The 230686-nt window shown below is 72.7% G+C and carries 178 protein-coding genes, 3 pseudogenes and 1 riboswitch (2 of these 182 cut by a window edge); of the genes and pseudogenes, 95 read left to right on the plus strand and 86 right to left on the minus strand.

The genetic code is table 11. The annotated features are described in order from the left end of the window. Positions 1–30, plus strand: partial view of an eCIS core domain-containing protein gene (locus tag CP967_RS35355; protein WP_373300403.1) — the final stretch only. Its footprint begins 1866 nt before the window's first position; the window shows 30 of its 1896 coding nt (coding positions 1867–1896); the start codon falls outside the window, past its left edge; it ends in the stop codon at positions 28–30. 130 nt (positions 31–160) lie between these two features. Here CP967_RS35355 and CP967_RS05960 read toward each other — a convergent pair whose 3' ends face one another. Next, complete coding sequence (locus tag CP967_RS05960) at positions 161–1390, minus strand: ROK family protein (protein ID WP_150486943.1); 1230 nt, start codon at positions 1388–1390, stop codon at positions 161–163. Between the two features lie 279 nt (positions 1391–1669). Then, positions 1670–4387 (minus strand): aconitate hydratase AcnA, encoded by a 2718-nt coding sequence (acnA, locus tag CP967_RS05965; RefSeq protein ID WP_150486944.1) that lies wholly within the window; start codon positions 4385–4387, stop codon positions 1670–1672. Between the two features lie 745 nt (positions 4388–5132). Here acnA and CP967_RS05975 point away from each other — a divergent pair. After that, the gene (locus CP967_RS05975; protein WP_150486945.1) at positions 5133–6662 is read left to right on the plus strand and encodes a helix-turn-helix domain-containing protein; all 1530 of its coding nucleotides are present in this window, start codon (positions 5133–5135) and stop codon (positions 6660–6662) included. A 492-nt stretch (positions 6663–7154) separates the two neighbouring features. After that, positions 7155–7601, plus strand: a complete 447-nt coding sequence (locus tag CP967_RS05980; RefSeq protein ID WP_229888479.1) for an Lrp/AsnC family transcriptional regulator — start codon at positions 7155–7157, stop codon at positions 7599–7601. Between the two features lie 133 nt (positions 7602–7734). On the opposite strand, the gene CP967_RS05985 is transcribed toward CP967_RS05980, so the two are convergent. Then, positions 7735–10458: a helix-turn-helix transcriptional regulator gene (locus CP967_RS05985; protein ID WP_150486947.1), complete on the minus strand. Its 2724-nt coding sequence runs from the start codon at positions 10456–10458 to the stop codon at positions 7735–7737. 178 nt (positions 10459–10636) lie between these two features. Here CP967_RS05985 and CP967_RS05990 point away from each other — a divergent pair, with 178 nt between their 5' ends. From CP967_RS05990 to CP967_RS06005, 4 genes are all read left to right on the plus strand, one after another. Then, entirely contained in the window at positions 10637–12796 is a 2160-nt protein-coding gene (locus tag CP967_RS05990; RefSeq protein WP_150486948.1) for a M4 family metallopeptidase, read from the plus strand. Between the two features lie 344 nt (positions 12797–13140). Then, positions 13141–16131 carry a S8 family serine peptidase gene (locus CP967_RS05995; RefSeq protein ID WP_229888480.1) on the plus strand — a complete coding sequence of 997 codons (2991 nt, stop codon included), beginning with the start codon at positions 13141–13143 and terminating at the stop codon, positions 16129–16131. 429 nt (positions 16132–16560) lie between these two features. Continuing rightward, positions 16561–19863: a right-handed parallel beta-helix repeat-containing protein gene (locus CP967_RS06000; RefSeq protein ID WP_229888481.1), complete on the plus strand. Its 3303-nt coding sequence runs from the start codon at positions 16561–16563 to the stop codon at positions 19861–19863. Between the two features lie 48 nt (positions 19864–19911). Next, positions 19912–21105 (plus strand): S8 family serine peptidase, encoded by a 1194-nt coding sequence (locus CP967_RS06005; RefSeq protein ID WP_150486949.1) that lies wholly within the window; start codon positions 19912–19914, stop codon positions 21103–21105. 84 nt (positions 21106–21189) lie between these two features. On the opposite strand, the gene eccCa is transcribed toward CP967_RS06005, so the two are convergent. After that, on the minus strand, positions 21190–25161 hold the full coding sequence (eccCa, locus tag CP967_RS06010) for a type VII secretion protein EccCa (protein ID WP_150486950.1): 3972 nt from the start codon (positions 25159–25161) through the stop codon (positions 21190–21192). 186 nt (positions 25162–25347) lie between these two features. Here eccCa and eccD point away from each other — a divergent pair, with 186 nt between their 5' ends. From eccD to CP967_RS06065, 12 genes are all read left to right on the plus strand, one after another. Then, positions 25348–26739 (plus strand): type VII secretion integral membrane protein EccD, encoded by a 1392-nt coding sequence (gene eccD / locus CP967_RS06015; protein WP_150486951.1) that lies wholly within the window; start codon positions 25348–25350, stop codon positions 26737–26739. A 13-nt stretch (positions 26740–26752) separates the two neighbouring features. Next, positions 26753–28228, plus strand: a complete 1476-nt coding sequence (gene eccB, locus CP967_RS06020; RefSeq protein ID WP_150486952.1) for a type VII secretion protein EccB — start codon at positions 26753–26755, stop codon at positions 28226–28228. Positions 28229–28421: 193 nt separating this feature from the next. Next, entirely contained in the window at positions 28422–28769 is a 348-nt protein-coding gene (locus tag CP967_RS06025; RefSeq protein WP_150486953.1) for a hypothetical protein, read from the plus strand. Between the two features lie 75 nt (positions 28770–28844). Next, complete coding sequence (locus CP967_RS06030; RefSeq protein ID WP_150486954.1) at positions 28845–29189, plus strand: WXG100 family type VII secretion target; 345 nt, start codon at positions 28845–28847, stop codon at positions 29187–29189. A gap of 61 nt (positions 29190–29250) precedes the next feature. Further along, positions 29251–29721, plus strand: coding sequence for a type VII secretion system-associated protein (locus CP967_RS06035; protein ID WP_150486955.1), 471 nt, complete (start codon positions 29251–29253; stop codon positions 29719–29721). Between the two features lie 66 nt (positions 29722–29787). Next, on the plus strand, positions 29788–32709 hold the full coding sequence (locus CP967_RS06040) for an AAWKG family protein (RefSeq protein ID WP_150486956.1): 2922 nt from the start codon (positions 29788–29790) through the stop codon (positions 32707–32709). 46 nt (positions 32710–32755) lie between these two features. After that, positions 32756–33262 (plus strand): YbaB/EbfC family DNA-binding protein, encoded by a 507-nt coding sequence (locus tag CP967_RS06045; RefSeq protein WP_150486957.1) that lies wholly within the window; start codon positions 32756–32758, stop codon positions 33260–33262. After that, positions 33259–33579 (plus strand): WXG100 family type VII secretion target, encoded by a 321-nt coding sequence (locus CP967_RS06050; RefSeq protein WP_150486958.1) that lies wholly within the window; start codon positions 33259–33261, stop codon positions 33577–33579. The genes CP967_RS06045 and CP967_RS06050 overlap by 4 nt, the downstream gene beginning before the upstream one ends. 3 nt (positions 33580–33582) lie before the next feature. Beyond that, entirely contained in the window at positions 33583–45939 is a 12357-nt protein-coding gene (locus tag CP967_RS06055) for a WXG100-like domain-containing protein (RefSeq protein ID WP_150486959.1), read from the plus strand. After that, entirely contained in the window at positions 45936–46382 is a 447-nt protein-coding gene (locus CP967_RS33870) for a hypothetical protein (protein ID WP_167535282.1), read from the plus strand. Before CP967_RS06055 ends, CP967_RS33870 begins: the two co-directional genes overlap by 4 nt. Positions 46383–46476: 94 nt before the next feature. Then, positions 46477–49287, plus strand: a complete 2811-nt coding sequence (locus CP967_RS06060; RefSeq protein ID WP_150486960.1) for a hypothetical protein — start codon at positions 46477–46479, stop codon at positions 49285–49287. Positions 49288–49427: 140 nt separating this feature from the next. Next, positions 49428–50954: a hypothetical protein gene (locus CP967_RS06065; protein ID WP_150486961.1), complete on the plus strand. Its 1527-nt coding sequence runs from the start codon at positions 49428–49430 to the stop codon at positions 50952–50954. 129 nt (positions 50955–51083) lie between these two features. Here CP967_RS06065 and CP967_RS06070 read toward each other — a convergent pair whose 3' ends face one another. The 3 genes from CP967_RS06070 to CP967_RS06080 form a co-directional block, all read right to left on the minus strand. Next, a complete protein-coding gene (locus tag CP967_RS06070) occupies positions 51084–52070 on the minus strand; it encodes a phosphotransferase (protein ID WP_150486962.1) in 987 nt (328 codons plus the stop codon). 286 nt (positions 52071–52356) lie between these two features. Next, on the minus strand, positions 52357–53733 hold the full coding sequence (locus CP967_RS06075) for an MFS transporter (protein ID WP_150486963.1): 1377 nt from the start codon (positions 53731–53733) through the stop codon (positions 52357–52359). A gap of 264 nt (positions 53734–53997) precedes the next feature. Further along, positions 53998–54753, minus strand: coding sequence for an IclR family transcriptional regulator (locus CP967_RS06080; protein ID WP_150486964.1), 756 nt, complete (start codon positions 54751–54753; stop codon positions 53998–54000). A gap of 147 nt (positions 54754–54900) precedes the next feature. Here CP967_RS06080 and CP967_RS06085 point away from each other — a divergent pair, with 147 nt between their 5' ends. The 14 genes from CP967_RS06085 to CP967_RS06150 all read left to right on the plus strand — a co-directional run bounded on the left by CP967_RS06085 (position 54901) and on the right by CP967_RS06150 (position 70689). After that, positions 54901–55665, plus strand: coding sequence for an IclR family transcriptional regulator (locus tag CP967_RS06085; RefSeq protein ID WP_150486965.1), 765 nt, complete (start codon positions 54901–54903; stop codon positions 55663–55665). Between the two features lie 71 nt (positions 55666–55736). Continuing rightward, positions 55737–56573, plus strand: coding sequence for a 2-keto-4-pentenoate hydratase (locus CP967_RS06090; RefSeq protein ID WP_150486966.1), 837 nt, complete (start codon positions 55737–55739; stop codon positions 56571–56573). Next, positions 56570–57517, plus strand: a complete 948-nt coding sequence (locus CP967_RS06095; RefSeq protein ID WP_150486967.1) for an acetaldehyde dehydrogenase (acetylating) — start codon at positions 56570–56572, stop codon at positions 57515–57517. Before CP967_RS06090 ends, CP967_RS06095 begins: the two co-directional genes overlap by 4 nt. A gap of 11 nt (positions 57518–57528) precedes the next feature. Then, the gene (gene dmpG, locus CP967_RS06100) at positions 57529–58542 is read left to right on the plus strand and encodes a 4-hydroxy-2-oxovalerate aldolase (protein ID WP_150491725.1); all 1014 of its coding nucleotides are present in this window, start codon (positions 57529–57531) and stop codon (positions 58540–58542) included. A 212-nt stretch (positions 58543–58754) separates the two neighbouring features. After that, complete coding sequence (locus CP967_RS06105) at positions 58755–59615, plus strand: alpha/beta fold hydrolase (protein WP_150486968.1); 861 nt, start codon at positions 58755–58757, stop codon at positions 59613–59615. 37 nt (positions 59616–59652) lie between these two features. Then, a complete protein-coding gene (gene mhpA, locus CP967_RS06110) occupies positions 59653–61386 on the plus strand; it encodes a bifunctional 3-(3-hydroxy-phenyl)propionate/3-hydroxycinnamic acid hydroxylase MhpA (RefSeq protein ID WP_150486969.1) in 1734 nt (577 codons plus the stop codon). After that, positions 61383–62327 (plus strand): 3-carboxyethylcatechol 2,3-dioxygenase, encoded by a 945-nt coding sequence (locus CP967_RS06115; RefSeq protein ID WP_150486970.1) that lies wholly within the window; start codon positions 61383–61385, stop codon positions 62325–62327. Before mhpA ends, CP967_RS06115 begins: the two co-directional genes overlap by 4 nt. 376 nt (positions 62328–62703) lie before the next feature. Further along, positions 62704–63444 carry an IclR family transcriptional regulator gene (locus CP967_RS06120; RefSeq protein ID WP_150486971.1) on the plus strand — a complete coding sequence of 247 codons (741 nt, stop codon included), beginning with the start codon at positions 62704–62706 and terminating at the stop codon, positions 63442–63444. A 202-nt stretch (positions 63445–63646) separates the two neighbouring features. After that, positions 63647–65740 (plus strand): hydantoinase/oxoprolinase family protein, encoded by a 2094-nt coding sequence (locus tag CP967_RS06125; protein ID WP_150486972.1) that lies wholly within the window; start codon positions 63647–63649, stop codon positions 65738–65740. A gap of 14 nt (positions 65741–65754) precedes the next feature. Beyond that, entirely contained in the window at positions 65755–67518 is a 1764-nt protein-coding gene (locus tag CP967_RS06130; protein WP_208838860.1) for a hydantoinase B/oxoprolinase family protein, read from the plus strand. Between the two features lie 87 nt (positions 67519–67605). Continuing rightward, positions 67606–68472 carry a DODA-type extradiol aromatic ring-opening family dioxygenase gene (locus CP967_RS06135; RefSeq protein ID WP_150486973.1) on the plus strand — a complete coding sequence of 289 codons (867 nt, stop codon included), beginning with the start codon at positions 67606–67608 and terminating at the stop codon, positions 68470–68472. Positions 68473–68486: 14 nt separating this feature from the next. Further along, entirely contained in the window at positions 68487–68813 is a 327-nt protein-coding gene (locus CP967_RS06140; protein ID WP_167535334.1) for an extradiol ring-cleavage dioxygenase, read from the plus strand. Beyond that, positions 68810–69784, plus strand: a complete 975-nt coding sequence (locus CP967_RS06145; protein WP_150486975.1) for an acetamidase/formamidase family protein — start codon at positions 68810–68812, stop codon at positions 69782–69784. Before CP967_RS06140 ends, CP967_RS06145 begins: the two co-directional genes overlap by 4 nt. Before the next feature lie 44 nt (positions 69785–69828). Then, complete coding sequence (locus CP967_RS06150) at positions 69829–70689, plus strand: alpha/beta fold hydrolase (protein ID WP_150486976.1); 861 nt, start codon at positions 69829–69831, stop codon at positions 70687–70689. Between the two features lie 85 nt (positions 70690–70774). Here the strand turns inward: CP967_RS06150 and CP967_RS06155 are convergent, their stop codons facing one another. Continuing rightward, positions 70775–71788 (minus strand): zinc-binding dehydrogenase, encoded by a 1014-nt coding sequence (locus CP967_RS06155; protein WP_150486977.1) that lies wholly within the window; start codon positions 71786–71788, stop codon positions 70775–70777. A gap of 120 nt (positions 71789–71908) precedes the next feature. On the opposite strand from CP967_RS06155, the gene CP967_RS06160 reads away from it, so the two are divergent. The 3 genes from CP967_RS06160 (at position 71909) to dhaL (ending at position 74714) form a co-directional block, all read left to right on the plus strand. Next, on the plus strand, positions 71909–72496 hold the full coding sequence (locus CP967_RS06160; protein WP_229888648.1) for a TetR/AcrR family transcriptional regulator: 588 nt from the start codon (positions 71909–71911) through the stop codon (positions 72494–72496). A gap of 501 nt (positions 72497–72997) precedes the next feature. Continuing rightward, positions 72998–73996 (plus strand): dihydroxyacetone kinase subunit DhaK, encoded by a 999-nt coding sequence (locus tag CP967_RS06165; RefSeq protein WP_150486978.1) that lies wholly within the window; start codon positions 72998–73000, stop codon positions 73994–73996. A gap of 55 nt (positions 73997–74051) precedes the next feature. Next, positions 74052–74714, plus strand: coding sequence for a dihydroxyacetone kinase subunit DhaL (gene dhaL / locus CP967_RS06170; RefSeq protein ID WP_150486979.1), 663 nt, complete (start codon positions 74052–74054; stop codon positions 74712–74714). Positions 74715–74777: 63 nt separating this feature from the next. Here the strand turns inward: dhaL and CP967_RS06175 are convergent, their stop codons facing one another. Then, positions 74778–75458, minus strand: coding sequence for an HAD family hydrolase (locus CP967_RS06175; RefSeq protein WP_150486980.1), 681 nt, complete (start codon positions 75456–75458; stop codon positions 74778–74780). 562 nt (positions 75459–76020) lie between these two features. Here CP967_RS06175 and CP967_RS06180 point away from each other — a divergent pair. Together CP967_RS06180 and CP967_RS06185 are read left to right on the plus strand one after the other, a co-directional pair. Continuing rightward, a complete protein-coding gene (locus CP967_RS06180) occupies positions 76021–76674 on the plus strand; it encodes a ScbR family autoregulator-binding transcription factor (RefSeq protein ID WP_268253069.1) in 654 nt (217 codons plus the stop codon). A gap of 189 nt (positions 76675–76863) precedes the next feature. After that, positions 76864–77439: a TerD family protein gene (locus tag CP967_RS06185; RefSeq protein WP_150486981.1), complete on the plus strand. Its 576-nt coding sequence runs from the start codon at positions 76864–76866 to the stop codon at positions 77437–77439. Between the two features lie 112 nt (positions 77440–77551). On the opposite strand, the gene CP967_RS06190 is transcribed toward CP967_RS06185, so the two are convergent. Continuing rightward, positions 77552–78424: an SGNH/GDSL hydrolase family protein gene (locus tag CP967_RS06190; RefSeq protein WP_150486982.1), complete on the minus strand. Its 873-nt coding sequence runs from the start codon at positions 78422–78424 to the stop codon at positions 77552–77554. Between the two features lie 570 nt (positions 78425–78994). Here CP967_RS06190 and CP967_RS06195 point away from each other — a divergent pair. Then, a complete protein-coding gene (locus CP967_RS06195; RefSeq protein ID WP_150486983.1) occupies positions 78995–80539 on the plus strand; it encodes a glycoside hydrolase family 43 protein in 1545 nt (514 codons plus the stop codon). A gap of 78 nt (positions 80540–80617) precedes the next feature. On the opposite strand, the gene CP967_RS06200 is transcribed toward CP967_RS06195, so the two are convergent. Further along, positions 80618–81097 (minus strand): hypothetical protein, encoded by a 480-nt coding sequence (locus CP967_RS06200; RefSeq protein WP_150491729.1) that lies wholly within the window; start codon positions 81095–81097, stop codon positions 80618–80620. Positions 81098–81264: 167 nt separating this feature from the next. Further along, positions 81265–82335: a DNA polymerase III subunit beta family protein gene (locus CP967_RS06205; RefSeq protein ID WP_150486984.1), complete on the minus strand. Its 1071-nt coding sequence runs from the start codon at positions 82333–82335 to the stop codon at positions 81265–81267. Between the two features lie 208 nt (positions 82336–82543). Between CP967_RS06205 and CP967_RS06210 the strand changes: the two genes are divergently transcribed. From CP967_RS06210 to CP967_RS06225, 4 genes are read left to right on the plus strand one after another with little or no spacing between them, the layout of a single operon-like run. Then, positions 82544–83722, plus strand: a complete 1179-nt coding sequence (locus tag CP967_RS06210) for a polyprenyl synthetase family protein (protein ID WP_150486985.1) — start codon at positions 82544–82546, stop codon at positions 83720–83722. Further along, a complete protein-coding gene (gene crtI, locus CP967_RS06215; protein ID WP_150486986.1) occupies positions 83719–85245 on the plus strand; it encodes a phytoene desaturase family protein in 1527 nt (508 codons plus the stop codon). The genes CP967_RS06210 and crtI overlap by 4 nt, the downstream gene beginning before the upstream one ends. Further along, positions 85242–86228 (plus strand): phytoene/squalene synthase family protein, encoded by a 987-nt coding sequence (locus CP967_RS06220; protein ID WP_150486987.1) that lies wholly within the window; start codon positions 85242–85244, stop codon positions 86226–86228. Before crtI ends, CP967_RS06220 begins: the two co-directional genes overlap by 4 nt. After that, positions 86225–87223, plus strand: coding sequence for a DUF5914 domain-containing protein (locus CP967_RS06225; RefSeq protein ID WP_150486988.1), 999 nt, complete (start codon positions 86225–86227; stop codon positions 87221–87223). The genes CP967_RS06220 and CP967_RS06225 overlap by 4 nt, the downstream gene beginning before the upstream one ends. A 50-nt stretch (positions 87224–87273) precedes the next feature. Here CP967_RS06225 and CP967_RS33875 read toward each other — a convergent pair whose 3' ends face one another. The 4 genes from CP967_RS33875 to CP967_RS06240 all read right to left on the minus strand — a co-directional run bounded on the left by CP967_RS33875 (position 87274) and on the right by CP967_RS06240 (position 91277). After that, entirely contained in the window at positions 87274–87426 is a 153-nt protein-coding gene (locus CP967_RS33875; RefSeq protein WP_167535335.1) for a hypothetical protein, read from the minus strand. Positions 87427–87607: 181 nt separating this feature from the next. Continuing rightward, positions 87608–89203 carry an FAD-dependent oxidoreductase gene (locus tag CP967_RS06230; RefSeq protein ID WP_150486989.1) on the minus strand — a complete coding sequence of 532 codons (1596 nt, stop codon included), beginning with the start codon at positions 89201–89203 and terminating at the stop codon, positions 87608–87610. Beyond that, positions 89200–89928 (minus strand): methyltransferase domain-containing protein, encoded by a 729-nt coding sequence (locus CP967_RS06235; RefSeq protein WP_150486990.1) that lies wholly within the window; start codon positions 89926–89928, stop codon positions 89200–89202. Before CP967_RS06235 ends, CP967_RS06230 begins: the two co-directional genes overlap by 4 nt. Continuing rightward, on the minus strand, positions 89925–91277 hold the full coding sequence (locus CP967_RS06240; protein WP_150486991.1) for a lycopene cyclase family protein: 1353 nt from the start codon (positions 91275–91277) through the stop codon (positions 89925–89927). Before CP967_RS06240 ends, CP967_RS06235 begins: the two co-directional genes overlap by 4 nt. A gap of 312 nt (positions 91278–91589) precedes the next feature. On the opposite strand from CP967_RS06240, the gene CP967_RS06245 reads away from it, so the two are divergent. The 5 genes from CP967_RS06245 to CP967_RS06265 all read left to right on the plus strand — a co-directional run bounded on the left by CP967_RS06245 (position 91590) and on the right by CP967_RS06265 (position 96848). Further along, positions 91590–92012, plus strand: a complete 423-nt coding sequence (locus tag CP967_RS06245; RefSeq protein ID WP_150486992.1) for a PPOX class F420-dependent oxidoreductase — start codon at positions 91590–91592, stop codon at positions 92010–92012. Positions 92013–92242: 230 nt separating this feature from the next. Next, positions 92243–93805, plus strand: coding sequence for a basic amino acid/polyamine antiporter (locus CP967_RS06250; RefSeq protein WP_150486993.1), 1563 nt, complete (start codon positions 92243–92245; stop codon positions 93803–93805). A 69-nt stretch (positions 93806–93874) separates the two neighbouring features. Next, positions 93875–95146 carry an arginine deiminase gene (locus tag CP967_RS06255; protein WP_150491730.1) on the plus strand — a complete coding sequence of 424 codons (1272 nt, stop codon included), beginning with the start codon at positions 93875–93877 and terminating at the stop codon, positions 95144–95146. Between the two features lie 67 nt (positions 95147–95213). Then, the gene (locus CP967_RS34275) at positions 95214–95909 is read left to right on the plus strand and encodes a hypothetical protein (RefSeq protein WP_190175404.1); all 696 of its coding nucleotides are present in this window, start codon (positions 95214–95216) and stop codon (positions 95907–95909) included. A 429-nt stretch (positions 95910–96338) separates the two neighbouring features. Beyond that, positions 96339–96848, plus strand: coding sequence for a fascin domain-containing protein (locus tag CP967_RS06265; protein ID WP_150486994.1), 510 nt, complete (start codon positions 96339–96341; stop codon positions 96846–96848). Between the two features lie 589 nt (positions 96849–97437). Here CP967_RS06265 and CP967_RS06270 read toward each other — a convergent pair. After that, positions 97438–98793: a DUF11 domain-containing protein gene (locus tag CP967_RS06270; protein ID WP_229888647.1), complete on the minus strand. Its 1356-nt coding sequence runs from the start codon at positions 98791–98793 to the stop codon at positions 97438–97440. 572 nt (positions 98794–99365) lie between these two features. On the opposite strand from CP967_RS06270, the gene CP967_RS06275 reads away from it, so the two are divergent. Then, entirely contained in the window at positions 99366–99998 is a 633-nt protein-coding gene (locus CP967_RS06275) for a hypothetical protein (RefSeq protein WP_150486996.1), read from the plus strand. Positions 99999–100242: 244 nt separating this feature from the next. Here CP967_RS06275 and argG read toward each other — a convergent pair whose 3' ends face one another. The 4 genes and pseudogenes from argG to CP967_RS06295 form a co-directional block, all read right to left on the minus strand. After that, a complete protein-coding gene (argG, locus tag CP967_RS06280; protein WP_150486997.1) occupies positions 100243–101688 on the minus strand; it encodes an argininosuccinate synthase in 1446 nt (481 codons plus the stop codon). Positions 101689–101939: 251 nt separating this feature from the next. Continuing rightward, a pseudogene (locus tag CP967_RS06285) lies at positions 101940–102458 on the minus strand (DinB family protein); the annotation flags it as partial. 177 nt (positions 102459–102635) lie between these two features. Beyond that, entirely contained in the window at positions 102636–104021 is a 1386-nt protein-coding gene (locus CP967_RS06290; protein ID WP_150486999.1) for a glutamate-cysteine ligase family protein, read from the minus strand. Then, entirely contained in the window at positions 104018–105535 is a 1518-nt protein-coding gene (locus tag CP967_RS06295) for a flavin monoamine oxidase family protein (protein WP_208838861.1), read from the minus strand. The genes CP967_RS06290 and CP967_RS06295 overlap by 4 nt, the downstream gene beginning before the upstream one ends. A 402-nt stretch (positions 105536–105937) precedes the next feature. Here CP967_RS06295 and CP967_RS06300 point away from each other — a divergent pair, with 402 nt between their 5' ends. After that, positions 105938–106390: a GNAT family N-acetyltransferase gene (locus CP967_RS06300; protein WP_208838862.1), complete on the plus strand. Its 453-nt coding sequence runs from the start codon at positions 105938–105940 to the stop codon at positions 106388–106390. Between the two features lie 229 nt (positions 106391–106619). Here CP967_RS06300 and CP967_RS06305 read toward each other — a convergent pair whose 3' ends face one another. Both CP967_RS06305 and CP967_RS06310 read right to left on the minus strand, forming a co-directional pair. Beyond that, on the minus strand, positions 106620–106832 hold the full coding sequence (locus CP967_RS06305) for a DUF397 domain-containing protein (RefSeq protein WP_150487002.1): 213 nt from the start codon (positions 106830–106832) through the stop codon (positions 106620–106622). After that, a complete protein-coding gene (locus tag CP967_RS06310) occupies positions 106832–107671 on the minus strand; it encodes a helix-turn-helix domain-containing protein (protein ID WP_150487003.1) in 840 nt (279 codons plus the stop codon). Before CP967_RS06310 ends, CP967_RS06305 begins: the two co-directional genes overlap by 1 nt. Positions 107672–107763: 92 nt before the next feature. Here CP967_RS06310 and CP967_RS06315 point away from each other — a divergent pair, with 92 nt between their 5' ends. The 6 genes from CP967_RS06315 (at position 107764) to CP967_RS06335 (ending at position 111016) form a co-directional block, all read left to right on the plus strand. Beyond that, positions 107764–108021, plus strand: coding sequence for a hypothetical protein (locus tag CP967_RS06315; protein WP_150487004.1), 258 nt, complete (start codon positions 107764–107766; stop codon positions 108019–108021). Next, positions 108018–108278, plus strand: coding sequence for a DUF7848 domain-containing protein (locus CP967_RS35530; RefSeq protein ID WP_444545667.1), 261 nt, complete (start codon positions 108018–108020; stop codon positions 108276–108278). The genes CP967_RS06315 and CP967_RS35530 overlap by 4 nt, the downstream gene beginning before the upstream one ends. A gap of 98 nt (positions 108279–108376) precedes the next feature. Further along, complete coding sequence (locus CP967_RS06320) at positions 108377–108682, plus strand: hypothetical protein (RefSeq protein ID WP_150487005.1); 306 nt, start codon at positions 108377–108379, stop codon at positions 108680–108682. 345 nt (positions 108683–109027) lie between these two features. Further along, positions 109028–109534 (plus strand): DinB family protein, encoded by a 507-nt coding sequence (locus CP967_RS06325; protein ID WP_150487006.1) that lies wholly within the window; start codon positions 109028–109030, stop codon positions 109532–109534. Between the two features lie 140 nt (positions 109535–109674). After that, positions 109675–110004, plus strand: coding sequence for a hypothetical protein (locus CP967_RS06330; protein ID WP_150487007.1), 330 nt, complete (start codon positions 109675–109677; stop codon positions 110002–110004). Positions 110005–110068: 64 nt separating this feature from the next. Then, a complete protein-coding gene (locus tag CP967_RS06335; RefSeq protein ID WP_150491731.1) occupies positions 110069–111016 on the plus strand; it encodes a transposase family protein in 948 nt (315 codons plus the stop codon). Positions 111017–111083: 67 nt separating this feature from the next. On the opposite strand, the gene CP967_RS06340 is transcribed toward CP967_RS06335, so the two are convergent. Continuing rightward, positions 111084–111901, minus strand: a protein-coding gene (locus CP967_RS06340; protein ID WP_150487008.1) for an IS5 family transposase whose coding sequence is annotated in 2 segments (ribosomal slippage) — positions 111084–111559 and positions 111559–111901 — 819 coding nt in all. Because the reading frame shifts where the segments join, the coding sequence is not laid out codon by codon here. Positions 111902–111983: 82 nt separating this feature from the next. Between CP967_RS06340 and CP967_RS06345 the strand changes: the two genes are divergently transcribed. The 3 genes from CP967_RS06345 to CP967_RS06360 all read left to right on the plus strand — a co-directional run bounded on the left by CP967_RS06345 (position 111984) and on the right by CP967_RS06360 (position 114673). After that, positions 111984–112403, plus strand: coding sequence for a hypothetical protein (locus CP967_RS06345; RefSeq protein ID WP_150487009.1), 420 nt, complete (start codon positions 111984–111986; stop codon positions 112401–112403). A 488-nt stretch (positions 112404–112891) separates the two neighbouring features. Continuing rightward, on the plus strand, positions 112892–113494 hold the full coding sequence (locus tag CP967_RS06355) for a VanZ family protein (protein ID WP_150487010.1): 603 nt from the start codon (positions 112892–112894) through the stop codon (positions 113492–113494). A 228-nt stretch (positions 113495–113722) separates the two neighbouring features. Beyond that, complete coding sequence (locus CP967_RS06360; RefSeq protein ID WP_150487011.1) at positions 113723–114673, plus strand: poly-gamma-glutamate hydrolase family protein; 951 nt, start codon at positions 113723–113725, stop codon at positions 114671–114673. Between the two features lie 280 nt (positions 114674–114953). Here CP967_RS06360 and CP967_RS06365 read toward each other — a convergent pair whose 3' ends face one another. Next, positions 114954–115340, minus strand: a complete 387-nt coding sequence (locus CP967_RS06365) for a hypothetical protein (RefSeq protein WP_150487012.1) — start codon at positions 115338–115340, stop codon at positions 114954–114956. A 292-nt stretch (positions 115341–115632) separates the two neighbouring features. Then, positions 115633–116634 (minus strand): helix-turn-helix domain-containing protein, encoded by a 1002-nt coding sequence (locus CP967_RS06370; protein ID WP_167535337.1) that lies wholly within the window; start codon positions 116632–116634, stop codon positions 115633–115635. Positions 116635–116808: 174 nt separating this feature from the next. On the opposite strand from CP967_RS06370, the gene CP967_RS06375 reads away from it, so the two are divergent. After that, a complete protein-coding gene (locus CP967_RS06375; RefSeq protein WP_229888346.1) occupies positions 116809–117237 on the plus strand; it encodes a hypothetical protein in 429 nt (142 codons plus the stop codon). A gap of 115 nt (positions 117238–117352) precedes the next feature. Here CP967_RS06375 and CP967_RS06380 read toward each other — a convergent pair whose 3' ends face one another. Further along, complete coding sequence (locus tag CP967_RS06380) at positions 117353–118684, minus strand: amidohydrolase (RefSeq protein ID WP_373300356.1); 1332 nt, start codon at positions 118682–118684, stop codon at positions 117353–117355. A gap of 173 nt (positions 118685–118857) precedes the next feature. On the opposite strand from CP967_RS06380, the gene CP967_RS06385 reads away from it, so the two are divergent. Continuing rightward, positions 118858–119028 (plus strand): thiazolylpeptide-type bacteriocin, encoded by a 171-nt coding sequence (locus CP967_RS06385; RefSeq protein WP_018555848.1) that lies wholly within the window; start codon positions 118858–118860, stop codon positions 119026–119028. A gap of 79 nt (positions 119029–119107) precedes the next feature. Here CP967_RS06385 and CP967_RS06390 read toward each other — a convergent pair whose 3' ends face one another. The 11 genes from CP967_RS06390 to CP967_RS33885 all read right to left on the minus strand — a co-directional run bounded on the left by CP967_RS06390 (position 119108) and on the right by CP967_RS33885 (position 136670). Beyond that, positions 119108–121105 carry a TOMM precursor leader peptide-binding protein gene (locus CP967_RS06390; protein ID WP_373300357.1) on the minus strand — a complete coding sequence of 666 codons (1998 nt, stop codon included), beginning with the start codon at positions 121103–121105 and terminating at the stop codon, positions 119108–119110. Continuing rightward, positions 121102–121857 (minus strand): ABC transporter permease, encoded by a 756-nt coding sequence (locus CP967_RS06395; RefSeq protein ID WP_150487014.1) that lies wholly within the window; start codon positions 121855–121857, stop codon positions 121102–121104. Before CP967_RS06395 ends, CP967_RS06390 begins: the two co-directional genes overlap by 4 nt. Beyond that, positions 121854–122867 (minus strand): ABC transporter ATP-binding protein, encoded by a 1014-nt coding sequence (locus CP967_RS06400; protein ID WP_150487015.1) that lies wholly within the window; start codon positions 122865–122867, stop codon positions 121854–121856. Before CP967_RS06400 ends, CP967_RS06395 begins: the two co-directional genes overlap by 4 nt. A gap of 45 nt (positions 122868–122912) precedes the next feature. After that, complete coding sequence (locus CP967_RS06405; RefSeq protein WP_229888345.1) at positions 122913–124088, minus strand: M50 family metallopeptidase; 1176 nt, start codon at positions 124086–124088, stop codon at positions 122913–122915. Then, complete coding sequence (locus CP967_RS06415; RefSeq protein ID WP_229888344.1) at positions 124085–125269, minus strand: lantibiotic dehydratase C-terminal domain-containing protein; 1185 nt, start codon at positions 125267–125269, stop codon at positions 124085–124087. The genes CP967_RS06405 and CP967_RS06415 overlap by 4 nt, the downstream gene beginning before the upstream one ends. Further along, positions 125257–128043, minus strand: coding sequence for a lantibiotic dehydratase (locus CP967_RS06420; RefSeq protein ID WP_150487016.1), 2787 nt, complete (start codon positions 128041–128043; stop codon positions 125257–125259). The genes CP967_RS06415 and CP967_RS06420 overlap by 13 nt, the downstream gene beginning before the upstream one ends. Positions 128044–128055: 12 nt before the next feature. Next, positions 128056–129708 carry a nitroreductase family protein gene (locus CP967_RS06425; protein ID WP_150487017.1) on the minus strand — a complete coding sequence of 551 codons (1653 nt, stop codon included), beginning with the start codon at positions 129706–129708 and terminating at the stop codon, positions 128056–128058. Positions 129709–129752: 44 nt separating this feature from the next. Next, complete coding sequence (locus CP967_RS06430) at positions 129753–131648, minus strand: TOMM precursor leader peptide-binding protein (protein WP_150487018.1); 1896 nt, start codon at positions 131646–131648, stop codon at positions 129753–129755. After that, positions 131638–134013, minus strand: coding sequence for a TOMM precursor leader peptide-binding protein (locus CP967_RS06435; protein WP_150487019.1), 2376 nt, complete (start codon positions 134011–134013; stop codon positions 131638–131640). The genes CP967_RS06430 and CP967_RS06435 overlap by 11 nt, the downstream gene beginning before the upstream one ends. Positions 134014–134409: 396 nt before the next feature. Then, positions 134410–136350 carry an AfsR/SARP family transcriptional regulator gene (locus tag CP967_RS06440; protein ID WP_150487020.1) on the minus strand — a complete coding sequence of 647 codons (1941 nt, stop codon included), beginning with the start codon at positions 136348–136350 and terminating at the stop codon, positions 134410–134412. A gap of 77 nt (positions 136351–136427) precedes the next feature. Further along, positions 136428–136670: a hypothetical protein gene (locus CP967_RS33885; RefSeq protein WP_167535338.1), complete on the minus strand. Its 243-nt coding sequence runs from the start codon at positions 136668–136670 to the stop codon at positions 136428–136430. 287 nt (positions 136671–136957) lie between these two features. On the opposite strand from CP967_RS33885, the gene CP967_RS06450 reads away from it, so the two are divergent. From CP967_RS06450 to CP967_RS06460, 3 genes and pseudogenes are all read left to right on the plus strand, one after another. Then, positions 136958–137965 (plus strand): helix-turn-helix domain-containing protein, encoded by a 1008-nt coding sequence (locus CP967_RS06450; protein ID WP_150487022.1) that lies wholly within the window; start codon positions 136958–136960, stop codon positions 137963–137965. Between the two features lie 567 nt (positions 137966–138532). Beyond that, positions 138533–138832: pseudogene (locus CP967_RS35360) on the plus strand (DUF4158 domain-containing protein); the annotation flags it as partial. Positions 138833–139011: 179 nt separating this feature from the next. Then, positions 139012–139497, plus strand: a complete 486-nt coding sequence (locus CP967_RS06460; protein WP_150487023.1) for a Tn3 family transposase — start codon at positions 139012–139014, stop codon at positions 139495–139497. Positions 139498–139656: 159 nt separating this feature from the next. On the opposite strand, the gene CP967_RS06465 is transcribed toward CP967_RS06460, so the two are convergent. Continuing rightward, positions 139657–140313, minus strand: coding sequence for a hypothetical protein (locus CP967_RS06465; RefSeq protein WP_341874658.1), 657 nt, complete (start codon positions 140311–140313; stop codon positions 139657–139659). A gap of 523 nt (positions 140314–140836) precedes the next feature. Between CP967_RS06465 and CP967_RS35365 the strand changes: the two genes are divergently transcribed. Together CP967_RS35365 and CP967_RS06470 are read left to right on the plus strand one after the other, a co-directional pair. Beyond that, positions 140837–141331, plus strand: coding sequence for a zinc finger domain-containing protein (locus tag CP967_RS35365; RefSeq protein ID WP_425281752.1), 495 nt, complete (start codon positions 140837–140839; stop codon positions 141329–141331). Beyond that, on the plus strand, positions 141262–141843 hold the full coding sequence (locus CP967_RS06470) for a recombinase family protein (RefSeq protein WP_425281762.1): 582 nt from the start codon (positions 141262–141264) through the stop codon (positions 141841–141843). The genes CP967_RS35365 and CP967_RS06470 overlap by 70 nt, the downstream gene beginning before the upstream one ends. A 284-nt stretch (positions 141844–142127) precedes the next feature. On the opposite strand, the gene CP967_RS06475 is transcribed toward CP967_RS06470, so the two are convergent. Beyond that, a complete protein-coding gene (locus CP967_RS06475) occupies positions 142128–143624 on the minus strand; it encodes a helix-turn-helix domain-containing protein (RefSeq protein WP_150487025.1) in 1497 nt (498 codons plus the stop codon). Positions 143625–144061: 437 nt separating this feature from the next. Between CP967_RS06475 and CP967_RS06480 the strand changes: the two genes are divergently transcribed. Then, entirely contained in the window at positions 144062–145615 is a 1554-nt protein-coding gene (locus CP967_RS06480) for a sugar transferase (RefSeq protein WP_150487026.1), read from the plus strand. A 57-nt stretch (positions 145616–145672) separates the two neighbouring features. Here CP967_RS06480 and CP967_RS06485 read toward each other — a convergent pair whose 3' ends face one another. Beyond that, positions 145673–146656: a GDP-L-fucose synthase family protein gene (locus CP967_RS06485; RefSeq protein ID WP_150487027.1), complete on the minus strand. Its 984-nt coding sequence runs from the start codon at positions 146654–146656 to the stop codon at positions 145673–145675. A 274-nt stretch (positions 146657–146930) separates the two neighbouring features. Here CP967_RS06485 and gmd point away from each other — a divergent pair, with 274 nt between their 5' ends. The 5 genes from gmd (at position 146931) to CP967_RS06510 (ending at position 152254) form a co-directional block, all read left to right on the plus strand. Beyond that, a complete protein-coding gene (gene gmd / locus CP967_RS06490) occupies positions 146931–147944 on the plus strand; it encodes a GDP-mannose 4,6-dehydratase (RefSeq protein WP_150487028.1) in 1014 nt (337 codons plus the stop codon). Positions 147945–148183: 239 nt separating this feature from the next. Next, positions 148184–148471, plus strand: a complete 288-nt coding sequence (locus CP967_RS06495) for a hypothetical protein (protein ID WP_150487029.1) — start codon at positions 148184–148186, stop codon at positions 148469–148471. Then, complete coding sequence (locus tag CP967_RS06500) at positions 148468–150723, plus strand: LamG-like jellyroll fold domain-containing protein (protein WP_150487030.1); 2256 nt, start codon at positions 148468–148470, stop codon at positions 150721–150723. Before CP967_RS06495 ends, CP967_RS06500 begins: the two co-directional genes overlap by 4 nt. Continuing rightward, positions 150723–151430, plus strand: a complete 708-nt coding sequence (locus tag CP967_RS06505; protein ID WP_150487031.1) for an Rv1352/Rv1906c domain-containing protein — start codon at positions 150723–150725, stop codon at positions 151428–151430. Before CP967_RS06500 ends, CP967_RS06505 begins: the two co-directional genes overlap by 1 nt. Then, positions 151427–152254, plus strand: a complete 828-nt coding sequence (locus CP967_RS06510; RefSeq protein WP_150487032.1) for a glycosyltransferase family 2 protein — start codon at positions 151427–151429, stop codon at positions 152252–152254. The genes CP967_RS06505 and CP967_RS06510 overlap by 4 nt, the downstream gene beginning before the upstream one ends. Positions 152255–152344: 90 nt before the next feature. Here CP967_RS06510 and CP967_RS06515 read toward each other — a convergent pair whose 3' ends face one another. From CP967_RS06515 to CP967_RS06525, 3 genes are all read right to left on the minus strand, one after another. Further along, complete coding sequence (locus tag CP967_RS06515; protein ID WP_150487033.1) at positions 152345–153016, minus strand: hypothetical protein; 672 nt, start codon at positions 153014–153016, stop codon at positions 152345–152347. Between the two features lie 2 nt (positions 153017–153018). Continuing rightward, complete coding sequence (locus tag CP967_RS06520) at positions 153019–157944, minus strand: RICIN domain-containing protein (RefSeq protein WP_229888343.1); 4926 nt, start codon at positions 157942–157944, stop codon at positions 153019–153021. Positions 157945–158488: 544 nt separating this feature from the next. Further along, on the minus strand, positions 158489–159649 hold the full coding sequence (locus tag CP967_RS06525; RefSeq protein WP_150487034.1) for a glycosyltransferase: 1161 nt from the start codon (positions 159647–159649) through the stop codon (positions 158489–158491). 112 nt (positions 159650–159761) lie between these two features. Here CP967_RS06525 and CP967_RS06530 point away from each other — a divergent pair, with 112 nt between their 5' ends. Then, positions 159762–161285 carry a hypothetical protein gene (locus tag CP967_RS06530; RefSeq protein ID WP_373300355.1) on the plus strand — a complete coding sequence of 508 codons (1524 nt, stop codon included), beginning with the start codon at positions 159762–159764 and terminating at the stop codon, positions 161283–161285. Positions 161286–161310: 25 nt separating this feature from the next. On the opposite strand, the gene CP967_RS06535 is transcribed toward CP967_RS06530, so the two are convergent. The 4 genes from CP967_RS06535 to CP967_RS06555 all read right to left on the minus strand — a co-directional run bounded on the left by CP967_RS06535 (position 161311) and on the right by CP967_RS06555 (position 167249). Next, positions 161311–162252 carry a hypothetical protein gene (locus CP967_RS06535; protein ID WP_150487035.1) on the minus strand — a complete coding sequence of 314 codons (942 nt, stop codon included), beginning with the start codon at positions 162250–162252 and terminating at the stop codon, positions 161311–161313. Positions 162253–162886: 634 nt separating this feature from the next. Continuing rightward, positions 162887–164236, minus strand: coding sequence for an MATE family efflux transporter (locus CP967_RS06545; protein ID WP_150487036.1), 1350 nt, complete (start codon positions 164234–164236; stop codon positions 162887–162889). Beyond that, entirely contained in the window at positions 164233–165990 is a 1758-nt protein-coding gene (locus CP967_RS06550; protein ID WP_150487037.1) for a CpsD/CapB family tyrosine-protein kinase, read from the minus strand. The genes CP967_RS06545 and CP967_RS06550 overlap by 4 nt, the downstream gene beginning before the upstream one ends. Continuing rightward, positions 165987–167249, minus strand: a complete 1263-nt coding sequence (locus CP967_RS06555; RefSeq protein WP_229888350.1) for a glycosyltransferase — start codon at positions 167247–167249, stop codon at positions 165987–165989. Before CP967_RS06555 ends, CP967_RS06550 begins: the two co-directional genes overlap by 4 nt. Positions 167250–167475: 226 nt before the next feature. On the opposite strand from CP967_RS06555, the gene CP967_RS06560 reads away from it, so the two are divergent. Then, on the plus strand, positions 167476–167928 hold the full coding sequence (locus tag CP967_RS06560) for an FAD synthase family protein (RefSeq protein ID WP_150487039.1): 453 nt from the start codon (positions 167476–167478) through the stop codon (positions 167926–167928). Here the strand turns inward: CP967_RS06560 and CP967_RS06565 are convergent. After that, positions 167894–168634 carry a CDP-alcohol phosphatidyltransferase family protein gene (locus tag CP967_RS06565; protein WP_150487040.1) on the minus strand — a complete coding sequence of 247 codons (741 nt, stop codon included), beginning with the start codon at positions 168632–168634 and terminating at the stop codon, positions 167894–167896. The two genes, CP967_RS06560 and CP967_RS06565, sit on opposite strands and share 35 nt — an antisense overlap. A 167-nt stretch (positions 168635–168801) precedes the next feature. Between CP967_RS06565 and CP967_RS06570 the strand changes: the two genes are divergently transcribed. After that, positions 168802–169170 carry a nuclear transport factor 2 family protein gene (locus CP967_RS06570; protein ID WP_150487041.1) on the plus strand — a complete coding sequence of 123 codons (369 nt, stop codon included), beginning with the start codon at positions 168802–168804 and terminating at the stop codon, positions 169168–169170. A gap of 9 nt (positions 169171–169179) precedes the next feature. Here the strand turns inward: CP967_RS06570 and mnhG are convergent, their stop codons facing one another. From mnhG to CP967_RS06605, 7 genes and pseudogenes are all read right to left on the minus strand, one after another. Further along, positions 169180–169575 (minus strand): monovalent cation/H(+) antiporter subunit G, encoded by a 396-nt coding sequence (mnhG, locus tag CP967_RS06575; RefSeq protein ID WP_150487042.1) that lies wholly within the window; start codon positions 169573–169575, stop codon positions 169180–169182. Beyond that, positions 169572–169916 carry an MrpF/PhaF family protein gene (locus tag CP967_RS06580; protein WP_150487043.1) on the minus strand — a complete coding sequence of 115 codons (345 nt, stop codon included), beginning with the start codon at positions 169914–169916 and terminating at the stop codon, positions 169572–169574. Before CP967_RS06580 ends, mnhG begins: the two co-directional genes overlap by 4 nt. Then, positions 169913–170548 (minus strand): Na+/H+ antiporter subunit E, encoded by a 636-nt coding sequence (locus CP967_RS06585; RefSeq protein ID WP_150487044.1) that lies wholly within the window; start codon positions 170546–170548, stop codon positions 169913–169915. Before CP967_RS06585 ends, CP967_RS06580 begins: the two co-directional genes overlap by 4 nt. Next, on the minus strand, positions 170545–172200 hold the full coding sequence (locus CP967_RS06590) for a Na+/H+ antiporter subunit D (RefSeq protein WP_150487045.1): 1656 nt from the start codon (positions 172198–172200) through the stop codon (positions 170545–170547). The genes CP967_RS06585 and CP967_RS06590 overlap by 4 nt, the downstream gene beginning before the upstream one ends. A gap of 137 nt (positions 172201–172337) precedes the next feature. Beyond that, positions 172338–172952 (minus strand): annotated as a pseudogene (locus CP967_RS06595) (Na(+)/H(+) antiporter subunit C); the annotation flags it as partial. Continuing rightward, on the minus strand, positions 172949–175852 hold the full coding sequence (locus CP967_RS06600) for a Na+/H+ antiporter subunit A (protein WP_150487047.1): 2904 nt from the start codon (positions 175850–175852) through the stop codon (positions 172949–172951). The pseudogene CP967_RS06595 and the gene CP967_RS06600, both read right to left, overlap by 4 nt. A 164-nt stretch (positions 175853–176016) precedes the next feature. Then, entirely contained in the window at positions 176017–176451 is a 435-nt protein-coding gene (locus tag CP967_RS06605) for a (4Fe-4S)-binding protein (protein WP_150487048.1), read from the minus strand. Between the two features lie 363 nt (positions 176452–176814). On the opposite strand from CP967_RS06605, the gene CP967_RS06610 reads away from it, so the two are divergent. The 6 genes from CP967_RS06610 (at position 176815) to CP967_RS06640 (ending at position 183447) form a co-directional block, all read left to right on the plus strand. Beyond that, positions 176815–179961, plus strand: coding sequence for a nitrate- and nitrite sensing domain-containing protein (locus CP967_RS06610; RefSeq protein WP_229888342.1), 3147 nt, complete (start codon positions 176815–176817; stop codon positions 179959–179961). Continuing rightward, a complete protein-coding gene (locus CP967_RS06620; protein WP_150487049.1) occupies positions 179958–180395 on the plus strand; it encodes a roadblock/LC7 domain-containing protein in 438 nt (145 codons plus the stop codon). Before CP967_RS06610 ends, CP967_RS06620 begins: the two co-directional genes overlap by 4 nt. 47 nt (positions 180396–180442) lie before the next feature. Then, complete coding sequence (locus tag CP967_RS06625) at positions 180443–180799, plus strand: DUF742 domain-containing protein (protein WP_150491738.1); 357 nt, start codon at positions 180443–180445, stop codon at positions 180797–180799. A 6-nt stretch (positions 180800–180805) separates the two neighbouring features. Further along, the gene (locus CP967_RS06630; RefSeq protein WP_150487050.1) at positions 180806–181375 is read left to right on the plus strand and encodes a GTP-binding protein; all 570 of its coding nucleotides are present in this window, start codon (positions 180806–180808) and stop codon (positions 181373–181375) included. Positions 181376–181447: 72 nt separating this feature from the next. After that, entirely contained in the window at positions 181448–182581 is a 1134-nt protein-coding gene (locus CP967_RS06635; protein WP_150487051.1) for an FAD-dependent monooxygenase, read from the plus strand. Positions 182582–182979: 398 nt separating this feature from the next. After that, complete coding sequence (locus CP967_RS06640) at positions 182980–183447, plus strand: ATP-binding protein (protein WP_150487052.1); 468 nt, start codon at positions 182980–182982, stop codon at positions 183445–183447. Here CP967_RS06640 and CP967_RS06645 read toward each other — a convergent pair. From CP967_RS06645 to CP967_RS06725, 17 genes are all read right to left on the minus strand, one after another. Further along, entirely contained in the window at positions 183398–184879 is a 1482-nt protein-coding gene (locus tag CP967_RS06645; RefSeq protein ID WP_150487053.1) for an amino acid permease, read from the minus strand. The genes CP967_RS06640 and CP967_RS06645 overlap by 50 nt on opposite strands. Before the next feature lie 435 nt (positions 184880–185314). Continuing rightward, positions 185315–186334 (minus strand): ornithine carbamoyltransferase, encoded by a 1020-nt coding sequence (gene argF, locus CP967_RS06650; RefSeq protein ID WP_150487054.1) that lies wholly within the window; start codon positions 186332–186334, stop codon positions 185315–185317. 194 nt (positions 186335–186528) lie between these two features. Next, the gene (locus CP967_RS06655; RefSeq protein ID WP_150487055.1) at positions 186529–187761 is read right to left on the minus strand and encodes an arginine deiminase; all 1233 of its coding nucleotides are present in this window, start codon (positions 187759–187761) and stop codon (positions 186529–186531) included. A 169-nt stretch (positions 187762–187930) separates the two neighbouring features. Continuing rightward, positions 187931–190693 (minus strand): polynucleotide kinase-phosphatase, encoded by a 2763-nt coding sequence (locus CP967_RS06660; RefSeq protein WP_229888341.1) that lies wholly within the window; start codon positions 190691–190693, stop codon positions 187931–187933. Next, complete coding sequence (locus tag CP967_RS06665; RefSeq protein WP_150487056.1) at positions 190690–192168, minus strand: 3' terminal RNA ribose 2'-O-methyltransferase Hen1; 1479 nt, start codon at positions 192166–192168, stop codon at positions 190690–190692. The genes CP967_RS06660 and CP967_RS06665 overlap by 4 nt, the downstream gene beginning before the upstream one ends. Before the next feature lie 158 nt (positions 192169–192326). Continuing rightward, positions 192327–193256 carry a homocysteine S-methyltransferase gene (gene mmuM, locus CP967_RS06670; RefSeq protein ID WP_150487057.1) on the minus strand — a complete coding sequence of 310 codons (930 nt, stop codon included), beginning with the start codon at positions 193254–193256 and terminating at the stop codon, positions 192327–192329. Positions 193257–193336: 80 nt separating this feature from the next. After that, the gene (locus CP967_RS06675; protein WP_150487058.1) at positions 193337–194260 is read right to left on the minus strand and encodes an LLM class F420-dependent oxidoreductase; all 924 of its coding nucleotides are present in this window, start codon (positions 194258–194260) and stop codon (positions 193337–193339) included. Positions 194261–194381: 121 nt separating this feature from the next. Next, a complete protein-coding gene (locus CP967_RS06680; protein ID WP_150487059.1) occupies positions 194382–194969 on the minus strand; it encodes a DUF6099 family protein in 588 nt (195 codons plus the stop codon). A 135-nt stretch (positions 194970–195104) separates the two neighbouring features. Then, positions 195105–195464 (minus strand): nucleotide pyrophosphohydrolase, encoded by a 360-nt coding sequence (locus CP967_RS06685; protein ID WP_150487060.1) that lies wholly within the window; start codon positions 195462–195464, stop codon positions 195105–195107. Further along, complete coding sequence (locus CP967_RS06690; protein ID WP_150487061.1) at positions 195461–196657, minus strand: AAA family ATPase; 1197 nt, start codon at positions 196655–196657, stop codon at positions 195461–195463. Before CP967_RS06690 ends, CP967_RS06685 begins: the two co-directional genes overlap by 4 nt. A gap of 55 nt (positions 196658–196712) precedes the next feature. Then, complete coding sequence (locus tag CP967_RS06695) at positions 196713–197123, minus strand: cell division protein SepF (RefSeq protein ID WP_150487062.1); 411 nt, start codon at positions 197121–197123, stop codon at positions 196713–196715. Between the two features lie 132 nt (positions 197124–197255). Further along, the gene (locus CP967_RS06700) at positions 197256–198521 is read right to left on the minus strand and encodes a cytochrome P450 family protein (protein WP_150487063.1); all 1266 of its coding nucleotides are present in this window, start codon (positions 198519–198521) and stop codon (positions 197256–197258) included. Further along, entirely contained in the window at positions 198518–199132 is a 615-nt protein-coding gene (locus tag CP967_RS06705; RefSeq protein ID WP_150487064.1) for a GTP-binding protein, read from the minus strand. The genes CP967_RS06700 and CP967_RS06705 overlap by 4 nt, the downstream gene beginning before the upstream one ends. Further along, positions 199110–199463, minus strand: a complete 354-nt coding sequence (locus CP967_RS06710) for a DUF742 domain-containing protein (protein WP_150487065.1) — start codon at positions 199461–199463, stop codon at positions 199110–199112. Before CP967_RS06710 ends, CP967_RS06705 begins: the two co-directional genes overlap by 23 nt. Then, entirely contained in the window at positions 199460–199882 is a 423-nt protein-coding gene (locus CP967_RS06715) for a roadblock/LC7 domain-containing protein (protein WP_150487066.1), read from the minus strand. Before CP967_RS06715 ends, CP967_RS06710 begins: the two co-directional genes overlap by 4 nt. After that, complete coding sequence (locus tag CP967_RS06720; protein ID WP_150487067.1) at positions 199879–201435, minus strand: ATP-binding protein; 1557 nt, start codon at positions 201433–201435, stop codon at positions 199879–199881. Before CP967_RS06720 ends, CP967_RS06715 begins: the two co-directional genes overlap by 4 nt. Before the next feature lie 75 nt (positions 201436–201510). After that, positions 201511–202509 carry an MBL fold metallo-hydrolase gene (locus CP967_RS06725; protein ID WP_150487068.1) on the minus strand — a complete coding sequence of 333 codons (999 nt, stop codon included), beginning with the start codon at positions 202507–202509 and terminating at the stop codon, positions 201511–201513. A 399-nt stretch (positions 202510–202908) separates the two neighbouring features. Here CP967_RS06725 and CP967_RS06730 point away from each other — a divergent pair, with 399 nt between their 5' ends. Then, positions 202909–203799, plus strand: coding sequence for an SIS domain-containing protein (locus CP967_RS06730; RefSeq protein ID WP_150487069.1), 891 nt, complete (start codon positions 202909–202911; stop codon positions 203797–203799). A gap of 285 nt (positions 203800–204084) precedes the next feature. On the opposite strand, the gene CP967_RS06735 is transcribed toward CP967_RS06730, so the two are convergent. Together CP967_RS06735 and CP967_RS06740 are read right to left on the minus strand one after the other, a co-directional pair. Next, positions 204085–204699 (minus strand): prolipoprotein diacylglyceryl transferase, encoded by a 615-nt coding sequence (locus CP967_RS06735; RefSeq protein WP_150487070.1) that lies wholly within the window; start codon positions 204697–204699, stop codon positions 204085–204087. Positions 204700–205033: 334 nt separating this feature from the next. Beyond that, positions 205034–205933, minus strand: coding sequence for a LysM peptidoglycan-binding domain-containing protein (locus CP967_RS06740; RefSeq protein ID WP_150487071.1), 900 nt, complete (start codon positions 205931–205933; stop codon positions 205034–205036). Positions 205934–205935: 2 nt separating this feature from the next. Continuing rightward, positions 205936–206124: riboswitch (cyclic di-AMP (ydaO/yuaA leader) on the minus strand. 367 nt (positions 206125–206491) lie between these two features. Between CP967_RS06740 and CP967_RS06745 the strand changes: the two genes are divergently transcribed. From CP967_RS06745 to CP967_RS06760, 4 genes are all read left to right on the plus strand, one after another. Beyond that, entirely contained in the window at positions 206492–206722 is a 231-nt protein-coding gene (locus CP967_RS06745; RefSeq protein WP_150487072.1) for a hypothetical protein, read from the plus strand. A 159-nt stretch (positions 206723–206881) separates the two neighbouring features. After that, positions 206882–207277 carry a TOBE domain-containing protein gene (locus tag CP967_RS06750; RefSeq protein ID WP_150487073.1) on the plus strand — a complete coding sequence of 132 codons (396 nt, stop codon included), beginning with the start codon at positions 206882–206884 and terminating at the stop codon, positions 207275–207277. A gap of 226 nt (positions 207278–207503) precedes the next feature. Further along, positions 207504–208322, plus strand: a complete 819-nt coding sequence (modA, locus tag CP967_RS06755) for a molybdate ABC transporter substrate-binding protein (protein WP_150487074.1) — start codon at positions 207504–207506, stop codon at positions 208320–208322. A gap of 116 nt (positions 208323–208438) precedes the next feature. After that, a complete protein-coding gene (locus CP967_RS06760) occupies positions 208439–210376 on the plus strand; it encodes an ABC transporter permease (protein ID WP_150487075.1) in 1938 nt (645 codons plus the stop codon). A gap of 172 nt (positions 210377–210548) precedes the next feature. Here the strand turns inward: CP967_RS06760 and CP967_RS06765 are convergent, their stop codons facing one another. The 3 genes from CP967_RS06765 to CP967_RS06775 form a co-directional block, all read right to left on the minus strand. Further along, entirely contained in the window at positions 210549–211001 is a 453-nt protein-coding gene (locus CP967_RS06765) for a flavodoxin family protein (protein ID WP_150487076.1), read from the minus strand. Positions 211002–211115: 114 nt separating this feature from the next. Beyond that, positions 211116–212381 carry a carboxylesterase family protein gene (locus CP967_RS06770; protein ID WP_150487077.1) on the minus strand — a complete coding sequence of 422 codons (1266 nt, stop codon included), beginning with the start codon at positions 212379–212381 and terminating at the stop codon, positions 211116–211118. Next, positions 212378–213655: an MFS transporter gene (locus tag CP967_RS06775; RefSeq protein WP_268253021.1), complete on the minus strand. Its 1278-nt coding sequence runs from the start codon at positions 213653–213655 to the stop codon at positions 212378–212380. Before CP967_RS06775 ends, CP967_RS06770 begins: the two co-directional genes overlap by 4 nt. A 275-nt stretch (positions 213656–213930) precedes the next feature. On the opposite strand from CP967_RS06775, the gene CP967_RS06780 reads away from it, so the two are divergent. The 5 genes from CP967_RS06780 to CP967_RS06800 all read left to right on the plus strand — a co-directional run bounded on the left by CP967_RS06780 (position 213931) and on the right by CP967_RS06800 (position 218316). Further along, positions 213931–215406: a 2-hydroxymuconic semialdehyde dehydrogenase gene (locus tag CP967_RS06780; RefSeq protein WP_150487079.1), complete on the plus strand. Its 1476-nt coding sequence runs from the start codon at positions 213931–213933 to the stop codon at positions 215404–215406. A gap of 79 nt (positions 215407–215485) precedes the next feature. After that, a complete protein-coding gene (locus CP967_RS06785) occupies positions 215486–216250 on the plus strand; it encodes a 2-keto-4-pentenoate hydratase (RefSeq protein ID WP_150487080.1) in 765 nt (254 codons plus the stop codon). Next, entirely contained in the window at positions 216250–216768 is a 519-nt protein-coding gene (locus CP967_RS06790; protein ID WP_150487081.1) for a RidA family protein, read from the plus strand. The genes CP967_RS06785 and CP967_RS06790 overlap by 1 nt, the downstream gene beginning before the upstream one ends. Continuing rightward, positions 216765–217286 (plus strand): 3-hydroxyanthranilate 3,4-dioxygenase, encoded by a 522-nt coding sequence (locus CP967_RS06795; protein ID WP_150487082.1) that lies wholly within the window; start codon positions 216765–216767, stop codon positions 217284–217286. Before CP967_RS06790 ends, CP967_RS06795 begins: the two co-directional genes overlap by 4 nt. Positions 217287–217293: 7 nt before the next feature. Beyond that, a complete protein-coding gene (locus CP967_RS06800; protein WP_150487083.1) occupies positions 217294–218316 on the plus strand; it encodes an amidohydrolase family protein in 1023 nt (340 codons plus the stop codon). A 28-nt stretch (positions 218317–218344) separates the two neighbouring features. Here CP967_RS06800 and CP967_RS06805 read toward each other — a convergent pair whose 3' ends face one another. From CP967_RS06805 to CP967_RS06815, 3 genes are all read right to left on the minus strand, one after another. Continuing rightward, a complete protein-coding gene (locus tag CP967_RS06805) occupies positions 218345–219112 on the minus strand; it encodes a flavin reductase family protein (protein WP_150487084.1) in 768 nt (255 codons plus the stop codon). 178 nt (positions 219113–219290) lie between these two features. After that, complete coding sequence (locus CP967_RS06810) at positions 219291–220223, minus strand: LysR substrate-binding domain-containing protein (protein WP_150487085.1); 933 nt, start codon at positions 220221–220223, stop codon at positions 219291–219293. Beyond that, positions 220220–220726, minus strand: a complete 507-nt coding sequence (locus CP967_RS06815; protein WP_150487086.1) for an ATP-binding protein — start codon at positions 220724–220726, stop codon at positions 220220–220222. The genes CP967_RS06810 and CP967_RS06815 overlap by 4 nt, the downstream gene beginning before the upstream one ends. Before the next feature lie 154 nt (positions 220727–220880). Between CP967_RS06815 and CP967_RS06820 the strand changes: the two genes are divergently transcribed. From CP967_RS06820 to CP967_RS06830, 3 genes are all read left to right on the plus strand, one after another. Continuing rightward, positions 220881–221732, plus strand: a complete 852-nt coding sequence (locus CP967_RS06820; protein WP_229888340.1) for a helix-turn-helix domain-containing protein — start codon at positions 220881–220883, stop codon at positions 221730–221732. Then, entirely contained in the window at positions 221729–221920 is a 192-nt protein-coding gene (locus CP967_RS06825) for a DUF397 domain-containing protein (RefSeq protein ID WP_150487088.1), read from the plus strand. The genes CP967_RS06820 and CP967_RS06825 overlap by 4 nt, the downstream gene beginning before the upstream one ends. 178 nt (positions 221921–222098) lie before the next feature. Next, positions 222099–223232: an alpha/beta hydrolase gene (locus tag CP967_RS06830; protein ID WP_150487089.1), complete on the plus strand. Its 1134-nt coding sequence runs from the start codon at positions 222099–222101 to the stop codon at positions 223230–223232. 469 nt (positions 223233–223701) lie between these two features. Here CP967_RS06830 and ctaD read toward each other — a convergent pair whose 3' ends face one another. Continuing rightward, positions 223702–225546, minus strand: a complete 1845-nt coding sequence (ctaD, locus tag CP967_RS06840) for an aa3-type cytochrome oxidase subunit I (RefSeq protein ID WP_150487090.1) — start codon at positions 225544–225546, stop codon at positions 223702–223704. A 456-nt stretch (positions 225547–226002) separates the two neighbouring features. On the opposite strand from ctaD, the gene CP967_RS06845 reads away from it, so the two are divergent. Further along, complete coding sequence (locus CP967_RS06845; RefSeq protein ID WP_150487091.1) at positions 226003–227343, plus strand: globin domain-containing protein; 1341 nt, start codon at positions 226003–226005, stop codon at positions 227341–227343. A 61-nt stretch (positions 227344–227404) separates the two neighbouring features. On the opposite strand, the gene CP967_RS06850 is transcribed toward CP967_RS06845, so the two are convergent. The 4 genes from CP967_RS06850 to CP967_RS06865 form a co-directional block, all read right to left on the minus strand. Then, positions 227405–227914 carry a hypothetical protein gene (locus CP967_RS06850; RefSeq protein WP_150487092.1) on the minus strand — a complete coding sequence of 170 codons (510 nt, stop codon included), beginning with the start codon at positions 227912–227914 and terminating at the stop codon, positions 227405–227407. Positions 227915–228097: 183 nt separating this feature from the next. Next, positions 228098–229093, minus strand: coding sequence for a M48 family metalloprotease (locus CP967_RS06855; protein WP_229888348.1), 996 nt, complete (start codon positions 229091–229093; stop codon positions 228098–228100). Between the two features lie 606 nt (positions 229094–229699). Then, complete coding sequence (locus CP967_RS06860) at positions 229700–230230, minus strand: Pycsar system effector family protein (RefSeq protein WP_150487094.1); 531 nt, start codon at positions 230228–230230, stop codon at positions 229700–229702. Continuing rightward, positions 230227–230686, minus strand: the final stretch of a protein-coding gene (locus CP967_RS06865; RefSeq protein ID WP_150487095.1) for a PE-PGRS family protein. 770 nt of this gene lie beyond the right edge of the window; 460 of the gene's 1230 nt are visible here — the last part of the coding sequence; its start codon lies beyond the right edge, outside the window; its stop codon occupies positions 230227–230229. The genes CP967_RS06860 and CP967_RS06865 overlap by 4 nt, the downstream gene beginning before the upstream one ends.

Below are 230686 nucleotides of genomic sequence, written 5' to 3' on the forward strand. Positions count from 1 at the left end.
GACAAGCAGTACGTGGCGCACCACCCCTGAGGCCGTCGCCTCCGGGCGCCCGCACCGTGGTCCGGGCGCCCGGAGGTGACGCCCCGGCGGCGAGGACCGCGGAACCGGCCCGCGGGCCGTGCCAGGGCCCGTGCCACCGCCGGAGCGCGCAGCGCGGCGGTCAGCGCACCGCGTACGCCGCCGGGTTCTCCATCACCTCGTACATCACCCGGGCCGCCGCCCCCCGCGCCGCGTCGCCGGAGAGGGAGGAGGCGCGCAGCCTGCTGCCGCCCTCGTGCCAGCGGCCGGAGACCACCCGGGTGGTGAGCTGGGCGTCCGCGGCCTCGATCAGCCACGGCATGAGGTTCCGGTAGATCCCGCCGAGCACGACCGCCTCCGGGTCGAAGAGGTTGACCGCCCCGGCCAGGACCACGCCCAGCCGGTCCCCCGCCGTCCGCAGCGCCTCGACGGTCCTGGGGTCCCCGGCGGCGGCCCGCTGCTCCAGCTCGGCCGCTCCCCGCACGCCCTGGCCGCAGTCGATGCCGGCCGCCTCGAACAGGGCGGCCCGTCCCGCGTACTGCTCCAGGCAGCCGCGCGCCCCGCACCGGCACTGCGGCCCCTGCGGGTCGACGACCACATGGCCGATCTCACCGGCGAACCCGTGGGCGCCCCGCAGGATCTCGCCGTTCAGGACGAGGGCGCCGCCGACGCCGATCTCACCGGTGAGGTAGAGGAAGGTGCGCAGGCCGCCGAGACCGCCGAACCAGTACTCGGCCAGGGCCGCCAGGTTGGCCTCGTTGTCGGAGCCGACGGCCAGGGCGCGTCCGGCGGGACGCAGGGTGCTGAGTGCCTGCCCGAAGATGCCCTCGGCGGCGACCCTGCTCCAGCCGAGGTTGGGGGCCTGCCGTACGACACCTCCGGACACCAGGCCGGGCAGGGCCAGTTCGACGCCCACCACCCGCAGCTGCTGCTCACGGGTGGACCCGATGACCCGGTTGGTGAGGCGTGCGGCGTGGGCAAGCACCTCGGCGGGCGGGACACCGCGGTGATCGGTGTGCTCGATGACGCGGACCCGGTCGGTGCCGGTGAGATCGACGGCGCACACCGAGACGTAGTCGATGTTGATCTCCACCCCGAGTCCCGCCGGACCGGTCCGGGAGAGGGTGAGGACGGTGCCGGGGCGCCCGGCGGACCCGCTGGAGGTCTTGCCCGACTCGCTGAGGCAGCCCAGTGCGAGGAGTTCCTCGACGAGGGAGGAGACGGCGGCCCGGGTGAGTCCGACGAGGCTCGCCACCCTGGCCCGGGTGACCTCGCCCTCCTCGCGGACGGTGCGCAGCACGAGGCTGAGGTTGTGGCGCCGTACGGACTCGTATCCGGCTTTGGCCGCGGGCGAGGTGAGCGTGTTCTTCATCAGGCTTGTGACCCTATCGGCGAGTGGCCGTACCGGGAGGTAACGGCTGTACCGGGAGGCAGCGGCCGTACCGGACGGCGAGGGCCGTGTGCGGGGCCGGGGCCCGTACCGGGCGGCAGGGGCCGCGTGCGGGGTGGCGGAGCGGGGGCGGGAAGCGGGGAGACGGGGGGCGGCGGGACGGGGCGGGAGACGGGAGGGGCGGCGGGACGGGGGCGGGGACGAGGGACGGCGAAGGGCCGCACCCCGGTGGGTGCGGCCCTCGCTCACTTACCGGTCCGCTTACTTGCGGATCAGGCTGCGGAGCACGTACTGCAGGATGCCGCCGTTGCGGTAGTAGTCCGCCTCACCCGGCGTGTCGATGCGGACGACGCCGTCGAACTCCACACCGGTGTCGGTGGTGACCTTGACGGTGCGCGGGGTGGTGCCGTCGTTCAGCTCGGTCACACCGGTGAAGGAGAAGGTCTCCTCGCCGGTCAGACCGAGGGTCTCGGCGGTCTGGCCCTCCGGGAACTGGAGCGGGAGGACGCCCATGCCGATGAGGTTCGAGCGGTGGATGCGCTCGTAGGACTCGGCGATGACGGCCTTGACGCCGAGGAGCGCGGTGCCCTTGGCCGCCCAGTCACGGGACGAGCCGGAGCCGTACTCCTTGCCCGCCAGGATCACGAGCGGGGTGCCCGCGGCCTGGTAGTTCTGCGAGGCGTCGTAGATGAACGACACCGGGGCGCCGTCCTTCGTGAAGTCGCGGGTGAAGCCGCCCTCGGTGCCCGGCGCGATCTGGTTGCGCAGGCGGATGTTGGCGAAGGTGCCGCGGATCATGACCTCGTGGTTGCCACGGCGCGAGCCGTAGGAGTTGAAGTCACGGCGCTCGATGCCGTGCTCCGTGAGGTACTTGCCGGCCGGGGTGTCGGCCTTGATCGCACCGGCCGGGGAGATGTGGTCGGTGGTGACCGAGTCGCCCAGCTTGGCGAGGACACGGGCGCCGGTGATGTCCTCGACCGGGGTCGTCTCCATCGTCATGCCCTCGAAGTACGGGGGCTTGCGCACGTAGGTGGACTCGGAGTCCCACTCGAAGGTGTTGCCGGTCGGGATCGGCAGCGCCTGCCACTGGGCGTCACCCGCGAAGACGTCCTGGTAGGACTTGTTGAACATGTCCTCGCCGATGGCGTTCGCCACGACGTCGTTGACCTCGGCCTCCGTCGGCCAGATGTCCGCGAGGTGGACGGCGTTGCCGTCCTGGTCGACGCCGAGGGCGTCCTTGGTGATGTCGACCTTCATCGAACCGGCGATGGCGTACGCGACGACCAGCGGCGGGGACGCCAGGTAGTTCATCTTGACGTCGGGGTTGATCCGGCCCTCGAAGTTGCGGTTGCCGGAGAGCACCGAGGTCACGGCCAGGTCGTGCTCGTTGACCGCCTTGGAGACCTCCTCCGGCAGCGGGCCGGAGTTGCCGATGCAGGTGGTGCAGCCGTAGCCGACGAGGTTGAAGCCGACCTTGTCGAGGTAGGGGGTCAGGCCCGCCTTGTCGAAGTAGTCGGTGACGACCTTGGAGCCGGGGGCGAGGGTGGTCTTGACCCACGGCTTGCGGGTCAGGCCCTTCTCGACCGCCTTCTTGGCCACGAGCGCCGCGGCGACCATGACGTAGGGGTTCGAGGTGTTGGTGCAGGAGGTGATCGCGGCGACGGTGACGGCGCCGTGGTCGATCTCGTACGTCGAGCCGTCGGGGGCCGTGACGGTGACCGGCTTCGACGGGCCGCCGTTCGGCGTGATGGCCGGGGCGTCGGAGGCCGGGAAGGACTCCTTGCCCGCCTCGTCGACCTCGTCCACGTAGTTGCGCACGTCCTGCGCGAACTGCTGGGCGGCGTCGGCCAGGACGATGCGGTCCTGCGGGCGCTTCGGGCCGGCGATGGAGGGGACGACCGTGGAGAGGTCGAGTTCCAGCTTCTCGGAGAAGTCCGGCTCGGCTGACGGGTCCAGCCAGAGGCCCTGCTCCTTGGCGTACGCCTCGACGAGCGCGACCTGCTGCGCGTCGCGGCCGGTCAGGCGCAGGTAGTTCAGCGTCTCGTCGTCGATCGGGAAGATCGCGGCGGTGGAGCCGAACTCCGGGGACATGTTGCCGATGGTGGCGCGGTTCGCGAGGGAGGTGGCGGCGACGCCCTCACCGTAGAACTCGACGAACTTGCCGACGACGCCGTGCTTGCGGAGCATCTCTGTGATGGTCAGCACGAGGTCGGTGGCGGTGGTGCCGGCCGGGAGCTCGCCGGTCAGCTTGAAACCGACGACGCGCGGGATGAGCATCGAGACCGGCTGGCCGAGCATCGCGGCCTCGGCCTCGATGCCGCCGACGCCCCAGCCCAGCACACCGAGGCCGTTGACCATGGTGGTGTGCGAGTCGGTGCCGACGAGGGTGTCGGGGTAGGCCTGGCCGCCCCGGACCATGACCGTGCGGGCCAGGTGCTCGATGTTGACCTGGTGGACGATGCCGGTGCCCGGGGGGACGACCTTGAACTCGTCGAAGGCGGTCTGGCCCCAGCGCAGGAACTGGTAGCGCTCCTTGTTGCGGCCGTACTCCAGCTCGACGTTCTGGGCGAAGGCGTCGCTGCTGCCGAACTTGTCGGCGATGACGGAGTGGTCGATGACCAGCTCGGCCGGGGCCAGCGGGTTGATCTTCGCCGGGTCGCCGCCGAGCTCCTTGACGGCCTCACGCATGGTGGCGAGGTCGACGACGCAGGGGACGCCGGTGAAGTCCTGCATGATCACGCGGGCCGGCGTGAACTGGATCTCCTGGCTGGGCTGGGCCTGGGAGTCCCATCCGCCCAGCGCCCGGATGTGGTCGGCGGTGATGTTCGCGCCGTCCTCGGTGCGGAGGAGGTTCTCCAGCAGCACCTTCAGGCTGTAAGGGAGGCGCGCGGAGCCCTCGACCTTGTCCAGCCTGAAGATCTCGTACGACTCGTCACCCACGCGCAGCGTGCTGCGGGCGTCGAAGCTGTTCGCCGACACGACAGTCTCCTTCTTCAATGTGCGCGCTCAACCGCGCCGCGCCTCATAGGCGGCCGGTGCCGCTCGGTGCCGCCTACGGCCCCGCCATCCGCTAGGGTAAGAATTAGTTAGGTAACCCTTACCAGGCAGTGGCGGCGGTGCGCCTCGGCAGATATCTCGATGTCGAGATAACTCTAGTACATCACCGCGACGCGGTCATGCCCGGGCACCCCCCGCGCCGCCGCGGACCGCCCTCGCCCGGCCGGCACGCCGACCGGTTTCCGGCGGGTCCGGCGCCCGGTCCGCCATTCCAGTGAACCCGGCCCCGGGCGTGATCGCACGGGGGCGCCGGGAGGAAACACCGGTCGGGCCACGACTCCGGCCGCCCTCCAGGCCCCCTTGGCGCCCCCACCGCTCGGATTCCCCCTCCGCCGCCCCGGAAGCCCCCTCCCCCTACCACCCGGGCCATCCGGGCCATCCGGGGCCCCTTCCCGTGCCCCCGAACACCCGCCCCCCCCACCTCCGGGCGCCCCCTCCCCGCACCCCGAGGGCACCGACACGCCGGACCGGCCCACGCGCCAGGACCCGGCGCGCCACCCGTTCGGCCGAACTCCGGAGGCCGCCCCCGAAGGCATGACCGACCTTCAGGAGAGCGGCGGGACCAGGGGCGGCACCGCCCCTCCCGCATCGCGAGCCACCGTCTTTTCACCCACCGATCACACCCCCGACGCAAACCTCATCTCATATCTGAGATAGCGTTCGGTTCATGGAAGACGACTACCTCGTACGTATCGGCAAGCTCATCCGTGACGCCCGCCAGCACCGGGGCTGGACGCAGACACAGCTCGCCGAGGCGCTCGCCACCAGCCAGAGCGCCGTCAACCGCATCGAGCGCGGCAATCAGAACATCAGTCTTGAGATGATCGCCCGGATCGGCGAAGCCCTCGACAGCGAGATCGTGTCGCTCGGCTATGCCGGGCCCATGCACCTGCGGGTGGTCGGCGGACGCCGGCTCTCCGGTTCCATCGACGTGAAGACGAGCAAGAACGCCTGCGTCGCCCTGCTCTGCGGCTCGCTGCTCAACAAGGGCCGTACCGTCCTGCGCCGGGTCGCCCGTATCGAGGAGGTCTTCCGGCTGCTGGAGGTCCTCAACTCCATCGGGGTGCGCACCCGCTGGATCAACGACGGCGTCGACCTGGAGATCCTGCCGCCCGCCGAGCTGGACCTGGCGGCCATCGACGCGGACGCCGCCCGCCGGACCCGCTCCATCATCATGTTCCTGGGCCCGCTGCTGCACCGCACGGAGCGCTTCACGCTGCCGTACGCCGGCGGCTGCGACCTCGGCACGCGCACCATCGAGCCGCACATGATCGCCCTGCGCCGCTTCGGCCTGGAGATCGCGGCGACCGACGGGCTGTACCACGCCCAGGTCGACCCCTCGGTCCGGCCGGCCCGCCCGATCGTGCTGACCGAACGCGGGGACACGGTCACCGAGAACGCCCTCCTGGCCGCCGCCCGCAACGAGGGCACGACCGTCATCCGCAACGCCTCCTCCAACTACATGGTCCAGGACCTGTGCTTCTTCCTGGAGGCGCTCGGCGTACGCGTCGACGGCGTCGGCACGACGACCCTGACCGTGCACGGTGTGCCGGAGATCGACGTGGACGTCGACTACTCCCCCTCCGAGGACCCGGTCGAGGCGATGAGCCTGCTGGCGGCGGCGGTCGTGACGGAGTCGGAGCTGACGATCCGCCGGGTACCGGTCGAGTTCCTGGAGATCGAGCTCGCGGTCCTGGAGGAGATGGGCATCGACTGCGACCGCACCCCGGAGTACGCCGCGGACAACGGCCGCACCCGGCTGGTGGACCTGACGGTCCGGCCCTCCAAGCTGGAGGCGCCGATCGACAAGATCCACCCGATGCCCTTCCCGGGGCTGAACATCGACAACGTGCCGTTCTTCGCGGCCATCGCCGCCACCGCGCACGGCCAGACCCTGATCCACGACTGGGTCTACGACAACCGCGCCATCTACCTCACCGACCTCAACCGCCTCGGCGGCCGGCTCCAGCTCCTCGACCCGCACCGGGTCCTGGTCGAGGGCCCGACCCGCTGGCGCGCCGCCGAGATGATGTGCCCGCCGGCCCTGCGCCCGGCGGTGGTGGTCCTGCTGGCGATGATGGCGGCCGAGGGCACCTCGGTGCTGCGCAACGTGTATGTGATCAACCGGGGTTACGAGGAGCTCGCGGAGCGGCTGAACTCGGTCGGCGCGCAGATCGAGATCTTCCGGGACATCTGATACGGCGATGCCGCCGCACCCCGTCTGACCTGCCATTTAGCGGGTCAAGGAGGGGTGCGGCAGCATGTCTGGGACTTCTCTGGGACTTTGGGCTTGCGGCGGGCTACGAGCCACGCTCCACGGCCCAGCGGACGGTCGCGGCTACGCGGAGATCGCGTCGATGGCGGCGCTTCCCCGTGCGCCGGCGCGGTGATCGCTGCTGGTGGGCCTGGTCCGGTACCCGGCCGGCCCCAGGATGTGGGGCCGGCCGCGGGGTGCTGGGGATACCCGCGCACCTGTCACCTGGTCGGAGTCCGCGCCGTAGGGGTTGGCCGGTGCGGGCCTCCTGCCGGGGATCCCCCGGACGCCATGACGATGGCAGGGCGACGTTCCCCGGACGATAGGCCGAGCATCATCACGCACATGTCGAGCGTGATTCACTCGGTCCATAACGAGCAGTGGGCCTTTGGGCGCGTGACGTGTGCGTGGCGCGCATGATTCGGGGAGTTGGCCGTGGACGCGATCGACCGTCACATACTGAACATCCTCCGCAAGGACGGGCGAGCGCCCGTGTCGGAGATCGCGCGTGCTGTGGGACTCTCGGCGGCTCCGTGCGCGCGCCGCATCGAGCGTATGGAGAGGGAGGGTGTGATCCGCGGCTACACCGCGGTCATCGAGGACAGCCGGGCGGGCATGCTTCAGGCGTTCATCGAGATCCGCCTGCTCGGCGCGACCGACAGCGACGAGATCGAGGGCATCTCCGAGAGCATCCCGGAGATCGAGGAGAGCCACAGCATCGCAGGCACCTCCGACGCGCTGCTCAAGCTCTGGGTCCGGGACGTGAAGCATCTTCAGCAGGTGATCAACGCCGTGCGCCGGACCGGCAAGGTGGAGGGCACCAAGACCTTCATCATCATGAACACCTGGACCCGCGCGACCGCGCGTGCCGGCACCCCGTGACCCCGAAACGACGCCGTGCTGCGGCCCGGAGGCCGCCCGCCTGCCGGCGGCGGACCCGATCGGTGGTGCGGGCCCGGCGCCGTCGCCCGGTACGCGGCTGGGCCCGGCGGTTCCCGCAGCGGTACGGGCGGGGTCACTCACGTGCTGGTGTGACGGTGTGCGCCAGCTGGAAGCGTGAGTGCAGGCCGAGTTTCCGGTAGACGCGGGTGAGGGTCGCTTCGACCGTCTTGACGCTGACGGTGAGGGCGGTGGCGATGTCGCGGTTGCTCGCTCCGGCAGCGGCGAGTTCGGCGCAGCGCTGTTCGGCCGGGGTCAGGCGGGGGCGGGCGTTGTGGTCCGTGGGGGTGGCTTCCAGCCGGCCGAGGGTGTGCACGGCGGTTTCGGCCCAGGGGTGGGCCTGGTGCACGGTGAAGAGGTCGGCGGCGCGCTGCGCGGCGATGCGGGCGCTGGCGCGGCGGCGTCCGCGTCGCTCGGTGTGGCTGAGCGCCAGGAGGGTCCGGCCCCGTTCGAGGGGAAGGTGACGGAGGCGGTCGGCCGCGTCGGTGAGGCGCCGGGCCGCGGTGTCGTAGTGGCCGCGGGCGGCGTCCAGGAGCGCCTGGACGCGTTCGAGCGGAGGGATGACCGCGTCCCTGCCGAGTTCGTCCGCGGTGCGGCGGGTGTCGTCCAGCAGGCTCTGTGCCTGGTCGAGGCGGCCGAGGGCGACGAAGGTCTCGGCGAGTTCGGGGTGCCAGCGCAGGACCGACGGATCGCCGACCTGCTGGAGCTCCTCCAGGGCGCGGACCTCTTCCAGGACCTCCAGGGCTTCTTTGGGGCGGCCGGTGGCCAGGAGCAGGTGGCCGAGGGCGAAGAGGTTGCGGGAGAGGAAGACCTTGTTGTCCTCCTGCCGGGCGGTGTCGACTCCGCGGCGCGCGTGGACGAGGGCGAGGTCGGTGCGCCGGGCGGTGCCCGCGACGAGGGCGGAGGTGTAGCAGGCCGGTGCGGCCGACAGCGCGGTCCCGTCGGTCAGCGCCTGGGCGCGGTCGGCGTGGTGGAGCGCTCTGGCGCAGCGTCCGGCGCGGAGTTCGGCCTCGGCGAGGCTGCGCAGGATGTCCACGGTCGCCTCGGCGTCTCCCGCCCGCTCGGCTTCGACGAGCAGGGGGAGCAGCACGGTGCGGGCCTCGTCGGGGCGGTCGTCGAAGAGGGCGTGCCGGGCGGCGAGGTGCTGGGGTGTGCCGTTCACCGGGATGGAGGCGGCGCGTGGCAGGGACAGGGCGCGGCCGAGCGTGGTCTCGGCGTCGGTGTGGCCGAGGACGCGCTGGAGCCGGGCCTGCATCGTGAGGGCCATGACGGTGGTGGTGGTGTCGCCGACGGTCTCGGCGAGGGCGGTGGCCTGGCCGGCCAGGGCACACGCCCGGCGGGGGTCACCCTCGCTGACGTTGGCCCAGATGGACTGGCGGATGAGGACCTGCGCGGTGAGGCCGGGTCGTCCGGCCGCCGTGTGGAGCGCGGCGGCGAACAGTTCGTCAGCGCCGTGCAGGTGCCGGCCGCTCGCGTCGATCAGGGTGATGAGGGCATCGACGCACTGCTCGGGGGTGGCGTCGTGACCCAGGACGAGGCGGGCGGCGGCCCGGCCGCGGGGGAGGTCACCGTAGTGGGCGGCGTCGCGTACGGCGGTCAGGGCCCGTTCGGTGAAGAGTTCGCCGTGGTCGTGCGAGGTGCGCTGGGCTGCGAGGAAGGAGAGTTCCGCGGCGAGCGCGTGGTCGCCGCGCTGCCGGGCGCGTACGGCAGCGCGGGCCGCGCGGTGGGCCGACCGCGGATCGGTGACATCGGCGGCCAGCACGGTGTGCCGGTCGCGGCGGACGCTGTCGTGGCTGGCCTCGGCCAGGCGGGCGTGCAGAAGTCTGCGCGCGTCGCCCGGCAGCCGCGTCACGAGTTCCGTGCCGATCGCGGAGGCGGTGAACCGCACGCTCCCGTTCGCCCGTCCGATGTCGAACAGTCCCGCTGCCTCGGCCTGGGCGAGGAGGGACTCGGCGGCCGGGCCGGCGAGGCGGCCGAGCAGTTCGAGGTCGGGCCGGTCGTCCAGTGCGGCGAACGTCAGCAGTTCCTGCACCTGGGCCGGTACCTCGCCCAGCCACTCGCCCACCAGCCGGCGGGCCGTCGGCGGCAGGGCCGACTCGCTCTCACCCTCCCGGTCCGCGAGCGGCCGCGAGGCGTCGGCCAGCGCCAGGGCCAGGGCCGGGTTCCCGCCGCTGTGGGCGTGGATGCGCGCCACCTCGCGGGGGGCGAGCCGGTACGGGGACAGCAAGGCCGCTATCTGAGGGGTCGTCAGGGGCGGGATGCGCACCGCGCAGGTGTCCTCGCCGCACCAGTGGCCCGCGGCTCCCGGGCGCCAGACGCGCTCGACCGCGATGACGGGAAGGTCCGGGGTCAGGCGCAGCGCCCAGCCCAGGACGGCCGCACTGGCGTGGTCCAGCCACTGGGCGTTGTCCACCACCAGCGTCACGGGCGGTGCCTCCCGCAGCAGAGCAGCGGTCAGGCGGCGCAGCCGGAGTGCCCGGCCGGCCTCGTCCGGAGAGCCGGACCGGCCGGCGGTCCCGTCGAGTGCCGCCGTCAGCTCCCGCGCGGCCGGCAGGGCCGGCAGGGCAAGCGCGAGTTCGAGCAGCCCGGCACAGGCGACCCGGGCGTCCTGTGGGCCCGGGGCCAGCCGTAGGACCGGCAGGCCCGACTGCCGTCCCAGGGCACCGGCCGCGGTGGTCTTGCCGCTTCCGGGCGGCCCGAACAGGACTACCCGGCGGGTGCCGCCTCCGCCTTCCGGCACCACCGGCAGCACGGAACCGGCCTGGTGGGAGGCGTTCGTCCACATCGCAGAGTCTGGCATCGGGCCATGGTGCGCCCGCCGGGGCTCCCCGTCCAGATCAAGGGGTTGCCCCGATGCCGGCCGCTCTCCGCGTCTCTAGCCTCATGGCCACAGCCGGGCCAACTGCCGCCGAACACCCCCCGCACTCCAGGCGACGTCCTGCGGCAACTCCCCGACGAGGTCCGGCGGAAGGATTGTCATGTACCGAAAGAACGCTCTGGCTGCCGGTGTCGCGGCAGCCCTCGCACTGGGCTCCGTGACCCTGGTGACAACCCAGTCCACCGCCGTCCCCCAGTCCGCCGCGGCCGCCGGCGCCTCCGCCGCCCAGCCCGGCGCCGGCTTCCGGGCGATGACGGCCGACACGCGCAGCGAGGCGATACGCACGGCCGGCCGGAACGCCGCCGCGACCGCCCGCGAACTCGGCCTCGGCCCCGACGAGCGCCTGGTGGCCAAGGACGTGCTGATCGACGCCGACGGCTCCCGGCACGTGCGTTACGACCGCACCTACGACGGCCTGGCCGTGATCGGCGGCGACCTGGTCGTCCACCTCACCGGGGACGGCAGGATCACCGGCTCGGACCTGGCGCACCAGGGCGCGATCCGGGTCACCCGCACCACGCCGAAGCTGACGGCGGCCGACGCCTCGGCCAAGGCCGTGAAGCACGCCAAGCACGTGAAGAAGGCGAAGGCCGGCAGCAAGGACAGCACCCTGGTGGTGTACGCGGCGGGCAAGATCCCCGTCCTCGCCTACCGCTCGACCGTCACCGGCGCGGGCGAGACCGGCCCGGCCTCGCGGGAGGCGGTGATCGTGGACGCCGACAGCGGTGCGCTGCTGGACCAGTACGAACTGCACCAGAGTGTCACGGGCACCGGCAACGGCGTCACCGTCGGCCAGGTCTCCATCGAGACCACCCAGACCGGCAGCGGCTACACCCTCACCGACGCGGCGCACGGCGGCACGATCGTCTACGACTCCTACAACAGTCCGCAGTCGAACCCGAGACAGAACGCCAGGGCCTTCACCAAGACCTCCAACTCCTGGGGCAACGGCACCGCGTCCAGCCGCGAGAGCGCCGCGGTGGACGCCTCCTACGGCCTGGCGAAGACCTGGGACTACTACAAGAGCTCCTTCAACCGCTCCGGCATCCGCAACGACGGCCGCGGAGCCCCCGCCTACGTACACGTCGACACCAACCTGGTCAACGCGTTCTACGACGACAACTGCTTCTGCATGTACTTCGGTGACGGCTCCTCGCAGAACGGCAACACGCCCGTGACCGCGGTCGACGTGGCCGGCCACGAGATGAGCCACGGCGTCACCGCCGCCACCGCCAACCTCACCTACTCCGGCGAGTCCGGCGGTCTCAACGAGGCCACCAGCGACATCTTCGGCACCATGGTCGAGTTCTACGCCGACAACACCGCCGATCCGGGCGACTACTACATCGGTGAGAAGCTCAACATGTCCAGCGGCTACCTGCGCCGGATGGACAACCCCTCCGCCGACGGGAAATCGCTCTCCTGCTGGAACTCGGGCGCGGGCTCGGCGGACGTCCACTACTCCTCCGGCATCGCCAACCACTTCTTCTACCTGGCCTCCGAAGGCACCGGCGCGAAGACCATCGGCGGACGCTCGCACAACGGAACCACCTGCAACAACGACACCTTCGCGGGTATCGGCAAGGACAAGGCCGCCGCCGTCTGGTACCGCGCGCTGTCCGCCTACATGACCTCCAGTACCAACTACGCCGGCGCCCGCACCGCCACTCTGCAGGCCGCCGCCGATCTGTACGGCACCAACTCCCAGGAGAGGTACCTCGTCTCCAAGGCGTGGGCGGCCGTCAGCGTCGGCACCGCCCTGCCCGACCCCGGCAACGGCACCCCCACCCCCGGTCCGACCGATCCGACCGACCCCCCCGGCGGAAACGCGCTGACCAACGGCAGCTTCGAGCAGGGCACCAGCGGCTGGACCCAGAGCGACAACATCATCACCAACTCGTCTCTGCAGCCGGCGCGCGACGGGTCCTGGTACGCCTGGATGATGGGCTACGGCGCCGACGCCGTCGAGTCCGTGTCCCAGTCGAACATCGCGGTGCCCGCCACCGGCGCCCCGAAGCTCACGTTCTCGCTGAAGGTCTCCACCCAGGAGTCCGGCTACGTCGCCTACGACACCCTCAAGGTCAAGATCAACGGCACCACGCTGGCCACCTACTCCAACGCCAACGCGAGCTCCGGATACGTCCAGAAGACCGTCGACCTGTCCGCCTACAAGGGCCAGGCGGTGAAGCTGGAGTTCGCCGGCACCGAAGACACCTACCTGCCGACCGTCTTCCTGGTCGACCAGATCGCCATCGGCTGACCGGTCCCGCTCACCACCAGTGCTTCCGCGGCCGGAGCCCCTCTCGGGTGCTCCGGCCGCGGAAACCACCGCATGCACGGGGGCGGCCCGGTTCCCGCTCCGAGGGATTTCCGGTGTGTTCAACCGGCCACCTCATTGTCGCGCGCATGGCATATGTGATCGCGAAGGTCTTCCCGGCCAGTCAAACCACCTGATACAGGGAAGAAACAGCGTTCATCCGTCCCGGACCGCCCGTCAGTCGCCCTTGGTGCCAGGCGGTTCGGAGATCCCCGCCACCCAGCGCACGCCGCAGGCGAGCATCCGCTCGTCTCTCCGGCGCGCATGGAAACCCACGAGGAGAGTCCGTGCCACTCCTGCCGCGAAGAACGTCGCGCAACCGGCGAGCCGCCCTCGTCGCCTTGCTCACCACCGGCCTCACCGCGCTCAGCCTTCCCCTCGCCACGACCGCCACCGCCGTCCTCGCCGCCGCTCCGGCCGCGGAATCCGCCACCGGCACCTATCTGGTCACCCTCGCCGACGAGCCCCTGGTCACCTACGACGGCGGGGTGGACGACCTCCCCGCCACGAAGCCCGCCCGGGGCGGCAAGCTCGACGTCGCGTCGGCCGCCGCCAAGCGGTACCGCACCCACCTGACGGACCAGCAGACCCGCGTCGCCAAGAAGGTCGGCGCCACCGTCCGGCAGCACTACGCGGTCACCACCAACACCTTCAGCGCCCGGCTCGACGCCCGCCAACTGGTGCGCCTCGCCCATACCGGGAGCGTCGTGCACATCGCCCCCGACCGCTTCCACCACGCCACCGACGACCGGAGTTCCACCGACTTCCTCGGCCTCTCCGGCCGCAGGGGGCTGTGGAAGGCCCTCGACGGGACCGCCGAAGCCGGCAAGGGCATCGTCATCGGCGACATCGACACGGGCGTCTGGCCCGAGAACCCCTCCTTCGCCGCCCCGGCCCTGAGTTCACGCGAGCCCGGTCCGAAGGACCGCCACCGCCCCTACCGCGTGGGCACGACCACCGTGATGCACAAGGCGGACGGCGCCACCTTCAAGGGAACCTGCCAGACCGGCGACAGCTTCACCGCCGCGGCCTGCAACGAGAAGGTCATCAGCGCCCGCTACTTCGGCAAGGCCTGGCTCGACATCGTTCCGGAGTCCAACCGGGCCGGCTATGTCTCCCCGCGCGACAGCCAGGGCCACGGCACCCACACGGCGTCCACCGCGGCCGGCAACGCCGACGTCCGCGCCACGGCCGGCGGTGAGGACCTCGGCACCGTCTCCGGCGTGGCCCCCGCGGCCGCCATCGCCGTCTACAAGGCCCTCTGGCAGAGCAAGGACGGCGAGGCGGACGGTGGTCTGACCAGCGACCTCGTCGCCGCCATCGACCAGGCCGTCGCCGACGGCGTGGACGTCATCAACTACTCGCTCGGCGCCACGTTCGAGAGCGCGTACGACGACCCGGCGCAGGTCGCGCTCCGCAACGCCGCCGCGGCCGGAGTCTTCGTAGCCACCGCCGCGGGCAACTCCGGCCCGGGAGCGTCCAGTCTCTCCAACACCGCGCCCTGGACCACCACGGTCGCCGCCGGCACCGTCAAGTCGCACACCGGCACGGTGGCGCTCGGCAACGGCGCGCGCCACACCGGCATCAGCACCACCGTGCACCGGCAGGTCGGCCCCGCCCCGCTCGTCCTGGGCTCCGCGGTCCGGGTCCCGGACACCGTGGACGTCTACGCGGACTACTGCATGCCGGACTCCCTCGACCCCGCCCGCACGGCCGGGAAGATCGTCGTCTGCGAACGGGGCTTCAACGGCCGCACCGACAAGTCCGCCGAGGTCGAGCGGGCCGGCGGCATCGGCCTCGTCCTGGTGAACCCCGGCGACGAGAGCACGGACGGCGACCTGCACAGCGTGCCGGCCGTCCACCTCGACCACGCGGACGCGGCCCCCGTGCGCACCTACGCCGCCACCAGCGGAGCCACTGCCACCCTCACCGAGGGAGGCGCCTCGGACGCCTACCCGCAGGTGGCCGGCTTCTCCTCGCGCGGCCCCTCGCTCGTCGGCAACGGCGACCTGCTCAAGCCCGACATCACCGCGCCCGGCGCCACGATCCTCGCGGCCGTGTCCCCGGACGGCAACCACGGCCGCGACTTCGACTACTACTCCGGCACCTCCATGGCGACCCCGCACATCAGCGGCCTGGCGGCGCTCCACCTCTCGGAGCACCCCACCTGGTCCCCGATGAGCATCAAGTCGGCCATGATGACCACCGCCACACCGACGAAGACCGCGGACGGCAGGAACAGCGTCGACGCCTTCGCGCAGGGCGCCGGCGAGGTGGACGCACGGGCCATGCTGCGGCCCGGACTCGTCTACGACTCGGGTGAGCGGGACTGGCTCGCGTATCTCGAGGGCTCCGGCGTGGACACCGGAACCGGCGTCGAGGCCGTCGACCCGAGCGACCTCAACTACCCGTCCATAGCCATCGGTGACCTCTTCGGCAAGCAGACCGTCACCCGCACCGTCACCGCGACCGCGGCCGGCACCTACCGCGCCCGGGTGGACCTCCCCGGCATCAAGGCCACGGTCAGCCCGTCCGTACTGCACTTCAGCCACCCCGGCCAGAAGCGCACCTTCACCGTCACCCTCGACGTGACCACCGCGCCCGCGGGACGCGTCGACACCGGTTCCCTCACCTGGACCTCCGGCCGCACCACCGTGCGCAGCCCGATCGTCGTCACCCCGCAGACCGTCCGCGCCCCCGCCGAGATCAAGGGCTCCGGCTCCAGCGGCTCGACCGGGTTCTCGGTCACCCCGGCCACCAGCACCCTGACGGCCACCGCCTACGGACCGGTCTCCTCACCGGTCACCAAGGGCACCCTGTCCCAGATGCAGGAGGTCTCCTACGACGCCGAGATCCCGTCCGGTGCCAAGGCGTCGCAGATCACGGTCCGCTTCGACGCGGCGGAGGACACGATCACGGGCGTCCTGTGGGGCAGCAAGGTCGACGGGATCCTCCAGGACGTCCGGATCGCCGTCCCCGACAGCGACGGAACGGTCACCATCACCGTGCCGCATCCCGCGGCCGACGCCCTCTTCGTGTCCCTGGTCGCCATGGGGGCCGACGAGGAGACCGTCACCCCGTACACCTACCAGGCGAACCACGTCACCGCGGACAGCCCCGCCACCGGCAAGGTCACGGTCACGCCCGGCCGGGCCCGCGTCACCCCCGGCGTGCCGGCCGGCCTGACCGCCGCCTGGTCCGGCGTCCCGGCGGACGCCCGGTCCGGCGCCTGGATCGAGTACGGCAACGGGGCGGGCTCCTTCCTGACCCTCAACTGAATCCCGGCACCCACCGGCGGGGGGCGGCACACACACGCGTGCCGCCCCCCGCCTGACCCTGTCCCGCATGGTCCGGAACACGGCCCGGCCGGGTTCCGGTGCGCAATGCGTCGCGGGTGCGAGGTTCGAGCGGCACGGGCCCGGGGCAGAGTGCCCGCCCGCCCCGTTCCTCCGCGGGCCCGTCCCGGCGGGTGCGGCGGGGCGTCCGGGGTTCCGGGTCGTGCCGGCGGTCCCTCCGGGCCACCGGCCGTTCGCCGCGTGCTCCCTCCGGGCGCCGTGCGGTGAACGGCCGGTGTGCCGTGTTCCGCGGACCTCGATGGCGGTCGACCTGCGGCAACAGGCATGATGGGCACACCCGTTCCACAAGCCCCACCACATGCCGCGTGCCCCCGTCGCCCCACCGGCCCCGGGGTCCGGGAGGTCAGTTACGTGTCACGCCAGGTGCTCACCGTCGCAGCGGACGGTTCGGGCGATTTCCGCACCGTCGCGGAGGCCGTCGCACAAGCTCGTACCGGAGCCATCGTCAGCGTCGGGCCCGGCCGGTACGAGGAGGCCCTCACCGTCTCCGCCGCTATCACCCTGACCGCGGCCGACGGGCCCGGCACCGCGGAGCTCGCGCCCCGGCGCGGGACCGCGCTGACCCTCACCGGCGACGCCCTGATGGTCAGTGACCTGGTGCTGCGCGGCCACGACGACGAGCTGCCGGTGGTCGACGTGCCGCGCGGACAGATCGCGATGGACCGGTGCGAGGTGCACGGCTCCTCCTGGGCGGCGCTCTTCGCGCGCGGCAGCGGTTCCCTGGCGCTGCGCGAGTGCCGGGTGAGCAATCCGGCGGGGGCGGGCATGGTGTCGACCTCCGCGAACGAGAGCTTCCTGGAGGACTGCCTCGTCGAGCACCTGGGCACGTCCGCGGTGGTGGCCGGGGAACGCGGGCGGATCACCGTGCGCGGCAGCCGGCTGCGCGACACCCGGGGCAACGGCGTGCTGACGAACGGTCAGGCACATGTGCTCCTGGAGGACTGCGAGATATCCGCGGCCGACAAACCCGGGGTCGCCGTCGAGGAGGACAGCAGCGCGCGGATGGTGCGCGGCACGGTCCGCGAAGCGGTCGTGGGGGTGTACGTCAGCTCCACCGGGCCCACCGTGCTGGAGGAGGTGAAGGTCACCGACACCACCGGGCACGGGTTCGTGCTGGGGGCCGGGAGTTCCCCCACCGTGACCGGCTGCCGCACCGAACGGACCGCCGGGCACGGGCTGCTGGTGACGGAGCGCAGCCGGGGCGTCTTCAAGGACTGTGTGTTCGCCGCCGCCCAGGACGCGGGCATCCGGGTGAACGGGTTCTCGTCGCCGGTGATGACCGGGACCCTGGTACAGGACGCGAAGGCCGTCGGGGTGCTGCTCGACGAGGACTCGGCCGCCGAGCTGGACCGGCTGGAGGTGCGGGACTCGGGGGCGTCCGGGATCGTCGTGCGGGCCGGCGCCAACCCGTTGCTGCGCCGTGCGGTCGTCACCCGGTCCGCCTCGCACGGGGTGGAGGTCCTCAAGGACGGGCGGGGGCGGCTGGAGGAGTGTGTCGTCGAGGCTTCCGGCGGGTCCGCCGTGCACGTGCTGGGCCACGGCAACCTGTACGTCGGCGGCGGCACACTGCGCGCCACGGGCGGGGCCGGCGTCCACGTCGGCGCCCTCGGCACGCTCACCCTGCGCGACACCTCCGTCGACGCGGCGGCCGGAGCGGGCGTCCTGGTCGAGGCGGAGGGTGAACTGTCCGCCGCGCGGGCGCGGATCACCGGTGCGGCAGAGCACGGGGTGCTGGTCGCCGCGGGGGCGCGGGCCTCGCTGAACGCGTGCGAGGTGTCCGGGTCCGGCGCCGACGGCGTACGGGTCGAGGGCGCCGATCCGGTGTCGCTGATCGGCTGCGTGGTCCGGGACAACCGGGGCAGCGGGCTGCGTCAGGCCGTGCCGGGCGACCGGCTCGCCGTCGAGGGCCTGACCAGCGCGGGCAACGGCGTGCCGGACGCCTGGGGCAGTGCCGCCGGGGCCGAGGCGGCGGGCGACGGGCGGCTGCCCGGCGGAACGGTGCCCCTGGCGTCCGAGCCGGAGAAGGGCACCGGGCCGGTGGCCGAACTCCAGTCGCTGATCGGTCTCGACGACGTGAAGCAGCAGGTCCTGACCCTGATCAATCTGAACCGGCTGGCCCAGCGGCGCGCCAGCCTCGGCATGCCGGCGCCGCCCATGAGCCGCCATCTGGTCTTCGCGGGTCCGCCCGGCACCGGCAAGACCACCGTGGCCCGGCTCTACGGGTCGATCCTGGCCTCGCTCGGGGTGCTGCGCTCCGGGCACCTGGTGGAGGTCTCGCGGGCCGACCTGGTGGCGCAGGTCGTCGGCGGGACCGCGATCAAGACCACCGAGGCGTTCACCAGGGCGCTGGGCGGGGTGCTGTTCATCGACGAGGCGTACACGCTCGTCACCGACGGCGGCGGCTCCGGTGCCGACTTCGGCCGGGAGGCCGTCGACACCCTGGTGAAGCTCATGGAGGACCACCGGGAGGACGTGGTGGTCGTGGCGGCCGGCTACCCGAAGGAGATGACCGGCTTCCTGGCCTCCAATCCAGGTCTGACCTCGCGTTTCACCCGCAGTGTGGAGTTCACCGACTACACCTCGGACGAGCTGGTCACCATCGTCGAGCGGATGTGCACCGGGCACCGCTACGAGCTGGAGCCCGCGACGCGCACCGCGCTGCGCACGCACTTCGACGCCATCCCGCGCGACGCCGGTTTCGGGAACGGCCGTACCGCGCGGAAGGTGTTCGAGGAGATGGTGGACCGCCAGGCCTCACGGCTGGCGGGGCTGCCGGAGGTGAACGAGCGCGACCTGGTGGTACTGACCGCCGAGGACGTGGCGGTCGCGGCCCCCGGCGCCGAGACGTGCGACGATCCGCTGCTGCGGCTGGACGCGCTGGTGGGGCTGGCGGCCGTCAAGCGCGAGGTCGGCGACCTGGTCAACCTGCTGGCCGCCGCCCGCCGCCGCGCCGAGGCCGGGCTGCCCGCCCCGCGCATCAGCAACCATCTGGTCTTCGCGGGCCCGCCCGGCACCGGCAAGACCACCGTGGCCCGGCTCTACGGGGAGCTGCTGGGCTCCCTCGGGGTGCTGCCGCGCGGCCAGCTGGTGGAGGCGTCCCGGGCGGACCTGGTGGGGCGCTGGGTCGGCCACACGGCGCAGCTCACCAAGGAGGTCTTCGAACGCGCGCTGGGCGGTGTGCTGTTCATCGACGAGGCGTACACGCTCACCCCGCACGGGGGCTCCTCATCGGACTTCGGGCAGGAGGCCGTGGACACCCTGCTGAAGCTGATGGAGGACCACCGTGACGAGGTCGTGGTGATCGTGGCGGGCTACACCGAGGAGATGGAACGCTTCCTCGGCTCGAACCCGGGCCTCGCCTCCCGTTTCCCGCGCCACATCGAGTTCCCCGACTACTCCAGCGACGAGCTGGTCACCATCGTGCGCCAGGCAGCCGTCGACAACGGTTACGAGTGCGCGCCGGGGGCGGCCGGTGCCCTGCGCGCCCACTTCGACGGGCTGCCCAGGGGCCGGGCGTTCGGCAACGCGCGTCTCGCCCGGCAGACCCTGGAGCAGATGATGACCCGGCAGGCGGGACGGCTCAGCGCGGTCGCCTCGCCGAGCCTGGACGACCTGCGGCTGCTGCTGCCGGAAGACCTGCCGGCCGCGCGCTGACCCGGTATGCCGAACCCCCTCATCCTGTACCGAATCGAGGAACGGCCCATGCGCCGACCCGCCACCGCGCTGCTGCTCGCCACCGCCCTCGCCTGCCTCACGGGGCCGCCCGCCTCGGCCGAGGACGGGGATACGGCCGAGGTGGTCCTGCCGGGTGTGCCCGAGCAGCTCTCCGCGCAGCAGAAGTGCACCTCGTTCAAGGGGCGTGCCACCTCAAAAGCCCCGTGGACGCGCAACGCGCTCGCCCTGGACCAGGTGTGGGCGCTCTCCCGGGGGCGGGGGGTGACGGTCGCGGTGGTCGGCACGGGGGTGAGCGACGCGCCCGCCGTGCTGGCCGGCCGGGTCGAGGCGCTCGGTGGCGCGGACGAGGACTGCGTGGGCCGCGGCACTTTCCAGGCCGGGCTGATCGCCGGTGCCGTGCGGCCCGGCCAGGGCTTCGCCGGAGTCGCCCCCCAGGCGCGGATCCTCGCGGTGCGTGGCACCGGCACCCGCGGCGAACCGGACCCGGCCCGGCTGGCGGCGGGTGTGCGGGAGGCCGCGGAGGCGGGTGCCCGGGTGATCACGGTGACGGCGCCGATGGACGGCGCGGACAAGGCGGTACGGGACGCGCTGGCGGCCGCCGCCCGCGCGGACGCCCTGGTGGTCGTGCCCGCGGCGGCGGACAGCGAACCGGCCGGCGCCTCCGGTGCGGCGACGCGGCCCGCGCCGGATCCCCCGGCCGGGGCGCTGGCGGTCCTCGACACCGGCCCGCAGGGGACCCGCCCGGACTCCGCTCCCGGCTTCACCCGCGCCGATCTCACGGCGCCGGGCGACTCACTGGTCGGTCCGGGGCCGGTGGGCGACGGCAAGTGGACGGGGTCGGGCGCCTCGATGGCGGCGGCGGTGACGGCGGGCGCGGCGGCCCTGGTCCGCGCCTACCACCCGGAGCTGACGGCGGATCAGGTGCGGTCCCGGCTGCTGCGCACCGCCTACCCGGGTGATGTTCCGGCCCTCGATCCGTACGGTGCGGTGGCGGGCGTCACCGCGAGCGCCGCTCCGGCGGCGGCCGCCCGGCCCGACCCGGTGCGCCTGCCCGCCGCGCCGGACACGCACCGCGCCCGCGCCATGGCGGTGCTGGTCGCGGGCGGGGCGGTGGTGACGGTGCTGCTCGTGGCGTTCCTGGCGGTGGTCCTGCCGCGCGGCAGGTCCCGGAAGTGGCGGCCGGGCCGGCTGGGAGCGGAGGAGCGGGCCGCCGTCCGGTGAGCCGCCTTCCCGCTCGTACCGGAGCGGGGAGGGCCGGGTCCGGCCGCCGTGCGAGGCCCCGGACCCGCTGCTCCGCCCCCGGTGTCACTCCCCCGCTCCGCCCTCCGCCTGCCGGGCCGTCGCCAGCTGTACGAGCGCGGCCTTGCGGCGGGCGATGCGCAGGGCCCGGCCCGGCGGCAGGTTGCGGGGCTTGACGCTGTCGAAGACGTACCCCTCCGACGGCGGGCAGGACAGCTGGAGGGCCGGGGAGTTGACCTCCTGGAGCTTGCGCATCAGGGGGTCCATCCGGGAGGCGCCCGTCGCGGCCCTGGCGACGACGAGGTGGAGGCCGACCTCGAAGCCCAGCGGGAGGTGGGGCAGCAGGGGTTCGAAGGGGCCGTTGAAGGCGGAGCCGACCATCTCGTAGTCGTCGACCAGGACGAACAGACGCGGACCGGTCCACCAGTCGGCCCGGCGCATCCGGGCGGGTGAGATGTCCTCGCCCGGTGCGCGGACGGCCATGGCGCGCCCCACGCCGTCGACGAGCTCGCGCAGGGGGTCGGCGGCGACGGCATGGCCGAGGCGGTAGGCCTCGGGGACCGCCTCGACGAGTTCGCGGCGGTAGTCGACCACCAGGACGCGGGCCTCGTCCGGGCTGTGCGCGGCCATGATCTGCTGGGCGATCAGGCGCAGCGCGCCGGTCTTGCCGCTCTCCGTGTCGCCGACCACCATCAGGTGCGGGCTCTGCTCGAAGTCGTGCCAGACCGGGGCCAGTTCCGCCTCGTCGAGCCCGAGGGGAATCCGCAGCGGGCGGGCCGCGTCCACGGCCGGGAGCGCGGTGGACGGCAGGTGCGCGGGCAGCATGCGGACCGGCGGCGCGGAGGGGGCGTCCCAGTTCTCGGCGACGGCCTCGACGAGGTCCGCGAGGGCGTCGGTGAGGTCCTCCGCCCGCTCACCGCCGTCGATGCGCGGCAGCGCGGTGAGGAAGTGCAGCTTGTCGGGGCTCAGTCCGCGGCCCGGCACGGCGGGGACGGTGCCCGCCTTGCGGATGTCGACACCGGAGTCCATCGGGTCGCCCATGCGCAGTTCCAGGCGGTTTCCCACCTGGTCGCGCAGGGCGGAGGAGAGTTCCACCCAGCGGGCGGTGCTGATCATCAGGTGGATGCCGTAGTTGAGGCCCCGGGTGGCGAGGCCGTTGAAGACGGCGACGTCGTCGAACATGTCGTTGCGGACCGTGGACCAGCCGTCGACGACGAGGAAGACGTCGCCGAAGGGCTCGTCCGGGTACTCCCCGGCCGCGCGCCGCTTGCGGTAGGTGGACATGGAGTCGATGCCCTGCTCCTGGAAGAACACCTCGCGCCGGTTGAGCAGCGAGGTGACCTCGGCCAGGGTCCGGGAGATCCGCTCGGTGTCGAGACGGCCCGCGACACCGCCGACGTGCGGCAGCCCGGCCAGGCCCAGGAGCGCGCCGCCACCGAAGTCCAGGCAGTAGAACTGCACTTCGCGCGGGGTGTGGGTGAGGGCGAGCGAGGTGATGAGGGTGCGCAGGACCGTGCTCTTGCCGCTCTGCGGCCCGCCCGCGACGGCGAAGTGGCCGCCGGCTCCGGAGAAGTCGACGGTGAGCAGGTCGCGCACCTGCTCGAAGGGCTTGTCGACGATGCCGACGGGGACGCGCAGCATGCCCCGGTCGGGCGAGCCGGCGCAGGTGAGGCCGAAGCCGGGGTCGGGGACCAGCGGGGGCAGCAGGGCGTCCAGGGCGGGCGGGGCGTCGAGCGGCGGCAGCCACACCTGGTGGGCGGGCGGGCCGCTGTCCCGGAGCCGCCCGATGGCCAGCGCGAGGAGGGACTCGCCGGAGTCCGGCCCGGTGGCCGCCGGTTCCGGGTCGGGGGTGACGGGCAGGGTCCGCGGCACCACCCATCCGGTGCCCCACGGCACCACCTGGCGGGCGATCTGCGCCTGCTGGACGCTGCCCCGCTTCGGTGTGTACGAGCCGGAGACGTACGCGGCACGGAACCGGGTGAGGGCCTCGACGCCGCTCTTGAGGTATCCGCTGCCGGGCGTGGGCGGCAGGTGGTAGGCGTCGGGGACGCCGAGGACGCCGCGGCTCTCGATGGCGGAGAAGGTGCGCAGGCCGATGCGGTAGGAGAGGTGGCTCTCCAGCTGGTGCATGCGCCCCTCCTCCAGCCGCTGGGAGGCGAGCAGCAGATGGACGCCCAGCGAGCGGCCGAGCCGGCCGATCATCACGAAGAGGTCCATGAACTCCCGGTGCGCGGCCAGCAGCTCGGAGAACTCGTCGACGACGACGAAGAGCGAGGGGAGCGGGGCGAGCGGGGCGCCGGCGGCGCGCGCCTTCTCGTACTCCAGGACCGAGGAGTAGTTGCCGGCCCGCCGCAGCAGTTCCTGGCGGCGCATGAGTTCGCCGTGCAGGGCGTCCTGCATGCGGCCGACCAGGGGGGTCTCCTCGGCGAGGTTGGTGATGACCGCGGAGGTGTGCGGCAGGGCGTCCATGCCGAGGAAGGTCGCACCGCCCTTGAAGTCGACGAGGACGAGGTTGAGGGTCTCGGAGGAGTGGGTCAGGGCGAGGCCCAGGACCAGGGTGCGCAGCAGTTCGCTCTTGCCGGAGCCGGTGGCGCCGATGAGCATGCCGTGCGGGCCCATCCCGCCCTGCGCGGACTCCTTGATGTCGAGTGCGACGGGCATGCCGTCCTCGCCGACGGCGATCGGCACCCGCAGCCGCTCGCGGCTCTCCAGCGGCCGGCCGAACAGCCGCTGCGGATCGTGGCTGCGCAGGTCGGATATGCCGAGCAGGGTGGTGAGTTCGGTGTCGGTGGCGAAGGGCTCGGCGGTGACCACGCCTCCGCCCAGGCGGTACGGGGCGAGCCGGGCGGCCAGGGCGCGGGCGGCGACGGGGCCGAGCACGTCGGGTTCCCCGATCGGTGTCGTCTGCTCCTTGCGGTCGCGGTCGGTGCGCACCAGGTGCAGGCCGTCGTCCTGGAGGCGCAGCCGCAGGGTGCCGCGGGCGGGCTTCCAGGTGAACGAGCCGGAGAGGTCGACGACGACCACGTTGCGGTAGCCGGGGCCTTCCAGCCGGTGGCCGCCGGGCACGGAGCCGCCGTCGACGACGATCACGGTGAAGGGCTCCTCGCGGCCCGGTGGCGTCTCCGGGTCGAAGGGCGGGCGTTCGCCGAAGTCGGCGCCGAGCAGTTCCTCCAGCTCGGCCAGTCCCGCGGCGACGGTGCGGGCGGTGCCCGCGCCGTCGCGCTGGTAGGCGTGCTGGGCGTGCGGAAGCCACTTCAGCCACTCCCAGTCGGCGCGCCGGGTGTCCGAGACGCAGAGGGCGACGGTCAGTTCCTCGGGTGCGTGGAAGGTGGCCAGCTGGGCGACCAGGGCCCTGGCCAGGGCGCGGGCCCGGTCCTCGTCGCCCTGGACCAGGATCCGCGACCAGGCGCGCAGGTAGAGGGCGATGGGCTGGTCCGGGACGGTGGCGTAGGCGCGGATGAAGCTGCGCAGGGCGTGCGCGGAGAGCGGTTCGAGGTCCTCGACGGGCTTGGTGGACAGCGGGGCGAGGCGGGTGGAGAGCTTCTGCTCGCCGACGGCGACGCGTACCTCCGCGAAGTCCTCGTCCGAGGGCCGGCGCTCCCACTGCCGGCTGGTGCCGGCGAGGGCCCACAGGGCGCCGGGTTCGGGGTGCCGCCAGGCGAGCGCCTTCTGCTGTTCGGCGACGGTGCGGCGGATCTTGCGCCGGGTCTGCGCCAGGTACCGCAGGTAGTCGCGGCGCTCGCCCTTGAGCTTGCGCTTGCGCTCCCCGGCGCTGCGGATCAGCTGGCCGACGATCATCGCCACCGAGGAGAGCAGCATCAGGCCGATCGCGAAGTAGCTGAAGGTGGTGACCTGTCCGGGGCGGATGAACATCATCAGCATGGCGAGTGACGTCAGGCCCATCGGCAGGTACATCCACATGGCGGATGTGTTGGGTTCCGCCTCGGGGAGCGTGGGCGGCTCCTGGAGGCTGATCTCGCCGTCGGGCATGTCGGGGCCCCGTCTGCGGGCAGGACGGCGGAACAGAACGGTGCTCACGCGGGCTTCTCTCCTCGGACCTGTTCGCGCCGGTCGCTGCCGGAAGGGTGATCACGGCCGGACAAAAGGGGACGGTCCGGCGCACGGTGTATGCAAACGGGTGTGCGACCTGACGTGAGGTCAACGGTAGTGTGCGGAGATCCACTTCGGAATCCCGGCCCCTCGGAGAGGTGTGGCCCCGCCGCCATGACAGACATATCCGCCCCCGGCCTGTGCCGGCTCACGGTCCGGACACCGGAACGCCTGATCGATCTCGCGGTCCCCGCGGACGTGCCGGTCGCCGATCTGCTGCCCATCCTGCTCGACCACGCGGGCGAGGGTCTCGCGGAGAAGGGCATCGAGCACGGCGGCTGGATCCTGCAACGCCTCGGCGAGGAGCCCCTCGACGAGGAGAGCACGCCCGAGGCCCTGTCGCTGCGCGACGGCGAGACCCTGCTGCTCCGCCCCCGCAACGACGCCCTGCCGGCCATCCACTTCGACGACCTGGTGGACGGGGTCGCCACCACGATGCGCGAGCGCCCGCACGGCTGGGCCGCGCACACCAGCCGGTGGCTGCTGCGGGGTACCGCCGTGGTGCTGCTCGCCGCGGGGCTGCTGGTACCGGCTCTGCCGGGCGGCTCGCCCGCGCTGCGGGCCGCCGTCGCGGCGGGCACCGGCCTGCTGGTGCTGTTCGGGGCGGCCTCCGCGAGCCGCGCGGTCGGCGACTCGGCGGCCGGCGCGGCCCTCGGGGTGCTGGTCGCGCCGTATCTGGCCCTGGCGGGCTGGCTGCTGCCCACCGGCGACACGGGCCCGCAGCTGCTGGGCTCGCGTCTGCTCGCCGCGTCGGCGGCCGCGGCGGGCGGGGCGGTCCTGTCGGTGGCCGCGGTCGCCGCCTTCGTCCCGCTGCTGATGTGCGCCGCGGTGATCGCGGCCGCGGGGGCGGTGTGGGGGGTGCTGATGCTCACCATGGACGTACCCGCCTCGCACGCCGCGAGCATCGTCGCCGTGGCCGCCGTCGCCTTCGGCGGGATGGTCCCGGGGATGTCCTTCCGGCTGTCGGGGCTGAGGCTGCCCGCGCTGCCCGCCGACGCCGGGCAGTTGCAGGAGGGCATCGAACCCCATCCGCACCAGCGGGTGGTGGACCGCACGGCGCTGGCCGAGGAGTGGATGACCGCCCTGTACGCGGCGACCGGCCTGGTCTGCGCGGGCGTGCTGACCGCCCTGGTCCTGGACCGGCCCGGCACCGCGTCGCAGGTGACCGCGGCCGTGCTGTCGGTCCTGCTGCTGCTGCACGCGCGCGGCATCGGCAACGTCTGGCAGCGGCCCGCCGTGATGCTCCCCGGCCTGTACGGGCTGGTGCTGATGGCGGTCCACGCGGCCGCCGTGCTCACGCCCGGGCAGCGGCCCGCGCTCCTCGCCTCGATGCTGGCGCTCGCCGCGACCGCGGCCATCGCGTCCTGGACGGTCCCGGGCCGCCGGATGATCCCGCACTGGGGCCGGGCCGCCGACATCGCGCACTCGCTCGCTGCGGTCGCCCTGATCCCGCTCGCCCTGTGGGTGCTCGGCGTGTACTCCGCGCTGCGCACCGCGACCGGCTGAGGGGGGCGGGCGCATGCAGTCACGCAAGGACCAGGTGCAGGCGCACATGTTCGTCATGGGGCGGCTCACCAGCGGCATGCTGCGGAGCGACCCGGACTCCCCGGAGTCCCCCGTCGGCCGCACCAACCGGGGCATGGCCTGGGGCATCGGCCTCGGCGCCGTACTGGCGGTCGGCTTCCTCCTCTTCGGCCTGATCTCCCCGACGGGTTCCAAGGCATGGCGGCAGGAGTCGGCGCTCGTCGTCCAGAAGGACACCGGCACCCGCTACCTCTACCTCGGGGGCAAGCTGCGGCCGGTGCGCAACTACGCCTCGGCGAGGCTGATCTCGGCCGGCCGTCTCAAGGCGGTCCAGGTGTCCGGCGCCTCGCTGCGCGGGGAGCCGCACGGCACCCCGGTCGGCATACCCGGCGCCCCGGACTCCCTGCCCGCCGCCGGCGACCTGGAGACCGGCGCCTGGCAGATCTGCGCGGACGAGCCGGAGCGCACCGGGCCCGACGGCACCGGCCGCGCCGCCGTGACCTCGCTGCGGATCGGCTTCCCCGTCGCGGGGGCCTCCCCCGGGGCGGACCGCGCGGTTCTCGTCGAGGGTCCGGACGGGCGCCGGTACGCGCTGTGGGGCAACCACCGGCTGCGGATCGGCGGGCACGGCGCCGCCGAGGCCCTCGGCTACGCGGGGGCGACCCCGGTGCGGGTGTCGGCGGCGTTCCTGGACAGCGTGCCGGCGGGATCGGACCTGGTGGCTCCCGAAGTGGACGGCCGGGGCGCGGCGGGTCCGCGCATCGGCGGCGCCGCCGGGCGGATCGGCCAGGTCTACCTGCTCGACTCGCCCGGCGCGGCACCGCAGCACTACCTGCTGGAGAAGGCCGGTCTGCGGGCGTTGAGCGCCCCGGGGGCGGCCCTCGTCCTGGGTGACGACCGGACGGCGGAGCTGGCGTACCGGGGCGCGGCCCCGGCCCCGATCCGGCTGACGGCCGATCAGCTCGCCCGGCACCGGGCCCCGGCGGCGAGGACCGTCCAGGACCCGGCGCAGTGGCCCGCGCGTACGCCCCTGGTCCAGGAGCCGGACCCGGGCACCGCGGTGTGCGCGCAGATCACGCCGGACGGGACGTCGCCCACGGTCCGGCTCGCGCTGCTGCCGGGGGCCGCCGCCGCGGACGCGCCGGCGGCCGGCCCGGAGATCGCGCGGGCGTGCCTGCCGGTGGACGGGGTGGCGGTACGCCCGGGCGGCGGTGCGCTGGTGCAGGCGCTGGGCGCGGGCGGTTCGGTGATCGGGACGACGACGTACCTGGTCACGGACGTCGGGGTGAAGTACCGGCTGCCGGACGCGGAGTCGGTCGAGCGGCTGGGCCTCAAGGGCGGCCACGCGCAGGCCGTTCCGTCGCGGCTGCTGGACATGCTGCCGACGGGTCCGGTGCTGGACGTCGCCGTGGCGACCGGGGACGCGTCCGCCGCGCAGGCGGCGGGCGCGGGCCGGGGGGCCTGCGGGTGAGTCTCCCGCGCCGGGCCGGCGTGCCACCGGCCGGGCGGGGACGCGCCCGGACCGGCCCGCCCCGGGCCGAAGATCAAATAGGGCTCAGATTTAACTCCCGATCATTGTTTGCGGCACACCCGCATCTCTAGCATCAGGTGACCACTCGCGTAGCAGTGGCCACTTCTCGCTCTCCAGGAAGGCAGTACCTGCCATGGCAACTCCCCCGCCCCCCGGAAGTATCCAGACATCGGCCCAGTCCGAGAACGAGAAGGGCTACACCGCCCTCAGCATGGTCAAGTCGGGCATCCAGCAGTCCCAGCAGGAGGTGCGCACCACCATGGGGTCGCTGATGGCGGCCTACGGCGGCCAGGACGGCGGCGCGTTCCAGCGGCTGCTCGCGGACTGGAACGGACAGGTGGACCTCATCACGAAGAACATCGGCGAGATGATGCAGAAGCTCCAGGAGACCGGCGTCCAGCAGCGGAACGTACAGCAGCAGACCACGGATTCGATCCTCGGCAGCAGCAGGTCGAACGACGTCTTCAACCAGCTGACCTGATCCGCCGCCGACCGGCCCGGACCGGCCGGCCCGTTCCCGTCCGCCTTCCCCCGCCCGTCCCGCAAGGAGTCCGCCATGACCACCCCCGCCGGCTACGACCACTCCAACAAGACCGACGGCGTCATCCACGTCGAGTACAAGAGCGTGGACCAGGCAGCCGAGGACATGCGCCTGCAGACGCAGCGCATCAAGGCCCTCGTCACCGCCCTCAACGAGGAGCTCCAGGGCCTGCACGGCGCCTGGCAGGGAGCGGACGCGGCCACGTACGCGACGCTCCAGACCAGCTGGAACAACGCGGCCGAGCAGCTCGGCCAGGTCCTGACGCGGCACAGCACGACGCTGAACGAGATATCGGACCTGTACCGCAGGCACGAGAACCGCAGTGCCTCGGAGTGGGGCAACATCCGCATCGGCGGCTGATCCGACGCCCGTTCCCGGCCCCTGTCAGGCACCCCGTCCGCCCTGCTGATTGAGAGAAGTGATGGCGCCCGCACCGACCGATCTGTCGCATCTGGACACCGAGACCCTGCGCAAGTTCCTCGACACCGACGTGGAGGGGTTCGTGAAGCTGCTGACGGACCTGATCGGCGACACCCCCCAGCACGACGTGGCCGGTATGGGGTCCCTCGCGGCGCAGTTCGAGTCGATGAAGATCGGCTATGTGAAGACGGCGCTGAAGGTGGGCAGGCTGGCGGCGGCGGCCGACGACAAGGCCGGAGGCCCCCTGTCGATCGCCCCGTTCATCTCCTACCTCGCCTCGTCCAGCACCTCGCTCGCCGGTGTCGAGAAGGACCAGCTCAAGCTGTTCACGGACATCAAGCGCGAACTGGGCGCGGTGATCACCGACATGGAGAAGACGCAGAAGGACAGCCTCGAGGACATCGAGAGCCAGAAGTTCCTCAACGACCTGCGCACCGTGGACACCGGCCTGGCTCCCACCCGGGAGAGCTGAAGCACCGCCCGTCCCGCCCCGCGCGCCACCGCCCGCCGTCTCGTCACAAGGAGAAACGAACCGCCCATGGCCGTCGACTCAAGCTGGGAATCCGTCGTCAAGCAGCTCACCGGCTTCGACGGCGGCACCCGGGCCCATGTGGCGGCCGTGGGCGGTGCGGACGCCGCGGCGGGCGACGGCAGCGAGTGGATGACCGTCAGGATCGGCCACAGCGACGGGTACCGCGAGACCACGCCCGACCTGGACTCGCCGGGAGGCACGCTCGGACGGACCATGAAGTTCTACGGCGCCCCGGGCACCGGGTCGCAGAACGTCCAGGTCTACACGGTGGAGCTGGGGCTCCCCTGGTCCTCGTCGAACGGGGCCGACTGGAGCGACACCGGTAACGCGGGAGCCTTCGACTGGGGCTACGGCGAGGCGCTGACGAAGCTGCGGACCGAGTACCGCACCGCGGGGTTCGGCGGGCAGTACCCGCACACCAAGGCCGTGGCGGACGAGGACTCGGTGGACCTGCGGACCTTTCCCGCCACCGCCAAGGCGTTCGACCGGGTCACGGCGTACTTCCGCGAGCGGTCCCCGGTGCTGGAGCAGTGGGTCAAGGACCTCGACGGGGAGTACTCGGCGTACCGGGGCAGTGGGGCGGACGTCTTCCGGGACCTGATCGACGCCCTGAGCGTCGGGTACAAGGACTTCCTCCAGGAGCTGTCCTCGACCGGGTCCGGCAGCACCGTGTCCGTCAGCGAACCCTCGTACACCTCGGACTCCGTCGTCAGCGACCGCATCCTCCAGGCGGAGCTGACGATCTTCGGCGCCGCCACCACCCTCGGGCGGGCCTGGGACGCGTGGGTCGCGGGGAACATGTGGCTCGGGACCGCCCATCTCGACAGGCTCCTCGACGAACTGGCCGTCTGGCTCAACGAGAACAACATCCGCAGGATGCAGCAGTCCGGCCCCGGTGTGTCCCAGGCGGGGGCGGGCTTCCTGGTCGTGCACCCGGTCTACGGCGACCTGACGAAGGAAGCGAGCTGGAAGGCGCTCTCCCGGGCGGCCTGCGCGGCGTGGACGGCCAACCTCGCCTCGCTGGACACCGCGGCGCAGCAGGCGATGCTGGACCTCAACCAGGCCATGATCGCCCCGGGCTCCGCCTCCGACTTCACCTTCAGGCCGGGCGCCGGTTCCCTCACCCAGGCCAACGCCGCCGACGAGGCGGCCAAGGCCAAGGCGGACGCCGAGAAGGAGAAGGCGGACGCCGAGAAGAAGATGGAGGACCTCAAGAACGGCGGCGCCGGCGGGGACGGCGGCACCGGTCTTCCGGACCTGGACCCCAACGCGACCGACGGCGACACCCTGGGTGACGGCCTCGGCGGTGACGGTCTCGGCGGTTCCGGTCTCGGCGGTGACGGCGGCTCCGGGCCCGGTGCCGCCGGCGAGAAGTCCCCCACCACGGCTCAGATACCCCAGCTCGGCCTCAACGGCACCGACGGCGGACTCGGTCCGGGGACCGGCGGCAGCGTCACGAACCCCGACGGCTCGGTCACCTCCGTCAACCCCGACGGCTCCACGACCACCACCTACCCGGACGGCCGCGAGGAGACCACTCCCGCGGGCGTCCTGCCGCCCGCCCTCAACCCGAACGGTACGGGCGCCGGCTGGGGCACGGGGACCGCGGGCAGGACCGTCAAGGGCCCGGACGGCTCGACGACCGCGTACAACTCCGACGGCTCGCGCACCGTCACGCACAAGGACGGCACGAAGACCACCGTCCATCCGGACGGTTCCTCGGTCACGGACAACCCGGACGGTTCCAGGACCGTGCTGAACAAGGACGGCAGCGAGACCGTCACCTACCAGGACGGCACGAAGACCACCATCACGCCGGACGGCACCACGACCACCCGCTTCCCGGACGGCACGTCGACGAAGCTGTCCGCCGACGGCACCCTCACCACCACCGACGCGCAGGGCCACAGCACCGTCAGCCGTCCCGGACCGGGCTCGACGACGCAGAACCCGGACGGCTCCACCACGGTCTACGGCGAGGACGGCGCGACGACGACCACGCACGCCGACGGTACGAAGACCACCATCGCGGCGAACGGCACCGTCACCACCGTCGACCCGGACGGCACGAAGACCGTCTCGCACCTGGGCAAGGGCACGTCGACCATTCAGTACGCGGACGGCTCGGTGGCCCAGGTGGGCGCGGACGGCACCGTCTCCACGACGTACAAGGACGGCAGCACCACCAGGCTCGGCCCGGACGGCACGTACACCACGACCGACGCCGACGGCCACCGGACGACGGAGCACCTCGACACGACGGGCACCACGGGCACCCGGACCACGCACCACGCGGACGGGACGAGCACCACGACGTATGCCGACGGGACCGTCGACAGGACGCTCAAGGACGGCGGCCACCGGATCACCTATCCGGACGGGCGCACGGTCACCACCGACGCGTACGGCCGGACCACCGGATCGGCCGGCACCGGGCTCGGCTCGGCGGATTCCGGCGGCGGCTGGGGGGACTACGACTTCTACGACTACCCGGACAGCGGGAGCGGCGGCTCCCCCCTGACCGGCGGCTACCCGGGCGGCACGGGCTCGGGCGGCACGGACGGCGGCCGGGTCCCTCCGCTGGGCCTCAACCCGCTGGGCGGCCAGGGGCTCACCCCGGGCGGCGCGTCCGCGGCGGGTGCCGGCCCCGGCGCCCAGGGCACCCGGGCGGCGGCGGTGGGCGAGGCGGCCGGCGCCCGCTCCACCCGGGCGGCCCAGCTCGCGGCCGAGGAGGCGGCGGCGCTGCGGCGCCCCGCCACCAGCAGTTCCTCCGGTGGCTCCCCGATGATGCCCCCGATGGGCGGCATGGGCGGCGGAGCGGGCGGTGGCACCCAGAGCGACGAGCGGGAGCGGTCGACCTGGGTGAGCGAGGACGAGGAGACCTGGGGCACGGACGAGGGCGGGGTGTCGGCTGTGATCGGACGATGACCACGACTTCGGCAGCCCCCTACCCGACGAGAACGGCGGAACACCGATGAGCAACCCGATGGAAGAACGGCTGGCGGAGGCGCTGGCGGAGTTCGAGGAGACCCGCGCGAAGCTGAGCGAGGCTGGCGCGGCGGCCTCCCGGATATCGGCCACCGTGATGTCCAGGGACCGCACGGTGGAGGCCACCGTCGGCGCCCAGGGCCAGCTGACGAACCTGCGCTTCCCCAGCACCCGGTACCGGACGATGCCCCCGGCCCAGCTGGCGAGCGTGCTGATGTCCACCATCGCCGCCGCCCGCTCCCAGGCGGCCGGACAACTGGCCGATGTGTACCGGCCCTTCGGCCCCATTCCCGGGATGTCCCCGACCGCCGAGGGCGGCTTCCAGGAGCTGGACTGGGACGAGCTGTTCGCGCCGATGCGCGAGGCCGGGCTGCCGACACCGCCGGTGAGGGCGCCACGGGCCGCCTCCTCGGGAGCCCTGCTGGACGAGCTGGTGGAGGACGAGGACGAGGACGCCGCGGGCGATCTCCGGGACGGGACGGCAGGCCGATGACCTCCCTGGACGTCGATACGGACAAGCTCGGCAAGAGCGGCGCGGACATGGACGAGGTCGCCGAGAAGATCAAGCTGATCCGCGACGACTACCTCGACAAGATCACCACGTACCACGGCTGCTGGGGCGACGGGGAGTTCGGTGAGAAGTTCGCCGAGAAGTACCTGGAGGGGGTCGACGCCGCCAGGAAGGGCGTCCGGGAACTCAGCGAGGCGCTCTCGGGCAGCTCGCAGAGCCTGAAGGACGCCGCCGACGACTTCAGCAGGCAGCAGCAGCAGATCACGGAGTCCCTGAGCCAGCACGGCGGAAGGCGCTGATCCGTGTCCCTGGAGTTCCCGCCCGAATGTGCCTGGCTGTTCGCCGCGCTCACCGGTGAGAAGCCGCCGAACGGCGACGAGGACCGGATGTTCGAGCTGGCCGAGGTCCACAAGGACCTGCACGGCAAGCTGTCGAACGACCTCAAGCAGCAGATCGCCGAAGCCCTCGGCTTCACCAGGCAGAGTTTCGACGGGGACGCCGCCGACATGTACCAGGCGGCCATGAAGAGCTTCATCGGCGAGGAGGGGCTCAACTACTTCGACGCGGTCGCCGACCAGGCCAAACTCCTCGGGGAGTTCACCCGCAAGGGCGCGACCCAGCTCCAGTACACCAAGTACATGATCATCGCCCAGCTCGTGGAGCTGCTCTTCGAGGCGGTCGTGGCGGCGGCGCTGGCCTTCTTCTTCGGCGCGTCGATCCAGGCGTACCTGGCGAAGGTGGCGATCGTCCGGTTCCTGATCCGCTCGTGGCTCGGGCGGCTGGTCATGACGCTGCTCATGCATCAGGTGATCAACGTGGGCATGGGCGTCGCCATGGACCTCCTCGTCCAGTGGTCGCAACTGAACCAGGGCTCCAGGGACTCGTACGACGGTTCGCTCACCAAGGGCGCGGCCCTCTCGGGGATGGTCCAGGGGCTCATGGCCGGCCCCTTCCAGTTCCTGGGCAACAAGTTCGGCAAGGGTCTCGCCAGGATCTTCGGCAAGGACGGCGGCAAGAACCTCGGCAAGCAGATCGACGGCGCCTTCCCGCCGCCTTTGGTTCACGGGCCGAAGGGGCCGGGCGGGGCGGGGCCCAAGGCGCCGAAGACCTTCGGTGCCGACATCGCCAAGAACTTCGCCGACCATCTGCCGAACACCGCGGGACCCGGTGGCAAGGCGGCCGGCGACCGGTTCGTCCACTCCGTGGGCGAGACCTTCAAGAAGCACCTGGGCGGCGACACGGCCCGCGACGCCGGCCGCGACTGGGCGCGGTCGCTGCTGGAGAACACCGGGAAGAAGGATCTCGCCGAGTCGCTGGGCAAGACCCTCAAACCGCTGGGCGACGTGGCGGACGGCCCGCTGGGCAAGGTGCTGAGCCAGGGCACGGCCGACGCCCTCGGCAGGAACATCCTGCAGTCGATGGCCGGCGCGGGCGCCCACGGCCTGGGCAAGGGCGTGTTCGAGGGCGGGCACGCCGCGGTCTCCGAGGGCACGTACAACCTGATCTTCAGCGATGAGCACACCTTCAAGACCTCCGGTCTGACCTTCGGATCGGGCATGGTCGAGGGCAGGATCGGCCATCTGCTGGAGACCGGCGGCGAGCACCTCGGCGACGCCGCCCGCACCAAGGTCCTGGAGGCCGGGCTGAAGCTGCCGGGGTCCGGACCGGAATCGCCCGGGAGCCATTTTGGGGGCGGGACGGGCCCGGGGCTCGCCACGACCGGCAACAGCGGGGCCGGCGGCGCCGGCCTGGACACCACGACGCCGGTCCCCGACGACGGCACCGCGTCGCTCCTGTCGGACGACTCGAACGTCTCGGACATCCCGAACAGCCCGAACAGCCCGAACAGCCCGAACGACTCCGGCACGCCGGGACAGCAGAACACGTCGGACCAGGTCAGCCCCGTCCCCGCAGCGGAGGTCCGGTACGACGAGGACGGCTACGAACTGCTCGACGTGTCCGGTCCCTCCCGCGACGACGAGAGCGTCCTCGGCCCCGACGGCCAGGAGGACCCGCCGCACGCGGTCCCGTCCCTCGTCGGCGGCCCCTCCCTCCTGCCCCAGCAAGCGGGCGGGCCGCCGGTGACCTCGGCGAACGCCCCCGCGCCGGCGACCGCCACGAACACCGGCACGCCGGCCCCCGCCGCCAACAACGCCCAGAAGGACCAGAACCCGGCCACCACCAGCACCTCGTCGAACTCCACCTCCTCGTCCACCGGACCGGGCAACCCGGCGTCGGGTCCCGGCACCACCTCGACGACGCCCCTCACGGAGCAGGAGCGGGAACAGGAGCAGGAGCAGACGCGGGAGCAGACCCAGACCCAGGACCAGAACCGGGAGTCCGCCCCGCGGACCCTCTCGCAGGAGGAGAACCGGCTCTCCCCCGCCGAGTCCCGGCTCGCCCCGTCCGAGGACGTCGACGAGACGGAACAGACCTCCCAGCAGTCCGGGCCCGCCTGGACCGGAAGCCAGGCGCCCCCGGCCGGCCCGCCGGACACGGTCATCCCCATCGTCAGCGAAGCCCCCGGGCACCTCACCCTCGAATTCGAAGCCGAGGAGGACACGGGGCAGGACGGCGGGAACGTCGCCCCGGACGATTCCTCCGTCCCGTCGTCCGTCCCCCAGCCACCACCACCGCCGCCCACCCCGCCGACGGCCACCCGGCCGCCGTCCACCCCGCCGACGGAGCCCTCCTCGTCCTCGGAAGACCCGGCGCTCTCCGACGAGGTGCGGAACTTCGGAACCGGGGCGGGCGAGGGCGTGAGCGGCGTCCACCTCACGCCGATCACCGCCCAGGTGGCCACCGGCCTCCAGCAGCAGGCACTGGCCCGGCTGGAGGAGACCGCCGGCCCGCTCACCACGAAGCAGCGTGCCGACGCCGTCACCCGGCTCGCCGCACTGCTGTCCCCGCAGGCCCTCCAGGACAACCGCCTGATGCTGCTCAGCAGGGACGGGCACCGGATCACCCTGGACGTCGGGGGCGTGCCGCGCTCACTGGACGTACAGCTGCGGCTGGAGAAGCCACGGCCCTCCACGCTGTTCGGCACGGGCAACCGGATGCCGCCGCACAACAACGAGCAGCGCCACGCGGCCGCCTTCGACAGCACGTCGACGTCCTCCACCACCGCGGTGCGCACCGTGTCCCTGAACCCGTTCTCCAACACCTTCAGCGCGATCAAGGAATTCCTCGGTATCACCGGGGTGCCCGCCTCGCTGAACTTCAACCTCACCCATCAGCAGCGGAGCCTGTCCACGACGGTGAGCGGGGCGGTCAACGCCACGAGCCTGCTGCGCAGTTCGGAGCCGGCCAGCCCCTTCGACTACTCGGCGCTGGGCCGGGTCCGGGAGGCCGCCACGACCCCGTTCCCGGAGATCTCCCAGGACCGGGCGGAGGTACGCGAACTCGGTACGGTGACCGCGTGGTTCCCCGAGCACCTCGCCACGCCCGCCTACCGGGCGGCGGAGGGCGACGTCTTCGACGCGCGGGACCCCAGCACCCTCGAGAAGCACCTCGACGAATCACCGCTGTGGGTGCTGGACTCGATGTCCGACCCCGGCAGTCTGCTGCGCGAGGTGCGGTCCCGGTTCGGCGACCGCCTCTCCGCGCTCGACACCGGTTCGCTGGCCGCCCTGGAGAAGTTCCTGGGCCCCGAACACCTCCTCGGGGCCCTCCCCGTGCAACGCGCGACCGAAGACCCCGGCGGGAGTACGGGCACCTGGTCGCCGGTCCTGGTGGACAGGAAGGGCAACGCACTCGGCGTCTTCAAGGTCACCGCGGAGGTGACGGGCCGGGCGGGCCGGAACATCCGGGTCGGCCCGAAGTACAGTCTGGAGCGCTTCCTGGAGCGCCAGCTGAAGGCCGACTCGCTGGCGAAGGTGTCGTACGCGTACGGCGGCGAGGCCGTCGTGGGCGGCGTCCTCAACAAGAAGCCGGCCGAGGCGGACAAGGCGTTCCGGGACTTCCACCTGGGCGGCTCCCTGGTGCCCAAGGGCGGCTACAGCAAGCAGGGGGACCGCGCGCTGGGCGCCGGTGCCACGCACAGCCTGACGCGCAACATCCGTACCAACGGCGGCCATGTGCTGATCCCGGCGAACGTGGTCTACCACGTGGAGTTCATCCCGGCGGACGGGACGCGCAGCACACCGCGGCCCATGCCGGCCACCCCGGTGCGGATCAGGGTGCTCACCCCGGAGACCGCGCGGGGCGACAGGCCCACGGACGGGGCGGGGAAGCAGGCGCCCACCGAGGTGGCGCGGCTGGACGCCATCGGACTGACCACCACCCCGCTGCGGGTGCACGGCAGCGGGGTCACCCCGGTGCTGGAGCAGGTGCGCGACTGGCTCCAGGACAACGGCTACCTGCCGGAGCCGGGCGGACAGGACAGCCCGCTCATGGACGAACGCCTGGTCAAGGCCCGGCTGGAGAACCTGCGGAAGATCTCGCTGCTGGGCTCGCAGCACGGCCTCCTCGGCATCATGGACGAGCTGGTCGACGGCGGTGCCACGCTGCACTTCGGCAAGCCCGCGACCGGCGGCGGCGTGGACCGCGTCCAGCTGCGCCTGGCCCTGGACCGGGTTCCCGGCGACAACCGCGCCCCCACCCACCTCACCTCGCTGAGCGACGTCCATCTGCCCAACATCGCCAGCCTCTCCGTGCCCGGCACCAGCCAGAAGTCGTCGGGCAGCACCAAGACGCTCCAAGTCGGCGGCCAGCTGACCGGTCTGGCGCCCGGCCACTTCAGGGGCGGGCTCACGGCGGACTACAAGGGCACCTGGCAGACGACGGAAACCTCGACGGCCGGCTCGGCGGTCTCCCACGCCCAGATGATCATCACGACCGGCCAGACGACGGAGGTCTTCCGGGTCCCGGCCTTCTTCACGGCGGAGATCACCGGCGGGTCCCGGCAGCTGCCCGCCGCCCCGTTCACCTCGGACACCGAGCCGGTGTACGTCGATCTCGCGGTTCCGGAGAAGCGCACCGGGAACACGTCGGCGGCCTACGGGGAGGCGGTGCTGCAGCCGTCGGACACCCCGCTGCCCTCCGCCGAGAAGACGTTCCTGCTGCCCGACAGCTCCCTCGTCGACGTCGTACGCGGCAGGAAGCAGCTGTACCAGGCGGTCGAGGCGATCCTGGCGGAGCTCTCGGAACCCCCGGCGGAGCAGGAGCCCGGGCCCGGCCCTGTCACCCGGCCGACCGCGGACCCCCTCACCGGAACGGCCTCGGACCTGCCCGGGGCGTACCCGGGCGACATCCCCCTGAACAGCCTGGACGGGTCCAGCGGTCCCGAGGGCCTGCCCCTGCCGGTCACCGCCACCCGCCCGGTCACCGCCTCGTCCTCCGCCCCGTCGTCCTGGTGGGCGGCCGCGGCGGGCGCCGCCAGGTCCGCCGCCGGCTCCCTGCTGAGCCTGGGCACGGTGGTCCGGCAGACCGTGACCGGAGGGGACCGGTCCGACCAGGGGATGCTGCTGCACGAGGCGCTGCACGCACAGCTGACCCCCGCCGCCCTGATGGCGCGCGCGCACCAGATGGTGAAGGGCGTCTTCGTCATCGACGACCTGTTCGTGCCGGGGGTGACGGCGGGCACCGACCTGGTCGTCGAGGTACGTGCCGTACTGACCGATCCGCGGGACCTCGGCACCGTCACGCAGTACGGCGAGACGAACCTCGGGGCCACCGACAGCGCCTCCTACCAGCGCACGAAGGCGTCCTCGCACGAGGGTGGCCCGGGCATCACCATGAAGTCCGGCCAGAGCCTCCAGGAGGCGGAGCGGGCCGCGGCCTCCACGCCGCCCGCGGCCGGCGGTCCGAAGCCGGTCACGGGCGGCGTGAGCCTGAAGCCCGTCTTCGGGCAGGGGAACAGCCGCTCGGTGACGACGTCGGCGTCGACCAACGTCACCCGGGTGCCCTCGGAGAGCGGCGTCCAGCACCGGATCAGCGCGGACATCACCTACGAGATAACGGTCCGCCGCGGGCACCGGCGCCCCGTACCGCTGAACGAGGGCGCGGCGGCGGTGACCCGTACGGTGCACGTTCCGGGCGGGATCACCTTCCTCGCCACGGACGCCCAGCTGCGGCGCGGCGGAACGATGCTGGCGTCGTTCGCGGCCGGGGAGAACGGCACCCCCGGCCCGGCCACCGCCCGGCTGCCGTACCGGTTCGTCGAGCACGGCGCGCTCGGGCTCGCGGCCGTGCTGGAGGCGACGCCCCTCGCGCAACCGCTGCCGCCCCCGGGCACGGCCACCGTCCGGACCGCGAACCCGCCGCAGACCCCGCAGGGATCCCACGCCCAGGGGACCGGGAGCATGGAGCCCACCCGTCCCGACACCAACGAGGACCCCCGCCGGCCCCACCTCCTGCGCGAGCGGCTCACCGAACTGGTGGAGGCTCACGCACCGGGCAGCCTCACGCCCGGCCACCGCGACTACGTACCCGGACTGGCCCAGCGCATCGCCGACTACACCTCGCCCGCAGGTCTCGGCGCACTGCCGGGCCAGGGCCGGGACGGGCATCTGACCTTCTCCTTCCCGTACACCGGTGGTGCGGTCACCCGCACCGTCACCGTGCGGGTGCACGGCAGGCCGGCCTGGACGAAGGCGCAGCTCCAGCAGGTGCGCGGCCGTAAGGCGAACGCCGGTGCGGGGGTGGAGAACTACTCCGCGCACTCCCCCGCGAACGTCACCGAGAGCAGGAGCCGCTCCACCCGCTGGGCGCTCTCCGCGCCGGCCGCCGTCGTGCTGCCGTTCTCCGGCGGGAGCTCCCGGAAGACGACCGTCAGCCCTTCGGCCGGCGGCTCGACGAACCGCACCGACACCGTGACCACGACCGTCACGGGCGAGGACCGTGTGTGGCAGCGGGTGGACAGCGGGAACGAGTTCACGCTCGGATACGTCTTCACCGCCGACCTGCACATCGAGGGGTCCGACCTGACGGCCCGTCCGTCGACGGAGGACGTCCACGGGCGGGTCACGCTGCGCTTCGCCGGGGACCATGACCAGCAGCAGGAGCTGGCGCCCCGGCCGGAGAACGAGCGGCTGTCCTACGGCGTCGGCACCACGGACCCGAGGCTCACCGGTCCGCTCGCCACCGCCACGCCGCTCCGGCCGACCGGGAACGAGGTCGCGTACGCGCTCAGCAACCAGCAAAAACTGCTGACCGCGATACAGGAGCTGGCGCCCGAACTGGCCGGCGGCGACCTCGGCAGCGGGCACACCGCCGACGGCGCCGCGGCACGGCTGACCGAGCTGCTGCACGGCGGGGAGATCACCGTCGACCCGGTGCGTGCCGCGGCCGGGGCGGGCGGCTCCGTCAACGGAACGGAGAAGCCCCCCCGGGTCACTCTGTCCACCGAGGTGTTCCGCCCCCGGCTGATCGACACCACCAAGGGCGTGACGGTCGACCGGCTGAGGGTGACCGGGTTCAGTACCTCCTCCGGATCCTCGACCGCCCGCAACGGCACCTTCGGCCTGGGCGTGTCCGTGACACTGGGCCGGAAGGGCGACTACGACTTCGGCGGCTCGGCCCCCCTCCTGTCGTACCAGTCCACCCCCGGCGGGCAGGGCGGCGGGGTGTCCGCGCTCACCCGGCACTGGGAGAAGACCGGGGCCGCCGGGCAGCCCGACGCCGAAGCGGGCCTGCGCACGTACGAGGTCGAGGTCGACACCGTCACCACCCTGACCGGTCCGGACGGGCAGGTCCGGTACGCGACGGGCACCGCCGTGCTGCGGGTGCCCGAACGCGACCTGCTGGGCCTCGGCGTGCTTCCCGAGGCCCACCGGGGCGACGGGGTCTTCGACCTGTCCGCCCCCGACGTGAAGGACCTCACCCCCGCCCGGCTCGCGCGGCTGATCACCGCTCCGGACATCAGGCTGCCGGACGGGGCCGTACCGCAGCTCTGGCTCGACCTGGGGAGGGACCCCACCCCCGCCGCCCGCGTCGAGGCGCTCTACCGCGCGCGGTCCATCGCCGAGGAGAGCGGGGTGACGCTGGAGCTCGCGCTGCGCGACCAGGACGGGACCCGCATCTGGACCCTGGACCCGGAGAGCACCGTCTTCCCCGATCTGAACGGCGCGAAGGCCGAGCTCGACCGCGCCCGGGAGGTGCTGGACGGGCTCAGGGACGCACACGGCACGATCACCCCCGGCCGCGACCCTCACGAGGCACTGCGGGATGCCACCCGGCGCGTCGCCGACGGTGAGGCGTCCCTGGCCCTGGCCCGGCGGGAACACGCCCGGCTCGTCGCCCTGACCTCCGGCTTCGAGCGGTCCGAGCCCCAGGCGCGCGAGGCCCTGCGGGAAGCGAACCGCATGCTGGAGGCCACCCGTGAGCGGCTGGCCGCGGCCGCCCCCGACCGGACCGAGGTCCTGGCCCGGCGCGAGTCCATGCTGCTCGAAGCGCTGGCGCCGCTGGAGCGCGAGGTGAGGGCGTACGACGATCTGGACACGGCGCGGCAGTCGCTGGGCGAGAAGGAGAGCGCACAGGAGCAGGCGCTGCGGGACAAGGAGACCGCCGAGCTGGAGCTCCGGTGGCACGAGGCGGCCCAGGACGTCGAGAAGGCGCAGGCGGAGCACATCGCGGCCGGGGTGCGGATGCTCGCGCTCGGCGAAATGATCGCGAAGGCGCACCTCGACGGCGGCTTCGAGGTGCCCGGTCTCCCGGTGCCGCCCCCCACCGACCCGAGCACGCAGTCGCTGGCCTCGCTCACCCCGCGGTGGCCCGCACCGAAGTCACCGGGCGACGGCACCCCGCCGGCGGCGACCGGAGTCAACGGCACCCGCGAGACCGGCCGGCGGACGAAGGACCCGGTACGGCCGGAGGAGGTGGCGGCGTTCGACGAGACGACGACCGCCGCGGTGCACACCGAGCGTTTCGACCCGAAGCTGGTGCAGTCCCGTCGTGAGGCGGGGCGTCTGGACGGCTCCATGACGCTGATCCGCAACCATGTGCGCCGGATGGCGCTGCCCGACGGGCGGACGGTCCGGCAGTTCTTCGTGACCCTGCCGGTGCGGCTCGTCGACGGTCTGGACGCCCAGGACCTGGCGGCCTTCCGGGCCCGGGTCCAGTCGGCGCTGGACGCCCATGTCAACACCGGTTATCTGCTGCCGGATTCGGGGGACCAGCTGCACGTCACGGCGGAGTTCGTGGAGTCGGCCCGGCACAGCGAGGCGGTGACGCTGTCGCGGTCGAACGGCGCGCCGGACCGCGCCGACCAGCGCCGGTGGGACCTCGGGCACGACGACGCGGTACTCGTGCACGAGATCCTGCACTACCTCGGGCTGGCCGACGAGTACTCCGATGCCCGGGAGCGGGCCGAGGACCGCCATCTGTTCCGGCGGAACGACCGGGCGAGCGCGGTGCACCGCGAGGGCCTCATGGCGAACACCGGCCGGCAGAGCCTGGAGAACCTGCCGGAGGAGTACCTCGCCACCATCGAACGGGTCAGTGAGAACGCGGTGATCCCGCTGCACACCGTCCCGGAACGGACGACGCCCGTGGAGGAGGCATCCGGGGACGGCACGCGGGAGGACACCGAGGAGAGCACCGAGGAGAACGCCGAGCAGGAGGCCGTACGCCGGCTGCGGCTGGCCGAGCACGCCGCCCTGACCGCGCGTCAGGAGCTGGACCTGCTCCGGGCCGAGGAGGCCGGAGGGCTGCGGATGCGGGCCGCCGCGCAGGAGCGCGCCCGGGCGGCCCGTGCCCTGGTCACCGGCGGCACCACGGGCGCCGAGGCCGCCGCACGCCTCGGCGCCTGGACCGAGCACCAGCAGGCGCTGCACGCCTACGGGACCGCCTCCCGGCAGGAGTCGGAGATCCGGCCGCCAGAGGGCCAGGGCTCCTCCCGCGGTCCCTCCCCCGCCCTCACCGACGCCCGGCGGCGGCTGGCGCTCGCGCGGGCGGAGCTGGTCCGCACCACCGAGGCGCTCGCCGCGCTCGGTATCGACGCGGCGGAACTGGCCGCCCGGATCGGCGCCTCCGACGCCCGCGTCACCGCCGAGCACGGCGGCGGGCTCCTGGGGGGCGCCTCACCTTCCCCGGACCATCTCTCCGGCCTGATGGCGATGGAGGTCGACGAGCCGGAAACGACGGCCTCCCGGTCCGTACCGGAGACGACGGCCTCCCCGTCCGTACCGGAAGCGATGGACCTCGACGTGCCGGAGCCCGACGAGTCCGTGCCCAGCGGACCCGACCGGGAGTGGTCCCAGCCCGCCGCGGGCCGCGGGCAGCTCCCCCAGGTGGCCTTCGTCAACCGGGCGTTCGCCGACCTCGCCGCGCCGGAGAGCCTGCGGGACCTCACCGAGAACGACTACCTCGCCTGGGTGGGCCAGAGCCTCCCCGACGACTCGACGCCCGGCGCCGCCCCCTACCGGGTCTCCTACGTCGTCAACGCGATCGTCTCCGAGAGCGAACTGCGCGACCACCCCGAACGCCTCCAGGAGTTCCTGGACGCGGTCACCGAGCGGCTGAGCGGATTCCAGGGGCGGGTGGCGGTCGTCGTCGGCGTCAACGCACGCGCGGTGGGCAGCACCTCCGCGACGGGCCGCCAGAGCGCACCGACCACGTCACAGCGGCGGGAGACGCACGACAGGATCCGCGAGACCATCCGCCGGGCCGCCGGACGGACCGCGTTCGCCCGCCCGCTGGCCGTGGTCCCGATGGTCATGAACTGGCCCAGGGACAAGTCGTTCCCGTACGGGACGGCACGCAACAACGTCCTGGACAGCAACGCCAACCGGCACCTGGTGCGGTCCATGATGGGCCGCCGGATGCACCCGTACATCGCCTTCATGGACTTCGACACCTATCCGCACGTGGTGTCCACGCGCGACGGGCAGGAGACACGGGACGAGCACGTCTTCAGCTGGTTCGAGAACCGGCTGGAGACCGGCGAGGACTCGCAGCCGCTGCGCCCGCTGATGATGTCGGGCGGCTACCGCCTGCCGCGTGCGGACGAGGTGGAGGCGACCGCGCGCCTGAAGGCGCTGACCGAGACCCGGTACGCCGCTCTGCTGGCGGAGAAGGGCAAGACCGCGACCTCGTCGTTCGAGGAGATGCTGCGGACCGTCCAGCACGAGATCGCCCATGACATGCGGGTACGGACCCGGCTGCGCGGACTGCACCCGCTGCTCCCGTACTCACCGGAGCCCAACCTCTTCGTCGACGCGGCGGCGACCCTGCTCACGGGTGCGGACGACCGGCACAAGCTGCGTTTCGGGCCGGGCGGGGCGGAGTTCCACACCCTGAGCCAGACCCTGAACCGGATCAACGCGTGGGAGCTGAAGCAGGACCTGCCGCTGCCCGAGCCGCCCGCCCCGCATCCCGACCCCGTCACCGCGCTCCGGCAGCGGTGGGCGCACCTGCAGCGGCTCGAAGCGCAGCACACCCGGCGGAGGATCGCCGCCGAGAACCGGGTGCTGCCCCGGCGGGGCACCGCCTTCGTCGTGGAGTTCGAGCGGGCGGCGGTCCTCACCGACCTGTCCCGGCTGGTCGCGGGGCGGTGGGCGACCGGAGCGCTGCCGCAGGACCACGTGGGGCTGACCAATCCGTACCAGCGGATGTTCCACCAGAGCGAGTACGGGCAGGCGAACATCCAGGGAGGCCGGAACGGGCTGCAGCTGTCGCCGTTCCGCGACATCTGGGGCCAGCCCGGCTACCAGGACAACGAGGTCCTGGACAACACCGCTGAGGTCACGGCCATGCGGGGCCGGCCCCTGTGGGGCCACGCCACACAGCTCGTGAACACCGGCAACCCGCTCTGGCCCCTGCACCACCCGGCCCCGCTCGCGCACGGGGCACCGGTCGTCAACCGGGCCCCGGCACTGGCGGCCGGTCTGGACCCCCGGCTCGGCGTACCCGGGACGCATCCGGTCAGCATGGCCATCGCCGGCAGGGTGTCGGAGAGCCCGGACATCTGGGCGGGCCTCGACCCGAACGACATCAGGCTGTTCGCCCGCGCGCTCGCGGTGAGTGCCGACAACCCGTACTTCCTCGATCATCTGCGGTACTTCGCCCACGAGTACCTGCCGTCCTTCCGCGAGGGCCATGTGCCGGCCGGACCGATCGTGCAGCCGCTCGGGTCCGAGGGAACGCTCTTCCGGGCGCTCGACGAGGTGCTTCACGTGGGGCCGGGCGCGGACGGCGGGACGGTGCTCCAGGCGATCTGGAAGGGCCTGTACGCGAACACCGGCTCCCTCCAGCAGGTAGGCGTCCTGGTGGCCGGAGCAGACAGGCACGGCATCGGCGTGGAGGAGCTCTTCACCCGTCTGGCCACCGGCGCCCTGCACTCGCCCGGCGAGCGCTTCGCGGAGCTGCGCCGGGGGCGGGCCTTCACCCTGGGCCCGGAGGCGGGCTTCCTGCTCGACCAGTACGCGGCCGCCCTCGGCATGGACATCGAGGTGACGGGACCGGACCACAATCCGTACGCCACCGAACGGCCCGGCAGCAGCACCACTCACCGGCTGGTGGTCGAGTGGGTGCGCCTGGGCGACCACGGCGAGATGGGCTGGACCGCCCGCGTCGAGACGCTGCCCGGCCCCGGCCAGAAGCGCTCCCGGGGCGGCACCCACGCCACCCCCTTCGCGCCGCCGCTCAAGCGCGGTGCGACCGAGATCACCAGCATGCTGGCGGGCAGCGGGCTGGGCAACGACCCGGGGAGTTCGAGATGACGGACCCACACGACGAGGAGACCGCGGTGGCGGGAGGGACGGCGCGGGTCACCGGGGCCGCCGACGGCCGGGAGACGGCGTCGCGCGTCGCGGCCGCCTCGCACGAGTGGGCGCTGCGCCAGGCGGAACTGCGGTGCGCCCGGGCACATCTGGCCTCCATCCGTCGGAGCGGGGAACGCCCTGGACCGGCGGCCGGGGCCGAGCCCCCGGTACGGGCCGGAGCGGAACCCGGACCACCGCCGGTAGCGGGTGCGGGAGCCGGGCCGGTCCGGGCGGCGGAGGTCCCGGAGGCCGCCGCGGCGCCCGGGGCCGTGGAGCCGGCCCGGCCCGGCCCCGCGCCCGGACCCACGCGCTCGGCGCTCTCCGACCTCGCCCTGGACATCCTCACCGGTGGGTCCGCCACGGCCCCCGCCCGCACCGGCCGCCCTGAAGGTCCCGCGTGAACCTTCGAGGGCTATGGTCAACGACGCATCGAAGCGGAATCCTTGATGGAGGGTCAGTGCAACGCAGCAACTCCACCCGCCGGGAGGAGCTCCGATGAGCGGACTGGCCTCGCGGCTGCCGCGGTGGCGCGGACGGCGGACGGCGGCGGAGCCGGTTCCCGGCCCGTCCGCCCCCGCGGACGGTGGTCCCCACACGGTCCTTGAGGAGTTCGGCACGCCCGCCGGCCCCGGTGGCCCGGCCGGGTTCCTGCTGCGTTCCTCCGCCGACCGCCGCACCTCCGTCCGCGAGCTGGCCCGTCTCCTGCGCGTGGAGCGGGAGCACCCGGTGGTCATCGTCGACGTCGCGGCGGAAGCGGCGGGAAACCTCGGCGAGGAGCTGGGCGGTCTGCTCGCCCGGCTGCGCGACGAGCACCGCGCCTCCGTCCGGCTCGTGATGTCCGGGGCGGCGGCGCGCAAGCCCGACGGCCGGCTCCCGCTCGCCCAGCGGCTGGCGGAGGCGTGGGAGCTGGACATCGAAGCACCCGACTCCGCGGCGGTCCTGGTGCCGGGCGGCGGTCTGTACGTCTGCGAACCGGGCACGCCGACGGGCGGCTGGTGGCGCTTCGCGCCGGGTGCGGAACCCGTGGCCCTGGGCGCGCGCATCCCGGCACCGCACTGGCAGCGGGCCCTGGCCCGGGTGCCGCTGGGCGGACTGGGCGACTGCACGGTCCACCAGATACCCGCGGGGCTGCTGCTGCGCCCCGAAAGCCCGGCCGCGCCCCGCCCCGGCGATCCGGCGTTCGCCCTGGCCGTGCACCCGGACCGGCTGACCGTACTGGTGGGCGCGGCCGGCCCCCGGCACGACCTCGCCGAGGACCTGGCGACGCTGCTCGCCCGGCTGCCGGCGGAGCTGCGCGACCGGGTGCGGCTGGCACCGGACGGCGAGGAGGACCTGCTGCCGGCCGCACAGCGTGCGGCGGACCTGCTCGGCACCGAGGTGGAGGTCTGCACGGGCGTGCCACTGCCCGTGCCGGACCCCTCGGGCGACGGGTACGACGAGCTGGTCTGGCTGAACTCGGCCGACGGCACGTGCGCCTGGCCCGCGGTGCTGGCCTCGGTGAGCTGCCTGCCCGCGGAACCGGGCACCCCCGGACCGGCCCCGCGCCCGGTGCACTGGCTGCTGCCCGGCACCGTGGGCGACCCGGACCCGGAACCCGCCGTACGGCGGGTGTCCGAGGGCCGGTACGTGACAGCGGTACGGGCCGGGCTGTGGGTGGGGAGCTCCCCCGTCCCCCCGCCCGCGGTCCGGGAGAGACCGGCCGAGGCGCGGGCGATGCGGATCGAGATCGAGGACCCGGGCGCGGACGGCCGGGCACGGTCCGCGGTCCTGCGGACCCTCGCCGCACTGGTGCCCGAACTGGACGCGCGGGTGCGCGAGCACGCCGAGATCGCGGCCCCCGCCGGTGCGGAGACCGAGACGTCGAACCAGTTGCGGCGTTTCGCCGTACGCAACGGCCTGACCTTCGCCGCGGCGCCGACGCGTACCGCGCCCGCCGCGCCGGTCTCCGCCTCCGGCGGCCCCGGCGCATCCGCTGCGTCCGGCGCCCCCGGGCCTTCCGCCTCGTCCGTCCCGGCTGCCGCATCCGTCCCGGCCGCGGCTCAGGAGGTTTCCCTGGACGGTCCCGAGACCCCGGTGGGCGGCGAACCGGCGGCCGAGACCTCCGCGCCGGAGCCGGCCGCACCGGAACCGGCCGCACCCCCGGCCGTGCTCGCCCCCGTCACCGGTGCCACCACGGCGGGCGGGACCGCGGAAGCCGGCTCCGCGCAGGGCCCGGAGACGGACCCGGCGCCCGCCGCGGCTGCCGGCCGCCCGCCGACCAGCAGCGGCTCCGGTCGTGACACCGCCCCGGGGGCCGCGTCCCAGTCCTCCGTACCGGACCACGTCCGGGCCGAACGGACGGGCGCCGGATCAGCCGGCCCACCAGCGGTGACCGCCGCGGGGCCCGGCGCCGGGCCGACGCCGGGGAGGGAGGGCGGGACGGAACCCGCGGCCTCCCGGGTGACGCCGGATCACGGTGGGACAGCTCACGAGGAGACCCCGCGACCGGCCCCGGGCCCCGCCCCGGCTCCTCTCGCACCGCGGCCTCCGGTACCCGTTCCCGTCATGAGGTCCCGGCGCGCCGCCCCTGCCCCGGCGGACGTCAGCAGCGGCGCGGACCGGGCCGCCTTCCGCGAACTGGCGGCGTCCGTCTGGGAGGAGTACACGGGGCCGGTCAACCGGGCCCTGGTACGGCTGCCCGCCCTGCGCGGCCCCGGTGAGGACGAGGCGCGCGTCGATCTCGTCGCCGTCCACCTGTATCTGGCGTCGCCGCCGGACGGACGGTTCGGAGCCCTCGCGCTGGCCTCCGAGGCGGCCTCGGGCCCCGGCGAGCTGGCACCGTACGCCGTCTGCCTCGCCTCCGGGCTGCGCAGGCTGCCCGCCCTGCGGGGGACGCTGCTGCGGGCCGTGCCGGGGCCCGGGATCGCGGACGACGTCGTGCCCGGGTCCGTCCTGCACTGCGACGCCCCGCTCGACGTCGTGCATCTGGAGCAGGCGGGCGCCCCGTCCCCTCCAAAGGGCCATGTCCGCTACGCCGTCAAACCCATGACCGCCCGTCGCACATCGATGCTGACGGTCCCGGGCGGCACCGGCACGACGGCCCTCTTCGCGGCGGGTACGGAGTTCTCGGTGCTGGCCAGGCACGAAGCGGCCGGGGACCTCCCGGCACGGGTTCTGCTGGCGGAACTCCCGCTCGGGGCACAGCAGTTCCGGGCTCCTTCCGACGCCGCCCTCGCCCGGCTGGACGAGGCGGCCCGCCGGGACGGCGGCCCGTCGGCCCCCGAGTGGCCCGCCCGCTGCACCGGCCCCTTCCCGCTCCATACCTGACCCGCCACCATCGCCCCACCCTCCCCGCCGTACCTGCGCCCCATCCCTCACCTCCCGTCCCTCCCTCCCCGTCCCTCCCTCCCCGTCACTCCCTTCCTGTCCCTCCCTTCCCCCATCCTGATCCGTCTGAGAGGCACGTCATGGCAACCAACGAGTCGTCCGCGGCCGGTACGACCTCCGGTGTTTCCGGCTCACCGGCCCCCCGTGCGGCCGCTGTCACGGTCCTGGCCGAGGAACCGGTCTCCGGGCTGTTCCCGGAGAAGCCGGCGACCGGGGCCGCCACCGCGCCGTCCGGCGGCACGGGCCCCACCGCCACGGTGTCCACGAGCTCCGTCCGAGCCACATCCGAGGAGGGGCGGAAGACGGGAGCGGCGGCGACCGGGGAGGCCGGGGCGGAGCCCGGGGAGCCCCGGCCGAAGGCCGCGGAGGAGGCGAAGGCCGCGGAGGAGGCCGAGAAGGCGGCGGAGGAGGAGTCCGAGGAGGAGACCCACACGTCCGCCGCTCCCGGAACCGCTGCCACTGCCGCGTCCGTGGCTGCCGCCGCGCCCGCCGTCATCGGCACGGGTACCGCCGAGTCGGCGGCCTCCACCGCCCGGACCACGGCCTCCGGTGAGAACGCGGCCACCGGCGGCGCCCGCCGCGGCGGGGTCCTCCCCCCGGGCCGTCCCGGAAAGCCGCTGATCGCGGCGGCGGTGGCGGGGGGCCTGATCCTCGCCGGTGTGCCCCTGCTGATCTCGGGCCTGAACGGGTCGGACGACGACAACCCGCCGGCCTCCGCGGTGGCCCCGGCGGGCAGCCGGATAGGGCCGGACGGCTCCGGTCCGGGTATCGTGCCCGGCCGGCAGAACGCCCCCGGTGAGGGCAGCCCGTCGCCCAGCGGCGGCAAGTCCGCCGGGTCACCGGCCGGTGGCTCCGGGAAGAACGGCGGGATCCACGAAGCCGGGTCGAGCGGCGGGATCCACGAAGCCGGGACCACCGAGGACTCAGGCGGCCGGCCGGCCGGGGACGGCGGCAAGGATGTACGGAGCGTGCCCGCCGGGAGCGGCGGCACGCCTACGGCACCCGGCACTCCGGCGGCCCCGAAGAGCTCCGGTACTCCGGCGGAGCCGAAGAGCTCCGGCAAGCCGGCGAACACCTCCGCGGTCAAGGCTCCGCAGGCGGCCCCTGTCACGTACAGCCATTTCATCGGCCCGGGCTGCAACACCCCGGGGTTCGCCACGTCCGAGCGGTGGCGCGACAGCAACAAGGGCTGGCGCGGAAGCTCCGGCAGCCAGACGTCCTACGGATGCAGCGGGTTCTACTACAGCCTGCCCCTGTCCGGCAGCACCTCGTCCTCCGACGCCTACGCCCAGTGGAAGTTCCCCACGGGGTCGGTGACCAAGGGCAGTTGCCAGGTCATGGTCTTCATCCCGAACGTCAAGGACATCAGCTACGTGGGCGGCAATCCGGCCCACTACACCGTCCACCGGTACTTCGACGCCAAGCCGAGCACGGCGATCGGCACCTTCGAGATCAACCAGCCCTCGCACCTGGGCCAGTGGATCAACGCCGGCACGTTCCCGGTGAGCACGGGCAAGATATCCGTCGTGCTCGACAACCGGGGCAAGACCTCGGGCAACCGGCACGCCGCCGCCGCCCCGGTCAAGGTGAAGTGCACGGCCTCGTAGCCGCGTTCCCGTGCGCCGGACGCTGTCCGGCGCACGGGAGGGTGATCCGGAACCCGCGGCCCGCCGCGGGGACGGATCACCCTGACGGCGGCGGGCGGGATCGAGCGTTGCCGCCGTTCCGGGACACCCTCAACGCCACCGTGTCCGCTCACGCACCCAGTTCAGCGCGGCTTCGCCCTGAGCGCGCTGGAAGCCGCGCACCGTAGGCAGCCCCGGGGGCGGGGCCTGGACGGACTGATGGAGGAAGTAACCGGCCAGGGCGATGAGCACGCTGGTCACGTCGTCGGGGTCGGCAGCGTGGGCGTGGAGGTGCTGGTCCAGGAAACGCATGGCGTCCGGGGTGTCCTGCATGATCACGCTCGGGCCCATCAGCACGATGTCGAACCACGGAGCACCGATCGCGGCCCACGGCCAGTCGACGAACACGACGCGGTCATCGGTCAGCAGCACGTTGTCCGCACGCAGATCGCCGTGGATCAGGGCGCTGCCGGCCGCCGCTGTGCTCCAGGCGGCTTCCCGGTCGGCGAGACGCCCCAGGTTGCGCCGCGCCCAGGGGTCGAGCCGGGCCGGGTCATCCGCTCCCTTCGCGCAGGCGCCGGCGAGCAGACGCCAGCCCCGGAACTCCTCACCGAAGCGTTCGGCGACCGTCGGTACCCCGACCGGCGAAGGATCGAGCAGCACGGACAGTTCCGCGGTGGCCGCGAGGACACGGCGGAGTTCGTCCGGCTGCCACGGCTGGGCCGGCATCCTCCCGTCCACGTCCTCGAAGACCAGGACGGCCCAGCCGTCGAGGTCCAGGGCCATGAGCAGCTCCGGTACGGGCGCGGCGGCCGGCAGGGCCGCGGTGATTCCGGCTTCCGCCCGGTGGAGGGCAGGAGTGCCGGGGTTGGGTTCAGGCCCCGCTGCCTTCACGAAGACCCGCCGGCCGTCGGCCAGGCGCAAGCGAGCGGCGGCACCGGGCGAGAAGCCTCCCGCCTGGGTGACGGCGTCCTCGACGGGGGATCCGAGGGATGCCTCGACCTGCCCTCTGACACCGGAGGGGAGGGCCGACCAGTCCAGGCGTGCGCTCGCGGCCGCGGGCGCTCCAGGGGTCTTCGTGCTCGCTCGTCTTCTCATGACCACATGATCCAGGAGAAGCCCTGAGGCGGGTGCCGTGGTGTCCTCGGTGTCCGGGCCGGTCGCGGACCGCGCCCCGCGGCCCCGCGGAAGGCCGGGCCGCGGGGGGTGCGGGCGTGGGAACGCGGAAGGCCGGGCCCCGCGGGTCCTTCGCCCGCCGCCGGCGCCGGCCCACGCCGCGGGCGGGCACTCCGGCGGCCCGCAGGACCACCGCGTCGCCGGCGGGTGGGCCCCACGGGTTCCCGGCCGGCCCCGGCCGTGCGGCCACGGCACGGCCGGGGTCCGCTCAGCGCGCCGCGGCCTCCGGCAGCCGGGCGGTCCGCCCGGCGTCCGGGACCGCGTCGGTGATGTCCGCGCGGTGGGATTCGCGGGTCAGCGCGATCGCCGCCGCGCTGATCAGGCAGACGCCGATCAGGTAGACGCTGACCGGGGCGGACCCCGTGCCCCCGCCCGGTCCGGCCAGAAGGCTGCTCGCGATCAGCGGCGCCGTGCCCGCGCCCAGCGTGGAGGCGAGCTGGTAGCCGAGGGAAGCGCCGGTATAGCGGGCGCGGGTGCCGAACATCTCGCTGACGAACGCCGCCATCGGCCCGTACATCGAGGCCTGCAGGATCGGGTTGCCGATGATGTACGCCGCGAACAGGAGCGCCACCGAACCGCTGTTGACCAGGGCGAACAGCGGGAACGCGGCGGCGGCCGTGACCAGCGCGCCGGTGATCATGACGGGGCGGCGGCCCACACGGTCCGAGAGGAGCGCGAACGCGGGGATCGTGAAGATGTGCAGCGCCGACGAGACGGTCTGGGCGAGCAGCACGGTCGAGCGCTCGAAACCGACGCCCGTGGCGTAGGTGAGCATGAAGGTGGCGAGCAGCGACTGGAGGACGAGGGCCGCGCAGCCGCCGAGGCAGGACAGGACGATGTTCTTGCGGTAGCGGCGCAACACGGTGAGCAGGGGCGCCTCCTGCTTGACCGCATTCCGTCCGGCCGCTTCCCGTGCCGCCCTGCGCTGCGCCTCGGCGAAGACCGGGCTCTCGGTGACCTTCATCCGGATGAACAGGCCGATCGCCATGAGCAGCAGGCTGAGCAGGAACGGGACGCGCCATCCCCAGGCGAGGAAGTCGTCCTCGGGCAGCGCGGAGAAGGCGGCGAAGACGGCGGTGGCGAGCACGGCGCCGGCGGGTCCGCCCATGTTCGCGAACGAGGCCATCAGACCGCGGCGTCCGGCGCTCGCGTGCTCCATGGCCATGAGGGCGGCGCCGCCCCACTCGCCGCCGACGGCGATGCCCTGGACCAGCCGGCAGGCGACCAGCAGCAGCGGCGCCCAGATGCCGATGGCCTCGTAGGTGGGGAGCAGGCCGATGGCGAAGCTGGCGAACGCCATCAGCGTCATGGTCAGCACCAGCATGGACTTGCGGCCGACACGGTCGCCGAAGTGGCCGAAGACGATGCCGCCCAGCGGGCGGGCGACGTAGCCGACGGCGAGGGTGCCGAAGGCGGCGACGGTACCGGCCAGCGGGTTCAGGTCGGTGAAGAACAGCTCGTTGAAGACGAGGGAGGCGGCAGCGCCGTACAGCAGGAAGTCGTAGAACTCGATGGCGCTGCCGACAAAACTGGACAGGGCGATCCGGCGTGACTCGACGCGACGCGCGGCGTCGTTGAGGGACATCTTCGGCTCCGGGGGTTCGGCGCGCTGCGGGGTCCTGGGCACCGGGGCGGCGGCCGGTCGTCCGCGGCCACCGCTCACCTCGTGTGCATTCTCCGCACAGACGCTTGTAGATAGCGAACACGATGCGGGTGGCCCGGGAGGGTGTCAAGAGCCGCCCGGATGATCGATCAAAGCCTCCGCGCACATGCCGCAGGCCCCCGCGTCGGACGCGGGGGCCTGTCAGGTGGTGCGGGGCGGGTGGGGCACGGGGCGCGGCGGCGGTGCTCAGCCCAGTGCCGAGATCTCCTCGGCGACCGCCCGCATCACGGACACGGACCCGTCGGCCACGTCCTCGCGGGACGTGATGAGGTTGACGCACATGTGCAGCGCCGGGTCCGCCGTGCGCAGGGGCACGGCGACACCGTGCGCACCGGGTTCGATCCGCCCGAAGGTGCGGGCGTAGCCCTGGTCACGGGCCTGCGCGACCTCGGCCGGCTCACCCGGCGCGGGCAGCCGCAGCGTCGCGAGCGCCAGGCCGGCGGCGCCGGTCCCGATGGGGTGGCGGCTGCCGACCCGGTAGCCGATGTGGTAGTCCACGGACCGCGGCTCGACCACGGCGACGGCGACCGCGTCGTTGCCCTCCGCCGCGATCAGCGCGACCGTGGCACCGAGTTCGTCGGCCGTGCGGCGCAGCACCGGCAGGGCGGCCTCGCGGACCCCGGCCGCGTACCCGCGCGCCAGCGTGACCGTGCCGGAACCGGCCCGGTAGCGGCCGTCGGCGGCCTTCACGACCAGGTGGTGCTCGGCGAGGGTGACGAGGATCCGGTACGCGATGGTGCGGTGGACGCCGAGGCACTCCGCGACGTCCTGCACGGCGAGTCCCTGCGGCTGCCCGGCGACCAGTTCGAGGGCGCGCAGTCCGCGGGAGAGGGTCTGGGAACCGACGGCCTTGCCGGCGGAGCCGCTGCCCCGCGCCCCGGCCCGGCCGGGCCCGCCGTCCGGCGCGCTCCGCGTCTTCGGCCCCGCCTGCTTGTCGCTCATCCGCTCAGTCTACGTGCGTGCCGGTGACGCACCGTCACGCCGAAGGGCGCACCCGCGTCCCGTACAGTCGAAACGTCCGTGCCGGCCGCGTCGGGTGCGTCAGCCGCGCCGGAGGACGCCGGACGCACCCCGGGAAGGAAGCCCCCCTTGAGCGACGACGCGCCGAGCGGTGTGCTGGCCAAGGCCCTCACCGTGCTGCAGGCATTCACCGTCGAGGACACCACCCTCGGCTTCGCCGAGCTGCAGCGGCGCACGGAGTTCGCGAAGAGCACGCTGCACCGGGTGCTCGGCGACCTGGTGGCCGCGCGCCTCCTCGACCGCGTCCAGGGACGGTACCGGCTGTCGGGGCTCGTCTTCGAGCTGGGGATGCGCGCCTCGGTCGAGCGCGGACTGCTCGAAGTGGCCACGCCCTTCCTGGAGGACCTCTACGTCCGTACGCACGAGCTCGTCCACCTGGGCACGCGCGAGGGCACGGAGGTCGTCTACGTCGCCAAGATGGGCGGCCACCAGCAGGCCGCCTCGCCCTCGCGGCTCGGCGGCCGGATGCCGCTGCACGCGACGGCGATCGGCAAGGTGCTGCTGGCCCACGCCCCCGCCGAGGAGCGGGAGGCCGCGCTGCGCGGGCCGCTGGAACGCAAGGCGCCCCGGACCGTCACCAACGTCGACGTCCTGACGCGGCAGCTGTCCGACGTGCTCGCGAAGGGCGTCGCCTTCGAGTACGAGGAGTCGGCGGTCGGCATCGTGTGCGTCGCGGCCGGGGTCTTCGGTCCGGCGGACGAGATCGTGGCGGCGGTGAGCGTGACGGGACCGGTGCACCGCTTCCGGCCCGCCCGGCACGCCACCAGTGTGCGCGCGGCCGCGGCGGGGATCTCCGCGACGCTCGGGCGGCGCGCGGAGCTGCGCGGGCACTGATTCGCCGCCGGGTTCCGCCAGACGGAACCCGGCGCTGGGCCCGGGGCGGCCCCGGTGTCCAAGCTGGGTGCATGAACGAGACCTCTCCCGGAAACGGACCCGGCGACGACGCCGTGGCGCGGGCGGCGCGCAGGCTGCTGCGCGCCGCCGCCGACCGCGTGCCCTGCGCTCCGGTCCGCGACCTGATCGGCAGCGACGACGTGAAGGCGGCCTACGCCGTCCAGGAACGGCTCTGCGCTCACCGCCTGGACGCGGGCGGCCGGGTCACCGGCCGGAAGATCGGCCTCACCTCTCCCGCGGTGCAGAAGCAACTGGGCGTCAACCAGCCGGACTTCGGGGTCCTGTTCGCCGACATGAGCGTCGAGGACGGGGCGTCCGTGCCGGTCGACGGGCTGCTCCAGCCGAAGGTCGAGGCGGAGATCGCGTTCGTCCTGGGCGCGGACCTCGCCGAGGGCCCGCTCGACGACGCGCAGGTCCGGGCCGCCGTGGCACACGCCGTACCCGCGCTGGAGATCGTGGACAGCAGGATCGCCGGCTGGGACATCACCTTCGGTGACACCGTCGCCGACAACGGCTCCTCCGCCCTCTACGTGCTCGGCGCCCCGGCCAGGCCGCTCGCCGGTTTCGAACCGGTCGAGGCCGTCATGACCCTGAAGCGCGGCGAGGAGACCGTCTCCGCCGGCGACGGCGCGGCCTGTCTCGGCGACCCGCTCACCGCGCTCGCCTGGCTCGCCCGGACCGCCCGCGAGGTCGGCGACCCGCTGCGCGCGGGGCAGGTCGTGCTGTCCGGCGCGCTCGGCCCGATGGTGCCGGCCGCGGCCGGTGACGCGTTCACCGCCGACATCAGCGGACTCGGTTCCGTCTCCGTCCGCTTCCACACCTCCAGCGATGAAGGAGCCTCCGCATGAAGACCAAGGTCGCCGTCATCGGATCGGGCAACATCGGCACCGACCTGATGATCAAGGTGCTCCGGCTCTCGGACACCCTGGAGATGGGCGCGATGGTCGGCATCGACCCCGCCTCCGACGGACTCGCCCGCGCCGAGCGGCTCGGGGTGCCCGTGACCGCCGAGGGCGTCAAGGGGCTGATCGCCATGGACGGCTTCGAGGACATCCGGATCGTCTTCGACGCCACCTCGGCGAAGGCGCACGTGGCGAACGCCGCCGCGCTCGCGCCGTACGGGAAGCAGCTCGTCGACCTGACCCCCGCCGCCATCGGCCCGATGGTGATCCCGGCGGTCAACCTCGACGACCACACCGGCGCGGACAACGTGAACATGGTGACGTGCGGCGGTCAGGCCACCGTCCCGATCGTCGCGGCCGTCTCCTCCGTGGTCCCGGTGCCGTACGCGGAGATCGTCGCCTCGATCGCGTCGAGGAGCGCCGGCCCCGGCACCCGCGCGAACATCGACGAGTTCACCGAGACGACCAGCCACGCCATCGAGGTGGTCGGCGGTGCCGGCCGCGGCAAGGCCGTCATCGTCCTCAACCCGGCGGAGCCGCCGCTGATCATGCGGGACACCGTGCTCGCGCTGGTGGACGCGCCCGACGAGGCCGCCCACGACGCGATCCGCGAGGCCGTCGCCCGGCGGGTCGACGAAGTGTCCGCGTACGTGCCGGGCTACCGCCTCAAGCAGCGGGTGCAGATCACCCCGGTCCCCGCCGACCAGCCCGTGCACACCCTCACCGAGGCTCCGGTCACCCACCAGGTGTCGGTCTTCCTCGAGGTCGAGGGGGCCGCCCACTACCTTCCGGCGTACGCCGGGAACCTCGACATCATGACCAGCGCGGCCCTGCGGATGGCCGAGGCCATGGCCGCCCGCGCCACCGAACTCCAGGGAGCCGACGCATGAGCGACACCGCCATGAGGGACACCAAGCTGTTCATCCAGGACGTCACCCTGCGCGACGGCATGCACGCCATCCGGCACCGCATCGAGCCGGAGCGGGTCGGGAAGATCGTCGCCGCGCTCGACGCGGCCGGTGTCGACGGCATCGAGGTCTCGCACGGCGACGGCCTCGCCGGCGGCTCCCTCAACTACGGCCCCGGCAGCCACACCGACTGGGAGTGGATCGAGACCGCGGCCGCGCACATCGTCAACGCCCGCCTGACCACCCTGCTGCTGCCCGGCATCGGCACCATCGCGGAGCTCGAACAGGCCTACCGGCTCGGGGTGCGCTCCGTGCGCGTCGCCACGCACTGCACCGAGGCCGACGTCTCGGCCCAGCACATCGCCACCGCCCGCGAACTGGGCATGGACGTCTCGGGCTTCCTGATGATGAGCCACATGGCCGACGCCAGGACACTGGCCGCCCAGGCCAAGCTGATGGAGTCCTACGGCGCCCACTGCGTCTACGTCACCGACTCCGGCGGCCGTCTGATGATGGACGGCGTCCGTGAGCGGATGCGCGCCTACCGGGACGTACTCGACCCCGCCACCGAGATCGGCATCCACGCCCACGAGAACCTCTCCCTCGCCGTCGCGAACTCCATGGTCGCGGTGGAGGAGGGCGTGACCCGCGTGGACGCGTCCCTCGCCGGGCAGGGCGCGGGCGCGGGCAACTGCCCCATCGAACCGTTCGTCGCCGTCGCCGACCTCAACGGCTGGGAGCACGGCTGCGATCTCTTCGCCCTCCAGGACGCGGCCGAGGACCTGGTGCGCCCGCTGCAGGACCGCCCCGTCCGCGTGGACCGCGAGACCCTCACCCTCGGCTACGCCGGGGTGTACGGCTCGTTCCTGCGGCACGCGGAGACGGCGGCCGAGCGCTACGGCGTCGACGTCCGCACGATCCTCGTCGAGGCCGGCAGGCGGGGCCTGGTCGGCGGCCAGGAGGACATGATCGTCGACGTGGCACTGGAGCTCGCCCGGACGAGCTGACACCGCGCACGAGGCAGGGCCGGGAGGGCATGGGCTCCCGGCCCTGCCTCCGCGTGTCCGCGCAGCCGCCCCGCACCCGGCCACCGGGGACGGCCCCGCGGACGGCGTGACCGGACACCTCTTGACATTCCTATCGGGCCAGCGTTCCATCGTGATGTCTGACGTGTAAATAACGCTCTCTAGAGTGCAGATAAAGAACGAGGAGTCGGGTCATGTCCCTCACCAAGGAAGCCGCCTCGCACGACATCGCCCTTCCGTCGGGCCTGCGCATGCGCTACTACGAGGCCGGGGAGCCCGGTGCCGCGCCCGTCGTACTGCTGCACGGCTCCGGACCCGGCGCGACGGGGTGGTCGAACTTCTCGGGCAACATCGGCGCGATCGCCGCCGCCGGCTTCCACGTCCTCGCCCCCGACATGCCGGGCTGGGGCGACTCCGACGCCCAGGCGACCGAGGACATGGACCACGACGCGACGCTCGTGGAGTTCCTCGACGCGCTGGGCCTCGCGAAGGCCGCCCTCGTCGGCAATTCCATGGGCGGTCACACCGCGGTCCGCTTCGCCACGCTGCACCCCGAGCGCATCACCCACCTGGTGACGATGGGTGCCTCGCTCGGCCGCGGCCCCGCTTCCCTCCTCAGCCCCGGTGGCGGCCCGAGCGAGGGCCTGAAGGTCCTGGTCAAGGCGTACAAGGACGCGAGCCCGGAGAACATGCGGGCGCTCGTCGAGATCATGACGTACGACAACGAGCGCTTCGCGACCCCCGAGCTGACCAGGGCGCGCTCGGAGGCGGCGCTCGCCCGCCCCGACCACCTGGAGAACTACGTCGAGGGCCTCGCGCACGGCGCCCCCATCCCGGTCAGGGTCGACCGCGACAGGATTCCCGGCATCAGGACGCCGACCCTGCTGATCCACGGCAAGGACGACCGTGTCCTGCACTACGAGACCAGCCTGTGGCTGCTGGCCAGCATCCCCGACTCCCGCCTGGTGCTGCTCAACCGGTGCGGCCACTGGGCGATGATCGAGCACGCCGACGAGTTCAACCGCCTGGTCGTCGACTTCCTGTCGCACAACTGAGCCGGCCAGCACCGCACCGAATCGATCGGAACACCCCATGACCACCTTCGACACCGACGTCGTCGTCATCGGAGCGGGGCCCGTCGGCCTCACCCTCGCCAATCTGCTCGGCGTCCGCGGGCACCGGGCCACCGTCCTGGAAGCCCGCCACGAGCTCATCGACTACCCGCGCGGCGTCGGCCTCGACGACGAGTCGATCCGCACCCTGCACACGGCCGGCCTGTGGGAACGCGTACGGCCGTTCACGGTCCCGCACCACGTGGTACGGCTCGTCAACGGCACCGGCCGGGTCCTGGCCACCAACAATCCGCGCACCCAGGAGTTCGGCCACCCGCGCAAGCACGGCTTCGTGCAGCCGCTGGTCGACAAGGAACTCGCCGCCGGACTCGACCGCTTCCCCGGTACCGCGCTGCGCTTCCGCCACAGGGTCGTCGGCCTGGAGGACCGCGGCGACCACGTCGCCGTGACCGCCGAACGGCACGACGCCGCGGGCGAGCCGGCCGGCACGGTCACCGTCACCGCCCGCTACGCGGTCGGCTGCGAGGGGGGAAGCTCCTTCACCCGCAAGTGGATGGGCGTGGAATTCGAGGGGAAGTCGCCCTCGACCCGCTGGGTGGTCGTGGACGTGGCCGACGACCCGATCGGCACCCCCTCGGTCTATCTCGGCGCCGACCCGCGCCGCCCGTACGTCTCCATCGGGCTGCCGCAGGGCATCCGCCGCTGGGAGTTCATGCTCCACGACGACGAGCCGACCGCCCTGTGCGACGACCCGGCGTTCATGCGCTCCCTGCTCGAACGCCACGTCCCCGACCCCTCGGCGCTGCGGGTCATCAACCAGCGCACCTTCACCCACCACGGCCGCGTGGCCTCCGGCTTCCGCAAGGGACGGGTCTTCCTCGCCGGCGACGCGGCGCACCTGATGCCGGTGTGGCTCGGCCAGGGCTGGAACTCCGGGATCCGCGACGCGACGAACCTGGCGTGGAAGCTCAGCGCCGTGCTCGCGGGTGACGCGGACGACGCCCTCCTGGACACGTACACCGAGGAACGCCGCAAGCACGCCTCCGACATGATCGATGTGAACATGGCGGCGGGCACCGTCATGAAGATGGGACGCTTCGGCGGCGCGGTGCGCGATGCCGCCGCGTCCGCGCTCAACCTCGTACCGAAGTGGAAGTCGTACTTCACCGAGCTGCGGTTCAAGCCGATGCCGCGCTACGCGTCCGGGGTCGTCGTCGACCAGGCGACGCTCAGGCCGGGGCGGGCCGGAGCCGGCTTCAAACGGCGCGGCGCCCTGGCACCGTTCACCGACTCCTGCGGTGAGCTCTCCCCGGTCGGGATGCAGTTCATCCAGCCCCGGGTCACCACCGCCGACGCCGCGGACGCCCTGCTCGACGACGTCACCGGTGACTGGTGGACGCTGGCCACGTGGGGCACCAACCCGACCGCGTTCCTCACCGAGGCCGACCTGGCCCTGGTCCGCCGCCACCGGATCCGGCTGGTCTCCTTCATGCCGGAGACCCAGCGCACCTGGGCCGAGACGGAGTTCGCCGGTTCCCCGGCGCCCGTCACCGTCGTCGGCGACACGACCGGCGCCCTCAAGGACTGGTTCGACGTACGCGCCTGCGGCCTCGTCGTGCTGCGCCCCGACCACTTCGTGGCCGCGGCCTCCCTCACCCGCCAGGCGTCCCAGGTGCTCGCCGCCCTGCGCACCGCCGCCTCCCTCACCACCGCACCCGTCGGGGAGCCCGCCCTGGAAGGAGCCACGGCATGACCGTCGCCCTCGTCACCATGTCGCACAGCCCGCTCCTCGGGTACGCGGACCCGCCCGCCGAGGTGAACGCCGCGGTCCAGGGCGCCTTCTCCACCGCACGGGCCTTCGTCGAGGAGTACGACCCCACGCTGGTGGTCTCTTTCGCGCCCGACCACTACAACGGCTTCTTCTACGACCTGATGCCACCGTTCTGCATCGGCTACGAGGCCCTGGGCGTCGGCGACTACGGCACCGCGGAAGGCCCGCTGGACGTGCCGGCCGGGCGCGCCGGGGAACTGGCCCAGTGGGTGGCGGAGCGCGACATCGACGTGGCGGTCTCCCGCCGCATGGAGGTCGACCACGGCGCGGTCCAGCCGCTGGAGATCCTCTTCGGCGGCATCGACCGGGTACCGACGATCCCGGTCTTCGTCAACGGCGTGGCCAGGCCCTTCGTGACGATGCGCCGTGTGCGGCGCCTCGGCGAGGCCATCGGCGGCTACCTCGCCTCGCTGGAGGACGAGCGGGTCCTCGTCATCGGCTCCGGCGGCCTCTCCCACGACCCGCCGGTCCCCCAGTGGGCCACGGCGGACGACGCCGCCCGCGCCCTGCTGCTCAACGGCCGCCACCCCACGGCGGCGGCCCGCGACGCCCGCCAGCAGCGGGTCATCGACACGGCGAAGGCGTTCGCGGCGGGCACGGCCACGATCCGGGACCTCAACCCCGCCTGGGACACGGCCCTGATGGCGGTGTTCGCCTCGGGTGACCTCTCCCCCGTCGACGCGATGACGCCCGAGCAGATGGCCGAGGACGCCGGCAACTCCGCCCACGAGGTACGCACCTGGGTCGCCGCCTTCGCGGCTCTCGGGGCGGCGGGCCCGTACGACGTGACGTACTCCTTCTACCGGCCGATCAGGGAGTACATCGCCGGGTTCGGTGTGATGACGGCGCGTACGGCCGGGTGAGACGCCCGCACGGTGTTCCGTACGGGCCCTGAGGCCCCCCGGGTCCGCGGCACGGAGGACGCCGCCCTCCCCGGCCCGGGCCGCCGGCCGGCCACGCACGGGGCGCCCGCCGGCACCGGGCGCGTCCCCCCGCTCCCGTCCCCACGGAGACGGCGGTGTCCGGGCCGCGCCACCGGACGGCCCCGCCGCCCTGCACCACCGCCCCCGCCCACTGCCAGGGGCCGCACGGGCAGCGGGCGGACCGCCGCCCGGCCCCTGGGCAGGGGGCCTGACCTGGGCGCCTTCCGCGCTCCGCACACCTCGCGCACCGCCCGGGCCGTCCCGCCGGAAGGACCGGCCCTCGTATCCTGTCGGACATGCGGGTAAGGACTACGCCATGATCGACGGTCTCGAACGGGCCGTGCGGATTCTGGATCTCTTCTCCTCCGACGCTCCCGAGTGGGCGGTCAGCGACGTGTGCCGGGCGCTCGACCTCCCCAAGACGACGGTCTGGGACTACATGCAGAGCATGGTCTCTCTCGGCCTCCTGCGCCGCACCGGGCGCGGCCGCTACCGGCTCGGATGGCACGCCTTCCAGCTGGGGCTGCGCGCGCGGATGACCTCCGAGATCTCCGAGCCCGCCTGGACGGAGATGCGCGATCTGGTCGCCGCCCACCAGGAGACGGTGCAGCTGACCTCACGCCATCACGGCGAGGTCGTCCATCTGGAGAAGATCACACCGCGCACCGGGGTCCGGATCAACGCGACCCGGGTCGGCGAACGTCTTCCCGCGCACTGCACGGCGGCCGGCAAGGCGATGCTGGCCCACCTCTCGCCCCGCGAGCTGCGCGGCGTCTACGGCGACGGCCCGCTGGGGTCCCTCACGGCGCGTTCCCTCACCGCGCTCCCGGCCCTGGAAGCGGAACTGTCCGCCGTACGTGAGCGCGGGTACGCCCTGGACACCGAGGAAGCGTTCGAGGGCGTGTGCAGTGTGGCCGCGCCGATCAGCAACCGGCACGGCGACGTGTCGTGGGCCCTGAGCATGAGCTTCCTCGAATACCGGCTGCCCACCCACGGGGAGACGTACGCCCGCGCCGTGGCCGACGCGGCGCGGCGGCTCTCCGAGCACGCGCCGTGACCTGAGACCGCCGTTCGGCTGAGCCGAACAGCGCGTTGTCGGTGCATGTGCGAAGGGCTACGGTCCTGGAAACACCGCGCCTTCCAGTAAAGCTCGAATTCGGTTCGCGCTGGCCGCGCCATTCACGCGACTCATTCTTGCGTCGATGTGCAGCACTTCCTTCAGCGTGCCCTTTCAGGCTCACAGCAACGGAGTTTCCTCGATGACGAACGTAGACAAAAAGGCGAGCCGGCGGATCGGAATTGATATCGGGGGCACTTTCACCGACCTCTTCGTGATCGAAGAGGACGGCGGGTCCCGCATCTACAAGTCCCCGACCACCCCGCACGACCCGTCCGTCGGCCTGCTGGACGGACTGGCCAAAGCCGCCGGCAGCTTCGGGGAGTCGCTGGAGGACTTCCTCGGCGCGGTGTCCACGATCGTGCACGGCACGACGATCGCCACCAACGCCGTGCTGACCCACCGGGGGGCGAAGACAGGTTTCGTCACCACGCACGGCTTCCGTGACCTGCTGAACATGCGCCGCGGAATCCGGGAGCGGCAGAACGACTCCAAGTACGCGCCGCCGCCGCCGCTCGTCCCCCGGGAGCTCATCGCCACCGTCCGCGAACGGATCGACGTGTCGGGCGCCGAGGTCGTGGCACTCCACGAGGACGACGTGCGCGCGGCGGCGCGGTACTTCCGGGAGCAGGGTGTCGAGGCCGTCGCCGTCTCCTATCTGTGGTCCTTCGTGGACCCTTCCCACGAGCAGCGCACCGCTGAAATCCTGCGCGAGGAACTCCCCGGCGTATTCATCACCATATCCAGCGACGTGGTGCCCCAGATCCGCGCCTACGAGCGGCACAGCACCACGGTGCTCAACGCGTTCGTCGGGCCCAAACTGCAGAATTACCTGGCGAACATCGAGCGGCAGCTGGCGGACCGGGGATTCTCCGGCACCCTGCTCATCGTGCAGTCCAACGGCGGCGTGATGTCGCCCGAGATCGCCAGTAATTCCGCGGTCAACGCGCTGATGTCCGGTCCGGCCGCCGCGCCGGGGGCGGCCCTGCAGTACGCCCGCCGGCACGGTGCCGAGAACGTCATCGCCGTCGACATGGGCGGTACCAGCTTCGACGTGGCGCTGGTGCGCGACGGGGAGTCACTGCTCACCGGCGACAGCGAGATCGCCGGATACCGGGTCGCCCTGCCCATGCTGGACATCCACACCGTGGGCGCGGGCGGCGGCTCGCTGGTGTGGGTGGACTCCGGCGGCATCCTCCGCGTCGGCCCGCAGAGCGCCACCGCCGACCCCGGCCCCGCCTGTTACGGCCGCGGCGGCGAGAACCCCACGACCACCGACGCCGACCTCCTCATGGGGTACCTGAACCCGGACATGTTCGGGGACGGCGCCTTCACCCTGGACGTCGAAGCGGCGCGCCGGGCCGTCGAGGAGAAGGTCGCGAAGCCGCTCGGCCTCTCCGTCACCGAAGCGGTCGAAGGCATCTACCGCGTCGTGAACGCGACCATGGCCGAGGCCGTCAGCGCGGTCTCCGTCAAGCGCGGTGTCGACCCCCGCGAGTTCACCGTGGTGGTCGCGGGCGGCGCGGGACCGATCCACGCCGTACCGATCGCGCAGGAACTCGGCATCACCCGCATCATCGTGCCGCGTGAGTCCTCGGTGTTCTGTGCCGTCGGCACCCTCCTGACCGACCTCAAGCACCTGTACGCGCGCACCTTCGTCTCGGACATGGACGCCCTGGACCTGGACCGGGCCGGCGAGCTGTACCGGGAGATGCGGGACGAGGCCGTCGAGACGCTCCGCTCGGAGAACGTGGCGGACGACGCGATCGACCTGGTCTTCAGCGCCGATGTGCGCTACATCGGCCAGTTCACCGAGATCGAGGTCCCCCTGGCCTTCGACGGCGAACTCACCCAGGAGTCGCTCAAGCAGCTCGTCAGCGACTTCGAGGCGAAGCACGAGGCCCTCAACGGGTACGCCATGCCCGGCGAGCCCACCGAACTCATCAACGTACGCCTCACTTCCCTGGGGCGTACCGCCAAGCCCGCGCTCGCCGACGAGCCCTCCGCCGGCCCGGACCCGAGCGCCGCCCTCAAGGGCGCCCGCGAGGCGGTCTTCTCCGGCCGGACCGTGCGCACCGATGTCTACGACGGCCTCGCCCTGCGCCGCGACAACCGCGTCGCCGGCCCCGCGATCATCGAGCAGCCCACCACCACCGTCGTCCTCATCGAGGGCTACGCCATGACGGTGGACGCGCAGGGCAACTACGTCATCGAACCGGCGAACCAGCCGGCCTGAAGGGAATCACACGGATGACACAGCAGATGGCACAGACGCACCCCACGTCCAACCCGATCCTCGTGGCCGTGATCGGCAGCGCCCTGGACGGCATCACCGGCGAGATGGGCCAGACGATGCTGCGCACCTCGCGGTCGCCGATCTTCGTGGAAGCCCGCGACTTCGCGACCTCCCTCTTCAGCGCGGACTGCCGGCTGCTCGCCCAGACCCACTACATCCCGGTCATCGGCGGGGCGACGCCCTTCGCCCTGCGCGCCATCGCGGAGTTCTTCGGCGACGACGTGCACGACGGCGACATCTTCATCCACAACGACCCGTTCGACGGCGGCTCGCACCTGCCGGACATCACCATCGCCCGGCCGGTCTTCTGGGAGGGCGAACTCGTCTTCTGGGCCACGACCAAGGGCCACAACGCCGATGTCGGCGGCGGCGGTGTCGTCGGGTTCAACCCCAGGGCCCGGGACGTGCAGGAGGAGGGCATCGTCATCCCCCCGGCCCGCGTCGTCGAGAAGGGCGTACCGCGACGCGACATCTGGGAGCTGATCCTCTCCAACGTCCGGATGCGGGCCCTGGTCGAGAGCGTGCTGAACTGCCAGATCGGCGCCACCGCCATCGGGGAGCGGCGTCTCAAGGGCCTCCTGGAGAAGTACGGGCCGGAAACCATCGGCGCCGCCACCGACGAGCTGCTGCGGGCGAGCGCGCGCCAGGTCCGCGCCGAGATCGCCGGCATCCCCGACGGGGAGTACAGCGCCGACGCGCTGCTCGACAACGACGGCATCGACAAGGACCGGTCCTACCGGGTCGCCCTCACGGTCAAGGTCGAGGGTGAGCACCTCACGTTCGACTTCAGCGAGAGCGACGAGCAGGCCAAGGGCTTCATCAACAGCACCATCGCCAACACCGTCTCCTCGGCCCACCTGGCCCTCTTCGGCTGCATCGATCCGGACATCCGCTACAACGCCGGTGCCATCGAGCCGATCGACGTGATCGCCCCGGCCGGCTCCCTCACCAACCCCGAGTCCCCGGCGCCCGTCGCCGCCTGCACCGTCCCGACGTGCGAGGCCATCGCGTCGGCGGTGTGGGTGGCCCTCTCCAAGGCCGTCCCCGGCCGCGCGCACGCCGGCTGGGCCCGCTGGTGCACCCCCGCCACCATGGGGGTGAACCCGCGCACCGGGCGGCACTTCGGCGACCTGCACTTCCTGGGCAAGGGCGGCAGCGGCGCCACCGAGGGCTTCGACGGCTGGGACCACCTCTCCCCGTCGAACACCCTGGGCGGACTGCGCGCCCCGGACCCCGAACTGCACGAGCTGGACACCCCGTACCTGCTGGAGGCGCTCGAATACCTCCCCGACAGCGCGGGCGGCGGCCAGTGGCGCGGCGGCCTCGGCGTGCGGTACCGGTGGCGGGTCCTGGCCGACGGCATCGCCTGCGCCACGTACGGCAGCGGTTTCATGCCCGGGACCGCACCCGTGGGCCTGCTCGGCGGACGGCCCGGCATCGTCCAGCGCCTGACCCTGACCCGCCCGGGCGCCGAGCCCGTCGAGGTCGACTCCAACGCGTTCTACACCCTCGGCAAGGGCGACGTCTTCGAGGTGATCGCGAGCGGTGGCGGCGGGTTCGGCGATCCGCGGCTGCGCCCCGCCGAGCTGGTGCTGCGCGACGTACGCGAAGGCGTCGTCTCGGTCGACGCCGCCCGCACCGTCTACGGCGTCGCCGTCGACGCGGACACCCTGGAAGTCCGTGAGGACGAGACCCGGAGCCTGCGCGCCGCTGTCTGACCGCCCCCTCCGGGGCTCCGGACGGAAGGGTCGCCCCCCTTCCGTCCGGAGCCCCCACCCCCCTGCGAGCAGCAAAGGAAGTTTCCCATGGCCAACATCAGCCTCGCCGTGGCCGCGAGCCACGCCCCGGGCCTGATCGGCATGTTCGACCAGGCGCCCGAGGCATCGCGGAAGATGGTCGCCTCCGCCTACGGTTCGCTGACCCGGCAGATCCGTGAGGCCGAGCTCGACGTGATCCTCATGGTGGCCAACGACCACATGGCCAACAACCGCATCCGGGAGTATCCGGACTTCGTCGTCGGCATGGCCCCCGAGCACCGCGGTCCGGCCGAGTTCTTCAAGGACTGGCTGGGGTGCGGGGAGTACGTGCTCCCCGGGCGGCCGGACATCGCCGAGAAGATCCTCAACGGCCTGAACCGGCGCGGCGTCCCGGTCTCCGCGACCCGCGAGAACCTCAACTTCGACGACAACATCTCGGTGCCGGTGGTCAAGACCGGGATCGAGGCCAGCGGCGTCCCGATCATCCCCATCCTCCAGAACGTCACGGTGCCGCCCTTTCCCGACCAGCACCGCTGCTACGAGATCGGCCGGCAGCTCGCCGACCTCATCGAGAACGACCTGCCGTCCGATCTGCGGGTCGGCCTCTTCGCCACCGGTGGCATGAGCCACGAGCCCGGCGGTGTACGGGACTTCTGGATCGACGAGGACTTCGACAACTGGTTCCTCGGACTGCTCGGCAACGGCAGCCACGAGAAGGTCCTCTCCGAGGTCACCCTGGAGCGGCTGGACCGGGCCGGCATCGGCGGCACCGGGGAGCTGCTGAGCTGGATCCTCGTCATGGGCGCGATCGGCGAGCGGCCCTGCGACGTCCTCGGCTACACCGCATGGGACAAGTGGCGCTGCGGCATAGGTGCCGTCAGCTGGGACATGACGCCGGCACCCGCCGGACGCTGAGACAGGGGATCACCATGAGTCTGGAAAACATCGACCGGGCCCTGGTCTCGCACGACCTGGTGCAGGACCTGAAGTGGAACGCCGGACTCCGCGAGGAGTTCGTGAAGGACGAGGCGGCCGTGCTCGACCGCTACGCGCTGACCGCGGCCGAGCGCACCGCCATCGAGGAGCGGGACTTCCGCACCCTGTACGACCTCGGGTTCCATCCCTACCTCGGGGCGCAGTTCGCCCGGATCCTGTTCGCCAACAACACGTCCGGTGCCACCGGTGCCGTGCAGCGTCTGCTGGCCTCGATCCGCCGGGAACCGGATCCGGGCCGCACCGAAGCGAGCGGCGCGTGACGCGGGAACCCGTCCCGTCCCCGGCGGGGGGAGGCCGCACCCACGACCTCCCCGCCGGGCCGGACACCGTCAGGGTCGGGGTGATCGACCCCGCCGCGCCGCCGGTGCTCACGGTCGACCCCGGCGACGAGGTGACCCTGTCGACCTGGGGGCACTGGGGCGGCCGGGTCACCCGGGACACCGTCATGGCTGACTTCCCGGCCCTCCGGGCGGCCTTCCCGGACGCTCTGGGACCGCACTCCCTCACCGGTCCCGTCCATGTGCGCGGGGCACGCCCCGGCGACACCCTGGTGGTGGACGTACTGGCGCTCACGCCCGCGGCCCACGGGTTCAACCTCGTGGTGGCCCGGCCGCGCGGCCGGGGCGTGCTGCGCGACCGGTTCCCCGAGGGGACGATCCGCCACTTCGAGCTGGACCGCGACTCCATGACCACCACGCTCGGCGGCAAGGTGCGCGTACCCCTCAGGCCGTTCCTGGGAATCATGGGGGTGGCACCGGCCGGGGACGGACCGCGGAGCACGGTGGAGCCCGGCCCCTTCGGCGGCAACATGGACCTCTCGGAACTCGTCGTGGGCTCCCGCCTGCGCCTGCCCGTCTTCCGGGACGGCGCCGGCTTCTACTGCGGCGACGGCCACGCGGTCCAGGGCGACGGCGAGGTGAACCAGACCGCCGTGGAAACCGGCATGGACCATGTGCGGCTGCGGTTCACGGTGGAGCGGGGGACGCCGCTGCGCACCCCCCGGGCCGAGACGGAGTCCCGTCTCGTCTCCACCGGTTTCGGCGCGAGCATCGAGGAGGCCGCCCACGACGCGGTGGACGACCTCGTGAACTGGCTGACCGAGGAGGGCCTCGACCCGGACGAGGCGTACAGCCTCTGCTCCATCGCCGCGGATGTCCGCGTCACCCAGATGGTGAACAACGTCGTGGGCGTGCACGCCGTCATCGAAAAACTCACCCGCCTTTGGCCGTGACCGGCTCCCCGGCCGTCGCAGGACGAACAGTGAAAGGAACCCCGATGTCCGTCGGCGAGATCCCCGCTTACCGAACCCCCGCCTTCTTCGGCCTCGAAGACAAGTGGCTGCCCACCGCCGACGGCGAACTGACCCACTATCACGAACTCGGCGAAGGCACCCCCGTCCTCTTCCTGCACGGCTCGGGCACCGGTGTCACCGCCGCCGCCAACTGGTGGCTGAACCTGCCCCGTCTCGCGGAGCACGGGCGCTGCATCGCCATCGACTCCATGGGCTACGGCCAGACCGTCGTGGCACCGGGCACCGAGTACGGCATCCGGGAGTGGGGCCGGCACGCGCTGCGCGTCCTGGACGCGCTGGGCATCGACAGGACCTGGATCGTCGGCAACTCCATCGGCGGCTGGATCGCCCTGCAGCTCGCCGTGGACGCCCCGGAGCGTCTGCTGGGCATCGTCTCGATGGGCACCGGAGGCGCGAGGAGGACCGCGGCGCTGGCGGGCCACGCCAAGCCCGAGCTGTCGCCGGCCGGCATCCGCCGCACGCTCGAACAGTTCGTCGTGGACAAGGACCTGGTCACCGACGAGCTGGTCGGCCTGCGCTACGAGGCCGCCCTGAACGACAGCGCGTCGAGCCGGCTGGAGGAGGTCGTGGCGGCCCGCGACCGCGACCGCGAAGCGCTGCCGCTCGACCTCGGCGCACTGGCGGAACTGGACCTGCCGCTGCTGCTGATCCACGGGATGCGGGACACGGTCATCCCGGCCTCGCGGACGTGGGAGCTCCTGAACACCGTCCCGAACGCCGACGCCCATCTCTTCAGCCGGTGCGGGCACTGGACCCAGGTGGAACGCGCCGAGGAGTTCAACGAGGTGGTCGGCCGGTACCTCCGCAGGAACGCGGGGCGCTGACCGCGGGGGCGGCCCGCCGCCGCGGGAGTACCGCGGCGGCGGGCCGCCCCGTGCGCCGGGGAGCGGGACCCGTGCCCGCAAGCCGTCAGGGCCGCAGGATCAGCCGGACGGGGTCGCCCGCCTTCCTGTTCAGCATGTCCACCGCTTCGGCGGCCCGGGACAGGGGCAGGACCTCGCTGATGGACCCCGCGAAGTCCAGGCGGCCCTGCTGCGTCAGGCGCAGCAGCTCCGGGAGGGCGACCGGCATGTCGGAACCGTAGTGGCCCAGGATCCGCTGCTGGAGGTAGCTGAAGCGGGTGCCGTCCGCCACCGTCAGGGGCCGGTCGGTCAGTCCGACCAGTACGAGCCTGCCCTTCGGGGCGAGCAGGGCCAGCGCCTGTTCGCGTACGGCGGGCACCCCCGCGAAATCGAAGGCGGCTGCCAGCCGGCCCCCCGCCGTGGCGGCCTCGACGCTCTCCCGCAGCCCGGGGTCGGCGGGGTCCAGGGCGAGATCGGCTCCGGCGGCCAGGGCGCGTTCCCGGGCGACCTCGCTCGGGTCGACGGCGATGATCGGGCAGGCCCCGACGGCGCGCAGCAGCTGGACGGCGTGCACCCCCAGTCCGCCGGCACCCCAGACGCCCACGGCCTCGGCGGGCCGGACGGCACCGGTCATGGTGATCGCGCCCCAGGGCGTCGAGACCGCGTCGGGGATGATCGCGCCCTGGTCGAACGGGATGGCGTCGGGCAGTACCGTCAGGGCGTCCGCCGAGGACAGCGCGTACTCGGCCCAGCCGCCGTCGTAGTCCACACCGCGTGTGTACGTGACGCCGTCGCGCACCTCGCCGGCGTACAGGACGACGCGCCGGCCGACCGGCCACCCGGTGACGCCCGGACCCGTGGCGGCGATCGTCCCGGACACCTCGTGGCCGAGGGTGACGGTGTCGCCCTCCAGCAGCAGCGGGGTGAGGGTCCCGTCGATGAGGTGCACGTCCGAGAGGCACACCCCGGCCGCCCTGACCTTGACCAGCACCTGCCCCGGGCCGGGTTCCGGCCTGTCCACCTCCGTCATGCGCAGGGTGCGGCTCGGTATGTGCAGGCGCGCGGCCAGCATCTTCTCCATGGGGGACCTCCTCGGTGCGACGGCGGAGCCCGCGACGCGGATCGTTTCGCAAGTCGCCTTGCGTTAAGCCTACGACCGCGTTCCCCGATAAAGCAACGAGACTTGCTTTAGGGTGGTGGCATGACGTCCACGCAGCCCGCGCCCCAGCCGCTCCGCCGCCGGGGTGAGCCCATGCGGCAGGCGGTGCTCGCCGCCGCCGTCGGCATCCTCGCGACCGAGGGCCTGTCCGGCGCCACGGTGGCGGCCGTGGCACGGTCGGCCGGGGTGCACGAGACGTCGGTGTACCGCCGGTGGAGGACCCGGGAGAACCTGATCCTCGACGCCCTCACCACGGAACTCGACACCGCGCTGCCGATCCCCGACACCGGGGACGTGCGGGAGGACCTCCTGCGGTTCTTCTCCTCGCTGGCGCGCCTGCTCGCCGGGCCGCAGGGCCGGGCGCTCCTGCGGCTCAGCGTCGAGCACGACGACACCCTCGACGACCGCCGGCGCCCCTACTGGACGGAGCGGCTGGAGCGGGCGGCCGTCATGGTCGAGCGGGGCGTCGAGCGGGGCGAACTGGAGCCGGGCACGGACCCCGGCCTGCTGATCGAGGCCGTCAGCGGCCCTCTCTTCGCGCGGGTCCTCGTGAGCGACACCCCCTGGGACGACGGCCTCGTGCCCCGGCTCGTCGCGCTGACCCTCGACGGCTCCCGGCCGCGTACGTGACCGGATACGGACACGCGCCGAAGCGCGCGGCCCGGCACCGGTGACCGGCGGCCGTGAGGCCCGGGGCCTTCGCCGCCACCGGTTCGCGGTGTGAGGGGTGCGGTGCGAGGCGTGCGGTCCGAGCACGGACCGCCGTGCCGCGTCGAGGACACCGGCCCGTTGGCGGGAGAACGGCTCACCGCGCCCTCGCCGGGCACACGTACAACAGCGCTTTCCGGCCATCGGGCCGGTACCGCCCCAGAGGGTCCGGCCCGTGCCGCCCGCCGTCGCCGGCGGTGGCCCCTCTGCGCGCCCTGCGCGGCCGGGAGGGGTGCCCCGTGCCGCGGGAGGCCCCCCGGCACCGGCCGCCCGGGGCCGTCACCGTACGGCGTCTTCACGCCGGACCAGCCCGCCGATACGCTGCGCGAGTTGCCGCATGCGCTTGGTCACCCGCACCATGGAGGTCTCGTCCGGAGGTCGACTCGTCCGGCCTCGCGGCCGAGGGCGGAAAGGGTGCCGCGTATGACCAGGTACTTCGAGAACGGCGCCGGCGAACTCGTCCCCGACGCACTGGCCGGCTTCGCCCGGGCCCACGCGGATCTCGTGGAGTACGAACCCGCCGAGGGCTACCTCACCGCACGGCACACCGCGCCCGCCCGGCGGGTGGGTCTGCTCTCGGGCGGCGGCTCCGGGCACGAGCCCCTGCACGCCGGCTACGTCGGCGCGGGCATGCTCGACGCCGCCTGCCCCGGGAGGGTCTTCGCCTCTCCGCACAACCGGCAGATCTTCCGGGCCTCCCGCGCGGTGGCGGGGCCCGACGGCGTGCTGCACATCGTCAAGAACTACACGGGCGACCGGATCAACTTCGGCATCGCGGCGGAACGTCTCGCCGACGAGGGGATCGCCTGCGCCCGGGTCCTCGTCGACGACGACCTCGCCTCCGACTCCGAGGGGATCGCCTCCGGGCGCCGCGGTACGGGGGCCACCGTCCTGGTGGAGAAAGTGCTGGGCGGCGCCGCCGACGCCGGGATGGGACTGGAGGCGCTGGTGGATCTCGGCTCCGCCCTGGCGGGCAGGTGCCGTACGCTCTCCGTCGCCTCCGCCGCCCACCACGCACCGGCCACCGGCGAGCCGGCGTTCACCCTGCCGCCCGGTGTCCTGGAGTACGGCGTCGGGATCCACGGCGAACGCGCCGAGCACACCAGGGAGCAGGGGCGGGTGGGCGCGCTGGTGGAGGACATGGCGGGCGCGCTGCTGGACACGCTGCGTCCGGGCCCCGGGGACGAGGTCGTGGCCCTCGTCAACGGTCTGGGTTCGGTCACCTCACTGGAGCTGTACGGCGTCTTCGGCGAGCTGGCCCGGGTCCTCGACGCCCGGCGGGTGCGGCTCGCCCGGCATCTCGTCGGCGACTACGTCACGGCGCTCGACATGCGCGGCTTCTCCCTGACCCTCATGGCCGCCGACCGGGACACGCTCGCGTTCTACGACGCCCCGGTCCACACCCCGGCGTTGCGATGGTGAGCGGGCCCGAGGGCCGGGTCCCGGCAGCCCGCGACAGAAGCAGGAGGACGGCACGATGACGACCGCCGCTTTCGACGGGTCGCAGACCCACGACTGGATACGCCGCTTCGCCGAATCGGTGTACGCGACCGAGGCCGAGCTGACCGAGCTCGACCAGCGGGCCGGTGACGGCGACTTCGGGAACAATCTCGCCGCTGGGGTCCGGGCCGCCGGGCTGCTGCTCGACGGGACGGACCGGACGGCCGGGCCCGCGAAGACCCTGGGGGCCGTGGCCACCGCCTTCCTCGACGAGATCGGGGGGACCAGCGGCCCCTTGTTCGGTCTGCTGTTCCAGGCCCTGAGCCGGGCCGCCGGCTCCGGTCCGGAACTGACGACGGCCGCGCTCGCCGAGGGCACCGCCCAGGGCCTGGCCGCCATCCGCCGTGTGGGTGATGCCTCGCCCGGGGACAAAACGCTGGTCGACGCACTGGCTCCGGCCGCCGACGCCTTGCGGGCGGGTGCGGGGGCTCCGCCGGAGGAGGCTCTGGCCGCCGCCGCGGAGGGCGCGTGGCGGGGGGTGCGGGACACCGCCTCCCTGACGGCCCGCATGGGCCGGGCGAGCTATCTGGGTGAGCGGGCGACGGGGATCCCGGACCCCGGGGCGGTGGGTGTCGCCCTGTTCTTCGCCTCCGCGGCCGGACCCGTGCGCACCCTGAAGCCCCACCTGCCCCCGGAGTGACCGGGGCGGCGTCCCGCCCCGGCCCCCGCGCCGCTCCGGGCCCCGGCCGGCCCGCCGCCCGCTCTACGCGCCGATCCGGCTACGGGCCCACGACATCAGTTCGCGGTCGGCGAGGCTCGTGACCCACAGGTCCGCCTCTTCCGAATCCGGGCCGGGCGGGCAGGGACCGAGCCCGATGACGCGAAGGCCCGCGCGGCGGGCCGACACCATCCCCGTGAGCGAGTCCTCCACCGCCAGGCACTCCTCGGGCGGCACGCCGCAGAGACGGGCGGCCACTCTGTAGACGTCGGGCTCCGGCTTCGGCCGTACGCCCTCGCCGGCGACCACGACATGGCCGAAGCAGCTGAGGAGTCCGGCCCGGTCGAGGCATGTCTCCACCATCTCCCGCGGGCAGTTGCTCGCCACCGCCAGGGGCCGGTGGCGGGCCGCCAGCCGCACCAGCGCGGCGGCTCCGGGCATGGTGACGGGGTCCTGGTCGACCAGTGCGGTGAAGGTGTCCAGCAGCGTGTCGGTGATGTCGTCCACGAGGTCCGGCTTCCCGGTCTCCTCGGCCATGAGCGCGCCGCACTCGGTGTAGTGGACGCCCTTGGCGCGGTCGGCGAACCCCGGGGGCGGCTTGAGGCCGAACTCCCTGAAGGTGATGTTCCGGGCGTCCTGCCAGTGCCGTTCCGTGTCCATCAGGGTTCCGTCACAGTCGAAGACGATGGCGGAGGGGGACCAGGAAAGGATGGGATGAGCTGTCATGTGATCGCCGTTCTCGGGAGCTGCGCCGGCCGGTCGGGCACGGACGCGGGCGGGCCTGGGTGTGGGTGAGCCACTCGCGGAAATGAGCGGGAACGCGCGATGTCGCACGGCTGCCGCGACCACACGGACCTGGCTGTACGCACCGTGGGCGCGCCGTGGCGGACACGGTCCGCCACTTCGGCCGAGCCGAAAACATCGTGGCCGTTACGTTAATTCCGTTCCCCGGATTTCCGCAATCACCAATTCGAGTGCATGAAAACGAACCGGCCGACGGCGGCCGGCCCTCACGCCCCATCCGGAGAAAGAGATCCCGTCGGCCGCATTCTGGAGAACACGCCTGGTGAGCGCCGCGCCCCGGTCCGCCGCGGCTCCGCTCCGGACAAAATCCCCGCCTTCTTCCGAAACGATTCTTCCCGGCAGGGGCATCGGCCGGGAAGAACCATCCGCACACCCGCACGGTCGATGAATAATAAGATCTTCGCGCGATGCGATCGGCCCCCGCGACGGAAGGCCCGGGTCCCCCGTCGCAGTATTAGCACATTTGAGCGAAGGTGGAACTGAAGTGCAGGACAGGGCGCGCGCAACCCGCAAAATGCTCCTGGAATCGGCAGCACATCTATTTGTCGAACGCGGATATACGGGAACGAGTGTCAATGACATAAGTGATCACTCGGGGAAAACCAGCGGGGCGATCTATTTCCATTACTCGAGCAAGGAGAAGCTGGCATTGGCGGTGGTCCGCGAGCAGTTCGCCACCTGGCCGCAGCTCACGGCCCGCTACGCCGCACCGGACGTCCCGCCCCTGGAGAAGCTGGTCGCCCTCAGTTTCGAGGTCGCGCGGTCCCTCAGCGAGGACGTCGTGGCACGCGCGGGCGCACGGCTCTGGGCGGAGCGCCGCACGATCGAGGCCGCCGTACCCACCCCGTTCGACGCCTGGGCGCGGGCCACGACCCGCCTTCTCGTCCAGGCCCGCAGGAGGGGCGAGCTCGCCGAGGGGATCGAGCCGTCGGCGACGGCGGTGACGCTCGTGTGCGCGTTCTTCGGGCTGTGCACCCTGGCCGACGAGATGCCGGGCGCACCGGGCTGGGGCGACCGGCTGGACCAGTGGTGGCTCCTGACGCTCACCTCGTTGCAGGCCACGCCGGAACCGGCCGCCCTGCTCGCCCGGGCCCGGGTCCCCGCACGGCCGAAGGAGCCGGTCCCGTGCCCCATCTGAGGGGACTCCCGGGCGGCCACCGGACGGGGCGCGCCCGGGGACCCGGCCCGCGTTCGGGAGCCCGGCCCGCCCCCCGGGGACCCGGCCCGCAACAAACTTCTACAGTGATGTAGATTTTTGACTCCGCAACGCGCGGGCGGGCCCCGGCGCCCGCCCGCGGCACAGAAGCGGTACAGGAAGGGATGCGACATGGGTGTGAGCCTCGCCAAGGGCGGCAACGTCTCTCTCAGCAAGGAGGCGCCCGGCCTGACCGCCGTCGTGGTCGGCCTGGGCTGGGACGTGCGGACGACCACCGGCAACGACTACGACCTGGACGCCAGCGCTCTGCTGCTGGACGACACCGGCAAGGTCGTGTCGGACCGGCACTTCGTCTTCTACAACAACCTCACCAGCCCGGACGGCTCGGTCCAGCACACCGGTGACAACCTCACCGGTGAGGGCGAGGGCGACGACGAGAGCGTCAAGGTCGATCTGGCGGCCGTACCCGCCGGCGTCACGAAGATCGTCTTTCCTGTGTCCATTCATGACGCGGAGAACCGGGGCCAGAGCTTCGGCCAGGTCCGCAACGCCTTCATCCGCGTCGTCAACCAGGCGGACAACGTGGAGATCGCGCGTTACGACCTGTCCGAGGACGCCGCCACCGAGACGGCGATGGTCTTCGGCGAGCTGTACCGGCACGGCGCGGAGTGGAAGTTCCGTGCCGTGGGCCAGGGTTACGCCAGCGGACTGGCCGGCATCGCCGCCGACTTCGGCGTACACGTCTGACGTCCGGCACGGGAAGGCGCACGGTCCGGCGGGCGGAGGACCGGGACGCCCGGCCCGCCCGCACCGGCCGGTGCGGGCGGGCCGGGCGCGTGAGCGGGTACGCGCCGGTGGATCAGCCGATCCCGAGGGTGCTCATGGTGTGCTCCGCCATGCGCCGCTCCCCCAGGGCGTTGGGGTGGACGGGGACGACGCTCGTACCGAAGAGGAGCGGCTCGATCCACCGGGTGCCGGACGCCTTGCAGGCGTCGTGCCCCTCGGACTCCTTCGCGAAGTCGACGTACGCGGCGCCCGTCTCCTGGGCGGCGCGCCGGACCGCGGAGTTGAGCCGTTCCTGGATGCCGCGCAGATAGGGGACATCGCCCGCGGCGACCGGCAGTTTCGCGAAACAGGACGGGTCCGCGGTCGCCGGGGTGATCCACGGGTAGCCCAGGGCCGCCACCCGCGCGCCGGGCGCCTTGGCCCGGATGCCCTCCAGGGCCGCCACCAGCGCCGGGTAGGTGTTCCGCTCGATCTGGTCCTCGAAGTGGGTGCCGTTCTCGTCCTTGCAGGGGCTGCCCTTCCCGCCGCTCAGCAGACCGGCGGTGGCACAGGCCGTGAGCGCGTTGATGAAGGTGCCGTTGTCGTTGCCGCCGATGGTCAGCGTCACCAGATCCGTGTCCGCGCCGACGGCGTCCAGCTGCGGGGCCACTCCGGGGTACTGGGACTGGGTGAAGTGCTTGGTCTCGGCGGCCCCGCAGGTCACGTCCGTGAGGTCGGCGCCGGTCCTGGAGGCGATGACATGGGGGTAGTTCACCGTGGAGCGCAGGCACAGCAGGTTGCTGAGGTCCACCGGCAGGACGCCCGAACCCGCGCTGTAACTGTCGCCCAGAGCGACGTAGTCCAACGGGGCGGCGGTCTGCGCGACGGCTCCGCCGGCGCTGAGCGCGAGCGCCCCGGCGACAGCTGTTGTCACGGTCATGACACGACGGAAGGCCGGCTTCGGCATCTGCTCTCGATTCTCGGGTGAGGGGCTTCCCGGGTGAGGGGGGCGGGCGAGCGGGGACCACTCGCCCGGTACGGGATCCCGGCGGTCCGGCACGGGGCCGCCGGCGGCGAGGACAGGGCGAGAACGTCCGACGCCGACGGCCGCCCGGCTCCGGACAGCCGCTACCAATCGGTTCTACCGATAGGTAATGTGCAGCGGCCGGGACCGCACGTCAACGCCGCTGACACAACTTCCCGCGACACGGGCGGAACACCCTCCGCCCCGCACCGCGCCCACCCCTGCCGACGGGGCCTCGCACCTCCGCCCCCTCCGCATGTCGAAGCGCTTCAACACACCGACCGCCGGGGTCGTCCGGATCCGTGCCGAACCGCAGGGCCGTAACGGCTCACCCCGCACCCATGCCTCCCTTTTCACGGTATCGGCACGCCCTCTCCGAGGTTTTTCCGATCTCCGCCGACGGCATCCGTTGACAGCCCCCCACCGGGGTGCGATCTTCGAAGCGCTTCGATGATCGGTCGGTCCCTGAGCGGCCCGGCCGCCCGTGGTCCGGCCCCACTCCCGAGGACAGACATGGCGTTCTTCGACAATCCGGTGATCCCCGGCTTCAGTCCGGACCCGAGCATCTGCCGGGCGGGCGACGACTACTACGTGGCGACGTCCAGCTTCGAGTACGTGCCCGGGGTGCCCCTGTGGCACAGCCGCGACCTGGTGCACTGGAGGCTGATCGGCCATGCGCTGGGCCGGCCCTCCCAGTTGGAGCTGCACGAGACCGTTCCCGCCTCGTGCGGGGTGTACGCGCCCACGCTCCGGTACCACGACGGGCGGTTCTGGATGATCACGACCGTCGTCGGGGAGACCGGCACCGTGCTGGTGACCGCCGACGACCCGGCGGGCCCGTGGTCGGATCCGGTGCCGGTCGGTGTGCCCGGTATCGATCCCGACCTGGCGTGGGACGAGGAGGGGAACTGCTGGTGCGTGTTCTCCGACGGGGGCATACGCGGGGTGCGCATCGATCCGGTGACGGGCGGACTGCTGGGCGAGCAGGTGGCGTTGTGGTCGGGCAGCGGCCTGCAGTACCCGGAGGGGCCGCACCTGTACCGGATCGGCGACTGGTGGTACCTGCTGCTGTCGGAGGGGGGTACGGAACGCGGGCACGCGATGTCGGTGGCGCGGGCCCGCTCCCTGACGGGACCGTACGAGCCGCACCCGGACAATCCCGTACTGTCCCACCGCAGCACGGACCACCCGGTGCAGAACACCGGCCACGGCGATCTGGTCGAGGCGGGGGACGGCACCTGGTGGATGGTGCTGCTGGGCACCCGGCCCCGGGGCGACACCCCGAAGTTCCACGGCATGGGCCGGGAGACCTTCCTGGTGCCGGTGCGCTGGGAGGACGGGTGGCCGTTGCCCGGCCCGCTGGAACTCCGCTCCCCCGCACCGGAGTTGCCGCCCCATCCGTGGCCGGCGGAATCCGGGCTGGACGACTTCGACTCCCCCACGCCGGCGCCCTGCTGGGTGACGCTCCGGCGGCAGGACCCGGACGCCGTCCGGCTCGGCGAGCGGCCCGGCCATCTGGTGCTGCACGCCCGCGCGGACAGTCTCGACCGGCCCGGCGCCCTGTTCGTGGGGCGGCGCCAGCGCGACCCCGACTGCGTCGCGCGTACCCGGGTGGAGGCGGCCGGACCGGACACCGGCGGGATCGTGGTCCGGCTCGACGAGGCGCACCACTACCGGGTGGAGGTGACGGGTGAGGGCGCGGTCCGCGCCGTCGCCCGCATCGGCCCGCTGACCGGCACCGTCGCCGAACGGGCCCTGCCGCCCGGTCCGGTGACCCTGCGGATCGACGTCACGACCGCCGTGGACCTGCCGCCGACGGTCACCGTCCGGGGCGCGGACCCGGACGCCGACGCCCTCGCGGCCGGACTGCGCATCGGCGCCCCCGACACCCTCCGCCTGGGGTACGAGACGGCCGACGGCTCCTTCGAGGTCCTGGCCGAACTCGACGGCCGCTACCTCACCACGGAGGTCGCGGGCGGCTTCACGGGGCGTGTCATCGGTATGTACGCCACGTACGGTGCCCCGGCCTTCGACTGGTTCGAGCTGCGGCCGGCCTGAGGGACTCCGGGTCACGGCGGGTGCGGGACGGGTGCCCGGCCGGGTTCCCGGCCCGCGCCTCTCCGCCGGTGGGCCGGGTCAGGCGGGGGAACCGGGCGCGGAGGGCCGCGGGGCGCGGTCCCGGGCGGCGACGGCCTCGGCGACCCCGCGGATCGCGTCACGGATCAGGTCGCCGTAGGGGCCCGCGGGGAGGTGGGGGGCGTGGGCCCCGGCCGCCCGGATGTGCTCGGCCGCGGCTTCGAAGGAGCCGAGCCTGCGGTAGTTGTCTGCGAGGTTGAGGTGGAGGGAGGGGTAGAAGCCGGCGACGGTCAGGTCCGCCTGATGGTCCCGGACCCGCTGTCCGGTCATCGCGTCGGCGGCGTCGAGTGCCCGGACGTCCCAGGCCAGCGCCTGGGTGGGATCCTCGTGGAGGTCCGCGAGGTGGTGCGCCAGGGTACAGCGGTGCAGCGGGTCGCCGGTGACGCCGGTCGCGGACCACAGCTCCAGGAGCTCTCGGCGCGCGGAAGCGGTGTTGCCCGCCCTGCCTTCGGTGACGGCCCTGCCGATGGCCTCCATCATCGGATCGGGGGCGGTGCTCGGGGCGGGGTCCGGGGCGGTGCTCGGGGCGGTGCTCGGGGCAGTCACGGTGTGTCCGTTCGTCGTCGTGTCGTTCGCGTGCGTCCGTCGTCCGGAAGCACCGGGCGGGGGCGCCGGTCGAGCGGGGTGGGGACGGGCAGGGGTGCCGGTCAGGCGGTGGGGCCGGGCTCGACGGGCATGGCCAGGGTGGTGAGGTCGCCGCGGTCGGCGGAGCGGATCGTGACGGGCCGGTCGTGCCCCCTGAGGTCGAGCATCACGTCGGGGCCGATCGCGGTGCTCACGGCGGGGTGGAGCGTGGTCAGCTCGAACCGGATGACGAGGTGCTGTCCTGTCACCACGGCCGGCAGCGGGGTGCCGGGGTACTCGCCGTCCACCGGTCCGACGCTCATGGCGCGGTCGGTGACGTGCAGCGCGAGGCGCTCGCCGGGGTGTTCCTCCAGGGCCCGCAGGAACGGTTCCTTCGCGACCGTCACGCGGGTGGTGGCCTCGGCGAGCGACGCGAGCACCAGCCGGTGGTCGGGGAAGTCCCCGGTCAGCAGGCGGCAGTACCGGTCCTCGCGTCCGGCCGGGCGGAGCCTGAGCCCGTGGGCCGACGCCTCAATCCGCACCAGGGCGCCGCGGCGGATCTCGGCGGCGGCCGCCCTCAGTTCGTCCCCGTCGACGGTGCCCGCCCAGGTCCGCGCCGGCGGCTCGTGCGGCACCAGGGTCCGGGTGGAGAGCCGGTAGCGGTCGGTCGCGGTCAGCGTGACCGCCTCGGGGGTCACCTCGACGCGCAGGCCGGCGAGCACCGGCAGGCCCGGTTCGTGGGTGGTCGCCGTCAGGACCTGCTCGACCGCCGCCGCCAGTACGGGGCCCTTCAGCGCCACGACCGGAAGGCCCGGCGCGCCGCCGAGCGCGGTCCTGACGGCCGCGGCCGTCCGCCGTGCCGCCGCCGCGTCCTCCATGAGCTTCGCGACGTGTTCGTCGAGCAGCCGGGCCGCCTCCTCGGCCCCGCCGTCGAGAACCGCCTCGACGGTGGTGAGGGGCATGCCGGTCTCGCGGAGCCGGCGCAGCGTGGCCGCCCGCGCCACCTGGCCGTCGCCGTAGTAGCGGTAGCCGGAGGACTCGTCGACCTCGGCGGGCCGCAGCAGCCCCGAGTCGGCGTAGAAGCGCAGGGCGCTGGGGGTCAGGCCGCTGCGGCGGGCGAAGGCCCCGATCGGCATCAGTTCGGAATTCGGCACCCCGCCATCATTGGGCTTCGACCGGCTTGAAGGTCAACACCGCCGGCTCCCGTTCCGTCCGTACCTCCCGCGGCCGTGCCCCGGCCGTTGGAGTGAACCTGCCCCGGCCGCCGCCCTGTGCGCCGGACAGGCCCCGCCGCATCCGGTGTCCTGTGGTCGCCGGAGTCATCGGCGGGCACGAGCGGCACGCGGAGCGAGAGGGGTTCCCATGTACGGGCCAGGTGCGACGCGGAGCGGGGCCGGGTGCCGGCCGGAGGGCGCCGAGGGGGCGCCGGCCGGTGCGGACGAGGCGGCCGGAGCCGTCGAAGCCGTCCTGACCGGCCGGCTGGGGGCACTGCTGGAAGAGGCCCGCCGGGTGGACGAGGTCTTCGCCGAGGAGGTGGCGGGGCGGGTCGCGGCCTTCGTGCTGCGCGGCGGGAAGCGGCTCCGTACCGCGTTCGTGTGGTGCGGGTGGCTGGCCGCGGGCGGGGGCGGCGACCCGGACACGCCGGTGCGGATCGGGGCGGCGCTCGAACTGCTCCAGGCGTGCGCCCTGGTCCATGACGACGTGATGGACGAGTCGCCGGTGCGCCGGGGCGCGCCCGCGGTGCACGCGGAGTTCGCGCGGCTGCACCGGGCCGCCGGGATACGGGGTTCCGCCGCGTCGTACTCCGCCTCCGCCGCCGTGCTCGCCGGTGACCTCGCGCTGGCGTGGGCGGACGACCTGCTGACCGAGACCGCGCTGGCCTCGGAGCACGGGGACCGGCTGCACCGGGAGTGGCAGGCGCTGCGCGGTGAGATGGTGGCCGGCCAGTACCTGGATCTGCGGGCGCAGGCGGCCGGCTCCTCGGACCCGGACGAGGCGATGGCGGTGGCCACGCTCAAGAGCGCCCTGTACACGGTGGGGCGGCCGCTCGCCCTGGGCGCGGTGGCGGCGGGCGCGGACGCCGGTACGGCGGACGCGCTGCGGGCGGCGGGGCGAAGCGCGGGGCTCGCGTTCCAGCTGCGGGACGATCTGCTCGGCGCGTTCGGCGATCCGGCCAGGACGGGCAAGCCCGCCGACGGGGATCTGCGCGGGCGCAAGCTCACCTACCTCCTGGCGGTCGCCGTGCGGCGGGCCGCCGGGTCGGGTGACTCCGAGGCGCTGGCCCTGCTCGCCCCGGCCCGGGAGCCGGCGGGCGGGGTGCCGGTGGACCGGATGCGGGAGGCCCTCGAACGTACGGGGGCGCGGGCCGCGGTGGAGGAGGAGATCGCCTCACTGGCCGCGTCGAGCCTGCGGCAGTTCGCCGCCGGGGGCGCGGACGCCCGTGCGCGGCGGGAGTTCGCCCGGACGGTGGCGCGGGCCGTGGACGCGTCCCCCGCCGCGGGGGCCGGCCGGCCGGCCCGGGAGACCGGGGAGGGCGTGTGAGGACGGTGTCCGGTCCCACGGACCATGTGGTGGTCGTCGGCGCGGGGCTGTCCGGGCTCGCCGCCGCCCTGCATCTGCTCGGCGCGGGCCGCCGGGTGACCGTCGTCGAGCGGGACGCCGGGCCGGGCGGCCGGGCGGGCCGGGTGGAGCTCGGCGGCTACCGGGTGGACACCGGGCCCACGGTGCTGACGATGCCCCATCTCGCGGACGAGGCGTTCGCCGCCGTCGGTGACAGCCTGTACCGGCGGGTCGAGCTGATCCCGCTGCATCCGGCGTACCGCGCGCTGTTCGCGGACGGCAGCCGGCTCGACGTGCACACCGACGGTGACGCGATGGAGGCCGAGGTCCGCCGGTTCGCGGGGGGCGCCGAGGCCGAGGGGTACCGCCGGCTCCGCCGCTGGCTGGAGCGGGTGTACCGGGCGCAGATGCGCCGTTTCATCGACACCAACTTCGACTCGCCCTTCCAGCTCCTGACCCCGGATCTGGCGCGTCTGGCCGCCCTGGGCGGTTTCGGGCGGCTGGACCCGCGGATCGGCGGGTTCCTCTCGGACCCGCGGCTGCGCCGGGTGTTCTCCTTCCAGTCGCTGTACGCGGGTGTGGCGCCCGCCCGCGCGCTCGCCGCGTACGCGGTGATCGCCTACATGGACACGGTCGCGGGCGTCTGGTTCCCGAAGGGCGGGATGTACGCGCTGCCCCGGGCGATGGCGGACGCGGCGGCCGGGGCGGGGGCGCGGCTGTGCTGGTCGTCGGAGGTGAGCGCGCTGGAGCGCGGGGCGGGGCGGGTGCGGGCCGTACGGCTGGCGTCGGGCGAGCGGATCCCCTGCGACGCGCTCGTGCTGACGCCGGATCTGCCCGTGGCGCACCGCCTGCTGGGGAGGGCGCCCCGGCGTCCGGTGCCGCTGCGGCACTCGCCGTCGGCGGTGGTCCTGCACGCGGGGACGGACCGCACCTGGCCGCATCTGGCGCACCACACGCTGTCCTTCGGCGGTGCGTGGGAGCGTACCTTCGACGAACTCACCCGGGCGGGGCGGCTGATGAGTGATCCGTCCCTGCTCATCACCCGGCCGACCACGCATGATCCGTCGCTCGCGCCGGACGGCAGGCACCTGCACTACGTCCTGGCTCCCTGCCCCAACACCACCACCGGTCCGTCGGCGGAGGGCTGGCGGGAGCTGGGGCCGCGCTACCGGGACAGTCTCCGGGCCGAGCTGGAGCGCCGGGGGCTCGACGGTTTCGGGGACTCGCTGGAGGAGGAGCTGCTGGTCACCCCGGCGGACTGGACGGCACAGGGGCATGCCGCGGGCTCCCCGTTCTCCGTGTCCCACACCTTCGCGCAGACCGGCCCCTTCCGGCCGCGCAACCTCGTGCGCGGGGCCGAGAACGTCGTACTCGCCGGGTGCGGCACCACGCCCGGGGTGGGTGTGCCGACGGTCCTGCTCAGCGGCAAACTGGCGGCGGCCCGGGTCACCGGCGCCCGGCGCGCCCCGTCGTCCCCGTCCGCGGTGACGGGGGGCGGCCGGTGAGCAGCCGTGAGCTGGACGCGGCCGGGGTCCTGGACCCCGGTCTGCGCGCCGACTACGCCGTGTGCCGCCGGCTCAACGCGCGGCACGGACGGACGTACTTCCTGGCCACCCGGCTGCTGCCGGTGGAACGCCGGTGCGCCGTGCACGCGCTGTACGGGTTCGCCCGGTGGGCGGACGACATCGTGGACAGCCTGGACCCCCGGGTGCCCCTCGCGGAACGCGAGGGGCGGCTGCGGCGGCTGGAGGACGGCCTGGCGTACGGGCTGCGCACCGGGGGCGGGGCCGAGCCGGTGGTGCGGGCGGTGGCGGACACGGCTGTGCGGTACACCATCGACCGCTCCCTGTTCGCGGATTTCCTGGTGTCGATACGCAGTGACCTGCGCGTCACCGACTATCCGACGTACGCGGACCTGCGGGCCTACATGCACGGTTCGGCCGCGGTGATCGGTCTGCAGATGCTGCCGGTCCTGGGGACGGTGACCGGCCGGGAGGAGGCCGCGCCGTACGCGGCCGCCCTCGGGGTGGCCTTCCAGCTGACCAACTTCCTGCGGGACGTGGGCGAGGACCTGGACCGCGGTCGGGTGTACCTGCCGGCCGACCTGCTCGCCGCCCACGGGGTGGACCGGACGCTGCTGGAGTGGAGCCGCCGTACCGGGGGCGGCGACCTGCGGATCCGCGCCGCCCTGAGGGAGGCCGAGGCGATGACCCGGGCGGTGTACCGGGAGGCGGAGCCGGGCATCGCGATGCTGGAACCACGGGTGCGGCCCTGTATCCGCGCGGCGTTCGTCCTGTACGGGGGGATCCTGGACGCGATCGCGGACGACGGCTACACCGTGCTGCACCGGCGTTCCTCCGTCCCGGCCCGGCGCCGGGCGGGTGTCGCGCTGGCGGGGTTCGCGGGGGTCGTCAGGGCGCGGCTGCGGCCCCCTCCCCCAAAGCCGGTATCCGCCGTGGGCGCGGGAGCGGGGAGGGCCGGGCGGTGAGCGGGCGGCGCTGGACCTCACCGCTGCGGCTGCGGCGCGCGCCCGGCTGGGAGCGTCAGCGCCCGACCTGGCGCGAGGCGCGGCCCGCCGTGATCGCGGGAGCGCTGGAGCGGTCCGCCGCCCGGCCCTCGGGCAACTGGTACGTCGTCGGGGCGTCGCGGGCGTTCGGGGCGGCGGACCGGCCCCACGGCCGTACGGTCGCCGGGACCGAGGTGGTGCTGTGGCGGGCCGGCGACGGTGCTCTGCGGGCCGGGCCCGGCGCCTGCCCGCATCTCGGCGCGCCGCTGCGGGACAGCCGGGTGGTGTGCGGGACGCTGCTGTGCCACTGGCACGGGCTGGCCCTGGACGGCGGGCGGCGGGCCGGCTGGGACCCGTACCCGGTGCACGACGACGGGGTGCTGGTGTGGGTGCGGCTGGACGCGGTGGGCGGTGAGGTTCCGCTGGGCCGCCCGGTCGTGCCGGTGCGGCCCGCCCCGGGGAGCGCGGTGGACGCGGTGTTCACCGCGGTGGGCCGGTGTGAGCCGCAGGACGTGGTCGCCAACCGGCTGGACCCGTGGCACGGTTCGTGGTTCCACCCGTACGCCTTCGTCGGGCTGGAGGTCGTCGGCGCGCCCGGGGGCGGGGCGGGTGACGACGCGTTCGCCGTCGAGGTGTCCTTCAAGGTCGCGGGCCGGCTGGTGGTGCCGGTCCGCGCGGTGTTCACCGCTCCCGAGCCGCGCACGGTCGTCATGCACATCACGGACGGTGAGGGCGCCGGTTCGGTGGTGGAGACCCATGCCACGCCGCTCACCTCCCCGGGCGACCCGCGTCCCCGGACGGCGGTGGTCGAGGCGGTCGTGGCGGCCTCGGACCGCCGGGGCTTCGCGCTGGCGCGGGCCGCGGCACCGGCCCTGCGGCCCCTGATGCGGCGGACGGCGGGCCGGCTCTGGCGCGACGACCTGGCGTACGCGGAGCGGCGGTGGGCCCTGCGGCGGGCGGGGCGTTTCCCGGGGTGAGGCGGCCCGCCCTCCCGCCGGCGGGCCGCCGGGAGGGCGGGGACACGGCTTCAGTCGATGACGGAGGTCGTCCCCAGGATCGCCGCGTGCTCCAGCACGTCCTCCAGCGGATCGTCCACCTGCCCGATCTGGAGCAGGCTGACGCGTGGTCCGTTGTCCGAACCGGTGTGCGTCTCGTCCGCCTGTGCCACACCGGCGGGCATGCCCACTGCCGTCAGAACCGCGCAGGTCCCGATGGACCACCGGAGCGGGTTCCGCCTCTGTCGCGCCTTCACTCGATGCCTCGTTCAGATCATCGCCGGATGTTTCCAGCTGCTTGTACGCCTTAACCACCGGTGGGGGACGAGGTCACGCAAGATCATCCTCACGTACACAAGATCATCCTTACGGGAGGGCGGGGCCCGGCCGCCGTGAGCGCGGTCGGTGCTCCCCGGCCAGCCGGGCGAGGGCGCGCAGCGGGCGGGAGCGTCCCGCGCGGGGGACGGTCCAGAGGGTCTGGCCGCGGATCCCCCAGCCGGCGAGGAGGGCGTTGGCGGCCAGGAAGCCGGAGGTCGCCGCGCGCTCCATGAGGGCGACGGGCAGGCCGGTGCGGACCAGGTCGCCCGCCAGGACGAGGTGGGGGTGGGGGGTGCGCACGGTGGGGCGGCGGTGGTGGCCGCCGGCCTGGAACACCGGGCAGTCCGCGCGCCATTCGTGGCGGGCGTCCACGGTCCTGGCGTCGGCGGTCTCGGGGTAGATCCCGTGCAGCTGCCGCAGGACGCGCCGCTGGACGGCCTTCGGCTCGGCGGACGGGTCGACGGCGTACGCGTGCAGTTCGACGACGCTGCCGCCGGTCCGTGCCGCCCAGCGGGACGCCTCGCCCTCCCAGCGGTCGAGGACGCTGATGTTGTCGAGGCCGTCGTATCCGCTGGTCCCGAGGAAGCCGGGGCGGTCGGCGCGTACGGGGCGGTCGAGCCAGAGGCGGGAGACGAGGAACGGGGGCGCGGTGCGCAGGGCGGCGACGTCCTCCCGCCAGGAGGGGGTGCCCAGTTCCCCGGAGGCCGCGACGACGTGGCGCAGGCCGCCGGTGTCCAGGGCGAGGACGACGGCCCGGTACCGGCCGGCCGTCCCGTCGCCGGCTTCCACGGTGAGGGTCCCGTCCGGGTGCGGGCACACCCGGTGGACCGGGGTGCCGGTGCGCAGGTCCGTGCCGTGCTTGCGCAGGTAGGCGGCGAGCGGCTGCCACAGCGCCTGGGGGAAGGGTTCGCGCGGTACGTCGAAGAGGAGGCCCTCGGAGGAGCCGAGGAAGTAGATGTGGAACATCAGCAGCAGTTCGGCGGCCGACAGTTCACCGGGGTCGGCGAAGAAGCTGCGGGAGAACACCTCGAAGGCGAGATGGCGTGCCGCCGGGGGGAAGTTGACGCGGCGCAGGAAGTCCTCGGCGCCGATGTGGTCGAAGTGTTCGTACACCTCGGGGACCCGTACGTCCAGCAGCGGCAGGGCCGCCCGGGGGGCCAGGGCGGTGAGGTCGCGCAGGCCGAAGGTGGGGCTGAGGGCGACGAATCCGAGGGCGCTGAGCGGCGGGGTCCTGGGCACCCTGGCGAAGCTGTCGGTCAGGCCGTCGCGGTGCCGGAGCGGGTAGTCCGGCAGCGGGGTGAGCGCGCGGAGGCCGGGGTCCGCGCGGCGCAGCAGGCCGCGCAGGTTGTAGTACTGCCGGAAGAAGGCGTGGAAGCCCCGGCTCATGGTCGCCGGGGAGCCGTCGGCGAGCCGGACGGGCCATCCGGCGACGCGTCCGCCCAGGGTGTCCTCGCGTTCGTAGAGCGTGACGCGGACGCCGCGTTCGGCCAGGGCGGTCGCCGCGGCGAGGCCGGCGATGCCGCCGCCGATCACGGCGGTGGACGGTGCGCCGCCGGTGAAGCGCTCCCGTCCGGGCCGCGCCGGGAGGATCTCGGCCCGGCGGTCGCGTCCGTGGCGGCGGGGGTCGGGGCGGTGGTGGCTCATGGGGTCTCCGTCGCGGCGGGCCCGGGTCCGCTCCGGGCGAGGAACGTGTGGACGATGCCGGTCTGCCAGCCGGCGACGGGGAGGGTCCGCACCGAGCGGAAGCCGGCCCCGCGGATCCGTTCCGCGAAGACGGGCGCGGTGTCGAAGTCGAGGACGCTGCGCCACAGATGGCGGTAGAGCCCGCGGTCGCCGGCCAGGGTGCCCGCCGGCAGCACCACGCCCCGGCAGACGGCGTGCCAGAGGGCCCGGTGCAGCGGGGAGCCGCTGAGGGTGTACTCGTGGACGAGGAGCCGCCCGCCCGGGACGAGCAGGGCGCGTACCGTTTCGAGGACCGCGCCGGGGCGGGTGACGTTGCGGAAGAGGTAGGCGGCGAAGACCGCGTCGTACGGCCCGTCGGCGGCGGTGAGGTCCTCCGCGGGCCGGTGCGTGAACCGTACGGTCGGCGGCCATCGCTTGGCGCGGGCCCTGGCCAGCATGCCGGCGGAGGCGTCGGCGGCGGTGATCCGGGCGTACGGGGCGGCCCGCAGCAGCGCTCTGGTCGACGCCCCCGTACCGCAGCCGAGGTCCAGGACCCTCAGGCCCCGCCCGCCGTCGGGGAGCCCGAGGCGGCGGGCGGAGCGGAACAGGTCGGTGCGGTAGCCGGGGTTCAGCGCGGTCAGGCGGTCGTAGGAGCGCGACGCGTCGTCGAACGCGCGGGCCAGGTCGTGGTCGTGGAGCAGGGTCATCGCGGACTCGTTTCGGTTCGGCCGGCGGCCCGGTGGGGAAGGAAGGGCAGTTCGGCCGCGGTGCGCAGCATGGGGAGGACGGGGGTGCGCAGGCCGATGCCGAACTCCTCCCAGGGGGTGCTCGCCCCGTCGAGGAAGCGCAGCATCCGCTCCATCGGGACGCGGCGGAAGAGGTCGGTGAAGAAGCGCGGGCCGTCCACCCGCCCGGTGTCGAGCGCGCGCAGCAGCACGGCGTCCATCGCGAGGTGTCTGCGGCGGTGCGGCGGCGGCACGTCCGGGCGGCCGCGGTGCAGCGCGGTGGCGACGGCCCGGCTCTGGCGCCGGACCGCGGCGAACGTGTAGCCGGTCGCCGGGCGGGTGGCGCCCGAGGCCGCGCCGATACGGAAGACGGCCGGTCCGGTCCGGCGGGGGAAGCGCGCGTCGGTCATGGGGATGACTCCCTGCTCGGCCGATTCCACGGTGAGCGGGCCCAGCCCCAGGACCCGGTGCGTGTAGTGCCGCAGGGCCGCTTCGTAGGCGGGCGTGGTCAGCGGGGTGCGGGAGAACTCGGTGTACTCGACCAGCGCCCGGTCCGGGGCGAGCGGCAGGACGTAGCCGAACGCCAGCCCGTGGCGTGGCTGCGGGACCCGGAAGTCCATGAGGTCCGCCACGCCGGGTTCGAAGCGGGGGGCCCCGGTGCGTACGAACCAGCCGCGGAAGTGCTGGAGGAGGAGGGTGCGGTGGGGCGGGACGCGGGGCAGGGGCCGTGAGTCGAAGACGTGGCGGGCGCGCAGGGTGAGCGGTTGTCCGCCCGGTGCGGTGCACCGCACCTCGGCGGCGTACCCCTTCCCGCGCGCCTCGCGTACCTCGTGGGCGGTGGCGCGCAGGACGCGGGCACCGGGTGAGGAGGCGAGCCGGTCGTGGACGAGCCGTTCGAAGGGACCCGACCGCACCATGCGGTAGCGCAGCGGGGCGGGCTCGGCCTCGACGGGCCTGCCGTCCGGGCCCCACACCCGCAGCCGTGTCCAGGAGGCCGTGACGGCGTCCTCGAAGTCGCCGGGCCCGGTGTCCCAGGAGCACCAGGTGCGTTCCGCCGGCCGCAGGGGGCCTTCCGGGGCCTCGACGAGCGTCAGGGTGAGCCGGGTACGCGCGCGGCCGTCCGGGCCGGTGGCGCCGTGCGGACCGGGGGCGCCGTCCGGGCCGGGGGCGGTGGCGAGCCGGTGGGCGAGGCAGAGTCCGGCCGCGCCACCGCCGACGATGACGGCGTCGTCGATCCGGCGGTCACCGGGGTCCGGGCCCGTGCCGGCGGCCGGGTGCGGTGCGTCCGGGCGGCTCCGCCCGGTCTCGGCGCGTACGCCGTCGACGTCCATCTCCCGCCTCCGCGCGGTTCGCTCCGCCGCCCTCCTGGCTGACGGGGAACCAAGCCGATCACGTCCGGGGCGCCCGGTCCGTCCGCCGCGCCGGGGCGGTGCGGCGGAGGGGCGGGACCACACGTCCGCTCCGGTGAAAGCGGTGACGGGCGGGGCGCGGCCGGGCCGCCGGTACGGTGTGGGCTGTTTGTCTGGGGGCGGCGTTCCCGCGGTCCGCCCGGACGGCTTCGCCCCGCCCACCCGCCCACCCGCTGCTGACCCACTGACCCGCTCATCCGCTCACCTGCTCACCGACCGATCCGAGGAGTCCTCATGTCCAAGCCGCCCCTGCCCCCCGAGGCCGTGGAGCTGCTGCTGCGCCCCAATCCCTGTGTCATGGCCACGGTCCGTTCGGACGGGGCGCCGGTCTCCACCCCCACCTGGTACGTGTGGGACGACGGCCGGGTGCTGATCAGCATGGACGAGGGCCGTGTACGGCTGAAGCACGTGCGCAACGATCCGCGCGTCACGCTCACGGTCCTCGACGAGAAGAACTGGTACACCCACGTCACCCTCATCGGGCGGGTCACCGAGATGCGTGAGGACGAGGGCCTCACGGACATCGACCGCCTTTCGGCCCACTACACAGGGAACCGCTACCCGGACCGGGAGCGGCCCCGGGTGAGCGCGTGGATCGAGATCGACCGGTGGCACGGCTGGGGCGCTCTGAAGGACAGCGACCAGGCGTCCACGTGACCGGCCCGGCCGAGCTGACGCACAAAAGCGGTTAAATCACCCGAACACGGGTGAAGGACCGCTAAGGTCCGGTGGGCGCCCGCTCCCGGGCACGGCCGGCGCCCCGGCCGCTGTCCGTACCGGGCGCGCCGTGGCCCGTACCGGGCGTCCCGCGTCCTGGCACGGTCCGCGGCCGCGGGTGCCCGGCCGCCGGCGCCCGCCGTTCCGCGCCGCCCGAGCCGAGGACCGACATGAGCCACGACGACACCGGCACCGAGACCTCCCGCGGCGGCCCTCCCGCGGCGAAGCTGACCCTGCTCACCCTGACGGCGATGGTCGTCGGTTCGATGGTGGGCGCCGGGGTGTTCTCGCTCCCGCGGCGCTTCGCCGACGAGACGGGGGTCGCGGGGGCGTTGATCGCGTGGGCGATCGCCGGTACCGGCATGCTGATGCTGGCCTTCGTCTTCCAGAGTCTCGCCGTACGCCGCCCCGATCTCGACGCGGGTGTCTACGCCTACGCGAAGGCCGGGTTCGGTGAGTACCTGGGGTTCTTCGCGGCGTTCGGCTACTGGGCGAGCGCCTGCGTCGGCAACGTCACCTACTGGGTGCTGATCATGTCGACGATCGGCTCGGTCTGGCCGGCCCTCGGTGACGGTGACACGGTGCTCGCCGCGGTGCTCTCCTCGTTCGGGCTCTGGGGGTTCTTCCTGCTCATCCGGCGCGGTGTGAAGGAGGCCGCCGCCATCAACCGGATCGTGACGGTCGCCAAGATCGTGCCGATCCTGGTCTTCGTCGTGCTCGCGCTGTTCTTCTTCGACGCGGGTGTCTTCGCGGACAACTTCGGCGGTGCCGACTACGCCGGTTCGCTGTTCGACCAGGTGCGCGGCACCATGCTCGCCACGGTCTTCGTGTTCCTGGGCGTGGAGGGGGCGAGTGTGTACTCGCGGCACGCGAAGCGCCGGGAGGACGTGGGGCGGGCGACCGTGCTGGGCTTCCTGAGCGTCTTCGCCGTCTTCGCGTCGGTCACCATCGTCTCCTACGGCATCCTGCCGATGGGCGAGATCGCGGAGCTGCGGCAGCCGTCGATGGCGGGGGTCCTGGAGTCGGCCGTGGGGACCTGGGGCAAGGTCTTCGTCAGTGCCGGGCTGGTCGTCTCGGTACTCGGCGCCTATCTGGCCTGGACCCTGATGGCGGCGGAGGTGCTCTTCGTGGCCGCCAAGGACGACGACATGCCGCGCTTCCTGCGCCGGGCGACCGCGGCCGATGTTCCGGTCCCGGCGCTGCTCATGACGACCGCGCTCAGTCAGGTGGTCCTGGTCGTCACGCTCTTCTCGGACGACGCGTTCAACTTCGCCCTCGACCTGACCAGCGCCCTGACCCTCATCCCGTTCCTGCTCGCGGCGGCGTTCGCGGTCAAGATCATGCGGCGGACCGGCGACCGGACGGTTCCGGACGGCGGCCGGGGAGCGGACGGCGGGCGGGGGACGGGTGCGCGGCCGGAACGTGGCGGCGGGCCGGAGGGCGGTGCGCGGCCGGGGGACGGTGGCGTAGCGGCGCGGGGCGGCCGGGGACGCGATCTCACGGTGGCCGTCGTCGCCACCCTGTACACGGCGTTCCTGCTGTACGCGGCGGGGCTCAAGTTCGTACTCGTCTCCTTCATCGTCTACGCGCCCGCCACCATCCTGTTCGTCATGGCCCGCCGGGAACAGCACAGGAAGCTGTTCTCGCCCGGTGAGGCCGTCCTCTGCGCCGTCTCGGTCGCCGGCGCCGTCGTGGGGGTGGCCGCTCTCGCGGCCGGCTGGATCGAACTCTGACCGCCCGCGGACCGCTCGCGGCCTCCCGGGCCGACCTCCGAACCGGAGAGAAGGAGAACCCTCTTGTCCATCAGCAGCCCCCCGCCGCCTGTCCCCGCTTCCGCTGCGCTCGGCGTCCACTCCGAGGTCGGCCGGCTCCGCAAGGTCCTGGTCTGCTCCCCCGGACTGGCACACCGCCGGCTCACGCCCACCAACGCGAGCGACCTGCTGTTCGACGACGTGATGTGGGTGGACAACGCCCGGCGCGACCACGCCGCCTTCGTCGGTGAACTCCGCGCCCGGGGCGTCGAGGTGGTCGAGCTGCATGATCTGCTGGCGCAGACCATGGCGGTCCCCGGCGCGAAGTCGTGGCTGCTGGACCGGAAGATCGTCGCCAACCAGGTCGGCATCGGGCTGATCGACTCGACCCGCGCCTTCCTGGAGTCGCTGGAGCCCGCCGCGCTCGCCACGTATCTGATCGGCGGTCTGGCGACGGCCGATCTGCCGGAGGAGTACCGGCGTTCCGGGTACCTGGGTCTCGCCCGGGAGTCGGCGGACTCCCGCGAGTACCTCATGCCGCCGCTGCCCAACACCCTCTACACCCGCGACACCACGTGCTGGCTGTACGGCGGGGTGACGCTGAACCCGCTGTACTGGCCCGCCCGCCACGACGAGACGCTGCTGATGAAGGCCCTCTACGAGTTCCACCCCGGTTTCACGGGCTCGCGGGTGTGGTGGGGCGACCCGGAACAGGCGTGGGGCCAGGCGACGTTCGAGGGCGGCGACATCATGCCCGTCGGGCGGGGGGTCGTCCTGATGGGGATGAGCGAACGTACCTCGCGCCAGGCCATCACCCAGGTCGCGGCGGCCCTGTTCGCCGAGGGCGCGGCGGAGCACGTCGTCGTCGCGGGGATGCCGAGGCTGCGCTCCGCGATGCACCTGGACACGGTGTTCACGTTCGCCGACCGGGACGTCGTCACCCTGTACCCGAAGATCATGGACGCCGTGCGCACCTTCTCGCTCCGCCCCTCGGACAAGGCCCCGGGGCTGGAGATCACCGACGAGGGCACCACACCGTTCACCGAGGTGGTCGCCAGGGCGCTGGGGCTGCCGGAGCTGCGGGTCATCGAGACGGGGGGTGACGTCTACGCCTCCGAGCGCCAGCAGTGGGACAGCGGCAACAACGCGGTGGCCGTGGAACCGGGCGTCGTCTTCACCTACGACCGCAACACCCAGACCAACGACCTGCTCCGCGCGGCCGGCATCGAGGTCATCCCGATCGTCGGAGCGGAGCTGGGGCGCGGCCGGGGCGGCGGGCACTGCATGACCTGTCCGCTGGTCCGGGACCCGGTCGGCTTCTGACGCGCCGGCGCCCGGCGGGACGGGCATGCCGGTCACCGCGCGGGCGGCCGTGGGGGACCATGGGGTCATGCCGCTTCCCCGGGACGACCGGACCGCCGACGCCTTGCGGGGCGCCCTGAGGCACGTGTACTGGATCGGTGGCGGGAGCGGCGGCGGCAAGTCGGCCGTCGCCCGGGCCCTGTCGGACCGCCATGGCTGGCGGCTGTACGCGACGGACGACGTGATGGGGGACCACGCACGGCGGCTGTCTCCGGACGAGGCCCCGCGGCTGCACGCGTTCCTGGCGATGAGCATGGACGAGAGGTGGGTGGACCGCTCCCCCGAGGCCATGCTGGAGACCTTCCACTGGTTCCACGGCGAGGGATTCGGCCTGATCGTGGAGGACCTGCTGCGGCTGCCCCGCGAAACGCCGGTGGTGGCGGAGGGCTTCCGGCTGCTGCCCCGCCTCGTGGCGCCCCTCCTCGCGGAACCCCGGCAGGCGGTCTGGCTGCTCCCGGCACCCGGGTTCCGGCGGGCGGCGCTCCTTCACCGGGAGGCGCCGGGCGAGGGGTTCACCGGGCGTACGGGCGATCCGGAGCGGGCGTTCGCCAATCTGCTCGAACGTGATCGCATGTTCACCGAACGGGTGAGCGCGGAGGCCGGTTCGCTGGGACTGCGGACGATCGATCCGGGGACGGGCAGCGCATGGGGACCGGGGGCGGTGGACGGACTGGTGGCGCGGGTGGGCGAGGCGTTCGGCGTCCCGTCCGGGAACGGCTCCTGAAGCCGTCCCGGCACGCCTCCCCCGCACCGGCCCGGTCGCCCTGCCGGCGTGACTCCCGGCCCCCGGGACACGGCCCTGCCGGAACGGAAACAATTCGCGCAACGCTTCCGAAAATCGACTCTGGACACCCCGTGTCCGGCTGAATACATTGAGTTCGGGGCCTGCGGAGCAGGAAAACAGGGGGCGGAAAATCTCACGGCGACCGCGTTGCCGTCTTCTTCGCTGCACGGTGGGTCCCGTTCGCAGGAACACGTTTCACGGAATCGCATAGAATTCGCGGTCCGGCTCCTGAAATTCTTGTCACTTGACGCTCAAAAAGCTCGTCGTGACGCACCCTCACAGCCCGTTGGCCAGATCCAGGAAGGCTGTGCCCGTGGTGCCGGGAACCGAACCGCTCCCACAAAACCCCAGAAGGCGGGAAAGGTCATCATGCCGTTATCGGAAAAGGATCTCGCGAAGGCCGGGAACACCCTGGTCACGATTCATTCCACGTTCTTCCGGAACATCTACCTGCGCATGGACGGCACGGGGGTCACCACCTCCACCGACAACGGGGGCGGAAAGGTCAACTGTCAGTACGGACCCGGGCCCTGGACGTCCTACAAGGTCCACCCGCAGGCCGACGGCTCGTACGGTTTCGAGTCGGCCGCCTTCCCCGGCGTGTTCCTGCGCATGGACGGCACAGGGGTCCCCGCCACCATGGCCGGGGGCGGGACGGTCAACTGCCAGTACGGCATCGGCCCCTGGGAGAAATTCCACGCGCGCGCCCAGGCCGACGGTTCGTTCTCCTTCGAGTCGGCGGCCTTCCCCGGTGTCTACCTGCGCTTGGTGACCGGAAGCGGGGTCACCTCCGAAACCGGACCCGGGGGAACGGTGAACTGCCAGGTCAACGCCAACGGCGGCGAGAACGAGAAATTCTTCCTCGACGCGGTGCATTGATCAGAAAATCACCGGGTTCGCTCGTCGAGGATGCAGCGGACGTGCCGGCCGCCGGAGTATTCGCGCACGGCGTACGGCATCGTCTGCGGTACGAGGAGCGCAGGAGGCAGTGCGGTCTCTGCCGCGATGGTGGCCGCTGAGACCCAGGGTCATTGCGTGAAGTGATCTCGTCAGGTGAGGCCGAGGGCGGTCAGGGGGCGACGGTGGACGCCGACGGCGAGGTTCCGCGGGGAGGCCGTCGTGCGGGGCGGGTGGCCGGTGCGGATCCTGGAGTCGTCCTCGTGGAAGGTCTGGTCACGGACGTGGTGCGGGAGGTTTTCGATGCCCCGGTGCCCTCTGGTCCAGGAGGCGGGTTCAGTGCCGGTTGCGCGGCGCCGGCGTCGCGGCTGGTGATCAGGTGGATCCGTTCGATCGACAGCTGCCCGGTGCTTCGGTCCGTCCTCCAGCGGACGAACTGGAGGGCGGCTCTGGGCGGGCCTGTCACCCACAGGTGATGCGGGTGGGGTCACCGGGGCGGTGCGGGGGTCGGCTGCCCGGCCCGTACAGGGCCGACGCAGGGGTCGGGCCGGGCAGCCGGAGGGGGCGCGCGTCAGCTCGTCGAGGGGTTCACGGTGAGGGTGGCCGTGTTGTTCGTCAGGTCGGGGTCGAAGGTGCGGACGGCGGGTTCGTAGGCGTCGTCGTAAAGGGCGGCGCGGGCGGTGGCGTTCGGGATGACCTCGTCGATGTGGAGGGTGAAGGGGAAGGTGCGGGTGGCGGACTTGCCGGATTCGGTGAGGTAGATGGGGGTGCTGCAGCGGTAGCGGGTCTCGGACCGGGACCAGCAGGCGTCGGGGGCGGTGGCGACCGAGGTGCCGGCGGGTATGTCGATGTCGACGGTCGCGGCGGGTTCGCCCGCGCCGAGGGAGGCGACCCAGGCGGGACCCGCGTTGTGGACGGTGACGGTGGCGGGGACGGTGTCGCCGGCCGCGCCGGAGACGGTGGAGGCGGTCAGCCGGTAGTCGGCCTGGTTGACGGTCTTCACCGTGAAGCTGCGGTAGGGCTGGAGCTCGTCGGAGGGAGCGGCGGCCGAGGTGAGGTTCAGTTCCGGGCCGGCGCCCGGGGTGAAGGCGCGGCCGGCGCGGGCCTCGGCGAGCGCCTGCTCGGAGTAGGGCTGCGCCGAATAGTCGACGCGGTCGAAGAGGGCCATGTCCTTGGTGCGGAACTTCAGCGGGAGGGAGTGGTACGAGCCCGGGGCCGTCCGCTCGTCCAGGACGCAGAGGAACGTACGGCCGGTGACGGCGTTCGTGGACTCGCAGTTGGAGGGGACGGACATGCCGAGGCGGATGCCGCGTGAGGTGAAGACGGTGAGCAGGGTGCGGTCGGCGGTGCGGTTGCCCTGGTTACCGAGGACGACGGAGGAGTCGAAGGGCTGGCCGGGTGCCATGCCGGTGCGGTACTCGGCCTGGGTGAGGCCGAGCGCGGGGCCGTCGTTGACGGTGACGTAGGTCTCGCCCGGGTAGGCGTTCATGCCGCCGGCCTGGGCGGTGTAGCGGACGTAGCCGTCGTTTCCGTCGGTGGCGCCCGGCTTGGCGGTCAGGCCGATCCGCGCGGCGGGGGCGTTGGCGCCGCCGGGGAGTTCGGGGGTGGTGCAGACGGCGGTGGTCTCGTTCTCCGGGCGGCAGTTCGCGGGCCAGGTGACCTCGGCGAACGAGGCGACTGCGGAGGCATCGACGGTGAGCGTGCCGGCCGGGACGGTGGTCGCCGTGTTGTCGTGGCTGATCTGCACGGTCAGCGACTGCGACGGTGCGGGGGAGCCGTCCTCTGACGGGCCCGCGAGGGTGATCTCGTACGGGTCGGACCAGAGCCACAGTGCGTCGGAGGCGGCCGCGGCGGGGGCCGCGGCCGGGCCGGTGACGGCGGCGAGCGCGCCGAGTGCGGCAGCGGAGGCGATGAGCGTCTTCTTCACGGGGGTCAAGACAGCGGAGATCTGCGGATGGTTGTACGAGGGAGGAGGGCCGGTTCGACTGCTTGTCCTGTTCGGGTCCGGCCCAGGGCTGTCGCATGAAGGCGCTTCGCCAGGTCTGCCCGTGACGCGTCGTCATATCAGGGACGGTCCGATTCCGGGGTGGAACGTAGTACAGGCACGGTGCCGGTGATCATGTGAGTGTCCATACCCCATGAACGCCGAGCGAGCCCGTGCCTGTCCCCGCGTCATCGCCCATCGCCGCCCCGCTGGGCCGACTGGCATCGGTATCCGCCCCGGCACCGCTCCTTGATGCCGTTGACCTGCGAAGACGCCGTTGACCTGCGAACGTTTCCGACCGGGATGCCCGATCCCAGGGGCCGTAAAGGCCGGATCCCCCTTCACCGCACCGGTCTGCGCGGTGGCCGCCGACGTTCTCGGTCGGCAGTCGTGAACTTCCGGGTGATTCCGAACGAAAGGCCCTGCCGCCCGGGCGCTGGAACCCTACCGTGAAGGGAGTCCGTCCCGGTTCGGGGCGGAACGGGGTGATCGAAGCGCATGGAGAGAGGGAAGCCATGGGGGTACGTGCACGGCTGCGCGGGAGCGCGGTCACGGTGGGGGTCGCAGTACTGGCGGTCGGGGCCCTTGGGGCCGGGGTGGCTCCGGGGCAGGCGGTGGCTGCCGACCAGTGGCGGCCGCAGCCGGGGACCCTGTACATCTCCGACCTGCCGAAGAACGAGTCGTGGCGCGCCCAACCGACCGTCCGGGGGTGGGGAGACTATTTCGACTGTCCGGTGGGCTGGCCCGCCGAGCCGGCCGAAGTCAATGTATGGAACCGGGAGTTCACCACCGCGGAAACCGCGCTCGCCCAGCAGAAGGTGGCGGCCTTCGACACGGAGGCCGAGGCCATCGCCTTCGCGGACAGGGTCCGGCAGGACTACGTCGACTGCGCGCACGCCCCGCAGCGGCCCGGCGTGACCGCGACCTACCTCGACCACGGGGTGATCAACGTCGAGGAGGGCGCCACCCTTCAGGGGATGAACACCTTCGACTCCAACGCCACCGAGCGCCCCCACTACAACTACCTGTGGGGCGTGGGCCGTGACGGCGACACGGTGACGCTGGTCCTGTGGCAGAGCTACTGGGGCGATCCGCCCGTGATCCCGTGGAAGAACACCCTGAACACCGCGGTGAAGAAGCTGTACTGAGCACCCTCCGCCGGCTCCTCGCCGCGGGTCCCGGCCGGGGCCGCGCGGCGGGCCGCGGTCAGATCGGGCGCGTGGCAGCCGCCGCTCCCGGACACGGCCCGCTGGGCATCAGTGACCGGCAACGGCGGAACCTTCGGGCCCCAGGACACGGGCCCGGCCCGGCACCGTGGTCGGTGCCGGGCCGGGCGGGTGTACGTGCCGTCACGAGGCTGTGGGTGCCGGGCGGGGCCCGGTGTGCGGACGGTCAGTCGGTGCCGGACTCCATGGCGGCGCGGTCCAGCATCGCGTCGTCCTCGGACGCCTCGCCACGGGAGGCGATGGCCTCGGCGCCGCCCTCGGGAAGGGAGCCGATCAGGCCGGTCGCGGCGGCCTGGGCCGCGCCGATGGCCGGGTTGGAGGTGCCGATCAGGCCGATGCCCGCGTACTGCTCCAGCTTGGCGCGGGAGTCGGCGATGTCGAGGTTGCGCATGGTGAGCTGGCCGATACGGTCCACCGGGCCGAAGGCCGAGTCGACGGTGCGCTCCATGGAGAGCTTGTCCGGGTGGTAGCTGAACGCCGGGCCCGTGGTGTCGAGGAGCGAGTAGTCCTCACCGCGCCGCAGCCGCAGCGTCACCTCACCGGTGACGGCCGCGCCGACCCAGCGCTGGAGCGACTCGCGCACCATCAGCGCCTGCGGGTCCAGCCAGCGGCCCTCGTACATGAGGCGGCCCAGGCGCCGGCCCTCGTTGTGGTACTGGGCGAGGGTGTCCTCGTTGTGGATCGCGTTGACCAGACGCTCGTACGCGGCGTGCAGCAGGGCCATGCCCGGGGCCTCGTAGATGCCACGGCTCTTGGCCTCGATGATCCGGTTCTCGATCTGGTCGGACATGCCCATGCCGTGGCGGCCGCCGATGGCGTTGGCCTCCATGACGAGGTCGACCGGGGAGGCGAACTCCTTGCCGTTGACCGTGACCGGGCGGCCCTGCTCGAAGCCGATCGTCACGTCCTCGGTGTCGATCTCGACCGACGGGTCCCAGAACCGCACGCCCATGATCGGCTCGACGGTCTCCACGCCGGTGTTCAGGTGCTCCAGCGTCTTGGCCTCGTGGGTGGCGCCCCAGATGTTGGCGTCGGTGGAGTACGCCTTCTCCGTGCTGTCGCGGTAGGGCAGGTCGTGGGCCAGGAGCCACTCCGACATCTCCTTGCGGCCACCGAGCTCGGTCACGAAGTCCGCGTCCAGCCAGGGCTTGTAGATCCGCAGGTTCGGGTTGGCCAGCAGGCCGTAGCGGTAGAACCGCTCGATGTCGTTGCCCTTGAAGGTCGAGCCGTCGCCCCAGATCTGGACGTCGTCCTCGAGCATCGCCCGGACCAGCAGGGTGCCGGTGACGGCACGGCCGAGCGGCGTGGTGTTGAAGTACGCGCGCCCGCCGGAGCGGATGTGGAACGCCCCGCAGGTCAGTGCGGCCAGGCCCTCCTCGACCAGTGCCGCGCGGCAGTCGACCAGGCGCGCGATCTCGGCACCGTAGGCCTGGGCACGGCCGGGCACCGACTCGATGTCGGGCTCGTCGTACTGGCCGATGTCGGCGGTGTAGGTGCAGGGGACGGCACCCTTGTCGCGCATCCACGCGACCGCGACCGAGGTGTCGAGGCCGCCCGAGAAGGCGATACCGACGCGCTCGCCGGCCGGAAGGGAGGTGAGGACCTTAGACATAGGAAGAGTATGCATGATTACGCATGATCATGCAAAGTCGGGTCGCGGAGGCCGCTGCGGAGCGGCCCGGCCCGGCCCGGGGGAGGCGTCCTCCACGGAGGAAGGGAGGCCGACGAGGGAGCGGGCGGCCGTCGGCCCCGGGCTCGGCCCCGCTGGTCCTACGACGTGGGGGCGACCGGGCTCGGCGTCCCGGCGGCCGTGCTGGGCGGCGTTCCCCTTCCCGGGCTCCGCCGCTCCCCGGGTCGCGGCTTCGAGGCCGCCCTGATCAGCCGCAGCTGCCCGATCTCGGCGACGTTCTTCATCAGCTCGGCGTTCAGCCAGGCGATCATGTGCCCGACGGTGTTGTCCGGCGGGGCCTGCCACGGCAGTGTGGAGGCGGCGTCCAGATCGGCGTCGGTGAGTTCGCCGAGGACCGCCAGCCACTGGGTACGCAGATCCTGCAGCCGGGCGACGGCCGCCGGTCCGTCGCCCGGCCACGTGATGTCGGTACGCTCCCGGGGCGTACGCCCCCGCGCGTGATCGATGGCAGTGCTCCACCACCAGCCGATGTGCCAGCTCACCCAGCCGATGGTGGGAACGGGGACGGGGTCGGGCTCGGTGTCGGCCCAGTCCGGCAGCCAGTTCCCGGCGGCGTCCGGGCGCACCGTCCAGGTCAGGTCGGCGGGCTCCCACAGGAAGTCCTCGGGCGCGAGCCGCTCCAGGTGGTACGTGAACAGCGACCAGGTCATGTCGAACTGCCAGCGCAGTAGCTCACGGCGGGGATTGTCCATCGTCCGATCCTCGCACGCGGCCCTGGAGGGCGGTCGTCACGCCGCCTGGTACGGTGCGTCAGGGCGCAGCGAGCGGCCGGCTCCGCGTGGGACGAACTCCCGCGGACCGCGCGGACGGAAGCGGGCGGACCGGGTCAGGTGCCGCTCGTCCGCGCGGCAGCCGCCGACTCCTCCGTGTCAGACGGCGGGCGGAACCCGGTGGGCCTTGACGTAGCGGGCGGGGTCGTTGCGGTAGGTCGTCCGCCAGTGGCGCGCGGTCTGCTCGGCGAACGTCTCGTCCGTGTCCAGGATCTCGTCGAGCGGGTCCAGGTAGGCAGGCGCTTCGGGTTGTTCGAGTCCGGCGAGGACGCGGGCCTCCAGGCCCGCGCGTGCCAGTGCGAGGAGCCGGCCGGCCAGGTCGCGGGCGGTGTCTCCGCCCAGGCGGGTGGCCAGCCCGTCCGCGGGCAGGGCCCGTTGCGCCGCTTCGGTCTCCTCGGGCGTGTAGTGCCTGAGGAGTTCCCAGGCGGCCTCACGCGAGGGCGCGTGGTACGTCAGTCCGGTCCACAGGGCCGGCAGCGCGGGAATGTGCGGGTACGGCGGGCCGTCGGGTGCGCGGGTCTCCAGGTTCCGTCGGACGCGGACCGTGGTGTAGATCTGGTCGAGGTGGGAGAGCCAGTCGTCCCAGCCGGCAAAGGTCCCGTCGTCGAAACCGTCGCGGAGATGGTCGGCGAATGTCCGGGGTCCCGCGAGGCGGTAACCGGTGGGACTGTGGCGGTAGATCATGGGCAGGCCCAGCGCCCAGTCGGTCAGGGCCTTCGCGGTGAGCGGGGTACGTAGCGCGGGTCCCGGGGAACCGACTCGCCTGGGATCCATGCGGAGCCAGTCGCGGCAGCGGTGGGAGAGGACACCGTCGAGCCGTCCGGCGTACAGCGGTGAGTTGACGAGCAGCGCCGCGACGACGGGCGAGGCGGCGGCCTGGACGCGGAGCTTCGAGGCCAGGTCGTCCTCGGAGAGGTGGTCCAGCGTGGTCTGCGTCGAGGTCGACAGCCTCATGATGTGCGGTGCCCCCTCGCCCTCCGGACCGAGGCCGGCGAAGTACGTCCGCATGACCCCGCCGCGCACGGTGGGCACCCAAGGAGCGGTGTCGACCCGGTCGAAGGGGAGATTTCCCCCGGGGACGATGGCCAGGCCGTGCTGCCCGGCCAGCGCGGCCATGTCTTCCATGGTGCGGCGCATGGCCGCCACCAGAGTGACCAGGTCGTCCGCGGGAGGGGACGAGTACTCCAGCTGACCGCCGTGTTCGAGCGTGAGTTTCGTACCGTCCGGAAGGTGGACTCCCGTCAGGACCTCTCCGGCCCACCGCGGTGAACCGCCCCGCTCCCGCAGTACCTGCCGCAGGAGGGCGGCCATGCCGTGCGGCCCGCCGTAGGGAGCGGCGAGGCCGGTCGTCTCGTCCAGCACCCCCGCCTCGACCTCAAGGCCGATACGTTCGCGCGCGCCCGGAGGGGCGAGGAACGCTTCGGGCAGGTCCGGGACACGCAGACGCGGACGGCTACGGCTGCTGTGCTGCTCCTGCGTGCTCATGTCGTAGCTCCTTGCCTGATGAGGTCTTCCGTCCCGCCGTTCGTGTCCCGCTCCCGCACGGTGGCGGGCAGGCGGTCCAGTAAGTGGCTGACGGCCCGGAGGGCGGACTGGGCGGCCCCTTGCATCCACGCGTGGGCGGCCGAGAGGTGCTCGCCCGCGAAGAAGAGGCGGGGGTCGCTCACCGGATGCGGCGTCGCAAGGCTGTCGAGGTATCTCGTGTGCTCTCCTGGAGCGAGGTAGGCGAAAGACCCCCCGCTCATTCCGGGCTGGTCGTCCCAGTCCCAGTGCAGGATGTCGTCGATGTCGTCGCAGATGCCCGGATGCAGCTGTTCCAGACTCCGCATCACGACCCGGTCGCGGTCCGCCCGCGCCAGCGCGGTGAAGCGCCTTGCGTGCGGGCCCCAGAGGTAGGCGCCCGTAAGCACTCCTGGCTCGTGTGACAGTTCACGGCTCCGGGCGGTCAGCCGGTGGGGTGAGGGCACACCGGCTACGGGAACGGTACGGGCGTTGTCCGACGGGTACCAGCACTGCTGGATCGGGAGATCGGTGAAACTCCCTCCGCCGTAGATGCCGTCGTTGATCTCCCAGCTTCGCCGGCGGAGGTGCACCAGGGTCTTGGTGCTGCTCGCATAGGTGAGACTGCGGACCGCTTGTGCTTGCCGGTGGGGCAGCTCCGGGGTGATGGCGATCTGGTCGAGAGTGGTCAGCGGGACGCAGGCCACCACGGCGTCGTGCGACTCGTCGACAGGCCGCCCTATGGACCGGCCGCTGATCCGCGCCGCGCCGGAGGACAGGTGTACGGCGTCGATCCGCGTGGACAGGCGAAGCGTTCCCGGTCTCAGGCGCCGTACGAACTCACGGATCAGGGTGTCCATCCCGCCGACGATCTCAAGGGGCGCGGCGTGGAAGAGACCGAAGTAGTCGACGAGCACTTCGAGGAGGGAGGCGTGCTCATAGTGCACCAGTCCGCTGGTGTGCCCGAGCAGGTCCCAGGCCTCCTCGGAGAATTTCCGGCGGGCGAACTGCCACAGGGAGGTCGACATCAGCTCGTCCAGGGCCGCGTCCTGCCAGTGGCCTTCCAGGACGCTGGTCTGCTGTGCGGGGGTGAGGCCGTCCCACGCGGTACTCAGTACACGGTCCAGCCACGCTCTCGGTTCGCCGTGGTCGGCGATGTCGAGACCGTAGGCCGAATACAGTTGCTGGGCTTGACTCAAACGCACCCGTCTGCCGCGCAGATGGTAATACCCTTCCGGATTCAGGTTGATGAAGGGACGGGTCCGCAACCCGAACTTCTGTACGTAGTGCAGGACGCATTCGTGATTCCCCGGGATACGCATAGCGCCCACATCGGCGTAGGTGCCGTCCCAGAACCGGTGTGTACGCACCCGCCCACCGGGGCGTTCAGCCCGTTCATAGACCACGGCGTCCACCCCGCGCCGCTGGAGTTCATAGGCGGAAACCAGCCCCGCCAGCCCGCCGCCGATGATTCCGACACGCAGGGGGGAAGACCGCACCGCCGTACGCAGTTCATCCGGAAAAGCAAAGCATCGATCGAACAACTCTTCACATCCCTCTTCCTATGCCCTGCTCCCGGAATCTGGTGTTATGCGCCCACCGCAACGGAGTTCTCCGGGGCCGCGAACACAGAATATGAATGGTCATCCGCACCACAGACGAAACGTTCAGCCGTCGATGACCTCGCTCGGGGGCCACACCCACGACCGAACCGACGGGCCGCCGGACCGGGGCACACCCTGGAGCGCCCGTGCCCGTACCCGCGCCCGCGCTCGCGCCGGGGAACCCGCCGAGGCCGGCTGAAACCGATGGCTGCCGATCTTGACGCGCCTGACGAGTGTGAAGTCAGATGCGGTGTCGAGTTCGCCCTCAGAAGCGGTGCCACCGTACAGGAGTTCAGTGTGTTCATAGCAGAAGAAAATGCTTTCGATCCTGAGGAGATGCTCAGCCTCTACGCATCGGTCGGCTGGGAGGGCTACACCAAGGACATCGGCAAACTCTGCCGCGGCCTGCTGAACTCGCATCTCGTCATCACCGCACGGGACGGTTCAGGAACGCTCCTCGGACTGGCCCGCACCATCTCCGACGACGAACACATCTGCTACGTCCAGGATGTCGTGGTCAATCCCAGGTATCACAGGCAGGGCATAGGCCGGGCCCTGATCGAGGACCTCATGCCGCGCTACTCGCACTGCCGCTTCTTCCTCCTGTCCACGGACCACGAGTCGGCACCGGAGGGCAAGCGCAACCACGCGTTCTACCGGAGTCTGGGCTTCCTGTCCTACGAGGAAAAAGAGATGGCGGGATTCGGCCTGCCCAGGAACCGCCCGGACCTGCGCGACATGGCACCGTAGACAGGATTCCTACGCGGTCCGGACAGCCCCTGGCCCCCCTTCCGGCCGGCCTCTGCCACTGCTCCCGCCTTCGACGGCCGGCCGCCCTCGCGCCCCTGGGCACGGCGGGGAGGGCAGAACCGCGCGAGTCGGCGGCGTGGCCGTACGAGGGGGCGTTCACCGCGCCCTGGACAGCCGTGAGCCCACCGCGCGGGCGTGCGCGGTGGGCTCACGGCTCGGCACACGCCGGTCAGACGGAGCCGAACTCGCCGGTCTTGACCCCGGCGACGAAGGAAGCGAACGCGCCGGCGGGGACGGTCAGCACCGGGCCGCCGGGGACCTTCGAGTCACGGACCGGGACAGCGCCGGTGGCAGCCGCACGCGCCGGGGCCCACTCGACACAGGTTCCGCCGTTGCCGCTGTAGGAGGACTTGATCCACTCGGAAGGGGGAACGTCGGTCATCACGGGGTGCCCTTTCGTACCTCATTGATCATGGCCACGGATGCCGCCTGGGACAGCGATTCGGCCTGTAGTTGATGGTAGGCCCTCACCAGCGGTAGCACGGAGGGGAGTTCACGGTCCAGGCTCCCCTGCGTCTCCGACTCCACATAGGAGATCACGGAACGATCGGACAGGGTCAACAGATTGACCGAGCGATTGAACGGCCGGCGTTCCCCCATGGTGTAGGGAGCCAGCTGAAGCATGGTGTTCGGCTGTTCAGCGAACTCGATCAGGTGGGCCAGCTGGCGGTCCATGACCCCGGCTCCCCCGATGGGCCGGCGTACGCAGCTCTCGTCCAGCACGGCGATCACCACGGGCGGCACGCGACGCACGAGAGCCGCCTGCCGCTCCACCAACGCCTCGACCCGTTCGGAAGCCTGTTCCGGGGTGATCGCGCCCCATCTCACCCGTTGCTCCTCCAGCACAGCCGCGTACTCGGTCGTCTGGAGCAGACCCGGGATCACGCCCACCTCGAAGAACCGGACCTCCGCCGCCCGTGCTTCCTGTCCCAGGTACTCCGGGAACCCTTCCAGCAGACTGCCGTTGCGGAGCTCGCTCCAGGTCCGTTCGAACGCGTCCGCCGTGCCCGAGAGGCCCAGCACCGTGTCCAGACTCCTCGAAAAGCGGAGAGTCGGCGGCTTACGACCAGTTTCGATGGCTGAGATGTGCCTGCCCGAGTAATCGACCCGGACAGCCAGGTCGTCCTGGGTCCAGCCCTGCGCTTCACGGAAACGACGAAGGCGTGCCCCGAACGCTGCTTGCGGGCTCGCCTCGGGGTTCAGCTCCTTGCGGTTGACCAACGTGCCCTCCGTCACAGAAACGTTGAAGGTGGCTGACTCTAGGGCAATGCTGAGCCCGCTTGGTAGTCACATCACTACGGAGAGGAGCCGCCATGCCTGAGCGGAACGGTCCCCCGGACGGACAGGAGCCCCATCCCCCGGCCGTCGGAACGCTCGTCGTGGACACCGGGCACGGTGGCCGGGTGGGTGAGTTCCGAGGGATCGCGGGCCCGTACTGGTCGTTGCGGCCGGTCAGTGGCGGGGCGGAGTGGGAGGCGGAGCCGGAGCGGGTGCGTCCCGTGGATCGCATAGAGCGGCTGCGGGCGGAGAACGCCCGGTGCAACGCCCGTAGTGAGGGGCGGGTGTTGTGAAGCGCCGTTTCCGTTTCCCGCGCTGGTCGTTGGTGCCCATCGGGGGCGAGCCGGACGTTCCCGTGACGGCGTTCACGTTGCGGTGCCTGTGGGTGGACGACGACGGCCGCGCGTGCGGGGCCGGGTCCGGGCCACGCGAGGACTCCGATGCCGCGAAACGGTGGGCGTGGGGGCACGGGGAGACCTGCCGGGAGCACGTCCGGTTCTCCGGGCGGATCACCCGTCCGTGGACCATGCGGATTGACGGTCCGCTGTGAAGGTGGCGAGCGTGGCGGAGCGGAACAGCAGAACCCCTTCGCCCCTCCCCGTCCCGGGTGCCCCGCACCCCGACAACTCCGAGAAAGAGAGCCCAGCCGTGAACCGCTGTACCGCCACCACTCTGATCTCACCGCCGGAACCGTTCGCGGATCTGCTGGAGGACGCACGCCCCTCCCCCGTCCTGTGCGCGCTCGGTGAAAAACACGATGGGGACCACGCCCAGATGCTGTGGGACGACAGCGGCGACGAACTGGCCGCCTGGGTCCGCTGGGACAGCCGGCGCACCCGCCTCGCGCCCCTGCGCTGGTGTCCCGTCCAGAACGGGGCGGGGGAAGCGTGCGGCCTGTTCGCCGGTCATCCGTCCCGCCATGACTGGGAGATCAACGAGGCACCTGACGTCTGACGGGACAGTTCCCGAGCCCCGGCCGCCTCCTGCCCCCGGCTGTACGCGTGCGCCGCACCCCCGTTCCGCGAACGGACAGTCGGCCACGGCCTCCGCGATGGCTTGGGCCCGGGCGGCCCGATGTGATCCGGTGTGATCCGGACCGGCGTACGCTCCCCTCCGCCACCGCGACATGCCGGTCCCCGCCCCACCATGGCCAGGGCCTGTCCGGCGGATCGTGCCGGGCGGCCTGTCGGCGCTGAACCGCCGACGGCGCTCCGCTGGAGAAGCCGCCGGGTGGAGCAGACCGGGGCCCGGCGATAAATACCTCGACAGCGGGCGTGCTGACCGGGGACGCTTCGCGCGATGACCAGAATCGATGACACACCGCCCGCGTGGGACGAGCGCACCCAGCTCACCACGTTTCTCGACTACGCGCGGGAGACCGCCCGCGCCAAGTGCGCCGGTGTCTCCGCGGAGAACGCCCGCAGGGCGCTCCTGCCGGGCTCGCCGCTGATGACAATGAGCGGAGTGATCAACCACCTGCGCTGGGTCGAGTACCACTGGTTCCAGGTGGTTTTCCTCGGCGAGGAAGACCAAGGCCCCTGGACCGATGAGGACCCCGACCGCGAGATGCGTATCGCCGTCGACTTCCCGCTCACGCAGTTGCTCGACGAGTACGCCGAACAGAGCGCCCGCTACCGCGAACTGGTCGCCGGGAACGACCTGGACGAGCGGGCCGAGGGAACCATCCGCGACGGTCTGCACGTCGACCTGCGCTGGATCCTCCTCCACCTCACCGAGGAGACGGCCCGCCACAACGGCCACCTGGACATCCTGCGCGAGCTGCTCGACGGCACGACCGGCGGCTGAGGGCTGTCCCGTAACCGCTGGTCAGGAGTGAGACGATCCTGGTCTGGCAGGGCGGACGCCGTCCTGCTCGTGGACCGAACCCCGGCGCCGGCCTCCCCGGAGCCCGTGGTGAGTGTCCCGCATTCGGAAGGGACATGAGGATGGGCGTTGACGTAGTGCTGATGCAGGTGACGCAACGAGGTACGAGCCCCAAGAAGCGTCGGCTGACCACGGTGGAGTTCGTGCAGGACGAAGCGGATCTGTTCTCCGGCCTGTGCGTGAACAGCAGTCTGCCGATGCTCAACCGCGTGGACCCGTACCGCACCCAGATCCTTACGCCGGCGGACATGCCTCAGTTCATCTCCGAGGTCGAAGCCACCTGTGACCTGGTGAAGGGGCAACGGGAGCGGGACATCCTGCGGAAGATCCACGAGCTGGCCGAGCGTTGCGCGGAAGCCGCGAGTCTGGAACTCCATCTCCAGGGCGACTAACGACCTCGTGCATGGTTGGCGGTGACGTTGGCCCTGCCGGTTCGTTAGGCCGTTCGTGGTGGGGATGCAGGCGCGTGGGCTGATCATGTCGGAGCGTCGGGTCACGGGCCTTTCAACGGCTGTGATTGCCGATCTGGTAGCGGAGTTGGGGCCGGTCTGGCAGGCCATCAGGGATGCCGAACTGCTCGACCGACCGCGCCGGCGAGCGGTCGGAGCGGGCGCGAAGTACAAGCTGGTCTTCGTCGACCGACTCCTGGCCACACTTGTGCATCTGAGGCACGGCGTTACCCACGACGTGCTGGCCTGCTGGTTCCAGGTGGACCGGTCGACCATCACCCGTGCGGTTGGCGAGATCCGGCCTCTACTGGCCGACCGCGGCTGTCGCATCGAGGGTGGTCTGCGGCTTCGCACGCTTGCCGATGTGATCGCCCATCTTGGCGCCACCGGCCAGACCGCACTGATGGACGCCACCGAGGTCCGAGTCCGTCGCCCAAGCGCACATCGCGGCGGACGCAGCCGGTTCATCTCCGGCAAGAGCCGCATCAACGCCATGAAAGCCCTCGTCGTCACCGACCAGCACGGACGACCACTGTTCTGCGGCGAGGTCCGGGCCGGATCCATCGCCGACATCACCCAAGCCCGTGACGCCGGCCTGGTCGACCTGCTCGCTGACACCATTGACCTGCAGATCCTTGCCGACGCCGGCTATCAGGGCCTCGCGGCGCAAACCTACGGCCAGGTCGTCACCCCGCCACGCAAACGCCGCGGCAAACACCTCGAACACCTGCAATGGCTGATGGCACACCACGAGGCCGCCCGCTTCGCCCACTCCTCAGCCAGAATCCCCGTCGAACACGGCATCGCCCACCTCAAGAACTGGAGGGCCCTCGCCCGGCATCACACCCGGCGAGAGAACCTGCCCGACACCATCCGAGCCGTTGCCGGACTCCTGACCGACCAACAAGCCACCCCCCGCACGAAGGCACTCGCACTGCCCGCCACACCCGCATGATCAAAACGCCGACCGCAACCTCAACACGCCCTCGCCCCAACCATGCACGAGGTCGTAAGACCGTGTCCTATGTGGTGAGTCGGAGGAGTCGTTTGTGGCAGCAGAGTGCTGCGGCGAGGCCGAGGAAGGCCAGGTAGTTGCGGGGGTGGCGTTCGTAGCGGTGGTTGAGGCGGCGGTAGCCGGTCAGCCAGGACATGGTGCGCTCGATGACCCGTCTGCGGCGTCCTGGCCGTTCGCTGGACTCGACTCCCTTGCGGGCGATGCGGACCCCGATGTGCTTGCCCCATAGCCATTTCCGCAGGTGAGGGACGTCGTACGCTTTGTCCGCATGCAGACGCCGGGGCTTGAAGTAGCGTCCGCGGTGGGGGTCGTGTCTCGTTTGGTGGCCCTCGATCATGGGCTTCAGGGCGAGGCTGTCGTGGGTGTTCGCCGCGGTGAGGCCGACGAGGAGGGGCAGTCCGTTCGCGTCCGACAGGACGTGCATCTTGGAGCCCGGCTTGCCCCTGTCCACGGGGCTCGGACCTGTGAGTTCGCCCCCTTTTTAGCCCTCACGTGGGCGGAGTCGAGGACTGCCCGGGAGAGGTCGAGGAGGCCGGCGTCGTCCAGGCGGTGCGGGATCTCCTCGTGGAGCCGTCCCCAGACACCGGCTCTCGACCAGATGAGGAATCTGCGGTGGGCCGTCGACTTCGATATCCCGGAGCACGGCGGCAGGGCCCGCCAGGCGCATCCGCTGACCAGGACGTAGATGATCGCGGCGAACAGCGTCTCATCAGGCGTGTCCTGCGTCCCGCCGCCCTGCGGCCTCACCCTCGACGGCGGGATCAGCGGCTCCGCGATCTCCCACAGCCCGTCCGGAACAATCCAACTCCACGTACCCCGCCCCATACCGAGCCCAACGAGCCGAGCCCACATAGGACACGGTCTTAGGCCGTGTATCGGAAGTGAACCGTGTGCATAAGGTGTCGGCATGCCACTGGGTCACATAGTCCTCTTGTCGGGTCGCTCGATCCGGCTCACCGAGCTACGGATGTCTTCGACCTACGGGGGGATGCTGGAAGGCTACCCGTGCAAGCGCATCAACGACCTGAAGGTCAGTTACCTCCAGCGGCAGGCCGAGCATGCATTTCCCTCCATGCCGGTCCATCTCGTTCCGCCCTCGCGCGAGTGCCCGGATGAGACCGCAGGCGCTTTCGGTCCCGTTGAGTTGCTGCCTTCCGTGGCTTGCGTCGGTGTCTTCGGCTCCACGGCGCTCGATCCGGCAATGGACGGTTCCACTCTCGTCGTCGCCTGGTTCCAGCCAGCACCGGAGGTACCGGCGGGTGAGGATGTTGACCCCGCGCTTCGCAGCATTCGTTGGGAGGAGCTGGCCCAGGACTACGAGTTGTAGCAGCGTGCTGGTCGCAGCCACTCGTTGATGGCTGCGACGAGGACAGTGGCCTCAAGGCGGACCGCGAGCTTGTCGTAGCGGGTGGCTACGGCTCGGTGGCGCTTGAGGCGGTTGATCCCGCACTCAACCGTGCAAAAGAACCACCTGGTGCCGGCGGCCGGCCATCGCCATCAGCCAGAGACCCGCAAGAAAACGCCCTATCTGATCAACCGCCACTGCCACCAGCTCACTGGCATGAAGCCAACACCTCGCACCCCGGCTCCGAGCGCATCCGATTCGACAGCGGCTCGCTCACTCACCATGACCGCTCCACAGCACCTGAGTCAGAACCGGTTCTCGTGGACAAAGCCACGCGGGCGGGGACACCTCGGTGGGGGCGCGAATGTGGCCGTCCGTAGGTGGCGCGCCCTCCTCCGAGTCCGAGTGTCCGTCCGCTTCCCGGGTATCCGCACCTCATCCGAGCACGCCCTGCGACGAGGGGACGGGACATGAGGACATGGAGACGCGAGCGGGGCGGGAACAAGAAGGCGGCGTCGGACGCCGATATGCCCGGTTTACCGCCGCAGGCTCCGGAAGAGGAGGCCCCGCGGCGCGGGCCGGGACGGGCGGTACGGGCGCTGGTGGCACTGGTCGCGCTCGCCGGGATGGTGGCGTTCGCCATCGTCCTGGCGAGACTCACACTGAACGCCTCACCGTCGTCCGAGGCATTCACCCACAGCAATTTCACGCCGGGCAGTTCGATCCGCGCCTACCTCCAGCAACCGGGCTTCGTGGACACAGCCAAACAGCTCGGCGGTAACCTGGCGCTCGGGGTCCCGTTCGGCATCCTCCTTCCGCTGTTCTCACGCAGGACCCGCGGCGTGCTGCGGGTGGGGCTGCTCACCGTTGCGACCATGCTGCTGGTCGAGCTGATCCAGGGAACCCTCATCACTGGGCGCGCCTTCGACGTCGACGACGTCCTGCTCAACACCACCGGCGCTCTGCTCGGCTACCTGCTCGTCGGACGCCGTCTGGGACGCACGGTGCACCCGCGCAAGCGCCCACGCCGGCTACGGCGCCCGGCCCGCCGCAGGGGTGACGGCGACCGGTGAGGTGGACCGGGCCGCAGACGGCGGGCGACGTACGAGTCGGACCCGCACGCAGCAGTCGCATGATCCGCCGGACAGACCCTGGGTCCTTCTGCCATTAGGGCCGCGCCGAGAGGCCCGTCGGACACATGCCCGTTTCTTCTCGACGCGGTGTGGTTGCCGGAACCGGGCGACCGGAACCGTTCCCGCTTCACCGTAAGGATGAGCCGGCCCGGTTGAGATGATCACCTCATGAATCTCACCAGCAGACGCACTCTCCTGGCCTCCGTCGCCGCTGCGGCCTCCGCCCTGCCCCTCGTCAACGACCTCGCGGGGAACGGCAGCACCGCCGCCGCGGCCGGACCGGCCGAGTTCGCCTCGAACGCCGCGCTCTACAGCAGCGACGCCTACGAAGAAGGCGTCAACTGGATGCGCCGCTTCCGCTGCGGCGCCCCGGTGACCCTGAACGACTACGCGAAGGACCCCGCGGCGGCCGCCCCGCTCGGTGTGCTCACGAGCGCCCCCGTCCGCAGCACGGCGATCATCGCCCCGCACGGCGGCGGCCTTGAGGCGGGCACCACCGAACTGTGTCTCACCCTTGCCGGCTACGACCGCGCCGAGCCCGGAACCGAGCCGGAGCCGGACACGGACACCCCGGGTGCGGTGCAGCGTGACTACTGGATGTTCGAGACGCTGACCGCGTCCCTCCCCTCCCCCGTCGAGCCCCTCCACGTCACCTCGACCAACTGCGACGACCCCGCCGCCCTGGCGGTCTGCGGCAACAACCTCTACGCCGTCTCCCTCCACGGCTACAGGCCGGACGACGAACCGCTGGCCAAGCGGATTCTCATAGGCGGCCGGGACCAGCGGCTGATCCGCAACCTGGCACGGGCCTTCGCCCGCCACGGGCTCACCTCCTCGCTGGGAGTCGAGGTGGTCGTCGCGGGCGCCAGCTCCGAGCTGAACGGCGACGACCCGGCCAACATCGTCAATCGCACGCGCACCGGGGCCGGCGCCCAGCTGGAGACGTCCACCGAACTGCGGAGGGCGATGTTCGGCACGTTCGGCAGCGGCTCCGGCCGCCGGAAGACCGCCGGTGTGGCCTCCGCCACCGCGCCCGACGCCCCCGCGTACTGGCACGGCTTCGTCGATGCCGTACGCGAGGCCGTCGACCGCCATGAGCGCGGCCTCGACTCCTTGTAGCCGCGGCCGGCTCCTCGCCCCCTGGAGCGGAGACCGCCGTCGGCCGCCTCGCGGGTGCGTCCGGGGCCGCCCCCGGCCTGTCCGCCGCCGGCAGGGCGGTGCGGACGGCGGGGACGAAGGGCGAGGAGTGGAGTGGAGTGGTCCGGGGATGCCTGTGCCGCGAGTGCCCGCCCACCGCTGGTCCGCGGTACGGAGTCGAGTGGGCCTCGGACGGTGTGACACCCACGTCGTACGCGTAGGAGACCGGCCGTGTTCGCACGGGTCGGGCCGGTCACCGCTCCTAGGTCCTCCCGATGCGGAGTGTCCTGGAACCATTGAGCAGGGTGTCCGCGTACGTCTTGTCCTCCGCCTCGACCTTGATGTACTTCGTCCCGGAGAACACCCAGTAGCTGTTCCGCTCACCCCGCAAGGGCATCACCGCGTCGATCCCCTCGCCGAACTCGCTGACCCCGCCCAGGGTGTACGGCCACCCCTTGGCGAGGCTGTTCGGTCCGGCCTGGACGGTCCCCCCGGGCGTGCTTCCGGCCAGTTCCGCCCGGACGTACCGGCTTCCCGAGAAGAACCAGACCTGGTTGAGGTCGTCCGGAGCCGTCATCACCGCGTCGATGCCGCCCGGGAGCCCCTGGAGGACGTCGTCCCAGTCCTCGACCGGGTCGGGCCCTTCCACCAGGGTGACGTCGTACTCCGGTCCGGCACCGAGTTCGATGAGTACGTACCTGTGCCTCCCCGCGCATCACGGCGTTCCGCCGCACCTCGGTGCGTGGCGCGGCCGTCGCCCGGCACGCGCCCGGAAAACAGCGTGGCCGTCCCGTGGTGGGCCGCACCGGCGGTGGCCATCCCGTTTCCCAGGGCCGTCCGGTGGGCCCGGGAGGCTCGTGCCCTCCCCGGCCGAAGGGCCCGCCGCATCGGTCAGGGGCTGTGGGAGAAGCCGTGACACCACCGGGGCGCACCCTCCGGGTTCACCCGCCGGCCGCGCCTCCCCCGCGCCGGGCGCCCCCGGCCGCCCGTCTCCGGTATTCGCCCGGGGGTACCCCGTACGCGGCGCTGAAGGCCCTGCTCAGTTCCGAGGCGTGGGTGAAACCCCACCGGGCCCCCACCGCCTGGACGGTCAGACGTGCGCAGGCCGGATCCACGAGGTCACGGCGGCAGCGCTCCAGTCTGCGGTGACGGATCCACGCACTCACGGTGACGCCCTGTTCCCGGAAGATCCGGTGCAGGTGCCGCACGGAGATGTGGTGGGCGGCCGCGACGGTTTCCGGGGAGAGGTCACGCGAGGCGAGATGGCGGTCGATGAACGCGTGGGAGCTGTACAGCAGGGGCGTTCGGCGGTTCTCCGGCGGCACCGTCCGCTCCTGGTCACCGTGGTGCGCCAGCATCGCCACGGTCAGGTCCATCAGCACCGCACCCAGCCGTACGGCGTCCTGCGGGCCGCACGGGGGCGGGTCGGCGGCGAGGCGCCGCATGAAGGATCCCAGCAGGGATGCCATGGCACTGCCTTCTTCGGGGCCGGTGTCGAACCTGGCGGAGGTGAGGTGGTCGAGGAGTCGCCGGGACAGTGGCACCGTCTCCCGGGCGAAGGCGACGAACAACGTCTGCGTCCCCTCCGCGGAGGGGAGGGCCCGGGCGTCGAACGGCCGCCCGGCGTTCAGCAGCACCATCTGGCCGGGTCCCAGGGCGGAGTCGTCCCGTCCGCCGGACAGGACTTGCCGGCCCCTGGTGTTCATGAAGAGCCAGTACGTGTCCGCGTCCTCATCGCGCACCATCCCCGGCGGGCGCCGGGCCCGGAGCGAGGGGTACTCCAGGACGCCCATCTGCGTGACGCCCAGATCCAGGTGGGTGGCGGAGGCCCGGAAGTCGTCGGTCTCCTCACTGCTGACGACACTCGACAGGAAACTGCCGCCGACCAGCTCCCGGTACCAGTCGAAGCGCTCGGAGGCCGGCAGGTGATCGTTGCTGTGCACGGTCCTGAACATCTGGCGGACCTCCGGTGTCCAGCTCCTGATGCCCCGTCGGCTGACGACGGTCTCCACAAGACGTCACACATCATCAACGAGGTGGCACGCAGCGTCAATGACCGACGGAACCACCCTCCCTAAAGTGACCTGAACCTGTCACGTCTCCAGAGAGGCACCGTCGTGATCCGCACCCTGCTCCAGCGAGGCCCCGTACGGGCGGTCACCAACGTCCTGTTGGCGCTCGCCATGTCCCTCGGTGTGACCGCGGCCGTCGCCCCGGCCGCCGCCGCCGCTCCGGCCCTCCAGCAGGTGGACTGCTGGACGCCTCAGGCCAACGGCGAGGGGCGCGGCTACAACACCATCCAGCTGTACCTCCGGGTGGGGCCCTACTCCGCGTGCGGAATCAATCCGAACGCCCCGGTGTACATGCCGCTCCCGGCCGGTAACACCCTGTTCTTCCACTGCTGGACGATCAACTCCTACGGAAACGTCTGGTGGTACGTCCGCGTCGAGGGCACCGGCTGGCACGGCTGGATCTCCGACGACAACCTCGTGGGGACCTCCGTGGACGAGAACGGCGACGGGCAGATCATCTTCTACCAGTGCTGATCCGCTTCCCACCCGGCTGCGCCGTCCCGTGTCCCGGTACGGGACGGCGCTCGCCTCGTCTCCTCTCCACGGCCTCGGCCCATGACCGGCGTCCACCCGTACCGTGACGGCCTGGTCATGCACGGCCGCGTCGGACGGCGGCCGCCCCGGTCCCCGCCGCCAGCCTCTCCAGCGCCGCCGCCGTGAGGGCGGTGATCGCGGCGGGGAGGGCGGTGCGGACGGCGGGGGCGAAGTGCGGGGAGTGGTTCGGGGGGATGCCCGTGCCGCGGGTGTCCGCCCACTGCCGGGGGCTCGCGGTGCCCAGCATCCAGTAGACCAGGGGGATTCCGGGCTCGCCGTGGAGTTCCCGGCCCGCGTCGCCGTAGAGGGGGAAGTCCTCGGCGGCCAGGGACGGGGGCCAGGTGGTGACGCGTCGCCGGCCGTACAGGGCGGTGTGGGCGGCGCGGACCGCCTCGGTCGCGGCCGGGTCGCAGTGCAGGGCCGGGGAACGGGAGAGCACGGTGAGGTCCGGGTCGCGGGGGCAGGCCGAGGCGGCGCACTCGGCCCGGACGATGCGGTCCACCGCCGCCAGTGCCCGGTCCAGGGTGGCGTCGGTGAGGGCGCGGAGGCCGATGCCCAGTTCGGCGGTGTCCGGGACGACGTTGACGGCCGTTCCGGCGCGCAGGGTCCCCACGGTGAGGGTGAGCTGTTCGGCGGGGGCGGCTTCGCGGGCGACCACGGTCTGGAGCCGTCCGATCAGCGCCGCCGCCGTGACCACGGGGTCCACGGTGAGGTGCGGGGTCGCGGCGTGGCCGCCGCGGCCGTGGACGAGGACGGTGAGGGCGGCGCTCGCGGCGGTGACCGGGGCGTGGGGGCCGCCGTGCGCGATCAGGCCGGCGGGCAGGGGCGCGGCGTGCTGGGCGAGGACGGCGGACGGTCTGCCGAAACGCTCGTACAGGCCGTCCTCCAGCATGGCGCGGGCTCCTGTCAGGGTCTCCTCGGCGGGCTGGCCCAGGACGACGAGGGTGCCGCGCCAGTGGGCGGTGGTGCGGGCCAGCAGGTCCGCCGTGCCGGCGGCCGCCGCCAGGTGGAGGTCGTGGCCGCAGGCGTGCATGGCCCCGTTGGTGCTCGCGTACGGGAGGCCGGTCCGCTCCTCCAGCGGCAGGGCGTCGAGTTCGGCGCGCAGGTAGACGCGTGGGCCGTCGCCGTTGCGGAGTACGCCGACCACACCGTGGCCGCCGGTGCCGCGGGTGACGTCGAGGCCGGCGGCGGCGAGCCGGCCGGCGAACAGGGCCGCGGTACGGGCTTCCTGCCCGGCCGTCTCCGGGTGGCGGTGGGCGTCCAGGTAGAGGGTGAGGGCGGGCCGGACCGCCTGCTGGGCGAGGGCCGGGGACAGGGCGGGGTGGACCTCCTTCGGGGGGCGGGCGGGGGAAGAAGGGCCGGGGCTGGGCGGGGGCGCGGGGGGCACGGGGCTCCTGAGTCGGTCGTCGGGGCCGCTGGCGCCGGGTGCCAGCGATGTGTGTGCGGGAGGCATGCCGAGCGGTGAGCGGCGGGCGGTGGAATGGGCGGCGTACACCCCCACCGGGGCGTACGCCAGGAGGTGGCCTCCGGACACGGTGGCCCCGGACCGGAGGAGACATCATGGAGAAGAACCTCAGCACCCTCGCCGACGAGATCCTCGAGCTCGAGGCCGAGACCTTCGAGATCTCCGACTACTCGGACGCCAGCGAGGTCGTGCTGGCCGGTTCGACCAGCACCAGCTCGACCTCGACCTGCAGCTCCACCACCAGCACCACCTCCTGCTCCGCCTGATCAGGCGCCGCGAGCGGGCTTCGCGCCCGGTATCCGTCCGTCGACGGGTACCGGGCGTCCCGCTGTCGCGGGCGCGGTCCTACGGGAACGGGTGCGGGACCATGCGGATCTCGTCGCCGGCCAGGTCCGTGGCGCGGTGGCCGCCCCGGCGGAGCGCGGTGCGCAGCCGGGGCATGAGGGGGGCGCGCTGCCGGTTCCAGCCGAAGTCGATCGGCAGGAGGCCGGGGACGAGGGTGGCGACGGTGGACAGGCCCATGCGTTCCTGTTCCGGGGTGGTCTGGTCGACGGCGATCACGTCGTGCCCGGCGCGGGCGAGTTCGCCGATGACGGCCCGGAGGTCGTCGCGCAGGTCGCCGGTGCGGGGGCGGCCGGTGGCCTCCCAGTCCCGGTAGACCTCCCCGAAGGGCCGTACGGCCAGGGGCCGGAGGTAGGTGCGGGCGTGCTCGGCCATCCGGGGCAGGCCGTAGAGCTGGGCGTGGTCCTTGAGGTGGCGGACCAGGCCGAAGTCGTCGGCCATGGCCTCCAGTTCACCGCGGCGCTCCTCGGTCTGGCGGGAGAGGTGCGGGATGTAGGTGAGGACCTCGGACAGCGCGCCCTCGACGGCGGCGCGCGGGTCCAGCGAGGCGGCCGCCGCGAAGGAGAGGGTGCCGGGGCCGCCGTCGCGGCGTACGGCGAGCGCGGTCACGACGGGGACGGCCAGGTCGATGCGGTTGTCCAGGACGTGGACGTCGTAGCCCTGGAGCGCGGCGCGTTCCGCCATGGCGGGCGTGGCCCGGCCGCCGACGGTCGCCAGGTCGATCTCGGTGAGGCGGGCGCCGCCGTACCAGGCGTTGAGGAAGGCGTCCCGTTCGACGAGTTCGAGGAGCCCGCCGAGGACGGCCTCCTCCAGGCCGCCGCCGATGGCGCAGCCGTTGGAGCACTCGAAGACGAAGTTGTCGGCGGCCAGTCCGGCGCTGTAGTAGACGAGCCGGGAGGGGACGAGGACGGGGCGGTCGTCGCGCAGGGACCAGCCCCACTCCCACGGGATGGCGCGGTCCGGGTCGAAGGGGTCGACCAGGGGGTCGTCGCGGTAGGTGCGGGGGTCGTAGAAGCCGCAGACGGCGGGATCGAGGGCGTCGGCCCTCAGCTCGTCGAAGCTGCCGGTGACGGGGGTGGCGCGGCCGCGCCGGTGGGTTCCGGCGTAGCGTTCCAGCCCTTCCAGGAAGGCGAGGGTGCGGCTGGTGGAGAAGGCGTTCTCCTGGCCGCTCCAGGTGACGTCGTTGAGTCCGGCGTAGCCGCGGACGAAGACGCTGCCGGCGACGGGTGCGGTGGTCGGCGAGGTGACGTCGGTCCAGGTGCCGCCGCCGAGGACCCCGCAGACGGGGTTGGCCAGGGCCTCTTCGGGGACGGGGTACGAGGACGCGGGGCGCAGCCGGTAGCCGTCCGGGTCGGGTTTGGGGCGGGGCGCGAGGAAGAGCGGCCGGGGCCCGGCGGGCGCGGGAGGCGGCGCGCAACCGGGGCAGAGGGGGTCGGCGAGAAGGGGATACGTACGCACCTGAAGGGTCGTCAGGTCGAGGCGGGTGACCTGGGGCAGGGCGCGGTCGGCGGCGGTGGTGGCGGGGGGCTCGGCCCCCGGGCCGTCCAGGAGTGCCCGGCAGAGGGCGGCCACGGCGTCGTAGGCGTGGTCGGTGAACAGGGGCCAGACGCCAGCGGGGCGGGGGCCGTCGGGGCCGCCGGTCTCCAGGGCGTCGCGTTCGCTGCGGCTGCGCAGGCGCTGCCAGCGCATGGCCAGGCAGTGTCCGCAGGCGGGGGCGGTGCCGTCGCCGCCCCAGGGGCCGATCAGGACGGCGGAGGCGGTGAGGTGGACGCGGGCACCGGGGCGGTCGGCGGCCCAGGGGTCGGGGGCTCCCCGGTCTCCGAGGGTGGCGGCGGCGTCGGTGGCGCCGACGGGGACCACGGGGACGGCGTGCCCGAGGCGGGCGGCGAGGGCGGTGTGCAGGGCCGTCCGCGCAGGGCCCATGGGCTGCGCCGGACCCGTGGGCCGTTCCGGGGAGCGGGGGGCGGTGGCGGGGGCGGGTGTGCTCGTCGGGGTGTTCATGAGGACCTCGTCCATCGGAAGGTCCTGACGGCGACGGCGCCGAAGACCAGGGCGAAGACGCCGAGTCCGGCGCAGCCCACCCAGACGTCGGTCAGGTCCCCGCGTCCGGCGAGCGCGTGGGACACGGCGTCGTTGAGGTAGCGCAGCGGCATGACCAGGGAGACCTTCTGGAGCCAGGACGGCATCGAGTCCAGCGGGAAGAAGGAGCCGGACAGGAAGGCCATGGGCAGCATCAGGAAGTTGGCGACGGCCGCGACCGACTCCGGGGTGTCGGTGAAGGAGCCGATGATCACCCCGAGCAGCAGGAAGGTGGTGACGCCGAGGAGGAGCACCGGGATCAGCAGGGGCCAGCCGGAGGCGGGTTCGAGGCCGAACAGCGGCAGCATCGCGACACCGACGAACAGCAGCGACTGCACGGTGCCGACGGCCAGGGCGATGACGTAACGGGAGCCGATGACGGCGGAGAGCGGGGTGGGGGACATCCGGATCAGGCGCAGGATGTCGTCGGTGCGCCACTGCATCAGGGTGAACGCGATGCCGAAGACGGCGGCGTTCGCCACGCCCCAGGACAGGACTCCGGCGGCGGTGTACGAGAGGTAGGTCAGGCCGCTCTCCTCGACCTCCTGGCCCCGGAAGATCAGGCCGAACACGACGAGGAAGAGGAGCGGGAAGGCGAAGGTGAAGAAGAGGGTGGTCTTGTCGCGGACCTGGGCGCGGTAGCCCGCTCCGGTCAGTGCGGCGTAGGCGCTCATGGCTGGTGCTCCGTGGTGTCGGCGTTCCGGCGGGGGGACTGCGGGGAACCGGTGAGCCGGGCGGTCAGGTCGAGGTAGACGTCCTCCAGGCCGGCGGTCCTGGTCTGCACGCCGTCGAGTCCGGCGAGCTTGTCGACGGCGCTGAGGACCGGGCCCGGCGTGCGGGTCTCCAGGACGAGGGAGCCGCCCTGGACGGTGACCCGGTCGACGCCCGGGATGTCCGCCGCCTCCCGCTCGTCCAGCCGGCCGAGCGGGAGCATCAGGCGGGTGGGTGCCTGGAAGGCGCTGACGAGGTTGTGCGGGGAGTCGGTGACGGCGATCCGGCCGTCCACCAGGATGGCGATGCGGTCGCACAGCGCCTCGGCCTCGTCGAGGTGGTGGGTGGTGTGGACGATGGTGCGGCCTTCGGCCTTGAGTGCGCGCAGTACCTCCCACAGGGCGCGCCGGGCCTGCGGGTCGAGGGCGGCGGTCGGTTCGTCGAGGAAGATCAGCTCGGGGCCGTGGACGAGGGCGGAGGCGATGGCGAGGCGCTGGCGCTGGCCGCCGGAGAGGTCCTCCACCTGGACACCGCTCTGCTCGGTGAGCCCCACGGATTCCAGCGTGGCGTCGACGGCGGTGCGGGGCGCGCCGTAGAGGGCGGCGACGGTGCGCAGGTGTTCGTGCGCGGTCTGCCGTACGAAGAACGCGGATGTCTGCGTCTGTACGCCGACGCGGGGCAGCAGGGCGGTGTTGCGGGGCCAGGGGGACTCCCCGAAGAGGGCGACCGTCCCGGTGTCCGCCCGGCGCAGGCCCTCCATGATCTCCACCAGGGTGGACTTGCCGGCGCCGTTGGGGCCCAGCAGGCCGAAGAACTCTCCGCGGCGGATCTCCAGCGACACGTCGTCGACGGCCTGGCGGTCCCCGTACCGTTTGGAGACGCCCTGGACACGGATCGCGGTGGCCGGGCCGGGGCCTTCGGCCGGGGTGGTGCCTTCGGCGGGTGTGGGTCGCATCGCCTGTACCTCACTCATGTGGTGCGTGGTTCCTTCCGGTCGGGGGGTTCGTGGCGCGGCCGGTCACCGCGTCAGCAGCAGGAACGCCACGGTGCAGGTCCCCGCCGCGGCGAGGAGGACCAGCAGGACGGAACCGGCGGCGTAGGCCGTGTAGACGCGCCGGGCCCGGCGCGGGTAGGCGGCGGTGGCCCCGTCCGCTCCCCCGCCCCGGCGCAGCGCCAGGTAGGTCCGGGTCTCGGGGGCGAGGCGGGCGGTGCCCAGGAGGTGGTTGAGCATGCGGTAGCCGTCGAGCGGCGGCAGCGGTACGAGGTTGCTGAGTCCCTGGACGCTGCCGAGCAGCAGCAGTCCGGCGAGGAGCGGCCCGGCCGGGTCGTCGTCGGGCAGGAGGAGCCACCAGAGGGCGAAGGGCAGGAGCAGCACCATGTTGAGGTGGGCGCCCGCGCCGGCGATGACCAGTCTGGCCCGCAGGCCGGGGATGAAGAGGTAGTTGTCGACGGTGCAGTAGAGCATCGCCGCGGGGAGCCGCCAGCGCACCCCGATCTCGGTGACCTTGCCCCCGTAGTGCTGGGCGGCGACGCCGTGGGCCAGTTCGTGCAGGGTGATACTGAACCAGAGGAACAGGGCGACGGCCGCCAGGACGGCCGGACGGGCGATCAGTTCGGCTGTCCCGTCGACGAGTTCGCCTGCGTGCAGGGCCAGGACCGGCACCATCACGAGGACGGCGGCCAGGAGGGGGAGCTGGACGGCGCGGTGGAGCAGCGGGCGCATGACCCGGTGCAGCCGTGCGGTGGTCGCGTCGGCGTCGGCGACCATGCGCCGGGTGCCGTGCCAGAACCCGCCGGTGCGGGCCGGGGCCGGTGCGGCGGGCGGCGGGGCGGGGGCGCCCTCCAGCAGGCCCCGGGTGCCGAGGAGGCCGAGGAGCCGGTTCCAGTTGTCCTCGGCGAGGCGGCGGCCGAAGCGTTCGGCGTAGAGGGGTGCCAGGTCGTCGAGGGTGCGGGTCCCGTCGAGCCGGGAGATGAGGAAGTGCTCCTTGGGGCCGACCTCGAAGGCGGCGCCGCTGACGGGGTGTTTGATCAGGTGCACCGTGCGGGGGCCGCGCAGCAGGGGCGGGCTGAGGAGGACACCGGGTCCGAGCGCGGGGCGGTACGCGCGCGCGGCGGAGGACGTGGCGGTGGGCGCGGGGGGCTCCGGGGTGCGGGGGGCGGACGCGGGGGCCGCCCGGTCGGGGGCCGGGGTCATGCGCCCGCCGCCCGGTCCGTACCGGTGCGGCCCGTACCGGTACCGCCCGGCGCGGCGCCGGTCGTGGGCGCGGGCTCGCGCAGCACCTGGCCGAGGACGAAGGAGAGGTATGCCTCGTCGCGGATCGTCACATGCAGCCGGTTGTTGGTCATGTGCATGTACGGAGAGAGCAGCCGGGGCAGGACGGCCGGCACATGGGTGAGCTTCTCCAGGGGTGCCGCGCCTGCCGGTTCGGCGCGTTCCTGGCCGGTGTCCTCGCGGGCGGGCCCGTCCCAGGCGGGGAAGAGGAGTTCGCCCCGGGTGGCGAGGCCGGCGACGCGGTCGCGCAGCTCCAGGCAGTGGGCCGCCCAGCCGCGCAGGAAGGACGGCAGCCGGCCGAGTTCACCGTCGGCGACGGCGGCGCGGATCCCGGCGAAGCGGTGGCCCAGGGAGGGCGCCATCTCGGCGTAGTTGCGCTCGTACTCCTGCGAGCCGATGAAGCCGGTGCCGGGGAAGGCGCGGTGCCAGAACTCGTAGTAGCCGTCGAGATAGGAGGCGAGGCGGTCCTCCTCCGGGAGGAAGCAGCTCGCCATCACCATCATCAGCTGGGCGGAGGTGCCGAGCAGCACGGTCCGCAGATGGAGGTTCATGGTGCGGAAGGCGTCCATGACCAGGTCGCTGGAGTGCCGGAAGTGCCATTCGGCGAGTTCGACGCCGGCGGGGCCGCCGTACTTGGCGTACTCGGGGGCGTACGGCTCCAGGCTGAAGGTGTTGTTCGGCCGGAGGTTCATCCGGCCGTCCTCGCCCATGTACCGGTCGCGGTCCTCGCCGGGGAACTCGATGTCGAACAGGGCGTTGTAGAAGTCCTTGAGGAAACCGGAGTCGACCTCGTAGAGGGCGGGCCGGGTGCGGAGGAAGGCGGTGAGGGCCTCCTCGGCGCGGCGCCGCACCTCGGAGGCCGCCGCGGGGCTCGCGGGGCGCAGCCGGAGCCGGACGTGCGGGCCCTCCAGCCAGTAGTTGATGAAGAAGTGACCGGCCAGCAGCCCTTCGGCGGTGAGCTCCGCGACCAGCGGCCGGACGCAGTTGACCAGCATCGGCCGGGGGCTGGCCGCGTAGAAGACGTGCAGGGCGATCCACTCCCCCGGCTCCGCGGCGCCGGGGCCGGGAGCGGAGGCGGGGCCGGGCAGGGTCAGTTCGGGCATGTCGGGCCGTCCTCGGTACGGGGGCGTGAGGTGAAGGTCTCCACGGCCAGTTCGGCGACGTGGCTTCCCTCTCCGGAGGTCAGGTGCAGGCCGTCCTCGGCCGGGAGCATCTCGCGCAGGACCACCGAGGCGCCCGGTTCGCGTTCCACCAGGGCGTCGAATGCGGTCAGGGACAGGGGGCTGTCGAAGTCCACGTAGAGGGGCTTGGCCCCCAGGGCGCGGCGCCCCTCGCGCAGGACGGTCGCGAAGACCTGGGCGGGCAGGCGGTGGGTACGCCTCCAGCGCCGCCAGGCGAGGTACCACCGCGCCTCGTCGGTGCCGGGTTCCCGGACGGGGAGGGCGCGGGCGTCGGCCGTCCAGCTGCGGCGGCCGATGACGACGCCGTCGTGGACCACACGCGGCCTGCGGGTGACGCCGTCGTGGGCGGGGCCCTCGGGGACGCCGCCCCAGAGGTCGGTGGGGGTCATGGTGCTCGGCGAGAGGAGCAGCAGGGTGCGGGGGATCTCGGGGAGGGCGACGGGCACGAGGTAGCCGAGGTAGACGGGGACGACCTCGCGTCCCAGCCGCCGGGACGCGAGGACGAGGCGGTCGGTCGCCTCGTCGTGCCGGAGGTACAGGTCGTCCAGGTGGAGCCGGGCCTCCTCGGGGACGGTGGAGGTCTCACCGGGGCAGACGATCTGGTGGTCCGTCAGCCGTCCGTGCAGGTTGAGGTTGGTGGTGACCGGCCCGCCGGTCAGCTCGGCGAGGACGGCGCCTTCGGGGCAGCGGGAGCGGAGTTCGGCGCGCAGCCGCTCCGAGAGGCCGGGGGGCGTGTCCGGTCCCGCCGCCCCGTCGCGGTCGTAGACGTGGGTGAAGCGGCTGAAGGGGAAGGCCAGACCGCCGTACGAGCGGTTGAGGACGACCAGCGGCGGCCGGTCACCGCCGTCCCCCGGCGCGGTGCGGGCGACCTGGATGTGGTGGCTCTGCGGGGTGAACCCCTCGGTGACCGGGGCGAGTTCACCGGCCACCTCGGCGAGGAGTCCGGCGGGGAGCCGGATCTCGTCCGACGTGCCGTGTTTCTCCCACTGCTCGCGCATCCCGGCGGCGAAGCGGCGGCGGGCGGCGTCCAGGGTCCGCAGTTCGCTCTGGCCGAGCCAGTTCTCCTCGGGGACGTACTCCCCGTCGGCGTCGAAGGCGGTGCGCTTGGAGGTGAAGGAGATGTACTGGTCGAAGAAGTCCTCGTGGAAGTCGTGCACCAGGCCGAGCAGGTCGTCGCAGCGTCCGCCGCGCCCGTGGCGGGCCAGGAAGAAGCCGCGCAGGGTGATGCGCTGGGGCAGGGTGATGTCGAACATCGGGAGGATGCCCTCGATCCGCCGCAGGGCCCGGCCCGCGGTGCCGGCCAGGGGGCCGGGGCCGCCGGGCAGGTCCTCGCCCGCGCTGACGTCCTCGTAGAGGAGGGTCTGCGGGAGCGTGGGGTTCTCGGCCCCCAGGTCCCGCTGTACGTCCAGGAGCCGGGTGCGCAGGGTCCGCAGCAGGGTGCGCCGTTCGGTGAGCGGGGCGGCCGGGTACGCGGCCAGGCAGGCCGCCGGCCCCTCCAGCCCGTCCGCGACGGTGTCCGCCCAGGGGGCCCCGAGGCCGCGCAGGGCCTGCTGGAAGGAGCGCAGCGGGTCGGGGCTGTGCACATCGGTGCGGAGTCCGGGCACCTGCACCATGCCGAGCTGGAGCAGAGCGGCGGCGTAGCGTTCGCATTCGTCCGTCCCGGCGCCCCGCTCGGTGCGCAGCATCTCCACGAGGTCGCGGTGGCGCAGCCCCTCGTGGGTGCCGAAGAAGGTGAGCAGCCGGTCCAGGGTGCCGCTGTTGCGGAGGTAGAACAGGCGGTCGCGTACGGCGTCGAAGGTGACGGCCGCGCTGTCGTCGCCGGTGGTCACCCACTGGCGGACGTAGCGGATGCGGTCCTCGTCGCGGCCCCAGCCCGGGGCGAGGACGACGGGGAGGTCCTGGCGGCGCACCGGGTCGGCGAGGATCAGGTCGGCCAGCCGTCCGAGGACGACGACGTTGAGCCGGACATGGCTGGTCCACCTCTCGCCGACGCGCAGGGCGACCGGGTCGGCGCCCGGGGCCCCCTCGCCGAAGGTGCCGGTGGCGACGGCGGTGAGGGTGCTGAAGGGGCTGGTCTTGCACGCGGTGCGGTAGAGGTAGGTGAGCGCCGAACGCTCGATCTTCCGCATCCGCTTGCCCGGTTCGGCGCTCGTGTCCGCCAGGTATCCGTCGAGCCTGCTGTCCAGTGTGGGCGAGGCCAGCAGCAGGCCCAGCCGGAACCGGTCCCCGGACAGCGCCTCGCGCAGCGCCCGGCGCGCGGCCCGTGTCTCGCCCGCCAGCAGTCCGGGCCCCTTTGTGAGGAGTTCGCCGTACCGGGTGCGGTGGGCCAGCCAGTCGGCGAGCCGGGTTCCGGCCGGCTCTGCCAGTCCGGTCACCAGGCGGACGGCGGCCCGGGGGTCGGCGGGCAGGCGGTTGTTGAAGACCTGGCGGCGGAGGGCGAGCAGGGAGCGGCGGGCGTCGCTGCCGGCCGCGTCGGCGGGGCCGAGCAGCCCGTGCAGCAGCTCGCTGAGCGCGGTGCCCTCGGCGGTCAGCCGCTCCTCCAGGTCCAGGACCTCTTCCGCCCAGGCGCCGGTTCCCGGGCAGCGCAGGCCGCGGACGGTCTCCAGGGGCAGGCCGGCCGCACGGAGCAGGAAACGGCGTCCGGGTTCCCACACGACGGGCGGGCGGGGGGCGGTGTCGGATGTCATGAGTGTCATCGCGGGGTTCCCTCAGGCGATCTCGTGCCGGAAGTCGGCGGGCCGGGGGCGCTCGTTGCCGAGCGGCATGATCAGCAGGGGTGCCTCGTCGCCGTCGCCCAGGCCGAGTTTCTCGACGAACGAGATGTTGTCGAAGCCCAGGGCGACGCCCGCGCCGAGTCCGAGCGCGGCGGCGGCCACGTAGAACGTCTGGGCCACGGCGCCGGCGGTGCCGACCGCCAGCCGGTAGCCGCGGTCCCCCACCGCGTCCAGGACGGCGGTGGTGCGGACGGTGGGCACGAGGACGGCGCCCGCCTGCTCCAGGTTGTAGTTGGCGAGGAAGTAGGTGTCCTGGAGGAACGCCCCCTGCGGCCCCGCCTCGACGAGCAGCAGCTCCCCCGCTTCGGGGTCGTAGACGTAGGCGCCCGGCTCGACGGACTCGACGTGGTTGACGAAGGCGTACATCCGGGTCTGCCGCACCGCGCCGTCCGGGTCCGCGTCGCTGGGCAGCGACGTCCCGGCGCAGGCCGCGAGGACGGCGGACAGCTGGGCGGGGGTGACGGGGCGCGCCGCGTCGAAGCGGCCGAAGCTGCTGCGCCGGGCGCGCAGGGCGCGGCGTACGGGGACGGCGGGGAGGACCGGGTCCGGGAGGGCGGTCCGGGTGCCGCCGGCGGGGGCGGGCAGCGCGGCCGCGGCGGCCAGGGCCCCGGGGGCGGGGCGGTCCGTCGCGCCTTCGGTGGTCGCGGCGTGCATGGCGAGGACGGTGGGGAACTCCAGCACGGTGCGGGACCGTTCGGCGTCCCGGTGGCGGACGGCCGGGTCGGGTCCGGCGGTCGCCGCCGTACGGGACGCGGCCGGGCCGGGCCGGGCGGGGACCGCCGTACGGGGCGGGGCCGGGGTGTCCCAGCGCAGCGGGACGACGGCGAAGACGCCCTCCTCCTCGCCCGTGGTGCCGAGCAGGCCGTTCAGCCGGGGTTCGTCGAACCACAGGACGGGTGTGGTGCGCAGGCCCCGGGCGCCCGCCCAGATCCGCCAGGTCTGCACGAGGGTGCCCAGGTCGGTGGAGACCACGTGGTAGGAGAAGCTGTTGTACTTGAACGCGTTCTGCCAGTACTTGACTCCGAGGATCAGGTACTGGTCGGTCTCCCGCGCCTCCGCCGGGGCGCCGGGGCCGAGCGCCTCACGGACCCGGGCGGAGACGTCGCCGGTCAGGACCCGCTGCACGGCGTGCCGGTGGACGTCGTAGTAGTGGATGCCGGGGGTCAGCGGCCCGGAGGGGCCGGACGCCCAGTAGACGCTGACCGGGTAGAGTCCGCCGCCGCCCGCGGTGCCCCTGGACCAGTTGGCGTGGGTGTGGAGCGGCAGTCCGGGCAGGTCGCTGTTGGCCTGGATGCCGAGGCGGCGGCCGGTCAGCCCGTAGGAGTCCTTGAGCATCGCCGACAGCAGCGGCAGGGTGAAGCCGGCCGGGTCGTCCCCCGTCCCGCCACCGTCCCGGGCGGGGAGCAGGCCGCGGGCGGCCGGGGCGTCCGGGAGGCCGTCGCCGTCGGGGAGGGCGTAGGGCTCCACGCCCGGGTAGAACTTCCCCCTGCGGGGGCCGTCGGGCCAGTTGGGGACGAAGTCGGCGGGCTCCATCGGGATGCGGCCGCGGTGCAGGACGGCGTCGGCGTACTCATGGGCGTACCCCATGGGGTCGGTCCCCTCTCGGATGGGCGGGCGTAACTGACGTACCGTCACGGAAACGGGTGAGGTGCGGGGTTGAGGCCCGAGGGGCCGAGTGTGGTCCGCATCCGGGGCATGTGCCGGGCGCGCTGGCGGGACCAGCCGAAGTCGATGGGGAGCAGGCCGGGCACCAGGACCTTCACGGTGTGCAGGCCGAGCGCGCGCTGTTCGGGCAGGGTCTGGTCGACGACGACCACGTCGAATCCGGCGGCGGTGACGGTGCCGACCGCGCGCAGCAGTACCTCGCGGAGGTCGGAGGTCTCCGGGGTGCCGGGGCCGGGCCGGGCCAGGTCGGAGACGGCGAGCGGTGGCCGGGGGTCCGGCTGCTGCAGCAGGAAGTCGGCGTGCCGGCCCATCTCGGGGATCCCGTAGGAGAGCGGGTGGTCGTGGAGGGTGGTGACCTGGTCGAAGTCGGTGGCCATGGCGCGCAGCCGCTTCTCGTCGCGCAGGGTCCGGCCGACGAGGTTGACCGAGTCGGTGGCGATCTCGCAGAGCGCGGAGTCCAGTGCGGACTCGGGGTCGAGTCCGGCGCCCGCGCCGAAGCACATCCGGCCGGTGGAGCCGTCGAAGCGTTCGGCGCAGGCGGTGACCACGGGGACGGGGAAGCTGATCCGGGTGTCGAAGAAGCGGGCCCGGTAGCCGTACATGGCCAGCCGGTCCACCATGTGCCGGGTGGCGGTCCGGGTGCTGGTCGAGGGGTCGATCTCCCGCAGGGGCACCTGCCCGTACCAGGCGAGCAGGAAGGCGTCCCGCTCGATGACCTCCATCAGGCCGAAATAGACGGCCTCCTCCGTGCTTCCGCCCGACGCGCAGCCGTTGGAGCTCTCCTGCACGAACCGGTTCTCCAGGCCGGGGGCGTGGTAGTAGGCGAGGATCTCGGGGACCGGGCGGGGCCGGTCGTCGCGCAGCGACCAGCCCCACACCCAGGGGATCCGCCGGTCGGGGGCGAAGGGCCGCACCCGTGGGTTGGCCGTGTGGAACTCCTCGGTGTACAGGCCGGTCTCGCGCGGGTCGACGGCGTCGGGGCCCAGCTCGTCGAGGGAGGCGGTGAGGCGGGTGGTTCTGGCGCGGGCCCGCATCCCGGCGTAGCGCTCCAGCGCTTCCAGGACCCCGATGCTCCGGCTGCGGGCGTAGGTGTCCGCGTGGCCGCCCCAGAACGTCTCCCGCAGGTAGTCCCCGGAGCGGGTCGAGAAGCAGCCGACGGTGGCGGAGGTGGTGGTGGAGGCGACGTCGCAGATGACCGAGGAACCGAGCGCGCCCCAGTGCGGGTTGACGAAGGCGTCCTCCGGCAGCCGGTGGTCCTCGACCCGCCGCACCCGGAAGACGCCCGGCCGGTACGCGGGCGCGGGCCGCAGGGTGAGCGCGGCCGCCTCGGCGGTGTCGGGCCGGGGTGCACCGCAGGCGGGGCACTCCGGGTCGGGGACGAGGGGGTGGCTGCGTACGGTCATGGCGTCCAGGTCCAGCAGGTGCACCCGGGGGTACGGTCCGGGGCCGGGGCCCGCCCCGGTGATGCCGGCCACCAGGGCGGCGACGGCGGTGGCGGCGAAGGGCGTGCCGTACGGCCAGTCGCCCACCGGCAGTGTGGCGGAGCCGAGTTCGAGGCCCTCGCGCAGGGAGACGGAGCGCACGCCCTGCCAGCGGCGCGCGAGGCAGGTACCGCAGCCCGCGGACCCGTCCCGGGCGGGCCACGGCCCGATCAGCACCTGTCGCCCGTACAGGTGCACGGGGACGGCGTCGCCGGTAGCGGCACCGGTCAGTGCGTACGCGTCCTGGACGCCGAGCGGTGCGACCGTCACGGCGGGGGCGGCCCCGGCCTCGCCGAGCGCGTCCCGCAGGGCTCCGGCGAACCGGTCGAAGACCTCGGACCGCACGGCGGGTCCGGGGCGTACGGCGCTCTCAGCCGGCATCGGCGGCCGCCCGGGTGAGCAGGACTCGGACGGTGTGGATCCCCGCGGTGGGCAGATCGGCGGCGTGGGTGGGCACGACCAGGGCGTCCCGGCCGGCGGCGGCGAGGCGTTCGAGGATCCGGGTCCATCCGGCGGTGGTGTCGTCGGTGGCTTCTCCGGCGCCGTCCCCGGCCGGGCCGTCCGGGGCGTCCGGGGTGTCGGCGGGCTTCTCGCAGGTGACCGGGACGAGCGCCGCGTCCAGGTCGCGCAGCAGCGGGTCACCGGTGTCGAGGGCACCGGGCCCGTCGGCGGAGTCCGCCCGTCCGGCGGCCGTCTGGGCCTCGCCGAGCAGGTCCCGCAGGGCGTCCACGGCCGCCGCCGCGAGGTCCGGGGCGGCGCCGACGGCCCAGAGGGCGGGGGCGGCGGGGGCGGGGATCCCGGGGGCGGGGGCTCCGGAGGCGGAGGCTTCGGAGGCGGGGGTCCCGGTCGTTCTGGCGAGGACCACCGACGCCCCGGAGTACGCCCGCTCGCCGAGGTCGAGCAGTTCGACCGTGAGGCCGAGGTGGGCCGCCGACCGCAGGAGGAAGACCGGTTCGGGGTCTTCGCCGAGGGCCGGGGGCGGGATCACGGAGATCTCCCCGGCGCCCCGGACGGCCCGGCTCAGCGCGTCGTGGGCGAGTGCCGACAGCAGGCCGGCCGCCGCCGCCTCGGGCAGGTCCGCGCCGGCCCCGGCACCGGCCCGGGTGGGTTCGAAGCGGCGGTCGGCGTTGTCCGCGCCGAAGGGGCGCACCGCGCCGGCGGGCACCCGCACCGCCTCCTTGGTGAGCAGGGAGGTGGCCGCCGTCCAGCGGACGGCCGTCCCGGTGCCGCCGGTGCCGGACGCGACGGTGAGGGTGTCCGGGTCCACGGCGGGCAGTTCCGCCAGGGACCCGGCGGGTTCCGGGACGGGCACCACGTGCTCGGCGTAGACCGTGGCGGCGGCGTTCAGCGCCCGCAGCCGGGCCCCGGCGGTGTGGTGGACGTCGAACGCGGTGACCGTCCTCAGGCCCCGGGCGCCCGTGCCGCCCAGGACGACCGAGCCCACCTTCAGCGGGGTCTGGGTCAGCTCCTCGTCGGCGTAGGCGGTGAACACCCCGGCGTGCGGGCGGACGAGGGCGGAGCGGCGTTCGAGTTCGGCGAGCGGGCCCTGGGCGGCCTCGTCGTCGGGGGCGGTGGCCACCGTCGGGAGGAACGCCGGGCGCGGCGGCGCGGACGCCAGGTCGACCGGTTCGGGAAGACCGGCCGGGGCCGCGCAGAACGGGCAGGCGGGGTGCGGCAGCAGCGGTTCCGAGGCGACGTCGAAGGAGGCCATGTCCTGGATGAGCAGCCGGTCGCGGGTCTCGGCCGGCGGCGCACCGGTGACCAGGCGGAACACCTCGTAGCCGAGCAGGTTGCCGAGCATCGCCGCGAGCGGGCCGGCGGGCTGGGCCCCGGGGGTGCCGGTGCCGAGGGCCAGCCCGCTCCAGAGCCCCGCGGCCGCCGGGCCGGCCGCGGCGCCCGCGCCCAGCCGCAGGGCCGCGCAGGCCCAGCAGGCCGTGGCCTGGGGGGTCATGACCGGTCCGACGACGGCCCGGCCGCCGAAGGTCCATGCCGGGAGCAGCGTCCGCCCCTCGGGCACCCCTTCCCGCAGCAGCGGCAGCACCGTGCCGGGCACATGGGGGCCGGCGGCGGCCACGACGACGCCGTACCCCTCGTAGGCGGCCCAGCCCTCGCCGGTGCTCCCGGGGGCGGTCCGCTCCGGGAGCACCGACAGCTCGACGGGGCAGTCCTGGCCGGCCAGCCGGGCCGCCTCCCGGTGGACCTCCGCGAACTCCTCGGCGGTGGTGCCCCCGGTGCCGTCGAGGAGGGCCGCGTCGACGCCGACGGTGGCGCAGCCGTTGCGGATGAGCGAGAGCACGCACCAGCGGGCCACCGGGCCGTCGCCGAGCACGGCGACCCGGGTGGCCCGGAAGCGGGCGAACCGGGCGTCGGCGTCGTCCGCGTAGTGGTCGATGTAGGCGATCTGCTGGGCGAAGCGTCCGGCGGGGGCCGGGGCGGTCATCAGGACCGCCGACTCGTCCGGCGCCGGTACGGGGCGGGCGAAGCCCCGTGCGTAGAGGGCCTTCACGAGTTCGCCGACCATGGCCTTCTGCCGGTCCCCGAAGCCCCGGCAGATCTCCTCGACGGATCTGCTGCCGTCCAGGTGGGGCACCAGGAGGGTGGCGAACCTGTAGCCGGACCTGGCGGTGAGCCGGAAGCCGCCGTCGGCGTTGTGGAAGATCACGCCGTCGGGTGTCTCGGTGAACAGGACGTCCCGGCGGACTCGCGGCCGGGTTCCGGCGGTCTCTGTGTACGGCGTTGCTGCCATGCGTGCGTCACACCTCTTGTTCTGGGGGCGGGGCGGCCGGCCCGTGATCCGGGCCGCCCTGTACGGGGCGTAGGGGCGTGCGGGGTCGGTGGTGCCTGGTGGTGCGAGTGGTGCACGTGCTGTGGGTGGTGCGCGTGCTGTGGGTGGTGCCTGGTGGTGCAGCCGGTGCGCGTGCTGTGGGTGGTGCCTGGTGGGGTGTGTGGTGCTTGTGGGGTGTGTGGTGCGTGTGTGGTCGTGATCCGGGCGGGTAGCGGGGCCCGGGGCCTCGGTGACCGGCGGTGCGGGCAGGGGCTCTTGGGGCCCGTGGGGTGGTCCGTGACGCGGTCCGGCCGCGGGAGGGTCAGGAGCGGTCCGGGCGGGCACGGCGGGCGGTGCCCGTGGCGCGGTGACGGGGCGTCACCGCAGGGCGGCCGGTCGTGTACTGCCCGCCTGGGGTGTCTCCTCGCGCCTCGGCGGGCGCAGGAGGGCCTGGGGGCGGGCGGAGAGGGGAGCGGTCGCACGCCGGGCGTGGGCCCGCAGCAGTGCGTGCATCCGGAAGGCGCCGGGGCGCTCCTCCTCCAGGAGGCCCGCGTCGAGGAGCCGCTCCATCACCTCTTCGGCCGTCTCCCGCGGGACTCCGAGGACGTCGGCCGCCAGGTCCGCGGTGAGCGGGCCGCGCGTCGTCGACCCGAGCCGCAGATGTGCTTCGGCCAGTGGCCGCGGGAGCCGTCCCAGGGCCTCGTCCAGGGTCAGGGGTACGGACATCCGGGGGTCGTCGGCCAGGCCGAGGCGGGCCGGCAGGTCGTGCCGCAGCCAGTCGGCGCAGTCGGCCAGCTTCAGGCGGGGCCGGGTGAGCAGCCGGGCGGCGGCGATCCGCAGGGCGAGCGGATGGTGTCCGCACACCGAGGCAAGCAGCAGCGCGGCCGACGGCTCGGCGGCGACACGTTCCGGTCCGAGTACGGCGGTGAGCAGGGCATGCGACTCCTCGGGGTCGAGTGCGCCGAGCCGGTGCACGGTGCCGCCGTGCGTGGCGACGAGGGCGGCCAGCCCCATCCGGCTGGTGACGATCGCGGCTCCCCCCGCGTTGGCGGTGAGCAGGGGGCGTACCTGGTCGGGGTGGACGGCGTCGTCGAGGACCAGGAGGGTACGGCCCCGGCCGGCGGGCGGGGCGTCGCGGAGTTCGGCGGCTGCCTCCTCCGCCGGGCGCGGGGTGCCGTCGGGCCGGGTCAGCGGCAGCAGGAGGCAGCCGCCCGGGTAGTGGCCGCCCACCAGGCGCGCCACGTACAGGGCGAGCGCGGTCTTGCCGATGCCGGGCGCACCGGAGAGCACCGCCACCGGGGCCCGTTCCGGGCCTGTGCCGGACCGGTCGCCGAAGGAACCGGCGGGGGGACCGCCGGAGCCGTCCCGGGCGGGGCCGGTCTCCGTCAGCAGGGCGACGAGTTCCTCCACCTGGCTCCGGCGGCCGGTGAAACCGGGCACGGCCGGGAGCGGCGCCGCCGTGCCGCCCCGGGCGGGGGCGGGCCCGCCCCCGCCCGGGGCAGCCCAGGGGAGTGCCGTCCCCGGCACGGCGGGCGCGGCGGGGGGCGCGAGCGAGACGGGGGCGCGGCCGGTGTCCGGGGAGCCCAGGTCGTCGCCCCGCAGGATCGCCAGTTCCAGACGCTGGAGTTCGGGCCGGGGATCGACGCCGAGCTCCTCGCGCAGGTGGGCCTTGATCCTCCGGTACTCCGCCAGCGCCTCGGTCTGCCGTCCGGTCCGGTAGAGGGCCGTCATCAGCTGTTCGCAGAACCGCTCGTGAGCCGGGTATACGCGCGTAACTTCCCAAAGATCGACGAGGGTTTCGCGGCAGCGGCCGTGTTCCAGTTCGATGTCGCAGACCCTCTCCAGGACCCGCAGGCGTTCCTCCGCCAGGCGCGGCACCTCGTCACGGTGCAGCAGTGCGGAGGGGACGTTGGCGAGCAGCGGCCCCTGCCAGAGGGCGAGGGCGGCCCGCAGGGTGTAGAGCTCGGACTCCGTGCCGGACGCCGCCGCCCGGCCGACGAGCTGCCGGAAGTGGAGAAGGTCGAGGGTCCCGGCGTCGGCGTGGATGCGGTAACCGCCGGCGACCGCCACGACCGCCTGGTCCTCGATGCCGTACTTGGCGAAGATCCGGCGCAGCCGCAGTACGCAGCTCTGGAGTGCGGCCTTGGCCGTCGTGGGCTGTTCCTCGCCCCAGACGGCATCCTGCAGGTGGTCGGTGGAGACGACCGATCCCGGCCGGATGAGCAGGGCCGCCAGCAGCGAGGTCGGCTTGGAGGGCGGAAGGACCACGACGTCCCGCCCATCGGTGATGCTCAAGGGACCGAGCAGTTGGAACAGCACCGTCGTCCGCCTTCCCCGTGCACTCTCCGCGGCCCGTCGGGCCGTCTGCGTCGCCGTACCGTCCCAAAGCCGGCGGTCTACTGCCAGCCGAAGTCGTGCGGGCGGTGCCCCGGGTCCGCGGGCACGGCGGGTGCCGCGGGTCCGCCCGCACCGGGCACGGCGGGGGTGGCGGGGATGCTCTGTCCGGCGGAGGCGGTGGCGTACGCGGAGGCGGTGGCGTGCGCGGAGGCGGTGGCGTGCGCGGGGGCCGTGGCGAGAACGCCCCCGGTCAGCGCCAGGGTCATGAGGGCGGTACAGGAGATCCGGTGGAGACGCGTCATGCGGCAAGCCCTTCCAACCATCGGTGGGGAGCGGTCGACAGCACCGTGAGTTTTGTACGGGAGTGACGCGACGGTGAAGGTCGGACCGGTGGACCGATGAGGCCATGGCCCCTTCCGTCCAGCATGCGGACGCCCGGACCGGCACCGGCCGCCGGGAGGCCGTCTGCCCCCGCGCACACACTCGTGCCATGATCTTTACCGAAGCGTCACCGGAGTGCCGAAGAGTAGACGTTGTCGCCTGTGGCAATAACTCCGGGAAGCGACAGGGCTCCTGGCGAGGAGGGACGATGCTCGACCCCTTGGGTCTGGACGCCATGACGGAGGCCGTCTACCGGGCACTGCTCGGCCGGCCGCACGCGTCCCCCGCGGAGCACTGTTCCCGCCTGCAACTGACCCAGGATCAGTTCGACGTTGTTGTACAGGAGTTGAAGGATCTGGCATTGGTGCGTCCGGCCACGGAGGGCGACGGCGACGGCCGGCGCCTGCACGTGGTCAATCCCCGGCTGGGCCTGGAGATGCTGCTGGCACGCCAGCGGGCCCTGCTCGCCGCCCAGCGGCAGCGGCTGGAGGCCGGGGAGGCCGCCGTGGCCGAACTCCTCTGCCGCCTGCCCGCCACCCATCCGGCGGCCGACGAGTCCCCGGTGGTGCACCTGGACGGTGTGGACCATGTGCGGGACTACCTGACGCGGCTGCACGAGGAGGTGGAGGAGGAGATCCTGACCTTCGCGACGGGCGGTGCGCAGACGGAGGAGAACATGCACGCCTCCCGCCCGCTCAACCAGCGGCTCCTGGAGCGCGGGGTGCGGATGCGCACGGTCTATCTCGACAGCATCCACAACCACCCGCCCACGGTGGCCCATGTGACCTGGCTGGCCTCGATCGGGGCCGAGATCCGCACGGCCCCCTCGCTCAGCACCCGCATGATCATCACCGACCGGCGGCTCGCCCTGGTCGCCCTCGACGACCAGGACTCCTCGCTCGGGGCGCTCGTGGTGTCGGGCCCGGGGCTCATCGCCGCGCTGGAGGCCCTCTTCGAGAACGTCTGGGACCGCGCCGAACCGCTCGGTCCCTCCGAGAAGCCCGGGGACCACTCGCTGACCCGGCAGCAGCACGAGACCCTGCGCCTGCTGGCGCGCGGCTACACGGACGAGGCCATAGCCAAGCGCCTCGGCGTCTCCCCTCGGACCGCCCGCCGTATCGCCACCGGCCTCCTCGGCCACCTCGACGCCCGCAGCCGCTTCCAGGCGGGTGTCCACGCGGCCCAGCTGGGTTATCTGCCCGCCGACGGCAGGTGACCGGGCGCCAGGCCGCGGCGGGAGCGGTCACGGTCCTGTCCTCCCTAAAGGCTGTCCCGTGATCCGTGGTGGAGCAGCGTGCGGCGTCAGACGGTGGGGGTCCCTCCCGCGCCGTTCAGGCTGTGGGGGAGCATCGCAAGGCGGAGGGGCGTTCGCGTACGTATGGGGGCACCCCCGGGCGAAGCCACTGGGGGAGTATGCGGACGTTCCGACAACACCGCGAGGTGCCGTGGCTGTCGTCGCACGCCCGCCAGGGATTACGGGACAGCCTTTAAGCTGCCGCGAAGTGACAAGTAGCTCTCTGCAGGAAAGCAGGGGTGTGCTTGTCCGGGTTTTCGATCTTCTGGAGTTGTTGAGGGAGCGGTTCCGCGAGGTTGGTCCGGTCACGACGACCGGAGGGAGCACGGGGAGCGGCAGGAGTGGGAGCCGGAGGACCTGATCGAGGTCTGGACGCTGCTGGAGGAGGACCAGGAGCGGCTGCGGAACAAGTCGGGGCGAACCGGCTGGGGTTCGCGCTGTTGCTGAAGTTCTTCGAGGTGGAGGCCCGGTTCCCGGAGGCTCCCGGAGGTTCCCGGCGAGATCCCGGCGCCGGCGGTGTCGTACGTGGCCCAGCAGGTGAAGGCGCCGGCCGAGGAGTGGACCGGGTACGACCAGCAGGGCCGGGCGATCAAGCGACACCGGGTGGAGATCCGGGGCGCGTTCGGGTTTTGGGAGTGCACTGCGGAGGACCAGGCGCAGCTCGCCGAGTGGCTGGCGGCGGAGCTGTGCGGGGTGGAGCTGAACCGGGACCGGCTGGCGGAGGCCGTGGTCGTGCGCTGCCGGGGTGACCGGATGGAGCCGCCGACGCCGGGGCGCATCGCCCGCCTGGTCGGGTCAGCGGTCACTGCCTTCGAGGAGCGGTTCTGCGCGGCCACCGTGGACCGGCTGTCGGCGGCGACCCGTTCCCGGCTGGACGACCTGGTCGCCGAGGACGTCGGCGGGGAGGAGTCGGCGGGCGGCGGCGTTTCGTTCTTCTCCGAGCTGAAGGCGGACCCGGCGCGCTGGGCTTGGACAGTCTGCTTGCGGAGGCGAACAAACTCCAGCGGGTGCGCGCGCTGGAGCTGGCACCGGAGCTGTTCGGGGACGTGTCGGAGAAGCTGGTGGCGGCGTGGCGGGTGCGGGCGTCGAAGGAGTACCCCCCGGACCTGCGGGCGGCGGCCGGGCAGGTGCGATACACGCTGCTGGCCGCGCTGTGCCATGTGCGGCAGACGGAGATCACCGACTCGCTGGTGGAGTTGCTGCACCTGCTCCAGTCCGCGCTGGTGCACGTCAACACCCTGCTCCTCCAGGACATCCTCGCCGAGGAGAAGTGGCAAAAGAAGCTCACCATCGCCGACCGCAGGGCCCTGTCTCCGCTGTTCCGGACCCACGTGAACCCGTACGGACGTTTCGAGCCGGACATGAACAGCCGCCTCGACTTGGGCCTGTCCCTCCGGGCGACGGTGGCCGGCCCGCGCATCCCGCACGATGAGGCAGCCGCTACTTCAGCGTGACACGCGGACTACCGCAACTTGGCCGGAGTCAAGGTGAAGGCGCTGTTGCCCGGCACGCTTCAGCTCCCCGGGCAGCATGCTGGCCGGGGCCACAGGCTATGTGGCGCTGCGTGACGCGAACCTCGCCCAACCGCGTGTCGCAGGGACTCCAGCAATCGTCTACTGGATCAGGTCGGTATGCGTGTAGCACTTCGAGCAGGCGTAGAGCTGCAGATGATTCCCACCGGAGACCTGGACCCCTGGCGGGTTCGACACTTTGTCGTCGTCGACCACGGCGATGTGCTGATCCTCGTACGGGACCCAGCTTCTTCTGTAGTCCCGGCATTCGTCCGAGGCGATCGTCAGCAGCGGGTTCATCGCGGCACCGCAGTTGATGCAGAACCGGGTGATGGGATCGGTGAGGCCCCACGGTGCCCATCCACCGACCTTCCAACCGGGGGCCTCGGACAGCTCGTTCATGTAGAACTCCTGCGGGGCGATCTCGTACGAATCATCGATCGCGGCGCCGGACGCCTGCCACACGCTCCAGTCGCTCAGCTGCTGCTGCAGCTCCTCGTCCAGTTCCAGAAAGTTCGGGTACTCAGTAACTTGCTCCGGCGCGAGTACACATGGCTCCGGTATGTAGTTGTCGTCAGCCTCGGCCGGCTTGGGTGGCGAGTCGAGGACAGTGCCGACGTCGGAGGCAGTTCGCCAGAACAGCTCGGTTGAAGGCTTGTACTCCGGCGGGTGCTCCGAGGGACACCACAGCACCTGGAGCAGGTCGCTCCGTCCGGGCGGCCGCAGCGCAGGCACGTCGCGTACGTACAGCTGGGCCACTGACACGAGGGGGGAGACCGGGCCCTCGTGCCACTTGTCGCAGTACAGCCACGGCTGATTGGCAGGCCACAGCAGTGGTCCGCCGATCGAGCTTTGGTACGGCGACGGGAAACCGGGGCGGGGATGTAGCCGGGTCGCCGGGCGCGCCAGCGGGGCCAGTCGAGGGAAGACCGCAGCTACGTCGACTGGCCGCGGTGGGGTGGTACGGGTGACGTTCACAGTGGCGATCCTGCCAGCGGCCTCTGACAATCGACGTACGACGAGTCAACCGCAGCCCGGCGCTCCCCCTCTGCAGCCACCGCCCGCATCCGCATCGGTCCACCGCTCCATCGCTCACCAGATCCAGCGCGACTCACTCGGGGTTGACGCATCAAGCCCTTCTCATGAACGGTCCTTTGCCCGAGCGAGATCGGAAACGGGTCGCCGAACCGCCGCCGGGTCCGGTTCCGTTCTCAGAACCCGTTCTCTCCCGAAAGCGGCACGGACCCCCTTCCGAGACTTGCATGTGCGAAAATCCGGGCTCATGACAGGGCCTCAGCACCCACCGAAGACCGACCGGTCGGACGCGGACGACGTCGAAGCGCACGCCTGTCCGAAGTGTGAAGCCCAGCCCGAACGACCCTGCCGCTCGCGCGGCGGCGCGGTCGCCTCGGCCTACCACACACGCCGCTTCACCACGGTGCCCCGGCTGAAGAAGGCGCTGTGGGTTCCGACTCCGGCCGACCGCGGGCCGGGCCAGCCGTGGCGGCCGGGCAACCCGCCGCCGACACCGTTCGACCCGGACCTGCCGGGCGCGGACATCCGCATCGGCTACGCCCGCTGCTCGCCCCTCGGCCAGGAACTCGACTCCCAGCCGACGCGCTCGCGGGACACGGCATCCCTCGCGACAAGATCTTCAGCGGGAAGATCAGCACCCGCGTCCGGGTCCGCCCGGAGTCCGGGGAGGCGCTGCGGACGGCGCGGGAGGTCAAGGCGCACGCCCCGCACTGCCGGGTCGGCTTCACGGTGTACGAGATGAAGCGCCCCGGCCGCGACGCTGCCGGTCCCACCGCCTTGGCGGACCACCTCATCGTCCGCGGCCCGGTCCTGGAGATGCTCGCCGGACCCCTGCCCGCCATCCACGACCCCACCGGCCCCGGCAAGCCGCTGTTCGCGTTCTTCGCTGCGACGGCAGAAACCGAGCGGGAGAACATCCGCGAGTCGCCCCTGGAAGGGCTCGACACCGCGTCCCGTAAGGGCAAGCACGGCGGTCGGCCCTCTGTCATCACCGACGACATGCTCCACACCGTCCTCCGGCGCCACGCGGGCGGTGAGTACGTCGAGCAGATCCAGCCCGACCTATTCATCCCCACCGGCAAGCGCAAGGGACACAACCCCTCGATGGCCAGCATCTACCGGGCCCTCACCGAGCACGCCAAGCACGAGGCATACCCCGAAGCCGTCGAGCAGGCCCACGCCGACTTCACCGCCGGCCGGACCGCGACGGTCCCCGAGCCTCGCCCCACTACCCCTGACCGAGCGTCACTCTGATCACAGAGAGCTACTTGTCACTTCGCGACAGCTTCGGGAGGACAGGGCCGTCACGCGCCGGCGGACCGGCAGGTGCGGACGTGCGCCCCGGCCTCGCCGGGGGTCCGGGGGACGACGGGCTTCGGCAGGGCGTCCGGCCGGTCCGCGAAGGGGTCGCCGGCCCGGCCGGTCCGCGAAGGGGTCGCCGGCCCGGCCGTCGCCCGCCAGGTGCGGCGCCCGAGGAGCGGCCCTCCGGCCCGGGACACCGCGCCGCGCTCCGGAGCGCCCTTCGGGTCGCGTTCCGGTCAGGGCAGGCCGGCCGTCGCCGCGGCGGCCCTGACCCGCTCCCGGTAGTCACGGACCTGGGACAGGCTTCCCCACCCGGCCGTCAGACGGCTGTGCAGACCGCGCAGTTCGTGGACGGTCGTACTCTGCTCGCTGTGGACCGCCTGCTCCACCACCGGTGTCGCCACGTCCAGCGCCGCCTCCAGATCGCCCGCGCAGGCGTGGCTGTCCGCGAGGCGCAGGGTGAGGAGGAGCCTGGCCGGGCGCATCCGGGGCGCCAGATGGGCCAGCGACTCGGCGGTGGCGGTGACGGCCCGGCGCGCCGTGGCCCGGTCCCCCGTGCCGGCCGCCAGGTCACGCAGCGCGCCGGCCACCGCCGACTCGGCCCGCATCCGCCCGTCGGCCCCGGTGAGCCAGGGCGCCTCCGCGCCGTCGCGCCGGTCGAGGCGGGCGAGTCCCCGGCGGGCCAGCGCGATGTGCCGCCGGCATTCCGGGCCGTCCTGGCGGAGGGCGTACGCCCGCGCCTGGTAGAGGTGGGCGAGGGCCGTCACCCAGCCCCGGCGCGGGTCCAGTGCCGCCATCGCCTGGGCGTAGACCAGCGCGGACGCCGCGTCCCGGTCCAGCCGGACGAGGGTGCAGAGGTCACCGAGCAGGGAGGCCTGGGAGATGACGTCGTCCGAGGCTCCGGCCCAGCGCAGGCCGTGCGCGAGCCACGCCGTGCTGACGGCCGCCTGCCCCCGGGCCATCCGCAGCTGTCCGGCCAGCTGGGCGTAGGCGGCGGCGAGTCTCAGCTGCGCGTGCGGCAGCCGGCCGGACGCGTTCACCTGCCGGGCCCACCCCACGACCAGGTGCAGCACGTGTTCGGCGGTCTCCGGCGCGCCCGGCGGCCGGTCCTCGGCCGCGCCCTGGGTCAGGCGGCCGAGGAGCGCGGTGAACCCGTGCACCGCCTCGGTCTCCGGGACCGCCCGCAGCCCTTCCGGGCTCTCCTTCAGCAACCCGCGCACGAAGGCGGGTTCGGGTACGGAGCAGCCCGCCGAGGCGTGCAGCGGGCAGATCACCTCCCGGTCCGGCAGCCGTACCGGCCAGGCCCGCTCCCCGTCCCCGGTGCCGTCGTCCGGCAGGGTCCCGCCACCGGGCAGGTACCCGTCGCCGGGCAGGGGGGCGAACAGGGCCCGGCCCACCGCCTCGGAGAGGACACCGGGGGAGCCCGCCGTCCGGGGCGCCCCGGCGAGGGCCGACAGCTCACCGCCCGCCCCGAGCAGCGGGTCGAGGCGGTCCGCCAGCCCGGCCGCCGGTTCACGCAGCCCGCTCTCCAGTTTGCTGATCAACGTGTGGTGGTAGCCCACGAGTTGGCCGAGCTGGAGCTGGGTGAGCCCTGCCCGGCGCCGCAGGCTCCGTAACCGGGCGCCGAACTCGGCCCACGGCCGGTCGCCGTGCGCGGGCCGGCCGCCCCCGCCGGTCCGCGCGCCGTCCTCGGCCCGGCCTGCGGGGTCGCAGGCTCGGTGGACATCGGACATGGTCCCTCCCGTCCGGGACGCGAACCGCCTTCGAGCCGCCCGGGTTCGCACCACCGGGCACTGTCGCACACTGGTTCCCCCGCGCCTATCCCCCGCCCGGATCCGCTCCCGGCCCGCCGGTCCCCCACTCCCGCCGCACCCACCGCCCCCGCCGCTCCCACCGGTTCCGCCGCCCCCGCGACTCCCCCTGATTCCGGCCTCCCCCACCGGCCCCACCGCACCTCCGGAAGCGTCAGATTCGAGCAGTAGTGCACAAAATCAGAGATGCGTCCGAAACGCTACGGAAATCCGGCCATTCCGCATGTCTGAACTTCACGGGAACTCCAGCGAAATGGCACGTGTGTGGATATCGTGCACCGAGCGAGGGCGCATCCGTCAGTCCATGGGATCGGCGGATGCGCCCCGTTTGTGGGGATGCGACTGTGGCTGGGGGGCTCATGGGGCATGTCGAATTACCTGAATCGGAGTTTTCGAGGCCGGTCCGGCCGGCCGGGACAGCGGGGGCGCCTCGACCACGCACCGCCGTGACCCGGAACCGTACGGCCGCTCTCGAACAGCTGTGGAAGGCGCCGAGCGCACCGCGCGGCCCGGCTCAGCCGGCCGTCGCCGCGGCCCGGAAACCGGACCCGTTCCCGGCCCTGTTCGCGCTGGCCGACGCCCTGGCCCTGGGGGGTTTGGCCTGGGGTGTGCTGTACGCGGCCGGTGAGCCGCACGCCCCGCTCACCGCCGCCGTGGCGGCGCTCGTCTGGGCCGGGGTGCGCGCTGCCCGCGGCCGGTACGCGGCCGGGCCGTCCGGGCAGCCGGACGGGTTCGCGAGGACGGCGGCCGACTGGCTGGTGCTCGTCGGACTGTTCGCCGTGCTGCTGGCCCTGGCGGAGCACCGGCCCGCCCCGGAGAACGCCGTCCTCGCCCTGCTGCCCGGCCTGCCCGCCGCGGCCGCCGTGGCGGTGGTCCGGCGCCGGACCGCCACACGGGGCCGCCCGGCACACCGCGTGCTGGTGGTCGGTGAGGCCGCGGGCCTGGAGCGCGCGGTCGGCCGTCTCGGCTCCCGTCCCGGACACCCCTACCGGGTGGTGGCGGCCGTGCCGGTGGGCGAGGGGGCACCGGGCGGGGAGACGCCCGTACCGGGGCGGCTCGCGCCCGAGCCCGCCGACGACGACGTCTCCACCGTGCTCGGCGGTGCCTTCGCGCACGACGCGGACCTGGTGCTGGTGGCCCCGGGCCCGGATCTGGCGGAGGACCGGCTGCGCCGGCTGTCCTGGGGACTGCACGACGCGGGGATCGCGCTCTGCGTGCTCTCCGAGCTGTCGGGCACGGCGACGGGGCGCGTGCGTCCGGTGTCCGCGGCCGGGCTGACCCTGCTGCATGTCGCACCGCCGCTGCGGAACGGCCCGCAGGCGCTGCTCAAGGCGGCGGTCGACCGGTGCGGCGCGGCGCTGGGGCTGCTGTTCCTGGCTCCGCTCCTGCTCGGGATAGCACTCGCCGTGCGGCTCTCCTCGCACGGCCCGGCCTTCCACCGGCAGGTCCGGCACGGGCGGCACAACAGGCCGTTCACCATGTGGAAGTTCCGCACGATGGTGGTGGACGCGGAGTCCCGCAAGGAGCAGCTCGTCTCGGCCAACGAGAGCGAGGGCCCGATGTTCAAGATGCGCCGCGACCCTCGGGTGACCCGGATCGGCCAGGTGCTGCGCCGCACCTCCGTCGACGAACTCCCGCAGCTCCTCAACGTTTTACGAGGTGACATGTCCCTGGTCGGCCCACGCCCTCCGCTGCCGGAGGAGGTCGCCCGCTACGACGAGCGGGAGCTGCGCCGGCTCGCCGTCCGGCCGGGGCTGACCGGGCTGTGGCAGGTCAGCGGGCGGTCGGACCTCTCCTGGCAGGAGACGGTCCGCCTCGACCTCTGGTACGTCGACAACTGGTCGGTCACCACGGACATGCGCCTGATCGCCCGTACGGTGCGCGCCGTCACCGACGGCCGCGGGGCGTACTGAATGGCGGGGGGAGAGATGCGGGGAGACCTGCCGCGCCGCGCCCGGCCCGCCCGTGGCTCAGGCGCGTGGCGGCAGCTGGCCGAGCCACCAGGCGTAGGTGCGGGCGATGCCGTCGCGGAGGGGGATCCGCGGCGTGAAGCCGAGCGAGGCCAGCCGCGAGACGTCGAGCAGCTTGCGCGGGGTGCCGTCGGGCTTGGAGGAGTCCCAGGCGATCTCACCCTGATAGCCCGTCACCTCTCGTACGGTTTCGGCCAGTTCCCGGATGGTGAGGTCCTCGCCGCAGCCTATGTTGACCGGATCGTCACCGTCGTAGGAGGACAGCAGCAGCGCGCAGGCGGCGGCCAGGTCGTCCACGTGCAGGAACTCGCGCCGGGGGCTGCCGGAGCCCCAGAGGGTGACCTCGGGCGCCCGGTCCCGTCCCGCCTCGTGGAACCGGCGGATCAGGGCGGGCAGCACATGCGAGGTCTCCAGGTCGAAGTTGTCCCCCGGCCCGTAGAGATTGGTGGGCATCGCGCTGATGTAGGAGGCGCCGTACTGCCGCCGGTAGGACTGGATCTGGACGATTCCGGCGATCTTGGCGAGCGCGTATGCCTCGTTGGTCGGCTCCAGCGGGCCGGTGAGGAGGGCGTCCTCGCGGATCGGCTGCGGCGCGCGCTTGGGGTAGATGCAGGACGAGCCGAGGAAGAGCAGCCGCCGTGTCCCGGCCGCGTGCGCGCCCGCGATCACGCTGAGCTGGATCCGCAGGTTGTCCTCCAGGAACTGCACCGGGCAGGTGCTGTTGGCCATGATGCCGCCGACCTTGGCCGCGGCCAGGACGACGGCGTCGGGGCGCACATCGCGCAGGAACGCCTCGGTGGCCGCCGCGTCGCGGAGATCGAGTCCGTCCCGGCCGCGGGTGACCACCTCGTGGCCGTCGGCGGTGAACCTGCGCACCAGCGCCGAACCGACGAGTCCGCGGTGGCCCGCGACGAATACGCGGGCACCGGGAGCGAGCAGGGAAGGGGCGGATTCCCGCGGGGCGCCGGGGAGTTCAGTCGTCATGGCTCGGATTGTGCCAGCGGCGGAGCGCCGGGGTGGCCTCTTGCCGCATAACCATACAGATCATGTGATTTCCCTGCGGCGCAGCTCCCCCGGGGAGCCCGGCGGGACCGCCCGGGGCCGTCACGGGGCATCCAGGTCCCGCGGCGGCCGGCCGCCGGGGCGTCCCGGCACGCGCGCGACGCCCCGGAGCGTCCCGGCACGACCACGGAGCGCACCACACGCCCACGGAGCGCACCACGCGCGCCGGGCGTCCAGAGGAAAAGGGGGGAGTTCGATGGCGAAGACCGCACTCATCACGGGGGTGACCGGGCAGGACGGCTCGTACCTGTCCGAGCTGCTGCTGGAGAAGGGGTACACCGTCCACGGCCTGATCCGGCGTTCGTCCAGCTTCAACACGGAGCGGATCGACCACATATACCAGGGGCCCGAGGAGGCGGACCGTTCGTTCGTCCTCCACCACGCCGATCTCTCCGACGGTGTCGCCCTGGTCAACCTGCTCCGGGACATCCGTCCCGACGAGGTGTACAACCTGGGCGCGCAGTCGCACGTCCGGGTCTCCTTCGACGCGCCCCTGTACACCGGCGACGTCACCGGCCTCGGCGCGATCCGCCTCCTGGAGGCGATCCGGGCCAGCGGGATCGAGACCCGGGTGTACCAGGCGTCGTCCTCCGAGATGTTCGGCGCGAGCCCTCCCCCGCAGAACGAGCGCACCCCGTTCCACCCGCGCAGCCCGTACAGCGTGGCGAAGGTGTACGCGTACTGGGCGACGGTCAACTACCGTGAGGCGTACGACATGTTCGCGGTCAACGGCATCCTCTTCAACCACGAGTCGCCGCGCCGCGGGGAGACCTTCGTGACCCGCAAGATCACCCGCGGGGTCGCCAGGATCAAGGCGGGGCTCCAGGACCGGCTGCATCTGGGCAACCTCGACGCCGTACGCGACTGGGGGTACGCGCCGGAGTACGTGGAGGCGATGTGGCGGATGCTCCAGCGCGACGTCCCGGACGACTACGTGGTGGCCACCGGGGAGGGGGTCAGCGTCCGGCGGTTCCTGGAGTACGCCTTCGAGCACGCGGGCCTGGACTGGGCGGAGCACGTCCGCTACGACCCGAAGTACGAGCGCCCCAGCGAGGTCGACGCGCTCATCGGGGACGCGTCCAAGGCGGAGGAACTGCTGGGCTGGAAGTCCGAGGTGAGGTCGCGGGAGCTGGCCAGGATCATGGTCGACGCGGACGTCAGACTGCTGGCCGACCAGCTCACCGGCGCGGCCGTGCGGGTGGACCGGTGAGAGGGCCGGGACGCCCCGGACGCCTCGGGCGTCCCGGCCCCGCGGGCCCCCGCGCGGGCGGGCGGCCCGCCGGCGCCCATCGGGGTGCGGACGTCCGGCGCGGCGCGGGAGCCGCGGCCCGGGTCCGCGCGGGTGTGCGCGCCACCGTCCCCGCCCCGGCGGTCCGGGTGCTCAGGAGCGCCCGGACCGCCTTCCGGACATCCTCGGACCCGGCGGGTCCGGCCGAGGAGCACAGCACCGTGCCGGTCACCGGCACGTGGACCGAGTCGTCGGTCACCCACAACTCCCGGCCGGCGCTCGCCGCGACCGCGCCGGGAACCGTCACCGGCGCGTCGTCGGCCTCCACCGGACCGGCCTCCACCGGCCGTCCGGCGGAGCCGGACGCGACGGCACCGGACGGGGCCCTGGGCTCCGTCCTCTCTCTCGCCCGGACCGGCAGCGGGACGGACCGTCCGCGCATCCGGCCGGGCGGGGCGTCCGCGGCCTGGAGGCCGCAGCTCGTTCTCACCTTCGGAGCTGAACAATGAACGCACGTACGAGGCGGACAGGGATCGGGAGACGGCGCCGGGTACGCGCCGCGACCGCCGCGCTCTCCCTGCTCGCCGGAGCGCTGACCGCGACCGCGGCAGGCGCGGCGCCGGCGGCGGCGCTCACGCCACCGGTGGCGATCACCGCCGACGATCTCACCACCTGGCAGACCAACGGCATCGTCTGGTCGATGGCCGCCACGGACGGTGTCGTGTACGCCGGCGGGACCTTCTCCACGATCCGCCCGCCGGACGCGGCGGCGGGCACCTCGGAGCAGCCCGCGGTGAACTTCGCCGCGTTCGACGCGGCGACCGGCACGCCCACGGGATGCACCCTGTCGTTCACCATGTCCTCCGGCACCGCCACCGTGCGGGCGCTGGCTCTGTCGCCCGACGGGCGGACCCTGTACGCGGGCGGGCAGTTCGGGTCGGTGAACGGGGAGGGCTTCAGCAACATCGCGGCGATCGACACCGCGACCTGCGCCCCCCGTACCGACTTCAAGATCGCCGTCACGGCGACGGTACGGGCCCTGGACGTCGCCGCGAACGGCACGGTCTACCTGGGCGGCGACTTCAACAGCGTCGGCGGCCAGACCCGGAACAAGTTCGCCGCGCTCACCCCGGACGCCGGTCTGCTGCCGTGGACGGCCAACGCCGACGAGGTGGCCCGGGCCGTCCAGGTCACCCCCGACGGGCGGCACGTGGCGCTGGGCGGTGACTTCTTCACCGTCAACGGCACCTCCTCGCACGCCCTGGCCGTGGTGGACGCCACCACCGGCTCCCTGGTCAAGAGCTATCCGGGGTTCATCCCCAACACCTCCACGGTGCAGGACCTGACCACGGACGCCACCGGCCTGTACACCGCCAACGAGGGCACCGGCGGCGGGGTGTTCGACGGCCGGATCGCCATCGACCTCGACACCTACGAGCAGCGGTGGCGGGACACGTGCCTGGGCGCCACCCAGGCGGTGCTGGTCCACTCGGGGGTGCTGTACAGCGGCAGCCACGCCCACGACTGCTCCAGCATGGGCGAGTTCCCCGACCAGCCGCGCAAGCACCTGCTGGCGCAGTCGGTGGACGACCCGAAGCTGCTGCCGTGGTTCCCGGACACCAACGACGGCATCGGTGAGCCGGTGGGCCCCCGGGTGATGACGCAGACCTCGAAGGGCGGCCACCACTACCTGTGGGTGGGCGGTGAGTTCACCACCGTCAACGGCGCCGGGCAGCAGGGCCTGACCCGGTTCGCGGACGGCCCGGACACCGGGGCCCCCTGGGTGCCCAACGTCAGCCTGTCCACCCGGGTCCCCGGGCAGATCGAGGTGAACTGGCAGACCAGTTTCGACACCGACGACGGTGAACTGACCTACCGGATCTACAAGGACGGGGCGAGCACCCCCGTCCACACCACCACCGGCTACTCCCTCTTCTGGGACCGGCCGCAGCTGCGGTGGACCGACACCGACGTGGCGGCCGGGGAGACCCACTCGTACCGGATCACCGCGAGCGACGGCACCAACACCAGTGCCAAGTCCCCGGCGCAGTCCGCGACGGTGGCTGCGACGGCGGAGGCGTATCCGGCCCGGGTGCTGTCCGACGGGGCCACCCAGTACTGGCGGTACGACGAGGGCACCTCCACCTTCGCCGCCGACGCCTCCCCCTCCCTGGCCAACGGCTTCCTGCGCAACGGGCCGTCCTACCGGCAGACGCCGGCGGCCGTGGCGGGGGACTCGACGGCCATCGGTTTCGACGGGGCGGAGGAGTACGCGTACGGCAACACCCGGCAGACCTCTCCCGCCCGGTTCACGGTGGAGACCTGGATCAAGACGACCACCACCCGGGGCGGGAAGATCATCGGCTTCGGGAACCGGATCATGCAGACCAGCACCCAGGACGACAGGCACGTCTACATGGCCGACAACGGACGGCTGGTCTTCGGGATCTACCGGGCCGGGAACCGTACGGTGACCACCCCGGCCGCCTACAACGACGGGCGGTGGCACCACGTGGTCGCCACGCTGGGCACCAACGGGATGGCCCTGTACGTCGACGGGCAGCTGCGCGCGTCCAGCATCATCTACACCTCCGCCGACAGCTATCCCGGCTACTGGCGGGTCGGCGGGGACACCCTCTCCGGCTGGCCGAGCCGTCCGACGAGCAACTTCTTCGCCGGGCAGATCGACGAGACCGCCGTCTACCCGACCACGCTGAACGCCGCCACGGTCAGCGCCCACTACGCGCTGAGGAACGGCTGATGAGGTACCCGTTCCTGGCCGGTGCCGCCGTCGTCCTCGCGACGGCGGCACTGGCCGCGTGCGGCTCGTCCGGTGACGGCCCCACGGCCGGACCGGAGCCGTCCGGCACCACCGCCTCCGCACCCGCCGCGGCCGGTCCGGAGGCCACCGGGGCGGCGGGCTCCGGCGAGGGGGCCGCGGCGGCGCCGTCCGGCGGTGCGCAGGACGTGCCGAAGGTGCCGGCCGGGGAGCTCACCCCGGCGACGGGCTCCTTCAGCAAGCCGCAGAAGAAGTACCTGACCGGCCGTGTCCCCGAGGGGATGGACCCGGCGGCGGTCCTCCAGACCGGCGAGGAGACCTGCGACCGCATCCGCTACCTCGCCAAGGCCGACCGGGACATCGCCGTGGGCGCGATCCTCACCGGCGAGGTCTCCGGAGCGGCACCCGCGGTGGAACACCTCTGCCCCGAGCACCAGGACCTGGTGGACGCGGCGGCCCTCGGTTACGCGGACGGCACCCACAGCGGGAAGGAGCTGCGGCCCGGCCGCTACCGCGCCCCCTCCCCCACCGGGAACTGCACCTGGGAGCTGACCGGGGCGAACGGCGGGGAACTGGCCGCGGACTCGTCCGGCACGGGCGAGCCGGTGTCCCTCACCGTCCCCGCCGCCGCCCGCGCCTTCACCTCCACAGGCTGCTACGCCTGGCTGCCCGAAGGAGAGACCCGTTGAGCAAGCTGCCCATAGCCGTGGCCATCCCCACGAAGAACGAGGGCCTGAACATCGCGGAGGCCGTGAAGTCGGTCCTCGGCCACTTCGAGGCGGTCGTCGTGGTGGACTCCCACAGCACCGACGACACGGCGAAGATCGCCGAGGAGTGCGGGGCCGAGGTGGTCACGTACACCTGGGACGGGGGGCATCCGCGCAAGAAGCAGTGGTGCCTGGAGAACGTCCGCACCGACCTCGACTGGATCCTGCTGCTGGACGGTGACGAGCGGCTCAGCCCCGGCCTGCTGGCGGAGCTGCGGCAGGTCTTCGCCGACCCGGACCGGCCCAGGCCCGCCGCGTACGACATCCCGCTGGGCTACTGGTTCTCCGGGAAGCGGCTCCGGCACGGCTACACCATCCGCAAGCGGTCGCTGACGGACCGGACCCGCTGCCACTACCCGGAGGTCGGGGACCTCGACGCCCCCGGCATCGGGGAGGTCGAGGGGCACTACCAGCCGGTCGCCGCGACGGTCGGGGCACTCCGCAACCCGATCGAGCACCAGGACCTGGACCCGGTGACCGCCTGGTTCGAGCGGCACAACCGCTACTCGGACTGGGAGGCGTGGCTGGAGCAGCACCCCGACGTCAAGGAGCAGGTGCGGCGCGTCAAGTCCCGGCAGGGGCAGCTCTTCCACAAGGCGCCGTTCAAGCCGCTGGTGTCCTTCGCGTACATGTACGTCTACCGGCGGGGCTTCCTGGACGGGCGCGCGGGGCTGGACTTCGCCCTGGCGATGAGTTTCTACCGCTGGCAGATCGCCCTGAAGTCCCGTGAGGGGAAGGCGGGCTGAGCAAAGGCCGTCCGGCACGCGGGGCGTGAGCGGGGCTCTCGCCGCGGTGAGGGGCGGGCGGGGCACGGGCCCCGCCCGCCCCTCCTCACGTCATGCCCTCCGAAGGCCCTGGGTGACCGCGCCTTCCGGGTGGCCGAGACGTTCGCCGAGCGCCACCAACCCTGCCCGGTACGGGCCGTCCAGCGGCAGCGCGTGGCGTCTGACCGCGCGCAGGAGGAACCGGAAACCGAGGTCGGCGCACGCCCCGGTGATCACCTGTTCCAGCGCCGGTACCAGGGGGGAGAGCAGCGGCAGCGGGTTGTACACCTCTCCTTCCTCGTGCGCCCGCGTCAGGGCGGCGGCCACCGGGGCCGTCGCCCCGCGCACCGCGGCGCGCAGGGACCCGTCCGTCACGGGGCGGGCCGGGGGCGGGGTGAAGCCCGGGTCGCGGCGGGCTTCCGCCGCGAGCCAGGCCGATTCGATCCGCTCCAGCCACTCCCGTGCTCCGGTCTGCCGCCTGGCGGGGTCGAACGCGTAGTCGGTCGAGCCGACCCAGGCCGTGCGGATCGTTTCCTCCGCCAGACCGGAGTCCAGCAGACGCCGTACGTCCCGGCCCAGTTGCAGGGACGCCGGACGGCCGAGCTCCCGCACCGACCGTTCGGTGATCAGGACCATGGCCGGGACCGGCCCCTGCTCGATGAGGCGGTCCATCTCCGCGGGAGGCAGGTCCGCCAGCTCGTCGCACTGCTCGGAAAGCCAGGTGAGGCCGGTCTCGTATGTCATGGTTACTCCGGGTAGGCGGTGTAGACGACCCAGGTCTTGGGCTTCATGTGCCCCTTGGCGAACTTCAGCTGGATCACCACCGTGTTGCCGACCGCCGAACCCGCCGCGTCGCCGCCCTTCACCCACTTCGTGCCGAGTGAGGCACCGTGCGTGGTGACCTTCATGCGGATGGGCAGCAGGTCCTTCCTCGGGTCGAAGCCGATGCCCTTGCCGACCCGCTGGGCCTGCCTGAGGCGCCAGGCCTCCAGTTTGTCCGCGTTCCCGGGCAGCTTGATCCAGTCTGCCATGGCCTCGTCGACCGCCGCGACGGCGATGTCCTTGCTGGCCCACTGCGTCGCCACGCCGTCCTTGGCCAGCTTGTCGGCCAGCTTCTGGGAGGGGAGGTCCACGTGGTCACCGAGGGTGTGCGCGCCTTCGACGCCCTCGTCGGCGAGGATGTTGGTGCAGTTGTGCACCAGGACGTCGCGGGAGCGCTGCCCGGTGGTGCCGACGTAGAACGAGTGGAACCCGTCGACCGTGAGGTCGAACACCTCGCGGGGAGCCAGGCCGGCGCGCTGCCGCAGCTCCTGCACCCGGTGCAGGCTTCCGTCGGGGGTGCGCAGGCTGTCGCCCGTCCTCAGGTCCGAGACCAGTGTCCAGCCGCGCTCCGCGACGTAGAACCGGTGGCCGGCCGTGCTGGTGAGGACTCCGCCGCTGACGGTGATGTCGACCAGCCGCGTGGCGTCGTGGCTGAAGGCCGCGGTCACCGGCCGGGCCGCGGACAGCCCGCTCCGCGGATCGGTGGCCAGCACCGTCTCGCCGACGCGCACGTCGCGGATCTCCTTGCGGGAGCCGTCCGCCATGAGCACCCGGGTGCTTCCGGGGAAGCTGTTCCGGGTGCAGGTGGTGACCAGGTCCTCGTACGCGTCGACGGTGTTCTCGATCTTGGCGAGGGTCGCCGGGTCGACGTCCAGGACCTTCAGCGCGTTGAACGCCTCCCGCACCCCGGTGCCCGTGCGCATGGCGGTCTTCAGGGTGTTGAGCCCCTCGACCAGCTTGCCCAGCGCCTTGCCCGGGATGAAGTTGGACGCCGCCCAGGCGCAGCCGGAGACACTGCCGTGCCAGCAGTCCAGGAAGTCCTGCACCAGGATCTGCTTGCCGAGTTCGAGATAGGTCTTGAGCAGGCCCTGCAGGATGTCCATCTGGGTGAACGTGTTGGTGATGTCCTTCTTCAGACCGGTGAAGGACTCCGAACCCAGGTGCACCGTGTCCGCCGAGGGGCAGCCCGACTGGGTCGCCGGCACGTCGGAGTTGGTGCACAGGTAGTAGTCGACCTCGACGTCGAAGGTGTACGTGAAGGTGACCGTGCAGCTCGTACCGAAGCCGGGCGGCAGTTCGCACGGCTCGTGCTGCCTGACGGCCGTGACCTTGACGCTGTCCTCGTCCACGACGAAGAACGTGTTGCCGCCGAAGCTGGTGCCGGACCCGTCGCTGACCGTCTGGTTGGCGGCCTTGCGTTCGGCGGACTCGGCCGCCTGCTGCGCCGATTCGGCGTAGGCCTGGGCGTCCTTGGCGGCTTCCTCCGCGGCTGTCGCGGCGGCGTCGGCGCGCTCGGCGGCGGCTCTGGCCTGGCTGGCGGACTCCTCCGCCTGCGTGGCGGCCGCGCGGGCGGCTTCGGCGTCGAGGGCGGCGGCGTCGGCGGAGGTGCGGGCGGCTTCGGCGTAGCCTTCGGCGCGGCCCGCGGCCTTGTCGGCGGCCTCCGCGTCGGCGGTGGCCTGGGCCTGGTAGCCGATGGTGCGGGCCAGCGACTGCTGTGCCTTCGCCGCGGCGGTCGCGGCCGCGGCCGCGTAGTTCAGTGCCTCCTTCGAGTAGCCGCGGGCGTCCGCGGCGTGCTGGGCGGCGTTCGCCGCGTGCTGGTAGGCGGCCTTGGCGTCGCCCTGTGCCTGGTCGGCGATGACCTGGGCTGCGGCGGCCTCCTCGGCCGCGTTGGCGGCGTGGGCGTCCGCGACGGCCTTCTGCTGTTCGGCGACGGTCTTCGCCGCCTGGCCGGACAGGACCACCAGGGAGGCGGCCGAGTCCTTGGTGACGTAGGGCGAGCCGAGCTGGATCGCGTCGTTCGCGGGGGCGGCGACCTGCGCGGCCGAGTTCCCGGCGTCCACCGCGGCCTGCGCGGTGACGTAGGCGAAGCCGGCCGCCTTCGCCGCGGCGGCGGTGGCCTTGTCTGCCTCGGCCTTGGCGGCGTCCGCCTGGGTCTTGGCCTCCTTCGCCTTCGCCTCGGCCTCGTCGGCCGCCTCGACCGAGAGCGCGGCCTCGGCCGACGCGTGTTCGGAGGCGTCGATGGCGTCGGCGGCGGCGCTGGTCGCGGTGCGTACCGCGGCGTCCGCCTTCAGCTTCGCGGCCTGTGCGCCGTCCGCGGCTGCCCGGGAGCGCTCGGCCGCGGCCTCGGCGCGGGTCGCCGCGGCGTCCGCGTCCGCCGCCGCCTGGGTGGCCGCGTCGGCCGCGGTACGGGCCCGGCCGGCCGCCGCCTCGGCGTCACTCGCGTGCCGGTCGGCCTCGTCGGCCGCCGTCCGCGCGGCGTCCGCCGCGCCCCCCGCTTCGAGGGATTCGGCGTATGCCTCCTTGGCGTCGGCCTTGGCGCGCGCCGCGTCCGCCTTCTGTTCGGCGTCCCACGCGTCGTCGCGCAGGTCCTTGGCACGGTCCCGGGCGGCCTCGGCGTCGCCCTTCCGGGCGACCGCGGTGGCCTCCGCCGTCTCGGCCTTGCCCTTGGCGGTCTCGGCGTTGGCCGCTTCGGCCTCCGCGGTCTGCCGGTGCCGGGCCGCCTCCGACTTCTTGAGGTCGGCGGTCTCCTTCTCCTTCTTCGCCGTGGCCTCCTCGGCCTCGGCCTTCAGCCGCTTGGCGTGCGCGTCGGCGGCCGCCGCCTTGGCGTCCGCCTCCGCGGCCAGGGACTCGGCCAGCTTGGCCTCGGCCAGCTCCTTGTCCTTCTTGGCGTTGTCGCGGTGCAGCTTCGCCGCGTCCGCGGCCGCCTCGGCCTGGAGTTCGGCCCGGTAGGCCGCCTGCTTGCGGAACTCCGCCTTGGACTGCGCGGTCTGCGCCAGCGCCCGCTGGGCGATCGTGGCACTGTCCGCGGCGGCCGCCCGGGTGGCCGCCTCAGCGGTCTCGCCGGCCTTCACCAGCGCCGTCACCGCGGCCGCGGCTCCCTGTGTGACCTGCGCCTTCTGCTGGCCCACCAGCAGGCCACGGCCCCGCGGCGTCCCGTTGGCGTCCGCGATCGCGTACGCCGCCTGCTCGGCGGCGGCGCTGGCGGTCTGGGCGGCCGTCGCGGCCGTCGCCTGGAGCTTGAGCTCGGCCAGCTCGGCCTTCGCCCCCGTGCGTGCGGCGCTCAGCCGCTGCGACGCCTTGGTGAACTCCGCCGCCGCCGGCACGGTGCCGTTGTGCTCGGAGACCTTGAACAGCACCTTCTGTGTGGCAGCGGTGCTGCACGCGGCCGCGAGCGCGTCCCGTCCGACGGTGTACGCGGGGAAGTTCAGGCACTTGTCCGCGCCGAGGTTCTGCAGGGTGGCGCTCGCCCGGACGCTGAACTTCCACGTCTGCATGGGCGTGCCGTTGCAGGTCCAGATCTGGATCTTCGTCTTGTCGGTGGCGACGTCCAGGCACTTCTGCGCGTTCACGTTCTGCAGGCTGTAGCCCTCGCCGTAACCCCCGTTGACCCTCCACTGCTGGGCGGCCGACGTGGAGCAGGTGACGACCTCGACGGCCGTTCCGTTCGCGGTGCCGGATCCCGCGACGCCCAGGCACTTCCCGGTCGCGCCGGGGATCTGGACGGTCATCGGGGAGGAGCCGAGCCAGCCGATGCCGCCCGAGGACCAGTAGTCCTGCCAGCGGGTGATGTGGTCGGCGACCCATGAGTGGCCGAGCATCTTGCCCATCGACTCGGAGGCCGCGCTCAGCGCCTGGACGGCTTTCTTGTTCGCGGTCAGGATGCCGTTGCGCTGGGTGGCCTGCGAACCGATCTCCTGCTGCCACTCCTCACCGGCGGTCGCGGAGACCTCGCCCAGGACCTCCTCCGGGTCCACCGGGTCGCGCCACGCGCAGGCGGCGAAGCGGGACTTGAGGTCCTCGACCGCGATCCGGTGCTCGGCACTGCCCGGCACGGGCGCCACAGCCGGGAAGCCGCCCGAGCTCAGGAAGATACGGGCGTTGTCCGCGCCGGTCGGCTCCAGGCTCCAGTCCGTCAGGTGCTCGTAGGCGGCCCGCAGGGCGAGCTGCCGGTTCCAGTCCGGCAGGGACGGGTCGGGGTCGCTGCCGTACAGCGGCTGTCCCAGGGCCTTGACCGCCGCGACGGTCTTCTCGTCGGCCTGCGGGGTCGCGTCCTCGTAGAAGTCGCTCTCGCTCTTCCAGAACCGGTCGGCGACCCAGGCCGTGAGGCCCGTCTGGGAGTGGAAGTCCTCACCGTCGTCACCGCTGGTGCCGGGCGGCCACTCGAAGTCCGCGACGGAGCCGAAGCCGCCCGGCGTCTCCAGCCCGGATATCTTCCAGCTGTCGTGGAGCGCGTGGAGCCGGTCCAGCTCGGCGGACGCGGCGTCCTTGTCCGACTCGTACGCGGTGGCGAGCGGGGTGTCCTCCCAGTAGTCCCGGTCGGCCAGTTCCCGCAGCCGCTCCGGGCTCTGGTTGAGGCCGTCCTGCGCGGTGGCGGCCATGGCCGGCCCGCCCAGCCGCAGGACGTCGCTCATCAGGCACTGGTCCTGCCGCAACTGCTCGGCGGCGGTGTCCTCGTACCAGTCGTAGTCGGCGACCGGCACGGTCGGCGGTGCGGCGTACCGGTCGATCAGGTCCGGGCTGATGCCGGCGCCGGCCAGGACCGCCACGGCGATCAGGGGCGGGAGGGCCCGGACGGACAGGCGTGACAATCGTGAGGTGGATCTGGGCAACACCCATGGTCTGGAACGCACGTGCGCTTCCTCTGCGTGATGGTGAGTACGAGCGGAAGGCAGCCGGTGGCAGCGACCCGGGCGGCGGAGAACGCCACCCGGCGCGCGGCCGGATCAGGGAGGGTGAGGCATGGCTGAAATGAAGTGCACGAAGGGCGGGCCCCCGTGTGTTCCCCCGACGAAACCGTTGCCCCGCCGCTCAGTTGACGTACGCAAGCTCGGAGCGGTCAGTCATCCGGCCTGGCGCGGCGCCATCCTAGGAAGACATGTGCGCAGGTGAACAGGGGGGTGAGACCCCCGTGGCGCAAGTTGACGGAAAGTGCCCCCGCCGACGGCCCGGCGGGCGGACGCCCTCGCCGCACGGGCGCCGCGTCCTTTCCGGGAGAAACCTGTGTGCAGGATGCGTTCAAGCCATGCGTGTGAGGTCCGGGACGCGGATTCGAATGGCTGAAAATCGCCGGTGAGCCTTTCGGGCGCCCGGCGGAACAGGAAGGAGACCGCGACGCGGGACAGGAGAGGAGGCCGTGGCACGGCGGTGTTCTCTCCGGGCCGGACTCCCACCGCGTCACCGCGCTCTTCGGGCCACCACGCTTTCGTAGGTCTCGCGGAGGGTGCGGGTGACCGCCTCGATGGTGAAGTGGGTGTTGACCAGGTCCCACGCCGCCTTGCCCGCACGGTCGTTGGCCTCGGGGTCCAGGAGTTCCAGGATCGCCTCCGCGACCTTGGCCGCGTTGGCGGCGTCCTCGCCGGCCCGGCTGTCGATGACCCGGCCGGCGCCGGCCGCCGCCACGTCGGGGCCGAGTCCGCAGGTGCGGGTGATGACCGCGGGGGTGCCGACGGACATCGCCTCCAGGACCGAGACGCCCAGCGGCTCCTCGATGGAGGGCAGGACGTAGACGTCGGCCCGCCGTCCGGCGTCCAGCACTTCCTCGTGACCGAGCGGTCCCACGTGGTCCAGCGAGTCCCGTACGCCCAGTTCCCGGGCGAGCGCCAGGGTGCCGGGCAGGGCGCCGGTGTCGGGGCCGGCCAGGACGAAGCGGGCGTCGGGGTGGCGGGCCAGGACGGCGGGCATGGCGGCGACGAAGTCCTCGGGGCGCTTGCGCTGCTGGACGCGGGCCAGGAAGAGGACGGTCGGGGGCCTGCCGGGCTCACGGGCGGGCTTGCGTTCCTGCGGGCGTACGCCGTTGACCAGCCGGACGGTGTTGGTGAGGGCCACCGGTGCGGCCACGGCGTTCACGTCGAGGCGTTCCGTCTCGGTGAGGTGGAGGACGGCGTCGGCGCGCCGCAGCACGGTGCGCACCCCCAGCAGGTCGGTGAGCTGGGCGACCCGTTTCTCGGTGGGGTCGACCATGCCGTGCGTCTGGACGACGAGCGGGGTGCGGGTGGCGAGCGCCAGAAGTGCGGCGGGCAGGGTCACCAGGTCGCGCATCAGGTGGACGTGGACGAGGTCGGCGCCGCGCATCATGCGGCGGGCGGTGCGCAGCAGCGCGCCCGAGGTGATGCCGCTGACCTCGAAGGCGGGGAGCAGATGGCGTGCCTGGAAGAGGTGGGCGGGCACCCCTTCGACCTCGCCCGGCAGGGTTCCGGCGAAGCCGTCGCCCAGGGCCATGAGGCGGGCGTCGTCGCCGTGTGCCCGCTGGACCTTCGACAGATTGAGCGCGACCCGGGTCGGACCGCCGAACGCGTGGTCCGGAGTGTGCAGCGTGACGATGTGCAGGACCTTCACCAGGGTTCCCCTCAACCTCGGCCGACTGTTCACAGAATAGGCAACCGATCACCTCAAGTGGGTTGATTCGTTAGAGTGTTCACAGATCGGCGCATCGGGCGAACGGGGGGCCATGACGTCCGTGCAGGAGGCTGACGGGGCTCCACCGGTGCCCGCGGAGCGGGGCCCGGGCCCGCGTCCGCCCGTTGAGCCGCCGGAGCGGTCGCTGTCCTGGTCGATGCTGTCCCGGGCGCTGTCGGTGCCGCTGATCCTGGGGCTGGTCTGCTTCCTGCCCGCGGTGATCGCCGCCCAGCCCGGCACCGGGCTCCGGGACAACGCCTACTGGCTGCAGCTGGTGCTCACCTGCTATTCCGGGGCGCGGCTCGCCACGATGATCCTCTCCACCCGGCGGCGGCTGCTGCAGGGCGTGTTCTGGATGTTCGTGTACATCGCGATGGGGGTGGCCCCGTTCGCGCAGGCGGTCATCGGGCAGACGCCGACCCCGATGGTGGGGCCGCGCTCCGATCTGGTGACCGCGGTGTCGATGGTCCTGCTGGGCTGCGCGGCCTTCGACCTCGGGGCGCTGCTGGCCTCCCGGCGTCCGCTGCGCCGCAGGCCCGTCCGGGGCGGGCGGGGCCCGGCGCGGGCGCATCGGGTGCGGCTGCGGCTGCTGGTCGTGCTGGCGTTCGCGGCGAGCGGTTACTACGTGCTGAAACTGGGCGGTCCAGCGATCTTCTTCACCAGCAGGCAGGAGATCAGCGCCTCGGTGGCCGAGAGCGGGGTCGCCTCGGGCGAGTCGAACGTGGGGTCGGCGTTCCTGAAGGGTTTCGGCACCGTACCGGCGCTGCTGGCGCTGCTCTTCTACACCCGGCGGCTGGCGACTTCCCGCAGGGCCCGGCGCTCCCCGTCGACGGTCCTGGTGTGGGGCGCGCTGGGGTTGCTCAACCTGGTGGTCAACAACCCGATATCCAACGCGCGTTACTGGTTCCTGACGGTGCTCGTGTCCCTGCTCTTCACGGCGTTCCCCAGCAGCGCGGCGATCTACCGGACGGTGCTGACGACGGGTGTGGTGGGCGCGCTGGTGCTGTTCCCGTACGCCGACCGCTTCCGTTACGACGACGAGGGGTACCGTCCACCGGAGTCGGCGTCGGCCTTCGAGCCGCTGGCGACGAAGGACTACGACCAGACGGTGATGTTCGCCAACACCATCTCCTGGGTGGACGCCCGGGGCCACACCTACGGCCGTCAGCTGGCGGGCTCCGCGCTGTTCTTCGTGCCGCGCGCGGTGTGGAGCGGCAAGCCGGAGGACACCGGGGTGCGGGTGGGCGAGTGGATGGGCATGAGGATGACCAACCTCTCGGCGCCGCTGTGGACGGAGTTCTGGGTGGACTTCGGCGCGGCGGGGATGGTCGGCGGCCTCGCCCTGATCGGTTACGCGGCGGCCCGCACCGATCGCCGGTACGCCCTCGCGGTGACCAGGGCGGGCCCGGGGCCGGGCGGCGTGCTGGCGATCGCCGTCCCGCTGATCGCGGGTTACACCTTCATCCTGCTGCGCGGGCCGCTGCTGCAGGCGGCCGGGAAGCTGGCCATCGCGGCGCTGTGCCTGATGCTGGTCACCAGCTTCAGGGACGGGGCGGGCCGGCGGTCACGCTCCTGAGAGCTGTGAGGCCGGGGACGCGGCCTCATCCGACAGCGTCGAAGGGACCCTTGACGAGCGGGGGCGGCGTCTCGGCGTCCCGTGGTCCCCGCAGGACGGGGGCGCCTTCCACGTCCTCGCTCACGACGGAAGTGTTGTAGCGCCCGGGGTTCCCCGCCACCTCGTACGTCATCCGCCGGCCGGGGAAGAGCACGCGGTACCACTCGCTCCCCCTGCCCGCGGTCGTCGCGTTCACCTCGACTCCGAACTCACAGTCCTGGTTGCCTGTGAAGAACCAGAGGTCGAAGGCCCTGGCGTCGAAGTCCTCTCCGCCGTCGAGGTAGACGACCTTCGCGAACGCGTTGCCCGACAGGTCCCTGCCGCCCTCGCCCGGCGTGGTGTCCGGCGTCCAGAACCTCATCTTCCAGGGGCGCGGGACGGGCTCCCTGAGGTCGAACGCGACCATGGTGGGGAGCCCCTCCCCTCCGCTGTCCCCGAAGGAGGGAGGAACCACGACCGTTCCGGTGTAACGGGTCGGCCGGCAGACGCGGTCGGTGATGCGCATGCCCTGGATCACCACGGTGCCCTGGTGGATGGGGAAGATCGTCACGCGGACGCTGCGCTCGTTGACCGGTAAGCCCTTGTTCTCGGCGAACCAGGTCCGGTACTCCTCCGACATGTAGCCGCCCTCCGGCAGGTCTTCCTCGCTCTCCGTGGGGTGCGGCAAGGCGAAGGAGCCGCCACTGAAGAAGAGGTTCGGCTCCGTGGACTGGATGTCGATCGCCGGTCCGACGGTGAGCCGCTCTTCTTCCTCCGCCTCCTTCTCGTCCTCCCGCTGGTCCTTCTTCCGTTCGCGCTCCTCGGCCTGCTGCGCGATGTCCGCGCTCCGTACGGCGACGGGAAGCCCCCAGATCGCGACGACCGAGGCGACCACGACACCGAGGGCGCCGATCCCGGCGAACACCCTCAGCGTCCACTCCCACCACACGCCCCCTTGGGCGGTGGCCGCCTCCGCGCTCGGCGGGGGTGGCGCGGACGCAGGAGGTGACGCGGACGCAGGAGGTGACGCCGGTGGAACCGGCTGGTCCGCCGCCGCCCCGGCCGGAGGCACGGAACCGGCCGGAGACGCGGGACCGGCCGGAGACGCGGGACCGGCCGGAGACGCGGGACCGGCCGGGCCGTTCCCCTCCGGTGGGACGGAAGGAGGTGGAGCAGCAGACATGGGGCCCCCGTGGGTCGACGGCGCGACCGATGTCTTTTCTTCGGTCAACTGCCTTCGAGCATAAGCAGGTTGACGGCTCGCATCACCGCGTCGGACCGGCTCGGTTCGGGTCGGTACGGTGCCGCAGCCGTCCGGATCTCGCCGGCGGCCCCCGGCAACCCGAGTCGCACCGCTCGTCCGGCGGGCCCCGCTCCCCGGTCCCGGCGTCGATGGCGGCCGTGGCGTATCGACGGCGGCGCCGCCGCCCTCCACCACCGGTGGCGGTCGTGGATGGCCGAAAGGACGAGTGGAGCCGCGAGCGCGGTGCGCCGATGCTGCCCAATGTGGACGACGATCAGCAGCGCTGCCCCGCCGCGGGCTCCGAAGGCTCCCGGCCGGGGCCGTGGCCGTGGCCGTGGCGTCAGGGACGGGACGGGGCCGGGGCCGGGGTGAGCGGGCCGGCGCCGGCGGCCGGGCGGCGGCGGAGCCGGGCCACCCGGGTCCAGGTGGCCAGCGCCTTGCAGACGGAGCCGAGGCAGAGTCCCCAGGCCGCGCCCGGCACCCCGGCGAGGGCGTAACCGCCGGCCAGGAGGACGACGGCGAGCAGGGAGAAGACCACCTGGACGGCCAGGGTGGTACGCGGGTCGAGGACCCGCAGGGCGAGCAGTCCGCAGGTGCCGACGGCCATGGCGGCGTACTGGCTGCCGGTCGCCGGGAGCAGGTCCGCTGCCACCGGCCAGGTGTCGCCGAGGAGTTGACGGCCGGCCGAGCCGGGGAGCAGGGCCAGCAGGACGGCCCAGGCCGCCGCGGTCGCGGCGAGGACGGCCGCGAGGGCGGCGGCGGCGCGTACCCGGCGGCGGTCGTCGTCGAGCCGGTTCAGCAGCGGGGGGCCGAAGCTGGTGGCGGAGGTGAAGAGCACGTTGAGCGGGCCGAAGAGCGTGGTCGCGCCGCGGAGCGCGCCGACGACCAGGGGGTTGCCGACGGCGCCGAGGCCGAGGACGGAGAGCTGACCGGTCGCGTTGCCGACGCCGAACTCCACGACGAAACGGCGGCCGAGATGGCCGCGGCGCAGCAGGGCGCGCATCCGCCGCGGTGTGCCGGCCGTGCGGCGGTGCAGCAGGACGGCGGACAGCAGCAGGGCGGGCAGTGCGGAGAGACCCCAGACGAGGACCAGCCGCGCCGCCGTGGCGCCGTGGGGCTGTGCGGACAGCGCGCCCAGCGCCCCGGCCAGCCTCACCAGGTCGGCCGCCAGGGCGAGATGGGGGGTCTGGAGCGTGGAGAAGGCGTACCGCAGGGTGTCCTGGCCGAGGACCACGGGCAGCACCAGGCCGAGCATCGCCAGGGCGCGGGCCGTGTCCCCCGGGAGCAGGAGGCAGACGGCGGCGAGCGGGAGGCCGGCGGTGCCCGCGGCGAGCAGGGTGAACAGCACGGCGGACCGGCAGGCTCCGCCGAGCTCTGCCCGGCCGTCGTGCTCCGCCCCGCCGGAAAGGGCCCCTCCGGGGGCCGCCGTGGTGCCGTCCCGCGCCGTGCCACCGTCCGTGCCGCTCTCCGTCCCGGCCCGGGGCCCGGACGCGCGCCGCAGCACCAGCGGCTGCCCGGTGTAGGCGCCGCTGACGCCCAGCAGGACCGTGAAGACCAGGTAGACGGCCGAGAACCGGGCGAAGCCCTCCACGGTGGACAGCCGGGCCGCCGCCACCAGGACGAGGATGTTGGTGAGCGCGGCGACGCCCTGGTCCGCGACCGAGCAGACGATCGCGGTACGTGCCCTCACGGGCGGCCGGCGGGTGTGCCGAAGGGCCGGCGCAGGCCGAGGGTCTCCGAGGGGTCCCCGGTGGTCTCCGGTCCGGGCCGTCCCCCGCCCCCGCCCCCGGAGGAGTCGGCTTCCTCGGGGGAGCCCGGGGAGCGGGTGCCCGGGGAGCCGCGCCGTCTGCCCTGTTTCCTGCGGCCGTCCCGGCGGGAGCCGCCCTGTTCCCTGCTCGCCCGCCGGCGGGCGAGACGGCCGCGGGAGGGGTGGAGCAGGGCGCCGAGCACCGAGCCGCCGGAGGCGCTGATGATCTCGCGGATGCGTTCCAGGTCGTTGCGGTGCACCTCGCGGGGGTCGCAGACGACCATGACGCCCTCGACCCGGTCGACGAGCGCGACCGCGTCCGCGTACGAGAGCACGGGCGGGGCCAGCACGATCACGACGGCCCCCGGCCGGTCGCCCTCGGCGAGGATACGGCCGACCGCCGCCGAGGTCAGTGCCCGGGGGACGTTGTCCACCGGGCGTCCGGCGACCAGTATGAACGCCCCGGCCCCCGGGACGTCCACGTCGGCCCGGCTGCCCGAGGGCCAGTTGCCGTCCTCCTCGCCCGAGGCGGCCCAGCGCGGCCTGGCGTCACGCGCGGCCGGACCCAGCTGCCCGGCGAGCGAGGGCGTGCGCAGGTCGGCCTCGACGAGCAGGACCTCGCGGCCCATCTCGGCGAACGCGGCGGCCAGGTTCGCGGCGGCGGCCGAGGCCGCCGCGTTGTCGCCGCGCGGTGCGGTGACCAGCAGACGGCGGGCGCGGGCGAACGCCGGGTCGTAGGCGAGCCGGAAGGCGACCGCCCGGTACTCCTCGGCGAGCCTGCTGCCGCCGCGTCCGATGGCGAGCAGGCCGCCCGCCGCGCCCCGTTCCCTCGGCAGGGTGCCGAGCAGCGGGGCGCCCAGGGAGCGTACGAGCTCGCGGGTGGAGCGCACGGCCGGGTCGAAGACCAGCCGGACCCAGGACAGCAGCAGCCCCAGCGCGAGGCCCACCACACCGCCCAGGGCCAGCAGCATCGGCAGGCCCGCGCCGGTGGGGGCGGTGGGGGCGACCGGTTTCTTGTTGAGGTAGCCGGGGGTGGTGTCCAGGGCACCCAGCTCGACGATCTTCCGGTTGAGTTCGGAGATGGCGACGACGAGGTTGGCGCGGGCGTTGTCGGTGTCGTCGGCCTGGCCCCCGCCGGACCGCTCCAGCTGGTCGCGCTGTTCGACGAGGGGTTTCATCTGGGCGCGGTAGCCGTCCGCCATGTTCTCGATGCTGTCCTCGGTGCGCTGCCTGCGGATCTTCAGGTAGGCGTCCGCCAGCGCGGTGGCCCTGGACTGCGCCAGTCGCGGGGTGAGGTCGGTGTAGGCGAAGCGCAGGGTGAGGGTGTTCGGCGGGTTGGTGACCTGGAGGCCGCGCAGCAGTTCCCGCGCCTCGACCGTGTCGCCCTTCTCCGCGAGGGTGCGGGCGGCCAGGGTGCCGACCGTGTCACTGACGGCGGTCTGGCGTTCGGAGCCGATGTTGATGCCCTTGTCGGCGGACGCGCCGGTGGCGAAGGGGTCGGCGGTCGCGGACCTGACCTGTACCTCTCCGGTGGAGGTGTAGGTGTCCTCGCCGCTCAGGGCGAGGACGGCGCCGCCCAGCAGGCCCAGGACGACCCCGGTGACGAGCAGCGCCCGGTAGCGCAGCAGCTGGCGGAACTGGTCGCGCAGCAGCGCCGGTTCGTCCTGCTCGTCCAGTGTGCGGATCGGATGTGTCATTGCCCGGTTCCCCCTTGTGCGTCCCCTGGCCGGACGCTCGCGTCCCGGTGTGCGGTGGTGGGCGGTGCGTCCCCGAGGGCTTCGGCGAGCAGGGCGTCGAACCGGGCCAGGCCCGCCTCCCGGCTCAGGTGCTCCGCGACGTACCGGGGGCCGTGCGCGCCCAGCGCGTCGGCGGCGGCCGGGTCGTCGGCCAGCGCGCGTACGGCGGCCAGCAGCGCGGCCGGGTCCTCCGGGGCGACGAGGACGCCGGCCCCGGCGCGGCGCACCTCGTCGGCGGTGCCGCCCTGCCCGGCGACGGAGGCGACGACGGGGCGGCCGGAGGTGAAGTACGAGGTGAGTTTGGAGGGGACGCTCATGTCGAGCACCGAGGCCCGCTGGGTCACCGCGAGGACGTCGGCGGCGGCCAGTACGTCGGTGAACTCGCCGGCCCCGGCGGGCGGCAGGAAATCGACGTTGGCCAGTCCCCGGGCGCTCTCGCCGAGCGCGGCCCGCTGGTTGCCGTCGCCCATCAGGACGACCCGGATGCCGGGGTCGAGCCGGGCCGCCGCCACCAGGACGTCGAGCCCCTGTTTCAGGCCCATGTTGCCCGAGTGCAGCACCACGGGGGTGCCCTCGTCCCAGCCGAGGCGGGCCCTGGTCGCCGCACGGTCGGCCGTGGGCCCCTGCACATGGGTCCAGTTGGGGACGGTGCGGATGCGTCCGGGGTCCACGCCGAGCGCCTTCACCCCGGGGACGAAGCTCTCGTGGATGACGCCGACGAGGGCGGCCCCGCGCAGTGCGTACCGTTCGGCCGCCGCGGCCGCGGACGCCGCGCGGCCGCCGCCCCGGATGCCGCTCTGCGCGGCGGCGGCACCCATCAGGTCCTGGACGACGGGGATGTGCGGGACCCGGTGGCGGCGGGCGATCCGGGCGGCCAGCACGCCTCCGGCCAGGCTGGGCATCTGGGAGACCACCGCGTCGGGGCGGCCGGGCAGCGGGGCGACGGTGCCGTGGGCCAGCACGGACGCCTCGAACAGGGCGCGCCGCAGGGCGCTCTGCCGGGACGGGACGTAATGCCGCAGCCGCAGGACGTCCACCCCCTGCCGGGTCTCCCGGCGCCGCCACGCTCCCCGGTACGCCTCGTCGACCCGCCAGGCCGGGTAGTGCGGCATGCCCGCGAGGACCCGGGTCGCGGCTCCCGAGGCCGCCCAGTGCTCGGCGAGCTGGGTGGCGTACGGGCCGATGCCCGTCACCTCGGGCGCGTAGTTCGTGGAGACCACCAGGATGCTGCGGTCCGCGAACGGCTTTTCTCCGCGCGGCCCGTCCTCCCCCGGCCGGCTCTCCCCCGGTCCGCTCCCGCGTGGTCTGTGGTGCTCGGCTTCGGACATCGGACGATCGCCTTCCCCCCCGGTCGGCCAGTCCCCCGAGCTTATCCGTTCACACGATGAGCAAGTGTTCTCCACAGTAAGGTCGTTGAATCAGTTCCACCGTGGGGGGAGAGAACGGATGGTGCAGCACCGAGTCGGTTACGCCCCAGGGGTGTACGACCTGTTCCACGTCGGCCACCTGAACATCCTGCGGCACGCCCGGAGCCAGTGCGACTACCTGGTGGCCGGGGTCGTTTCGGACGAGATGGCGGCACTGGCCAAGGGTCACAGGCCGGTGATCCCGCTGCGGGAGCGCCTGGAGATCGTGCGCAGTGTGCGCTTCGTCGACGCGGCGTTCGTGGAGACCGTCCCGGACAAGGTCGAGACCTGGCAGCAGGTCCGCTTCGACGTCCTGTTCAAGGGGGACGACTGGCGGGGCACGGAGAAGGGGGAGCGGCTGGAGCGCGACTTCGCCGAGGTCGGCGTGGAGATCGTCTACTTCCCGTACACCGTGCACACGTCCAGCACCCAGTTGCGCCGGGCGCTGGACGTGCTGGTCAGCCCGCCGCCCGGAGCGCTTTCAGCTCCCTGAACCACTTGGCCAGGAACGCCACCAGGAACAGGGCGTGGACGGCGGCCAGCAGCGCGTACCCGGCGCGGAAGACCCCGGGTGCGCCGAGCAGCAGGAAGACCAGGCAGAACACGCCGTAGTCGGCGGGCAGGAGGAGCACGGCCCGCACCCTGGACACGGGGGCCGCCCCGGCCGCCTCCGCGCCGGGGGCCGGGGGCCGGGCGGCGGCCTTGCCGAGCTGTTCGCGCAGCAGGCCCGCGCAGAAGGTGAGCACCGCGACGAACAGGAAGCCGAGCGGCAGCAACAGCCAGGTCTCGGAGGGAAGTTCGCCGAACCGGTGGAACGACAGCAGTACGGCGGTGTGCACCAGGATCATCTTCGCGCAGTCCACCACATGGTCCAGCCACTCGCCGTCCGGTCCGCCCCGGCCGGTCAGCCGGGCCAGCTGCCCGTCGGCCGAGTCGAAGGCGAACCCCACGGCGAGTCCCGCGTACACCAGGACCCCGAGCCGCCAGGACGGCCGCTCCAGGGCCACCGCGGCCAGCGCGGAGAAGGTGAAGGCGGCGCTGACCAACGTCACTTGATTGGGCGTCAGTTTCGCCCGGTAGGCGCCTGCGGCCAGCAGCCGTCCGGCCGGGCGGTTGACGTACCGCGAGTAGAGCGACACGCCCTTGGACGACTTCTGTGCGCCGCGCAGTTCGCGCAGCACCGTACCCGTGTTTCCCATACGCCCCCCAGCGCCCGGTCCGGCAACCGCTGCATCATGGCAGACGCGGGGGCCGGCGCGGTCGCGGTCCGCGCATTACCCGGCGGGTAATCGACGCCCCGCGGGCCCTGCGACAGGCTGTGTCCACCGCCGCGGAACACCGCGGCACCGACGGGAGGGACAGCATCATGACCGTTCACCAGGACGCCGTCGACCGGTACTTCGCCGCCTGGAACGCGGCCGGTCCTAAGGAGCTGGAGAAGGCGGTGGCGGCCGCGTTCACCGAGGACGCCACCTACACCGACCCGCTGGCCGACGTGCGCGGTCACGACGGGCTGGCCGCGGCGATCAGCGGGGCGCAGGGGCAGTTCCCGGGCTTCGGGTTCGTCCTGACCGGGACGCCCGACGCCCACCACCGGCTGGTCCGCTTCACCTGGGACCTGGTCTCCCGGGCGGACGGGTCGGCGCCCGCCGCCGGGTTCGACGTGATCACTCTGGCCGAGGACGGCCGGATCAGCTCGGTCAGCGGTTTCCTGGACCGGCTGCCCGGGGCGTAGCGGCGCCCTTCAGTCCTGGCCGGCGCCGGGGCCCCGGTCCGGGGCGGGGTCCGGGGCCCGCTCGGTGAGCTGTTTGTCGAGGTCGTCGACAAGGAGTTCACCGTGTTCGATCTGCCCGGTGCGGTAGGCGGACCGGGCCGACAGGTGGGAGGCCACCGGGCCGGTCATCAGCTGGAAGAAGCCGATGAGGGCCAGCGTCGCCAGGTCCATGCCGCTGCGCAGCCGCAGGGCGACCCCCGCCAGCACCAGCAGCAGTCCCAGCGTCTGGGGTTTGGTCGCGGCGTGGCTCCGCGAGAGGACGTCGGGCAGCAGGAGCATGCCGACCACCCCCAGCAGGCAGATCGCCGCGCCGAAGAGGACCAGGGCGGCGCCGAGGGTGTCGGTGATCTGTACCCAGACGGTCATCGCGGGCCCTCCTCGGCTGCGGGGCCGCCTGTGGGACGGTCGGGGGCGTGCCGGGCGGGCGGGCGGTCGCGTACGGCGATGAAGCGGGCGATGCCGACGGAACCGGTGAAGCCGAGGAAGGCCAGCACCAGCATGATCGGGAAGTAGAACGGGTCGCGTTCGACCGCCGACTTGGCGCCGAGCCCGGCGATGATCAGGGCGGCCAGGACGTCCAGCGAGATGGCCCGGTCCAGCATGGAGGGGCCGCGCCAGATCCGGTAGAGGAGCAGGACCCCCGCGACGAGGATGACCACGACGGCGGCGACCAGCAGGACCCGGTCCGCGGTGTCCGGTGCGCTCATGCCCCGTGCCCCCCGTCCCCGGTGCGCCGCTGTTGCGGCGGGGGCTCCGCGACCCGTTCGATCTCGTCGCGGGTGCCGAACGCCCGTACCGTCAGCCGCTCCAGGCGCCAGACGGAGCGCCGCGCGGCCTCCAGCGCGGCCGGCCGGTCGGCGTCCAGCACGTGCAGGAAGAGCGTGGCGGTGGCCCGGCGCACCTCGATGACCGAACCGCCCGGCACGTTGGACACGGTCACGGCGGTGGCGGCGAGCATCAGGTCACCGCGGCAGCGCAGCGGTACGCCGATGACGGCGGGCCGGTGGGGGTGGCCGGAGAAGATCTGCCGGGTGACCTGCACCCCGGAGGTGTACATGTCGTAGAGCAGGTAGCCGGCGAGGACGAGGATGCCCCAGGGGTGGAGCCGCAGTCCGAGATCGACCTTCGGCAGCGGGAAGGCCAGGCAGACCACGGTCGCGACGACGGCACCGGTGATGACGTTGGCCCAGGTCAAGGTGGACCAGAGGAGCACCCAGATCAGGGTGAGCCAGGCGATCAGCGGGAGGTCGAGCACCCGTTGCCGGCGCCCGCCGGCCAGCGCCGCGCTGAAGGGCGGCAGTTCGGGGTCGCGGCGGGACAGGGTGATCAGGCGTTTCACCGGCCGAGCACCTCCTCGGTGTAGGGGGTACGGGAGATGAGTTCGGCCGCGGAACGGTCGGTGAAGGCGGTGAGCGGTCCCGCGAGCACCGTGAAGGCCAGGCCGAGGACGACGGCCGCGGCGGTGGCCCCGGTCATCGCGCCGGGCGGGCGGGTCGTGGTGGTGACAGCCCGCCCCTGCAGGCTGGCCGCGATGGTCTGCCCGGCCGGGACCGGGGTGCGCCGGATCCCCTCGTCACCGCTTCCGGGGATGTTGTCGGGGCCCGTGTCGGTGTCGTCGTCGTCGGTGTCGTCCGAGGACTCCAGGACGGTGCCGTAGGCGACCTGGCCGGGGGGCTCGGTCCGCCAGAAGGCCAGGTTCCAGACCTTGGCCATGACGTACAGGGTGAGCAGGCTCGTCAGCGTCGAGCCGGCGACCAGGATCCAGGCCCAGGCACTGCCGTCGGCGACACCGGCCCGCATGAGTCCGAGTTTCCCGATGAATCCGGAGAGCGGGGGGATGCCGGCGAGGTTCATCGCGGGGACGAAGAAGAGGAGGGCGAGCAGGGGGGCCGCCTTGGCGAGGCCGCCGATCCGGGTCAGTTCGTTGGTGCCGCCGCGCCGTTCGATGAGTCCGGCGACGAGGAACAGGGTGGTCTGGACGGTGATGTGGTGGGCGACGTAGAAGATCGCCCCGCCGTACGCGGCGCGGGAGGCGAGCCCGATGCCGAAGACCATGTAACCGATGTGGCTGATGAGGGTGAAGGAGAACAGCCGTTTCAGGTCGGTCTGGGCGACGGCTCCGAGGATGCCCACGGTCATCGAGAACAGGGCCACGGCCATCAGCAGGTCGCCGAGCCGGTTGCCGGGGAAGAGCAGGGTCTCCGTCCGCAGCATGCAGTAGACGCCCACCTTGGTCAGCAGGCCGGCGAAGACCGCGGTGACGGGCGCGGGTGCCGTCGGGTAGGAGTCGGGGAGCCAGGCGGCGACGGGGAAGACGGCGGCCTTGACGGCGAAGACGGTGAGCAGCATCGCCTGGATCAGGGTCTGTACACCGAGGGGGAGTTCGGGCAGCCGGGAGGCGAGCTGGGCGAAGTTGGCGGTGCCGGCGGCGGCGTAGGTCATGGCGATGGCGGTCAGGAAGAGCATCGAGGAGAACAGCGAGATGATGACGTAGGTGGAGCCCGCCCTGATCCGGGGGCCGGTTCCGCCGAGGGTGAGCAGGACGAAGCTGGCGACCAGCATGATCTCGAAGGCGACGTAGAGGTTGACGAGGTCGCCCGCCAGGAAGGTGCAGGACACCCCGGCCACCAGGATCAGATAGGCGGGGTGGAAGACGGCGACCGGTGTCTCCTGGTCGCGGTCGGCCATGCCCTGGCCGAGCGAGTAGACGAGTACGGCGAGGGTGACGGCCGAGGAGACGGTGAGCATCAGCCCGGACAGCCGGTCGGCGACCAGGGTGATGCCGAGCGGCGGGGCGAAGTCGCCGAGGTGCACGGAGAGGGGCCCCCGCTGGTCGGCCGCGATCATCAGGGTGACGGAGAACCCGAGCACCGCGGTGAGTACGGCGACGCTGATGAAGCGCTGGAACCGGGCCAGCCGGGTGCCGAAGGTGAGGCTCAGCCCGGTGGCGCAGAGCGGCAGCAGTACCGGGAGCGGAACGAGTGCGTTCATCCGGCGGCTCCTCGGTCGGGGTCGTCAAGGGGGTCGGGGCCCGTGTCGTGGGCCGTGGTGTCCGGGTCGGTGTCGGCGGGGCCGGTCCCGGCCGGCCCGGAGCCGGTACGGGGGCCCCCGGACCCGCCGTCGCCGTCACCGTCACCGCCGCCGTCACCGCCGCCGTCGCCGGAGCCCGGGCCCGGGCCCGGGTCCGGGTAGTCCTCGGGGTCGGCCCCCAGCACGTCGTGCCAGAGGTTCCCGGTGGCGTCGCGGCCCCGGGCCTGCAGAGCCCGGTCGGCTCGCAGCCGGGCGCGCAGGCGGCGGCGCTCCTCGCGGAAGCGGTCGCGGTCCTCGGGGGTGCGTTCCGGCCCTGTGCGGTACTCCTCGCGGAGTTCGCTCCGTTCGTCCCGTACCTCGGCGCGCAGCACGATGCGGCGGTCCTCCAGGTCGTCGTGGACCTCGTCCGTCCCGGTCAGCTGGTGGCCGCGGTAGGCCATGGCCAGCAGGAAGGCCGTGGTGGCGAGCGTGATGACGATCGCGGTGAGCGCGATGGCCTGGGGCAGCGGGTCGGTGACCCGGCCGAGCGGCACCCCGTACAGGAGGGGTTCCTCGCCCGCCCGTCCGGTCGAGGCCAGCACCAGGAGGTTGATGCCGTTGCCCGCGACGACCGCGCCGAGCAGGATGCGGGTCAGCGGCCGGGTGAGCATGAGGAGGGCGCCGACCGCGCAGAGGATCACCGCGGTGAGGAGCAGCGAGACGCTGACGTTCATCGGCCCGCTCCCCCCGTGCCGGGTCCGGCCGCCGGGGCGAGCGCGCCCGCCGCCCGTTCGATCTGCCGGTCCACCTTGGCGCCCAGGGCGCGCACGATGTCCAGGACGACGCCGAGGACGAGGAGGTAGACGCCGCAGTCGAAGAGGACCGGTGTGCCGATGTGGTAGTCGCCGAGGACGGGGAGGTGGCCGTGGTGGGTCCAGGCGTGCAGCACCGTGCCGTCGGCGAGGCCGGCCAGGGCCACCCCGGTGGAGAGGAACAGTCCGAGGCCGGTGAACAGTCCCGGCTGGAGGGGGGCGGCTTCGGCGAGTTCGAAGCGTCCGCCCGCGAGGTAGCGCGTGATCAGGCCGAGTCCGGCGACGAGTCCGCCGACGAAGCCGCCGCCCGGCATGTTCTCCGCGCAGAACAGCAGGTACAGCGAGAGGACGAGGATCGGGTGGAAGATCAGCCGGGCCACCACCTCGAAGACGACCGAGCGGTGTTCGGGGGCGAGGGTGGATCCGGCGGCCAGCCAGGTGCGTTCGGGGGCGGCGTCGTCGCCCTGCGGCAGCCCTGTCATGGGTGCGGTGTGCAGGGTCCAGGCGGTGCCGCCGAGCAGTTCGTCCCGGCTGAGGGGGGCCTCGCTGCGCCGGTGGAGGTAGATGAGGCTGGTCACGCCGATCGCGGCGGCGGCGAGCACGGCGGACTCCCCCATGGTGTCCCAGGCCCGCAGATCGACCAGGATGGTGGCGACGACGTCCTTGAGGCCGTGGTGGGCGACCTCCTCGACCATCGCCGCGCCCGCCGAGGGGGCGGTGCGCGCGGCGGCCGTCACCCACAGCGCCACGCCCAGGACGGCGGCCCCGCCGAGGGCCACGGGGACGCGTGCCAGCCGCCGCCAGGCGCTGACCGACTCCTGGAAGTGGACCGGCATCCGGCGCAGCACGAGCACGAACACGATCATCGACACGGTCTCGACGCAGAACTGGGTGAGTGCCAGGTCGGGCGCCCCCTGGACGACGAACAGCAGCGCGGTCCCGTATCCGGTGAGTCCCGCCAGCACCACGGCCTTCATCCGGCGCCTGACGGCCAGACAGGACAGGGCGGCCGCACAGGTCAGCACCGCCGTCGCGCCCTGGAGCGGGGCGTCCCAGAGACGGGGGGCCGCCGCCTGCTCCCAGGGCCGGTCCGTGAACAGGACGGCGAGCTGGCCGGCCAGCATCACCAGCAGGGTGGTGGCGAGGTAGACGGAGAGCGAGCCGCGCTGGACGAAGCCGGTGACCTGGAGGGCGAGGCGTTCCAGGCCGAGCAGCAGGTGTCCGAAGACGCTGTCGGCGGTGGGCCAGGCGATCCGCCGGGAGAGCCTGGTGACGCCGGTGCGTCCCGCGAAGAGGAGCGCGCCGCCCGCCCAGGTGGCGGCGGACAGCAGCAGGACGAGGCCGAAGCCGTGCCAGAGCGCCAGGTGGAAGGGGTGGTCCGGGGCGGGGAAGGTGTCGGCGTACGCGCTCAGCAGTCCGTCCGTCCAGCCGATGCCGGGCCCCAGGACGAGGCAGGCCAGGGCGAGGACGGCGGGCGGGGCCAGGAAGGCCGGTCCCACCCGGTGCACGGGGGTGTCGGGGAGGCCGGGTTTGCGGGCGAAGGCGCCCCACAGGAAGCGGAGTGTGTAGGCGACGGTCAGGACCGAACCCGCCACCGTGACGGCCAGCACCCAGCGGTCGGCGGTGTCACCGTGCAGCAGCGCGTGGAAGGCGGCCTCCTTCGCGGCGAAGCCGAGGAACGGGGGCAGGGCGGCCATGGAGGCCGCGGCGAGTACGGCCGTGGCACACACGTACGGCAGGGAGCGTCCGACGCCGGAGAGCGCGCGCAGGTCGCGGGTCCCGGCGGCGTGGTCGACGATCCCGGTGACGAGGAACAGCGCGGCCTTGAACAGGGCGTGGCCGAGGATCATGGCGACGGCGGCGAGCGCGGCGTCCCGGTTCCCGGCACCGGCCAGGACCATGAGGAAGCCGAGCTGGCTGACGGTGCCGTAGGCCAGGACGATTTTCAGGTCGTTGAGGCGCAGCGCCCGCCAGCCGCCGAGCAGCATGGTCGCGCCGCCGAGCACCAGGACGAGGGGGCGCCAGACGGGGACGTCGGCGAAGGCGGGGGCGAGCCGTGCCACGAGGTAGACGCCGGCCTTCACCATGGCCGCGGCGTGCAGATAGGCGCTGACGGGTGTCGGTGCGGCCATCGCGTTGGGCAGCCAGAGGCTGAACGGCCAGATCGCGGACTTCGACAGGGCACCGCACAGCACCAGGACGACCGCCACGGACATCGCGAGGCCGCCGGAGGGCGGGTCGGCGACGATCCCGGAGATGCGGTAGGTGCCCGCCGCCCGGCCGATGATCAGGAAGCCGACGAGCATGGCCAGTCCGCCGAGGGTCGTCACCGTGAGCGCCTGGAGGGCGGACCTGCGGTTCTGCTTGCGTTCGCTGCCGTGCCCGATCAGCAGGTACGAGAAGACGGTGGTCAGTTCCCAGTAGACGTACAGGGAGATCAGGTCGTCCGCGAGCACCAGGGCGAGCATCGTCCCGGCGAAGGCGAGGAGGTTGCCGGCGAAGGACGCCTGGCGGGGCGAGCCGTCGGTGAAGTAGGAGGCGCAGTACAGCAGGACCAGTGTGCCGACCCCCGCGGCGAGCAGCACCATCAGCTCGGCGAGCGCGTCCAGGCGCAGGCCGACGGAGACGTCGTACGCCGGGATCCAGTCCCAGGTCCGGGTGACCGCCTTGCCGGCCGCCACGCCGTCCCATTCGGTCACCGCCCAGACCGTGGCCGCGGCGGGCGGCAGGGCGAGGACCACGAAGGCACGCCTGCCCAGCAGGCGCACCAGGGGGACCGCACAGGCGGCGAGCGCGAAGTGGCAGAGGATGAGGGCGATCACGACGGAGGAGCCGGAACAGAAGACGGTACACAAGGATCGAAGGGCACCGAATACAGATATATCCCCCGGCCTTGTTCACCCTTCCGGCGCGCCGCACGGAACCGGACCACTGGTGCGACTGCCGCGAAACGGGGTGACACTCAGTCAGTTACAAACAAAATATGTCAAACATGGTCTGCACAGGGGCCGCTGTGGTCGCAGAACGGTGTGTTCCCGGTCTTCCCGCAGCCGCACAGCATCACCCGGGTCTCCCGGCGGGCGCCGTCCGGCGTCCGGACCTCCAGGTCGCCGCGCACATGCAGCACCCCGTCCTCGTGCAGGGACACATGGGCCGGGACGTCGGGGACCTCGTCCGGCATCCCGTCGGTGCGGTGGCAGACCAGGGCACCGCTGGGGCAGCGGCGCACGGTTTCGGCCACCTCGTCCGCCGACGCGTTCCGCGGCATGATCCACGGCCGGCGCCCCACCTCGAACACCTGGGGCAGCCCGCGGACGCACTCCGCGGCATGCAGACAACGGCGTACGTCGTAACTCACCGTGATGCCATCGCCGTCGTAGGACCTGGCCGCCGGATGCGGGGGCCGCCGCTCGCCGCTCATCGCCGCTCCTCCCGTCACCACCGCCGCGCCCGTCGCCGCCGCCGCGCCCCCGCCCCCTCCGGGGCCGGGCGCCGCACCGTGGACCCGGGGTCCCGAAAACGCGTCCTTCCACTTCAGCGTGGCCCGGGCCGGGTCGTACCGCCACTCGGGAGGCAGGGCCCCGCGCTCCTTACCGCACACATAGATGGGGAACACGTGGGCGCGCCGTGTTGCACATGTGAGCCCGCTTTCTCTTCGTATTTGTTATGTGACTAATATCCATGTGTCCAAGTTCTCAACGGATTTGATCAGTCACTGACTGACACCATCCACAAGGAGCCTCCCCTGCGCACGCGTGCGTCCCGGCGGACCGACTCGGCACCCATGTCGTTGCGGACAGCCCTTCTCGTACTGGCCATCGTCCCCGGTGTCGCACTGGCGGCCCTCTGGGCGGTCACCAGTGGCCAGACACTGCTCGACTTCCAACGCCAGGCAGCCCAGGGGCTGCTGGCCGAGCAAGCCGGCCAGCCGTCCAACATCGTGTACTACAACCTGCAGGAGGAGCGGCGGCTCAGCGCCCAGGCACTGGCCCGGCCGGATGCCTCCCGTAAGGCGCTGAAGCAGCAGCGCGAACTCACCGACGAGTCGATCGAGACGTTCCAGTCGCTCTCGGACGTGAGTGCCGACGACGCCCCCACCGAGGTGCGGGAAGCGGTCGGCAAGGCCCGTGAGGCCATGGAGCAACTGAACGCCCAGCGCGCACTGGTCGACGGTGGTGACGCGGAGCAGCAGCAGGTCGTCTACGCGTACTACACCGACCTGATCGCGGTGGACCTCCAACTGTTCGCGGCCCTGAGCCACGTCGACAACGGCGAGGTGACCACGAAGAGCCAGCCGCTCGTCGACCTGTTCTGGGCCAAGGAGATGATCTCCCGTTCGGACGCGCTCCTCGCCCGCGGCTGGCCCACGGACAAGCTGAGCACCGAGGACCTCCAGGCGGTCCGGCAGGCGATCGCCGGGCAGGACTTCCAGGCCACCACCAAGGTCGTCCCCTACCTCCCCGCGCACGAGCGGGTCAAGTGGGAGGAGCTGGTCGGGAGTTCCGCCTGGAAGTCGAAGGCGAAGCTGGAGAAGCAGATCCTGCGCCCGCTGGCCGCCGACGGTTCCGGCTTCGTCGAGCTGGAAGCCGACGAGAAGGCCTGGCGCGAGGCGATGGACGGCGTCACCCCGCAGCTCGTGGAGCTGCTGGAGCTGCGCACCGACGCCGTGGTGACCTCCGGTAAGGACAGCATCCTGTCGCTGCTCCTGAAGATGGTCCTGACCTCGGTGATCGGTCTGATCGCCGTCATCGCGGTCGTCTGGACGACCTGGCGCCTCACCCGCAACCTCCGCCGGCGCATCACCGGCCTCCAGGAGCGTGCGGAGGAGCTGGAGAAGGCGCTGCCGGACGTCGTCGAGCGGCTGGCCCAAGGCGAGAAGATCGACGCCGAGGCCGAGGCCCGCGCGATCGAGGCGCCCGGCGAGGGCGGTGACGAGCTCACCCGGCTCGGTAGCGCGCTCAACCAGGCGCGCACCAGCGCCATCCAGGCCGCGGTCAAGCAGGCCGACCAGCACCGCGGGTTCGAGCGGCTGCTGCAGAGGATCGCGCGCCGTACCCAGCAGCTCATCGGCCAGCAGCTGAAGAAGCTGGACGAGCTCGAACGCAAGCACGAGGACCCGGAGGTGCTCGACGGGCTCTTCGACCTGGACCACCTGACGGCACGTCTGCGCCGTTACGAGGAGAACCTGGTGATCCTCGCGGGCGGTTCGCCGCACCGGCGCTGGCGCAAGCCCGTGCCGCTGCTGGACGTCATGCGCTCCGCCCAGGGCGAGGTGCAGGACTACCGCCGTGTGGTGCTGGACCTCGACGGTTCCCCGTGGCTGTCCGAGCGGGCCGTCGGCCCGGTCTCCCACGTCCTGGCGGAGCTCATCGAGAACGCGCTGAGCTTCTCCCGTCCGCCGAGCCCGGTCGAGGTCCGCGCCGCCAAGGTGAGCCGCGGGCTGGCCATCGAGGTCGAGGACCGCGGCCTCGGGATGGACGAGGAGCAGCTGGCCGAGGCCAACGAGCTGATGAGCCGCCCGCCCCGGATGGACGTGCTGGCCCACTCCGAGGACATCCGGCTCGGCCTCTATGTGATCGCCCGCCTCGCGGACCAGCACGGGCTGCGGGTCGAGTACCGGCCGTCCGCCTTCGGCGGCACCCGCGTCGTCATCCTCGTCCCCGACGAGCTGACCGTGGCCGGACCGGACTCCCGTCCGGTGGGCGTACCGAAGCCCGCCGCCGTACCGCCCGTCCAGGAGCCCGCGCCGGCCGCCCCGGCGGCACCGGGCGCCCTGCCGACCCGGGTGCAGGGCAAGGCGATGGCCGGGGTCACCGCCCTGGCCGACCACGCCGCCCGTACCGGCCGCCAGACCGGCCCCGGCGAGCAGGACGGACACCCGCCGTACTCCGCTCCGGACAGCGCCCCGGACAGCCCGTACGGCACGCCGGACAGCGCTCCGGACAACCCGTACGCCACGCCGGACAGCACCCAGGACAGCCCGTACGGCACGCCGGACAGCACCCAGGACAGCCCGTACGGCACGCCCGAGACCGCGTACGGGGCGCCCGGCGACGCGTACGGCGCACCGGACCGGACCGCTCCGGCCGGCGACCCGTATCCCGGGGGCACCGCCTCGCCGTTCGCGTCGGGCGACACGCTGTACACGGAGACGGACCAGCCGTACGGCGCCGGCGCCGGTACCGCGGCCTACGCGGACACCGCCCAGCCCTACGACGGGAGCCCGGCCGGTTACCCGGGCGCGGACACACCGTACGGACAGGAGGACGGCGGCTACCGGGGAACCGGGGAGCAGCAGACCGGCGCGTACGGCGGGGCCGAGCAGTCGTACGGCGCGTACGGCACCGAGGGCAGGCCGTACGGGACGGCGGACGGAGCGTACGGCGGGCAGGAGGAGCCGTACATGACGGCCGCGGGGCAGTACCCCGTGCCGGGCCACACCTACCCGGCCGCCGACGAGGGCCACCGCTCCGACGACCGGTCCTACGGATCGCTGACACCGGCCGCCGCGCCCGGCACCCGGCCGTACGCGGACGTGTCCGGCCACGAGCACGGCGCCCCCCGGCCCGCGCCCGAGGCCCATCTGCCCGCCCTGCCGCCCGCAGCGGCGCACCCGGCACCGTCCGGGGAAGCGGACGCTCCCGTGGCGAGCCCGCCCTCCGCGACGCCGTCCGGGGAGCCCCCGCTCCCCCGCCGTGTCCGCCAGGCCAGCCTGGTCGACGAACTGCGGATCAGTCCCACCGCCCGTAGCACCCCGCCCAGGCCCCCCGCCTGGGACGAGAACCCGCTGCTCCGGCCGGCCCCCCGTCGGGCCGGTGCCGCGATCGGGGCGTTCCAGAGGCGGTCACGCGCGGCCCGCGCGACGGACGAACCGTCGAGCGAGCCCGGCCATCCCTCCCCCAACCTCCCCACGAGAGAAGAACGGTCATGACACGCACCACCGCCACCCTCCAGGATCTGGACTGGCTGCTCGACGGTCTGGTGGACTCGGTCGCCGAGACACTGAACGCCGTGCTGCTGTCCGACGACGGACTGGTGGTGAGCCACTCCCGGACCATCGAACGGTCCGACGCCGAGCGGCTCGCCGCGATATGCACCGGTCAGCAGAGCCTCGCCCGTGGGGTCGGCCAGCTGTTCAACGGCGGCACCGTGCACCAGGTCATCGTCGAACTCGCCGACCTGTGGCTCTTCATCATCACGGCCGGCCAGGGCACCCACCTCGCCGTCGTCGCCTCCCAGGAGGTCGACGCCGAGGTGATGTCGCTGGCGATGCACAACCTGGTCCAGCAGGTCGGCCAGAAGCTCACCGCTCCGGTGCGCGGTGAGTTCGACGCCTTCGGTACCGGGGACGGGCAGCGGATGTGACGCCCTACTGGGACGAGGAGGACCCCGAGGAGGACGCGGCCGGCACCATGGTGCGGCCGTACACCATCACCCGTGGCAGGACCGCCCCCGAGCGGGACGACTTCAGCCTCATCACCGTGCTGACCACGGCCGACGAGCCGCTGGACGAGCACGGGGTGCCTCTGCGCGCGGGCCGGCTCCAGCCTGAGCACCGCATCATCCTCGACCGTTGCCGGCGGCCGGCCGCGGTCGCGGAGGTATCCGCCGACCTCGACCTGCCGGTGTCGGTGACCAAGATCCTGCTGGCGGACCTGGTCGCCCAAGGGCTGCTGCTGGCCCGTGCCCCGCTGTCGGTGGCCCGGGCGTCCGGCGGCGCCGACATGGGCCTGCTGGCCGCTGTACGTGACGGACTCCGGAGACTCTGACCCAAGATGACAACCAGCCAGACGGCGCCTTCCGCCGTCAAGATCCTCATAGCCGGTGGTTTCGGTGTCGGGAAGACCACCCTGGTGGGCGCCGTCAGCGAGGTCGCACCGCTGCGTACCGAGGAATACCTCACCAAGGCGAGCATCGGTGTCGACGACCTGGCCGGTGTCGGCCAGAAGGACACCACCACCGTGGCCCTGGACTTCGGCCGTATCACGGTCAGCCAGGAGCTGGTGGTCTACCTCTTCGGCACGCCCGGCCAGGAACGTTTCTGGTTCATGTGGAACGACCTGGTCAACGGCGCGCTCGGCGGTGTCGTGATCGCCGACACCCGCAGGCTCGACACCAGTTTCGCGTCCATCGACTTCTTCGAGAGCCGGGACATCCCCTTCGTGGTGGCGATCAACTGCTTCCACGGGCACAACACACGCTCCACCGACGAGATCCGGGCCGCGCTCGACCTGGATCCGCATGTCCCGCTGCTGGTCGGCGACGTCCGCGAGCGGCCCTTCGGCCGCGATGTGCTGCTGGCTCTGGTCGACCACCTGATGAGCCTGCCCGCGGCGGTCGGCTGACCGCCGCCCGGCTCCCCCTGTCCCCCGTTTTCCCGTTCTTCCCCCGAACTTCTCGCCAGGAGAGACTGACACATGGCAACACCCTTGCGTGTACTGGTACACGGTGGCGGTATCGGCGGGCTCACCTTCGCCGTCGCGCTCGCCCGAAGCGGCCACGCGGTGGAGGTCGTCGAGCTCCGCGACGAACTGGACGCCCTCGGCGTCGGCATCATCCAGCCGTCCAACGCCCTGCACGTCATGCGTGAGATCGGTGTGCTCGACGCCTGCGTCGCGGCCGGTTTCCCGTGGGAGGTGCTGACCATCTGCGACCCGGTCGGCAACACGCTGGCCAAGATCCCGCAGCCGCAGCTGGACGGCGCCCCCCACGCCAACGGCATCCCGCGCCCCGAACTGGCGAGGATCCTCGGCGAGGCGGCCGTCGCCGCCGGGGTGCCGATCCGCTTCGGTACGACGATCGAGGAGCTGTCCGACGACGGCTCCGGGGTGGACGTCACCCTGTCCGACGGGTCGTCCTCCCGCTGGGACCTGGTCGTCGCCTTCGACGGCATCGGCTCGCCGCTGCGGAACCGGCTCTACGGTGACCGCTTCACCCCCGAGTACACCGGTTTCGCCAACTGGCGGGTCACCGTGCCCCGGCTGCCCGAGGTCCAGGGCGTCGTGATCAGCGTGGGCAGGACGTCCACCAAGGCGCTCCTCACCCCGATCACGGACGAGCTGATGTACCTGGCCGCCGTCACCGCCGAGGAGCCGGACTTCCGCCCGGACCCGGCGCGGGCGCACGAGCAGCTGAAGGAGCGGCTCGCCGCGTTCGGCGGGCCCGTCGCCCAGTCCCTGACGAACGTCACGGGACCGGAGGGCATCGTGTACTCGCGGATCTCGCAGGTCACGGTGGAGGAGCCCTGGCACGTCGGCCGGGTCGTCCTCGCCGGTGACGCCGCGCACGCCAGCACCCCGAACCTCGCGCAGGGTGCGGCGATGGCCGTGGAGGACGCGCTGGTCCTGGTCCGGACACTGGACTCCGAGGACGACGTGGCCTCCGCGCTCGCCGCCTGGGAGGCCCGTCGGCGTCCCCGTGCCATGTTCGTTCAGAACCTGTCGCGGGCTCTCCTGAAGGAGGAGACGGGCAGCCCGACGACTCCCGAGGAGGACGAGCTCCTGAAGATCGGCATGCCGGGCGCCGCCCATGTGCTGGTGAAGCCGTACTGACGTTCCTCCCTTCCGGGGGACGTCTTCCTTCCCCGGGCCGGCCGGGGGACCCGGGCTGTCCGGGGGAACCGGGCGGCCCGGGGACTCCGGGCGGCCGGGTGGGGCAGCCGTGCCGAACGGCTGCCCCGTTCTCGTCCGGGCGGCAGGGAGCGGTCTTCGGGGGCCGCGTGGTGTGACTCACAGGCACGGGATAAACGATCCGTGAGACCGTGGTGCCGAAGGTCCTGTTTGTACCGGTCGGCGGACCCTGTGTCCCCGCTGCCGCACTTCGTAGGGTTGAGGCAGGTAGTCCTGTTCCCGGTCCTCCTGGTGCGCCGGTCCCGGTGCGGCCGTACCGGACCAGCAGTGCCGGAACAGAGGTCCTGGACAGGATGTCTCGCTCCCGAACGGAAACCGCCTTGCCGCCCGACTCCCCCACTCACCCGCCGTCGTCCTCGCCGGGCGCCTGGCGTATCGCGCTGCCCCATTCCACCGCGGCCGTGCCGATCGCCCGCGCCCTGGTCCGGACGGCGCTGGCGGACATCGACATGTCGGCGGACTGCGACACGGCCGAGCTGCTCACGGCGGAGCTGGTCGCCAACGCCGTGGAGCACACCGGGGGCGCGGGGCCGATCGAGCTGGTGGTGGAGCTGATGGCGACCGGCTGCCAGGTGGAGGTCCACGACCGTGATCCGGAGCCGCCCGGGGACCTGTCCCGGCCGGGCCCCGGCAGCGAGCCGGACCCCTGGCAGGAGCACGGCCGCGGACTGCTGCTGATCCGTACGCTCAGTTCCGCCTGCGGTCACCGCGCCACGGAGCACGGCAAGGCGGTGTGGTTCACGCTTCCGGCGATACCGGCCCAGCCGGGTCCGTCGCCGCGGAGCTGACCAGCCGCGACCTGCCGCGGCCGTAGCAGGAGTAGACGAGGGCGCCGACGGCCAGGAAGGCCGCGAACTGCACCCAGGTCGTCCAGCCCGTGCCGTACATCAGGTACACGCAGAAACCGACGCCCAGGACCGGGCTGACCGGGTACAGCGGTACCCGGAAGGAGCGCTTGAGCTCCGGGTTCCGGCGGCGCAGGGCGATCACCGCGATGTTCACCACGGCCATGGTCGCCAGCGTTCCGATCGTCGTCAGGTTGACGACGACGTCGAGGGAGGAGAACGCGGCCGGGAGCGCGAAGACGGCCGCCACGATCCAGGTGTTGGCCACCGGGGTGTGGGTGCGGGGCGAGACCCGCTCGAAGACCCGGGGGACCAGTCCGTCGCGGGACATCGACATCAGGATGCGGGTCTGCCCGTACATCACGGCGAGCACCACCGACGCGATCGCGACGACCGCGCCGAAGGCGATGACGCCGCCGCCGGCGGAGGAGCCGGTGACCTGGTCGACGACGAGGCTGAGCGCCGCCGGCTTGTCGGACACCGCGTCCGCGCCCAGGGCTCCGATGGCGCCGAGGGCGACGGCGCAGTAGAGCAGCGTGACGATCCCGATGCAGATCATGATCGCGATCGGGATGTTCCGGCGCGGGTTCCTGACCTCCTCGCCCGCGGTGGTGATGGCGTCGAAGCCGATGTAGGAGAAGAAGGCCACCGACGCGCCCGCGGTGACTCCGGCCATGCCGTGCGAGGCGAAGGGCGAGAGGTTGCCGTCCTCGAACGCGGTGAAGGCGACGGCGCAGAACGCGACGAGGATGCCGATCTTCAGGACGGCCATCGCGGCGGTGGCGCCCGCGCTCTCCCGGATGCCGCGTACCAGCAGGGTGGCGGCCATCATGACCACCAGGACCGCGGGCAGGTTGATCACGCCCCCGTCGCCGGGTCCGGCCGAGAGCGCCGCGGGCACCTGCAGGCCGACGAGGCTGTCCAGCAGCTCGTTGACGTACTGGCTCCAGCCGACGGCCACCGCGGAGACCGAGACGCCGTACTCCAGCAGCAGGCACCAGCCGACCAGGAAGGCGACGCGCTCGCCCAGGGTCGCGTAGGCGAAGGAGTAGGAGCTGCCGGACACCGGGATCGCGCCGCCGAGTTCGGCGAAGGAGAAGGCGGTGAAGACGCAGGTGATCGCCGCGAGGACGAAGGAGAGCACGACGGCGGGGCCCGCTTCGGCGACGCTGTCGGAGAGGCCGACGAAGATCCCGGTGCCGACGATGGCGCCGACCCCGAAGCAGACGAGCTGGAAGAGCCCCATCGTGCGTTTGAGGCCATGGCCTTCGAGGTCGGCGCCGGACTCGGCGAGCAGGAGCGCCGGGCTCTTGATCCGGGCCCCGGAGGGGGCGGGCGGGCGCGCGGCGCGGGGGGTGTGGGGGGCCGGGCTCATGGGGGACGTTCTCTTCTCTGGTGGAGCGGGGCCGGCGGTCCGGGTGGGTGGTCCGGGGCCGGGAGCGGGGGCCGGAGGTCCGGGGCCGGGGGTGGTGGCGGCCGGATCCGGCGGACGGCTTCGTCGGGGATCGGGGATCGGGGTCTTCGGTGGACCGGAGGGCGGGCGGGTGGATGGATCGGGGGCTTCGGGTGGCCGGGGTCCAAAGGGCGGTCCGGGGCCGGCCGGACGCGGTCCGGAGTGGTCCGGGGCGGTCCGGATGTGGGGGCCCGGACACACGGTGGGAGCCGGACGCACGACGGGGTCCGGGCGTGCGAGCCCGGACCCCACCAAGTGGCTCCATGATAGCCACTTCCCTGCATGCTCACCCAATCGAGTGCATGTTCATGCACCCGATCGTGCTCTCCCGGGCGCCCTCGCCGGGGGCGGCGGTACTCAGGCGCCCGGCGTGCCGCCGTCCGCCACGGTCGCCACCATGACGGCCTTGATGGTGTGCATCCGGTTCTCGGCCTCGTCGAAGACGAGGGAGTGCGCGGACTCGAACACCTCGTCGGTGACCTCCAGCTCGGTCAGCCCGTGCCGTTCGTGGATCTCCCGGCCCACCTTCGTGCCGAGGTCGTGGAAGGCCGGGAGGCAGTGCAGGAACTTCACCGCGTCGTTGCCGGTGGCGCGCAGGACGTCCATGGTGACGGCGTACGGTGCGAGGGCGGCGATGCGCTCGTCCCACACGTCCTTGGGCTCGCCCATGGACACCCAGACGTCGGTGGCGACGAAGTCGGCGCCCCGGACGCCCTCGGCGACGTCCTCGGTGAGGGTGATCCGGGCTCCGCTGACGGCGGCCAGCTCGTGGGCCCGGTCCACGATCCCCTGGTCCGGCCAGTAGGAGGACGGCGCGACGATCCGTACGTCCATGCCGAGCAGGGCACCGGTGACCAGGTAGGAGTTGCCCATGTTGAAGCGGGCGTCGCCGAGGTAGGCGAAGGCGGTCTCCTCCAGCGGCTTCTCACTGTGCTCGGTCATCGTCAGCACGTCGGCGAGCATCTGCGTGGGGTGCCAGTCGTCGGTGAGCCCGTTGAAGACGGGGACGCCGCCGTACGCCGCGAGCTCCTCCACCACCTGCTGGCTGTCACCGCGGTACTCGATGCCGTCGAACATCCGGCCCAGCACCCGGGCGGTGTCCCGCACCGACTCCTTGTGCCCCATCTGGGAGCCCGAGGGGTCGAGGTAGGTGGTGGAGGCGCCCTGGTCGGCGGCGGCCACTTCGAAGGCGCACCGGGTGCGGGTCGAGGTCTTCTCGAAGATCAGCGCGATGTTCTTGCCGCGCAGCCGCTGCACCTCGCGGCCCGCCTTCTTGGCCGCCTTGAGCTCGGCGGCCAGGGTGACCAGGCTGCGGAATTCCCCGGCCGTGAAGTCCAGCTCCTTGAGGAAGTGGCGGCCTGCGAGGTCTGTGGCCATGGTGACTGCTCCTGGTCGGACGGCGCATACAACGAGTAATCCTGGAAGTGTATACGCAAGTATGCATCGCTATACAGCCGACCCCCTTTCGATCGCACGCCTGTCCACTCACACCGTCGTTCGACACTCCGTCCGTCGCTCCGCGGGGACGGGCGGCCCCGCCGCTCCGCGGGAGCGGGTGTCCGGAGCGTGGGTCACACCGGGTCGCGTACGACGGGGCAGCTCATACAGCGCGGCCCGCCCCTGCCTCTGCCCAGTTCGCTGCCCTGGATCTCCAGGACCTCGATGCCCTCCCGGCGCAGGTGGCCGTTGGTGGTGGCGTTCCGCTCGTACGCGACGACGACGCCCGGTTCCACCGCCAGCACGTTGCAGCCGTCGTCCCACTGCTCGCGTTCCGCGGCGTGGACGTCCTGGGTGGCGGTGAGGACGCGGATGGAGTCCAGGCCGAGCGCGGCGGCCACGGCCCGGTGCATGTGCTCGGGCGGGTGGTCGGTGACCTTCAGTTCCCGGGGGCCGCCACCCGGCTCGATCGTGTAGGAGCGGAGCATGCCGAGCCCGGCGTACTGGGTGAACGTGTCGTGGTCGATCATCGTCATCACCGTGTCGAGGTGCATGAACGCGCGCCTCTTGGGCATGTCCAGGGCCACGATCGTCCGCGCCGACCCGGCGTCGAAGAGGCCCCTGGCCAGCATCTCCACGGCTTGCGGGGTGGTACGTTCGCTCATTCCGATGAGGACGGCGCCCCGGCCGATGACGAGGACGTCGCCGCCCTCGATGGTGGACGGGTAGTCGTTCTGGCCCTGCGACCAGTGGTGGAAGACACCCGCCTCCGGTCCGGTGAACAGCGGGTGGTGGCGGTAGACCGCCTCGAAGTGGACGGTCTCGCGCCGCCTGGCCGGCCGGCTCATCGCGTTGATGGACACACCGTCGTAGATCCAGGCGGAGGTGTCCCGGGTGAACAGGTGGTTGGGCAGCGGATCGAGCAGGAAACCGTCCAGGTCCATGACGTGGAACCGGACGGAGGTCGGCTCGGGATACCGCTCCAGGAACTCCCGCTTCGTCATCCCTCCGACGAGCGCCTCGGCCAGTTCGTCCGAGGGCAGGGCCTCGAACACGGCGCGCAGGTGCTCGGTGGCGAGCGGGCCGTACTCCTTCTCGTCGAAGACCCGGTCGAGCACGAGCCGCCGCGCCACCGGGATGTCCAGCGACTCGCGGAGCAGGTCGCCGAAGAGGTGGACCTCCACGCCCCTCTCCCGCAGCACCCGGGCGAAGCCGTCGTGCTCCTCCTTGGCCCGGCGCACCCACAGCACGTCGTCGAAGAGCAGGGCGTCCTTGTTGCTGGGGGTGAGCCGCTTGAGCTCCAGGCCGGGGCGGTGCAGGATGACGCGGCGCAGCCGCCCGGCCTCTGAGTCGACATGGAATCCCATGCCTTCATCCTCACCGGGGAAGGCGCCGTTCATCCCGCGGACCGCCTGCGGATCGGGGCCTGTCGGGCGGGCCCGGACCGGACGGGCCCTGCGACGCCCCCCGTCCCGGGCCCCGGGCGCCGCCGGCGCTCCCGCACGGTGTCCGTGGGCGGGGAGCGCCGGGCCGTTCTCACAGCCTGGGGTCGACCGGCTCCGATTCCAGGGCCAGCACCGCGAAGACCGCCTCGTGGACACGCCACAGCGGTTCCCCTTCGGCGAGCCGGTCCAGCGCCTCCAGGCCGAGGGCGTACTCGCGGAGCGCGAGCGACCGTTTGTGGCCCAGGAAGCGGGAGCGCAGCCGCTCCAGGTTGTCCGGACGGGTGTACTCCGGACCGTAGATGATCCGCAGGTACTCCCGGCCGCGCACCTTGACGCCCGGCTGGACGAGCCGGCCCTTCGGGTCCCGGACGAGGGAGCCGAGCGGTTTGACGACCATGCCCTCGCCGCCGCGGCCCGTCATCTCCAGCCACCAGTCGATGCCGGAGCGGACCGACGCCTCGTCCCCGGTGTCGACGACCAGGCGCCGGGTGGCCTGGAGGAGTCCGGTCGGGTCGTGCTCGACGAGCCGGTCCAGCCAGGCCAGCTGCTCGTCGTGCGGCACGGCGGCGAGCGAACGGCCCCGCACCGCGAGTATCTGGAACGGTGCGAGCCGCACCCCGTCGAGCCCTTCGGTGCTCCAGCAGTAGCGGCGGTACGCCTCGGTGAAGGCTGCCGCGTCCTCGGCCCGTTCCCGCTGCCGGTCCTCCAGGGGGCCGACGTCCGCACCGCGGGCCCGCGCCGCGGCGAGGGCCTCCCGGGCTGCGGGCAGCACCGCGCCGGAAGCGGCCCCGACGGCCGCGTACTGCGAGCGCAGCAGCCCCGACGCCTTGAGGGACCACGGCATCATCTCGGCGTCGAGCAGGACCCAGTCGGTGTCCCACTCCTCCCACAGCCCGGCGGCCGTGACGGCCCTGCGCAGCCGGTCGAGCACCGCCTCGGTGAGCGCCCGGTCGTCCAGGAAGGGGCGGCCGGTACGGGTGTGCAGGGCGCCGGTGGGGCCTTCCCCGCTGCCGGAGGCGTGGGAGGCGCCCCCGACGCCGAACCGCTCGCGGGCGACGTCCGCGTCACGGCAGACGAGCGCGACCGCGCGGGAGCCCATGTGCTTCTCCTCGCACACGACGGTGGTCACACCGTCGGCCCGGTACCGCTCGAACGCCTCCGCGGGGTGCTCCAGATAGCCCTCCTCCCGCGAGGTGTCGACCGGTGCCATGGTGGGCGGGAGATAGGCGAGCAGCCGCGGGTCCACCGCGAACCGGCTCATCACCTCCAGCGCCGCCGCGGCGTTCTCCTCGCGCACCGCGACCCGGCCCATCTGCCGGGTTTCCACCACCCGGCGGCCCTGTACGTCGGCGAGGTCCAGCGGGCGGCCCTCCCGGCCCCCGGGCGCCTCGGTGGCCAGCGGCTTCACCGGCTCGTACCAGACCCGCTCGGCCGGCACGTCGACGATCTCGCGCTCCGGCCAGCGCAGTGCGGTCATCTTCCCGCCGAAGACGGCGCCGGTGTCCAGGCAGAGGGTGTTGTTGACCCAGGAAGTGGTGGGCACGGGGGTGTGGCCGTAGACCACGGCGGCGCGGCCCCGGTACTCCTCGGCCCACGGGTAGCGCACGGGCAGGCCGAACTCGTCGGTCTCCCCGGTCGTGTCGCCGTACAGGGCGTGCGAGCGGACCCGGCCGGAGGTGCGGCCGTGGTACTTCTCGGGCAGCCCGGCGTGGCAGACCACCAGCCTGCCCTCGTCGAGGACGTAGTGGCTGACCAGGCCGTCGATGAACTCCGCGACCCGGGTGCGGAACTCCGGGTCCCGGGCGTCCTCCCGGTCCAGCTGCTCGACGGTCTCGGCGAGCCCGTGGGTGTGCTGGACCTTTCGCCCCTTGAGATAACGGCCGAGCTTGTTCTCGTGGTTGCCGGGGACGCACAGGGCGTTGCCCCCGGCCACCATGGACATCACCCGGCGCAGCACGCCCGGGCTGTCCGGGCCCCGGTCGACGAGGTCGCCGACGAAGACGGCGGTACGCCCCTCGGGGTGCGCGCCGTCCTCGTACCCCAGCTTGCCGAGCAGTGTCTCCAGCTCGGAGGCGCAGCCGTGGATGTCACCGATGATGTCGAACGGGCCGGTGAGGTGGCGGAGGTCGTTGTAGCGGCGCTCCAGGACGATCTCCGCACCGGCCACCTCCTCCTCGCTGCGCAGGACGTGCACCTTGCGGAAGCCCTCACGCTCCAGGCCCCGCAGCGAACGGCGCAGCTCACGGCGGTGGCGCTGGACTACATGGCGGGGCATGCCGGCGCGGTCGGGGCGCAGCGCGTTGCGTGCCAGGCAGACCTCCTCCGGCAGGTCCAGCACGATGGCGATGGGCAGCACGTCGTACTGCCTGGCCAGCTGGACGAGCTGTCTGCGGCTCTCGGGCTGGACGTTGGTGGCGTCGACGACGGTCAGCCGTCCGGCCTCCAGGCGTTTGCCCGCGATGTAGTGCAGCACGTCGAAGGCGTCGCGGCTGGCGCTCTGGTCGTTCTCGTCGTCGGCGACCAGGCCGCGGCAGAAGTCCGAGGAGATGACCTCGGTGGGCCTGAAGTGCTCACGGGCGAAGGTGGACTTGCCGGAGCCGGTGGCACCGATGAGGACGACGAGGGAGAGGTCGGTCACCGGCAGCGTGCGCGGACCTCCGCGCGCGCCGCCGCCATCGGACGCCGTACCGCGGCCGCCCGCGTGCCCACCGGACGCGGGGGCGTCAGGTGCGGGGGATGCGGGGGCGTCAGGTGCGGGGGATGCGGGGGCGTCAGGTGCGGGGGCGGCGGATGCGGGAGCGCCGGTCGTGGAGTCATCGGCCATGGGGGTGCCGGTCATGCGGTTGTCGGTCATGCGGCCTTCGCCTCCTTCGTCTTCCCGTTCTCCGCCGCGTCCCTGGTGAACACGGCCATCTGTGTGGGCGGCCCCACTTCGGGGTCGTCCGGGCCGACCGGGACGAAGTCCACGGTGTACCCGTGGCGTCCGGCCACCTGCCCCGCCCAGTCCCGGAACTCCTGCCGGGTCCATTCGAAGCGGTGGTCCCCGTGGCGTACGTGCCCGGCGGGGAGCGTCTCCCAGCGGACGTTGTACTCCGCGTTGGGTGTCGTCACGAGGACGGTCGTGGGCCTGGCCGCGCCGAACACCGCGTATTCCAGGGCGGGCAGCCGGGGCAGGTCGAGGTGCTCGATCACCTCGCTGAGCACCGCCGCGTCGTACCCCTTCAGCTGCTTGTCGGTGTAGGTCAGCGAGCCCTGCCGGAGTGTGACCCGGCCGGCCTGGCGCTCTCCCAGGCGGTCCAGCTTCAGCCGCCGCGCGGCCACGGTCAGGGCGCGCACCGACACGTCGACCCCCACGATCTCCGTGAAACGCACGTCCTTGAGGAGCGCCTGCACCAGCTGGCCCTGTCCGCAGCCGAGGTCCAGGACGCGGTGGGCGCCGGCGGCGCGCAGCGCGCCCAGGATCGCCTCCCGCCGCTGTCCGGCCAGCGGTACCGGCTTCTCCTCCGTGTCGGTGGTCTCGTCTACCGCGTTGTCGACGCTCTCCACCTCCAGGTCGTCCGTCTCGGCCAGCCGCACCAGTTCGAGCCTCTCCATCGCCTGCCGGGTCAGGCTCCAGCGGCGGGAGAGGTAACGGCTGGTGATGAGTTTCTGCTCGGGATGCTCGGCCAGCCAGCCCTCGCCCGCCCTCAGCAGCTTGTCGACCTCGTCGGGCGCGACCCAGTAGTGCTTGGCGTCGTCGAGCACCGGCAGCAGTACGTACAGCTGCCGCAACGCGTCCGCGAGCCGCAACTCCCCCTCCAGCACCAGCCGTACGTAGCGGGAGTCGCCCCACTGCGGGAACTTCTCGTCCAGCGGCACGGGGGTGGCGTCCACCCGCGCCCAGCCGAGCGGTCCGAACAGCTTCCGCACCAGTTCGGCGCCTCCGCGCGCGGGCAGCGCCGGCACCTCGACCCGCAGGGCCAGCGGCTCCTGGGCCCGTTCCGGCATGGCCCGGCAGACGCCGTTCAACGCGGACTTGAAGACCGCCGCCATGGCGACCGAGAGCAGGGACGACGCCGCGTACGGCCGGTCGTTGACGTACTGCGCGAGCGCCGCGTCGGGCGCGCCGCCCCTGCCCTTGCCCTTACCGCGCCGCACCAGCGCCACGGGATCCACATCGAGGAGGAGAGCCGCCGTGCACCGCTCCTGGGACGCTTCGGGGTAGAAGACGTGTGCGGTGCCGTGCGCGGTGGAGAACGCCTGCGCCTTCCCGGGATGCTTGTGCAGCAGGAAACCGAGATCGGTGGCGGGGCGTTCGGGGCTGCCGGTGGTGCTGATAGTCAGGAACACCCGTCCGAGTATGGTCCGAGGACCCGCCCCCGACCAGGGAATTTCCCCGTCACGGCGGCTCCGGAGTCACGGTGGCTCCAGGCCCTGGCAGCTCCGGGCCCCGGCAGCTCCGGACTCGCGGCGGCTCCGGAGTCACGACGGCCCCGGCGGCCCCGGAGTCACGGCGACTCCGGCGCGGCGGCCAGGCGTGCGATGTCCCGGGGGCCGACCCTGCAACACCCTCCCACCAGCCGGGCCCCGGCCCGGTGCCAGTCCCGCACCCGCTCCGGGGTGAAGGTGCCGCGCCCGGTCCACCCCCTGCCCGCCGCGTCCCACTGCTCACCGCTGTTCGGGTAGACGACGACCGGTTTCCCGGTCACCTCGGCAGCCGTCGCCACCGCCTCGCCGGCGTCCGCGGGGTCACAGCAGTTGACCCCGACGGCTATCACCTGGTCCTCCCCCGCCGCCAGGGAGAACGCCTCCGTGAGGGGCTGGCCGGCCCGGGTGCGCCCGCCCGCCACCGTGTAGGAGAGCCAGACCGGTGTCCCCAGACCCCGGACGGCTTCGAGCATGGCCTCGGCCTCGTCGATGTCCGGCACCGTCTCCAGGGCGAGGACGTCGGGCCCGGCCGCCGCCAGCGTCTTTGCCCTCGGGCGGTGGAAACGTTCCAGCTCACGGACGCCGAGCCCGTAACGGCCGCGGTACTCGCTGCCGTCCGCGAGCATCGCGCCGTACGGGCCGACGGAAGCGGCGACCCAGACCTCACGGCCGGCCGCCGCACCGGCCCGGCGCGCCAGCGCCACGCTGCCGGCCATCAGCTCGGCCGCCCGCTCCCGCCCGGTACCGCGCCGCCCGAACCCTTCGAACGTCGCCTGGTAACTGGCGGTGATGAGCACCTGGGCCCCCGCCCGTACGTAGGCGGTGTGGGCGGCCTCCACCTGGTCGGGCGCGTCCGCCAGCAGACGGGCCGACCACAGGGCGTCGGACAGGTCGCAGCCCTGGTCCTGCAGTTGGTTGGAGAGCCCTCCGTCCAGCACCAGGGTCTCCTCGGCGAGTACGTCTGCGAGAAGCCGCCCGGGCCTCGGTGAGGTCCGTTCGGAAGAATCCACGGCCGTTCCTTCCCTGTCGCGTCCCACGGGGTCCCGCCCGGCCGGCCCGGGGGCGGCCCGGCCGTCAGGCGGGGGTGCCGTCAGGCCAGCTGTGTCTGGACCTGCGAGGAGATCAGCTCCAGGTGGTCCAGGTCGTGCAGGTCCAGCACCTGGAGGTAGATACGGGAGGACCCGATGGCCGCGTACCGGCCGATCTTGTCGACGACCTCCGCGGGGGACCCCGCCAGACCGTTCGCCCGCAGGTCCTCGACGTCGCGGCCGATCGCGGAGGCCCGGCGTGCGACCTCGGCGTCGCTCTTCCCCACGCAGACCACCAGGGCGTTGGAGTACACCAGGTCCTCCGGCGCCCGGCCGGCCTTCCTGGCCGCCTCCTTGACCCTGCCGAACTGCGTCTCGCTGTCCTCGACGGACGCGAAGGGGATGTTGAACTCGTCGGCGTACCGCGCGGCGAGACGAGGGGTGCGGACCGCGCCGTGCCCGCCGATCAGGACCGGCACCTTGGCCTGCGCCGGCTTCGGGAGCGCCGGCGAGTCGGTGAGCTGGTAGTAGGTGCCGTCGTAGCTGAAGGTCTTGCCGGCCTCGGTCTCCCACAGCCCGGTGATGATCGCCAGCTGCTCCTCCAGCCGGCCGAACTTCTCCTTGGGGAACGGGATGCCGTACGCCTTGTGCTCCTCCTCGAACCAGCCGGCGCCCAGTCCCAGGTCGACCCGGCCGCCGGACATCTGGTCGACCTGGGCGACCTGGATGGCCAGCACACCGGGCAGACGGAAGGTGCCCGCCGTCATCAGGGTGCCGAGGCGGATCCGCTTGGTCTCCCGGGCCAGTCCGGCCAGGGTGATCCACGCGTCGGTCGGGCCGGGCAGACCGTCCCCGGCGCCCATGCGGAGGTAGTGGTCGGAACGGTAGAAGGCGTCGAAGCCGAGTTCCTCGGTGGCCTTGGCGACGCTGAGGAGGGTGTCGTAGCTCGCCCCCTGCTGGGGCTCGGTGAAGATTCGAAGATCCATGCCTCCATCCTGCACCTTCGCGACGGCGGCCCCTCCCCTCACCCTCCAGGACGGGGCCGCCCCCGGCCGGGAGCCCCGTGTCCGGGAGCCCGGTGTCCGGGAACCCCGTGTCCGGGCCGGCTCATGGCGGCCCGGACACGATCCCGGCGGGCCCGCTGAGCGCCCCGTGGGAGCCGCGCGGGACACGTGCGCCGCGGGCCGCGCCGGGAGCGTGTGCCCCCGGGCCGCCGTCCCGTTCGTGCACGCCTTCCCGGTCCCGCTCATGGGTCTGCGCGGCGAGCCGCCTCAGCATGCCCTGCACCCGGTCCACCGCTTCGTCGACGGCGTCTATGGCCTCGATGCACGGCCAGTAGAGTCCCTCCTCGGTGTCACAGGCCACCCCGACGAGCGCGATGCCCGTCTCTCCCAGCAGATGCCCCAGAGCGGTCAGCGTCTGCCGTACATCAGCGACTTCGGTGAGCTGGGCCGCCCTCACTCCCCCGGCGGGAGCGGGCATCGCCGGGTGGTCGGGCATCTGGCCGCCCGGTCCTCCGGTCTCGCCGAGCTGGCGCGCCTCGGTCCGCAGCTCCACAGGTCCGCAGCGGGCCAGCCGGCCCCCGACCGCCCGGGCGAGCGCCTGGGCCTGCCAGGCCTCCGTCATGACGGCGGGGCCGCCCCTGCTCGCCGCCAGTGCCCGCCTGCCCGTCTCGATGAGCCGTTCCGCTTCCATGCGATTCCCCCGTCGCCCGTGCCCTCTGTCAGAAACCCGCTCACTTCTTCCATTACCCACAGTGAGTTGCCAGCTACACAAAATCCAGAGGAAATCGGAAATCTGTGGACAGGGTGCTGAATGTGGAAAAGATGATCACTCCGAAGAGTGACGTTCGGTGGACCGGTCGCCTTCCGTCACGGGAAAGCGCTTCTCGTTCCGTTCGATCTTGGCGGCCAGGGCGGCGAGGGGATCCACCCCGAGCACTTCGCAGAACTGCAGCAGATACGCCAGGACGTCGGCCACCTCGTCCTCGACCTGGTGGGCCGTGCCGGGGTCCTCCATCACCCGGGACGACTCCTCGGGCGTCAGCCACTGGAAGATCTCCAGGAGTTCGGAGGCCTCCACGCTCAGCGCGGCCACCAGGTTCTTCGGGGTGTGATAGGGCCCCCAGCCCCGCGCCGACGCGAAGTCGGCCAGTCGCCGCTGCAGTTCCGCAACATCCAGTTCCTTCATTCCGCCAGGTCTACCACCACGGCACCGGTCGCCGCACGGGCCCTCCGCGCGGCGGGTTCCCCGACCGTCCCGAGCAGCCGCATATGCCCTCCGGCGCAGATCGAAGCCGCCAGGGACAGCAGTTCGTCCGTCTGCCGGACGTCCAGGTCCCGGTCGAGGCCGTCGGCCAGGACGGTCAGCGTCTGCATCGCCGACGGCACCTCCGCGGCCGGCTCCACCACCAGCACATGGGGGCCGGTCAGCAGGACCAGCGCGAAGGCGAGGTACCTGAGTTCCCCCGAGCCGAGCCGCCCCAGCGGGGTGCCTGCGCCCCCGCCCCGGTCCACGCGGGCCCGCACCCTGCCGTCCGCCAGACGTTCCACGCCGAGGCCGGCCACCGGGCCCGCGCATCCCGCGCCTGCGGTGGCGACCAGCCTGGCGTGCCGCTGGGCGCACTGGCTGTGCGTACGGTGCAGCACCTCGGCGAGGTTGTCGCAGGAGGAGGTGAGCCGCCCCTCGCCCAGCGGCACCGCGTCCCGCATGTGCCGCGGCTGCGGATCGCAGACGAAGGCCGAGCGGAGCGCCACCACCACCTGCTCGGCGGCGGACAGCACCCGCCGCTCCCCGGCCGTGGCACCGGCCAGCCGCAGCGGAAGCAGCGCCGTACCGAGCCGGTCGTCCGGGAACGGGACCCGGGCGACGGGCACCTCCCCCGCCGTGTGCCGGACCGCTTGCAGCACGGATCTGCGCGGGTCCCGCAGGGCGGTGCTCAGCAGGGGCCCCCGGCCGTCGGACAGCCGCTCCCCGACGATACGGAGCTCCGGTTCGGCCTGTACGGCCAGTTCGAGGTCCACCGGCCCCGCCGGACCGTCCACCGCGCAGCCCAGCCGGAAGCCCCGGCGTCCCTGGGCGTCCGCCGCGGAACGCTCGGGCACCCAGGCCGACGGGTCGGGGAACACCTCCTCCAGCGGATCACCGGCGGCGAGCCGTGCCAGCGCCCCGTACCCGCTCAGGGCCGTCGACTTCCCGGTGCCGCTCGCTCCGGTGAGCAGGGTGAAGGGGCCGAGGGGGATGACGGTACGCCGGTGTGACGCGAAGGAGCCGAGGCGCAGTTCGCTGACGACGGGGCGGGTGGGCCGGGCCGCGCCCGCCCGGTCCGGGGCGGGGGGCCGGGGCGCCGACGGCGCCGGGCCGGCCGTGGAGGTCACAGTCATGAGCGGACCGTACGCACCCCCGTGCCCGGCGAACCGTTCCGTCCGCGGGCCCTTCCTACGATTGGGGTACGCCCGCCGCGGTGACCCCCTCGACCTCCATGTCCCCCGGTGCGAGCAGGAAGACGTTACGGTCCACCCGGTGCATCCCGCTGCCGAGTCCGAAGACCACACCGCTGCTGAAGTCCAGGATCCGCTTGGCCACATCGGTCTCGGCACCGGTCAGGTCGAGCAGGACCGGGATCTGCGCCACCAGGTACTCGGCCACCTCCCGGGCGTCCGCGAACACCTGCACCCTCAGCACGACCAACCGCCGCTGCTCGGCCGCGTCCCGCTCCCGCTCCCGCTCCGTGCGGTGGTCGACCCTCGACGGCCACTCGTCGCGGCCTCTGAGCGGTACGACCTGGGCGAGTCCTTCCCACTGCTCGTCCGTGGCGTCGTACCTGTCGTACCTGTCGTACCTGCTCACAGATCCACCCCGTCCATGTGCCGGTTGGCTGTGCGCCGGCTGCGCTCGCTGTTCATCGGGCAATTCTCTCGTCCCTCACCCGTTCGGCGTACCACCGACACGGGTGGGAACGCGATCGGCGGCCGGACGCCGTCAGCCCGCGGCCGGGGCCGGGTGGGCGCCGAGCGGGGTGAAGCGGACGGGAAGGTGGGCGGGGGCGCGGTGGAAGGGGCCGGGCCTCCAGACCAACTCGGCGGGGTCGACGGACAGTTCGAGGTCGCAGAGCTGGCTGGTGAGCTGCTCGATCGCGGTCGCCGCCATCAGCAGGGCGGGCTGTTTCGCCGGGCACCGGTGCGGCCCGGTGGACCACGCCAGGTGCGCGCCGTCACCGGAACGCACCGCCGGGTCCGAGACGGCGGGGAGCGACTGCGTGTTGGCGGCGGCGAAGGAGACCAGGACGAGCTGGCCCGCGCGCAGCTGGACACCGTGGAACTCGGTGTCGTGACGCGGGTAGTGCGCGCCGAGGTTGGCGATCGGGGGGTCGCGCCACAGCACCTCGTCGATCGCCTCCTGCGCCGTCATCGCGCCACCGCGCAGGGAGTGGGCGTGACCCGGTCCGCTGAGCATGCGCAGCAGGGCGATGCCGATCAGGTTGGTCGTCGGGTCGTGGCCCGCGCTCATGATGAGGGTGATCTGGCGTACGGCCTCGTCGTCGTCCAGCGCCGCGGGGTGCGCGAGCAGGTAGCTGGTCAGGTCCCGGGCGGGTTCGGCGCGCCGCCGTGCCACCAGGTCCGTGATCACCCCGACGAGGTCGGCGTACGCCGCTGCGGCGTTCTCGGCGGATTCCATCATCCCCATGACCCCGCCGAGCAGGCGTTCGCGGTCCTGCCGGGCCACCCCGAAGCAGGTGGTGAAGACGTGCAGGGGGAGTCTGCGCGCGTACTGGGCGATGAGGTCGCCGGTGCCGGCGGCCGAGAACGCTCCGATGAGTTCCTGTGCCGCACGGGCGACGTCCGCCCTCAGCACATGGGGTTCGAGCAGGGCGAGGGTGTCGTTGATCGCCTCGCGGTAGCGGGCGTGGACGGCGCCGTCGGTGAAGAGGGCGGTCGGCCGGTGGCCGAGGACGGGCAGCACCGGGGAGTTCGCGGGGACGCCCGCCTGCCAGGCCCGCGGGTCCTTGGTGAAGGTGTCGGTGTCCCTCAGGAGGTCGATGGCCGCCTGGTAGTCGGTGACCAGGAGGGCGTCGACGCCCGGGGCGATGCGGATCCGGCCCACCGGGCCCTGGGAGCGGAGCCTGTGGTAGCGGCTGTGCGGGTCGGCTGCGAAGCCGGGCCCGTAGAGCTCGACCGGCTCGTAGGGCGACGTGACCGGTCCGGAGGGTGCCGTGCGAGGCGTCCGGGGGACGGGCGGAGGGGTCATGACGCTTCCCGGGGCGCGGAGAGACGGGTCAGTGCGTGTTCGGCCAGAGCGATCAGGGCGTCGATGCTGCCCCGGCGTTCACGGGCGTCGCACTGCACCAGGGGGGTCTGCGGATCGAGGTCGAGGTGTTTGCGCAGGACCTGGTCGGGGTGGTCGGGCGCGTCGGGGAAGCGGTTGACGGCGACGGCGTACGGCAGGCCCTGCTCCTCCACCATGTCCATGACGGCGAAGGAGTCCTCCAGCCTTCGGGTGTCGACCATGACCAGGGCGCCCAGCGCCCCGCGCGCGATGTCCTCCCAGAGCGGGAGGAACCGTTCCTGTCCCGGTGTGCCGAACATGTAGAGCACCAGGTCGTCCTGGACGGTGAGCCTGCCGAAGTCGACGGCGACCGTCGTCGTGGTCTTCTCCGGGAAGCCGGCGGTGTCGTCGACTCCGGCACCGGCCTGGGTCATGGTCTCCTCGGTGTGCAGGGTCTCGATCTCCGACAGGGTGCGGATCAGGGTCGTCTTGCCCACGCCGAAGGGGCCCGTGACGACGAGTTTCATCAGGGTCTCGGCAGCGCTCGGCAGGTAGCCGACGCCGCCCCGGTCAGTGGAGGGAACGGAGTCCAACGAGCAGCCTCTCGACGAGCGACCGGTCGATCTCACCGGCACGGGGTATCGGGGGCCGGCCGCGCAGGTGTCCCGAGGCCACGAGATCCGTGGCCAGGAAGACCGTGGCGCTGACCGGCAGTTCCAGATGGGCGGCGCACTCGACGACGGTGAGCGCCCCCGGTTCCAGGAGTTCGCACAGCCGGTGCTGTTCGGTGCCGGCGCCGGGCGGCAGGTCCTTGTCCGTGCGGATGAGCACGGCGAGCCGGTCGAGCGCGGGCCCGGCGGGCACGGTACGTCCGCCGGTGACCAGATAGGCGGGGATCAGGCGGCGCCCTGGGCCGGGGGTCATGGCCGGGCGGTGGTGTCCGGCCGGCGGGTGGGAGCGTGCATCGCCCGGGTCAGCGCGGTGACCTGCACCTGCATCTGGTAGGCGATGTTCCCCAGGTGCGCGTCGGGGGCGGCGAACAGGGCCAGAGTGGTGTTCTTGCCCGCGGGTACGACGACGGCGAATCCCAGTTCGGACTCGACGACCGTCTGCGCCAGGCGCGGTGACTCGGCGTCGGTGAACGCGGTGGTGAAGGCGCGGGCCGCGGCGTGCAGCGTGGCGGTCATGGCGGCGACGCGTTCGGCGGAGGCGCGCTCCAGGCCGGGTGACGCGCCCTCGACGAGCCCGTCGCCGGTGGCGACCACCGCGTGCTGGACACCGGGGAGTTCCAGCAGGGGGGTCAGCACCCAGGCGAGATCACCGGTGGTCGGGGTGGTGCTCACGTCTCGTCGTCTCCTTGGTCGTCCGATGGGGATGCTGCGGGCCCGGATGCGCTCCGGCCGCTGAGGGTGCCCTGTTGCAGTGCGGTCCAGGCGGCACCGGCCTGTTCGGGCGTACGGAGACCGGCCTCGGCGGTTTCCCCGTCCCGGGCCCCCGAGGCGCCCCGGTCCTCCGGCACCCGCCTGGTCCGGCGGCGCCTGCTGGGCAGCCCCGGTACCAACGGCCCGGCGGGGGCCGCGGTGCCGTCCGCGGGGGCGGGACGCTCCGGCAGGCGGGACGCGGCCGGTTCCGGGGCCGCGGGTCCGGGCGCCACGGGTTCCGGGGCCGCGGGCTCAGGTTTCGCGGGCTCAGGCACCGGTCGCGGTGCGGCGGTCCCGCCGTGGCCCCGGCCGCGGGACGCGTCCTCGGCGGCTTCCGTTCCCGCGTCCGCTTCCGTGCCCGCTTCCTTGTCCGCGCCCGTTTCCGCGTCCGCTTCCGTGCCCGTGTCCCCGGCGGGGTACGGATACACGGGCGCCGGGGCGAGCACCGAGAGGGTGCTGTCGTCGTTCATCACGGTCAGCAGATGGGCCGGGACGCGCAGCATCGCCCGCATGCCCCCGTACGGCGACGGCTCGATGTGGCAGCTGAAGCCGTAGCGCGCCACGAGGCGTCCCACCACGGCGAAACCGGTCTGCGGCGGGTCGCCGAGTTCGGTCAGCAGCACCTCGGAGGGGCCGTCCAGCAGTGCCCTGGCCCGCTTGAGGGCGTCGTCGTCCATACCGATCCCGGCGTCGTCGACCAGGATCAGGGCACCGCGTCCGGCGGCCTGCTGGACCGTCACCGGCACCTCGGTGTCCGGGTGCGAGTACGCCGTCGCGTTGGCCAGCAGTTCGGCGAGCGCGATGGCCAGGGGTTCCGCGGCACGGGCGACCAGCGCGAGGCGTTCCTGCCGCAGGTGGTTGGCGACCTTGATCCGCTCGTACCCGCCGACCCGGGACTGGGCCCCCAGCACGATCTCGACCAGCGAGGAGTTCTGCCGGGCGAGCCCCGGCCAGGCGTCGCAGAGCACCGCGGTGGCCTGGGTGCGGCGCAGGGCGAGTTCGTTGCGGAAGTCCAGTTGCAGGATGCGCGGGTCGTCGTACTCGTGCTGGAGCTCCTGCAACAGGTGCTGCGACTGGTTCAGCAGGGACTGGATCTTGGCGGAGGAACCGCGCATGGCCGACCTGGCGGCGGCGTCGACACGCCGGCGCTCGTCGAGGATCGCCTCACGCGCCGCCCGTACCGCATCGGTCAGCAGCCGTGCCGCGTCGCCCTCGACCTCGGACGCCTCCCGCAGTCCCGGTACGACGGCCGCCCGATGGGTCAGGGCGGTGGCCGCCGCGGGGATCCGCCGCTCGGCGAGCTGGCGTATCTCCCCGGTCAGGGCGAGGGTGCGGGCTTCGGCCGCCCGGGCCTGCCGCTCGGCCGTCTCGGCGCGGGCCGACGCCGCGTACGCGTCGCGACCGGCCTGGTGGGCCCGTACGGCGTGCCAGACCGCCACGGTCACGGCGGCCAGTGCCACGATCCATCCCACCATGCCGTCACCGTCTCCTTGTCGTCGGCCGCGGGCCGCGTACCGCGGGGCGGCCGGGGCGGTGGTACCGGCCGGCCGTCACGCGGGGCCGCCGTCGGCGACGGCGGACTCCACCTCGTGGGCGACGGCGGCCACTTCGGACATCACCTGGAGCACTCCGGGCATGTCGTCCCGGCCGTCGAGGTGCCGGTACTCGCTCCCGATCGTCACCACCAGCCGCTCGGGCAGCCCCAGGGCCGGGTAGCGGTGCTCCCGGATAACCCTGCGTGCGGCTTCCGGGGCGGGCACCCCCTCCGTGTGGAACGCGTGCGCGCGTTCGCGTACGTAGGAGAGGTAACCGATGTGCTCCCGCACGCCCGCCCGGTCCAGTACCGGTCCGTGGCCGGGCACGATCACCTCGGCACCCGTCGCCAGCACCCGTTCGCACGCGGCGATCACGTTGTCCAGCGGGCCGGCCCAGTGCACCGGGTGGTCGCCCGGGTGGTCGGCGCTGGAGGAGAAGATCACGTCGCCGCTGAACACCGTGCGCTGCGCGGGCAGATGGACGATCAGGTCACCCGAGGTGTGTGCGGGCGGCAGGGAGCTGACCTGGACGGTGAACTCCCCCAGCGTCAGTTCGAGCTCACCGGTGAAGTACGTCGTCGGCCGTACGGGCTCGGTCGACGACCAGTCGAAGACACCGAAGTGGCGGCCGAGATACGCGCCGAGCGGTGTCGCCGGATCGCTGTTGGTCACCAGCATGTGCTGCTGCTGGGGCGTCGGGTCGTAGTGGATGTGCTCCCGCGCTTCCCGAGTCGCGATGATCTCCGCCCCCGGCAGCACACCGGCGCCCCAGAAGTGGTCCCCGTTGGCGTGGGTGACGACGATGCGGTCGATGGTCACACCGTCGGGAAGGCGCTTCTCGCTCTCGGCGAGGAACTGTCCGGCGAGCAGGGGATCGTACGGCGTGTCGATCCACAGCGCTCCCTGCGGGGAGACGAGCAGACCGCAGTTGGCCAGTCCCCACCCGCGCTTCGGCGGCAGCCAGGCGTACAGGCCCGCACCGAGGTCAACGACGTCCCCACCCGTGATCGACATGCGCCGATTATGCCGACCTGAAACCGGGCGCGCGTTCGAACCCGGCCATCAGGAGCGGCCGATGACGCGAATTCGACCCTGACGGTGCCGGCCGGTCACTTACCGGCGACCGTCCGGGCGGCGGAGAACACGGCTCCCACGGGGGATTTTTCGCGTGATTCCCTGGATTGAACGGGGAGCGGGGCATGCGGGACCCACAGCTGCCCACCCGGGGACGGCGGAATCAGATCCGGCCGACTACCCACCGAGCATGGCCGAAAACAGCCGCTACTCCACACCTTTCCCTGCCCTCTCCATGCTTGTTACTGCTCGTTTAGGCCATATAACATGCAACTTCGAGCAGGCTGACGACTATTTCACCCACACGCACGGTCAGCAGCGGAAGCGGAGTGCAGAGTCATGTCACATGTCGAGAACGAGACCGCCGACCAGCCTGGGTGCTGGCGCCGCGCGGCACGGCTCGCGGCCGGCCCGGCGTCGTCGGTCCTTCCCGCCGCCGGTGAGCGCGTCGCCGTCGTCGGCTGCGGGACCTCCTACTACATGGCCCAGGCCTTCGCGGCACTCCGCGAGGAGTCCGGCCAGGGCGAGTCGGACGCCTTCGCCGCCTCGGAGTTCCCTTCCGGCCGCGCATACGACCGGGTGGTCGCGCTGACGCGCTCGGGCACGACGACCGAGGTGCTCGGCCTGCTGACCCGGCTGCGGGGCAGAACGCCGACGGTGGCCGTCACCGCCGACCCGCGGACACCGGTCAGGGAGGCCGCGGACGACCTGGTGGTGCTCGACTTCGCGGACGAACGGTCCGTGGTGCAGACCCGGTTCGCCACCAGCGCCCTCACCCTGCTCCGCGCCCACCTCGGGCTGCACGACGACGCGGTCGTACGGGACGCGGAGACGGCGCTGTCCGAGCCCCTGCCCGAAGGGCTGCTGGAGTGCGCGCAGTTCAGTTTCCTGGGGCGCGGCTGGACGGTCGGGCTGGCGAACGAGGCGGCTCTCAAGATGAAGGAGGCGTCGCTGTCCTGGACCGAGTCGTATCCGGCGATGGAGTACCGGCACGGCCCCATCAGTATCGCCACGGCCGAAACGGCCACCTGGATGTTCGGTACGGCGCCGGAGGGGCTGGCCGAGCAGGTACGGGCCACCGGGGCCCGCTGGGTGGAGGGCACCCTCGACCCGCTGGCCGAACTGGTCCGGGTGCAGCGCCTGGCGGTCGCCCGGGCGGCGGCCCGGGGGCTGGACCCCGACCTTCCGAGGCATCTGACCCGCTCGGTGGTCCTCGGCCCGACCGCCTGAGGCCCCGGCCGCCGGGGAGGCCGACCGCCGGTGGACCCGGCCGCCGGGGAGGCCGACCGCCGGGGGTCCCGGTGATCCGAGAGCCCGGTCAACCCGGGCCCGGTGGGCCGGGCCCAGCGCCCCGGTAGCCGCGCCCGGCGGACGCGCGGCCCGGAACGCGGCATCGGCCTTCACCACCCGGCCGGGTGGTGAAGGCCGATGTCACACGCGGCACGCGGCACGCCGGTCCCGTCCGGCGTCCCGCGCCGGAACCGCGTACATGCGGAACAGGGCGATACGGCGGGGTCAGGACTCCTCGAAGTAGGCGTCCAGCGCCTCGTCGAGTTCCGCCGTCCAGGTCTTGAGGTCCTTTCTGGCACCGGCCTCGACCTCGGCGTTGAACCACCGCCGGCTCGACAGGTGCACCGTGACGGTGAACCTGCGGCCGAAGCGGGGCGTCTTGACCTCGACCGCTCCGATCTCGGACCAGTCGAACTCGGCCTCCTGGTCGTCCAGCTGGAAGCGGACACCCTCGCGGTCCACCCGGATGGCGCCCCGGCGGTCGCTGACCTCGAAGACGGGACCGCCGCTCCTGCCGGAGCCCTCACCCTTGCCGGAGTCCTCGGGGTCCTCCGCGCCTTCGGAGTCCTCCACCTCCTCGGCGCCGCCGGCCTTCTCCGGAGCCTTGTCCGCGTTCGCGGCCTCTTCCTTGTCCATGATCACGTCGGCGGCGCCCACGGCCCCGGTACCGGCCTCGGCAGGCGCCCGGGACGCCTCCGGTTCCTCCGGTTCCTTCGGCGCCCCCGGCGTTCCACCACCCTCCGCGAGCACCGGTGCGGGGGCCGTCAGGCCGGGGATGAACGCCGGGTCTGTCCCTGCGGCGAACTCGGGCTTGTTGTTCGAATCTATGCGCTGCTCCACGGCGGGCAGTATGGACGACGAACCTGTACGTGACCAGTCACGCCGCTCCGGCGCGCCGCCACGGCACCGCGCGCACCCCCGCCGAAGGCCCCGGGAACGGCGGCCGGGCGGACGGGAAACAGCCGGGCTCCGGTTCACCGGAACGTGGCGGCACGCCGGAACTCGGCGGTACGCCGGACCATCCAGCCGGCGAGGGTACGCGGCACCCGCGGAGGGACGCCGCCCCACCCCGCCTCTTCGCCGTGCACCCACAGAACGACGGGTGGTGCGGGCCCTGGGGACCCGCACCACCCGTCGTTCACGCCGGGCTGCCCAGCGGTGCCGGCGTCGTGGCTCAGTAGGCGCCGAAGACGTTGTCGATCGAGCCGTAACGGTCGGCGGCGTAGTTGCACGCGGCCGTGATGTTGGCGACCGGGTCGTAGCTGTCCATCGACGTGCCGGGCACGTGGTAGGCCTGGAAGGTCGGGTCGATGACCTGGAGGAGGCCCTTGGACGGGATGCCCGCGGCGGCGTTGGAGTCCCAGTTGTTGATGGCCATCGGGTTGCCGGAGGACTCACGCATGACGTTGCGGTGGATGCCCTCGTAGGTACCGGGGATGCCGTGCTGGGCCATGATGGCCAGCGACTCGTTGATCCAGCCGTCCAGGTCGTCGGTGTACGCGACCGGCTCGACGGCGGGCTCGGTCTCCGCGACGGTCTCCACGGCCACGGCGGGCTCGGTCTCCGCGACGGTCTCCACGGCCACGGCGGCCGGGGCGCCCTGGGCTCCCTGGGCGGCGAGTGCGGTGCCCGTGCGCACCGAGCGGTCGGCACGGTCCTCGGACTCCGAGGAATCCGAAGCGGTCCGGTCTGCGGTCTTCTCCGCCTCGGTACCGATGGTCAGCTTCAGGCCGACGCGAATCAGGTCGGGGTTGTCGCCGACGGCCTCACGGTTTTCCTTGTACAGCTCCTGCCAGCCACCGCCCACGGAATGGGCACGCGCGATTCCGGCAAGGGAATCACCCAAGATCACGGAATAGGTGACGGAGCCGGAGTCCTTTGCGGCAATCGCCTTGCCGGACGCGGCAGTCGAGGTGGCGGCCTTTTCGACCGCGGCCGTCTGCGCCGGAGCGGCGAAGGCGCCCGTGGCGCCGATCACGGGAAGGGCGAGGGCGGCTCCGCCCGTGCTCACGGCGATGATGCCGCGGGTGAGCGAACTGGACTTGGAACGGCGGCGGTTGGCCATTGCGGGCATGCTGGTTTCCTCTCCGTCGCCTGCGAAGTGAGCTGTCGGGTTCGAGCTGGAGTTGCCCGGCCGCAGACGGACTGCGACTTCACCCCAAGCCGCTCCGGTCACCGGATCGGCACTTACCTGGGTCCCCCGCTCCTGCCGTACGAGATGTGGTCGGGTTCCCGGACGGCGGCAGGATTCGGCGTTCCATCCGGAGTGAGGGTGACCGTAGGCGAGAAATAGCGAAAGGAACAAGCCGCGCATTCGTGATCACAATTCACCCGCAAGATCCATTCACGGGAATTCGTGTAACCGACCCCACACGGCCGCGCCGGATTCCCCGATATCACGGGGCCCTCGACGCGTCGCCACCACCCCCTCGCGCGGTGGAGGTGACGCTGGTCACCAAGTCCGATAAGGGCGATTTGCACCCCGCGCCACTCTCAACGAACCCCGCCCACCCCTGTCGGCATATCGCCTTGAATGACAGAGCTAAATACCCTTAAGCCAACAAATCGGGCATAAGGCTCACCGGTCGGCTTGTCGCGCGTGGCGTGGCGGGCCCGGTGGAACCGGTTCGACATGACGGAGAACGTTCACTTCAGCTACCCGCGGATCACCGTCCTGCCCGTTCAGCCCGGGGATCCGCCCTTCCGCGTCATGGAGATCGACGGGGAGGTCGTCGCGATGGTGACGGCGATGACGGATGTGGTGGAGGTCGCGGCTGCGGCCGGGATCAGGGTGCACGACCTCGACGACCCGGACGTGATCCGCTGGGTGGGGGGCGGCAAGCTCACCTGGCAGAAGCGCTGAAGCCGGCAGAGGGTCCACACCCCGGCACGCAAAGCCGGCACGGCCCGCCCCACCCCACCCCGCCTCGCCCCGGACGCATCGAGCTGCTATATGGCATCTGCGAGGTTATCGAGGAGAAGGCGTTGTAGATGCGCGATAAACAGCCCTATGGTGTGGCACATGCAGTCCTACACCATCGGACAGGCGGCGCGTCTTCTCGGCGTCAGCCCCGACACCGCCCGCCGCTGGGCCGACGCGGGGCGGGTCGCGACGCACCGTGACGAGAGCGGCCGCCGCCTCATCGAGGGGCGTGCCCTGGCGGCCTTCTCGGTGGAGCTGGCACAGGCGGGCGCCGATGAGGAGGAGGTCTCCTACACCTCCGCGCGGAACGCCTTCCCCGGCATCGTCACCGCGGTCAAGCTGGGTGATGTCGCCGCCCAGGTGGAGATCCAGGCCGGCCCCCACCGTCTCGTCTCGCTCCTCACCCGCGAGGCGGTGGAGGAACTCGGCCTGGAGGTCGGCATGCAGGCCACGGCCCGGGTGAAGTCGACCAGCGTGCACATCGACCGGACCTGACCCGGTCCCCGGCCCGCCCCCGTGCTCACCGTCGTCAGAACCGGCGCGCGGGCCGTCGCAGCGGTTCGCCGCCCCGTGCCACGCCGCCCGCCCCGTGCCACGCCGCCCGCCCCGTGCCACGCCGGTGTCCGCCGCCCCTCACCCGTCGGCCCGCTCGCGCATCGGTCCCACTCTCACGTCGGTACCTCTCGCCCGCCGGTCCCGTAACCCCGAGGAGCCACGCCCCATGTCCCGCCTCCCCTCCCCCGCGCCCGCCTCCTCCTCCGTCCGTGTCCTCGGGCGCCGCCGCGCCGTGGTGGCCGCACTGGCGGCGGCCCTGCTCGCACCGCTGGTGGCCGCGTGCGGCCCGGGGGACGGGCAGCAGGGTTCCGCCTCGTCCCGGACCGAGCTGACGGTGCTGGCCGCCTCCTCCCTCACCGATGTGTTCGAGACGGCCGGCAAGGCGTACGAGAAGGAACATCCGGGCACGCGGCTCAGGTTCTCGTTCGCCGGTTCGCAGGAGCTGGCCGCCCAGGTCGGCCAGGGTGCGCCCGCCGACGCGCTCGTCACCGCCGACACCACGACCATGGACGGTCTGAAGGACGAGACCGGGCCCTCCACGGTCGTCGCGAGGAACCGCCTGGTGATCGTCACGGGCGAGGGGAACCCGCGGAAGGTCCGGACCCTGGAGGATCTCGCCGATCCCGCGCTGAAGGTGGTCCTCGCCGCCCCGGAGGTGCCTGTCGGCCGCTACGGGCGGCAGATCCTGGACGCCGGGGGTGTCGAGGTGAAGGCCGTCTCCCAGGAGCCCAACGTCCGCGCGGTGCTGAGCAAGGTCGGGCTCGGCGAGGCCGACGCCGGGCTCGTCTACCGTACGGACACCGCCACGGCGGCCGGCAAGGTCGACGCGGTGGAGATCCCGGATGACCGGAACGCCGTGGCCTCCTATCCGGCCGCCGTGCTGAAGGCGTCGAAGCACGGCGAGGAGGCGGCGGACTTCGTCTCCTGGCTGTCCACGTCCGAGGCGCAGAAGATCTTCCGCGAGGCGGGATTCCAGCAGCCCTGACAGGCGCCCCGCCCGAAAGCCGGCCGGGCCCGGCCGGGAACCGCCATGAACCACCGGGCCCCGCCAGGAACCGCAAGGCACAGCCAGGCACAGCCAGGTACAGCCAGGAAGAAGCGATGCCACAGCTCCGAAGCCGCACGCCGGGCAGCCGCCGCAGCCCTCTCGCCCTGGCGGTCCCCGCGGTGCTCGCCGTCGCCTTCCTCGCGCTGCCGCTGGCAGGTGTCCTCGCCCGCACGTCGTGGGGCGAACTCGGCGCGCATCTGACCAGCCCCGGCACCACACAGGCGCTGCGGCTGTCCCTGCTGGTCTCCGCCTGGTCGCTGGGCCTCTCGCTCCTGCTGGGCGTACCACTGGCCTGGCTGCTGGCCCGCGTCGACTTCCCGGGCAAGGCTCTGGTCCGGTCGCTGGTGCTGCTGCCGATGGTCCTGCCGCCGACCGTCGGCGGGGTCGCCCTGCTGCTGGCGTTCGGGCGGCGCGGGCTGCTCGGGCCGTGGCTGGAGGACTCGTTCGGGGTCACGCTGCCCTTCCACACCTCCGGGGCCGTCCTGGCCGCCACGTTCGTGGCGATGCCCTTCCTGGTCATCAGCCTCGAAGGGGCGCTGGGCGGGCTCCATCCCCGGTACGAGGAGACGGCGGCGTCCCTGGGGGCCTCCCCGCTGCGGGTCTTCCTCACCGTCACGCTGCCGATGGTGGCGCCCGGCCTGGCCGCCGGGGCGGCGCTGACCTGGGCGCGGGCGCTGGGCGAGTTCGGGGCGACGATCACCTTCGCCGGCAACCTCCCGGGCACCACGCAGACCCTGCCGCTCCAGGTGTACCTGCTCCTCCAGGACTCCCCCGAGGCCGCCACCTCGGTGTCGCTGCTGCTCCTCGCCATCGCCATGGCCGTGCTGGTGGCGCTGCGCGGGCGCTGGACGGGCACCCCGCGCGGTTCCTCGGCCGTCCGCCGGCCGCCGGAGGACCCGGCCTCCGTACGGAGCTCTCCGACGCCCGTGCGGTCCGTCGTGCCCCCGGAGCGGGAGGAGTGGCCCCTGCGGGCCGAGGTGACGGGTTTCGACCGGCTCACGCTCCGGGCGGAGCCCGGTACCACCATCGCCGTCGTCGGGCCCAACGGGGCCGGCAAGACGACCCTGCTGCGCGCTCTCCTCGGCCTCACCCCGCGCGCCCGTGCCGCGGTGCGTCTGGGCGGTACCGACGTGGGCGGCCTGCCGGTCCACCGGCGCGGGATCGCCTGGGTGCCGCAGGACGGTGCCCTGTTCCCCCATCTCTCGGCGCTCGCCAACACCGCGTACGGGCTGCGCGCCCGCGGTGTGCCCCGTGCCGAGGCCCGCGGCAGTGCCCGGGACTGGCTGGAGCGTCTCGGTGTCGGCCATCTCGCCGGCCGCAGGCCCGCCGAGCTGTCCGGCGGCCAGGCCCAGCGTGTCGCGCTGGCACGTGCCCTGGCCTCGCGCCCCCGTCTGCTGCTCCTGGACGAGCCGCTGGCCGCCCTCGACCAGACGACGCGGGCGCGGGTGCGCCATATGCTCCGTACCCATCTCGACGGTTTCGGCGGGGTCTGCCTGATCGTCACGCACGATCCGGTCGAGGCCCTTTCGCTCGCCGACCGCGTGCTGGTGCTCGACGAGGGCCGTACCGTGCAGGACGCCCCTCCGGCCGAGGTGACCCGGCACCCCCGCTCCCCCTGGGTCGCCCGGATGCTCGGCCGCAACGCCTGGGCGGGCACCGCGACCGCCGACGGGCTCGAACTCCCGGGCGGGGGGCGGCTCGTCGTGGCGGAGCCACTGCCTCCGGGCACGGCGGCGCTGGCCGTCATCGGGCCCGAGGCCGTGTCCGTGCACCGGCGGCGGCCGGACGGCAGCCCCCGCAACGTCTGGTCCGGCACCGTCGGCGAGATCACCACCAGCGGCAGCCGCCTCCGCGTCCTGATCACCTCCGAGCGGACCCCCGACCTCGTCGCGGAGATCACTCCGCAGGCCGCCGCCGAACTCGGACTGGCGGAAGGCGTGCCGGTATGGACCGGGGTCAAGGCCACCGAGGCGGCCCTGGTGCCGTTGTGACCGGGACGGGACACGGCCGCTCACGGGGCCCCGGCGGTCCTGCCACGGGACCCGGACGGCCGGCCACGGGACCCGGACGGCCGGCCACGGGACCCGGACGGCCGGCCGCGGGTCCCGGGCGGCCCGGCCGCGGAATCCGCGGCGGTCCGTTCGCGGAACCCTGGCGGCCCGGTCAGTCCATCAGTCCGGCCGCGACCGTCGCGCCCAGTTCCCAGCACGCCTGGACGTCGGCCTTGGCCGGTTCGCCCGTGACCTTCACGGCCTCCGCGGCCCGGCGCCAGCCGAGGCCGGTCGTGACGGACTCCAGGGCGCGCACCGCGCCGGTGACGTCGTTGCCGCCGTGCACCCAGTACCCGAAGGGCCGTCCCCGGGTCGCGTCCAGGCAGGGGTAGTAGACCTGGTCGAAGAAGTGCTTGAGCGCCCCGGACATGTAGCCGAGGTTCGCGGGCGTGCCCAGCAGGTAGCCGTCGGCCTCCAGGACGTCCGAGGCCGTCGCCGCGAGCGCGGCCCGGCGTACGGTCCGGACGCCTTCGATCCCGTCCGTGGTGGCGCCGGACACCACCGCTTCCAGGAGCGTCTGGCAGTTGGGCGAGGGGGTGTGGTGGACGATCAGCAAGGTGGGCACGGAAGCGAACCCTGCCGCCCCGGCGCCCGCACCGCAAGCCGGACACGGCGGACCCCTGCCCGTACCGGCCGTGCGGCCGCACCGCGCGGGGCCGCCGGTGCTCGCCGCCGGTGCTCAGGGGCGGCCCGGCGCGCCCACCTCGTGGCATTCCAGCGGGGCCGGGGCCGGTCCGGGGGTCCCGGTGCGGGCGAAGGCGGTCCAGACGGCGCGGACCGCCCGGCCCAGCGTGTCCACCTCGTCCCAGGAGGCGCTGCCCAGCATGGGCGACCGCCGCCAGGCGTCGCGGGTGCCGAGCAGCAGCGGGAGCTCGACGCAGTGGGTCGCGCCGTAGGGCGAGCCGGCGGGGCGCCAGTCCAGGCGGTAGGCGTGGACCCTGGCACCCGCCCGTACGAGCCGTTTCCCGAGGGCGGTGAGCGGTTCGGCGAACACCGTGCGGGTCAGCTCCTTCGACCGGTCCGGCCCCCCGTGTCCGCCGGGGAAGGCCGTCATCTCGTCGGCGTTCCAGCCGTACATGATGTCGAGGCCCTGGACGTGCGCGTCCTCCTCCCCCGGGGGGTACGCGCCGTCGACCGGTCCGAACGGTGGTTCCAGCACGCTGCCGGAGCGTTCCCGGTTCACCGCGGCGGTGTCCCGCTGTGCGGCGAGGAGGTCGGCGGGGGCGGCCGTACGGGGGTCCGCCCGGCCCGACGGGCCGGCGTGCGCGGCGAGGCGGTCGGCGAAGACCCGGCCGAGGGCGGCGGCCTCGGCGCGGGGCCGGGACGCGATCTCCAGGGGCGCGCTCTGCAGGACGAGCCGCCGGAACAGGCCCGCGGCCTCCGGCATCCGGGACAGGGTCAGGGCCGAGAGGGCTCCGGCGGACTGCCCGAAGACGGTGACGAGGCCGGGGTCGCCGCCGTACGAGGCGATGTTGTCCCGTACCCAGCGGAGGGCTTCGAGCTGGTCGTACAGCCCCGGGTTGTCCTCGCCGACGCCGTCGAGGCAGAGGTAGCCGAGGGCGCCGAGGCGGTAGTTGACGGAGACGACCACCACGTCGCCCTCGGTGGCGAGTGCCGTGCCGTCGTACCAGTCCATCAGGCCGGCGCCACTGCTGAATCCGCCGCCGTGGAGCCAGACCAGCACGGGCCGCCGCCCGTCGTCGCGGGCCGGGGTGGTGACGGACAGGTGGAGGCAGTCCTCGCCCTGGGGGCGGTGGTCGAGGGGCGGGCCCATCACCGCGTCCAGCCGGGAGGGCGGCTGCGGGCAGATGTGGCCGGCGGGCGGGCGGGCGCCGCCGCCGGCCACCGGCCTCGGCCGGGCGAAGCGTTCGGCGACGGCGTAGCGGAGGGGGCCGCTGCGGAAGGGACCGCCGTGCAGGGGTGCGGCGGGGGTGCCGGGGGTCATGTGCGGTCTCCCGCGAGTGAGGGGGCCGGTACGGGTTCCGGTACGGGCGCCCGCTCGGGGACCAGGCGGAACAGGGCGACGGCACCGGCCAGGCTGACGGTACAGATCCCGGCGAGGTACCAGGTCACCCCCGTCGACGAGCCGCCCGCGTCGAGCAGGGCGGTGGAGATCATGGGGGCGAGGCCGCCGCCGAGGATGGCGCCGCTCTGCAGGATCACCGAGGTGCCGGAGTAGCTGACGTTGACGGGGAAGGTGTCGACGATGATGCTGCCCTGCACGCTGTGGGTGACGGGGATGATCAGGCCCATCCCGAGGAGGGCGACGACCGCGAGCACGGAATCGCCGGTGTCGAGCATCGGGAAGAAGGCGACGCACCAGGCGAGGACGGCGACGGAGCCCCAGACGAACATCGTCCGTCGTCCGTACCGGTCGGCGATGGTCGTCCACACCGGGATGGTGAGGAACCAGAGGGCCGCCGCGACGGTGACGCACACGATGAGGAACTGCTTGTCGTAGCCGAGGTGCTGGGTGCCGTAGGAGAGGGTGAAGACCATGAAGACGTAGGCGACGGCCGAGTTCGCGACCACGGCCAGCAGGGTCAGGGACAGCCGGGGGAAACCGACGCGCAGGGATTCCCGCAGCGGGAACTTCACGACGTCCTCGGTGGCCAGCACCTTGCTGAAGGAGGGGGACTCGGTGACGCGGAGCCGGATGACCAGGCCGACGGCGACCAGGACGAAGCTCAGCAGGAAGGGGATGCGCCAGCCCCAGGAGGTGAACGCGCCGTCGCCCATGAGGGCGTTGGTGGCCAGGAAGACGACGTTGGCCATGACGAGGCCGCCGGGTGTCCCCATCTGCGGGAAGCCCGCGTACAGGTTCTTCTTCCCCGGGGGCGCGTGTTCCATCGACATCAGGGTGGCTCCGGCACCTTCACCGCCGAGCCCGATGCCCTGGACGACGCGCAGGGCGACCAGGAGGACGGGCGCCCAGAAGCCGATGGTGTCGTAGGTGGGGATGGCCCCGATGAGGGTGGACCCGATGCCCATGAGGAGGAGCGAGACGACCAGGGTCGCCTTGCGGCCGATGCGGTCGCCGTAGTGCCCGAAGACCAGGCCGCCGAGGGGGCGGGCTATGAACCCGACGGCGAAGGTGCTGAACGCGGCGAGGGTGCCCGCGGTGGGGCTGAGCGAGGGGAAGAACTGCTCGTTGAAGATGAGGGCCGCGGCGGTGCCGTAGAGGAAGAAGTCGTACCACTCCAGGGTGGTGCCGGCCAGGGTGGCGAGTGCGGTTCTGCCCGCGGCCCGGGCGCCGCCCGGGCTCGCTGTGTGAGGTGCGTTGTTCACGGGGTGACCTGTCCCTCGGATCGGGCTTCGTGGGTGATTACGGTGGATCCTCACGCCGTGAGACATGACACACAAATGCCGAATCGGTCCTTCGCCATACCGAGAAGCACATAGCGGAGTGGTTCATCGGGCCATACCGGGATGCGCATACCTCACCACTGGATACGCATTTGTCGCGCATGGGCCGACGGAGCAGAGTGAGCCCCATGACGGCAGCAACTGGGCGGTGGATCCGCAACTTCGTGGACGGACGGTTCGTCGAACCCGACGAGGACCGCAGCTTCGACAACATCGACCCGGCCACCGGACAGGTGACGGCCCGGGTGCACGAGGCCGACAGGGCGCTGGTGGACCGCGCCGTGACGGCGGCCCGCAGGGCCCTGCACGACGGCTGGGCCACCGCGCCCGTGCGGGAACGGACGGCACTGCTGCGGCGCGCGGCGGACCTCATCGAGGAGCGCTTCGAGGAGTTCGTCGCCGCGGAGGTCGCCGACACCGGCAAGCCGGTCACGCAGGCGCGCGAACTGGACGTCCCGAGGGCCGTGGCGAACTTCCGCACCTTCGCCGACGTGGTCGCGGCCGCGGGCCAGGAGTCCTTCGTCACCGACCTCGCCGACGGCCGGCGGGCGCTGAACTACGCGGTGCGCAAGCCGCTCGGTGTCGTCGCGGTCATCGTCCCCTGGAACCTGCCGCTCCTGCTGCTGACCTGGAAGGTCGCCCCCGCCCTGGCCTGCGGGAACGCCCTGGTGGTCAAGCCGAGCGAGGAGACCCCCGCCACCGCCGCCCTGCTCGCCGAGGTACTCGCCGACGCCGGACTGCCCGCCGGTGTGTACAACGTCCTGCACGGCTTCGGCGGGGACTCGGCCGGCGCGTACGTGACCGAGCACCCGGGGATCGACGGTGTCACCTTCACCGGTTCCTCGGCGACCGGTTCGCATGTGATGAGGACGGTGGCCCCCCGGGTCCGCCCGGTCTCCTTCGAACTCGGCGGGAAGAACGCGGCGATCGTCTTCGACGACGTGGACCTCGACGAGGCGCTCGGCGGCCTGGCCCGGTCGGTCTTCACCAACACCGGTCAGGTGTGCCTGTGCACCGAGCGGGTCTACGTACAGCGTTCCGTGTTCGCCGACATCGCGGACGGGCTGGCCGAACGCGCCCGGGGCCTGCGGCTGGGACGGCCGACGGACGAGGGCACCACCACCGGGCCGCTGATCTCGCGCAAGCACCGGGAGAAGGTGCTGGGCTACTTCGACCTGGCCGAGCGGGCCGGGGCGAAGGTGCTGACGGGCGGCGGTGTCCCGCTGCTCGGGGACACGCTCGACGGCGGGTCGTGGATCGAACCGACCCTGTGGACCGGGCTGACCCAGGCGGACCGCCCGGTGCGGGAGGAGATCTTCGGCCCGGTCGCCGCGCTGATCCCCTTCGACACCGAGGAGGAGGCCGTCGCCCTCGCCAACGACACCGAGTACGGCCTGGCCGCTTCGGTGTGGACCGACGACCTGCGGCGCGGCCACCGGGTGGCACAGGCCATGAACGTCGGCATGTCCTGGGTGAACACCTGGTTCCTGCGCGATCTGCGCTCGCCGTTCGGAGGCGCCGGCCTCTCCGGCATCGGCCGTGAGGGCGGAGAGTCCTCGCTGCACTTCTACACCGAACCGACGAACGTGTGCGTGCAGTTGTGAGACGCACCCCCGCGGCGCACGCGCACCGGCGCGGCGGGACCGTGAACGGACAGGACCACCCGAGGAGAGGGAGCGGCACGTGATCTCGGCCGAACTGACCGCCGAACTGGCACAGACACTCGACACCGCGCAGAGCGCGCGGAAGGACGTACCGAGCCTCGCCGACACGCACGAGCTCGGCATCGACGACGCGTACGCCGTCCAGGAGGCTCTGCTGCGGCTCCGGCTGGACCGCGGCGAGAGCGTCGTGGGAGTCAAGCTGGGCTTCACCAGCAAGGCCAAGATGGCGCAGATGGGCGTGTCCGACGTGATCGTGGGACGGCTCACCGACGCCATGCGGATCGAGGACGGCGGCGAGGTGGACCTCGCACGCTTCATCCACCCGAAGGTGGAACCCGAGGTCGCCTACCGGATCAGCCGCGACGTGGACCTCGACGACCCGTCGGCGGACATCGTGTCCTCGGTGGACGCGGTGGCTCCGGCTCTGGAGATCATCGACTCGCGGTACCGCGACTTCCGCTTCACTTACACCGATGTCGTCGCCGACAACACCTCGGCCGCCGGGTACGCGATCGGCCCCTGGCTGCCGCTGCGCGACGCCGCCGGTCTGGACGTACGGCTGTACACCGGCGGGCGGGAGGTGACCGGTTCCACCGCGGCGATCCTGGGGGACCCGGTGCAGGCCCTGCACGCGCTGCTGGACATGTGCCGACGGCGCCGCATCCCGCTGAGGGCCGGCCATGTGGTCCTCGCGGGCGCGGCCACCGCCGCCGAGCCGCTGGGGCCCGGCCCCACCGGGTGCGAGGTCGCCGGGCTCGGCTCCGTCACGGTCAGGGGGCTGTGATGGGCGGCTCCCGTGTGACCGGCTCCCGTGTGATCGAGGGGAAGGCCACTCCGCGCGGGCGGTTCCCGCACGTCAAGGTCGTCGGTGACCTGGTCTTCGTCTCCGGGACGAGTTCACGGCGCCCGGACAACACCTTCGCCGGCGTCGAGGCGGACGCGCTCGGCACCACCCGGCTGGACATCGCGGCCCAGACCCGGGCCGTGATCGAGAACATCCGGGACATCCTCGCCGAGGTCGGCGCGGGGCTGGAGGACGTCGCCCAGATCACCACCTACCTGGTCTCCATGAACGACTTCGGCGGATACAACGAGGTCTACGGCGAGTTCTTCGACGAGAGCGGCCCGACCCGGACGACGGTCGCGGTGCACCAGCTCCCCCATCCCCACCTGCTCATCGAGATACAGGCCATCGCCCACCTGCCGCACACCGGTCCGCCGCCCGCCGGTCCGCCGCACACCGGCACCGGCGCCCCCGCCCCCCTCTCCCCCAGTACATCCGTCACGGAGGTGTCCTCATGACCGCTCTTCCCCCCGTCATCGACTTCCAGGGCTGGATCACCGAGCACGAGCACCTGCTCAAGCCGCCGGTGAACAACCGCACCATGGCCCTGGGGCAGGACTTCATCGTCCAGATCGTCGGCGGCCCCAACCAGCGGACGGACTTCCACGTCGACCCGTACGAGGAGTGGTTCTACCAGTTCAAGGGCGACATGCACGTGGACGTGATGACCGGGGAGGGCCCCAGGACCGTCCACATCCGGGAGGGCGAGACCTGGCTGCTGCCCGGTGGCCTCCCGCACTCCCCGCAGCGGCCGGACGCCGGCTCGATCGGCCTGGTCATCGAGCGGGTCCGCGAGGAGGGCACCCTGGAGAAGTTCCAGTGGTACTGCCAGGACTGCTCCGCGAAGATCCACGAGATCGAACTCCAGGTCCGCGACATCGTCGAGGACCTGCCCCCGGTCTTCGCCGAGTTCTACGCGAGCGAGCAGGCACGCACCTGCCGCGACTGCGGTGCCCTGCACCCCGGGAAGGGCTGAGCCGGGGATGGACCGCACGATCGACATCCACACGCACTACGTGCCGTACGGATGGCCGGACCTGACGGCCGAGGCGGGGCCGGAGGCGCCGTGGCTGCGGATCGAGTCCGAGTCGGACGCCATGATCATGATGGGCTCGAAGGAGTTCCGCCGGATCCAGGCCGACGCGTGGGACGCCGGGACGCGGCTGCGGGACATGGACGCGGACGGGGTGCACCGCCAGGTGGTCTCCCCCACCCCCGCGTTCTTCACCTACGGGCGCGACGGAGCGCAGGCCGCGAAGGTCGCGCGCATCTTCAACGATCTGGCGCTGGAGATCACCGCCCCGGCGGACGGCCGGCTGATCCCGTTCTGCCAGGTGCCGTTGCAGGATCCGGACGCCGCCTGCCGCGAGCTGGAACGCAGTATCGCGAACGGGCACCGGGGCGTGGAGATCGGCAACCACGTCGGTGACCAGGACCTGGACAGCGAAGGCGTCGTCACCTTCCTCCAGCACTGTGCGTCGCTGGACGTCCCGGTCTTCGTGCACCCCTGGGACATGGCGAGTTCGCCCCGGCTGGACCGCTGGATGGCGCAGTGGCTCACGGCGATGCCCGCGGAGACCCATCTGTCGATCCTCGCCCTGATCCTGGGCGGGGTCTTCGACCGGATCGACGAGCGGCTGAAGATCTGCTTCGCGCACGGCGGCGGTTCCTTCGCCTTCTGGCTGGGCCGGATGGAGAACGCCTGGCACGGCCGCAACGACGTCATCGGCACCTCGGCGTTCCCTCCCTCGCACTACCTGGGCCGGTTCTACGTGGACTCGGTCGTCTTCGACGACCGCGCCCTGCGCCTCCTGGTGGACACCGTGGGCGCGGACCGGGTGATGGTGGGCAGCGACTACCCCTACCCGCTGGGCGAACGCCCGGTCGGTGAGGTGGTGCGCAGGAGCGCCTTCCTCGACGAGGACAGCCGGCGGCTGATCACGTACCGCAACGCCGAGCGTTTCCTGGGGCTGACGGACGGCGCGGCGCCGGCGGCGGGCCGCTGACCGCTGACCGCTGGCCGCTACGGGCCCGTCACGCCGGTGCCGGGCCCGTCCTGCCGGTTCCGGGCCCGTCCTGCGGATTCCGGGCCGGGGCAGGTGTCCGTGAGCGGAAACTGCGCCCCAGCTCGGGTCCCAGCCCGAAGTAGTGACGGAAGTTGTAGAGCAGGGGGCTCCAGGCCCCGGGGTCGACGTGGTCGGTGCCGGGGACGACGATCCCCGGGTCGGCGTGGACCCTCAGCACCCGGGCCTCCACGATGAGGAAGTCCCCGCCGTCGTCCGGCCGGATCCGGACCGTACGCGCTTCCAGCTGGAGCGGGCACTCCGCGACCCTGGGCGGCCGGACCGTCCCGGAGTCCACCGGGGTCAGCCCAGCGGCCCGGAACTTGTCCGCCTCGAAGCGGAACATCTCCCGCTTGGCCTCGGGGACCCGCTCGCACCCCGTGAGCGGTGCCAGGCGCTCGACGGCCTGCCAGAGCCCGGGGCCGGGCAGGTTGATCACCAGGCCGGGCCGCGTCCGGAGGTTGTGCCCGGTGTGCCCCTCGGCGCCCAGCCCGAGCACCACCGTGTGTCCGAGGGCCCAGGCGGACGACACCGGGGCGAGGTTGAAGGTGCCGTCCTCGTTCTCGGTGGACAGCAGGGCGACCGGGGTCCCGAAGTACAGGACGCTCGGCTCGATGACCGTGTGGGCCGGCGGGGCCTCCCGGTGCGTCCTTGCGGCCCCGGTGGGAGACGTCGTACGAAGGGCCGGTGTCCCGGTGGTGGCGATGGTCGTGCCGGTGGCGGGTGTCTGGATCTGCATGCCCCTGAGGCTAGGAACGGATCACTTCGGCACCCGCCGAACCGTCCGCGTCCGGGGCTCCCGGGCTCCCGGCCCGGACTCTCCGCCCGGACTCCCCCGCCCTGGCGGCCTGCCCCGAGGCCCCGCCGAGGGGGACCGCCGAGAGGCCCCGCCAAGGGCCCCGCTCATGAAGACCCGCTCACGGGTTCTGCGAGGCCATTCCCGCCGCGGTGGCCTCCAGGCTCTCGATCAGCGCCTCCGCAGACGGGCCCAGCGCCCGGCCGGCCCACAGGGTCAGCCCCACGCTGTGGCCGATCGGGTCCAGCGGCACCCCGAGCCGGACGATCCGGGCGTCGTCCCGGGTGATCAGACCGGGAAGCGCGGCGATGACGTCGGTCTCCAACAGGAGTTGACGCACCGTCAGGAACGAGGTCGTCTCCACCCGGTTCATCGGCAGCTGCATGGCGTGCCGGGCGAAGAACTCCTCGATCTCACGGCGCAGCGCGGTCTCCGCGCCCGGCAGGATCCAGGGGTAGTCCGCCAGGTCCGCCAGCTCCACGCCGTCCCGGCCGGCGAGCGTGTGCCCGGCACGGACGACCAGTTCCACCGACTCGTCGTACAGCTTGCGGCGTACGGTCCGCTCGGCCGCGGGGGCGGTGAGCCGCCCCACGACGAAGTCGACGCGTCCCGCTTCCAGTTCGAGCAGAAGCGCCTCGGGGGACGCCTCCTTGACGACCACCGTCAGGCAGGGCCGCTCTCTCTTTATCTCCGCGATGGCCCGGGGCAGCAGGACGTTGGACCCCGCCAGGTGCGTACCGACGATCACGGTGCCGCGGTCCGCGTCGGCCAGCTCCACCACGTGCCGCCCGGCCTGCGCCAGCTGCGCGAGCACGGCGCGGGCGTGCCCGGTGAACGCCTCCCCGAAGACGGTCGGGGTGACGCCCCGGGGGCCGCGCTCGTAGAGCGGGACCCCGAGGATGTCCTCCAGTTCCTGGAGGCTGCGGGTGGCGGCCGGCTGGGTCACGTGCAGCTCCGCGGCGGCGCTGACGACGCTGCCCTGCCGGGAGAGCGCGTCGACGAGGGCGAGGTGGCGGAACTTGAGCCGCCCGTCGAGGAGACGCGGGATCTTCACCCGCCGACTCTATCCGGCACCCGCGCCCCCGCCCCGGAAGGGTGACCGCCCGCGTCCGGGCCGCCTTCCCCTCCCGTCGTACCGCACTCGGCCCAGACGGTCTTCCCCGGGCCGACACGGCGGCTGACGCCCCAGGCAAAGGACAGCGCGGCGACCACGAGGAGCCCTCGCCCGCCCTCCTCCACGCCACCGGCGGCACGGCGGGCAGGGACACCGGGGTGGGTGTCGGACACCTCGACCCGGATGACACCCCGCGCCGCTTCGTACGCCAGGACCAGGGCGAAGTCACGTCCCGGCACACGTCCGTGGGTCACGGCGTTGGCGGCGAGTTCGCCCACGACCTGGACGACCGCGTCATGCGCGCCCGTGCCCCGGGGGAGCCCCCAGTCGGCGAGCTGGAGGGCGGAGAGCAGGCGCGCGAGCCGTGCGCCCCGGCGCGTGGAGGAGAAGCGCTGCGAGAAGACGGACGGGTGGGGAGCACGCGGGGTGTGAGGGGAGTTCATGGCCCCCAGCCTGCGAAACGGAAGCGGCCGGCAGCAGGTCCGCCACCGGTACAGATCATCTTGTACCGGCTCACCCGCTGGACTGGGTCGGTCACTTTGCGTAACTCTGTTCACGGGCACGCGTGGAGGCCCGGCACGGGGAAAGGCGGCAACGGTGGCGACGGACAACCACGGGGGCGGGACGAACGGCGGTGAGCCGGAACTGTCCGACAGCCTCCGGACCTTCGGGGCGGTGCTCAAGGCGCTGCGTGACGAAGCGCACCTGACGCAGGAGCAGTTCGCCCCGCTGGTGCGGTACTCGGCCGCGTACATCGCCAAGATCGAACAGGGCAAGCGGTTCCCGCCGGCGAAGCTCCTGGACCGCGCGGAGGAAGTCCTGGGGCCCACGGCCTCGCGGGTACTGGGCGCGGCGGCGCAGAGCCTGACGCGGAAGGTGGGTCTGGCGTCGTGGTTCCTGCAGTGGGCGGCCGTCGAGGAGGAAGCGGTTTCGCTGTACTCCTACGAATGCAGTGTGATCCCGGGTCTGCTGCAGCCCGAACCCTACATTCGCGCGCTCTTCGAGCGTCGGCTTCCTCCTCTGACGGAGGAGCAGTTCGAGCATCAGGTCACCGGCCGACTGGCGAGGCAGCAACTCCTGGTGGAGCGCCCGAGAACCACCTTCGGTTTCGTCATCGAGCAGGCGCTGCTGTCCCGGCAGCTCGGCGGGGGCGAGGTCACCGCGCTCCTCATCGACCACCTGCTCACGGTGGGAAAGCTGAGGAACGTCGAGATCCAGGTCATGCCCTTGGTCCAGGAGGATCACTCAGGCTTCGAAGGCCCGCTTTCGCTCGCGGAGACGGGCGAGAACCGGTGGGTGGGGTATGTAGAAGCACATGACACAAGCATGCTGGTGACCGAGCCGAAAGCCACAAGCGCGATGCTTCAGCGCTATGGGAAGATGCGCTCGCAGGCTCTGAGCCATCAATCCACCAGGAGTCTGCTGGAGCAGATGCGAGGAGCCCTATGAGCACTACCGAGCTTGCCTGGTTCAAGAGCAGCTACAGCGGCGGTGGCGGTGGCAACTGCGTCGAGGTGGCGGTGCGCGCGGGCACGGTTCTCGTCCGGGACTCCAAGGAACCCCGGCGGGACGCCCTCACTGTCTCCCCCCGGGCCTGGGCAGCGTTCACCGGGCTCGCCGCGGGCCGGAGCATCTGACCGGCGGCAGCCGGGACCGTTTCGCCGGGGCTCTCCCTCGTACCACCCCGTGATGCCGCGCCCGAACGCCGTCGACGGTCCCGTCGAGCCCGCCTTGCCGGTTCACCTGCCAGAAGTATTCAGCCGTGGTACCACGGCTGAATACTTCTGACCGAGAGTCGAACGGGCGTGGTTCTGCATGGCTGTGGGTTATCTGGTGACCGTGGTGCTGGCCGTGGTGATCGTGGTGTTCTGCCTGGTTCCCGTCCGGGGGCCGAAGCCGCTCTTCTACTTCAGCTACCGGCTCGGTCTGGTCTTCAACGAGATGCCGTTCCTCGTCCTCTACGCCCTGGCGGCGTCGACGGCGCTGGCCTTCTTCGAGGGGGACATAGCCACGGCCGCCGACCGGGTGGCCGTCGGCGCTGCCGGGGTCGCGGCCGCCGGGCTCGTGGTCGTCGCCCTGCGCGGGATACGGACGCCGTCCGTGGTCGGGAACGCGCTGGACGAGGCGCTCGGTGCCGGTACGTGGACGGGCCGCCGGCTGCCTCTGGCGCGCATCCTGCTCAGGCCCTTCCTCCGCCGCCGCGGTGACGTCAGACGGGTACGCGATCTCAGCTACGGGGACGCAGGCCGCCGCAACCTCCTCGACGTCTACCACCACCGCTCGCGCCCCGAGGGCGGCTCCGTGCTGATCCACTTCCACGGCGGCCACTACGACCAGGGCCGGAAGGACACCCAGTCGCTCCCCCTGCTCTACCGGCTCGCGAGCCAGGGCTGGGTCTGCGTCAGCGCCAACTACCGCCTGCGGCCCGACTTCCCCCACCCCGCCCACCTGATCGACGCGAAGAAGGTCATCGCCTGGGCACGCGCGCACGCCCATGAGTACGGTGCGGATCCGGCGGCGGGCGTGTTCGTGTCGGGGAGTTCCGCGGGCGGGCACATGGCGGCACTCGCCGCTCTCACCCCTGACGACCCTTCCTACCAGCCCGGATTCGAGGAGGCGGACACCTCGGTGACCGCCGCCATCGTGCTGAACGGTTTCCTCGCGGAGTACTTCGACGGAGATCCGGCGACCTCGCCGGTGAACCTCGTCCGGGCGGACGCCCCGCCGTTCCTCATCGCCCACGGCGACCTGGACGAACTGGTGGAGACCGACAACCCCAAAGCCCTCGTCACCGCCCTGCGCTCCGTCTCCGCCTCGCCGGTCGTGTACGTGGAACTCCCGGGCGGACACCACGCCTTCGACCTCTACCACTCCTTCCGTTTCGAGGCGCTCATCAACGGCATCGAGGATTTCGCCGCTTGGGTGAAGGCGGGGAGGAAGGCTGGCTGATCTCCCCTCCCCTGCCCGCACCGGCGGGGCGACGCCCCGAAGGACGTGGAGCCGGGGCCGTGGCAGGGAAGAGCGCCGACCAGCGCGCCTCCGCCTCCCGCTGTTCCCGCCCCCGGCACCGTACGCCCCGTACCGCCAGGACCAGTGCCGCCACGGAGCCCGCCGCCGCCACCAGGGCGATCGCGGGCAGCGGCACCGGGGCGAGCAGCAGGGGCACCAGGAGGGCGGCCGTCCCCCAGCCGGTCAGGACGGCCGCGGCCGTCGTCCTCTGCGCGTGCGTGCGGTCCGGCCCCGCCCGTACGTCGAGGCACGCGGGGACGTACCAGACGTACCCCGAGAGGCAGATGACGGCGACGCCGAGCGCCGGGAGACCGTGGGACATCGGGCTGTGCTCCTTACGGGCGGGAGAGGCGGGGCGGCCGGGGCTGCCGAGACGGCCGGAGCTGCCGGGGTTGCCGGGGTTGCCGGATCAGTGCGTCGAGGCGTGTTCCAGGGCGGTGATCTCCGGGTGGTTCAGGTCGAACGCCGGGGACTCGCTGCGGATCCGGGGAAGGGCGAGGAAGTTGTGCCGGGGCGGCGGGCAGGAGGTGGCCCACTCCAGGGAGCGGCCGTAACCCCAGGGGTCGTCCACCTCGACCTTCTTGCCGTACATGGAGGTCTTCCAGATGTTGTAGAAGAACGGCAGGAAGGAGAGGCCCAGCAGGAACGAGCCGATGGTGGAAAGGGTGTTGAGGAAGGTGAATCCGTCGGCGGCGAGATAGTCCGCGTACCGGCGGGGCATCCCCTCGGCACCGAGCCAGTGCTGCACGAGGAAGGTGAGGTGGAATCCCGCCGTCAGCACCCAGAAGGTCATCTTCCCGAGGCGCTCGTCGAGCATCTTCCCGGTGAACTTGGGCCACCAGAAGTGGAATCCGGCGAACATCGCGTAGACCACGGTGCCGAACAGCGTGTAGTGGAAGTGGGCGACCACGAAATAGGAGTCGGAGACGTGGAAGTCGAGCGGTGGGGACGCCAGGATGACACCGGTCAGGCCGCCGAAGAGGAAGGTGACGAGGAATCCCGTCGCCCAGAGCATCGGTGTCTCGAAGGAGAGCGAGCCCTTCCACATCGTGCCGATCCAGTTGAAGAACTTCACTCCGGTCGGTACGGCGATGAGGAAGGTCATGAAGGAGAAGAACGGCAGCAGCACGCCGCCTGTGGTGTACATGTGGTGCGCCCACACGGTGACGGACAGTCCGGCGATGGACATGGTCGCCGCGACGAGGCCGATGTAGCCGAACATCGGCTTGCGGGAGAAGACGGGCACGATCTCGGAGACGATCCCGAAGAACGGCAGGGCCAGGACGTACACCTCGGGGTGGCCGAAGAACCAGAAGAGGTGCTGCCAGAGCAGGGCTCCGCCGTTGGCGGGGTCGAAGATGTGCGAGCCGAACTTGCGGTCCATCTCCAGGGCCAGCAGCGCCGCCGCGAAGACCGGGAAGACCAGCAGGATGAGCAGGGCGGTCAGCAGCACGTTCCAGGTGAAGATCGGCATGCGGAACATGGTCATTCCGGGAGCGCGCATGCAGATGATCGTGGTGATGAAGTTGACCGCTCCGAGGATCGAACCGAAACCGGAGAGGGCCACGCCCATGATCCACATGTCGGCGCCGACACCGGGTGAGTGGACGGCGTCGGAGAGCGGCGCGTAGGCGAACCATCCGAAGTCGGCGGCGCCCTGCGGGGTGAGGAACCCGCCGGCGGCGATCAGGGAGCCGAAGAGGAAGAGCCAGAAGGCCAGCATGTTCAGCCGGGGGAACGCCACGTCGGGCGCGCCTATCTGCAACGGCATCAGCCAGTTGGCGAATCCGGTGAACAGCGGCATGGCGAAAAGGAGCAGCATGATCGAACCGTGCATGGTGAATGCCTGGTTGAACTGCTCGTTGGAGATGATCTGGGTTCCGGGGCGGGCCAGTTCGGCGCGCATGAGCAGTGCCAGCACACCGCCGATGATGAAGAAGACGAACGCGCTGACGAGGTAGAGCGTGCCGATCTGCTTGTGGTCGGTGGTGGTGAGCCATCCGATGACGGCCCGCCCGCGCGACGCGCCCCGCGGTGCGGGCCGGGCGGCGGCGCCGGGCCGTACCGCGACGGACGTCTCGCCGTGGCCCGCGGGCCCGCCGCCCTCGGGGGTCCCGGGGTGTCCCGTGCCACCGGTGGTCCTGGTGTCCGGTGCCGGCGGTGGACCGGCTGTCCCGGGCTTCGCACCAGCGGCCCTGGGGCCTTGTGCGGGGCCGGCCTTGCCGCCGTAGCCCTGCGATTCCTTTGCGTCCACCGGACCGATTCCTCCAGCTCTTGCGTTTCTTCGTGCGCCCCGGCCCCTCCCCGCTCCCTCCCCGGTCAGGGACGGAACCGGGGAGGCCGGGGAGGGACCGGAGGGTCCGGCGGAACGAGACGGGGAGCCGCCGGACCACCCCAGCCGGACCATGGTTGGTCACGGGGGGCACCGGGCTCCAGGGACCGAGGGGTACCGCCGGCAGGGCCGGTCGGCCCTGCGGCCGGGGCCTTCGGGGAGCCGGTCGGCCCTGCCGGGGTCCAAAGGCCCCCCTCACGGGTGCCACGCGCCCCCCGGCACATCGCGAAGGGGCGCACCAGGGGCCGAACGTCCCTGTGACCAGGGCCGTTCAGCGAAATGACCCTGATGTCATACTGGCGCCGCCCTGACGGCCCGTAGGTCACGGACGTCCTCGTACAAGGGATCCCCCACCGTTCTCCAAGGAGCCACCGCCCCATGAACACGTCGAGCGAGGACTACCACGCGCTGCTCGCGCGCCATGACGCCATGCGCCTGCGGCGGCGCATCCTCGCTCCGGAGGGGAGCGGCACCGCGCCCCGGCGGCAGGCTCCGGTGGAGCAGGCGTACGACGGGCGGGCGGACCAGCAGCTCATCAGCGCCTGCCTGCCGTTCGTCTCGCCGGTGGAGGACCTCGTCGAGGACCTGTACCGGTACCTGTTCGAGCGGCACCCCTACCTCCGGTCGCTGTTCCCCGAGTCGATGGCGTTCCAGCAGGCGCACCTGGTGGCGGTCTTCCACCACCTGATCGGCAATCTGCACCGTCCGGACGAGCTGACGGAACGGTTCGTCCAGCTGGGCCGCGATCACCGCAAGCTGGGTGTGCGCCCCGCGCACTTCGCCGCGTTCGAGGCGGCGTTGCTGGACGCCCTGCGCCTGCGCGCGGGCGTGCGCTGGAGCGCGCCGCTGGAAGAGGCGTGGCTGCGGATGCTGCGGCTGGCGGTGACCGCGATGGTCAGGGGCGAGGAGGAGGCCATAGCCGAGCCCTCCAGCTGGGAGGCGCTGGTGACGTCCCATGAGATGCGCGCCCCGGACCTCGCCGTGCTGCGGGTGCGGCCCCAGCAGGACTACGCCTTCCGGGCCGGTCAGTACGCGGCTGTGGAGTCGCCCCTGCTGGAACAGGCCTGGCGTCCGTACTACCTGGCGCGTGCGCCGCATCAGGACGGTGAGCTGGAATTCCATGTACGCGCCCGGGGTGCGGGCTCGGTGAGCGACGCGCTGGTGCACGGGACGCGCCCGGGGCACACCGTCCGGCTCGCCGCGCCGCGCGGGGCGCTGTGCCTGCCGTCCGCGCCCTCCGACGACCTGCTGGTGATCGCCTCCGGCACGGGCTGGGCGCCGGCCAAGGCACTGCTCCAGCAGATCACCGCCGAACCCGCGCGGGCGCACCGGGTCCGGCTCCTCCTGCTGGACGCGGTGGCCGGGGGCGCGGGCCGGACCGCCCCGGAGCCGTACGACACGGAGTACCTGGAGGCGTTCCGGCGCGGCAAGCCGTGGCTGACGGTGATCCCCGCCGCACAGGACACGCGGACGGCAGGCGTCGAGCTGCGCGCCCTGAACGGTGTGCTGCCGCCCAGGCCGGGGGCGGCGGCCCGGCAGCACGTCTGTCTGGTCCTGTCCCCGGAGGCGGAGGACGGGGCGGGTGCACAAACCCGGGCGTTCGCCGAACGGCTCACCGCCGCCGGCGTCCCCTCCGCGCACATCCACCACGACACGTCCCTGACCGCCTGGACGGAACCCGCCGCCACCCGTACCGGCCCGGGCCTGCTCTCCGCCTGACGGCACGGCCGGGCACCGTCCGACGGCCGCGGTGCCCGGCCGTGGTCCGCCGGGCACCGCATCATGCGCGGAGGGCGGCCCCGCCCCGCGAGGCGGGCCGCAGCCGTGCGGCGCCCTCGGGCCACACCACCTCGACCCCGATCCCCCGGGAGCGGGCGAAGGCGACGAGATGCGCGGTGGCGTCGCGGCCGTCGGACGGCGACCCGTCCCACACCGCGAACACGGTCCGGCACTCCTTCACCAGCCGCTCGTCGGCCGACACGCAGGCGTCTCGGTCGGCGGGGTCGAAGGCCAGCAGCCGTACGTGCTCGGCGAGCACCAGCAGCTCACCCGCGGCCGGCCGGTCGTGCTGCGGGAGGACCGCGGGCACCACGCCCTGGGCGGGGAGCAGCACGGTCAGCTTCCGCCCCGCCTCCCGGGCGGCCCGCCCGAACGCGAGCGGCACCCCCGCCCCGGCCCGTACCAGCGCCGCGGTTCCCTGCGCCAGGCGCTCCAGCCGTACGCGTAGTTCGGCCTCCACCAGCTCCAGCGTGCTGCTGCTGAGGTCCTTGTGTCCGACGACCGCGATCACCGCGTTCTTCCTTCCGCCTGCCCGCACCGCCCCCTCGGGCGCTGATCGCACACCGCGGCGCGGCCCCGGAGCCGCCGTGCGGCCGGCCGCGGCGTGCGATACCCGGCAGTGAACCGCCCGGCGCCCCGGGCGGGCTAGGGCCGATCGGCCCACGGGTGAGGGACGTTTCCCGGATCCGCGCGTCTACCCGTCGGCGAGGTTGTGGCGCAACTGCCTGATCCTGGCCTCGAATTTCGTGTGCGCGGCCTTCGTGACAAGACGGGTGGTGTCCGGCGTGAGCCCGGGACGGGGGGTGGCGGCCGGCCCGGGTACGTACGGAGGCGGCGGGGGGACGAAGTAGGGCTGCCCTCCCTGGGGGGAGCCGGCCGGTGCCGCTCCCGCCCGGTGCTCGGTTTCCAGTACCTCCAGCAGCTCGTCGCCGAAGCCGAGTCCGACCGCGTACGCGTCGGCACGGAACTCGGCACGGTGGTTCAGCCACGTGATGAGCACAGGGCCCGCAGCGACCGACAGCACGAGCCACCACATCGACTCCGTGAACGCGAAGATGAGAAGGAACTGCACGATGAAGAGCGAAAGGCAGCCACCACAAGCGATGCCGGCGAACTTCTTCGTCCGGAAGAGGGCGGTCAGGCCGAGGACGATCCAGCGCCCGGCCGTGCGGGCGGGCAGTGCGTACCATTCGGCGAGCATGCCCGCCCAGGTGTGTCCGCCGACGTGGTGGCCCAGCTCGTGCGCCAGTACGGCAGCCAGCCGGGAGTCGGGAAGCCGGTCCAACGCGTGTCGTGTGACGCCGACGATGTGTCCGGCTGCGGCCGTGGCGTTCAGCTCGGCGCGTTCCTGGATCCAGAGCTCGTACGTGGCCGGATCGACGCCGGCCCTCCGGGTCACTTCCTCCCACACGGTGCCCAGGCGTTCGGCTTCCGCGGGCGTGGGGTGGCGCATACCGATCAGGTGCCTCGCGATGGCTCCTTCGACCCTGCGTTGGAAGACGAGCGGGCCGGAGAGCAGCCACAGTACGGCCGCGACGACCCCGAGCAGCGGAGAGACCAGGGAGAACACGATGCCGACCACCAGCAGGCTGATCAGCGCGGTGGGGACAGCCACCACCAGCTGCGAGAACGCAGCGCCGTCCATGCCGCGCTGGTAGGCCTTCATGTGCTTCCGCCCGCTCTGCAGCACCAAGTCGTTCTCCGGGCGTGCTGTCGGCCGGCTCGCCCTCGGTGGCTCGGACTCGCCCGGTCCAAGGGAGGCAGGCACCGCGCCGGAGGTCGAAGTGGCCGGAAAGCGGCCCATGTGAGCCGGCCCCGGTGTCTCGTGCTGGGCGAGTACGCCGTCACCGGGACGGGCGGTCCCGGCTGCTCCCGGATACCCCGACTCGGCACCCCCCGGGCAGACCGGCTCGGGCTCTGCCGGGTACACCGGCTCAGGTTCTACCGGGTACACCGGCTCGGGCTCTACCGGGTACACCGGCTCGGGCTCTGCCGGGTACACCGGCTCGGGGCTTTGGGGATACCCAGGGGCCGTCCCAGCCGGGTACACCGGCTCAGGCCCCTCCGGATGCACCGGCACCGCCGGGCCGTTCGGCCGAGCCGACGGCACCTGGCCGAGGAGTTCAGGCGGCTCGGGGGCATGACCGGGGTGGCCCGGCCGGCTGACACCGGAGGCAGAGGACGGGGCAGACATCGGATGGACGGGCGGAGGTACCTCGGGGGTGCCTGTCCTTTCCTGCTCGGACATGACGGTTCGTCTCCTGTTTGTGGTCAAATCCCGTACAAGACGCGTTACTCAGCCGACCAGAAGCGCGCCTGGCAGGAGCATGAGTGCGGCGGTGAAACCGGCTATGCCCATCCGCAGCCAGCCGTACTTGTTCGCGACGATCCTGCTGTTCTCCGTGAGTGAGACGAGCAGGGCGACCGTCGGGACACGGTCCGTCTCCCGCAGAGCCTCCTCCAGCGCCGTGTGTCCCCTGCGGGCGGCACTGCGGATGTCGGCGAAGTGGGTGAGCGGCAGGCCGGGCCGCCAGCCGCGGACGTGGTAACGCGGAACCACCGCCATCAGGAGGGAGACCAGCGAAGCGAGAAAACAGGCCGCGCCCGCCCACCACAGGGCCTGGCCGAACACGGAGAGGGACGTCGGCTTCCATCCCTGGACCGCCAGCACCCCCACCAGAGCCGCCGCCGCCATCCCCTGGGCCGCGACCAGGACGGACCCCTTGGTGTCCGCGCGGGCCGACTCCTGCCGCAGGTCCGCCAGGAGGCGCTCCGCCAGCCGTGGCAGAGCTGCCGGAACCACTGGATCCGGAGCCCCGGTACTCATAGGTCCTGCTTACGGTTCGGCCCCGGGTAACCGAAGATGGGGCCGCCCTCCCCGGGAACCGCTTCGCCGGACGGAGCGCCCTGAGGAGCAGCCGTCCCGGCAGGGTCGTCGCCGGCCGGTTCGTCCGGGGTCGCGGGGGCGGCCTCGGCCTTCGGCCCTTCGACCGCAGGGGGTGTTTCGGCCTGCCCGGACGACAGCCTGGCTGTCAGGACTTCCCGGATGACATTGGCCGCCAGCCTGCGGGGCTCGTCCATCTGGTGCTCCTCCAGGCCTCCGGGACCGCCGCCGAGCGCCTGCATCGCGACCTGGAACTGGTTGTTCAGGGCGCGGAGCTGGTCCTCCCGCAGGTTCTCCATGACCAGGCGGGCGTCCTGTGGGTGACGGGCGAGCTGGAAGGCCATCGCCGTGGGGCCGCCGCGTTCGAGGTGGTAGGCGTAGAACTGGATCTTCTTGGCC

Source organism: Streptomyces nitrosporeus, assembly GCF_008704555.1.
Lineage (GTDB): Bacteria > Actinomycetota > Actinomycetes > Streptomycetales > Streptomycetaceae > Streptomyces > Streptomyces nitrosporeus.

Coding starts and splice junctions, on each gene's coding strand:
- CP967_RS05960 (WP_150486943.1), bottom strand. CDS start 1,390: ATGAAGAACACGCTCACCTCGCCCGCGGCCAAAGCCGGATACGAGTCC.
- CP967_RS05975 (WP_150486945.1), top strand. CDS start 5,133: ATGGAAGACGACTACCTCGTACGTATCGGCAAGCTCATCCGTGACGCC.
- CP967_RS05985 (WP_150486947.1), bottom strand. CDS start 10,458: ATGCCAGACTCTGCGATGTGGACGAACGCCTCCCACCAGGCCGGTTCC.
- CP967_RS05990 (WP_150486948.1), top strand. CDS start 10,637: ATGTACCGAAAGAACGCTCTGGCTGCCGGTGTCGCGGCAGCCCTCGCA.
- CP967_RS06005 (WP_150486949.1), top strand. CDS start 19,912: ATGCGCCGACCCGCCACCGCGCTGCTGCTCGCCACCGCCCTCGCCTGC.
- eccD (WP_150486951.1), top strand. CDS start 25,348: ATGACAGACATATCCGCCCCCGGCCTGTGCCGGCTCACGGTCCGGACA.
- eccB (WP_150486952.1), top strand. CDS start 26,753: ATGCAGTCACGCAAGGACCAGGTGCAGGCGCACATGTTCGTCATGGGG.
- CP967_RS06025 (WP_150486953.1), top strand. CDS start 28,422: ATGGCAACTCCCCCGCCCCCCGGAAGTATCCAGACATCGGCCCAGTCC.
- CP967_RS06030 (WP_150486954.1), top strand. CDS start 28,845: ATGACCACCCCCGCCGGCTACGACCACTCCAACAAGACCGACGGCGTC.
- CP967_RS06035 (WP_150486955.1), top strand. CDS start 29,251: ATGGCGCCCGCACCGACCGATCTGTCGCATCTGGACACCGAGACCCTG.
- CP967_RS06040 (WP_150486956.1), top strand. CDS start 29,788: ATGGCCGTCGACTCAAGCTGGGAATCCGTCGTCAAGCAGCTCACCGGC.
- CP967_RS06045 (WP_150486957.1), top strand. CDS start 32,756: ATGAGCAACCCGATGGAAGAACGGCTGGCGGAGGCGCTGGCGGAGTTC.
- CP967_RS06050 (WP_150486958.1), top strand. CDS start 33,259: ATGACCTCCCTGGACGTCGATACGGACAAGCTCGGCAAGAGCGGCGCG.
- CP967_RS33870 (WP_167535282.1), top strand. CDS start 45,936: ATGACGGACCCACACGACGAGGAGACCGCGGTGGCGGGAGGGACGGCG.
- CP967_RS06060 (WP_150486960.1), top strand. CDS start 46,477: ATGAGCGGACTGGCCTCGCGGCTGCCGCGGTGGCGCGGACGGCGGACG.
- CP967_RS06065 (WP_150486961.1), top strand. CDS start 49,428: ATGGCAACCAACGAGTCGTCCGCGGCCGGTACGACCTCCGGTGTTTCC.
- CP967_RS06070 (WP_150486962.1), bottom strand. CDS start 52,070: ATGAGAAGACGAGCGAGCACGAAGACCCCTGGAGCGCCCGCGGCCGCG.
- CP967_RS06075 (WP_150486963.1), bottom strand. CDS start 53,733: ATGTCCCTCAACGACGCCGCGCGTCGCGTCGAGTCACGCCGGATCGCC.
- CP967_RS06080 (WP_150486964.1), bottom strand. CDS start 54,753: ATGAGCGACAAGCAGGCGGGGCCGAAGACGCGGAGCGCGCCGGACGGC.
- CP967_RS06090 (WP_150486966.1), top strand. CDS start 55,737: ATGAACGAGACCTCTCCCGGAAACGGACCCGGCGACGACGCCGTGGCG.
- CP967_RS06095 (WP_150486967.1), top strand. CDS start 56,570: ATGAAGACCAAGGTCGCCGTCATCGGATCGGGCAACATCGGCACCGAC.
- dmpG (WP_150491725.1), top strand. CDS start 57,529: ATGAGGGACACCAAGCTGTTCATCCAGGACGTCACCCTGCGCGACGGC.
- CP967_RS06105 (WP_150486968.1), top strand. CDS start 58,755: ATGTCCCTCACCAAGGAAGCCGCCTCGCACGACATCGCCCTTCCGTCG.
- mhpA (WP_150486969.1), top strand. CDS start 59,653: ATGACCACCTTCGACACCGACGTCGTCGTCATCGGAGCGGGGCCCGTC.
- CP967_RS06115 (WP_150486970.1), top strand. CDS start 61,383: ATGACCGTCGCCCTCGTCACCATGTCGCACAGCCCGCTCCTCGGGTAC.
- CP967_RS06120 (WP_150486971.1), top strand. CDS start 62,704: ATGATCGACGGTCTCGAACGGGCCGTGCGGATTCTGGATCTCTTCTCC.
- CP967_RS06125 (WP_150486972.1), top strand. CDS start 63,647: ATGACGAACGTAGACAAAAAGGCGAGCCGGCGGATCGGAATTGATATC.
- CP967_RS06130 (WP_208838860.1), top strand. CDS start 65,755: ATGACACAGCAGATGGCACAGACGCACCCCACGTCCAACCCGATCCTC.
- CP967_RS06135 (WP_150486973.1), top strand. CDS start 67,606: ATGGCCAACATCAGCCTCGCCGTGGCCGCGAGCCACGCCCCGGGCCTG.
- CP967_RS06140 (WP_167535334.1), top strand. CDS start 68,487: ATGAGTCTGGAAAACATCGACCGGGCCCTGGTCTCGCACGACCTGGTG.
- CP967_RS06150 (WP_150486976.1), top strand. CDS start 69,829: ATGTCCGTCGGCGAGATCCCCGCTTACCGAACCCCCGCCTTCTTCGGC.
- CP967_RS06155 (WP_150486977.1), bottom strand. CDS start 71,788: ATGGAGAAGATGCTGGCCGCGCGCCTGCACATACCGAGCCGCACCCTG.
- CP967_RS06160 (WP_229888648.1), top strand. CDS start 71,909: ATGACGTCCACGCAGCCCGCGCCCCAGCCGCTCCGCCGCCGGGGTGAG.
- CP967_RS06165 (WP_150486978.1), top strand. CDS start 72,998: ATGACCAGGTACTTCGAGAACGGCGCCGGCGAACTCGTCCCCGACGCA.
- dhaL (WP_150486979.1), top strand. CDS start 74,052: ATGACGACCGCCGCTTTCGACGGGTCGCAGACCCACGACTGGATACGC.
- CP967_RS06175 (WP_150486980.1), bottom strand. CDS start 75,458: ATGACAGCTCATCCCATCCTTTCCTGGTCCCCCTCCGCCATCGTCTTC.
- CP967_RS06185 (WP_150486981.1), top strand. CDS start 76,864: ATGGGTGTGAGCCTCGCCAAGGGCGGCAACGTCTCTCTCAGCAAGGAG.
- CP967_RS06190 (WP_150486982.1), bottom strand. CDS start 78,424: ATGCCGAAGCCGGCCTTCCGTCGTGTCATGACCGTGACAACAGCTGTC.
- CP967_RS06195 (WP_150486983.1), top strand. CDS start 78,995: ATGGCGTTCTTCGACAATCCGGTGATCCCCGGCTTCAGTCCGGACCCG.
- CP967_RS06200 (WP_150491729.1), bottom strand. CDS start 81,097: ATGATGGAGGCCATCGGCAGGGCCGTCACCGAAGGCAGGGCGGGCAAC.
- CP967_RS06210 (WP_150486985.1), top strand. CDS start 82,544: ATGTACGGGCCAGGTGCGACGCGGAGCGGGGCCGGGTGCCGGCCGGAG.
- CP967_RS33875 (WP_167535335.1), bottom strand. CDS start 87,426: ATGCCCGCCGGTGTGGCACAGGCGGACGAGACGCACACCGGTTCGGAC.
- CP967_RS06230 (WP_150486989.1), bottom strand. CDS start 89,203: ATGAGCCACCACCGCCCCGACCCCCGCCGCCACGGACGCGACCGCCGG.
- CP967_RS06235 (WP_150486990.1), bottom strand. CDS start 89,928: ATGACCCTGCTCCACGACCACGACCTGGCCCGCGCGTTCGACGACGCG.
- CP967_RS06240 (WP_150486991.1), bottom strand. CDS start 91,277: ATGGACGTCGACGGCGTACGCGCCGAGACCGGGCGGAGCCGCCCGGAC.
- CP967_RS06245 (WP_150486992.1), top strand. CDS start 91,590: ATGTCCAAGCCGCCCCTGCCCCCCGAGGCCGTGGAGCTGCTGCTGCGC.
- CP967_RS06250 (WP_150486993.1), top strand. CDS start 92,243: ATGAGCCACGACGACACCGGCACCGAGACCTCCCGCGGCGGCCCTCCC.
- CP967_RS34275 (WP_190175404.1), top strand. CDS start 95,214: ATGCCGCTTCCCCGGGACGACCGGACCGCCGACGCCTTGCGGGGCGCC.
- CP967_RS06265 (WP_150486994.1), top strand. CDS start 96,339: ATGCCGTTATCGGAAAAGGATCTCGCGAAGGCCGGGAACACCCTGGTC.
- CP967_RS06275 (WP_150486996.1), top strand. CDS start 99,366: ATGGGGGTACGTGCACGGCTGCGCGGGAGCGCGGTCACGGTGGGGGTC.
- argG (WP_150486997.1), bottom strand. CDS start 101,688: ATGTCTAAGGTCCTCACCTCCCTTCCGGCCGGCGAGCGCGTCGGTATC.
- CP967_RS06290 (WP_150486999.1), bottom strand. CDS start 104,021: ATGAGCACGCAGGAGCAGCACAGCAGCCGTAGCCGTCCGCGTCTGCGT.
- CP967_RS06305 (WP_150487002.1), bottom strand. CDS start 106,832: ATGACCGACGTTCCCCCTTCCGAGTGGATCAAGTCCTCCTACAGCGGC.
- CP967_RS06315 (WP_150487004.1), top strand. CDS start 107,764: ATGCCTGAGCGGAACGGTCCCCCGGACGGACAGGAGCCCCATCCCCCG.
- CP967_RS06325 (WP_150487006.1), top strand. CDS start 109,028: ATGACCAGAATCGATGACACACCGCCCGCGTGGGACGAGCGCACCCAG.
- CP967_RS06330 (WP_150487007.1), top strand. CDS start 109,675: ATGGGCGTTGACGTAGTGCTGATGCAGGTGACGCAACGAGGTACGAGC.
- CP967_RS06335 (WP_150491731.1), top strand. CDS start 110,069: ATGCAGGCGCGTGGGCTGATCATGTCGGAGCGTCGGGTCACGGGCCTT.
- CP967_RS06345 (WP_150487009.1), top strand. CDS start 111,984: ATGCCACTGGGTCACATAGTCCTCTTGTCGGGTCGCTCGATCCGGCTC.
- CP967_RS06355 (WP_150487010.1), top strand. CDS start 112,892: ATGAGGACATGGAGACGCGAGCGGGGCGGGAACAAGAAGGCGGCGTCG.
- CP967_RS06360 (WP_150487011.1), top strand. CDS start 113,723: ATGAATCTCACCAGCAGACGCACTCTCCTGGCCTCCGTCGCCGCTGCG.
- CP967_RS06385 (WP_018555848.1), top strand. CDS start 118,858: ATGGAGAAGAACCTCAGCACCCTCGCCGACGAGATCCTCGAGCTCGAG.
- CP967_RS06390 (WP_373300357.1), bottom strand. CDS start 121,105: ATGAACACCCCGACGAGCACACCCGCCCCCGCCACCGCCCCCCGCTCC.
- CP967_RS06395 (WP_150487014.1), bottom strand. CDS start 121,857: ATGAGCGCCTACGCCGCACTGACCGGAGCGGGCTACCGCGCCCAGGTC.
- CP967_RS06400 (WP_150487015.1), bottom strand. CDS start 122,867: ATGAGTGAGGTACAGGCGATGCGACCCACACCCGCCGAAGGCACCACC.
- CP967_RS06405 (WP_229888345.1), bottom strand. CDS start 124,088: ATGACCCCGGCCCCCGACCGGGCGGCCCCCGCGTCCGCCCCCCGCACC.
- CP967_RS06415 (WP_229888344.1), bottom strand. CDS start 125,269: ATGCCCGAACTGACCCTGCCCGGCCCCGCCTCCGCTCCCGGCCCCGGC.
- CP967_RS06420 (WP_150487016.1), bottom strand. CDS start 128,043: ATGACACTCATGACATCCGACACCGCCCCCCGCCCGCCCGTCGTGTGG.
- CP967_RS06425 (WP_150487017.1), bottom strand. CDS start 129,708: ATGGGGTACGCCCATGAGTACGCCGACGCCGTCCTGCACCGCGGCCGC.
- CP967_RS06430 (WP_150487018.1), bottom strand. CDS start 131,648: ATGCCGGCTGAGAGCGCCGTACGCCCCGGACCCGCCGTGCGGTCCGAG.
- CP967_RS06435 (WP_150487019.1), bottom strand. CDS start 134,013: ATGGCAGCAACGCCGTACACAGAGACCGCCGGAACCCGGCCGCGAGTC.
- CP967_RS33885 (WP_167535338.1), bottom strand. CDS start 136,670: ATGACGCGTCTCCACCGGATCTCCTGTACCGCCCTCATGACCCTGGCG.
- CP967_RS06450 (WP_150487022.1), top strand. CDS start 136,958: ATGCTCGACCCCTTGGGTCTGGACGCCATGACGGAGGCCGTCTACCGG.
- CP967_RS35365 (WP_425281752.1), top strand. CDS start 140,837: ATGACAGGGCCTCAGCACCCACCGAAGACCGACCGGTCGGACGCGGAC.
- CP967_RS06475 (WP_150487025.1), bottom strand. CDS start 143,624: ATGTCCGATGTCCACCGAGCCTGCGACCCCGCAGGCCGGGCCGAGGAC.
- CP967_RS06480 (WP_150487026.1), top strand. CDS start 144,062: ATGGGGCATGTCGAATTACCTGAATCGGAGTTTTCGAGGCCGGTCCGG.
- CP967_RS06485 (WP_150487027.1), bottom strand. CDS start 146,656: ATGACGACTGAACTCCCCGGCGCCCCGCGGGAATCCGCCCCTTCCCTG.
- gmd (WP_150487028.1), top strand. CDS start 146,931: ATGGCGAAGACCGCACTCATCACGGGGGTGACCGGGCAGGACGGCTCG.
- CP967_RS06500 (WP_150487030.1), top strand. CDS start 148,468: ATGAACGCACGTACGAGGCGGACAGGGATCGGGAGACGGCGCCGGGTA.
- CP967_RS06505 (WP_150487031.1), top strand. CDS start 150,723: ATGAGGTACCCGTTCCTGGCCGGTGCCGCCGTCGTCCTCGCGACGGCG.
- CP967_RS06515 (WP_150487033.1), bottom strand. CDS start 153,016: ATGACATACGAGACCGGCCTCACCTGGCTTTCCGAGCAGTGCGACGAG.
- CP967_RS06530 (WP_373300355.1), top strand. CDS start 159,762: ATGACGTCCGTGCAGGAGGCTGACGGGGCTCCACCGGTGCCCGCGGAG.
- CP967_RS06550 (WP_150487037.1), bottom strand. CDS start 165,990: ATGACACATCCGATCCGCACACTGGACGAGCAGGACGAACCGGCGCTG.
- CP967_RS06560 (WP_150487039.1), top strand. CDS start 167,476: ATGGTGCAGCACCGAGTCGGTTACGCCCCAGGGGTGTACGACCTGTTC.
- CP967_RS06565 (WP_150487040.1), bottom strand. CDS start 168,634: ATGGGAAACACGGGTACGGTGCTGCGCGAACTGCGCGGCGCACAGAAG.
- CP967_RS06570 (WP_150487041.1), top strand. CDS start 168,802: ATGACCGTTCACCAGGACGCCGTCGACCGGTACTTCGCCGCCTGGAAC.
- mnhG (WP_150487042.1), bottom strand. CDS start 169,575: ATGACCGTCTGGGTACAGATCACCGACACCCTCGGCGCCGCCCTGGTC.
- CP967_RS06580 (WP_150487043.1), bottom strand. CDS start 169,916: ATGAGCGCACCGGACACCGCGGACCGGGTCCTGCTGGTCGCCGCCGTC.
- CP967_RS06590 (WP_150487045.1), bottom strand. CDS start 172,200: ATGAACGCACTCGTTCCGCTCCCGGTACTGCTGCCGCTCTGCGCCACC.
- CP967_RS06605 (WP_150487048.1), bottom strand. CDS start 176,451: ATGAGCGGCGAGCGGCGGCCCCCGCATCCGGCGGCCAGGTCCTACGAC.
- CP967_RS06610 (WP_229888342.1), top strand. CDS start 176,815: ATGTCGTTGCGGACAGCCCTTCTCGTACTGGCCATCGTCCCCGGTGTC.
- CP967_RS06620 (WP_150487049.1), top strand. CDS start 179,958: ATGACACGCACCACCGCCACCCTCCAGGATCTGGACTGGCTGCTCGAC.
- CP967_RS06625 (WP_150491738.1), top strand. CDS start 180,443: ATGGTGCGGCCGTACACCATCACCCGTGGCAGGACCGCCCCCGAGCGG.
- CP967_RS06630 (WP_150487050.1), top strand. CDS start 180,806: ATGACAACCAGCCAGACGGCGCCTTCCGCCGTCAAGATCCTCATAGCC.
- CP967_RS06635 (WP_150487051.1), top strand. CDS start 181,448: ATGGCAACACCCTTGCGTGTACTGGTACACGGTGGCGGTATCGGCGGG.
- CP967_RS06645 (WP_150487053.1), bottom strand. CDS start 184,879: ATGAGCCCGGCCCCCCACACCCCCCGCGCCGCGCGCCCGCCCGCCCCC.
- argF (WP_150487054.1), bottom strand. CDS start 186,334: ATGGCCACAGACCTCGCAGGCCGCCACTTCCTCAAGGAGCTGGACTTC.
- CP967_RS06655 (WP_150487055.1), bottom strand. CDS start 187,761: ATGGGATTCCATGTCGACTCAGAGGCCGGGCGGCTGCGCCGCGTCATC.
- CP967_RS06660 (WP_229888341.1), bottom strand. CDS start 190,693: ATGACCGACAACCGCATGACCGGCACCCCCATGGCCGATGACTCCACG.
- CP967_RS06675 (WP_150487058.1), bottom strand. CDS start 194,260: ATGGATCTTCGAATCTTCACCGAGCCCCAGCAGGGGGCGAGCTACGAC.
- CP967_RS06680 (WP_150487059.1), bottom strand. CDS start 194,969: ATGGAAGCGGAACGGCTCATCGAGACGGGCAGGCGGGCACTGGCGGCG.
- CP967_RS06685 (WP_150487060.1), bottom strand. CDS start 195,464: ATGAAGGAACTGGATGTTGCGGAACTGCAGCGGCGACTGGCCGACTTC.
- CP967_RS06690 (WP_150487061.1), bottom strand. CDS start 196,657: ATGACTGTGACCTCCACGGCCGGCCCGGCGCCGTCGGCGCCCCGGCCC.
- CP967_RS06700 (WP_150487063.1), bottom strand. CDS start 198,521: ATGACCCCTCCGCCCGTCCCCCGGACGCCTCGCACGGCACCCTCCGGA.
- CP967_RS06710 (WP_150487065.1), bottom strand. CDS start 199,463: ATGACCCCCGGCCCAGGGCGCCGCCTGATCCCCGCCTATCTGGTCACC.
- CP967_RS06720 (WP_150487067.1), bottom strand. CDS start 201,435: ATGGTGGGATGGATCGTGGCACTGGCCGCCGTGACCGTGGCGGTCTGG.
- CP967_RS06725 (WP_150487068.1), bottom strand. CDS start 202,509: ATGTCGATCACGGGTGGGGACGTCGTTGACCTCGGTGCGGGCCTGTAC.
- CP967_RS06730 (WP_150487069.1), top strand. CDS start 202,909: ATGTCACATGTCGAGAACGAGACCGCCGACCAGCCTGGGTGCTGGCGC.
- CP967_RS06740 (WP_150487071.1), bottom strand. CDS start 205,933: ATGCCCGCAATGGCCAACCGCCGCCGTTCCAAGTCCAGTTCGCTCACC.
- CP967_RS06745 (WP_150487072.1), top strand. CDS start 206,492: ATGACGGAGAACGTTCACTTCAGCTACCCGCGGATCACCGTCCTGCCC.
- CP967_RS06750 (WP_150487073.1), top strand. CDS start 206,882: ATGCAGTCCTACACCATCGGACAGGCGGCGCGTCTTCTCGGCGTCAGC.
- modA (WP_150487074.1), top strand. CDS start 207,504: ATGTCCCGCCTCCCCTCCCCCGCGCCCGCCTCCTCCTCCGTCCGTGTC.
- CP967_RS06760 (WP_150487075.1), top strand. CDS start 208,439: ATGCCACAGCTCCGAAGCCGCACGCCGGGCAGCCGCCGCAGCCCTCTC.
- CP967_RS06770 (WP_150487077.1), bottom strand. CDS start 212,381: ATGACCCCCGGCACCCCCGCCGCACCCCTGCACGGCGGTCCCTTCCGC.
- CP967_RS06780 (WP_150487079.1), top strand. CDS start 213,931: ATGACGGCAGCAACTGGGCGGTGGATCCGCAACTTCGTGGACGGACGG.
- CP967_RS06790 (WP_150487081.1), top strand. CDS start 216,250: ATGGGCGGCTCCCGTGTGACCGGCTCCCGTGTGATCGAGGGGAAGGCC.
- CP967_RS06795 (WP_150487082.1), top strand. CDS start 216,765: ATGACCGCTCTTCCCCCCGTCATCGACTTCCAGGGCTGGATCACCGAG.
- CP967_RS06800 (WP_150487083.1), top strand. CDS start 217,294: ATGGACCGCACGATCGACATCCACACGCACTACGTGCCGTACGGATGG.
- CP967_RS06805 (WP_150487084.1), bottom strand. CDS start 219,112: ATGCAGATCCAGACACCCGCCACCGGCACGACCATCGCCACCACCGGG.
- CP967_RS06815 (WP_150487086.1), bottom strand. CDS start 220,726: ATGAACTCCCCTCACACCCCGCGTGCTCCCCACCCGTCCGTCTTCTCG.
- CP967_RS06825 (WP_150487088.1), top strand. CDS start 221,729: ATGAGCACTACCGAGCTTGCCTGGTTCAAGAGCAGCTACAGCGGCGGT.
- CP967_RS06830 (WP_150487089.1), top strand. CDS start 222,099: ATGGCTGTGGGTTATCTGGTGACCGTGGTGCTGGCCGTGGTGATCGTG.
- CP967_RS06845 (WP_150487091.1), top strand. CDS start 226,003: ATGAACACGTCGAGCGAGGACTACCACGCGCTGCTCGCGCGCCATGAC.
- CP967_RS06860 (WP_150487094.1), bottom strand. CDS start 230,230: ATGAGTACCGGGGCTCCGGATCCAGTGGTTCCGGCAGCTCTGCCACGG.